The organism is Planotetraspora silvatica, assembly GCF_016863315.1.
GTDB lineage: Bacteria > Actinomycetota > Actinomycetes > Streptosporangiales > Streptosporangiaceae > Planotetraspora > Planotetraspora silvatica.
In genome coordinates this window covers 1-227611 of record NZ_BOOQ01000027.1, presented here as the reverse complement: position 1 = coordinate 227611, position 227611 = coordinate 1, and the positions used below count along the sequence as shown (strand labels likewise).

Genomic DNA, 227611 nt, shown 5'->3' with positions numbered 1-227611 from the left:
TCCCTGGTCGGTCTCCGGCGGCGTCGCCACGGGACCGGGCGTCTTCGACATGAAGGCCGGCCTGGTGCAGCTCTTCCACGCGCTGGCCTCGCTGCCCTCACCGGACGGGGTGACCGTCCTCATCGTGGGCGACGAGGAGCTCGGCTCTCCCACCTCCCGTCCGCTGATCGAGGCGAGCGCGGCGAGCTGCGAGGCGGCGTTCGTCCTGGAGGCCAGCGCGAACGGCGGAGCGCTCAAGACGGCGCGCAAGGGCGTCTCCCGGTACGAGCTCGTCGTCCACGGCAGGGCGGCCCACGCGGGGCTCGAGCCCGAGCTGGGCGCCAACGCCGGAGTCGAGCTGGCCCACCAGATCATCGCCATCACCGACATCGCGAACGCCGTCGAATCGTCCTCACAGGCCGGGCTGGTCTCGGTGACGCCGACGCTGATGTCCGCGGGGACCAGCACGAACACTGTTCCCGCCGTCGGCAGGGTCGCCATCGACGTCCGTGTCCCCGACGCCGACGCGCAGGCGCGGGTGGACGAGCTGATGCGCGCCCTGACCCCCCGGACCCCGGGTACCCGGCTGGAGCTCCTCGGCGGCCCGAACCGTCCGCCGCTCGACGCGGCCGCCTCGGCCGGGCTCTTCGAGGTCGCCGGGCGGATCGCCGGCGACCTCGGCATGGGATCGCTCGACGGCGTCTCGGTGGGCGGCGGCTCCGACGGCAACTTCACCGCGGGAGTCGGCTGTCCCACGCTCGACGGACTCGGCGCCGTGGGCGGAGGTGCCCACGCGCCGGGGGAGCACGTCGTGGTCGCGGAGATGCCCGTCAGGGCGCGCCTGGTCGCGGCGCTGACCTCCCACGTGCTCTCCGGCGAGCGTGCCCGGTGAGCGCCCCCGCGCGGCAGGCCGCCGACGCAGCGATCAGGAGCGGCGTACGGCTCTGCGAACTGCATGACATCCCCGCGTTCGAACAGGTCGCGCGGCTCTTCGACGACATCTGGCACCCCGACCCCACCGACCCTCCCATCACGGTCGAGATGCTGCGGGCGCTGTCCCACGCCGGGAACTACGTCGCGGGCGCGTTCGACGGCTCGACCCTCGTGGGGGCGTCGGCGGGATTCTTTGCCGCCCCGGTGGGCCAGGTGCTGCATTCCCACGTCACCGGCGCGGTCCGGCGGGGCGCCGGGTTCGCCCTGAAGCTCCACCAGCGGGCCTGGGCGCTCAGCCGGGGAATCGACGTCATCACCTGGACCTACGACCCGCTGGTACGGCGCAACGCCTATTTCAACCTGGCGAAGCTGGCAGCCCGCCCCGAGGAGTACCTGCCGGAGTTCTACGGGTCGATGACCGACGCCGTCAACGCGGGCGACGAGTCCGACCGGCTGCTGGCCGTCTGGCGGCTGACCGATCCGCATGTCGTGGAGGCCTGCGAGGGCAGGCCGTACCGGCCGGAGGTCCCGGCAGACGCGGTCGCCGGCGTCGCGTCGCACCAGGGACGGCCGATGGTCGGGCCGACGGACGCGCGTGTCGTGCTGGTGGCCCTCCCCGAGGACATCGAGACTCTTCGTCAGCAGGACCCGGGGCTTGCCAAGGCCTGGCGGCATGCCGTACGAGAGGTGCTGGGCGGGATGATGGCGCAGGGCGCCCGGGTGACGGGTCTGGCCGACGGCTGTTACGTGGTGGAGCGCACATGAAGATCACAGGAGTCGAGCTGCGGCGGATCGCGATGCCGCTGGTCGCGCCGTTCCGCACGTCGTTCGGGACCGAGCATTCCCGCGACGTGTTGCTGGTCCGGGTGGTGACGCCCGAGGCCGAGGGCTGGGCCGAATGCGTCGCCATGGGTGAGCCGCTGTACTCGCCGGAGTACGTGGACGGGGCGGCCGACGTGATGCGCCGCTTCATGGTCCCGGCCCTGACGGCGCTGCAGCACGTCGACGCGTACGGCGTCGGCCAGGCGCTGGAGCCCTTGAAGGGGCACCGGATGGCCAAGGCCGCCCTGGAGACCGCCGTGCTCGACGCCCAGCTGCGGGCCTCCGGAGAGTCCTTCGCGCGATTCCTCGGCGCGTCGCGGGAGGCCGTGCCCTGCGGCGTCTCTGTGGGGATCATGAATTCGATCCCGGAGCTGCTCGACGCGGTCGACGGCTACATCGCCGAGGGGTACGTCCGGATCAAGCTCAAGATCGAACCGGGCTGGGACCTCGAGCCGGTCCGGGCCGTCAGGGAGCGGTTCGGGGACGTCCTGCTGCAGGTGGACGCGAACGCCGCCTACACGCTGACCGACTCGGCGCATCTGGCCGGGCTCGACGCGTTCGGCCTGCTGCTGATCGAGCAGCCGCTGGCCGACGACGACCTCGTGCAGCACGCCGAGCTGGCCAAACGCCTGCGGACGCCGGTGTGCCTCGACGAGTCGATCGAGTCCGCGGCCCACGCCGCCGCCGCGATCTCGCTGAAGGCCTGCTCGGTGATCAACATCAAGCCGGGACGGGTCGGCGGCTATCTGGAGGCCCGGCGGATCCACGACCTGTGCCGGGCGAACGGCGTCGCCGTCTGGTGCGGCGGCATGCTGGAGACCGGCATCGGCCGGGCCGCGAACGTCGCCCTCGCCGCGCTCCCGGGGTTCACACTCCCGGGCGACACCTCGGCGTCGCGCAGGTATTTCGCGCGGGACGTCACGCCGCCGTTCGAGCTGCGCGACGGGCACCTCGACGTGCCCGCGGGCCCGGGGATCGGAGTGGACCCCGACCCGGCCGTACTCGACGAGGTGACGACCTCCGTGGAGTGGCTCGCTGGGTAGCGATATTCTTGAGGTGGTTTGCCCGCTTTTAGTATCGAATCTCCCTTAATTGGCGACAGATCGACCAAGTGTGATCATCTGATCACCGGGGGGATCTGGTGAGCTTGTGGCACGGATGGTCGGTTAGGACACGCCTGGCGGTGATCGCGAGCGCCGTCATGCTGCTCGTCTGCGCCGCCGCCGGGGCCTTCGTGCTGCTCTCCGTCCGCGGCACCGCGGAGAAGTACAAGACCGAAGAGGTCGTCACCGCCGCCATCCGCGTCAGCTACCTCATCAAACGCGAGCGACTGCCTCCGGTCATCCTCGACGAGGACGTCGCCGGCGTCCAGGTCGTCAATCCCACGGGCCAGATCGTCTCCACGAGCCACGACATCGCCGGCAGGCCGCGGATGGCGGCCTTCCGCCCCAGCGAATCCAGCGCGCAGGACGCCAAGGTCCTGTGCCGTTCACCCGCGTATCCGGACCAGTGCGTGATCATCGTCGCCCTGCGCGTCCCGCAGCCCGACGGTGCGTGGCTGGTCTACTCGGCCGGCACCGAGGTGCCGTGGTATGTCAGCTCCGAACTCATGCTGGCCCTCACCGGGAGCACCCTGCTGCTGATCGCACTCACGGCGTTCGGGACGTACCAGACCGTGGGCAAGGCGCTATCACCCGTCGAGGCGATCGCGGACAAGCTCGCCGTGATCACCACGACCGACCTGGGCCAGCGCGTGCCGGTGCCGAGGTTCCGCGACGAGATCAGAAGGCTCGCGGAAACGGCCAACCAGACGCTCGACCGGGCCGAGCTCGCGGTCGAGCAGCAGCGCCGGTTCGCCTCCGACGCGTCGCACGACCTGCGCAGCCCGCTGACCGCGATGCGCACCGAGATCGAGGAGGCCATGCTCCACCCGGAGATCGCCGACTGGAACGCCACGGGCGAGGCCCTGCTCGACAGCCTGGACCGGCTGCAGGCCCTCGTCACCGACCTGCTCCAGATCGCCAGGCTGGACGCCGGAGCGCCGCCCAAGCTGGACAACGTCGATCTCTCCGACCTGGCCACCCGCGAACTCGACCGCCGTCAGCGCAAGGTCGACGTGGCAAGGGAACTGGAACCGGGCATGGTCATCATCGGCGACCGCCTCCGCCTCGCACGCCTGCTGAACAACCTGCTCGACAACGCCGAACGTCATGCCACATCGCTGATCACGGTGCGGGCGTGCCGCGACCGGGCATACGCAATTCTGGAGGTCGTGGACGACGGCGCGGGCATCCCCCCGGGCCAGCGGGAGGTGGTCTTCGAGCGCTTCACCCGGCTCGACGCGGCGCGCAGCAAGGACGCCGGCGGCACCGGGCTCGGCCTCTCCATAGCCCGCCAGATCGCGGAGAGCCACAAGGGGACGCTGACCATCGAGGACAGCCCGGTCGGCGCGCGGTTCGTGTTGCGGCTTCCCCTGGCAAAACCCTGACACTCACTCGTTGATCACGATCACCGTCGGCACGGAAGCTCCCAGCGCCTCGGTGAGGGCCTCGTGCAGGTCGTCTGGCGAGCCCACCGCCCGTCCGCGCGCGCCGTACGCGACGGCGAGCGCGACGAAGTCGGGCGCGTGCAGGTCGACGGCGACCGGCGTCATGCCCCGGTTCTTCATCTCGTCGCGGATCTCGCCGAATCCGCCGTTGGCCGACACGACGATGGGCAGGCTCAGCCGCAACTCCACCGCGGTGGCCAGCTCCTGGACGCTGAACTGCAAGGCGCCGTCCCCGGCCAGCACGACGACGGGCCGGTCAGGCATCCCGATCTTCGCTCCGATCCCCGCGGGAAGCGCGAAGCCCAGCGTGCCGTATCCCGTGGGGAACAGGAACCGCCCGGGCGGATCCATGGGCAGGGCGACGAGCGCTCCGTGGTAGACCATCATCGAGTTGTCGCCGACGAGGATGGTGTCCTGAGGCAGCGCCCTGCGCAGCGCGGCGATGTGGCCGGCCCACCGGGCGGTGAGCTCGTCCATCTCGGGGATGTGCCCCCGCCACGGCTCCTGCCGCGGTCTCGGTACGGCTCCCGCCTGCTCGATCCTGCCGTGCAGTCCCTCCATGGCGAGCCCCGCGTCGGATACGACGGCCACGTCCGCGACGTGGTCGCCGTACATCTGCCCGGGGTCCACGTCCACCCGGATCAGGGTCCCGGAGAGCACGTAGTCGTCCTCCCAGAGATCGGCGGGCCCAAGCTCGGTCCCGACCGCCAGGACGACGTCGCAAGAGGCGAGCCATCGCCTGACACCGGCCAGGTGCAACGTCGCGCCGAGGGCGAGCGGATGGCTCTCCGGCACCACGCCCTTGCCGTTGACCGTGGTCACCACCCGGGCGCCGACGCACTCGGCGATCCGCATGGCCAGCCGGCCGACGGACTGCTCCCGCGCCCCCGGCCGCTGGGCGCCGCCGCCGAGCACCAGCCCTGGACGCCTGGCCGTACGGAGGAGACGCGCGGCCTCGTCGAGCGCCTCCGGATCGGGCGTGCGCGGCATCAGCCGGTACGGCGGGGCGAGCTTGGCCTCGCCCTCCCGGTCGAGTAGGTCGGCGGGGATCTCGACGTGCACCGGCCGGGGACGGCCCTCGGCGAACTGGCCGAACGCGCGGGCGACGCCGGCGGGTATCTCCCGCACGGAGCTCACGCGGTGACTCCACGCGCAGAGGGCGTCGATGGCGCCCGACTGGTCCTTGCTCTCGTGGAGGTATCCCCTGCCCTGGCGGGGATGGTCCGTGGGCACGCCCGGCGAGATGAGCAGGAGCGGTGAGGAGTCGGAGTACGCCTGGCCGAGAGCTGCCGCCGCGTTGACCGCCGCGGGACCTGTGGTGGTCACGATGACGCCTGGCCGGCCGGTGACCCGCGCGTAGCCGTCGGCGGCGTATCCGGCGCCCTGCTCGTGACGTGGGGTGACGCACCTGATGCCGGCGAGGTCGAGTTCCTGGTAAATCGCGAGATTGTGCGTTCCGGGAATGCCGAATACGGTGTCCACTCCGTGTAAGCGGAGGGCCGCGACAAGCGCACGTGCCCCAGTCAAAGACGTCGTCCGGCCGGCTGGGGAGTTCAAATCAGGCATCGCTTCCGGGCGGGAGGAGTCGCAGAAGCATTCCTAGTCTGTTTCCGCGCTTCCGCGACGCCAAACCATTTTCTTCGCCCTGGGCGAAACGTTTTCCCTACGGCTCGGGAATGCGGTCGGCCGCGCCCACGGCATAGGGGTCGGCGTTGCCGCCCAGCAGGTTCTCAATGGACATGACGGCCTGGTCGAGCATCCTGTCCATCGCCTGCCGGGTGTGTGAGGCGACGTGGCCGGTCACGAACATCCGGCTGCCGAAGTCCTGCAGCAGCCGCACGGCCGCCTCGCAATCCTTGCCGTAGAACCCGTCGAACACGGCGAGTTGGACACGATCGGCCTTCATGCTCGCGTACAGGGCGCCGGGGTCCACCACCGACGGACGGGCCGTGTTGATGAGGATCGTCCCGGGGCGGGCTCTGCCCAGAACCTCGTCGTCGATCATGGAGGTGGTCGAGTCGTTCCCGGGGACCATGACGACGAGGATGTCGCTCCACTCCGCCAGATCCGGGAGTTCCATGAACTCCATGCCCAGCGACCGCTCGAGATGCCTCTTCGGCGTCCGGCTGTAGTACGCCAGGTTCGCGTCGAAGGCGACCCGCAACATCTCCGCGATACGCGAGCCGATGACGCCCATCCCGACGATGCCGATGTTCCGGGCGCTGAGTTCGTTCGGCAACTCCTCGGCCGAGGTCCAGTCGGGATAGCGGTTGCCGTACTGCTGGAAGATCCGGAGGTTGGCGTTGATGATCTGGCCGACGGTGAAGGTCGCGACCGAATCCCTCGCGGCTCCCGGCGTGGACGTCACGACGATCTTCAGGTCGTCGGCCGCGGCCACGTCCACGAAGGTCTCGTATCCGACACCGAGGAAGGCGACGACCTTCAGCGTGGCCTTCGCGCTCTCCAGCGCCGCGCGGGAGGCACGCTCCTCGCCTCCGTGCAGGTAGGCGACCACGCCCTGCAGTTCACGCGTCAACTGCTCCTCGGTCAGCACAGGAGATGGCTGCCTGACGTCGTACCCGCGTGCCTTCAGAGCCTCGATCCGCCCCGCGTCGATGCCCGTCCCCGTGACCAGGATCGTCCTGTCCACCGCCCTCGCGCGCAGAGAGCGGACGGCCATATCGTAATGGCCCGATATATCCGTGATCACATCGGTATGGGGCATTTTATCTCTCAGACTTAGGACATCAATGTCCGTTTTTCCCGCGAACAGCTCCCATCACAAGCAAACGTGCCTGTGAGGCGATTTGCCCGCTTGGTCAGGCGACGGAGCAGGAATTCAATGGTATAAGGGTCTTGGTGGTCTCGTCTCCACCTAGCAGCAAAAGCAAGCCCTAAAGGAAGCCGAGAACCCCTTCATCGGCCCGCCGGACTACGTCGTCACCCCGTAGTGCAGAGAGGGTTCACCTATGAAACTCCAGCCCCGTCAGCAGCTCTTGGAGGTCTGGGAGGCGGCCGCCCGCACCTCGCTCCGTGACGGAGTGTGGACATGGGGCGGGAGAGACGGATCGAACTCCATCTCGGACGCCGAGCAACTCCTGTGTTTCATGCATCCGGCCTCCGAACTCCCCGGTTTCCGGCTGGACGCCCCGGATGAGACGGCCGACGACGTGCTGACAGCGCTGTCCCGGCTGGGCGACAGCGTCGAGATCCCCAAGCTCCTCCTCAAGGTCATCGGCGAATACCTGCGCACCTACACCGGAGACGACGGGCGCCCGCTCTTCTCCGGCGGCACCTACTTCAGCACCGCCGACCCCGACGTGAAGGTCACCCCGGAGCAGTTGCAACTCGACGTGGTCGACTCCTTCTCCATGTCGGTCACGCTCATGCTGGGCACACTGGGCTTCCTCAAGGTCTTCCGGCAGAGCGTCAGACGCGAGGACATCCGCAAGGAGATCCGGACGCTGGAGGAGATGTCCAACACCCGCCTGTCGGCGGCCATGGTCGGGCTGCTGCGCAGCTTCACGGTCAACGCGTTCGACCCCGGCTCCCCCGCGGGCCGCGCCCTGCTGCGCACGGTCAACCAGACGGGCGCCGCGGAGCGGCGGGTCCTCGACGACCTGCGACGCGAGTTGCGCCCCGTCCGCGCCGGCCTTCGCGACCTCACGATCGGATCCGGCAGCGAGGTCGACCTCGACAACGAGAACCTGCTGTTCGAGTGCGGCTGGACGTGGGGGATCGTGAAGGACGCCCCCGACGTCGTCACGCCGTTGCACGTCGGCCCGCAGCCCAAGGGCGTCGCCGCGGACAATCCCTTCCTGTACTTCACGGTCAACGCCCTCGTCGGCGTCCAGGACCTGTGGTCGGAGCGGACCAGAATCCTCGGCCTGCTCGACGACGACCAGCTGACCCTCGCCCAGGCGCTCCAGCGCCGCTGGGACATCACCCAGCGCTACTGGCGCACCATCGCCATGTACGGCAAGGGCACCTGGCCGCTGGAGGACATCCCCTGGAAGACCTCCGACGAGAAGGAGTCGGAGTACTACAGCCTCGGCGTCACCGCGATGGTCGTGCAGAGCCTCGTCAACAACCGCACCGGCGACGTCGACCTCGGCCGGGTCGCGGACGTCCTGGAGGAGCTCGCCATCCGGGCGAGGATCATCCGCAGGGCCGTGCCGGGCGACCTGCCCGTCCTCATGCACTCCCCCGGCGTCCAGGTCAATCTGCAGGGCAGCGACTCCCTCGGCCCCCACATGGTCTGGGTCGTCTCCGACTTCGCGATCACGTTGCTCAAGAGGACGATCTGGGCCGCCTCGATCGCGCAGAACACCAGGACCAGAGAGAAGCTGCTGAGTCTGGCCGACAGGATCTGGCGCCACATCATGCTGCGCCGGGGCACCGAGGGGGTCGGGCGTGGGCTCTGGGACCAGCCCGCCAACGTCTTCTCCGACCTCGACGCCCACCACGAGGAGCCGTCCTGGTACTTCAGCGAGCGCGTGGTCGAGTTCCTCGTCGCGGCCGCCCAGGCCAGCGGCGACTCCCCCCTGCGGAGCCCGCAACTCGTCGACTTCGCCTACCAGATGCTCAGCGAGGCCGAGCACCTGCTGGACCAGGAACTCGTCACCCGGCCGCTGATCACCGGACAGACCATCCAGCCCAAGCTGCGGAGCATCCAGGCCGCCCTCAACCGGGCCCGGCTGATCATCAGTAGCAGGCCCGCCACCGCGAACGCCCTCGTGATCGACGCGCTCCTCGACCTGGAACGCCTCACCACCGCGCGTGACAGCGCCTCGGAGGCGATCTGATGCTGATCTTCGCCATCTCGGACAAGGGCGGGACCGGCCGCTCGGTCACCAGCACCAACATCGTGTACCGGCATGCCCTGCAGGGCAACGACGTCTGCTATCTCGACTTCGACTTCGGCTCCCCGACGGCCGGGGCGATCTTCAGCGTCGGCTCGGTGGCCAGGGGGACGACGCGGAAGGGCCTGCACGACTACCTCCTCGGCGAGGGCGCCCCGGAGCCGCACCGCGTGGACGTCTGGACCGAGTCCGATCGAGAGGGGCTGCGGACCAAGCCGCCCGGCGCGGGGCGGCTGGTGCTGCTGCCCGGCAACGAGGGCGGCGGCGAGCTTCCCGCCGTCGAGGAGGAGACGCTCCGAAGGTGCGTCCAGTTGTTCAGTCGCCTCGATGAGGAGTTCGACCTGGTCATGGTCGACGTGAGCGCCGGCCGCTCCTTCACCGCGGAGATGGTCCTGCAGGCCACGGTCAGGCTGCCGTCGGTGCCCTTTCGCTGGCTGGTCTTCCACCGCTGGACCCGGCAGCACATCATCGCGGCGGACGGCCTGGTCACCGGTGCCGACGGACTTCTCGACGCCGGCACGAGGTTCGGGCACGACCGCAACGCCCTCCGCGACCGCATCCGCTTCGTCAGGACCGCCGTGCTCGAACCCGACGCCGCCGAGCTGGTGGGTCTGCGTGACGAGCAGCGCGCCTGGCTGTTCGCCTGCGACACCGAGCTGCGCGAGCTGGCGAGCCGGCACAAGGTCGGGCGCACGTCGATGCTCGGCAAGATCCCACTGGACCCGATCCTCCAGTGGCGCGAGCAGCTCATCTCGGACGAGGATGTCCTGGCGAGCAAGATCGCGAATGCCGAGACGGCCGCGGCGTTCGACGACCTGGCCAAGAAGATCGTGGACGACGCCGCATGGGAGGGTCTGTGACGTCGGTGAACGCGACGTTCGGCGAGGTCGCGGCTGAGCGCCGGATCGCGTCCGCTCCCCTCTCCCACGTGTCCATCGAGCTCGGGCACCTCTACATGGAGGACTTCGAGGCCGGTCCGGAACGGCTGCGTGAGCAGTTCCGCCGGGTCGCCCCCTGGGCCGGCACCGTCCGGTCGAGCTGGCAGGACCGGGTTCCGGGCGGTCGCGCCAGGGTCAGCACGTGCTTCCTCATCGACGACTACTTCAGCCGGTTCAGCACACCGGCCGAACTGGTGCCGATGGTGCTCGAGGCCGCGGCCGACTGCGACCTGACCATCGACTACATCGCCAGAGAGTCGGCCTGCGCCGTATCGGACGGCGTCGAGCTGGCCAGGCTGGTGGAGGACCGGCTGGTCAACGACCCGCCGCCGGACACCAACGGCTCCCGCCCACCGGTGAAGGAGAGCGGCTGGTTGTGCAACGGCGCACGGTCTCCGCAGGTGGGAACCGTACAGGCCATGGGCAAGGCCAATCGGTGGGCGCCCCCGCTGCAGAACGCCAAGCGCGGCCACTCCATCTTCGTGGACGTGGAGCTGTGGGACGAGAACGGCGGGAAGCGCACATGGTCGTGCCCGTTCCTGGCCGCGGTCTGGCAACTCCTGCGTCTCGGGCTGCTGCGCACGGACGGACGGCTCCCGCTCCGGCCGGTCATGCGTGAAGACGCCTTCCCCGACGACTGGGAGTCCCTCCCCGCCGTCATGCAGCTGAACCCGGCAGCGGCGCCGTTCAGCGCGTACACCACACTGTCCGTTCTCTCTCCTCGTTTCCTGCCCGTCGAACTGGCCGTGCGCACGATCCTGAGCCAGGTGGCGGTGGACGGCGACGTCCTTCGGCAGGTGGTCGCGCGAAGCGGCGGCGAGGGCATCCGGCTCGAAGAAGAGCTCGTGGACCGCATCTCCTACGTCTTCGCTTAGGAGCCTTCGAGCTGATGCTTGTCATGGGGGAAGTCCACACCGGGCTGCTGCAGAACTCCGGGGAGATACCCGAATCGACCTGCCGGGACGTGCTCCAGTTGCTTTCGGGCGAGAGGGTCCGCGTCTCCCGGCGTCCCATCGTCTACGCGGTGTCGCCGGATCTGCTGACCGGAGTCGACTGCCGCCTGCCGTCGGCCTCGCAGTCGCGGATCAGAGGGGCCGGCACGGTTCTGTCCCGCTCCTCCATCACGGGCGGGCGGGTGGTGCAGGGCTCCTCCTTCACCCGGATCGAACGCAGCGGCTCCGACCGCCGGCAGCCGTGGTCGCACTACCTCGCGCGGCCGGGCGTGGTCGAGGTGCTGGGCAAGGTCAAATCCCGGGACCTCGCCGACGGGTTCGCCGAGGATCCGCCTGCGGACGGCCTCGACCTCGGTGCGATCAGCGCCCGCTTTCTCGACGTGGTCCAGTCGTCTCCGCTCCTCGACCGGCGGGCGCCGTTCAAGATCGCCCGTACGCGGCTCCGCTGGGTGGCCGAAGAGGGCGAGCCGGCCATCCGCTTCACCCTTCACTCCGAGCAGATGCGCACGGTACGGCTCGTCCACACGGGCGAGTTCACCCCCGCCGTCGCCGACCTCTGCGAGGACCTGGCGCTGCACGACTGGCTGCTGACGGCCCTGCTGGTCATCATCGAACGTGCGCGCATCGGCGGCACGCCCGGGCCGGAGGCGGCGGTCAAGCTGGCTCCCGCCGTGGACCACCTCCTGCATCTGTGGATGCCGTCCGCCCGGGTCGACGACGTGCTGAGCGCCTACTGGGAAAGCCTCGACCGGCGTCCGGGATTCACACGTCAATGGCAGTCGCTGGTCGACCGTGTCCGCGACCAGCTCGCGGTTCACACGTTGGCCTTCTTACGAGAGAAAAGCGGGGGCGGGGCCCGGTGACGGTGAAGAGCAAGCTGACGCGCGAGATCATGCCACGCACGCTCAGGAAGATCCTCATCACGGCGGCGGTCGGCATCCCGACCTATTTCGTGACCGACGACAACGGCCCGTTCCTCAAGACCGACGCGGAACCCCAGGCGTGGGGTCTCGTCCTCACCGTCTTCATCAGCAGCGTGGTCATCGTCGTCCAGTACCTCATCGACGTCGACAGGCAACTCGAGTCGACGCGCCTGGAAATGGTCGCGGGCATGTCCAGGATCAACGAGGCGACTGAGCTGTTCGGCCTGGTGGAGGCGTCCGCCGTACAGACCGACGTGGTCACCCAGCTCGTCCGCAACGCCACCAGGGTCGACAGGGGGATGCCGTTGCTCGTCCAGGCGTTCGCCCAGACGGAGATCGCCAGGATCTCCACGCTTCTCCGCGAGCTCGGCGAGGGCAACGTCATCTACGAGGGCGAGGACCGTGACTGGCTCCTCGGCCTCACCGCTAACACGCAGCGCTCCCTGGACGCCCTCAGCCTCAACCTGGTCGACCAGGGGATCACCGAGTTCGACGGCGGTTTCTGGACCACCGACGCGGGCCAGCGCTACCTGGAGGCACAGCGGGACCGCATCCGTGAGGGTGTGCGCATCCGGCGCATCTTCTTCGTGGATCGTTCCGACGCGGAATCGGAGAAGTTCCGCCGCATCTGCAAGATGCACTCGGAGATCGGCGTACAGGTCCGCGTCCTCACGCCGGACACCCTCGTCACTCCGCTGGGACTGTTCGACTTCATCGTCTTCGACGACGTCGTCAGCTACGAGGTGACCCCGTCTCCGCAGGTGGGTGAGATCACCACGCACACCTTCGTTCACACGCTCCTGGTGCTCGAACCGCCGCAGGTGAAGCGGCGGACCGACCGCTTCAGGGAGTTGTGGGAGCTGGCGTCTCCACTGGCGTAGCCGCCCTGTCCGCCGGCGTGGCCGCGGTCTCCGCTCGTGCAGCCGCGGTCCTCGCGCGTGCAGCCGCGGTCTCCGCCGGCGTGGCCGTGGTCTCGGCCGGCGTGGCCGCGACGAACGTGCGGTCGGGCCGGCAGATGTCGAGTCGCTTGCGCGTCTCCTCGTCGACGTCACGGCGGATGAGGGCCGAGACCATCTCCGCGGTGACGGGAGCGAGGGTGACGCCGAGGCCGCTGTGGCCGGTGGCCGCCAGGACCCGCTCATGAACGTCGACGAAGCCGATGATCGGCATGTGGTCCGTGCTTCCCGGGCGCAGCCCGGCCCAGCGCTTCTCGATGGGCCAGTTCGTGGCCGCCGGCATCAGCGCCGCCACGCCCCTCATGATCTCGTCGCGGGCCCGGTCGGTCACCTCCGCCTCGCCCACGCGCGGCTCGTACGTGACGCCGACGGCGACCCTGCCGTCGTGCCGCGGGACGAGGTAGGGGTACCCCTCGTAGCCGTCTTCGATGATCTCGGTGAAGACGTGGTGACGCAGCGGGTAGGTGGTGGCGCCGGGCGGCCGCATGTCGAAGGCCTCACCCTTGATCGGGAACAGGTGCTCCCTGAGTTCGGGCAGGAAGTGCACGCTGTGATGCCCGGCGGCGACGACGACCGTGCCGGCCGAGATGCGCGAGCCGTCGCCGAGTTCGACGACCACGCCGTTCGGCGTCGACTCGAGGCCGGTGGCCCGCGAGCCCAGCCGGACGCGCACCGCACCGCCTTCCAGCGTCAGCGCCCTGCCGAGGGCCACCATGAGCTCCCGCGGGTCCAGCGCCAGCTCTTCGGGAAGCAGGAACCCGCCGACGACCGCGTCGCTCAGCAGTGGCTCGAGCTCCTTGGCGTCCGCGGCGGTCAGGCGGACGACGGCGAAGGGCGAGTTCTTCCACTGGGGCAGGACATCGGTCTCCAGCCGCGTCATCGCCGCGTCGTCGAGCGCGACCTGGATGTCGCCGCCGTCCAGCACGTGGACCGCGGCGCCGGAGATCGAGGTGAGCTCGTCGAGCCAGTCCTGGTAGATGTCGCGGCTGCGCTTGATGACCGTGCTCAGCGGGCCCAGGCAGGCGGGCTCCGTCTGCGTCAGGATGCCGCCCATGGCCGCGTCGGAGGCGCCGAGACCGAGGCGATCCCCCGCGTCGATGAGGACGACGTCGCGTCCCTCAGAACCAAGGCGGTGAGCGATCGCGCATCCGATCACACCACCGCCGATGATCGCGACATCGCAGGTTTCAGGCAACCCGGGCTCCTCAGTGCTTCCGCGCGATCCCCTCGCTTCGACGGTAGGCGAGGCAGCGCCGTTCTAGAAGGTCACAGACTCGTGGCCTTGGTCGGCAACTGTACCGCGCGGGAATCTTGAAAGCGCGGAAATGGAGCGAGTTCGCAGTGTGCCGACGCACCTTCGTCAGGGTTATTGGACGTTCGTAGAATAGATCGTCGGGTACGCGCGTCGACGGCCCGTACGGCATGACGAACCGGCACCGGCGGGGAGGAGCCGACATGGCGAAGACCGCGATCGTCACCGGAGGATCGTCCGGCATCGGAAGAGCCGTCGCGATCGAACTGCTCCGTCGCGGCGTCGACGTCACGATCGCCGACATCGCGGGCGCCGAGTCCACGGCCCGCGAGCTCGGATGCTCCGGAGCACGAGTGGACGTCACGGACGCGGCGGCCGTGGAGGACCTGGTCGGCGGCCTCAAGGCGGACCGCGGGCGGCTGGACTTCATGTTCAACAACGCCGGCATCGCGGTCGCCGGCCGGACCGACGAGCTGACTCTCGACCACTGGAACCGCATGCTCGACGTCAACCTGCGCGGCGTGGTGCACGGTGTCCAGGCGGCATATCCGATCATGGTCGAGCAGGGATTCGGGTACATCGTCAACACCGCCTCGCTGGCCGGGCTGATCCCCGTGCCGCTGATGTTGCCGTACACCACCACCAAGTACGCCGTCGTCGGCCTGTCCCTCGCCCTGCGGGTCGAGGCGGCGGCGCACGGCGTCAAGGTGAGCGCCATCTGTCCCGGCTTCGTCGACACGCCGCTGCTCGACCACACCAACCCCGGCCTGCCGCAGACCGAGATCGGCCGCCTGGCCAGGACGATCGGGGTCAGGGTGCAGAAGCGGCTCTACCCCGCCGACGCCGTGGCGCGTGACGTCATCCGGGGCCTGGAACGCGGCCAGGCGCTCATCGTGGTGCCGTCGTTCGCCAGGCGGGCATGGAGTCTCGTACGGCTCTCCCCGGCCCTGTCCGTCCACGCGACCCGCCAGGCGACCCGCCGAGCCCTCCCCTGAGGCCCCTCCCCCCGTCCCCCCTCCCCCCAGCGTGATCATGCACACCTTCTGTAATTCATGCGCCGAGCTGCACCGATCCACTCCGTGATCATGCACAAGTTCGGAGAAGTGGCCGCCGACCAGCCACACCACCGGCCGTGATCATGCACACCTTCTGCGACTTGCGCGCCCAGCTGCGCCGATCGAATCCGTGATCATGCACGGGTTCGGGGACACAGCGGCCGACCAGGCCTGACGCATTGGGTGATCATGCAGTGGTCGTTCAATCAGCGCCGATGTTCTCGCTCTGGACCTGAGCTCATGCCGTCCGGCCCGCCAAGCGGTCGATGGAGTGCACGTGGACGGCCAACGCATGATCACGTATGTCGTTTCGACAGGTCAGTACGCGTGCGGCAGAACTTGTGCATGATCACGGCCGGTGTCGTGGCCGGTCAGCGACCGTTTCCCCGAACCTGTGCATGATCACGTAATCCATCGGCGCAGCTCAGCGTGCAAGTCGCAGAAGGTGTGCATGATCACGACGTGAGCTCGGGCTGGTCGCGACTCCGTGCAGTCGTACAGGGAAGTTCTCCTCGTCCGGCAGGTGCGGGCCTGAGACACGCGGCGTCATCGAATCTCCTCGTCCGGCAGGCCGCCGGGGAGGGCCGGGCGCCGACCTGCCCGGCCCTCCGCACAGTTACGAAATTTTCGGCCATTAGCCGAATGTTTCGTGATCCGGAGAATAAATAAGCCGGGTGACATCGTCAAGGGTCCCGTGGGAGCGATCCCACGTCCCGATCTCCGGAACACGGCCCCCACCCTGCGAGAAGAGCACCGAAAGTTTTCGGATACGCTCTGACTCATGCCAGCAAAAAGGCGGGTGACGATCGCCCTCATCGCCCAGGAGGCCGGCGTCTCCGTACCGACCGTCTCCAAAGTGATCAACGGCCGCCCCGAGGTCGCTCCGGACACCCGGCAGCGCGTGGAGCGCCTGCTGCACAAGCACGGCTACCAGCGCAGGACCGGACAGGGCGACGGACCAGTGGGGCTGCTCGACCTGGTCTTCGCCGAGATCGAGAGTCCGTGGGCGATGGAACTGGTCCGGGGGGCCGAGACCGCGGCCCACGAGGCCGGCGCGAGCGTCGTCATCTCGGTTCTACACACCCACGCCGGACCCGGGCGCGACTGGCTGGAGCGCATCGCGGCCCGGCGCACCGACGGGGTGATCATCGTCGGCTCCCGGCTCTCCGTGCGGCAGCAGGGGCAGCTCAGCGCCCGCTCGATCCCGTTCGTCGTCGTCGATCCTGAGGGTGAGCCGGCGCCGGGTGTCGCGTCCGTCGGCGCCACCAACTGGCACGGCGGCCTGGCCGCCACCCGCCACCTCCTCAGCCTCGGTCACACGAGGATCGGCATGATCGGCGGGCCGGCCGACATGTTGTGCAGCCGGGCCAGGATCGACGGTTACCGTGCGGCGCTGGAGACCGCGGGCCTCGGCATCGATTCCGAGCTCATCCGGAACGGCGACTTCCTGGTCAACTCCGGCCACGACCACGGGCACAGCCTGCTGTCGCTTCCCGATCCGCCCACCGCCATCTTCGCCGGGAGCGACCTGCAGGCGTTCGGCGTGTTCGAGGCGGCACGCCAGCGCGGCCTCCGGGTCCCCGAGGACCTGAGCGTCGTCGGCTTCGACGATCTGCCGCTGGCCCGGTCGGCCTGGCCGCCGCTGACCACCGTCCGGCAGCCGCTCCAGGAGATGGCCGCCCTCGCGGCTCGCATGGTGCTCGCCATGGGGCGCGGAGAAGGGTCCGACGCCCGCCGCGTCGAACTGGCGACCGACCTCGTCATCCGCGATAGCACCGAGCCACCTCGCTGACGTTCCCGTTGGGATGCGGAAACCGGCGAAAATACTCCTCAGGCTCAAGAGTGCCGCGGAGGCGGATCCCTCAGGCGGGGAATTCCACTAACCCGCTTGTACGGCTATAGCCGTACAAGCGGGGTGCGTACCGTCAGGCGGAGCCCGGCCGGGGCCGTGCCGCGGAAGGCCATCCATGGCCGGTGGGACCGGGAAATCCACGGTCCTCCAGCGGGAGGAACCCGGCTCGACCCCTTCATTCACGCTTGAACCCTTTGCTCCGACCGTGTGGTGTTCGCGCTATGGTTTCTGCGAAATTGCAGGGTTTCGGTGAAACGGGGCTGACGGTTGCAGGGCATACGTGGAGCGGCCGTCACGGCATTTGTCGCGGCACTAATTCTGACTTCTCTTGTTATGCCGGGTGCGCAGGCGGCAGTGCACGCTGAACGAGCCACTGCGGACCCCACGCCCCAGACGACCGGCGGAGCCACACCACAGACGACGGGCCGGGCCACGCCGCAAACGACCGGCCGGCCCACGCCGCAGGCCACTCGCACCGCTCAATCGACGTCGCAGGCACCTGTCACCGGCTCCACGAAGCAGGCCCGGGTAGAACAGCATCCGTGCTCCAGGCAGCTTCCGGCCGGGACAATCTGCGGATTCCTCATCGTCCCCGAACGGCGTGACGCACCGTCCGGCACGACCATCAAGGTCGGCTACGCCGTACACCACGCGGAGGGCCCCGGACGCAAGGCCGACGCGGTCGTCTACATGGGCGGCGGCCCGGGGGCGTCGTCGCAGCAGCTGACCGGGTTCCTCGTGGAGATGCTGCCCAACCGCGACGTCATCACGATCGAGCAGCGCGGCGATCGTTTCTCCGAGCCCCGGCTTCAGTGCCCCGAGATCGCCGAGGGCCTGGTCCAGACGCTCCAGACCACCGGCCAGGCGGCGCAGGAGAGCGCGCTGCTCGCCAAGAGCGCCCTGGCCTGCCAGGACCGCCTCTCGGGACAGGCATCCCTGTCCGGCTACCGGACCTCCGAGATCGCCGCCGACGTGGTCGATCTCCGCAAGGCCATCGGCTACTCGAAGTGGAACCTGCTGGGCGTCAGCTACTCCACGCGTGTGATGCTCCAGGCCGCCGCCAAGGACCCGCAGGGCACCAGGAGTGTGGTGCTCGACTCCCTGGTGACCGGCCGGGTGGCACCGAACGGCGACGGCTGGCCCAGGCTCGCTGCGACCATCGCGAAGCTGGGGATCACCGCCCGCTTCGACGCGATGGTCGCGCGGTTGAACGCGAAGCCGGTCGCGCTCACCACCCGCAACCCGATCACGGACGGTGAGGTAACGCTGCTCCTCGACGGGACGGACGTGGCCACGATCCTGGCGGAGTCCCTCCAGTCGTCCGACGTCATCCCGATCATCCCCGCGCTCGTCGACGGTGTCGCCGACGGCCGAACCTGGCTGCTTCAGCCGCTCGTGGACGACATGAGCGACGGCCTGCTGTCGCACGAGTGGGGCCTGTACTACACGGTCCTGTGCCAGGATCAGCCGCCGCCGGTCCCGGCGCCCGGGAGCCGGCCGCTGTTCACCTATGCCGCCGACGCCGCCGCGTGCCCGGCATGGCCCGTCCCTCCGAAGACGGCGGTCAGCTCGCCCTCGGCCGGAACGACCTCCACACCCGGGAAGACGCCCGGCACCGGCAGCAAGACCCCCGATCGTGCGACCGGGACCCCGGGCAAGGACACGACCGGGAACGACATCACCGGCGACATCACCGCTGGCGCGACCAGCAAGGGCACGACCGGCACCACCGGCCTGGGCGCGACCGGGAACGCCACCGGCGGCAAGGGCGCGACCGCGACGGACGGCTCCGCGGCCGGTGCCTCCGGTACGGGATCGGGCAAGACCGGCACCGTCCAGGGCCGGACTCCGAGGACCCGCACGACGCCCGGGGCGACCGGATCAGGAAACACGCGCGCGACCGGATCAGGAAATACGCGCGGGACCGGACGGGCCGGGAGGATCAAGGCCAGGACTCCCCGCACGCCGAGGCCACCGGTGCGCAAGCCTGCCCTCGCCGTGCCCATCCTCGTCCTGGGCGGCCAGTTCGACGCCACCACTCCTCCCGAGGCGGCCCGCGAGACCGCGCAGCGCACGCCGTCCGCGCGCTTCGTCGAGTTCGCCGGGGTGGGGCACGCGGTGTTCCTCAACAGCGGCTGTGGGCGCCGTACGATCGCGGCGTTCCTCGACGACCCGGCCGCGAGCGCGCCCTGCGACCCCGCGGAGGCGACCCGGCCGATGGTCCAGCCCGGCACGATCTTCCTGACCTCGTCCGCGTACGAGATCACGAAGCATCCGGTGATGCTGCTCCCGCTGCTGGGGTTCACGCTCGTATCGGCCCTCCAGCTCCTGCTCGGCCTGGTGGCGCTGGTCCGCCGGCGCGGCGACTGGCTCGCCGTCCTCGGCGGCCTGCTGGGGCTGGCCTTCATCGGGCTCGTCATCGACAGCCTGCGTGGTTTCGCCCCGATGACACTGGCGATCGGCCTTCCAGAGGAAATCCCCTGGTACGGCCTGATCGCCATCGCCGCCTGGCTGGTGTCCACCGTGTCCGCCTTCCGGTTGCGGGCTCGCACGTTCGCGATCGTCCCGTGCTTGGCCGGGCTGGCTTTCATCACCTGGATGTACGGCTGGCTGGTGGTGTAGCGGCCCTCCGGGCGGTGGCGGCTCCGGACTCGGCCTCCTCTTCGGCTGAGATTCCGTGCATGATCACGATCGGCGTTCCCCCTGGTCGTACGGCATGATCCCGAATCCGCACATGATCACGGCGAAAGGTCGCGCTGGCCGGACGGTGTGCCGCCGAACCTGTGCATGATCACGCCCGGGGTTCGGACCTGCCAGGGGGCTTGATCCCGAATCTGTGCATGATCACGCGGGAATGGCGTAACTGTCAGGAAAGTTTCTTTATAGAGAGCATTGACGGGCCTGGTCATACCGGCTTACTTTCCGATCAGCCGGCTGGGAGCCGAACGTCTCCGCCCTCTGAAAGAAGATCCGACCCCAGGCATGCCCGCCGCGACGGGTGACCCACCCCGACGGCGGGCAGACGCCTCCGGGCCGCGTGAGACCGGTGACACTCGCGCGGCCCGGAGCCCCCCATCCGATGCCCGGCGATCCCGCGACGGATCGCCGGGCATCGGCGTCTCAGGCGGCTGAGACGGGCCCCTGACAGCACCGCGCACGATCAGTGGGACCATGGCTGCACTCCACGACTCACCCAGATTCACCCGAATTCACGAAGACTCACCGGGTCTCAGCGAGGCTCGCGAAGCGGAGGTCGACTCAGGTGTTCCAGGTCGCGCGTGCCGGGACGTCCGGCCGCAGCCCGATCATGCGCGCGGCCGCCGTCGTGCTGACCGCATGTGCCGCCACATTGCTGATCGCGACACCCGCACGGGCGCACAACGTGCTGACCGGCAGCGATCCCCGTCAGGGCGCGGTGCTCGCGGCGATCCCCGGGAAAGTGACCCTGACCTTCGACCAGGCCGTCCGGCGCGACTTCGCGAGGATCGCCGTGACGGGCCCCGACGGGGCGCACTACGAGCAGGGCGACGTGGGAGTGAGCGGCACCGGCATCTTCGTCGCCCTCCGCGGCCAGGGGCCGTCCGGAACGTACGTCATCGGCTACCGGATCGTCTCCAACGACGGGCATCCCGTGACGGGCACCGTCTCCTTCACCGTCGGGAACGCCACGGGCGACCAGACGACCGGCACCAACGCCGCTAACGGCGCTCCGCCGGTCCCTGGGACGACCATGAGACCCGCGACGGGCCCGCCTGTGGCAGCCGGCATCGCACCGCCCGTGAGCCCGTCGAGCGGCGCCTGGGTCTGGGGCCTGCTCGCCGCCACCGCGGCTCTGCTCGCCATGGCCGCCTTCGGGCTCGTACGGCACGACCGGCGCGTGGGGAGCGGCGCATGACCACGACGGCCGCGCAACAACAGATACGGGGCGGCATCCCGGAAAGATCCAGGTCGAGGTTCCCGATCGCGGGAGCCTCGGCGGCCGGACTGCTCGCGGTCCTCATCGCGACGTGGGTCACGCGCCCGGGACCGGCCGAGGGGATCCCGATGCCGGACGGGTTCGTCGAGTACGGCCTGCCCGTCGCCCGGCTCGTCCTCGACCTGTCCGCGACGGCCGCCGTCGGCCTGAGCCTGCTGCCCAAGTTCCTCGGCTTCGACGACCCCGACCGGACGGAGCCGATCGCGTCCCGGGCCAGGCACTGGGCCGTGTTGAGCGCGCTGCTCTGGTGCGCCGCCGCGCTCGTCTCCACGATCCTGAGCGCCGCTGAGGTGCAGCCGGGCACGTTCCCCGACGTGGCCACCTACGTCGACCGCATCGGCTCCGGTCAGGGGCTCATCATCAGCGCGTCGTGCGCCCTGGTCAGCGCGACGGTGGGCATGCTGGCCGTGCGGTTCGGGGAGAAGGTCCCCGCGGAGTTGCGGGTGCTCGTCGCGGCGTTCGGCCTGCTCCCCATCCCCGTCACCGGGCACGCCTCGAACTGGTACTGGCACGACCTGACCATGGTGTCGATGGAGCTGCACGTCATCGGCGCCGCCGTATGGACCGGCGGTCTGGCGGCGCTCGCCGTGCTGCTGGTGCGCGACCGCGGCCTTCTGGCCCGCGCCCTGCCGCGCTTCTCCCGGCTCGCCACGGTGGCCCTGATCGTCGTGGGCCTGTCCGGTGTCTTCAACGCCCTGGTCGAGTTGCTGCTCGCACCCGCCCAGAGCTTCCCCGAGTCGCTGGTGACCACCCGGTACGGCTGGCTCGTGCTGGCCAAGACCGTGTTCGTCGTCGTGATCGCGCTGCTCGGCGCCAACATCCGATGGCGGCTGCTGCCCGCGATCACCCGGCAGGCCCCCACCGCCTTCGCGGCATGGGCGGCGTTCGAACTGGCGGTGATGGGCCTCGCCTTCGGCGTCGCGGTGGCGCTCACGAGAGCGCCCATCGCCTGACGGCCGCCCGGAGTCCCGCGACGAAGGCGCACACACCCGGAGCACGATGACGACGGCCCAGCAGGCCACCAAGCCTGCCGGGCCGTCCACACCAGTGGTCCGCGGTCCGCCGCTAGACGTGCCGCGATCCGCCGCTAGACGTCGCCTCCGTCGGACGCGGTGGCCGCACCCGAGTCACGCGCGGGCGCGGTGGTCGGCACGGGCTCGGCACCCGGCTCTCTCGCCGGTTCGTCCTCTGCCTCCGCCCTCGTCTCCGCGGCCCCGCCCAAGGCGGCCCCACCCACGGACGACCCGCTCACAGACGACCCGCCCACAGACGACCCGCCCACAGACGCGGCCGACGCCTGGCGCCTGCCGACGAGCCACTCGGCGACCAGCCACGCCGCCGCCAGGGCGGCGGCGGTCACCGGCCACGACGCCGCCGCGTACGGCGGAGCGTCCAGGAGCCGGTCCTGGAGGGCGAGCCCGCCGTACACCCCGGCCGTCACGAGCGCCGCGCCCAGGACCGGCCTGAAGTACGGAACCCGTACGAAGAAGGCGAGGTCGACGGCGAGCCCGGCGAGCAGGAAGAAGAACGGGATCGCCGACGGGGGGAAGGTCGTCCCGACGAGCAGCGGCCACACCAGGCAGCGGTAGGCGACGTAGACCGCCGCGATCGACGTGGCCGTCCAGCGCTTGCCCACGATCAGCCGGGCGACCACCAGGATGATCATGCCTGCCACGCCCGCGTAGACCGGGTAGACGTAGTCGGGCACCGGCAGCGAGAACTTGAGGATCATGGGCCGATCCACCGCCCGGCCCATCTGGTTGGCCGCGAACTGGAGCAGGCTCGGCTCGGCGTACGGCTGGCCCCGATCCCACGAGGCCAGTTCCAGCACGCCGTACTCCTGATGCTGCTCGGGGAAGTGCACGTTCTCGAAGAAGAACGTGAACAGCACCGCGAGCACGATGGTCCGCCGCCGTTCGGAGATCACGCCGTACGACGCGGCCCCCAGGTACCAGCCCCGGATCACTCCGGCGATCATCAGGGCGGTCCCGATGAACAGCAGAGCGTGCGAGGGGCTCCAGGCGGTGATGTCGAGGCCGTTGACCCGATGGTTGATCAGGTCCAGCGGGATCGCGATGAGGAAGATCCCCGTCCCCCACTGGATCAGCCGGGAGGCGAGGCGGTCGACGCCGTAACCCGTGTACCAGTGCACGATCGCCAGCCCGACGGCGATGACCGTGCCGACCGAGTTGAGCATGTGCGGCGGGGCGAGGTCGTCACGCAGCCACTTGAAGTGCCACGACACGTCCCACGTCGACCCGAGCACCTTCAGGACGAACGCCGCGAGCCAGCCGAGGTAGAGGACCCTGAACAGATCAGCCGGGGTCTGCCTCCCCGCCTCCCCGCGGGTCCAGTAGGGAAGGGCCCACTCGATGACGCGAGCGGGGGCCTGCTTGAGCGTCGTTCCTGTCGTCACGCGCGAAATGATGCCGCTCCGCCGGTTGTAGGCGCAATCGGGGATGTCCCGGAGAAGCGTCCGGCGTGCTCGCACGAAGGCCCTCGCCGACGAAAACCCGGCTCGCGTGGATCGATCTCCTCTGATCGCTCAGTAGCATCGCGATATGACGTTTCCGGGCGGGCGGCGGGCCCTGACTGCCGTGGTCGCACTGGTCCTCGTGGTCGTGGGCGGCCTGGCATGGGCGTTGTGGCCGTCCGGACAGCCGGTCCGGGGCCAGGACACGGCCATCTCCGTGGTGGACGGCCCCGCGGACGACCAGCATGTGACCCTCGACGCCACCTTCTTCCCGCCCGCCTCCGGCGGGAAGGCTCCCGCGGTGCTGCTGGCACACGGCTTCGGCGGGAGCAAGCAGAGCGTGCGCGACCTCGCCGTACGGCTGGCCGGGCGGGGCTATGCCGTACTCACCTGGTCGGCTCGCGGATTCGGCCGCTCCACCGGCGAGATCGCGCTGAACTCCCCCGACTACGAGGTCAAGGACGTCCGCCAGCTCGTCGACTGGCTGGCGAAGCGTCCCGAGGTCCGCCTCGACCGGGCGGGCGACCCGCGCGTCGGCATCGCGGGCGGCTCGTACGGCGGGGCCATCGCCCTCATGACCGCGGCCTACGACAACCGGATCGACGCGATCGCCCCCGAGATCACCTGGAACGACCTCGCGGACGCGCTCTTCCCCGACGCGGGCGGCAACGGCCCCATGAACGGCGTCTTCAAGAAGATGTGGGCGGGGATCTTCTTCAGCTCCGGCGGCAGCGACCTCGCCCCCGACGGCGGCCTCGACGCGCAGAGCCTGGCCGGACTGTCCGGACCCTCCGGCGCCGCCCGGGCCCTGACTCCCCAGCAGGTGCAGTGCGGGCGGTTCCTCCCGGCGATCTGTGAGATGTACCAGACCGTCGCCTCGACCGGACGGGCCACACCGGAGGCCATCAGCCTGCTTCGCCGGTCGAGCCCCTCCTCGGTGCCGGGCGGGATCCGCATTCCCACGCTCCTGATCCAGGGCCAGCGCGACTCGCTGTTCACCCTCGGGCAGGCCGACGCCAACGCACGGCAGATCGCCGCGACCGGCGCGCCCGTCGAGATGGCCTGGATCAACGGCGGGCACGACGGCGGCGACAGCGAGCCCGACTGGGTCTTCGACCGTACGGCCGGCTGGTTCGACCGCTGGCTCAAGGACGGCCCGGGCACGACGGCGAACGCGCCCGGCGCGGGAACGGGCGCGGACGCCTTCACCGTGAGCCGCGACGGCGGACGCGACCCCGGCACGCGGCAGACCGTGCTCGTGCACGCCGCCGCCGGCGGCTATCCGGGCCTGTCCGGCACCGGCAAGACGACGGTGACGCTCTCCGGACCCGAACAGCAGGTCGCGAACCCTCCGGGCGGCTCGCCCGCCTCCATCTCCTCGGTCCCGGGATTCGGCGACCTTCTGCGCAGCGGCGGCGGCCTCGGCGTCTCCATCGACGTCCCCGGACAGGCGGCCGCGTTCGAGTCCGCTCCCCTGGCCGCGCCCGCGCACGTCACCGGAAGCCCCACCGTCCAGGTCAAGGTGTACGGCACGGGCGAGGCGACGTTGTTCGCCAAGCTCTACGACTCCTCCGGCGGACCGGTGGCCGTGCTGCCGTCGAGCCTGGTCGCGCCGTTCCGGGTCACCGCGACCGAGGCGGGGACACCGGTCACCGTGACGCTTCCGGCGATCGACAGGACGTTCGACGCCGGTCATCGGATGCGGGTGGTCATCTCGACCACCGACCTCGGGTTCAGCACGCCGGCCACGCCCTCCGTCTACCGGATCGGGCTGGCCTCGCCCGAGCTGACGGTGCCCGCCGATCCGGCGCTGATCACCCCGTCGACCGGCCCCGCGTGGTGGACCTGGGCCCTGCCGCTCGCCGCCGTCCTGGCCGCCGCGGTCATCATCCTGACCCGGCGCGCGCGCCCCGCCAGATCGGCCGGGGACCGTCCCGACCTGGCCGACGTGCCGCTGGTGATCACCGGTCTGGGCAAGCGGTACAGCAACGGCGAGAAGGCGGTCGACGACCTGTCCTTCCGGGTGGACAAGGGCCAGGTGCTGGGCCTGCTCGGCCCGAACGGCGCCGGCAAGACCACGACGATGCGCATGCTGATGGGGCTCATCCTCCCCGACGAAGGCGAGATCCGAATCTTCGGCCATCCGGTGGTGCCGGGCGCACCCGTGTTGTCCCGGCTCGGGTCGTTCGTGGAGGGGCCCGGCTTCCTCCCGCACCTGTCGGGCCGGTCCAACCTCGAGCTCTACTGGCAGGCCACCGGCCGGCCGGCCGAGGACGCGCACCTCGAGGAGGCGCTGGAGATCGCCGGGCTGGGCGCCGCTCTGGAACGCGCGGTGCGCACCTACTCCCAGGGGATGCGGCAGCGGCTGGCCATCGCCCAGGCCATGCTCGGCCTGCCCGACCTGCTCGTGCTCGACGAACCCACCAACGGGCTCGACCCGCCCCAGATCGCGGAGATGCGCAAGGTGCTCAAGGCCTATGCCGAGCGCGGCCGTACGGTGATCGTCTCCAGTCACCTGCTCGGCGAGGTCGAGCAGACGTGCAGCCACGTGGTCGTGATGCACCGCGGACGGCTGGTCTCCGAGGGACCGGTCGAGGGCCTGCTCGGCTCCTCCACGCCGAACGGCTCCGGCCACCGCCTCGAGGACGTCTTCCTTGACCTGATCGGAGAGAGCAGATGAGCGCGCCCGCGAGCCCCGCCGCCGGCGAGAACACCCTGGGGTACGCCCCCGGGTACAGCCCCGGGCGGACCCTGCCGCTGCGCGTGGAGATCGTGCGCCAGTTCAGGCGGCGCCGCACGATGGCGATGTTCGCCCTCCTGCTGGCCCTGCCCTGGGTGCTCGTGGTGGCCTTCCAGTTCGGGCCGGGATCGAACGGCGGCAACTCGCTCAGGTTGTCCGACCTGGCCACCGCGGGCGGGCTCAACTTCGCCGCGTTCGCGCTGTCGGTGTCGGCCAGCTTCCTGCTCGTCGTCGCCGTCGCCCTGTTCTGCGGTGACACGGTGGCGAGCGAGGCGAACTGGTCGTCGCTGCGCTACCTGCTGGCCGCCCCGATCCCCCGCGACCGGCTGCTGCGCCAGAAGCTGATCGTCGCGCTGGGGTACTCGGCGGCCGCGGTGACCGTGCTGCCGCTCATGGCGCTGCTGGCGGGCACCCTGGCGTTCGGCTGGAACGACATCCGGGTGCCGGGCACCGGAGAGATCATCGCGGCCTCGGACGTGCTGCCCAAGTTCGCCCTCGTCATCGGGTACGCGCTGGTCAGCCAGCTCGTCGTCGCGGCGATGGCCTTCCTGCTCTCGGTCAGCACCGACTCCCCTCTGGGCGCGGTCGGGGGCGCCGTGGGGCTGGTGATCGTGAGCAGCATCCTCCAGGCGGTCGAGGCCCTCGGCTCGTTCCGCGAGTTCCTGCCCACGTTCTGGAACACCGCATGGCTCGACGCGCTCTCCCCCCAGCCCGACTACAGCGGGATGATCAAGGGCGTGTCGATCTCGGTGACCTACTCGGTGATCCTGATCGCGTTCGCCTTCCGGCGCTTCCGCCGCAAGGACGTGGTGTCCTAGACGCGATGTCCGAGGGGCGCCCTAGTCCCAATGAGGCGGGCGCTCCTCCAGGAAACGGGAGTCGTCGGAGCCGGAGCTCCACTCGCCCCATCCCAGGTCGGTGTCGTCGCTGGTCTGGTCGGGAAGCACCGGCAATCCCTCGTCGAAGAGGTCCACCGGACGCATGTCATCCGGATGCTGCGCAGTCACGGTCCAATGCTATCCGGCCGTGCCGGCGGAGCGCGGCCAGACCGGGTGCCCGCTCCGGGCGAGGGCGCCGGCCGGACGGTTCTCCCGTGCGGCGCCGGGGATCCGGGCCCGCGGTGCAGAGTTTTCCCCCGGAGCGGAAACGTCGCGACCGCACATCCGGACATCTATCGGTCGCCAAAGGTACGATGCGGGAACAGACAGCACGCCGGACGATCCCCCCGTGAGGCGGCATGGCAACGCCATCAGGATGGCGACGAGAGGGCAATCTGCCCACTGAGCTGACCAGCTTCGTAGGCCGCACGCGCCTGCTGGCCTCGTTCAGGCAGCGACTCCAGGACTCCCGGCTGGTCACCGTGACCGGGATCGGCGGAGTCGGGAAGTCGCGGACGGCCCTCCGCATCGCCCACCAGGTTCGCGGCAAGTACAAGGACGGCGTCTGGTACGCCGACCTCGCGCGGCTGCAGGACCCGGGAATGGTGCACCACGCGATCACCTCGGCTCTCGGCATCGCCGACCAGTCGTCCAGGGACGAGGCGGACACGCTGGCCGAGTGGCTGGGCGATCGCGAGCTCCTGCTGATCCTGGACACGTGCGAGCACCTCGTCGAGGCCTGCGCCCGCCTGGCCGACCAGCTGCTCGACCGCGCGCCCAACCTGCGCATCATCGCGACCAGCCGCCGATCGCTCAACGCGCGCCATGAGTACACCCTGGCGGTCCCACCGCTGACCGTCCCCAGCGAGGACCCGGCGGACAACCCGTACAACAACGAAGCGGTCGAGCTGTTCAGCGAGCGCGCCTCCGTCGTCGTGCCCGACTTCGTGCTCGACGAGGACAACGTCGTCGCCGTGGCCGAGTTGTGCCGCCGCCTCGACGGCATCCCCCTGGCCATCGAGCTCGCCGCGGTCCGCCTGCGGACGCTGTCGGTGGAACAGATCCTCGCGCTGCTGGCCGACCGGTTCAGCCTGCTCGCCGGCGCCAGCCGTACGGCGTTGCCGAGGCACCAGACGCTCCGCGCGGCCATCGGCTGGAGCCACGAGCTGTGTGAGCCCGCCGAGCGCCTGCTGTGGGCGCGGCTGTCGGTCTTCTCCGGAGACTTCGAGCTGGAGGCCGCCCGATCGGTGTGCGCGGGCGACAACCTCGCGCCGGCCGCCATCGCGGACGTGTTGTCCGGCCTGGTCGACAAGTCGGTGCTGCTCAGCTTCCCGACGGCGGCGGGCCAGCGGTACCGGCTGATCGACACGCTCCGGCAGTACGGCGGGGAGTGGCTCGACAAGCTCGGCGAGACCCCGGCCCTGCGCCGCCGCCACCGCGACTACTATCTCCAGCTCGCCGAGCGCAGCGAGAAGTCGTGGTCGGGCCCGCGGCAGGTGCACTGGTACACCCGCATGCGCCAGGAGCACGACAACATCCGCATCGCCGTCGACTACTGCCTGACCACCCCGGGCGAGGCCCGGATCGGGCTGGAGCTGCTGTCGTCGCTGTGGTTCCTCTGGGTCGCCTGCGGGTTCGCCCGGGAGGGCGCCCTCTATCTGGAGCGGGCGCTGAAGGGCTGCTCCACCCCGAGCAAGGAGCGCTGCAAGGCGTTGTGGGTGCTCGCCTACCTGCGCAGCGCCCAGGGCGACCTGCCGGGGTCGCTCGCCGCGGCCGAGGAGTGCAGCACCGACGCCGTGCAGGTGGGTGACTCCGTCGCCGTCCTGCTGGCCACCAAGATGCAGGGCACCGCCGCCATGCTGCAGGGGGACGCCAAGAAGGCGACCGCTCTGCTCGGCGTCGCGATCGAGTTCCACCGCGGTGGACGTGAGCTCAACCCCGGTCTGCTCCCCGCGATCGTGGAGCTGTCGATGGTCCTGCTCGCCCAGGGCGACTTCCTGGAGGCCGAGACGCTGCTGGCCGACTGCCTCAAGGTCTGCCAGGAGCGCGGTGAGCTGTGGTTGCGGTCGTACGCCTGGTACGTCACCTCGCTCGTCCGGCGCGGGACCGACCGCCGTGACGAGGCACTGGCGGCGTGCAAGGAGGCGCTGCGCATCAAGCGCCACTTCCACGACGTGCTGGGCGTGGTGTTGTGCGTGGACCAGTTGGCGGGGCTGAGCCTCGACCTCGGCTGGCCCGAACGCACGGCGTTCCTGCTGGGCGCGGCCCAGGCCAACTGGAAGACCTTCGGGCTGCCCCAGTTCGGCTCGCCGTTCTTCACCACGGAGCACGAGCAGTGCGTGAAGGAGTGCAAGAAGGCGATCGGCGACGCCGCCTACGACGACGCCTACGCCGAGGGAGCGCGGCTGAGCCTGAGCGACCTCATCGAGTACGCGCTGGACGACTTCGACGATTTCCGCGCTCCCGTCGACTGACGGCGGTCAGACGTCGAAGTACCTCGAGCTGGTCAGCGAGTAGTCGACGCTGCCACTGATCCAGTACTCCAGACCGCGGGCATAGGCGGTCACGGCGGGCGAGCCGAGTGAGTCCAGGACCGGCCCGAGTGTCACCATGTCGGCGACGGCCTGGTCGCGCATCTGGCCGATCCGGTCCATCGCCTCCTGGATGGAGCGCCCGGTGTGGCCGGACAGGACGCTGACCAGATTGTTGCGGACGTTGGCCCCGCTGTGCTCCTTGGCGTAGGAGATGAGGTCGTTGTCCCACACGACGACGTCGTTGGCGTGCTCGGTCATCGCGTGGACCGCGGGGTGGCGCCACTCGTCGGGAGTGAGCCGCTCCCCGGCTGCCACGTCGATCAGCGCGAAGACGGTGAGCATCGCTCCGGTCCTGCGCCGCATGAAGATGTAGTCGTCCACCGTCGGGACGACGTCGTCCTCCCGGTTGGCCGCCTCCCACACCTGGGCGAACAGGTAGTCCTTGGTGACGGTGCGCCACCGGTCGAGCTGGTCGGGACCGCCGTGGACGGTGATGCGCGCCTTGATGTCCAGCAGCGCCCGGGCGAAGGGATCGTCGACCTGTTTCGAGCCGTGGGGATCGTCTCCGGCGAGATCGTCCACCACGACGTAGAGCTGGGGCAGCGCCCGGGCGATCTCGGCCGCACGCCTGTCGGACTCGCAGAACGCGTCATCGAACGCGAACAGCCAGACGCACCAGTCGGTGACGAGCTGACACAGTTCCTGGGACGCGTACGGATAGGTCCGGGCGCCCAGCCATCCGTACGCGGCCCGCCGGAACCGCTCCAGTTGCTCCGGATCGTCGACCATTCCTGAGGTCGTAAGCCACGCCAGCGTGTCTCTGTCGACCTCGTCCACATGCGGATTCACGGCGCTGGGGAAGGGGCAGGTGAGAGAGGGGATGCGGATCGGGTCCCTACCGATCTGAACCACAGAGGGAGTCGCCATCCGCCAAGCATGACCATTAGGTCATTAGAGCGCTAGACCGACAGCATTTACGGAAATTTCGGCCCTCAACCTCAACCTGGCCCTAACAACCCCAGAATGTCCGAACTGCCGAACAACCGGGCAGTGTCCAGCGCGGACGGCGTGCCCGCCGCGGGATCGGCACCCGCGTCCATCAGTGCCCGGACCACCTCAGGCTCCTTCTTGAACACGGCTCCGGCGAGTGGCGTCTGCCCGCGGTCGTTCGCGAGATCCGGGTCCGCGCCGCGTTCGGTGAGTGCGCGGACGGTCGCCGCGTGCCCGTGGTAGGCCGCCAGCATCACCAGCGTGTCGCCCTTGTCATTCCTCAGGTTGACCGGCACTCCCGCGTCCACGTAGGCGCACAACACCTCGGTCTCCCCCGCCCGCGCGAGGCCGAAGACCTTGGTGGCGAACTCTTCGAGCTCCGGATCCGGCTCCATACCGACCATTGTCCACCGGTAAGGTCACCTGCATCACACGGAATCCAGGCGGCTCCCCAGCGGTTCAGTAGGTAACAGTTGGCAAAGCCCCCTTGAGAAAGGCTGGAACACGGTGTTCGACCCCACGGATCTCTACCGGCTCGACGGGGACGTCCCGGAGCTGACCGATCCGGTGCTGCTCTACCACTTCGAGGGGTTCGTGGACGCGGGAGGCGCCGGCAGGCTGGCTCTCGGGCACCTGCTCGCCGAGCTGGAGCACCGGGTCGTCGCGACCTTCGACGTGGACCGCCTGATCGACTACCGCTCCCGCCGTCCCGTGATGACCTTCGACTCCGACCACTGGGTCGACTACGACAGCCCCGAACTCGTGGTCTATCTCACTCACGACGTGACGGGGACGCCGTTCCTCATCATGACGGGCCCCGAGCCCGACCGGGAGTGGGAGCTGTTCACGGAGGCCATCGGCATGCTGGCCACGCGGCTCGGCGTCGGCAGGCTCGTCACGATGCACGGCGTCCCGATGGGCGTTCCCCACACCCGCCCGCTCGGCCTCACCTCGCACGGCAGCCGGAGCGAACTCGTCATCGGCCCGCCGAGCCCCTTCGGAAGGGTGCAGGTGCCGGGCAGCGTGGCTGGACTGATCGAGTTACGCCTCGGCGCCAAGGGCCACGACGCCGTGGGTTACGCCATCCACGTGCCGCACTATCTCGCGCAGGCCGAGTACCCCCAGTCCGCCGTCACGGCTCTGGAGGCGGTGACGCGCGGCACCGGGCTGGTCTTCCCCATGGACAGCCTCCGGGGCGCCGCCGAGGAGACCACGGCCGAGATCGAGCAGCAGATCAGCGCCTCCACCGAGCTCTCCGGCGCCATCCAGGGCCTGGAGCAGCAGTACGACGCGTTCCAGTCGGGAACCGAACGGGAGAACCTCCTCGCCGAGAGCACCCCGATGCCGACGGGTGACGAGCTGGCCGCCCAGTTCGAGGCCTTCCTCGCGGAACGGGACGACCACGACAACTGATCCATGCCGCATATGGTGTGTCCATGCCGACCTCTGAGATCCGCGTCGGGCTGATCGGCTACGGCCCGGCGGGATCGTTCTTCCATGCGCCTCTGATCGCCGCCACCCCGGGGTTACGGCTCGCCGCGGTGGTGACGCGCGACCCCGCCAGGGCCGAGCAGGCGCGACAGGACCATCCCGGCGTCGAAGTCGTGGGAACGGCCGACGACCTGTGGGGCCGTTCGGACCTGGTGGTGATCGCCTCGCCCAACCGCACCCACGTGCCGCTGGCGCAGGAGGCGATCAAGCAGGGCCTCGCCGTCGTCGTGGACAAGCCGCTCACCGGGACGGCCGCGGACGCCCGCGACCTCGTACGGCTGGCCCGCGACCGCGGATCGATGCTGACGGTCTTCCAGAACCGGCGATGGGACGGGGACTTCCTGACGATCCGCCGCCTGCTGCCGGACCTGGGAGACGTCCACCGCTTCGAGTCGCGGTTCGAGCGCTGGCGCCCGGTCCCGAAGGGCGGCTGGCGCGAGATGGGCGGGCCCGACGAGATCGCGGGCGTGCTCTACGACCTCGGCAGCCATCTGGTCGACCAGGCTTTGCAGTTGTTCGGGCCGGTGTCGCACGTCCACGCGGAGAGCGACGTCAGGCGGCCCGGAGTCCGGGCCGACGACGACGCGTTCATCGCGCTGACCCACACCGGAGGGACGCGCTCGCACCTGTGGATGAGCGCGGTCACGGCACAACTCGGCCCCCGGTTCCGGGTGCTCGGATCCCGGGGCGCCTACGTCAAGTGGGGCCTCGACCCACAGGAGGAGCGCCTGCGCGCGGGCGAGCGCCCGGACACGGCCGGAGCCGTCTGGGGCGCCGAGCCCTCCGAGCGCTGGGGCATGCTGGGGGCCGGCGACGACGTCCGCGCCGTCCCGACGGAGCCGGGCGCCTACCAGGAGTTCTACGCGGGCGTGGCGGCCTGCCTGCGGGACGGAACGCCGCCGCCCGTGGCCCCCGAGAGCGCAGCCGAGACCGTCGCCGTACTGGAGGCGGCGGCCCGTTCCGCGGCCACCGGCACCACCGTGGTCATGGACCAGGCGGACCCGGCTTAGCTCAGCCCAGGAGACGGGCGCGCATCGCCTCGGTGTCGCCGTCGGTCCAGCCGTTGGCTGCGAGCCAGCCGAGCGGGCCGCCGAACCTGTCCTCGAGGGTGGCGAAGAACTGCGCCATGTACTCGGGCCGGGGAAGGTGGCTGTCGGCCGGCTTGCCGTCGAGGTCGGACCGGTAGGTCTCGCTCGACCGCAACCGCGCGAGGATCGCCTCGATGCGCTCGCCCGTGGCCGCGTAGTCGGCGATGATCGCCTCCTTGTCGACTCCGGCCACGGTCAGCGCCAGGGCGCTCACCACGCCGGTCCGGTCCTTGCCCGCGGCGCAGTGGACCAGGGCCATGCCGTCGTTCTCCGCGAGAACTCGCAGCGCCCCCACGACCGAGTCGGGGCGGTCGCGGAGATAGCCGTAGTAGTAACCGGTGACCCGCAACTCGGCGAGGGTCTCCTCGTCGAGCCGGTCCTGCCACGGCAGCGCCTTGGCGTCGATGGTGTCCGCGTCGACGTCGGTGAGATGGCCGCCCTCGGCGAAGAGGCTGAGGTGGTGGATGCCGACGTCGGCCACCTGGTGGAGAGGGCCGGGGCCTTCCAGCCGGACCTCTGTGTCGGACCGGAGGTCGACGACGTGCCTCAGCTTGAGCTCCCCGACCAGACGGGTGACGTCTCCGCTGGTCAGCCCTTGGAGGTTGTCGCCCCGCAGGATCCGTCCGAACCGCGTGGTGCCTCCGTCGGTGGTGGGGAGGCCGCCGAGGTCCCGCACGTTGACCGCACCTTCGAGAACTATCCAACGCTCATAGTTGTTCATCGCTTATGAGCCTATCTGTCGGCATGTGTCGGCGGCGTGATCGCCCAATGAACGTCTGCCCCATACCGGCGTCACGGACGCATGGCCCGTTCGAGGACCTCCTGGGCCCGTGAGACTCCGGCCTCGTTCTCGAGGCTCCGGTAGATCTCCAGCGCCCGCTCGACCGGCTCCCGCGCCTCCTGCCGCCGTCCCGCGTCCACGAGCGCCTCGCCGAGGGTGCGCAGGCTGCGCGCCTGCCACCAGCGGTCGCCGAGCTCCTCGAAGTCGTCCACGGCGCCGTGAAGGGCCTCGACGGCCTCCGTCGTACGGCCGAGCCGGGCGAGCACCCTGCCCTCCGAGAGCTCCGTCCTCGCCACGCCCCAGGAGTCGCCGAGCTTCGCGAGCCGCTCCTTGGCCTGGCGCATGGAGACGTACTCCTGCAGGCCGTTCTGCGGGTCGCCGATCTCCCCCGCCGCCCGCAGGCATCTGGCCTCCTCCCACTCCTCGTGCCGGTCGCGGAAGGCACGGATGGCGAAGCGGAGGGCGTTGCCCGCCAGGATGAACTTCCGCTCCGCCTCCATTGCCTCTCCGTCCCTGAGGTGACCGCGCGCCTCGGCGGCGAGTACCTCGCCGAGGACGCGCTGGGTCTGGGCCTCCGAGTAGCGGTTGGCGTCGGACTGGAAGACGCCGAGCGAGTCCTCCAGCAACTCCCTCGCCTCGCCGTACCGGCGCTGCGCCAGGCGTAGCTCGGCCAGGTTGCGCTGGGTCCTGGCCTGCCACCACCGGTCGTCCTCGGCCTTGAAGGCCGCGATGGCGTCGATCAGATGGCCCTGACCGCGGTCGAGGTTGCCGTCGCTGAACAGCGACATGCCGACCGACCGAGTGGCCCGCGCCGCCCACCAGGACTCGCCGAGGCCGGTGAAGATCTCCAGCGCCCGCTCGGCGTCGTGCCTGGCCTCCGCCGGCCGGCCCATGCCTCCCACGACGGCCGACCGCTCCATGAGCGCGATCCCGAGCGCGCGGGGGTCGTCCGCCCGGGTCGCCGCCTCGCAGACGACGTCGGCCACCACCTGCCAGTCCGACCAGTAGGCGCGCAGCGAGTGGCAGAGCGAGCAGAAGGCGCGGCCCGTCCCCCAGGCCAGGTCCCAGAGCTCGGCGTCCCTCGCCAGGTGGATCGCGGACAGCAGCGCCACGCGCTCGGCGGTGAACCACTCGGCCGACGAGATCTCGGCCGGCGACTCCGGCCCGCTCGTGACGGGTCCCCTGCGGGTGCCTCTGCGGCGCCAGTCCTGCGGCCACCGGTCCGTCGCGGCGGCCTCCGCCCGGCGGCGATAGCCGTACAGGACCCGCTCGATGGCGGCGCGGCGATGGCTCTCCGGCTCCTCCTCCAGGGCGAGCTCACGGGCGAACAGGCGCACCAGGTCGTGCAGGCGGTAACGCATCTCACCGGTGCCGTCGCGCCCGGAGCACTCGGCGAGCTGGGTGTCGACCAGGGCCTCGAGCTGGTCGGCGCCGTCCAGCACCGAGGTGTCGAGCAGGTCGCCCGCCACCCAGCCCTGCACGTCGGGCGCCGTCAGCAGGCCCATCAGCCGGAGCAGGCGGCGCTGGACGTCCGTGCAGTCCTCGTAGCTGAGCTGCAGGGAGGCGCGGACGCTCTTGTCGATGCGCCGGCCGACCTCCAGATGGTCGAGACGGCGGCGCTCGTCGCCCAGCCGGTCGGCCAGTTCCTTCAGCGACCAGTTCTCCCTGGTCGCCAGGCGGCCGCCGCAGATGCTGATGGCGAGCGGCAGGCGGTCGCAGAGCCGCACGATCGCGAGGGCGGAGTCGAGATCCCCCGCCACCCTCTCGTCACCCGCGAGCCGCGCGAGCAGCTCGACGCCCTGGGCCTCGGTGAAGGCTCCCAGCTGGCGGTCGTGGCGGTTGCGGAGGAACAGCGGCTGCCGGGAGGTCACGATGACCGCGCACCGGGGCTCGGGCGGGATCAGGGCCTTGACGTCGTCCCCGTTCTGGGCGTTGTCAAGAAAAATCAGGATCTGGCGGTCCTTGGTCCAGGTCCACCAGAGCTTCTGCAACTCGGCGAGGCCACCGGGGTCGGTGGTGAGGCGGACGCCCAGGGCGCGCAGGAAGCCGAGCAGGACGTCCTCGGGCCCGGCGGTGCCGTCCGGGCCGCGCAGGTCGAAGTAGAGCTGGCCGTCGGGGAACGCGCCGATGATCTCGTGGGCGAACTTCGTCGCGAGCGCCGACTTCCCCACCCCGCCCTGGCCGTAGATCGACACCACCAGCGGCGAGTCGTCCTTGCGGTCGGCGAACTGCTCGCGCAACTCGGCGAGGGCCTCCCCTCGCCCGGTGAAGTGCGCGATCGCGGGCGGGAGCTGGGCGGGAGGCGGGACGGCCTCGGGGCCGCGCGGCACAGCGGGCGCCGCCGGCCGCGGCTCCGCGGTCGCCCAGGCCAGCGCTCCGACCAGCACGGCGGAGACCACGGTGATCACGACCCGGGCGCTCACGGGGAGCGTCCAGATGTTGAGGGAGGTGCCGAGCGCGCTCGCGACGGCGGCGACGAGGCCGGCGGCGGCCGGGCCCGCGATCGACGGCCTGCGCCGGGCGGGAAGTCTGTCATCGTGCCTGGACCGGCGCATCCGTCCTGTCCTTCAGGGCCTCGGGGATTCGGGCGTCGCAGACGACCGCTTCTCACCCGTGATTCAAGCAGAATCGATCTACCTTTGGGCGGCCGCGTCCCCATCCCCGTCTGGCGATGTCAAAACATCGGTAAGGTATGGCACCGCAGACGCCCTTCCCGCCGCGGGAGCCTTCCGCGGTCACATGTTGTGGAGGAACTGGATGGCACGGCCGGTTCACCGGTTGTCCGTGGTGGCCCTGGCGCTCGCGACGTCCGTGATCGCGACTGTCGCGGTCGCGGCCCCCTTCTCGGCGGCCGAGGCCCGGCGCCTGGACGGCCCGCCGTCGCCGTCGACATCGCCCAAGGCGACTCCGGGCGCGCCGCCCGGGGACGAGCACCTGGTCGGCACCTGGTCGGCCGCGACCACCCGTGTGGCGACTGCCGTCGGCGGCCAGACGGTCCGGATGGTCGTCCGGGCGAGTCTCGGCGGCTCGCAGGCGCGCGTCCACCTGTCCAACGTGTTCGGCCTCGCGCCCGTGACGTTCGCGGACGTCCATCTCGGTCTCCAGGGCTCGGGCGCCCAGGTCCGCGCGGGCACCAACCGCCCGGTGACGTTCGACGGTGCCACGTCGGTGACGGTCCCCGCCGGGCAGAGCGTCTGGAGCGACATGGTGCCCGGGAAGGTCGCCGGCGGTCAGGACCTCGTCGTCAGCGTCCACCTCCCCGCCTATGTCCACGGAGTGACCGGCCACGACCGCGCCTACGCGACCACCTACATGTCCGGTCCCGGCGACCACGCGGCGGAGGAGTCCGCGAAGGGCTACACCTACACCAGCAACCAGTGGTTCTTCGTGGACCGCATCGCGGTCAGCGCGGCGTCCGCGATCGGATCCGTCGCGGTGCTGGGCGACTCGCTCACCGACGGAACCGGACAGGCCAACGACGCCAACCGCCGCTGGACCGACTACCTTCACCGGCGCCTGTCGGGAGCGCGCAAGCCGGCCAAGCTCGGTGTGCTCAACGCCGGCATGGCGGGCAACCGGATCCTGCGCCCCACCGTCGGCCCCAGCGGAGTCGCCCGGTTCGAGCGCGACGTCCTGTCCCAGCCCGGTGTCCGCACGGTCGTGGTCTACGAAGGCATCAACGACATCTCGCGGGGCTCCTACGGCTCGGCGACGCCGCTGATCGACGGCTACAAGAAGATGATCAAGGCCGCCCACGCCAAGGATCTGCGGGTGATCGGCGCGACGCTGACCCCGTTCCACGGCTTCGGGTCCTGGACCGCGAAGCGGGAGAGGATCCGGCAGCAGGTCAACCGGTGGATCAGGACCGGCGGCGCCTTCGACGCCGTCGCCGATTTCGACAAGGCGGTCCGCGATCCCCGGTCTCCCCGGCGGCTGGCCCGCGTCTACGACGCCGGCGACCACCTGCACATGAGCGACGCCGGACGCCGCAGGCTGGCCGACGCGGTCGTCCTGCGGGAACTCTGAGTCTCGGAGAACCTGCCGGGATCGCTACGGTATGACCATGGTCGCCCCTCTGGCCCCCGATGACCCGACCACGCTCGGTGTGTTCCGCCTGACCGGACGCCTCGGCGAGGGCGGTCAGGGAGTCGTCTATCTCGGCTACGCCTCCGACGGCGAGCCCGTGGCCGTGAAGGTCATCAAGACCGGGCTCGACCCGGCCGTCCGCACCCGGCTCGCCCGCGAGTTGGACGCGATGCGGAGCGTCGCCCCCTTCTGCACCGCCCGCGTGCTGACGGCCGTGGTGGACCGGAGCGAGCCGTACATCGTGAGCGAGTACGTCGACGGGCCCTCGCTGCAGCAGCGGGTCTCCGACGGCGGTCCGCTGCGGGGCGGGGAGCTGGAACGGCTCGCGGTCGGCACCGCGACCGCCCTGACCGCGATCCACGCGGCCGGGATCGTCCACCGCGACTTCAAGCCGGGGAACGTCCTGCTCGGCCCGGACGGCCCGCGTGTCGTCGACTTCGGCATCGCCCGGCAGGGCGAAAGCGAAACGATCACGGCGGGCCCGATCGGCACACCGGCCTACCTGGCTCCCGAGCAGATCGCCGGAAGCCCGGCGAGCCCGGCGTCCGACGTCTTCGCGTGGGGCGCCACGATCGTCTTCGCCGCCACAGGCCATCGGGCCTTCGGCGGCGACAGCGTCGCCTCCGTCCTGCACAAGATCATGACGATGGACCCGGACGTCACGGGGGTTCCGGCACCCCTCCGCGACACGGTCCGGCGGTGCCTGGCCAAGGATCCGGCGGTACGGCCCACGGCACGCGACCTGCTCCTGGGCCTGGTGGGATCCGCGCCCGACCCGCTCGTGGCCGGGGTGGCCGCCGCGGACGGCGGAGGCCACGGGGGCGGTCAGGACCACCCGGACGACGGGCGGACGCAGCCCCGGCGTCCCGCCGGTCAGGCGATGGCACATCCCGTGAGCGCGGAGCCTCAGCCCGGGCCACCGGCAGGGCCGGGCAGGCCGGGGCCGCTGGCCACCGAGCCGGCCGCTGGGCGGCGCGGCTCCCGGACGGCCGTGATCACCGGGCTCGTCGCCCTCGTGGCGGCCGTGGCGGTCGCGGCGGCGCTCCTCGTGCCCCGGCTGTTCCCTCCGTCCGATTCCGTCGCGTCATCCGACTCCACTACGCCCACGACGTCCCGCACGTCGTCCGGGGTGACGGAGACCGCGGATCCCGCGACCACCGGCCCGGACGGCACCACCGGCGGTTCCACGGACCCGGACCCCGCCACAGGCTCCGGCGGCGACGCGAACGAAGGCGGCTCGGGCAAGGGCGGCTCGGGCAAGACCGTTTCCGCGGCCTTCGCGGGAACCTGGCGGGGGCACATCACGCCGACCCCGGCCGGCCTGACGGACGAGTACGACATCGAGATCGACCTGGAGTCCGGAGACGACAAGGGAACGTGGAAGGAGCCGGCCAACTCCTGCGAGGGGACCCTGAAGCTCACCGACGCCACCGGTTCCACGCTGACCTTCGACCTCGTGGACGCGGGCCAGTGCGTGCCAGGGACGGTCCGTCTGCAGCGCAAGGGCGGCGGACTCGCCTACCGGTGGAACGACGCCGCCGGCCTGCTGGAGTACAACGGCGATCTGGCCAAGTAAGGCCGGCGACCCCCGGCCATCGGCTCAGCCGAGCCGCGTGACGAGTTCGGTGAGATCGTCGACGATCAGATCGGCTTGGTCCGCCTCGGGACGACCGGCGTGAAGGAAGCCCCAGGGGCCGCGGCGCAGCAGTGCGGCCCGCATGCCGGCCTTCCTCGCGGGCAGCACGTCGTTGTCGAGCCGGTCCCCCACGTAAAGGATCGCCTCCGGAGCGTGCCCGGCCACCTCGGAGACCTTGGCGAAGAATCCCGGCTCCGGCTTCTCGACCCGCCAGGCCGCCGAGGTGTGGACGCCGTCCACGGGCAGGTTCATCGCGGCGAGCGCGTCATAGGCCTGCGGCGGCTGGTTCCCCGCGACGATCAACCGGTACCCGGCGTCGCGGAGCGCGCCGAGGCCCGGCCGTACGTCGGGATAGAGGTCGTCCTGGTCGAAGTTCTCGCGCAGACCGGCCGGGTCGTCGGCGCGCCAGGCGGCGATCTCCGCATCCAGGTCGAATCCGGGCCGGACCAGTTCGAACGCGTCACGGAGCGGCCGGTCGAGGGCGGCCATGCCGCCGACGAGCCCCAGGAAGGTCCCCCGGGGAACTCCCAGCCTGTCGGCCCAGCGCGTCCAGATGCGAGTCTCGTCGATCAGCGTCTCGCCCACGTCGAACACCAGCACCCGGATCACGGCAATTCCTTTGCATTCGTCACTGTTTCGTCACTATCGCGGCCACTCTAGGGGGCGGACTCGTCCAGGCGATCCCCCCGTCATAGAGTCGCCAATCGTGAGCGAAACGCGGTATGCCCGGAACGGCATGGTCTCCACCGTCGACCATCTGGCGTCCTCCGCCGGGGTGTCCGTCCTGGAGCGGGGCGGCAACGCGGTCGACGCCGCGATCGCGGCCAACGCGGTGCTCGCCGTCACGTCCCCGCACCTGTGCGGACTCGGCGGCGACCTGTTCGCTCTCGTCCACGACGGATCCGCCACCACCGCGCTCAACGCGTCGGGCAGGTCGGGTTCGGGCGCCGATCCTGACCGGCTTCGCGCCGAGGGCCTGGACCGCATGCCGCACCTCTACGACATCCGGTCGGTGCCGGTGCCCGGCTGCGTCGACGGCTGGTCGGCCCTGCACGAGCGCTTCGGACGGCTCCCGCTCGCCGATCTGCTCGCGCCGGCGATCCGGCATGCCGCAGCGGGCTTCCCCGCCTCTCCGCTGCTGGCGCCGGGCGGCGAGTTCATCGGCTCGCTCCCCGGAGCGGGTGACTTCGCCTCGGCCAGGCGCCCCGGTGACCTCATCCGCCGCCCGGGCCTCGCGCGGACACTCGAGGCGATCGCCTCAGGCGGCCGGGCCGCCTTCTACGAGGGCGAGTTCGGCGAGGGCCTGCTCGCGCTCGGCGCCGGCGAGTACGTCCCCGAGGACCTGGCCCGGACGAACGCCGACTGGGTGGACCCCATCCAGGCCGAGGCCTTCGATCACCGGATCTGGACCGTCCCGCCGAACTCGCAGGGGTACCTGCTGCTGCTCTCCCTGGCGATCCTCGACAAGCTCGACCTGCCCGACGACCCCGGTGACCCCCGATGGGCGCACCTCCTCGTCGAGTCGGCCCGCGCGGCCGGCCACGACCGGCTGGACGTGCTCCACGAGGGCGCCGTCGCACCCCTGGACTCGGCCGACGCCAGGCGCGCGATGATCGATCCCGAACGGCGCTCGCCGTTCATCGACCACACGGCTCCGGGCGACACCACCTACCTGTGCGCGGTGGACGGCGACGGCATGGGAGTCTCCCTCATCCAGTCGAACGCGGCGGGCTTCGGCAGCCTGCTCTTCGAACCGGGCACCGGCATCAACCTGCACAACCGCGGCATCGGCTTCTCGCTCACGCCCGGCCACCCCGCCGAGTACGGCCCGCGCAGGCGGCCGCCCCACACGCTGTCCCCCGCGCTGATCACGCGCCAGGACGGCTCACTGCGGTCGGTCATCGGCACCATGGGCGGCGACGCCCAGCCGCAGATCCTGCTGCAGTTGGTCACCCGGCTCCTGCGTCACGACCAGACCCCGGGACAGGTCATCGGCGCCCCGCGGTGGGCGCTCGGCGTGAGCGGCGCCGACACGGGCTTCGACACCTGGCGGCAGGAGGCCGTCGTCGAGGTCGAGGACGGCGCGCCGTGGTCAGACGGCCTGCGTGAGCGCGGCCACCCGGTCACGGCCGTCGAGTACGGCTCCAACTTCGGCCACGCCCACCTGATCGACGTCCTGCCCTCGGGTGTGCTCGCCGGAGCCGCCGACCCCCGTGCGCTGATCGGCGCCGCTCTCGGCCGCTAGCGAGCGCGTCCCTGACCGCCCGAATCACGTCAACTCGCAGCGCAGATATGCGGTGATTTTGGCCATATTCGGACACACCTGAAACGCGCCCGGCCCGAAATGTCAGAGCCGGGAGGCGGGACCCCACTCTCCTAGGGCGTGTATCGAAAGCGCCGGTCACAGCCACCCGTTGCTCTGAGGCAGGGGTAAACCGCTACTTCAGCGGTGGATGTGGCGAGTACGGTGTGGCTGTGGCCGGTGATCGCGTGCAGCGGCGGCTCACGGAGACAGACGCGCGGACGCGAAGGAGTGAATGGTGCCAGGCGCTGTACTGCGAGGGGTGACTCTGGACTGTGCCGACCCGCAGACGCTGGCGGGCTTCTACGGTGCACTGACCGGGATGCGCGAACTATTCAGTACGGACGAGTTCGTCGCTCTGACGGACGACTCCGGCTGTGATCTGGGGTTCCAGAGGGTTGACGGATACCGGGCTCCGCAGTGGCCGGGTCAGGACGTGCCACAACAGTTCCACCTGGATTTCCGCGCTGACGACCTCGATGCGATGGAAGAGCGGGCCCTGGAACTCGGCGCGGCCAAACCGGACCATCAGCCCGGCGACGGACGCTGGCGGGTTCTCCTGGATCCGGCTGGCCACCCCTTCTGCCTGACGTCTTCCTGACATCACCGGCGTTGACAGGTATCCCCCGGTCAGACGCCGTAGCGCTGAGGCTTGGGCCGCGAGCTTGTCGTACCTCGTGGCCACGGCACGGTGCCTTTTGAGGCGATTGATGCCGCACTCTACCGCGTGCCGAGCCTGGTAGTCCTCCGGGTCGAACTTCGGCGGACGGCCGCCGCGGGAGCCGCGTTTCCTTCGGTTGCGGGCCTGGTCGGCCTTGTCCGGGATGGTGCAGCGAATGCCACGTCTGCGCAGGTAGGCGCGGTTCCTCCGGGAGGCGTACGCCTTATCGGCGCGCACCTTCTGCAGGTCCCCCTTTTCCTCGCTCCGGCGGCGTGCCGGTGGGCCCGGCAGACGGTGGAGTCGACGTTGAGGTCCCAGGTGATCAGGTCCTTGCATCGGCCCGGGCCTGGAGTTCGGTGCCACACCCCAAGCCTACATATGAACGCAATTCTAGACTCAGGAGACTAGATGGCGTCGATGGCCTTGCGGATGCGCTTCTCCGAGACGGGGGCGGGCGTGCCGAGCTGTTGCGCGAAGAAGCTCACCCGCAGCTCCTCGATCATCCACCGGACGTCCCGTACGGCTTTCGCGTCGCGCTCCGCGGGCTTGAGCCGGTCGAGCAGGTCGCGGTAGTCGTCCTCGACGTCGTGCACGCGGTGCATCCACTCGCGGTCACGGTGCGGGTCGTCGGGCAGCTTCTCCAGCCGCCGTTCGACCGCCCGCAGGTAGCGGTGCAGGTCGGGCAGCCTTTCGTAGCCCGTCCCCGTCACGAAACCGGCGTAGATGAGCCCGTCGAGCTGCTCCTTGATGTCGGCGACGGAGTCGGCCGGACCGCGAAGGACGGTCTGCACCGAATGCCAGGTGGCCAGGACCCGCTCGACCCGGGCGACCACCTCCTCGGTCGTCGCGAACAACGACGCGCGCACGTGGTCGTGGAGCCGTTCGAACCCGGCCTGGTCCCAGGCCGGTCCCCCGGCCTCTGCGATCAGCTTGTCGGCCGCGCACATCGTGCAGTCGTCGAACAACTCGGCGGCGCCGCCGTGCGGGCTCCGGCTGAGCGCCAGCTTCTGCGCGGTGCCGAGCCCGCGCAGGATGGCCTTGGCCGGGCTGACCGTGTTGAGCAGCACCAGCCTGCGGGTGCCCGCCCACATGGACCGCCGCTGCTCGGCCTCGGTCTCGAACATCCGGACCCCGACGCTCCCGGTCTCGTCGGCGAGCGCGGGATAGGCGCGGAGCCTGCCCCGTTCGAAGACCTTGGGCAGCGTCCCGATCGTCCAGCTCCGCAGTCCGGTGCGCTCCAGGTCGTCGGCCGCCTTCGACAGCGTGGCCCGCAGCCGGGGGGCCAGCCTGCGCTTGAGCGCCTCGAGGTCCTTGTCCTCGGCGACCGGCCGCTTCCTTTCGTCGACCACCCGATAGGTGATGCGCAGGTGGTCGGGCACCTGGTCGGGCGCCCACGCCTCGCGGGGTATGGTCACGCCGGTCATCCGGTGCAGCTCCCGCTCCAGCCTGTCCAGGATCGGTTCGCTTCCCGGCTCCGCCCGTTCCAGTACGGCTTTCGCGAAGTTGGGGGCCGGCACGAAATTGCGCCGCAACTGCTTGGGGAGCGACCTGATGAGCGCGGTGACCAGTTCCTCACGCAGGCCGGGGATCTGCCAGTCGAAGCCCGCCGGGTCGACCTGGTTCAGCACGTCGAGGGGGATGTGCACGGTGACGCCGTCGGCCACCTTCTCCGCGGCCTTCTCCACGGCCGTGCCCGGCTCGAACCGGTAGGTCAGCCGCATCCGCTGCCCGCTCTGCCCCCACGAGTCGGGATAGTCGCGGGCGCTGACCCCGGCGCCGGAGTTGACCAGCATCTCGGGCGTGAACGTGAGCAGGCCGGGAGACTCGCGCGAGGTCTTCTTCCACCAGCTGTCGAAGTGACGTCCGGAGACCACCTCGGGTGGGATGCGTCCGTCGTAGAAGTCGAACAGCGTCTCGTCGTCGACGACGATGTCCCGGCGCCTGGCCTTCTCCTCCAGCTGCTCGACCTCCTGGAGCAGCTTGCGGTTGTCGTGGAAGAACTTGTGGTGGGTCCGCCACTCACCCTCGACGAGGGCGTTGCGGATGAACAGGTCGCGGCTGAGCTCCGGGTCGATGCGGCCGTAGTTGACCTTGCGTTCCGCGACGATCGGCACGCCGTACAGGGTGACCTTCTCCAGGGCCATGACGGCGGCCTGGTCCTTCTCCCAGTGCGGTTCGCTGTAGGTCCGTTTGATCAGGTGCTGGGCGAGCGGCTCGATCCACTCCGGCTCGATCTTGGCGTTGACGCGCGCCCACAGCCGCGAGGTCTCGACGAGCTCGGCCGACATCACCCACAGCGGCTGCGTCTTCGCCAGGGTGGAGCCGGGGAAGACGGCGAACCGCGCGTTGCGCGCGCCGACGTACTCGGTGATGGGCCGCCGCGGCCCGTCCTGTTTCCGCTTGGCATCGAGGTCCTTGACGCCGATGTGCGAGAGCAGGCCGCTCAGCAGTGCCTGATGGATCCGCTGCGGGTCGGCGTCGACGCTGTTGGGGACGATGCCCAGGCTCTTGGCGACCGACCTGAGCTGGCTGTCGATGTCCTGCCACTCGCGGACGCGCAGGTAGTTGAGGAACTCCGCCTTGCACATCCGGCGGAACGCGCTGGACGACAGCGCCCGCTGCTGCTCGCGCAGATATTTCCACAGGTTCAGGTACGTCAGGAAGTCGGATTCCTTGTCGGCGAAGCGCCGGTGTTTCTCGTCGGCCGCCTGCTGCTTGTCCGCCGGCCGCTCGCGGGGATCCTGGATCGACAACGCGGCAGCGATGATCATGACCTCGCGCGCACAGCCGTTCCCCTCGGCCTCGAGCACCATGCGCGCGAGGCGCGGGTCCACGGGGAGCTGGGCGAGTTTGCGCCCGAGAGGGGTCAGGTTCGCGCCCTTGTCGCCGAGCGCGCCCAGCTCCTGGAGCAGGTTGACGCCGTCCCTGATCTGCCTGCCGTCCGGCGGCTCGACGAAGGGGAACGCCGCGATGTCGCCCAGCCCCAGCGACGTCATCTGCAGGATGACGCTCGCCAGGTTCGTACGGAGGATCTCCGGGTCGGTGAACTCCGGGCGGGTGACGAAGTCGTCCTCCGCGTAGAGCCGGATGCAGATGCCGTCCGAGGTCCGGCCGCAACGGCCCTTTCGCTGGTTGGCCGACGCCTGCGACACGGGCTCGATCGGCAGCCGCTGCACCTTGAGCCGGTGGCTGTACCGCGAGATGCGCGCCGTACCGGGGTCGATGACGTACCGGATGCCCGGCACGGTGAGGGAGGTCTCCGCGACGTTGGTCGCCAGCACGATCCTGCGGCCCCGGTGCGCCTGGAAGACGCGGTGCTGCTCGGCCGCCGACAGCCGCGCGTACAGCGGGAGGACCTCCTCCGGACGGCCCTTGAGCGCGTCGGCGGTGTCCCTGATCTCCCGCTCGCCGCTCAGGAAGACGAGGATGTCCCCGGGGCCCTCCGCGCACAACTCGTCCACCGCCTGCACGATGGCCTGGGTCTGGTCGTCGTCCTCCTCGACCGGCCGGTAGCGCACCTCGACGGGATAGGTGCGGCCGGACACCTCGACGATCGGAGCGCCTCCGTCGCCCCCGGGCGGGGCGAAGTGCCGGGAGAACCGCTCGGGGTCGATGGTCGCCGAGGTGATGATGACCTTGAGGTCGGGACGCTTCGGCAGGAGTTGCTTGACGTAGCCGAGGATGAAGTCGATGTTGAGGCTGCGTTCGTGGGCCTCGTCGATGATCAGCGTGTCGTACTGCAGCAGCAGCGGGTCGGTCTGCATCTCCGCCAGCAGGATGCCGTCGGTCATCAGCTTGACGAGGGTCCCGTCGCTGGAATGGTCGGTGAAGCGGACCTTGTATCCGACCGCCTCCCCCAGCGAGATCGACAACTCCTCGGCGATGCGCTCGGCCACGGTGCGCGCCGCGATCCGCCGGGGCTGGGTGTGCCCGATGAGGCCGTGCACCCCCCGGCCCAGCTCCAGGCAGATCTTGGGCAGCTGCGTCGTCTTGCCCGAGCCCGTCTCTCCCGCCACGATCACGACCTGGTGGTCGCGGATCGCCGCGAGAAGGTCGTCCTTGCGCTGACTGACCGGCAGTTCGGGCGGATAGCTGAGGCGCGGCACCGCTTCACGGCGGGCGGTGACCCGCGACTCGGCGGCTTCGATGTCGCCCGCTATCTCGAGGGCGACGGACTGTCGTGACGTGCCGTCACGTACTTTGCGCATTCCGTCGAGACGGCGGCGCAGCCTGCGCTGGTCGCGCAGCATCAGGCCGGGCAGGCGGCCCTGGAGATCGGCGAGCATGTTCATTCCAGGCTCAAGGATAGGCACCCGCCCCCACGGTTCCGCCAGCCGATTTTCCCGGGGCGCCCCGGGCGGCGCCTAGGAACGGGGCGGCTGGTACTTGTAGCCGACGTTCCGCACCGTCACGATCCGCCCGGCGTGCGGGCCCAGCTTGCGCCGGAGCCGCAGGACGTGCACGTCGACGGTTCTGGCGCCCTCGTCTCCGTACCTGTCCCAGATGGCGGCCATCAGCTGCCGGCGATTGAAGACCCGGCCCGGCGCCGAGCACAGGTAGTCGAGCAGCTCGAACTCGCGGTAGGTGAGGTCGATCTCCACGCCGTCCACCCGGACCGCGCGGGAGGCCCGGTCCACGACGAGCTCCTCCACCGGTGCGGACGTCCGGCCATGTCGGGAGGCGTGGCCGGCGCGATCGGGATGCGCCACCAGGCCGGGGGCGGCTCCGGCCTCACGTGCGGGCCTCGCCGGCCGGTCGGCGCCGGACGCCTCGGAGCCTTCATGGACCTCCGCGGCTCCGGTGGCGGCGCCCTGGAACGCCGCGAGGCCCTCCGGCAGCTCGGCCTCCTGGACCAGCGCGATCCCGTGGGGCCACTTCACGTCCTGGGCCCGCGCCGCGCCCCCCTCCGGCAGGGTGACCCCCTGCGGGAGCCGGAGGCCCCGGGCGGACCGCGATCCGCCGTCCAGCGGGACCACGTAACCGACGATCACGAGTGCGGCGTCCACCCCGGGCATGGGCAGCACGCTGAGCACGGTCCCCTCGTCGGGCGGTGAGGGGTCGTAGCCGGGCTCACGCCGGCGTGCGACGAAATCAATGACATGTGACATTTCGTGGTTTCTCCTTGCCTGAAGCATTTCCGGATGGGGTGATCCCGGCGATCAACAGGCGGCGCCGCAGACGCGGAGCAGGTCGATGTGACGACGCTCGGTCAGTCTTCGCCATGAAGCCATGAAGGCATCGTGACACGACTATTCCATGCTGTTCAAGTAGGAATTACAGGTAATACTCGTCTCACCGGTTCACGGCGGTCATGGCCGCTCCGATGATGCCCGCCTCGTTGCGCAGCACGGCGGGCACGACCGGCGTGTCACCGAGGTCGATCAGCGGAAGGAACCTGTCGGCCTTCTTGCTGACGCCGCCGCCGATGATGATCAGGGAGGGCCAGAGCAGGTCGCGCATGTGCAGCAGGTACTCCTGAACGTGCTCGGCCCACTTCTCCCAGCTCAGGTCGTGCTTCTCGCGCACCTGATCGGAGGCCCGGTGCTCGGCCTCCTTGCCGCGGACCTCGACGTGCCCGAACTCCGTGTTGGGCACCAGTCGCCCGCCGGTGAACAGCGCGCTGCCGATGCCGGTGCCGAAGGTCAGCATGAGCACCGCGCCGGCATGGTCACGGCCCGCGCCGAAGGCGACCTCGGCGACGCCCGCCGCGTCGGCGTCGTTGAGCAGGGCGGCGCCGGCGCCGAACAACTCCTCGCCGTTGACGCCGATCCACGATCGGTCGACGTTGGCCGCGGTCCTGATGACGCCGTTCAGCACGACGCCGGGGAAGGTCACCCCCACGGGCCCCGTCCACGAGAAGTGCTCGACGATCTCCCGCACGACCGTCGCGACCGCCGCGGGCGTGGACGGCTCCGGAGTCGGTATGCGCAACCGCTCCCGCGTGAGCTCGCCCGCCACCGTGTCCACGGTGGCGCCCTTGATCCCCGAGCCGCCGATATCGATGCCCAGCGCTTCCATTGCTTCCTCCAGAGTCCGCCGATCAACGCTACCCGTACAGAGAGGTCGTAAGCATGGCCGTACGGTCGGGGTGATCACTCAGCGTGTCGCGGCCGGGAACACGGGGTAGCGAGATAGGGAGAAATCACTACAAAGGGGGACAAAATGATCCGCCAGCTTCACCGAATGGGCGTCCGCTCCAGCATGATGTACACGGCCGGCATCGCGTCGATCGGCCTGACGGCCGCCTCCTGGTTCCTGTCGAAGAACTACGAGTCGGCGGGCATGGACCGTGCGGACCGCTGGGGCCTGTTCGTGGGCGAGTGGGCCCCGACGTTCTTCGCGATGGGCGTGGCCCTTCGCATGGAGGAGATGCAGGCCGAGAAGGGGCGCGTGACGGAGGAATGGGAGGATCCCAACATGGAACGGGGAATCCGGATGCCCTCCCGAGCGGGCGTGTAGCCGGCGGGCCCGCGGCGGGCGAGGTCGCCGCGTGGCTGCGCGGCCGTCCCGCACGGGCGCGCACGACCCGTGTCCTCGCCGTCGAAGGGCGATCGGGAGCGGGCAAGTCCACCTTCGCCGCCGCCGTCGCCGCGGAACTCGGCGCTCCGGTGATCCGGATGGACGACCTCTACGACGGCTGGGACGGCCTGCTCGCCGGAGTGGACGCACTGCTGGAGTGGGTGCTCCGGCCCCTCGCCGCCGGCCGGCCCGCACGGTGGCGGCGATACGACTGGGAGCGGAGCGAGTACGCGGAATGGCATGAGGCCCCGTCCGCCGACGCCCTCGTCGTCGAAGGCGTCGGATCCGGCGCACGCCAGGCCGCGCCCCACCTCAGCGGGCTCGTGTGGCTGGAGGCGGGCGCGGGCGTGCGCCGGGCCAGGGCGCTGGCACGCGACGGGGACCTCTACGCACCGCACTGGCCACGCTGGGCGCGCCAGGAAGACCGGTATTACGCCGCTCATGACGTGCGCTCCCGCGCCGACCTGACCGTCACCACCGGCTGACCACCTCGCCGCCGCAACCTCAGGCCCGCCGCCGCCTCAGACCCCGTCGCCCTCAGGCCGACCGCCGCCACGGGGCCGGTGACCCGGCGCAGGACGGGACCGCGGCAGATCGAGCGGCGGGGTTAGGCTCCTCAGGTGACCGATCTCGCGGAATTCGCCGGCCTCGTCTCCGGTGACCACGGCCTCTGCGTGGTCTCGACCCTGCGTCCCGACGGAGGCATCCGCTCCTCCGTGGTCAACGCGGGGGTGCTCGACCATCCGGCCACCGGTCAGTCGGTGGTCGGGTTCGTCGTGCGGGGAACCGCCCGCAAACTGGCCGACATGCGCGCCAGGCCGCAGGCCACCATCGTGGTGCGCAGCGGCTGGCAGTGGACGGCCGCGGAGGGCGGGATCGACCTGGCCGGCCCCGACGACCCGCTCGATGGGCTCGGCGCGGAGGGCCTCCGGCTTCTGCTCAGGAACATCTTCAGGGCCGCGGGCGGCACCCACGACGACTGGGACGAGTACGACAGGGTGATGGCCGGGGAGCGGCGCACCGCCGTCCTGCTCACCCCTCGCCGGGTGTACTCCAACCCATGACCCGCAGGGGAACACACGATCGAACGCGGGCCCGCGGTGGCCGAACGGCCCTGGCACTCGGGGACCTCCGCCTCCTGCGCGAAGCGCCGCTCCCCGATGGAATGGGAGGGGTGGCCGCGTCGCGGACGTGAGGGGCTGATCATGCACATGAAGGTGCGGGACGTCATGTCCAGGCAGATCGTGTCCGTCAACGGCTGCACGCCGTTCAGGGACGTCGCCGAGGTGCTGCACACCCATGGCGTGAGCGCCGTGCCGGTGGTCGACGGCGAGGGCCACGTGCTCGGCGTCGTGTCGGAGGCCGACCTGCTCCGCAAGGAGGAGTTCAGGGAGCAGTTCTACGGCGAGGGCTACCGTCCTCCCCTGCGCGTGCGGCTCCGTGAGCGCATCGGCTCGCCCGGGAGGAGTCCCGCGGTGAAGGCCCGGGGCGAGACCGCCGCCCAGTTGATGACGGCGCCCGCCATCACGGCCAGGCCGTACACCAGCGCCGTGAGCGCGGCCCGGCTCATGAGCGAGCACGGCGTCAAACGGCTGCCCGTGGTCGACGACGAGGGGCGACTCGAGGGCGTGGTCAGCCGTACGGACCTGCTCAAGACGATCGTCAGGAGCGACGAGGAGGTGGCCCGCGAGATCCGTGACGACATCGTCGAGAGCGCCCTGTGGGCGGACACCTCGCATGTCCGCGTGTCGGTGGCCGACGCCGTGGTCACGCTCAGCGGCACGATGCCTCGGCGGGGGGACGTCCTGACGCTCGTACGGATGACCGAACGCGTCAACGGCGTGGTCGACGTGGTCGACAGGATGGCCTGGGAGCGTGACGACACGCCCGAGGACGGGTGACGGCCGCCGCTCAGGGGCGGACCACGGCCACCGGGCACTGGGCGTGATGCAGGAGCGCCCGGCTGACCGATCCCAGCATCACCGACCCGAGGGCGCCTCGGCCGTGTGAGCCCACCACGAGCAGGTCCGCGGCCTTCGACGCGTCGGTCAGCGCGTCGACGGGGTGTCCGCACACGACGTCCTCGAGCATCGTCACCTCGGACCGCCGCCGCCAGGGGGCGAGCTTCTCCGCCGCCACCCGGTGCTGGGCCTCGCGCACCCCGTCGATGTCGTAGGTGATCTCGGGGGCGAGCGCGTGGACGGGAAGCTGCCACGCGTAGACCGCCCGGAGCACGCTGCCGCGGAACCGGGCCTGCGCGACGGCGTACTCGATCGCGGCCTCGCATTCGGCCGAGTCGTCGATGCCGACGACCACCTCGCCGTGCGCGTCCCTCCATCCGGGGCGCACGACGACGACCGGGCCGTGCGCCTGGCCGGCCACATGGGTGCTGACCGAGCCGATCAGGATTCCGGCGAACCCGCCGAGGCCCCTCGTGCCGAGCACGATCTCGGCCGCTTCCTTGGCCTTGTCACGAAGGATCTTGGCGGGCAGCCCCTCGATGATCTCGATGCTGACCGTCACGTCGGGCTGGCGCTTGTTCGCCGCCGTCTCCGCCTCGGCCAGCGCCCGTTCGGCGTGCAGCGTCAGAGGGTCGCCCGCGGTGGTGGGGAACTTGACGATGCCGTACGCCCAGCGATCGACGACGTACACCAGGCGCAGCGGGCGTCCCTGCCGGACGGCGTCGTCCGCCGCCCATTCCACGGCGGCCAGCGCGGCGGGCGAGCCGTCGGTGCCGACGATGATCGGATCGGGCATGGGCTTTCCTTCCTTCATCGGGCGTTGCCGCGGGGTCCGCGACCGGCCGGCGCCGTACGAGGCCGAAAGTCCCTTCCGGCCGCGATTCCCCCGGGGAGATGCTGGAGCGGGAGGTGTTCGTCATGGAAACCAAACGATGGACGGTGGAGGTCTTCCTGACCGAGGACGAGAGCGACAACGTCACCAGCGCGACCGCGGTGCTGTACACCGACTCGGGGCGCAGGCACGAGAGCGTCGCCCACGCCCGCCGCAATCCCTCGGACCGCCCGGTGCCGGAGATCGGCGACGAACTGGCCGTCGGCAGGGCGCTGTCGGATCTGGCGGCCAAGCTGATCGGTGACGGGGCCGAGGACGTCGCCCAGCTGGCCGGATCGGCGCGCGAGCGGCGCTGACGGCGTCCCGGCAGCGGGCCACGTGCTCAATGGAGCGGGTCAGCGGCTCGCTGGCCGGCGATGAGCCCCGCTGCGCCCATCTCCCTGGTCAGCCACGCGAGCGCGGCCCGCCCGTCCTGCTGCCCGTCCTGTTGCCCGTTTTGTACGCCTCCCTCGTGGCCTGCGCCCCCATGGGCCGCGTATCCTCCCGGTGCCGCACCCTCCGCCGGAACCCCGCCCGCCTCCGGAACCCCGTCGGACGCGTGAGTCGCGTTCGCCGCCAGGGCGCCGTCCGCATCGGCGCCCTGTCCCGCCGCCTTCACCGGGTCACCGTCACCGGCCGGTACGGCGCCCGCCATCGGATCGGAGCCGTTCGAGGCCGTGGAGGCGCTCCCGGGCGTCCCGCCGCCGGGTGCGTGCCCGGAGTGATCGGCGAGTGTGAGCCCGTTGGCCGGCATGAGCCCGTCGACGGGCACGGGACCGTTCACGACGGCCATGCCGTCCTGCGGCGCGGAGCCGTTCACGCCCGCGGCCCCCGTCCCGGGGACGGTGCCCGCCGCTTGCGGTTCCCCCACCATGGCCATCCGCCCCGTGGCGAGCGGCAGCAGCCCGGCGAGGCCCATCTCGGCGGTGAGTTCGCCGGACAGCCTCCGCACCTCCTCAGGCTGCGGCGTCACCCGCGTGAGCGCCGGGCCCAGGGCGCGCAGCACGTTCGGCAGCCCCGCTCCCGTCCGGTACGGATCACCGAGATCGAGCGCCTGACAGCTGGCCCTGATGACGTGGAAGAGCCGGTCGACCCTGCGGGCGTCCCGCCGGCCGTACGCGTAGTGGAAGTCATCGTGATGGGCGAGCACCAGAGCGGCCAGCCCGGTGACGTGCGGCGCGGCCATGGAGGTGCCGTCCCAGGCGGCGTACGTCTCCGGAGGGACGCACGACAGGACGGCGACTCCCGGGGCGCACACGTCCACCTCGGGCCCGCGGCACGTGAATCGGGGCGAGAAGTAGCCCTCGCCCGTCACCGGCCCCCGGATCTCGGCGGCGTGCCCGCTGCCGCCGGGGAACGTCCCCAGTTTCCCGATCGCGGCCACCGTCAGCACGGTCGGAAGGTTGCCGGGGAAGCCGACGGAGCCGCCGTCGCTTCCGGCGGCGACCACGCAGGCCACCCCCGCCCGGCGCGCCTCCTCGATCTTCGCGGCGACGAGCCGCGAGGAATGGCGGCTGCCGAGGCTGAGGTTCATCACGTCGATCCGCTGCTCGATGCAGTAGTCGAGCGCCTCGATGAGGTCACTGAACCGGCCCCCGGGGAAGATCTTGCAGGCGTGGACCTCCGCCTCCGCGGCGAAGCCCACGATGCCCCGCCCGTCGTCCCCACCCGCGATGATCCCGGCGCAGTGGGAGCCGTGGTGGGCGGTGTCGTCCGTCCAGCCGTCCGGCTTGCCCCCCGCCAGATCGATGCCGCACGTCACCCGGCCGAGGAGATCGGAATGCTCGGCCGCCGCCCCCGAGTCGATGATCGCGATCTTGACTCCCGCGCCCCTGAGGGCCCGCGGGAGACGGTCGAGATCCATCGCCCTCTGTCCCCAGCCGAAGACCTGCCGCCCCGGGAACCCCTCGAGGCCGTCGGACAACCCCGCCGCCTCGATCAGGTTCTCCCGGCTCGACGACAGAGCCGGTCGCTCCACATACGAGCTCCAGTGGCCGGATCGCGGCTTGACGAGCAGGCTGACGATCGACTCCGCCGTCTCGCCCACCATGGTGACCGTGGCGCGGCCGTCCGGCCCTGTCACCGCCTGGGCGGGCCAGCCGGACCCGGTCAGCATGACGACGGCCCCCGGCACCGGCGCGCCGTCAGAGCCCTGGACCAGGAACGCGAAGGTGCTCTCCGTCCCCAGCGGCGGCGCGGCCGACGCCTGCCTCCTCTTCCGGGGCGGCGAAGGGACCTCGCTGTAGGTCAGCAGCCGGTCGCGTTCGATGTGCAGCTGGGGCAGCCGCCGTCGCAGTGCGGCCGCGTGCTCGACCGTCATGTCCGCGACCACGACGGCCGGGAAGGCCCGGCCTCCCACGCCCGGCTCCGGGGTCGTCGTGGGAAGCCTGCGGCGTACGGCGATCTCGGGATCGCCCTCGAGCAGCCGGTGCAGCCCGTCGCCGTCGAGAGCCTGGCCGCCCGTCCCCGCCTGCGGATGGGCCTGGGGCGGCAGCGCGACCATGTAGCGCAGCGGACGCGGCAGCACCGGCTGCGGGCCCTGCCGCGACGTCTGCCGCGACCGGTTCGCGCCCGGCGGGCGCGACTGCCCGCTTCCGTTCTTGGGCTTGTCGTCACTGGTCACTGCGTCCCGACTTTCCCCAGCTCAGGCTGGTCTCACTGGCCGCACCCTCACGGGCTCGACCGGGTCAGGCGATCGGCCGGGTCACCGGGGCTGCGGACCAGTGACCCGTGGTGATGCTGTCGAGCACCGACTGGATCTGCGCCACGCACGCCTCGTGCTGCCCGGCCCGGTAGAGCTGCACCGCCCGCACCACCAGAGGGACGATCCCGGCGACCTGCGGCGCCTGCGGGACGGTCGCCTGCAGCCAGCCGTAGAGCTGCTGCAGGCTCATGGCGCAATGCACCTGCAGCAGGCCGGATGGTCCGGGCCGTCCCGGGCCCGGCGACATCGCCGGGCCCGGGACCGCACCGATGCCACCCGAGCCGGCACCGGGACCCAGCGGTCCCCCACCGATCGAGTCCACCTCGCGTCCTCCGCTCAGAACCCGGAGCCGGCGGCCACCGGAACCTGCTGGTGGGACACCTGCTGCCCGGCCTGGCCGAACGCCATGGGCATCTGCTGCTGCAGGTGATGTACGGCCTGGCCGTACCCCATGGGCTGCTGCTGCAGCGCCTGACCGAACGCCGCCGGCACCTGCTGCTGCAGCTGGTGCAGTGCGGCCTGACCCGGCTGCTGCGGGAAGTGCTGGGGTTGGCCGAACGCCATGGCCACCTGCTGCAGCGGCTGCGGCAGCTGCTGAGCCATCTGGTTGGCCATCTGGTGCTGAGCCAACTGGTGCTGGGCCAGCTGCTGGAGTGGCGACACCTGGCCGAGCTGCTGGAAGGCGACCTGCTGAGAGGCCACCTGCTGGAGCTGGATGCCGTCGAGGATCTGCCTGACGACGGCGGCGCCATGCCGGGCACCGATGTGAGCGACCTTGTTCCAGAAGGTGACCGGGCTCAGCACGTGCTCCTGCGGCAGGATCTGCTCATCCTGCTGCACCACTGCCCCGAGCGGCGACATCTGCTGCAGCGCCTGCGCCTGCTGCAGGGCCTGGACCTGAGCCTGAGCCTGCTGCAAGGCCTGGACCTGAGCCTGAGCCTGCTGCAGGGCCTGAGCCTGCTGCAGCACCTGGAGCTGCTGAAGCGCCTGCATGTTCGGCGCGTGGAGAGAGGATGCCGGGGACATCTGACCGAGGTGCTGAGGAGAGAGCTGCTGCTGAGAGCCGAAGCTCAGCGGCATGGCCATGGACGTGGGGTTCATCGTCGTGAACGTCATAGTGTCTCCTTCGAGCCAGGTAGGTCTGGCTCATCGCCCATGCGATTACACCCCGTAACAATTCAGGCACGCAACGTTATATGCGTAATGATATGACTAAGCCCGATTTGACCTAATTCGCCGTGGCCCGGAAAGATCCGAACGAAGATCGCGAAGGACTCGGCGGTCACTCAACGTCACCACGAGGAGGGAGCGCGGATGAACGACCTGCCCATCTGCCTGACCTGTGGCGTCCAGTACGCCGGCAGCCGCGAGGACTGCCCGATCTGCCAGGACGAGCGGCAGTACGTCGGCTGGGACGGCCAGCGGTGGACCTCACTCGACGCGTTGCGCCGGGCGGGGCATCGGGCCTTGATCGAGGAGGAGGGCCCGGGCGTCGTCGGCGTCGGGACGGCGCCGGCCACCGGGATCGGCCAGCGGGCGCTGCTCGTCCGGACGCCCGCGGGAAACGTGTTGTGGGACATGGTCACCTACCTCGACGACGACGTCATCAGGCAGGTGCGCGATCTCGGCGGGATCAGCGCGATCGCGATCAGCCACCCGCACTACTACGGCACCATGGTCGACTGGGCGCACGCGTTCGACGCACCCGTCTACATCCACGCGCTGGACCGCGAGTGGGTGGCGCGTCCCGACGACTCGGTCGTCTTCTGGGAGGGCGACACCCATGAGATCGGCGACGGTCTCACCCTGGTCAACGCCGGGGTCCACTTCGCGGGCGGCCAGGTGCTGCACTGGCGGGACGCGCCGGACAGCGCCGGCGCCCTGTTCTCCGGCGACATCCTGCAGGTCGTCAAGGACCGCCGCTGGGTCGGCTTCATGTACAGCTATCCGAACCTCATCCCGGAGCGGCCCCGCACCGTGCGCCGTGCCCTGTCACTGCTGGAGCGGTACCCGTTCGACCAGGTCTACGGAGCCTGGTGGAAGCACGTGGTGCGCACCGACGGGTCGGAGGCCGTCCGCCGCTCCGCGGCGCGCTACCTGGACTTCGCCCTGGACGACACGCCGCCCGCGTGACCCGTGGTTCAAAATCCCAGGTCGCCGAGCCCGGGGTGGTCGTCGGGCCGGCGGCCGAGGGGCCAGTGGTAGGCGCGCTCGGACTCCTTGATGGGCAGGTCGTTGATGCTGGCCAGCCGTACGCGCATGAGGCCCTGCTCGCCGAACTCCCAGTTCTCGTTGCCGTAGGAGCGGAACCAGTTGCCCGCCTCGTCGTGGCACTCGTAGGCGAACCGCACGGCGATGCGATTGCCGTCAAAGGCCCACAACTCCTTGATCAGCCGGTAGTCGAGCTCTCGCGCCCACTTGCGGCTCAGGAACGCGACGATCTCGTCCCTGCCGGTGAGGAACTCCGAACGGTTCCTCCAGCGGCTGTCGGTCGTGTAGCCGAGCGACACCTTCTCCGGATCACGCGAGTTCCAGGCGTCCTCCGCCAGCCGGACCTTCTCGACGGCCGTCTGGTGGGTGAAGGGAGGGACCGGAGGGCGAGTCATGCGTGCTCCTTGGTTCGCTCGGAAGACCGCCCGCGTCGCACAGGGCCGCACCGGGGCCGACTCACGGACAAAACGCCCGCTCACCGGCCAACGTATCCTCCGGCGGCCGCGGGACCCGGCCGTCGCTCCCCAGGGGCCCGCAAGTATTCGCTCAAGGGATGGCTCACGCCCGCCCACCGCTCGCCCAGGGACGGCTCAGCGGCGGCTCAGTAGCGGCCCAGCCGGGCGGAGGTCTCGGTGACCAGCTCGAGCAGGGCAGGCTGGACGTCGGGACGGACCCGGAGCAGGTCCTCCAGACGCACCCGCCACGCACCGATCTCGGCCAGCGACGCCTCTTCCCGCTGCAGGCGCGTCCGCGTCGCGGCCAGGCACGCCTGATAGGTGCGGCCGAGGTTCCGCTCGATCATCTCGCTGAGCCACCAATAGGCGTCGGCGCCGGACGCGGCCACGAAGGCGCGCGCGCCTTCCCACGCCACACGTTCCTGATGGATGACGTCCATGGCTGGAAGCTACCCCCGCCGATCACCCCGTGCAATGGCCCTCCGGGCCATCGTTCATGGGCTTTCGGGAGCACGTGACACGGCCCCCTGGGCGCGTCACCCCTCCTTCTTGTAGGTGGCGCGCAGATGGGCCTTGGTCAGGGCTTTGGCGAGCCGTGGGGTCATCGATCTGATGTAGGTGTCGGTGAGATGCGAACCCTGGCGGTAGATGAGCACGTTGCCGATCACGGCGGGGCAGCGCTCGGTCGGGCAGATGGCGTCGAAGAGATCGACGACCTCGACGCCCTTCATGCCCTTGGCCGCGGTGTGCTGCGTGACGGCCGAACTGCTGTCGTACTCCTTGCGATCGAACGAGCAGGCGGACAGCTTGTCGGGGTTCTTGGCCACGCACTCGTAGACGTTCTTCCCGGGATGGGGATTGTTGGCGATGACCATGACCTTGGAGCCCATGGCCCGCAGACGGCCCCACATGTCCCGGAGCCCGACGACCATGGCCTGCTCGGTGAACTTTCCGGCGGCGTCGCGTCCCTGGGTGTCGGACTGTGAGGTGACCACCCAGTCCGGCGGGTCGGCCTGAAGCCGCTTGAGGACGTTGGCCCCCCAGGCACGGCAGGTCTGCCCTTCGGTCTCGATGACGGCCATGGAGAAGCTGCACGCGGACTTGAGGTAGGTCACCATCCGCCAGCCGTTCTGCTTGGCGAGCGGTTCCAGGGCGGACGTCCATTGGGCCACCTTGGAATCACCGACGACCGCCACGGTGATCGGCCCCTTCGGGTCGCCGTAACGACACGTCACGACCGCGGTCTTCCCCTCACCCTGAAGACAATTGTCGCGAAACGTCAGGTCGATGTCCTTCGTGGCCTCCGTCGGAAGCGGAGTCATCCAGTCGACGTGGTCCACGACGGCCCCGGCGGGATCCCCGCGCGGGTCGTCACGCAGCACCGCGGCACCCAGCGCGGTCTTCGCGCCGGGCCCTCCGACCGCCGGGACGGCGAGCACCAGGACGATCCCCGCGGCGACGCCGATGAGGGTGAAGTTGGCCCCGAGGCTCAGGGCGAGCCGCGCGGAGCGCGAGATCGCCGCGGAATGCCGGAAGCCGCTTTCAACCGTGCGGTAGGTCAGCCACGCCGGCACAATCGACACGGCCACCACGGCAAGACCCTTGTACGTCGACAGTCCGTCGAAGTAGACGGTCGCGACCACGATCAGCGGCCAGTGCCACAGGTACAACGAGTACGACAGGCCGCCGATCCACCGCATCGGTCTCACACCGAGCAGCGACGCGGGCCCGCCCCTGGTGACCGCGAACCCGGCCGCGATGACCGAGGCGGCGCCGATCACCGGCAACGCGGCGGCGTATCCCGGCCACGCGATGTTCTCGGTGTAGAACAACCCCGACACCGCGATCGCGGCCAGCCCCGCCCATCCGATGACGAGGGCCGCCATCCGGGGCAGGCGTGCGCAGGCCCCCGCGGCGAGAGCCACGGCCGCGCCCACGCCCAACTCCCACATCCGCGTGGTCGTCACGAAGAACGCGCTCGCCGGGGACTGCGCCGTCTCGATCAGCGACCAGGCGAAGGACGGGACAATCACCAGGAGCAGTCCGGTCCACAACGCGGGCCGTGTCCGATTCTTGATCATCTTCGCCGCGAGGATCGCGAGGAGGATCAGCAACGGCCACACCAGGTAGTACTGCTCCTCCACCGCCAGCGACCAGAAGTGCTGAACGGGAGACGGCTGGGAGTCCTCCGCCAGGTAGTCCACCGAGCGTGCCGCCAGACGCCAGTTCACCACGTACAGGGCCGAACCGGCGATGTCGCCGCCGATCTCCTTCCACCGTGTGTCCGGGATGAACAACCACGTCAGCAGGGCGGTGGCCACCAGGACCACGCCCGCCGCGGGCAGCAGTCGCTTGGCCCGCCGGGCGTAGAACCGTACGAGCGAGACGGTACCCGTCCGGTCCATCTCCGACAGGAGCTGGGTGGTGATCAGGAATCCCGAGATGACGAAGAAGACGTCGACCCCGACGAAGCCGCCGTGGATGAACGGCAGACCCGCGTGATACAGCAGCACCAGCCCGACGGCGACCGCACGGAGACCCTCGATGTCGCCGCGGAAACGGCTCGACCGCGTTTCCCCTTCGGCCGAGTGCCCCGCCGGCCCACCGGTGGATGTCATGGCCGGCCTGTCCACGAGGACGTTGCCCGGTGGAACCGCCGGGCCTCCGAAGTCGGGCGCACGACCCGGCGCCACATCCGGTGCACTCAGTGCAATCACCTGTTCACATCGAGGTAGGAGCGGTCCAAGCCCGACCTATTGCCACATACACGCCCAAACGAATGCCGAGCGGCAGCATAGCGCTCAGACGGCGTGTGATCGCATGGACTGGCGTCGCTCACGCTCCGGGAAGATCGATCGAAGGGGAGTTGGCTCCGGGGACCAGCAGACGAGGACTGCCGCTCGCGTCGGCGGGGACGGCCCACACGTCGTTCACGCCGTCGCCGCGCTGCAGCCCGTAGGCGACGGTGCGTTCGTCGAGCCAGATGGCCTGGTCGTCCACGCTGCGGTTCTCCGCCGTCGCGACGACCTTCCTGGACGCCAGGTCGAGCACCGACAGCCGCCATCCTCGGGCGGGGTCGCCGCCGACGGCCGCCTTGAACGCGACGCGGGTGCCGTCCGGCGACAGAGAGGGGCACTCGACACCGTCGGCCAGGGTCTTCAGCGTCTTCGCCGCGAAGTCGCCCTCGACCAGATAACGGTGGCCGGCGGTCGCCATCGTGGCGTAGAACCGGTTGTCGTCGTGGCTGAAGGTGATGCCCCACACGTTGACGTCCGCCGCCCGGTACGGCCGGCCGTCGACGACGGCCGCGAACTCCTCCACGGAGGAGGCCAACCGGCCGGTGCGGGTGTCGAGGATGCCGGCCCGCGTGGAGAACTCTCCGCCCGCGTAGGAGTCACCGCTGACGAACAACGTCCAGGCGATCATCCGTCCGCTGTCGGACACGCGCAGGCGGTTGGGGAAGCCGGTCAGCCGGATCGACCGACGCTCCCGCATGCCGTCGTCGAGCACGGAGAGCCGGGTGGCTCCGAGGGCGCTCGCCGGCCGGAGACAGGCCACCGTGCCGGCGGCCGCGTAGGCGCGGTCGCAGCGCTGTGAGGTGACGATCCGGGGTCCGCTCGGGTCGCCGAGTGAGACGGCGGCCACCATGCCGTTGTCGAGCATCCGGAGCCTGGGGCCGTCGGCGCTGATCGTGCCCGCGGCACTCGGTTCCGCGATCCCCGGTGAGCCGGTCGGGGCCCGGAGGATGTAGACGACCACCACCACCGCCAGCAGGACGGCCGCGGCGAACGTGACGGACGCCCTCGCCCGCAGGCTCAGGCCGCCGGAGCCGGACATGCCGGAACCGCCGGACGGCCCGGCGTCGCCAGACCGCCCGGAACCGCCGGACCCGCTCGGGTCATTCATGACGTCGCTCATGACGTCGCCTCCTTCGTTCCGCTCTGCCGCCGCTCCTGTCCGGACAGCAGCACCGCCGTCGCCGTGATCGCGATCCCCCCGGCCAGTACGGCGAGCAGGATCGCGGCGCCGGTCCCCCACAACTGCCACGCGACACCGAACAGGACGGACGACCCCAGGTAGGCCACGGCCTGGCCGGTCTGCACGAGTGCGAGCCCTGTCGTGCGCAGCCGCTCTGGCAGGAGAGGCGCCGCAAGCGCCATCAGGATGCCGTCGGTCGCGGCGTAAAAGAGTCCGTAGAGCCCGAGCACGACGATGACGAGCACGGGCCCGCCGACCGGCCCGAGCAGTGCCAGGTACACCAGAATCAGCGCGCCGTAGCCGCAGAGCGTCACGGGAAGCCGGCCCACGCGGTCGGCCAGGACGCCGAGCGGTGCGGCGAGCAGCAGGTACGCCAGGCTCGTCCCCACGGCGAGCAGCGGGAACCAGCCGAGCGACAGGTCCTCCCTTCGCTGGAGCAGGAGGTAGACGAAACCGTCCCCCACCGTGGCCAGGCCGAGCAGGCACGCCGCGGCGAGGAGTCTGCGCACGCCGGGGATGCGCAGCAGACCGGCGGCCTGACGCGCCGACACCGCTCCCTGGGACGGCTCCCGTGCGGTGGCCGGCCCTGTCTGGTCCCGGACGAACAGCGCCAGGATCACCACGGCGAACGCGGCGACGCAGAAACTCGTGACGAACACGGCGTCGTACTGCTGCCCGGCCAGGGCGAGCACGGCCAGGGCGACCAGTGGGCCGAGGAACGCGCCCACGCTGTCCATCGTCCGGTGCACCCCGAAGGCCCTGCCCAACTGGTCCGGCGGGGCGGACAGGGTGATCAGGGCGTCACGCGGAGCGGTGCGCAGGCCCTTGCCCGCCCGATCGGCGGCGATCACCAGGCCGATCGCGGTGACCGATCCGCCCGCCGCGAGCAGCCCGAGCTTCGCGATCGCGGAAAGGCCGTAGCCGAGGCCGGCGACGGCCTTGCGCCGCCGCACCCGGTCGGCCAGATATCCGCCGACGAGCCGCAACAACACCGTGGCCCCCGTGTAGGCGCCGTCGATGACGCCGTAGGCCGCGGGGCTGAACTGCAGCCCGACGACGAGGTAGACGGGCAGGATCGCGGTGACCATCTCCGAGGAGATGTCGGTGACGAGGCTGACGGTGCCGAGAGCGAACACGTTGGCGCCGATCGCCGTCCAGCGGCGCCGACCGGCCTGGCCGTCGCCGGTACGCGTCCTCCGCCGGCCGATCGTGGACAGGTACACGGGCGTGCACACCTTCCCGAGTGAGGGTGGGGATGCCGCGCCCGGTGTGCGAGGGGCACGCCGGGCGCGGCGCCGTACGGCCGGGATCAGTGGCAGGAGTTGGTGCCGCCGTCGGTGAAGGTCTTGCCCGACTGAGGCACGAACTGCCAGGTGTAGCTGTTGGAGTGCAGGGTGAACTTCAGCACGCCGAAGGTGTTGTTGTTACGGACTTCGCTGTTGGGCTGGATCGTGCCGAAGTTGTACATTCCGGCGCCGCCCGTGCCCACGACGAAGTGCCTGATGCCGCGCGTGTTGTCGAGCTGCCCGCTCGGGTTCATCGGGGCGAACCGCTCGTACTGGTGATTGTGCCCGGTGACGACCACCTCGGCGTTGTTGTCGTACAGCGCCTGCACCAGCGGGCCGACGGAGGTCGTCGGCGCGTGATTGGAGCCCGAGGTGAAGCGCGGGTGGTGCCAGATCGCGAGGGTGCACGGCCGGGTGTTGGCCGCGAGATCGGAGCGCAGCCACTGCTCCTGCGCCGAACCGGCGTTGCAGCCGCCGATCGAGGAGCAGTTGGAGTTCAGCGCCACGATGTGCCAGTTGCCGAGGTTGTAGGAGTAGTAGCCCTTGCCGGGCTCACCCGCGGACGACCCGAAGTAGCCGAAGTAGCCCGAGGCGCCCGAGGTGTTGTACTCGTGGTTGCCGGCCACCGGGCGCGTGCGCGCCTTGTGCCGGCCCCAGGTGGGCGCGTAGTAGTTGTTGAAGTCCGCGGTGGACCCGTTGTCATAGGCGTCGTCGCCCGCGGTGAACACGGTGCCGGGGATGCCGTCGAGCAGGGCGGCGGTCGCGGTGTCGCCGGATCCGGAGTTCGCGATGTCGCCCGCGCCGACCAGCACGGGGTCCCCGGAAGTCGGGGTCGGGGTGGGTGTGGGGGTCGAGGTGGTGCCGGTCGTGATGACCAACTGCGGAGCGGTGGACCCCGACTCGCGTGAGTCGAAGTCGGCGCCGTCGCTGCTCGACGACGTGACGCCGATGCTGAACGTGCCGTTGCCCTGGACGTAGGAGGTCACGTCGACCTCGTACCAGGTGTTGCGCACGACCGAGCCGACCGAGCCGAGGGTCGCGCCGTCGATGGCGGGCTGGCTGGCCCAGGTCACCCCGGTCTCCGACCAGGTGGTGTTGCTCATCGCCTTGTAGGTGCCGCCGCTGGGGCTCTCCGCGCCCGAGACGTCGTCGGTGTGGACCCGCAGCTTGGCCCCGGTGACCGTTCCGGACACGCCGGACACGGTGAACCTGAGGAACATCCGCTTGACAGGCGAGTTGTCCACGCCGAGCTGAGCCGATGTGCCGTAGTTGGTGGTGGTCACGGAGTTGTCGACATAGGTGTCCGCCACCGGGGTGAAGGTGGCGGTCGCCGCCGACGCGACTGTGGCGTCGCCCAGCACCGCGACCACGGTGCCGGCTGCCACGCTGGCGGCCGCAAGAAATGTCGCGATCGCGGCCTTGCGCCTCAACATCGTCCAGGCCCTCCCATTATTGACTTGTGGTTACTGGGGGCTTTTCGGACGGTAAAGAGGCGTCCCGACAGCGCGATGACGGCCGATGGGTTACCCGGTGGCCACCTGGTGAACGGCTGAAGATCACCTGAATGTTCGCTGTGACCCGGCCGTCACTCCGCCGGCAGGATGACAAACGATCGTCTTCTCCGGGATCGAGCGAAGGACCCTCGCGAGCTCCTCTTCTGACGCGCGGCCGGCGTCACACCGTGTGCGGCTGTGTTCTTCCCGGGACGGTCCGCCCACGAATTCCGGCATTTGGGGTTATCCTCCCGTTCGCCGCGAAAGCCGTTCTCGTGCCCGAGGAGCCCGATGACCGACACCGAATCGTCTGACGTGACCACCGCACCGGGGCTGACCCATGAGCGGGTGGGCATGTTCACCGACGCGGTCTTCGCCATCGCCATGACCCTGCTCGTCATCGAGATCCCACGCCCGGAACGTCACTCCCGTGGGGACGGCACCGACCGCATGGCGATGGCCCGCGAGCTCTGGCACTTCCTCGACGAGAACGCCGGCATCTTCCTGGCGTTCTTCATCGCGTTCATGGTGTTGTGGGCGACCTGGCGTCAGCATCATCGGCTGTTCGACCAGATCACCAGGGTGAGTCCGGGGATGCTGCGCATCCACATCCCGTTGCTGATCCTCGTCGTGCTGCTGCCGTACCCGACGGCCCTGATCGGCGAGTCCTCGCTGAACCCGCTGTCGGTGACCCTGTTCGCCGGCGCGGAGGCCGGCCTGCTGTTCTGCCAGGCCGGCCTGAACCTCTCCGTCGTACGCGGCGGGGTCGCCAGGCCGGGCACCGACACCCACCACCTGCGTGTCACAGCGATCATGTTGTTCGTGGTCGGGGTCTTCTGGCTGATCACGGCCGCCCTGAGCTGGGTGGCGGACGGCGTGCCGTACCTCTGGCTGCTGACGCCCCTCATCATCCTCGGCGGGAACCGGGCGGGACGCCGCTTCGTGACCGCCTGACGCCGGTCAGCCCGCGCGCTCCTGGGCGACCCGTTCCCGTACGGCGGGCACGACCTCCTCGGCGAACCGGCGAAGCTGGGTCTCCTGGTCCCCCTCGCCCCAGAAGACGAACGTGTCCATCCCATAACCGACCGCGACATCGGTCAGCTCGTCGGCCCACTGGTCGGCGGGGCCGTTGAGGAAGCCCGACGACGAGCCGTCGGTGATCGTGCCGTTGACGTTGTAGAGCCTCCGGATCTCCCTGGGCTCACGCCCGGCCGCCGCCGCGGCGTCGTCGATGCGGGCGTTGAACTCGGGCAGCGACTCCGGCGGAGCCCACCCGCTCGAGGGAAGCCAGCCGTCCGCCAGCCTGCCGGTGAGAGCGAGAGCCCTCGGCCCGCGTACACCGAGCCAGATCTCGATCGGATGCACAGGCGCCGGGCCCGGCTTCGCGCCCTTCAGCCGGTAATGCGCACCCTCGAAGCGCAGGGTCGGCTCGCCGCTCCACACTCCGCGGATGACCGTGACGGCCTCCTCCAGCGCGTCGATGGCCTCCTTGGGCGTACGGCGCGGCCCGCCGTACGCCTCGATGGCGTCCCAGAAGCCGCCCGCACCGAGCCCCAGTTCGACCCGCCCGCCGCTGAGCAGGTCCAGACTCGCGGCGGACTTGGCCAGGACCGACGGCGGCCGCAGGGGCAGGTTCGCGACATCGGGAAAGACCCGGATGCGCTCGGTGCCGGCCGCGATGACGCTCAGGAGCGTCCACGTGTCGACATAGCGCCGTTGATAGGGATGGTCCTGGACGCCGATCAGGTCGAGCCCGAGCCGGTCGGCCGCCTGCGCGGTCCGCAGCAGAGGATCCCCCGCGTTCGGCACGAGGAAGTATCCGAATTCGACATCCCGCCCATAGTCACCCATGCCCGCGAAAACCTCCCGGGCCGTCCGGTTGTTCCCCGGGCCCGTGACGTCGCTCCGGTGACACCTTTTCAGCTCATCAGCCGAAACCAGCGGCACAACCCCTTTGTCTTTCTTAACGCATTTATGCTGCCAATTCCAGTTGTCGGGACGCAAGGATATTTGCATGACACATCGGACATGTCCGAGCGCGAACACAAAATACGACAGGAGGGATATTCAGCCTGGCTCGACACGGGATTCGCGTGGCTTCATCAATAAAGTGGCAGCCGAATGGCAAAAGCCGCTGATGATCGTTTGCGGCATGGATGGCCGGGAAACAAGACAACGCAGTGTTGATCTGCAGGGTTTTTCAGAAAATGCACTTCTTGCCGATTCTGAAAAATATCAGAATGCAGGGCAGTAATCCTTTCTAGGAGAGAAACCAAATGCCCAAGGCTCATGGCCTCATCGCGGTCCTCGCCACCACCGCCACCCTCACGGGCGGCGCCCTCGTGTTCGGCGCTGCCGTCACCGCCTCTTCCGCCGGCGCCTCCGCCGGAGCCATCAGCGGCGTCTCGAGCCAGGTTCGCCACGTCGCCGACGACGACGACGATGACGACTCGACCTTGGACGTCGAGCATCGCAACCGTAACCGCAACTTCAACCGCAACCGCGACAGGCAGCGGCAGCACGGCCGCCTGAACATGCGCGAGCGGCAGCACATGCTGCACGACATCAACGTCAACCTGACGCCGTCCCAGAATTCGGACACGACCGCGACCACGGACCAGACCTTGGACCCGACCACGTCGACCGTGGTGACCGGACCAACCGACCCGCCGGTCGTCTACAACACCAACAACGCCAACAACTCGGGCTCGGCCGCCGCCGCGGCCAGCAGTTCGGCCTCCTCCCAGCAGCAACAGCAGCAGCAGCAGAACAACGACGACGGCGGCGGCGTCGCGCAGACGCAGAACGTGCCGGCCACGACCACCAACACGGTGACGACGCTGCCGGCCACGACGAACAGCACCACCAACACCACGGTGACGACGCTGCCGGCCACGAACAACACCACCACCACGGTGACGACGCTGCCGGCCACGACCGACACCACCACGTCGGTCCTGTACACGCCGCGGCCGGTCACGACCACCACGCTGTATGCGCCGACCTACGCCCCGCTGCTGACGGCGGACGTCGACGCCAACGTCCGGCTGGCCCTCGCGCTGCGGCTCCGCCTGGGTCTCGGCCTCGGCCTCGGGCTGGTCCTCTAGGCACGAGGACCGGCGGGCCGGCGCTTTCAGGCCCGGCGCATCGCAGAAGGTCAAGGAGGGGTCGTCCGCGCGACGAGGTGGCACCATGGCACCTCGTCCGGCGGGCGGCCCCTCCCCTTTTCCCGGCCGCCCGGACGGCGCCGGTGAACACGAGCCTCGATCAGCGGTCGTGCGGGCCACCTCCGCCGGCCGTGTTCCACAACGTGGCCCACTGCTCGGCGGTCAGGTCCTTCGGCAGCAGGTGCGGCGACACGCGTTCCCGTCTCAGCCAGTCGCGTACGGCCGCGTGGTCGTCGCATGCGACCCCGCCGAGGATCTCGCCGAGCCCGCGCCCGCGCCCGGTGAAGACCTGGCGCACGAAATCCTGATACCGCCCGCGCTCCTCGATGAGAGGGACGGCTCGGCGCGTCATCGTCAGCAGCCCGCCGTCGACCGACGGCATCGGACGGAAGGACCGGGCGGGCACCCGGCGGCGCGGTCCGAACTCGTACCAGGGCCACCAGGCCGCCGTCAGCATGCTGGCGCCGCCGACTCCCGCTCGCCTGCGGGCGACCTCCCACTGCACCAGCAGCACCGCCGTCCGCCAGTGGCCTGCGGGCAGGATCCTCCGCAGGATGGCGGTCGTCAGATGGAACGGGATATTTCCGACGATCACGTGTGGATGCCGGGGGAACCGGTATCTCAGGATGTCCGCATTGACGATGGTGACGTTCTCAGGCGTCCGGCGGACGAGCCGCGACGCGCGCAGGGGGTCGACTTCGACGGCGGTCATCGGCCTGCCGGAGCGGCTCAGCGGCAGCGTCAGTGCGCCGTCGCCGGGGCCGATCTCGACGATCGGGCCGGTCGTCAGGGCGACCAGTTCTTCGATGGCGGCGATGACCGAGCGGTCGACCAGGAAATTCTGGCCGAGTTCGTGCCGCCCGCCCTGGTAGGGGTGATGCATGGATGCTCTCCGCGTGGACCCGGAATAGTGCCGGGCAGCACGAAGAGCCGCACCGGCGAGGACACCGAAGGCGGCAGAGCTGTGGTGATGAACGCGAATCAGCCCGCCGCTAGAAGCGGCGGATCCTGATGAAGAACGGGCAGTTCATGTACGGCACGCTAGCAAGGCCCTCCCGGCACGGCGCAATTCAATTACTGTCGCGGCGCGGCGCTGCCGCGCGATACCGCGCGATACCGCCGAAAGAGGCGCGAACACGAGCTTCCTCACGCCATGCGAGCCGTTCAGCCTTCGGACAGATCCGGGGACACGGCTCCGTTGACGCTCACCGTGGGTCGGCGCGGCACGTCGCCTGGGCCCCGTTCGTTGAGAATGCGCTGGAAAAGACGATTCTCGCGCCACGCCCCGTTGATGTGCAGGTAGTCGGGGGCGGTGCCGATCAGCCGGAATCCGCACGCGGTGAGGACCCGTTGAGATCGGACGTTGTCGATCAGAGTGCTGGCTTCGATCCGGTGAAGGCCGAGGTGCTCGTCGGCCGTACGGCACACGAACTCGACGCCCCTGGTGGCGAGACCGCGGCCGCTGTAATCGGCGTCGATCCAGTAGCCGAGGCTCGCGCTGCGGAACGGCCCCAGCACGATGTTCGAAAGGGTCATGGTGCCGACGATCCGATCACCGTCGGCGAAGACCCACGGCAGCGCACGGCCGGAGTCCTGCTGCACCAGCAGGCCGCGCACCCGGTCGGCCTGGCCGTCGAGGGTGTAGAAGTACTCATCCCGGTCCGGATCCCAGGGCAGCAGGTGCTCGCGATTGCGCAGGTACGCCTGCCGCAGGGCTTCCGCGTCGGCCAGCGTGACCAAACGCAGCGAAATCTCGTCGATCACGGTCACAGGGGGAGAGATCACGCTGGCCATGATAGGCAGCGAGCCGGGTGGCCCGGGCCGGTGTCCAGGCGGCGGCCCTCATACCGGTCCCGGCCGGTCCTGGTGAGGTCCTCATGGGTCCTTGTTTCGGATCCTTGTTTCGGATCCTTGTTTCGGATCCTTGAGCGGGACGCTACTGACCCACTCGCCCGTCGATCCGTTCGCGCAGAAAGTCGGCATGGCCGTTGTGCCGCGCGTACTCCTCGATCATGTGCACCAGGACCTCGCGCAGGCAGTCGCCCCGCTTCCCGACGAGGTCGAGATCGGGCGCCTCGGCCACGAACCGCTCCGCGAACGCGACCTCGGCCCGCCACGTGTCCCACGCGTCGGCGACCACGGCGGGGTCGGGGACGGCGCCGTTGAAGTCTCCATCGCGGTCGTCGTCGGTGCGATAGTGCCGAGGTCCGTCCTGACCCGCCAGCCTGATCCGGAACCAGGTCTGCTCAACCCCAGCAATGTGGCGCACCAGCCCCAGCAGGGACATGTTGGACGGCTCGACCGAGCGGCGAGCCAGGTCGGCGGCGTCGAGGCCGGAGCACTTCATCTCCAGCGTCAGGCGCTGATCGCGCAGGTACCCGACGAGCGTGGCGCGCTCACCCTGGAACCCTCCCTCGCTCCGCTGGTCGTCATCAGGGTGGACGAACATGTCCCACCATCCGAATCGTCGGGCGTGCTCTCCCTCTGCCGAGGTCTCCGCTCCGGGGTCGTTCTCAGGCTGGGCCGTATGCGACATGCCCCCCAAACTAACGACGAGCCGCCGGGGATCCGCAACAGGTTTTCCTCGGACACGGCACGCAATCGGACGCGCCTGCTCGACGCCGCGGCCGGGCCGGCTGAAGCGACTATCCCGGATGTCGTTCCTCATTCTTCGACGCGAAAATCCCTCCTTCATCGAGACGACCGTTGACACCCTGCGATACGGACAGTCGTCATCCTGGCGAAATGCCTGGCCGATCGGCGCGGAAACTCTCGTCCACCACCTGCGCCTGGACAGGTATCCGATAACCCCTAATGCACCAAATGGCACATCGACCTGCCGGCTTTGCGCTGATATTGTTCGGTCAGGTGTTCCTGTCACGCGCGTCAATGAGCGAAGTCGGGAGTCTACGTGGGGTTATTCAGCTCCGAGTCGCGCCGCGAGCGGCGGTTGCAGGCTTTGCAGGACACCTCCAACAAGCACGCGGAAACGGCACTGCTCCTCTGGCGTGCGGGACACCCGGATCAGGCGCTGGTCTACAACCGGCAGGCGCTCGCCGTCATCCGCCGGCTTCGAGCCGAGGAGCCCGACAACGAGCAGCACCTCGCTCAACTCGCGGGCAAGCTGTACAACCATGCGGGAATGCTCACGCAGAGCCGCCTGTTCGCCGAGGCCGCGGACACCGCCCGCGCCTGCCTGGACAGCTATCTGGAACTCACCGGCGGCGAGGTCAGCAACTCAGCGATCCTGGGGGATCGGCTGATGAGCCTGTCTCACTCGCTCCGCCCGACGCTGACGCCCCGAGGCAGCCTCACCCGGCTGGCCGCCATGACCGCCGACGCCAAGGGCAGGCTGGCGTCGATTCTGGCCGTCCTGCAATCGCCCGGCACCGCCGAGGAGGCTCTCCGGCTCGGCTCTGAGGCAGTCTCGACGTACCAGGTCCTTGCCGGGGTCGACCACGATTACCGCACCGATCTGGCCAGGGTGCGGGAGCAATACGCCACAGTCCGCCAACTCCTCGGCGACAAGGCCTAGCACCGCCCTCGCGACCGTGTCGCGCCCGATCTTCGGCTCGACGGCCACCACGCTCTTCACGTTAAGTGCTCCAATTGCCCGACTCGGAGCTGAACGACGCGCATCTGCTGAGGGGATCGCAGCGAATTTCTGGAGCCAGTTGTGCTCGAAACGGGTCAGGACATCCTTCGCCTCTTGGGTGTGTCCGGCGGATCCTTGTTCGTAGCGCGCCCGGACAAGGATCCACCGGACGGCTAATTGACGCAGCCCGGGATGGTGTTCAGCGGACTGCAGTTATCGGGGATGTTGTCACGGACAATCGATTTCTGGAGGCTGACATCGGCGTTGCCGGTGGCGATTCCGCCGCCACCGGATCCCCTGTTCTGCCTGACCACGACGTGGTCGAGTGTGGTGGTTCCCAGGTTGGAGATGCCTCCTCCCAGGCCGCTGGATGTGTTTTCCAGCACGTTGGTTTGGATGAGATGCGACACGCCGCTCGACTGGGTGTTCAGTCCGCCGCCGTTGATCGGTGCACTGTTCTTGGTCAGGATGCCGTCGGTTATCGTCAGGGTCCCGAAGTTGATGACGGCACCACCTCCGACGCCCCCGGCCGAGTTCTCCTTGAGCACGCTGTGGGAGATCGTCGCGCCGGCGCCCGCGTTATTGGCCAACGCGCCACCGTTTCCTGCCTGGTTGCCGGCAAGGATGGTGTGGTCAAGGAGCACGGTGCCCGCGTTGAGGATCGCACCGCCGAGGCCCGTCGTGCTACCGCCCAGGATGGAGATGTGCTGGACACGGAGCGTCGCGCCGGATGCCACCTCCAGGATGCGGAAGGCGGGGGCTGCGACCGGATCGCGCCTGATCGTCGTGTTCAGCCCACCCACCAGAGTGATGTCGCCCGTGATGATCGGGAGGGCGTCGTTCGGGGTGGTCGGGGTCGCGTAGTTGTAGATTCAGTTCGGCGCGAGAAGGAGCGTGGCGACTCCGGCCCCGTTGGCTGTCTGGATCGCCGTGACGAGCGCGGCCGCGCTGCACGGGACGTTCACGGCCGCCGCCAGACGGGGCATCGCCTGCGCCGACGACGGCGCCGCACCCAGTGCGATCCCCGCTAGCGCAACGGCACCTACGCCGCCGATGATTCTAGGAAAATAGCCCATCGGGCCGCCTCTATATAGAAATGGACTTTTGTCCTGCCGGTGACGAATGCCCTGTCGACATCGCCGACAATTAGGGGAACACGCCTGGGCTGAGTGAACGGTCAGGGAGCGTCTCCGTTCGGAACAGTTGACCAAGATTTGCAGGCGCCTTTCATGCGTCCGCCGCCTGCCGCGCGCCCCACGTCGAGGGTCCTGTTCTCGACGGGACGGCATCTCTTCGCACCAGAACAAGCCCGCCTCACCTGGCGCGGTAAACCATTGTGCGCTCGCCGGAGTCGTACATAGGCGCGCCCATTGTGGCTGCCGCCTCAAGCGCGACTTGTGATTCCAACTGAATCGCTGACAGCCGATCAGCAGGAATGCTCTGGACCGCGCCCGGGGACATTCTGCCGCTTATGTCGGAAATCATCCGACAATTCCCCCCGGAAAGAGGATCCATGCGCAAGCGCACCCGAATTGTCGCCATCACCGTCGGCGTCGCAGTCGTGGCGGGAGGTGGCTACGCCGCATCGACGGCGATCGCCGCGACGAAGACGCGGCCGAACACCTCCGCCGCGACCATGGACTCCAAACACAAGCCCGATGCCGTGGGTCTCTGCTTCAACATCAAAAGCCGAGCCATCCGGTCGGCGTCGGTGGATCCCGGCTACTCGTCGCAGGCGACCTGCGCGCAGGACGGCTCCGAGCAATTCGTGCTCCTCCCCACTCAGTGGGCGATCGACAAGCTCAAGCTGAAGGCCGGCCCCGCAGGTCCCGCCGGCCCGAAGGGCGCGACCGGCCACACCGGTCCCCAGGGGCCCGCAGGGCCGATCGGACCTCAGGGACCCAAGGGAGACAAGGGTGACAACGGCGCACCCGCCCCGGTCGCGAAGAAGACCTTCAAGGCGACCACGCACCTGACGAACCGGTCCGACTCCGGGACCAGCGGGGAGACGTGGGCGAAGGACACGATGGACCGCACGGTCACCATCACCCGCGAGTACGGCGTCCCCAAGGAGACCTGCGGCGCGGGCGCGACGGTCTGCTACTACTACACGGGCACTCTGGTGGACGACGGCACTTTCACGACGATCGCAGGAGCCAAGACGCCCGCCGACCCGTCCAAGACGATCGGAGCGGCCATCACGGGCAGCATCGAGGGCGGAACAGAAGGCATCTCCTTCTACGCGGACTCCAAGACACCGGACGAGCTGGCCGTGCCCGCGACCGGCGCGGGTGACCCGCCGCTCACCTCGTCGACCGGCGAATGGGTGAAGCAGTTCTTCCCGACCGGCACCAAGTTCGCGCAGCTGGACCTGGGCGGCTGGTCCTGGACGTACAAGACGTCGCCGAGCTGCGACCTGGTCGAGACGCACACGCAGACCACGGCAGGCGTGTCCGGCAACATCACCGCCCCGGTGGCCTGCTCGTAGGCGCACAGAACGCGGGCCCACGCCCTCCAGGCCATTTGGGAAGCTGTGACGATGAATCCGTCTGGAGACCTGCCGACCATCGACGCCCTGGACATCGCTCTGGACAGCTCGGCAGGTCTCGTCAGGCGGATCACCGCCTCGCAGCTCCACCTGATCACCCCGAATCCGGGCTGGACGGTGCGCGACGTCATCGGCCATTCGATCGGAGTCACGCTCAAGTTCGCCGCGTTCGCCGCCGGGACGACAGATCAGCCCAGGACCCCGAAGGGCGATCTTGTCGGTGCGGACCACCATCTGGCGTTCGAGAAGACGGTCCAGGCGGCCAAGGTCTCCTGGGCCGAAGTCGACCTGTCCCGTGCCTGCTCCCTGCCCTTCGGTGAGTTCTCCGCCGATCTCGCGGCCGGAATCAACCTCTTCGATCTGCTCGCGCACGGCTGGGATCTCGAAACCACAGTGGGAGCGAAGTACTCCTGTCCGGACCAGGTCTGGGCCGTCGGCCTCACGGCGGCCCGCCAGGTCATCGGGAAGGACCGCGATCCACGCCACTACGCCCCCGAGCTGGCCACAGGTGCTCACCCCACTATCCGCTCCCGGTTCCTGCGATACCTCGGACGTCAGGGCTGACCTCTGCTCGGCTCCGCCTGGGATCCGACGAGATCACTCCTTCCCATTTATGGAAGGGCGTATTAAAGTGTGGCTTCATCATGAAGGACGTACATAAAATCTCCACCGACTCCGACGGTCTGCTCTTCGACCCTCAGGCGAGAACCGCCCTGGCCCAGTTCATCGGCGGCGACGACACCCTTGCCATGGAAGCCGCCGCGGCCGTCCGCACCGCTTCCCACGCGATCGAGCGCATGCGCGCCCAGGGCTCCGAAAATCGTGGGCTCAGCTCGGGGACGCTGGACGTTCTCCTGCGCCTGAGCACCTCCCCCGACGGGATGACCATCGGCGATCTGGCCAAATCGGCGGGAGTGAGCTCCCGCAACGTCACCGGGCTGGTCGACACCCTCGAACGGGACGGCCTGGTGCAGCGGGCTCCCGCCCCCCACGACCGGCGCTCCGTCCTGGCCAGGATCACGCCGGCCGGACAGGAGTGGATCGAGAACTGGCGGCGGCCGACCCAGCTCGCCATGGGAGCGATCTTCCGCGACTTCACCCCCGCCGACCTGGCCCAGCTACGCCATCTGTGCCTGCGTCTTGCCGACAACCATCACAAGCTCACCGAGTATCTGAATGGAGCCCGATGACCACCGCGCAGACCGTCCGCGGCTATCACGACGCCAGGTTCCGGGGTGACGTGGCCGCAGCGGCCGCACACCTCGCGGAGCCCTTCAGCTTTCGCAGCCCGTTCATCAGCTCCACCGACCCGGCCGGCCATCTGGCCGGGCTGCCGGGATTCGTCCAGGTGGTCACCGGCGTCGACATGATCAGCGAGTTGTACGGCGAGGCCGAGGCCACACTCGTCTACGACGTCCACACCGCCACCCCGGCCGGCACCCAGCGGACCGCCGAGCACTTCCGCCTCGACGAGAACGGCAAAATCAACAACATCCTGCTGATCTTCGACGCCGCGCCGTGGCAGTCGATGGCGGCATTGATTCAGGGCGAGTGACTGAACGGTACACAGCCCGTGAGCGCCAGTCGGCACCGCATCGTCCGCGCCTGTTGAGGGCACGAGCTCGTCTTCCCAGGTGGGCCGGTCCTCCCCCGGCGACCAGCTCCGCGGCTCCGAATGGCGCCTTCGGGGGTCATGTGTCACCGAAGTACCCCGAACGATGTCGGCCCGGTCCTTTGCGATGCGGGACAGTGGACTCTCCCCTGCCTTCGCCCGCATTCTGCGCGTCTGGCGGTGGAGTCTTCTTCCTGATCCGCCTGATCCGCCGTACCAGCCAGGTGACAGCGGCGAGTGTTCCGATCAAGGCAACCAGACCGATAATCGCCAGAGGTGTGATGCTGGCGTTGTCGCCCGTCACAAGCGCTCTGGTCAGCCGTGGGCGGTGGGAAAGCGCGGCCACCACGACGACAACCCCCGCTCCGATGACTGCGAGGATCGCCCAGGCGACGAACTGCACGACGGACTCCACCATGAAATCCACGAGGTGTCTGCCTAAGCGGCGCATTGCAGGCCTTTCGTGGACTGGCGCAATCATGGCGTATCTGGTGTTGCCGAGGGTCTTGGGTGCACGCTTCGAACAGCGCGCGTCATGGCGGGGGTTGTCCCCGGCGGCCCGGCCGGGAGTGAAGGCGTGGCGGACGGCGGTGGCGAGGCTGGCGCGGCGGCGATCGTGGTCCCCGTCGGGGTCGGCCGTTGTCGCGGTGTAGCTCAGCCCGCATGCATGAGGGATGAGCCGATAGATGGCCTCCTCAGTGCTGAAAAATCGTTTGTTCCCCTTCACCAATCGGTTCTTCGAAGCCGGTCATATATCTGTTGAGAAGGTCTTCGGAGACGGTGACGGCATTGGCCCCGTGCGTTGCATTGCGTACAACGAGGCGCCGGCGCAGCGTCTCCGGACTCGCTTTTAGATAGATCAGTTCCCACCGGCGTCCATGGCTCTCCACGAGCTCGTGCCACAACATGTCCTCGGCGGCCAGGCGACTCCTCGCCTCCGAAGTCGGCCATTCGAGCCCACGTCGAAGATCGTCGGGCCTTCTCCGCCTCGATGGTGGCACGAGGCTGCGGAGAGTGCCGTCCGCCAAGTCAGACGCGGTTGCCGCTGATCTCCGCCTGATAACGGATTTGGCCGAATCCAGCGCCGCCGTACCCCATGATGTCGACGGAGCCGGAGAGGTTGCCGCCCTCATCGACCGTTATGGACATCTGCCCGGATACCGGAGCGTAGATTCCGGCCGCCAGGCCGGAGCCGGCGGTGAAGTTGTTCCCGAGCGTGGCGGCCACCTGCTCGTCCGGCCGGACGGTGACCGTCTGACCGTCCACCTCGACGTACGCCAGATCGATGTTGGCGGCTGACGCCCCCGGATCGCAGCCGGAATTACTGCTGAACCAGATGGCGCCCGCTTCCGGCTGGGCTCCCGGGAAGCCCGAGATCAGGCAGAGGTCCACGACGTTGACCTCGTTGGTCGTCCCCACCTCGGAGATCGTGTCGAGAATGCGCACCGTGCCACCGCGCTCGAAGTCCGCCCATCCGGCGGTGCCCTTGATCGTCACCTCGTAGCTGCCGCCGGCCAGGCTCGCCTCCTGAGGCTGGTCGACCGTCTCCTCGGTTTCGGGCGTCTCCGTCGCCGCGGACGCCGCCTCCGTCGCCGCCTCCTCCGTAGGCGGCGCTGTGGGCTCGTCGGTTGCCGCAGTCGTGGTCGCAGCGATGGCCGTCGGGGACGTCCCCGTGCTCGGCGACGCGCGGTCTGCTCCCGATGAGCAGGAGGAAAGGACAAGGGTGAGGACGACAGCGAGAGATCCCCGGGCGAGGTTCGCTCTTCCTTGTCCGTTGTCAGCACACGCCATGGCCGCGTTCTCCTCGTTCGTGCTTGTCAGACCGATCAGGCCTCAGCATCCAATGAGTGAGATCGCGAGACACCCGAAAAATACGGATTTCAGCAAGCCGTCCGGGTCGATTGCGCCGGGAGCTTTGTCCGGGCTGCGCTCAAGAATGGCGTCCACGACGGCGTTGTTCCACATGGCCGCGCTCGGCCCCGGGTGCGCCCAGCCCATGGCGGCGAAGTCGGAGCTGCTCAGCTGGATGACCAGCTTGTTCCGGGACGCGATCGCCTCGATGATCGCGGGGTCAACGCGGGCCTCCAGCAGCAGTGCCCGGACGCCGGTCGGCGAGGCCGCGCCCCTGGTCGCCCGTCCCCTCAGTACCCCCAGATGGGACACGTCGGGCAGGGCCCAGGGTCCTTGGGGGCGGCCTTCGCCGCAGCCTGGACAGAAGCGTTCTGGCCGTCTCCGGTGTTGGCAACATCGGTCATGAGACTTGGGCGCGTTCGCGGATCTCCACCGCCGTCTCAAGCATCTGCCGAGTGTTGGTGAACCAGTCCTGCAGATTCAGATCCACGATGAGCTCGTCTGCGCCAGACTCTGCGGCCGTGTGGATGTCATCCATGATCTGGTCGAGAGTGCCGACGAACGCCGATCGGTCAGGTCCTGCCGGACGGTCGGTGAAGGTGACGTTTCCCACCGCGACCATCTCCATCCGGCTCGTGTCCCGGCCGTACTCGGAAGCCATTTCCCGGATACGGTCCCAGCTTGTGCGCAGTTCCGCGGCTCCGGCCGGCCCGGGCGTGGTCAGTAGCGGCAGCCAGCCGTCTGCGCGTTTGGCAACGCGCTCGACGGCCTTGGGACTGCCGCCGCCCACGTTGATGCCACCGCCGGCCAGCATCACGGGGATTTTCGAAACGGGCTTGGGCAGGACCGAGGCGTTGTCGATGATGACGCGAGGACTCCGGAAGTTCACCGGGTCCGGCCCCCACACGGCATCGAAGACGTCCAGAGTCTCGTCGAGGAAGCGGCCGCGATCCGCTCGGGTGGCGCCAGTGGCCTGGAGCTCGTCGGTGGCCCAGCCGGTGCTTATACCTGCGATCATGCGGCCGCCGCTGATCTGATCGATCGTGGCCAGCTGCTTCGCCAGCTGGACGGGTGTGTGGAGTGCAGCGATCAGAACGGCAGTCCCGAGGCGCACCTTTTCGGTCGCCACCGCCGCTGCCGTGAGGACTGCCAGGGGATCGGCGGCCTGCCGCGAGGTTTCCGGCCACGGCACGTTCGGCAGATCGGCGTATGAGTCGACGGGCGTCTCCGGGAAGAGCAGCCGTTCGTACGTCCACAAACTGGCGTACCCGGCCGCTTCGGCCGTTCTGGCCGCTTCGACCAAGTCGTGTTGTAGGTCCACTCCCAATCTCTGGGGCAGACGAAGTCCGAGTCTCAAGTGAAACCCCCGATGTAGTCGTGAATGTCGTGGCCGCCGCAGGAACTGAGCCGAGCCGCACGCCTACCCCCGCTTCCCCGGCAGAGGGCAGATTTCGGCTGTTCCCGGCCCACCCAGCGAGTCTTAAACACTCACATTGATGTGAAGGTCAAGGCGTAGGCTTGAGCACATGAGAATCGGAAGGCTCGCGGAGCGTACCGGCGTATCCCGCCGGCTACTGCGCTACTACGAGGAGCAGGGGCTGATCACATCCAGCCGCGCCCTCAACGGTTACCGTGAGTACAAAGAGTCACATGTGGACGTCGTGCTGCAGATCAAGGGACTGCTCGATGCCGGACTGCCGACCCGAATCATTCAGCAGCTCCTGCCGTGCCTGGACAAGCCGCAGACCATCTACGTCCCCAACGTGACACCCGAAATGATCGTCACACTGCAACACGAACAAGCTCGGCTGTCCGAACGCATCGAGTCCCTGACCCGCAACAGAGACGCAATCGCCGACTACCTCGACACGGTTCTCAGCGTCAAGTCAGCGAACACCGAGCGCAGGGCCACGTCATGATTTGACGAGCGTCTCGCGGTTGGTCACGCGGCGTCGATCTCGTCGGTGAGGTCTTCACGCGCCATGGCGCTGGCCTACCAGGACCCGAGACCAAAGCGCAGGCGAACGCTCTGATCTCAACTCCCCCCAGGCCCGAGAGGCCACGATTGGTATGCCGATTCCTGCTGAGCTCGGGAAATGACTCAGGAGCTTCGCGCCGACGGGCTTGAGCCGTAGAAGCCGGTCTGCCGGGCTATTGCCTGGGTCGCGGCAGGCGGGACGATCAGGCTCCGCCGCAACCAGCTACGGACTCCGACTTCTGCGCGGGCGATCATCCCGGAGCCGAGGCCCTCGCCTGAGGCGTATCGGAGAGCGTTCACAAGCTGGTGCATGGGCCCGGCACAGACGCTAGCGGAGTGGGCGAAGCACGAATTATCACCAGGCGGCGTTTGGTGAGTCACCCTCACTGGAGTGCTCACCGGCCTTGATGAGCACCGACGTGGTCGAACCATCGGCGAGATCGACTCGGAAGCTCCGCCAGTGGTGCATGTAGAGCAGGTGTCGGCCGGTTCCGTCAAGGCTGAAACGGAGGCTCAGTGACGCGTCGGCCGGCAACGTCACCTTCGCGAGGACCCGCGGTTCCTCCCTACCGTCGACCGGGACGCGCTCTATGGAATGGCCGGTTGAGTAGATCAGGGCACTGCCATCGGGGGTGTACGCCACTGACTCCAGCAGTGGCAGGCCGTTGCCCGGTTTGACGAGGCGGGTGGCGGCCAGCAGATCTGATCCCTGCTGGGCAAGGTCGAGGACGCCGATGCCCCAACCGCCGACCACCAGTGCGATCCGTCGGCCGTCCGGGGCCCAGGCCAGGCCGTTCACCACGGAGGACGCGCTCGTGCTCCAGTCGCGGCGCTGTCCGGTGGCGAGATCGACGACGGAGATCTTCGCTCCACCCGGGGTGGAGGCGGCGTAGGCGAGCCTGGTGGCGTCCGGGCTCAGGGCAATGATGTATCCAATGTTCAGCGGGTCGCCCTCTAGTCCGGGAACGGGTATCGGATCGCTCGGTGACCCGTCCTCGGCGAGGTGTACGCGGAAGAACCGGGTGGGAGATTCCGGTCTGGTCCATCCGGATAGTACAAAGGTGCGGTTGTCGGGTGCGGCGGCCAGAAGTTGCCAGGAGGAGCGCACTCCTGGCGGCAGGGGGATGGCGGCCAGGAACGCTCCGGTCGTGGCGTCGTGCACGGCGGGCCGTACAGGAGTGAAGACCGCTGTCTTGGAGTCCTTCGCGAAGCGTGCGAGCGGAGCCCGCGCTGTGACGATGAAGCGCGGTGGACCGACCGCTGGCAGGGGTGAAGATGTGGCCATGGGCGACGACAGTGAGGTCGCCATGGGCTCCGGCGCGACGGCTGCGGGGGCTGACGACTGGGCGGCTGGGGCGGGCAGGGATGGGAACGCCGCCGGTGAGGGAGCCACAGTGGCCGTAGCGGACGCCCGACCCTTGAGTGAGACCCGCTCGGCGTGATCCACACCGTCATTGCCGCAGGCGCCTACCAGTGCGAGCGTGATTAGGCCTGCCATGGTGACGCCTGCGCGCGGAGACATGTGTTGATCATCTTGTGGCGCCGGATATGGCGTCAAGGTCCAGGAATCGCATATAGAGCCCCGGCGCAAGAAGCCGGAGAACGTCCGCCGCTACTTCAAACCGGCGCCAGAGGCGATTGCCGAGCTCACGAGCCTGCTCGCGCCCGGCGACACCAGCCGCTGAAGCGCGTTCCCTGCTCCTTCTCGGCGGTAGCGGCCGTTCCGTGGCGCATCATGCTCGATCCCTGCTCAGCGGACAACGGCGGAGGCGGAGAGAAGAGTCACGGCGGCGAGGCTGCCCCAGAGGGCAGCCGGGCCCTGTGGTGCGAGAGCGGTGATGACCGCTGGGGAGACGGCGAGGCCGAAACCCGTGGAGAGCTGAAAGCGGGCGAGAGCGCTTCCCAGGGCAGGGGCCGGGGCGAGGGCGGTGACGAGCGCGGTGGCGCTGCCTGCATAGATGATCTCACCGAGGGTGCAGACCACGGACACCGCGGCGATGGCCGGGACACCCCAGCCGTGTCCCAGTGAGGTGGCGGCGAGGAAGCCGAGGTAGGACGCGGCGAGCACCAAACCGGCGAATGCCAGCACGGACCGGCGGGGGAAGCGTGACGTCAGGACGGTGACCGGAACCTGCAGGGTGACCACCAGCACCGTGTTGGCCACAAAGATGGCCGCCGACCACACCGGGGAGGCGTGCATCTGCGTCACCAGGACCAGAGGGAGGGCGACTTCGGGGACGTTGAGGCAGAAGACGTAGATCACGTTGGCGGCCAGCAGCGCGCGCATCCGGGGTGTCGGCTCGTCGTCCCTGTCCTTGGCCGCGGCAGCGGCCGGATGCGCGTGCACGTGGACCGACCACGCCAAGGCCGCCGCGGCGATGTAGGCGAGCCCGGTCACGCCTGCCAACGCTCTCAATGCGGTGGTTCCGCCCGCCAGGCAGGCGGTGGCGACGAGTGCGCCAGCACCCAGGCCGGCGTTGCGCAGGGCGCGGCCCCCTGCGAGGGCGGCGTCGCGTTCCCGGCCGTGGGCGACCGTGGCCACGAGGGCGGCGTGGGCGGCCGGCCATGCCTGGTTGCCGATGCCGAGGAAGAGCGCCGCTGTCGCGAACAGCCAGACGTTCCCCGTCGGAGTTGCCAGCAGCAGCGCCACGCCCAGCACCCGCACCAGCATCGATGCCGCCACAACCGTGCTGCGCGCGCCCCGGTCCAGCCATCGGCCCACCACAGGCATGCACACCAGGCCCGCGACGACGCCGGCCGTCATGGCGGTGCCGGTGACCGGCGTGGACAGCCTCAGCACCGTTACTCCGTATAGCAGCAGAAAGGGCCGCAGCAGACCGGTGCCGAGCGCGTCCACGGCCAGGGCAACGGCGTAGCGGGGGCCTCCGGAGGCATAGAGGAGGGCGCGGGGCTGGATTCTGGTGGTGGTTGCCATGGCGCCTACGGTTGTGTCGGGCCGCCGGATGCGGCACGTCGGTTGACGGACATCGTCAACCGACGCCGCCGCCAGCCGTCCGACCAGCAATGATGGGGGGATGACGCTGCGCATCGACATCACCGGGCTGCCGGCCGAGCGGCTGCGATTCGCCGCCTCCCCGCTGGCCGAGCTGACCGCGATGTTGCACGTCCTGGCCGAACCCGGGCATCACCCGCGGCTGGCCGGCTGGGCCGGGGAAGTCTGGTCCGGGCTGCGGCCGGAGCTGGCCGAGCGGTTGCGGGAGGCGGAGTTCCTCTGGCGTTCCTCACGAGCCGATTTCCTGGTCCCTGCCCGACCTCGGCAGACCCTCGCCGAGGAGTTGGACGATGTGGACCGGATCGACGACGAGACCTATGTGACCGCCGCGCTCACCACCACGTGCGGCAGCAATCGGGTCCACTTCGCCGCGCCGTCGCCGCTCTCTGACGCGACCGCGCGCGAGCGGGCCCTGGACCTGGCCCAGGCCCGCGGCGCACTCCAAGAGGCATTCGCGGAGCGGCTGCTCGCGGACCCGGCCGCGGTGCGGGCGCGGGTGCGCCACACCCTCGAACAATGCGCAGAGGCGTTCTTCGACGCCGCCTGGACGCGCGTCGCCGTGCAACTGGCCACCGACCTGCGTCTCAAGAACGACCTGCTGAAGCGCCAGGGCATCGGGGCGGCACTCTCCTCGGTCTCCGGCGCCGTCACCTTGGCACCGGACGGCGACTGCATCATCGTGGACAAGCTGCAGGACAACGCAACCGCCGCACACGGCACCGGGGTCACCTTCATCCCCAGTGACTTCGGCCGCCCGCACCTGGTGGTGATCCACGCGCCTGGATGGCAGCCGGTGGTGCAGTACCCCGTGGCCGAGCCGAGTCCGTCAGAGCCGGTATCGCTGGAAACGGTCACCCTCCGCCTGGAGGCACTCGCGCATCCGGTACGCATGCGGCTGCTGCGCACCCTGGCCCGCGGCCCGCACACCACCGGCGAACTGGCCCACGCCTGGGAGCTCTCTCCCCCGGAGGTCTCCCGCCACCTCGCCGTCCTGCGCCGCGCGGGCCTGCTCACAACCCGGCGGCGCGGGCGCTACGTCCACTACACCCTCAACCTGCCCGAGATGACGACGCTGGGCACAGACCTGCTGGCGGCCGTCCTGCGCTAAGCAGCTGCGGTATGCCAGAACGCGGGGCGACTGCCGCTTTCGCAGCATCGTCCGACTCAGCACCGCACGCTTACCTGGTCGCACGTCGTGGCCTTCGGAAGATCCTCGACGCCGCCGGCCTGCCCGGCAAAGACTGGTCCCCCCCACCAGACTCCACGATCGATGTCACTCCTCCCACGGCTGGGCCGGCATGAGGGCACGAGCGTGATGAGCGAGTCTCCTGATTTCTTCCCACTTCAGATGAGAGTGCAGGGCGTCCTCCGTCCATGCGGAGGGGCCTTCCTCGGTGAGGCTGATCAGCATCTGGTCGATGTCGGTGAGGGTGCTGTCGAGATGCTCGGAGATCCATCCCGTGTCCCGAGAACGCCACGCTGTGGAATAGGCATCGTCGAAGTAGAGCGCCAGTTCATCAACGCCGACGCTCATGGACCCGACCCACTCAAGCTGATCGCCTGCGGATAGAGCGAGGTACTGCACGCTCGTACGGAGAAACGACCAGTTGCCTTCGGCATTCTCCCGCGGGCTGTGCATCCACCCATATTAGATCTCCGACGAAGGCCCATTCTCTGAGCTGAACTGGCCCTTGTATGTGGAGTCTCAACTTGTCGTAGCTGATTGACATCATCGAATCCGCTGACGCAATCGAGGAGGACCCATGGGAAGAGTACTCCTGGAAATGACCATGTCGCTGGACGGCTTCACCGCGGCGCCGAATGTCGGCGTCGACCAACCCCTGGGCGAGGACGGCGAGCGTCTGCACGGCTGGCTCGGCATTGACGGCAGCCCGGTAAGCGAGATCGACCGCGAGATCTCCGCTGAGATGTTCGCGGAGACGGGTGCGTTCATCCTCGGCAGACGGACCTTCGACGTGGGTGAAGGCCCGTGGGGAGACGACGGCGCCTTCGGCATGCCGTGCTTCGTTCTCACCAGCCGGACCCGGGAGAAGCTGGTCAAGGGCCCTACAACCTTCACCTTCGTCACCGATGGCGTCGAAAGCGCCCTGAAGCAGGCCAGGGCGGCCGCGGGTAGCAAGGACGTCGTCGTGATGGGCGGGGCGGAGGTTGCCCGGCAGTATCTCAGGGCCGGGCTCGTCGACGAGGTGCGCATCCACCTGGTGCCGGTGCTTCTCGGCGCGGGCACCCGACTCTTCGACGGAGGCCGTGTCGAACTGGAGCAGACGAGGGTGGTCGAGTCGCCGACCGCCACCCACCTGACGTTTCGGGTTGCAGGTCCGCGATTTCGTGAGCAATGGTCGGCGCCTGCGACGGAGGGGCACGCCCGTCTGTGACTGTGCGGCCGTGCGCTGCGCTCGGGCCTCCGACGACCAGTATGGAAATGCCGGCCTACCGAAGTCCGATGGTGGCGTCGGACTGCCCTTATCATCGCGAACCCACCACACGGTACGGTGTTGAGCAACTTCACGGGAAAACGCCGACGCCTGGGCTCCGCTTGCACTCACGCACTTGGTAACTCATCTGAGGATGCATGATTGGTGGCCGGCTCCCGAGGTCGTGTTCGCCTCCAGGCTCGCCATTCCCTGATGGTGCCTCTAAGCAGGTGTTGAAAGAGCAAGGCGCCCAGCAAGAAGGTGCACAGTCTCCAAGCGAATGGATAGCCCTCCGACTCGACGACCGCCTTGTACATGAGGCTAAGGCCAGCGCTCAAGCCGAGCCAGGTTCCAACCCATGCAAGAGCACGTCCCATATGGATAGTTTTCCACCTTTACGATCATCTGTCTGCCGGGATCGTCCGCCACCGTTCGCCAGTGTCCGAGGTTGCCCTTCGGCGTTGTCACGCAGTTGAACACGCAGGGCCAGTGGGGACCGTCCAATCATGCGCGGTCCACGAACGAGCGCGCCTCCTCTTCAACAAGGCCCGTTTCGCCCCGAACGAGCAAAACAGCCTGCTCGTACCGTCTCTGAGCTTTCAGGCCGCGAACCTTCGTTGCAAGATCGAAGGGGCCGAACGAACCGGCATTGCTGAACGGTTTCAGCGCTGAAAGAACCTTTACGCCAACGTAGATGACAAAGGCGGGCACGCAGATGAAGAGGACGAACGCGAAGATTAGGGGGATAAAGGCTGCAAAAGGATTCATTTCGGCCACGCGCTGATCGTAGTGGTCTGGAGTGGCGCGGTCAGCGCACAGCCCCTTGTTCTGATCTCTCGTCTGCTGTCGACCCATCCGAAGGACAGCGGGCCGGTGACGGAGCGTCAAGCTTGGCCTCGCGTGTCCATGTTCCCGGTGACCTTCCTCGCGCGCTGGTCGCCCTGCCTGCACGGCCGAGCTTGACCTGGAGGAGTCGGACTACTGGGCTCTGCCTGGGTCGATGACAGGCGAGCGATCAGGACTTCCACCTCAACCAGCTACGGCCCCCTGATGCGCGGACTGATCTCTCGAAGCTGGAGCGCCCCGGGGTCCGGGGCGGTGCCCCGAGGTCTTCCCCGGCACGTCTCCGCCTCTCCCCTGCTCGTCCTATCGCGTAGCGTCGCCTACTGGTTTCCGGGGCTTGTTCGACTGCTGCCCGTGCCTATGACCGTTCACCAATTGGGAAGAGACCTTCATCGGCACAAGCCGCTTATGCCGTCGATCCGATGGTCACGCCGCTTGTCGGCGTGGTGCGCGCCGCCGCCGGCGGGACCGGCCGAAGAGCCGCAACCCGCCGGTGGGCGGCGCGCAACCAACCGATACGGGCGTGCGGCCACGCTTACTGGTGGCACTGCTTAGAGGGAGCGCGTGTGGGACGCGCCACCTTACTCGCGGCTGGCCGGCATCGGTTGCCGGCGCCGCGACAGTAAGACCTTCACCTCCGGCCGAAGTCTTGCCCGAGTTCGCTGGCGATCGTCGAGGCCCTGTTCAGCAGCTGGGGAGTGCTGTCGGGGTACTTGGAGTACGGATGAACGCGCTTAGTTGGTGTGCGCGGGGTCCGGGCTCTCTTGTGTGATGAGGAAGCGCTACGTGAGGCAGTCGCTGATGAAGGCGATGGTGAGTTCTTCCAACCTGCGGCGGTCGGAGCCGGGGACGTCGCGTAGTGGGCCCTTTCCGGTGAGGACGGCCATCCCGTGGACGGCGGACCAGATGGGGTATTCGATGCCGTCGCGGCGGCGCGGGTCGAGTACGCCGGCGTCGACCAGTTCGTCCAGTGCGGTGCGCAGTTGGCCGAGAGGGCTGCGGCCCGGCTCGCTGGTGTCGGTGTCGTTGGCGCTGTAGGCGTGTTGCTGCGGCAGGGCGAACGCGGTTGCGAACAGGCCTGGTTCATCTTGAGCGAAATGGAGGTAGGCCGCTCCGATCGCGCCGAGACGGTGGCGGGCCGCGATGGGGTCGCCGTGCTCGCCGGGCACACGGGCGACGTCGGCGGCCATGCGGTCGCCCAACTCGCCCATGGCCGCGGCGCAGACCGCGGCGAGGAGTTCGTCGCGGTCTGCGAAGTGGCGGTAAGCGGCGTTGGGCACGACGCCGACGATCCGGGTCGCTTCGCGAAGCACCACGGCGTCGGGGCCGCCGGTGCGGGCCAGTTCGAGCCCTGCGGCGACCAGGCCGTCGCGGACGGCGCCCCGGGGTCGCCGTCGCCCTGCCGGGGGTCTTTCCGCTGCTGGTCGGCCCGTGCTCACTCGGCCACGATAGCAATGTGGACAGCGTCCACCAGCTCAGCTAAAGTGGACGGCGTCCACTAAATGCCGACAGGGAGCCGACGGATGTGGACGCCGCCGCGATACCCGACGCACTTCGGGTCTTCCAGTTCGTGGTCGCGGCAGGGCGATGACGATGAGACACCACCTGAACCCGAACGGACATCACCATGAGCAGGATGACCTTGCTGCTTGAACGCAACGAGCAATTCGCCCGCGACCACACCCCGGTGCCGCTCGGCCCGCCGACCGCCCAGCTGCTCGTCCTCACCTGCCTCGACCACCGAGTCGACCCCGCGATCGTCCTCGGACTTCGGCTCGGAGACGCTCCCGTCATCCGCAACGCGGGCGGACGCGTCACCCCGGCCGTGATCGACGACATCGCCTACCTCGCCTTCCTGGCCGAGAAGGTGTTCGGCGTGCCTGACAGGCTTTTCGAGGTGGCTGTCGTCCACCACACACAATGCGGAACGGGCTTTCTGGCCGACCCTGCCTTTCGGCGTGACGCCGCTCAGGCGACTGGCATATCCGAGGCGGCGCTGGGAGCCACCGAGGTCGCCGACCCACAGGCCACCGTGAGGACCGACGTCGAGCGGCTTCTCGCGTCGCCTGTGCTCTCGCCCAAAGTGAGTGTCTCCGGCCACGTGTATGACATCGACACCGGACGCGTCACCACCATTCTCGACGCCCGATATCCCCAGTCGGGGGACTAGAGAAGATGAACAGCCTCTTCGAGAGGCATAGTCACTCAGTTCGTCCAGCCGGGGAAGACAAGATCAGATGAGGTGCGTTTTGCCTGGTGGGCGGTACTGGGTTCGAACCAGTGACCCCTCGCTTGTAGGGAGCCATGCTCGCTATCGGCAGCCCTCTGACCTGTGGGTCTACCTAGCCGGCCTCTCCCCCACCAACCATGTTCGACGCTGCCTAATGGCACGCTGATGGCACGGTGATCATGCCCCTTTCGCTGATCAATGCAGTCAGAGACCCTTCTCGGCAGCGTGGTCCAGCCGTCCAATGGCACGCCAATGGGTACGACGGTCGCCTCGCCGACGGTGGAGCTAATGGCACGGACTTCCCATGGCGCACGCCGTGCATCCGCGGCCTCCGAGAGCTCGGTCCAGATCGCACATGACTCTGCTCAGCCGCGTCTCGTCTTCCGGTGCGAACTGCACGACAGGCACACCCGCAGCGAAGTGCTCACCGACCATGTAGATGTGATCGCGAAGAACCGCAGCAGTCCCCGGATCCAGCCGAAGAATGATCTCTTCCACACCCGGAACCTACAGCCGACGAACGACACCGTAGGCGCCCTTGACACGGCGGGCACAGCCGGGACGCTTCAGCGGCGAGAAGGACGAAGGGTCATCGGATTAGTCCCGTTTGCTGCTTCCCGCGACATCCTGACCTGCGGGGCATCTAGTAGGAGATGCCTAGCAGAGCAAGATCACGCCGAACATGTTCCGGATCTTGTTTGTGCACGAGTCGTCACGATGGAAGCGAGCCGTACGACGCCGCATTGCAGCTAGAACTGCACCTGGGAACGGATGAGAGGAGCCTCTGATCAGGAGACGGGAAGATCAGGATTCCACCTCAGCCCCTCGGGTCCTCGGCGATGCGCGGGCGATCATCCCGGAGCTGAGGACCCCCGCCGGAGGCTCGCTTTTCTAACAGGGGATGGATTCTTCCTACCGGTGGCTCAGATCATTGCTTGGGTACTCATGTGATCGCAGAACGCATCGGTCGATGAAAGCGAGTGGCTGGTCGCCACCTGCCTTCTCTAGGTTGGCTCCATGACTAATCAGCCGTTCCAGATCATCTGCGAGATCGAACCGCCCACCCGGCCAGACCTGAAGCACGTTCGGCACCAGATCGGCACCCTGAGCAAGGTGGCCGACACTTTCCTCGTACCTGACAACCACATCGGCCGTGCCACAGTGTCCAGCGTGGCGGTCGCGCACGAGGTTGAGGCAATGGGGGGACGTAGTATCGCCTGCCTCAACTCACGCGACCGTAACCTGCTGGGGTTCCGCCGGGACCTGCTCACCGCCGCCGCATACGGTGTTGACCAGTTCCTGTTCGTCTACGGGGACAAGCCCAGTTCAGGTAGCCGGACCGGAGAGCTGAACGTGCGGGCGATGATCGAGGAGGTCCGAGCGCTACCGAAGGACAGCGCGTTCACGGGAGTGCGACCCTTCCGCGTTGGCACAGCTGCGGCGCTGCGTCCGCTGCCGGCCTGGAAGCGAGCAGCGGACTTTATGTTTGTCCAGGTCAGCTTCTCGCTGGAAGCCTTGCTGAGGTGGCGGGAGGCCAACCCGATGGACGTTCCGGTATATGCAGGCGTGATGGTTCTCGCCAGTGAGACGCACGCCCAACGTCTCGCGGCTGCGATCCCGGACATCGACATCCCGAGCGAACTGGTGGAGAAAGTCGCCTCCGACCGCCTCGCCGGTGTCGAGGCCACCTGCGAACAAGTGCTCCAGATCCGAGACTCCGGAGCTTTCGACGGCGTACATCTAATCCCGGTGGCCCGGTATCGCGAGGTAGCCGCCCGGCTGGAGCACCTACTCAGCTGACGGCATGGTTGGGCAGTCCTGGCCGGTAAACAGTCCGGCGGCTCGGAGCAACTTGGCGGCGGCGCGTCGCTGGGGTCGGTGAGTGCGTTGGGTACGGCGGGTGCGCGGTACGGCTACGGCCCGGGTCGCCGCCGGCTGGGCGGCGCAATTCGGCAGACCAGGCGTTGTCCTGGCCCGGGACATGCCTGACGTACGCGGTTGGCGTTCGTTGACACCGGGTTCATGTCACTCGACGCGGCAGTGACCCAGCCCGACCGCAGTACCAGGATCAAGCTAGATCCACTGCACGCGGACGATGTACACCTCGCGTTGAGGCTCCAGCATCAGATAGGTCACGAGCCCACGTTCTCGAACGGCATGACCCGCATGTTGCCATCAGGCTTACTTCCACCCGCCCACGGCTCTACCTCGATCAAGTCCAGCACTCCGGCCAGATACCGCAAAGCATCCCCGGGGAGGGCCGCGATCTGTTCTTGGGCGACAGGATCGGGCTCGACGATCGAGTACATCTACCGCTCGACCCCGCGATCAGCGAGTAGTTGACGCCATGTCTTGTCGCCTCGCGGGATCGGCTGGCCGGCATCGCTCAGTTCCTGGACACGAGCAGCCCGCTCGTAAAGATCTCTGCGACCCTGCGGGTCCTTGATCGAATCGCACGCGATAAGCCACCAGGTATGGATGAACTCGTTCAGCCGACCAAGGTCCAAACTCGCGCGGACGTCAGCCAAGACGACGTCCAAACCTGCGTCGAACCCATCTCGGTCCTGCGGCACGACCAACGCTCTACGGATGGCGCGCAGGTTCTTCTCCGGTAGGGGGCCTTCGGGGGTGAACTCGTGTGGTTGCGCGCTCATGCCGTCAGTGTATGTACAGGTCCTCAGCGCGGCCCAGCCAATCAGAGGACTTGAGCACGCGATTCGGCCTACCGGCAAACGCGCGTCTCCCCAGGTGATCGCGCCCTCGCCGCCTGCACTGTGTTGATCTATCAACACAGCACACCGAGGCCAACCGCACGATCGCCAATGTGGTGAACGGCAAGATCACAGAAGTGCTCCCACCCGAGGCGAGTGGTGTCTGAGAGTCGATTACTCGCCCGCCTTGCCCGGTAGCACCTATCCACGGCTGGAGCTGCTGGCGCACTCCCGACTTCCTGATTGCAAACCAGCGCCAGTCACGACGTCGAGGGCTCCTCGCCCTGCTCGATGGGCAGTTGCGGGCCGGTGACGGATGGCGATGTATGGCGGCGTTGCTGTACGCCGCTGCTGTACCGCCAGAGCCGCCGGCGCCAGAACTGACCCCTTACTGCCGCCCGCTATGGAACCTTTCGAATTCACCATAAACGAATTCCGAGAACGATTCCCATCTACGACTAATCTTTTGGTCATTCTCCTGGTACATAAAGACTGGAGGATCATCACCTGCCTCAGAAGACATCCAATATATTTGGTATCCCTGATGCGTCGCGAATATGATCGACTCAGCAGGGACCAGGTGCCCGATCTTCTCGTCTGAAACCAGCTCCCAGGCCTCTGCCTGGTAGTCGATGATCTGCGGATAGAAAGCGTCGGTCCCGGCCAGGAGAGGCCCTGCATCCCGCCCCATTCGTTTCATGAAGTCACGGTAAGCCAAGGGAAGCCTCATGCCACCCAATCCGCGTTCAAGTTCCAGTAGCTCGGCATGGGTGAGGCCAGCTACGGCGTTATCCCTGGTGGCAAGAATAGTCGCCAATTGCTCGAAATCTGGAGCGCTCATCGCCATGTAACATCCACCTCGATGTAACTGTCTGCATAGTTTGACATGGACACGCGCTCCAACTGTCCTGATCTCTCGTCGGCTGTCGACCCACCGCGTAGCGGCAGCGGGCCGGCTACGTGCGGACCTCTTCCTTATCAGGGAACGTCACCAGCAGCTCAAACTGGCCTACAGAGTCTCTAGCTGCGGGGGCAGTCCACTCTCGTCCGCGAGTGTCCAGCGTCGTTCATCGGGGTTGTCACGCAGTTCGTCACTCACGATCAGCGCGAGGGTGTCCAATCGATTTTGTCCGCGTCGGCTGGGTCCGGAAAGACCAGCACAGATTCGTCGAATCGGTGCCACGCTAGGGATCCGCTGTCGAGTTCGTCGACCTCTGCCGCCATGAGAAGAACAGTCACGGGGCCGATCGAGAGCGTGACCTCGGCGAGTACTCCTTCTTCGAATCGCACTGTCGCTGCATTGATCCGGCCTATCGGGAGGCTGAGTTCGGACTCCCGATAGATACCGGCCCACTGTTGGGCATGTCGGTCTGTGGATGCCGCGAGGTGGAGGCCGAAGTACGCATCGTTCTGATAGGCGTCGATGGTTCGGCGGTCAGCACCGTCAAGGGTTGCTTCCAATTGGACCAGCTGAAGACACGGCACGTCAGGATCCGAGAACTGTGGTCCGTCGGCGGCGTGTTCGCGGACGGCCATCTCGACGCCTCTCCAACTCTCGACGACGCATCCTGCAAGACCTTCGAACCCGTTGACCTGATCGGACAGCCATGCGGTCATCTGTTCTGCGTTGGTGTCGCGCATACAGCTAGTATCCGGCGCAGGGTCGATCATGGAACCCATGTGGCTGGCCAAGGCGGGTCACACCGCGTGCCCGTCCCTCCTGATCTCTCGTCTGCTATCGACCCACCGCGTAGCGGCAGCGGGCCGGCGACAGAGGGTCAAGCCTGGCCTCGCGTGTACATTTCCCGGTGGCCTTCCTCGCGCTGGTTGCCCAACGTGCACGGCCTGGCTTGATCTGGAGGAGTCGGTCTGCTGGGCTCTGCCTGGGTCGATGGCAGGCGAGCGATCAGCACCTCTACCTCAGGCAGCTACGGCCCGTCTGGTGCGCGTACGCACGCCGGGGAGATCCAGGAGGCCGGGGGCTGGCGGGACTTCGCCGAGGTCCGCGAGGAGCTGGCGGGCTGGTTGGACACGCCACCAGCCGACCAGCCCGAACCTCGCTAAACGATCACTTCGAAGTCAAGCCGGTGGATCGGGGCTCAGTACACCGTTCCGTTGGCGCGCTGGCCGGGCGAGCGGGACAGCGAGCTGATGGTGTTGTGCTTGACCCAGCCGCCGGTCGCCGAACCGTCAGGGCTTCGGTTGATGGACACCCCGTCGGAGTTCGCCTGGCTCGAGGAGTAGCTCATCGACTGGACTGTCGCTCCGGCCGAATCCCGCAGGATCACCTGGTCACCGCTGTTGGACAGGTTGAGGCCGCCGGTGCTGGCTGCCACCGCCACGATGCCACCGGGGATCGCGGAGCCCGCGCCGAACACGGTGATCGCCTTGCCGGGCTGCAGCGTCGTACCGGCCGCGAACGTGTGCCGCACTGCCGACCCGTCCCGGACGGTCCAGCCGGCGATGCTGATCGCCGTGCCACCGGTGTTCACGATCTCGATGGCCTCGCCGGCGGTGCTGCTGCCCGGTTCGTTGGCCAGCACCTCGTTGATTATGACGTTGGCGGGTCCGCCGCCACCGCCGGCGGTGACGGTGACGTTCTGGGTCGTGGTGTGGGTGGCCCCGCCGTTGTCCGTCACGGTCAGCGAGACCGCGTAGGTTCCGGCCGATGCGTAGGTCACGGTCGGGTTCATCGCCGTCGAGGTCTGGCCGTTGCCGAAGTTCCAGCTGCGGCTCACGATGGTGCCGTCGGAGTCGGTGCTGCCATCGGTGAAGGTGCAGTTGAGAGCGGTGCAGGAGTGCGTGTACGACGCCGTGGGCTGCTGGTTCGCGCCGCCGCCACCGCCGATGACGAAGTTGTAGCGAGCCAGCACCGGGTAGTGGTCGCTGGTCGTCGTCGCGTAGTTCGGGACATAGGCCTGGGGCTGGAAGGCTTTCGCCGAGCCGGCGACGTATTTCGCCTGCACCTCGTTGGTGGTGAGCTGGTGGTCGATGAAGTCCGGGTAGCCCGCCGTCGACGACACGCCCGCCAGCGACAGGGCCCGCGTCGGGAACGTGTAGCGCGCCGCGTCGTTCACGAAGTTGGCGTAGGGCGAAGCCTTCCCGGATGTGATGGAGGTGTCGACGTCGTCGTTCCAGTCACCGATGACGAAGACGTTCTGTGTGGGGTAGGTCGTGTCGAGGTAGGACTTAAGGGCCTGCGACGCGGGGTTGCGGAGGTTCCAGTCATCCTGGGTAGACCCGGACTTCGCGTGCAGGACGATGAAGACGAGGTCACGGGTGACACCGTCGAACCTGCCGCGCAACGTGAACTCCACCGGCGGGCGGCCGGCGAAGTTGCTGTTCTGGTTGGTCAGGATGACCTTCGCGCTCACCAGGGTGGCCATGCTGGAACGCCAGACGAGGGCGACCTTCTGCTCGGTGTTGCTGAAGTCCGAGTAGTACTGCGCACCGTTCGTCACGATCGGGTCGTTGGCCACGACCCCGGTGTACCCGGGCATGCCGGCCACGAGTGTGTCGAACGCCGAGGTGCTGACGACCTCGGAGAGGCCCCACACGTCCATGTCGGCGCCCGCCATGACGTCGCGGACGTTCTGCTGCTGAAGCGCCTCGTTGGTCGGGCCGAAGTCCGGCGCACCTAACCACTCGACGTTCCAGTTGCCGACGTCGAGCTGTGTCGGCGATCCCTGCGACGGAACCGAGGCGGCGGCATTCGCCGCGGGGGTGGTAGTGAGCGTTGCCAGCGCCACGGCGGCGGCCAGGGCCCCCGTGAGCGCACGGAGCCTGAGTTTCATCGACAAGAGACCCTCCCGAGTTGGCGTGCGGGACTGGCCCGCAACCATGCTGTTGACGGGCTGAGGGAAGTGTCCGCCCGGCCCTCGGCCGCACCGCGCGCATGATCCAAACGATCAGCCACGTGTGAGTGAACATTCGACTGCCGGACCGATCGACCGGGTCGATCGACGGCTGGCCGCAGTGCGCGAGGACTTCCTCGACTGCGAAGTCGCGAGGCCCCGCCGCCGAGGACTGCGACTGACGGCTGCTACGCCCCCGCGGCCCGCAGCCGGTGCTCCGCGCCCAGCCACGGCTTGACCCACGTCACACCAGTGACAGCAGGGTTCAGCGGCGCGCGTCGCCAGGCGCGAGCAGGCTCGTCAGCTCCGAGATCGCTTCCGGGGACGGCTTGAAGTAGCGGCGGGACGTTCTCCGGCTTCCTGTGCCGGGACTTCGCCATCAGCATCAGCAAGGAGGCACCCTGCTCACCGAGGTGGGTCAGGGCGGAATGGCGGTACTCGTGCAGGTCCCAGCCGGTTCCCGGCCCGCACACGGCGGTGTGCTCGTCCAGCAAGGCGCGGGCCTGGCCGTAGGAGAGTCGGGCCAGGCCGGTGTCCGAGCAGACGTCGCGGGGACTGACGACCTTCCCCGGTCGGCTCAAGGGCCAGCCAGCTCGGTTTCCCACGGCTGGAATGGCGGGTCTACTACGTATGACGGGTCGCAGTAATGGCGGATCCATTGGGCTGCACGTATCTGAGCGTCGCCGTCGTTGATGACTCTGCCGGTCTCATCGACCTCAAGGACGTTGGTGTAGATCGTGAACACCATCTCCAATGTTGAGCCGAACTCCATCAGAGCGGGCTTGTAGTCGACGCCGTCCAGCAGTTCCATGTCTAAGGTGCCGTTGGCCAGGTAGAACGCGAAGAAGCGCAAACTGGCCCGCACATCTTCCGATAGTTGAGCCATGTTCCCCTTGTCTGACGCGCTGGCAGTACCAGCGAACATTGGTGAACTGCTTAAATCACGAGGTCGATGCCGTTGTCTCTGAGTTCCTGCGGGGTCAGGTCGATGGTGGGCTCGTCGGCAAGCTCTGCGTGGTAGCCGATCTCGTAGCGGTTGGCAGAGGCTTTGACCTCGGTGACCTCGATGGGCCGGCCGTTGGCGTGGGCCATGGTGCGGCGGATGATCAGCAGTGCTTCGGCGTAGTCCATCGCGAGCAGGGTGCGTTCGTCTTCGTAGGCGATGCGGGCGGTGGTGAGGGTCATCCATCGGATGGGGCCGTGTTCGCGGATGAGCGACTGGTAGAAGAACCCGGCGCGTTTGCGGTACTGGTCGTGGCGCTTGGGGTTGTCCCAGTCGGGAAGCATGTCGGCGTTGGTGTAGGAGTTGATCTCCAGTCGGGCGGACGCGCCGTGGATGACAGCGCTGTGGCCGCGGTGCCACATGCTGTGGCGGTGGATGACGGGGTGTCCGGGCCTGACGCCGAGGATGATCGCGGTATCGCGGTTGGCGCTGATCTTCTCGTCGGTGAACAGCGGGGCGTCAGGGTCGGCGTCGCGCATGGCGAGGTCCCAGCCGAATTCTTGGACGTCGGGGTGGTTGCCGGGGGCGGCGAGGTCGGGGCGTTTGCGGTCGGTGATGACGATGGCGCGGCGTTCGGGCATGGGGCGGACGAATGAGCCGCGTCCGCGCATGACGTAGGCCAGTCCTTCGGAGACCAGGGTGTCGATGGCCTTGCGGACGGTGGGGCGCGAGACGTCGTACTTCCTGACGAGCTCGGGTTCGCTGGGGAGTGCGCCGCCTGGTGGATAGCGGCCGTCCAGGATGGCGGCGCGTAGGTCGGTGGTGATGACGCGCCAGATGGCGTTTTTCTCGTCGGTCTCCATGACTTCCTTCCCCGAACTTTTCTCAGCACTACTTGTACTACAGGTTGACGAGCAGATCAAAGTAAGTCAACATGTACTACAAGTGGTACTGCGATCGCGGGAAGGTGGTGGTTGATCATGAACGCTGGCAACGAACACCCGGAATGGATGACCGACCTCGTGCGGGTCGTCAACGCGCCGGGCTACCAACGATGGCGGCAGATGGTCGCCGCAACAGGCGGCTGCGCCCACCCGATCCACCTCACCGGCGACTCGACGGTCGTTGACGCGAGCACGGGCGAGGCGCTGCACACCTACACCACCACCGACGAACCCGGCGGGCACCTCCTGGTCGCCTGCGGCAACCGGCGCGTATCGGTCTGCCCGGCCTGCTCAGAGGTCTACCGCGCCGACACCTTCCACCTGATCCGCGCGGGCCTGTCCGGCGGCAAAGGAATACCGGAGACGGTCAGCGCTCATCCGCGGGCATTCGTCACCTTGATGGCCCCGTCCTTCGGGCAGGTCCACACCCGACGCGAGACGAGCGGGACCGTGCGAGCCTGCCGTCCCCGCAACCGGGACCGGACGTGTGAACACGGGCGGCCGGCTTGCCCGGCAAAGACTGGTCCCCCCGCGAAATGCGGGACAGCTTCGTCTCGCTGCTGTCAGACTCCGGCGTCCCGATCGAGGACATCTCCCGCCTCGCCGGCCACCGGAATACGGTCGTCACCGAGACCGTCTACCGCAAGCAGATCCGGCCCGTGCTCATGCAGGGTGCCGAGACCATGGATGACCTCTTCTTCTCATGAAGCGACCTGGGATCACAGGGAGGAGGCATCATGTCGCGGTGAACATATTCCGGCGTTGGCAGGGTCGCATACGTTTCTACGGCGATTGCCCCGCATGTGGCCACGACTGGCGTGAGCATCCTGGGGGCGCATTCGATGACGATGATGCGTCACCCTGCGGAGAGTGCCTATATGAGATCGAACACGGCGAGCCGGACGCGCCCTCGGAAGCATGCAGATTGCCCGCTCCTCCCCCGACCACTGGCGATCCGTGAACAAGGCGATTCCATGCCGGACGCTGCCATCAGATCGGCACAACCTCATGCCCACCGGCCACCAGAACACGGTGGTCACCGAGACTACCTACCGCAAGAAGATCCGCCTGGTGCTTCTGCGGGACCTAGAGAAGATCAACTGCCTCTCCGAGGCATAGTCACTCAGTTCGTCACTCAGCCCGGGAAAGCAAGATCAGAGAAGGCGCGTTTTGCCTGGTGGGCGGTACTGGGTTCGAACCAGTGACCCCTCGCTTGTAAGGAGCCAAGCGCGCTACTTGCGGCGCGCTGAACTGCGGGTCTACCTAGCCGGCCCTCCCCCACTGACCAGCTCGGGCGCCGCCTAATGGCACGCTAATGGCACGGTGATCATGCCGTTCGCCCATGTCATCAGCGCTTCGGATCGCCATACGGAGCCGCTGCTTGCCGTCGAATGGCACGGCAATGGCACGGTGGCCGAGACACGATCCGCGACGGGCGCCCCTGCGTGCTCCTCTCCTTCCGATCGCCTACCTCGATTGGCGCAGCCGATCAAATGCCGACGCCCCAAGGGCTGACCGCCACCCACTGGGTATCAGCAGGATTTTGTCAGAGCCGTCTGGCATCATCTAACTCTGCGCAACAGCGGAGGGATACATGCCTAAGAAGACGCGTAAGGCCTCACCTCGCCAGAGCCAACAGCCAAAGAGCGTTCTTCTCTACCACGACATGGCCGTGTATGAAAACTTTGAACGCTGCGCACAGCGCATATTCAAAGTAGCGCAGATGGCCGAACGGACCAGACCTGGTGCACCACGCCTCCTCCACCTCAGAGTCCAGGGCCACAAGAACGACATTGGCGGCTACGACCACGACTCATGGGAGATAATGCGGCACTTTTTGCTCGATATGCTTTTCCCATACCTAACCGAGATCACTACACCGATATACAGGGTGCGGAATAAACAGAAGCAGTTAGACGACATCCCTGAGCGACTCGATATTTCCTACCCGGAGGGCGAGAACGGCTTCTGGTACGACGTGGATCTCCTGCCCGTCCGACCGAGGGAGATAGATACCGCCGCCCGTAGAACTCCCCCTTCTAGAGACGCGATCGCCGAGTACCTCGGAATGGACGCGGCGTGTTGCCTGGTGTGCTGGAAGACTAAGGTCGAGCGCGCCCACGTCGTTCCCACCGCCCTGGGCGGTTCGATGAACGTCCGCAACTTCGCGTTTTTGTGTCAGGAACATCACAGCCAGGCTCCGGATATCGCGGATGCGGAGGCTTTCTGGGCTTGGGTTGACTATGCAGAAATGAGAGACTCAGGAAGCAAGTGGGAGCAAGCCCCCGAAAATGTCAAAGATTGGATGCGCGCACTCGGCTCCCGAACAGAAAAACACGACCGCTCGGAAATGGATTTCATCGCCGCGGTAAAATTTGAATTGCGACACCTATACGACTGGACTGAAACCGACTTCTCTGAATCCTCTTGGAATCTACAAGAGGAGTATCATCGGGTACTCGATGCAGCGACTGGGAAGCACTTCGGTGTAGAAAAGAAGGTCGCTACGCACGCCTGGGCCTACAATGTCGCCAAGCATCGCCTCTCCCAACGCGGGAACTCCAGAACGGACCGGCCTGCGCGGGTCCTGCTTTACGACGACATTCAATGAGACAAGGGCCCGCTAATGGCCCGAGAGCAGCCTGACTGGCTCACGGCCGATCGACGGCGGGCCGCGGAATCTTGTCGGCCCAATCGTCCAGGCCGATGGAGATCACCTCTTTGAGCTTGTCCTTCCCGACAGCTTGAACAAGATCGGCAAGGCATTCACACCGGTTCAGTTCGCCAGCGACAGTGCATCGGTAAATGCCCATGATCCGGAGAGCCCGAGCGGAGACCTCAAAGATCTGCTCGCCTGGGATCGGGATCTTCGTGGCATAGTTCCGGAGGAGTTCTACGAGACATCTCCCCACCCTGTCGGCAGGCGATTTGCCCACCAGTATGTCGGCAACGAGAGCGTGGGTTTGGTCCTGTGCTTCTAGAAGCTTGCGAGCAGCTGCAGCCAGCGGGGCGCAGTCAGAGTGCCGTGCTGTGCGAACTTCATCCCAAAGGGCGCTACCGAGGAGATCGGAAGATCGCTGAGCGACAGTGGCTTTCCAGCCGTCCGTTGTCACGTTCGCGACGATCTCAAGGACAGTCTTCTCTACAGCACGGGGTGTCGCTGCTGCTGCGCGTACTGTGCGGCGCCGTCGCCGATGAGATGGGACAGGGTGTCCTCGGTGATCAGAGCAGGGGGAGTTCCTCCGTCGTTGGCACGGCAGACCCGAACGTGTCGCAGTAGAACCACATAAACCGGCCATGAGCTGACGATGCGGTCGGCCCTGTCGCTCCTGCTACTGGCCAGGGAGCCAGGCTTTGCGGCTCCAATCGGGTGATGCATCCAGCGTTGCAGTAAGAGGACGTCCGCGCGGTGACGAGCAAGGATCCGCCGGCGTCTCCCTCGGCGACCGATCAGGAGTACCTCACGCGCCTTCCGTCGCGAAAGCCAGAACGGCCCGGACTAGCACTGCCGACGGTTCTACAGGTAACCGAGGTTGTCAGCTACGCGATATCGATGAGCTGCGCCTACGTCTCCTGAATAAGGATGAGCATCGGCGCGAAAGATCATCCAGCGCATATCCCGCACGGCCTGATGCTCGTGCGGAACCGCACGCTCCTCCCCCGTCCGCGCATCCCGTATGCCGTCGACCCATCGCGAAGCGACAGCGGGCCGGTGACGCAGGTGCAAGCCCGTCTTCGCGTGTACGTCGGCCACTCGCCGTTCCTCGGCCATTGGACGCCAACAGGCACAGACGGGCTTTCGCCGGAGGAGTCGGTCTGCTGGGCTCTGCCTGGGTCGATGGCAGGAGGGATGCGCGGGCCCTGCCTCAGCCACCCGCGGACCCTCCCTGCCCTAGCGATCATCCCGGAGTTGGAGGCCCCCGCCGGAGGCACAATCATTCGCTCACCGTGCCACGTTTCTTGAGCTCATGCACCGACCACCAATAGGCAGCGATGACAAAGGCCAGGCCCCCAGCGAGAACGTAGATGAAGTAAGCCAGTGAACGAGACCAGGCAGCTGGCACGACGCCAATTACCCAGAGGACAGAGAGCTCTCTGACCGTGCGCCGCGTGACTCGTCGCTGTGTGTCGACGGCTACTCGGACTGCTACTTGGTTGACGAGAAGCTGAGTTGCGACTGAAGCCTCAGCAACTCGTGCCGCCAGATCCACGGGGATGGACGCTAAAGTCCTGTCGTAAAGTGCATCCCTGAACCGTGCGGCAGCCTCCGCGCGTGACGAAGTTCCGGGCCCGTCTTCGCTGTCTGAATCCATGCAAATAGCGTCTTCCGCGAAGTGCGACATTGGTGTATGCGAGCAGCCCCGATGAAAGATCAGCGTTGCAGATCTGCGCGCACGAGTCCAGCCTTGCGTCTAGAGCAAGTTCACCATCGCACGCGCCCGAGTCGCCGGCGGCCGGGACCGGCCCCCAGGCCGCATGCCCGGCCGCCGAGCGGGCGTAGGGTCGCGAGGCGGCGCGGAGCGCCGCCCTTGATCTCTATAAGCACAATTCGGCAACACACGCTCAGAGTTTCGGATCTCCTCGTATGGTTGTAAACCTGAGATCAGAGTACGTCGATAGGAGGAGAACGTGATCACCGGAGATGAGCCTGTATCTAGCGAGAACGACATTCTGGGTCGTCGTTCCATTGCATGCCAGTGGGCGGCCGCGATTGGGCAGACGACGGCACCAAATGGTCTTGTTTTTGCGGTAACGGGTCCTTGGGGGTCAGGAAAGACCTCAATGCTTAACATGATGGAAGAGGAGTTGACCGCCAAGGAAATTAAAGTCTTGAAGTTTAATCCATGGCTGTTCTCGGGAACTGATCAGCTCGTCAATTTTTTCTTTGGCGAGATGGCAAGCCAGCTTGAGTATGGGAACCCGAAACAAAAGAAGATTGCTGGTTCGTTAAAGAAGTACGGTGCTCTATTCTCTCCCATTAAGGTTGTACCGATCATAGGCACTGCCTTAGGCGCCGCGGCCGAAACCGCAGCCGCTGCGGGGAAGTTTATGGAGGAGAGCCAGATCCGGGGCGTTCAAGAGCAAAAGAACGCGCTAGCGGACGCGCTCAGGGATCTTGGACAGCCGATGATTATAATTCTAGACGACCTCGATAGACTTACTGGTCAAGAGATCCGGGACGTCCTTCGAATGGTTCGCTTAACCGGGGCATTCCCAAACCTGGTATACATCCTGTCGTTTGACCGTCAAAGAGTCGAACTCGCGTTGAACGAAGACGGGCTTCCCGGTAGAGCCTATCTAGAAAAAATCGTTCAGGTGATGTTTAATGTCCCTAATATTGCACCGATAGAGCTTCATGCAATTTTGTTTGCCGAGCTGGATCAGGTAATACAAGATGTTCAGTACTCTCGATTTTCGACTGACGTATGGCCCGATGTCTTTATCGAGATTATAGCGCCTCTTCTGTCTACCGTTCGCGATGTCCGACGTTATGTCGGCCCGCTTCGCACCGTGCTGTCGATACTGGATGATCGAATAGAACTCGTGGATGTTCTAGCATTAGAGGCAGTGCGGACATTCCTGCCGGATGCTTTTTCGTTACTCTCGTCCGCAGCCCCCGGATTAACAACACCTACCTATGGCTCACACGACGATCCGAAGTACACCGAGCAGGTCCGCGCCTTCGTTGATTCGGATGAACAGAATCAAGGAATTTTGCGCGCGATTTGTACAAGGCTCTTTCCAGCTTCAAAGCTCCGACTCGGCATAAACGAGAGCTATGGCACGGAGTCGGCAGCGACCTGGCTTCGCGAACGTCGCGTTGCCCACTCTGATGTGCTTTCGTTTTATCTACAGATGTCCATGCCCTCAGGCATGAGAAGTGCGGTGGCGGCGGAGTTATTATTTGCGCATATCGAGGACGAAGATTTCCTGTCGCAGGCGCTTAGTGATTTAGAGCCGTCGCAAGTTGAGTCGATCGTTGCCGCACTGGAGTCCCATCAAGAAGAGTTCTCTGGCGTTGATCCCACGGCGGCAATAGTTGTCCTCCTGAACCAATTGCCACGCCTTCGGCGTCAGGCTAGAAGTTTTTTCGATATTGGTCCGGATCTAGTAGTCTCCCGCGTGGTTTACCGACTCCTGCTGCCTACGGGCGGACCCGATCAGGTTCTAGCATTAGTTCGCAGCATACTTCCGAGGGTGCATCAATATTCATCAAAGCTCATACTGCTGAAGTTGGTCGGTCATGAGGAGAACGCAGGACATAAGCTGGTAGAGGAAGCCGAATGGAGATCGCTAGAAGAGGAGATCAGAGAAGAGGTTCGATCTTCTGCCGCGACCGATCTAGCGCATGAATGGGATCTCCTCCGGCTCATGTGGTGGGCCGGAGCTAATGACGATCCTCGCATCTGGATTATTCCGGAGACATTTCTTGATGAGCCGGAATTCGCTTCAAGACTGCTGACCACTTCCGTGAGTCAAGCGCGTAGGCAGACCATGGGGTCCAGGGCTGTAGATATTAGCGATCGTATCGCATGGGGGATCCTGAAAGAGGTTGTCGGCGGCGAGGAAAACATTCGCCGCTGTCGGAACGCTGCTGTAACCGCAATGGGTGACGAAACCTCACTCATCCAGCTTGTAGACAAGTATCTAGAGGGGTGGAGGCCTAAAGAGTTTTAATGCTGGGAGGTTCGATTAGATTATGGCGGCTCAGGAGAGAATTTCGTGGCGGCGAGTCAAACTACCTGTTCAGTAATTAGCCCACCCGCCCGGCCTGGAGAATCCCTTGGCGGAGGGCGTGGCGAGAGTTGCCGTCCGGCCACGAGTGAACTCGACGTCGTCCACGCCGCGGCGAGCCTGCCGGCCATTACGTCCTGCGATCGTCGCTCCGATGATTGTTCCCCGTGGTAAAACGCTCGGATGGAGGATCGGCGGGATCGGCTGCGTGCGCTGGGTGAGCTGTTTCGTCAGTTACGCAAGGGCGCGGAGCTGACCGGCAAGGAGTTGGCACAGCGTGCAGGAGTGGCTCAGCCTACGATCTCGCGGATAGAGACGGGGCAGCTTCTTCCGACGCCGGAGACTGTCGACCGGCTTTCAGTTGCCCTTGAGCTCGATGATCGGAATCGCGGACGGCTGGATGACCTGCTCCTGCGGCTTCGAGACGAGGTGGCACGCCTGAAGAGCGGGCTAGCCGGGCGCGAGGCGGCTGATGCTGCACGGGTTCGCTCGGCCCAACGCGTGGTGTCCTTCCAATCGGCGATGATTCCGGCCCTGCTCCAGACTGCTGAGTACGCGCGGCTTGCCCTGGCGGTCGGCCGTGATGTTGACGAGGATGACGCAGCGAATGCGGCGGCCTCGCGGGTGAGCGCCCAGGCTGTCCTGTTCGATGCCGACCGTGAGTTCGCGTTCGTGCTGACTGAGGGTGCGGTACGGACCTGGCCGGGATCTCCATCGTTGATGCTGGCCCAACTCGACAGGTTAGCCCAGGTGTCGACACTGCCCCATGTCCGAGTGGGTGTTGTGCCCTGGACGGTCCCCGCGCCAGGCTTCCCGTTGCATGGATTCACGATCTACGACGAGTCGACCAGTGTCGTAGAGGCGCTCACGGGCGATGTGACTCACCTCGACCCTGGCGACATCACCATGCACATGGAGACTCTCCACGCGTTCGCTGCCGCGGCCGTGTACGGCGACGAGCTGCGGGATCTCCTCGGCGAGATCGCGGCCGACTTCAGGGAGCTGGCAACAAAGCTCGGCCAGTGACGCATTTATACGTGGAATAGCTTGAGCGCCTTCTAAGGTGACTCATACGCTGAGCATGTGGATGTATAGCCCCCTAGACATCGGAGCTTCCCCATGCTGGCCTGGCGCATGTCCCGCTTCTTCCTCGGCTCCCCCGCTTCGGTGACCGAAGCCCGCCGGTTCGTCACCGCCTTCCTGCGCGACTGGCCGTGCCTGGAGGCGGCCGAACTCATCGTGAGCGAACTGGCCACCAACGCCGTACGGCACTCGGCAAGCGGCCGATTCGGAGGCCGGTTCATGGTGACCATCCGGGTAGTCTCCAACGGGCTATGGCTCGGCGTCCTGGACGAGGGTGGCCCGCACTCTCCGCAACTCTCAGCAGGCTCTGACGATGAAGGCGGACGGGGCCTGATGCTGGTCTCCGCCCTGGCGGCGCAGTGGGGCGTGTGCGGGGACGAGCATGGCCGTACCGTCTGGGCTGTCCTGTCCACGGTGCCGGCGCTGGTCGCCTCGGAGTGAGCGACTGCCTGGCTCCTCACGTGCCGGTGCCTCAGTCGGGATACCACCGGCTGGCCTGGCTTGATCCGCGGGGCGATGTCCGATGCCGGGTGGTGGCGTGGACGTGTGACTGCAAGGCCCTGATCTACGAGCTGTGCGAGTCGGGCGGACTCGGCTTCATCCGCCGCACCGTCCAAGGCGACGCGGTCACGGTCACCGAGACGCAGCGCATGCCGATCCGGCAGGTCCGAGAACTGTGGGCGACCATCCTTGTCGGGATGGCACGATGAGTCCGCGAGGCGTACCGAACCGGCGTTCCGCGATCCGAGCCGTGGACCCAAAAAGCGGCAAACCCCTCAAAACCGTACTGTCAAGGGGGATGGACGGCATTTCGTCTAGGGGCCTAGACTCGGTCGAGCACCGCCAAGGAGGAAACGTGCCACCGACCGACCTGGACCGCATCGCCGCGATCGATGACCCTTACCGGCTACTCCGGGTCGCCACCGAACGACTCAACGCCGCACAGCAGGAAGTCACCGAACTGGCCCGGCTCCGCCGCCGCGTGATCCAGGAACTCCACGCGCAGGGAATGTCCTACGCGCAGATCGCAGAAAAGGCCGGCCTGTCCCGCGGCCGCATCCACCAGATCCGCCACACCGGCCCCGCCCCCGAGGGCGCGTTCCTCGGCACTGGGATGGTCACCGTCGTCACCCCGCTGCGGCACGACGCCGAAACTGGCCGTTCCATGGTCGCTTTGGACGACATGCGCTCCGGCAAGCGGCTGGAAGACCTTGCCCGCGGCTTCGGCCTGAACGTCGCCACTGACAACGTCACCGTTGACGGCCAGATCGATCTCAACCAGGACGGCCTGCTCGTCATCTGCGGCCCCCGCATGTCCGACGCCATGCGCGCGGCCTACGACACCGATCCGGTCATCCGCTGGGATCGCGATGACAAGGGCTGGATGCTCATCGACACCCGCACCAAGCAGGTGTTCCGCTCCGGCACCCAGGCAGACCCGCAGCAGCCCACCGACTCGGCATTCCTCGGCCGGCTCCCACGCCCGGACGGTAACGGGTCGTTCCTCGCCATCGCCGGTATCCGCCCCAACGGCTCACTCGGCGTCGTCCACTTCCTCACCAACGAAATCGCCACCCTTTGGGGACAGGTCGACGACAAGCGGTTCTCCTGCGTGGTCGACGTCGAATACGACCCGACGACCGGGGAACCCGTGCGGGCGGAACTGGCCAGCCCGCTCTACCGGCACGAACAGAGCTGACCCGTGCACGTCACCTTCGCGAGCGAACCCGCCTTCCCCGGTCGGCCCAATGAGGACTTCATCGGCGCCACCCCGGACGCGGTCGTCCTCCTCGACGGCGCCAGCATCCCGGCCGGGATCGAATCGGACTGCTCGCACAGCGTGCGCTGGTATTCCCACGCTCTCGGCTCCACCCTGCTCGCCGAGATGACCCAAAGCGCCGGCCCCCTGGCCGAACTCCTCGCCAAGGGCATCAAACACGTGACCTCGTTGCACGACTTCACCTGCGACCTGTCCCACGGCGGCTCCCCCTCCGCCACCGTCGTCCTGCTCCGCCAGGCCGGCGACCAGCTCGACTGGCTCGTCCTCGGCGACTCCACGCTCATCCTCGACACCAGCACGACAGAGCCAATAGTGGTCCGCGACGACCGGCTAGACCAAGTCGCTGCACCTCGCCGTACCCGGCTCGACGCCCTACCCGGAAACACGCCGGAGCACGCCGAAGCGCTACGGGTGTACGTGGAAGGCTTGGCCGACTACCGGAACCGCGACGGCGGATTCTGGGTTGCCTCCACCGATCCCCTCGCCGCCGACCAAGCCCTCACCGGCACAGTGCCCGCTGGCTCTGTTCGTGCAGTGGCGCTACTGACGGATGGGGCATCCGACGCCGTCGACCGCTACCACCTCACCACCTGGCGCGGGCTCCTCGACACCCTCGCAGAGCACGGACCAGCGGAACTAATCCGCCAAGTCCGGGTAGCCGAACAGTCGGACCCCTACGGCCAAGGTTGGCCCCGCAGCAAGACCCACGACGACGCAACTGCGGCCTACTGCCAAGCCTGAGATCTGCCCTGGTCTCTACGGAAGGGTGAGACATTGGTGTTCGAGCACGTTCGCGGACTAACTCCGGAACGCCTTGGACTTCTGACCGCTGTCTTTGAAGAATGCCGGTCGCTCCTGAGACGCAACGGAGATATGGAGTCCATCCAGCGGCTCCTGCGCGACCGCGGCACCTCCACGCTCGAGGCCATCCTCGTCACCCTCGAACTCATGCGTCCCAAACAGGGCACCCTCGCCGAGGCCAGGGATGCAGTCCTCCTCAGCGCGGCACGAAATGACGCCCTACACCAACACGAAACGCTCATGGCCTCGTATGAGGCGATCGGTTCAGACGAAATTGACCAGCGCTCGGGTCTGTCCTCTTCAACGAGGGACCCCAAGCAGCGAAGGCATGACATGGATGTCGATCACATCATCGAGCAACTCGACAACGTCGTGCGCGCCCTCCTTGCGGACTTCGAGAGCAAGTACGGCTACCCGCCCGGCACCAACACGACGGTGCTGGCCGATGGAGACGAAGAGCTCCGCGCCTTGTCGCAGGAGCTAGGAGCTCCTCTCCCAGCTGACATCTCAGCCTTCTTCGGCGCCATCGCAGAAGTGAGTCTCCCGGACCTGTGGAACGGCTACTTCATCGGACCTCCAAACTGGATCGCCGAGCTGCACAACTCCCGAGAACCGAGGTTCATCCGCCATGGCACCACAACTCAGGAGGTGATGATCATCGCTGCGAACGGTGGCGGCATGCTCTACGCGGCACCCCTACCTGATGGCCGGCCGATCCTGGCGCTACCGAACAGTGCAATCCAGAACGGCATCTACGATGCCGACGTTGCAGGCTTCGGACTGGTAGCCGCCAATCTCGACGAGTTCATGCGGACGTTGATCACCGCAGGGCTCGCCGAGGACTCCACAGATCCATTCGACCCGTACCAGCAGAACTAATCCGCCAGGTCCGCGAAACAGAACGGTCAGACCTGTACGGCCAACGATGGCCCCGCAGCAAGACCTACGACGACGCCACTTCAGCCTATTTCCATACTTGAGATCCGCCCTCGGAGTTCCTCGAAAGGGAAGAAAAAATTTGATCTTTAAGCATATCCGGCGTTTTGGCAGGAAACTCGCGACTAGCCGAAATGACGTTAGGTCGCACTACAAAATAGAGTGGGGCACTTCGGACCGCGAGGCCGAATTCTATACAGAAGACATCTCTATCGGCGTACTAAAGTGGAATACTAGCGCCAACACGCAGGGGGTGAACATTTATGCAACCGTCGGCGCGAGCGATTATCCAATTCCAGGATTTAGCGCGAACCATCGGCAGGAGTTCTTCGTTGGACTGATCCCCGAATTCGATGATATTGCTAGCCGCTTGGCATGGCTGGGAGCCTATACGCAAATGACGGGCGAGGTTTTGTCTACTGGTCATACATACAGGGCACTTCAAGGCCTGGTTGACGGGCATGGATTCGGCGGATTCGTGATCCTATCGCCGCTCGACGGCCATCCTGCTCCCGTCGTTCTTGAGGATGGTCGACATGTCGAGTTTCTCATGGTTATCCCGGTCTTCAGTGACGAGCTCGACTATGCGCGCAGTCACGGAGTAGATGACCTATTGGCGAAGATGGAATCCTTGAACGTCCCGTTCTGGGATCCGACGAGAAACTCAACCTTCCGGACACCTGAAGAAGGATCCTTGTTGGTATAGCCGCACCAGGTCTCTGCTCACGAGCACGAGGCCCCCAATAAACGTTCTTGAGATGATCCAGAGACCACGATTGATCGTGCTCGATGTTGGCACGCATTCCGCGCACCAGATGGCAGAACGCCTCCGTCGTAACCCTAGCCCGGCTTTGAGTAGTGGACTCGATGTCCGAGATCATTCCGGTAACTGACGAATCAGAGCAACCAACTCCGGGGGACACTGCGCAATAGGCGCGCTTTTTCTTACTAAGCGGGCAGCCACCACGAGTTCCACGAAGGTGCTAGGTCCCTCAAGCACAGAGGCCAAGATCCCAAGTGGAGTGACCAGGCTGGTTTCCACGGTGTCCGGAAGCGCATCCAGGTAGACATCGTCTTCAGTGAGCACCAGGTCAACAAGCTCTCTTGCTGTTGCCCTGAGTGCGTCCACATCCAGACCTTGAGCGATCTGGTCAACTCCCTGCCACGCCGGCAAATAGTGCGGCAGATGGTTCGACATGGGCATGGCCGTCCTTCCCTCCAGAGATGCGCTGCACGTACCGGGATCTTGGGGTCGGTCATCCTTGGAGATGGCCCTTCCCTCAGCGTTGGACTCAGATGGCGATGGCCCTTCCCTCAGCGTTGGACTCAGATGGCGATCGGCAGGGGCTCGATCCAGCAGTCGACAACCTTGGGAGCGATGTAGGCCAAGGCGTCCTCGGCGTCGGCTTCGGTGAGGAAAACGCCGGCGCCGCTGATATCCGGTACACCTCGGCGATCGACACGGGTCATGACCACATAGACGGTTCGGTACCGCTCCCGACGGACCTGCTGGTCGTCGGCGTTCATCGCGTCGATGAGGTCCCGCACGGAGGCGACGTTGAGTTGCATATGGAATCCGTCCAGCGGCTGGGTAGGCCACCGGGGCATGTCCTCTGACACGTACGCGAACAGACTCTGTCTCGTACGACGGAGAACGTCCTCCCGCCAGCCAACAGCCAGACTGATCACGTAGTCGGTCACCCCGTCGCTTTCCAGGATGAAGATCCGCTCGCCGCCCTCGACGTCACCGCCGGACAATGCCTTGATCAGGCCGAACTCTTCTTCCGTCGCACAACGTATGGTCAACCCCCGATAGACGTCTCTGATCTTCAGGGCAGTGACCGGCTTGAAGACGAGATCGATGGTCGAGTCCTGGTCTACGACTAGAGGCGTGCTACGAAACATCAGTTGGCTGTGGCTCACGCCGTAAGCGAAGAACTGGAAGCGACGGTCGCTTTGAAAGAGAACCGACCCGGGGTCCAGCTGAGCTTTGCTGTTGTGCCATACGTCACTGATCACTGACGTCATGCTGCCGATCACGGCCCGGCGCGTCAACGGCTGCGTTTACCCCCCTAGACAGTTGGGCAGATCCTAACTATCGTTGTTGCATAGCCCCCTAGACAGTCCATCAAGGCGACGGCACACGACTTACCCCGTCTAGGGGGGTCGACAGAAGGGAGGAGCAGCTATGGCACTACAGGGACCGATACCGGTGACCTTCGACATGGTCTTTCCGCACGGCTGTTACGTCGTGGGGGAGGTCGAGCAGGTCAAGGACTTCGACGCCTCGACCAACGGGCGGTTCGTCCAGGCACGCGACAAGCAGACGAGAGAACTCGTGTGGCAGGTCGCGGTGATGGACGCGGACCCGACGCTCAAGCCGGCTCAGAAGACGGTGGCGGTGAAGATCCTGGCTCCGATCCAGCCGGTTCCCCCGGCGCCGATGGCGGGGCTACCGTTCACGCCGGTCGAGTTCGACGGGGTCAGCGTCACGCCGTACGTCAACCAGTCGGGACGGCTGGCCTACTCGATCCGAGTGCGCGAGATGCGCGCTCCCCGCTCGGGTGCGTCCCGTTCGGCTGCGGCTGCGAAGGATGCGGCGTGATGGGCCGGGCCAAGGCTCGCCCGGCGAGTGTGATCAACCTGAACAGCGGTTCCGGCGCGGTGGCGGAGAACCATTGCTATCCGGTGCGGACGCCGGTGCTGGAACTGCGCTTCGGCTCGGTGCAGGTGCTGGTGACCACGTCCGCGGCCGACGAGGTGACGGCGGCTGATGTGGAGTTCGCCCAAGGCCTGGCTCGCGAGGCGGCCTCGTTCGCGCGGTCGGTCGAGCGGACCTTTCACGGACTGCCGAACGGTCGCGGGGTGGCGGCCTGATGACCCTCGCCCCCTACACCCACGTCACGGTATCGATCCAGCCGGGCGAGGTTCCGCACCTGGGCGTCTCGTTCCACACGCCCGACCTTCGGGTGAGTGCCTCGGTGCTGAACACCGGTCGGCCGTACCTGGGCCTGGACTCCAGCGAGGCGCGGGTGTCGGTCTCGACCACTGGGGCCGGTCCGGTTACCGCGAAAGATCTCGACGTCGCCCGGCAGATCTTCAACGCTGCCGCGCGCTACCTGGCCGACTGCGAGCGACTGCACACCCAGCAGTCGGCTACCCCCGCACGCTTCGACGCCCCTGGCGACGAGGTGGCGGCCTGACATGCAGGTGGGGCCGCTGGAACTGGCATTCCGGCGGCCCCCAGGTCTCCCGCACACAGCAATGTTCGAGAGGAGTACAAGCCTAGTGTTCAAGAAACTGCCTGGTGACGAGACACGCAGTCTCGTCTCCACCACCCCTGACACCGCCGTGGTGTTCCGTCCGGCCGTCGTCCATACTCCCGCGATCATCAGTCTCGTCTTGTGGCTGTGCCGTCTGGTCCCGCGGCTGGTCCGGCTGGTGTGGCGGCATCCGCTCGCTGTCACCGTTCCTGTGCTCGTCGGCGTCGTCTGGGTCCGGTACGGCTACGGCCTGGCCCTGGTCGTTTTCGGCCTCGTCCTGACGGTTGGCCTGTCCTGGTTCTCCCTCGACCGGGCATCGTTCCTGCGCTGGGTGGGCTGGCGACTGCTGGCCTTCGCCCGCTGGTTCTGGATCTACCGGCGCCACTGGCAACCCGTCCTGACCGTCGCCGGCCTCGCCCGGCACCTCCGCGGGCGCGACTACCTCCCCCGACTCGTCCGCGTCGAGTGCAACGAGTGGGCCGACCGGGTCACCGTCCGCATGCTCGGCGGTCAGGCGGTCAAGGACTGGGCCGACCGGACCGACAACCTCGCCCACGGCTTCGGCGCTCCGTCGTGCCGGGTGGCGGTCGAACGTGCCGGACGACTGGTGCTGACCTTCCCCCGCCGTGACCCGCTCGCGAACCCGTTGCCGGCCGTCCCCGTCCCCGACGCGGCGTCGGTCGGGCCAGTTGAGATCGGACAACAGGAGGACGGCCGTCCGCTCCGCCTCAAAGTCCACGGCACTCACGTCCTCGTCGCGGGCGCCACGGGTACGGGCAAGGGCTCGTTCCTGTGGGGCACCATCCGCGGGCTCCTCCCGGCGATGCGGGCGGGCCTGGTCCAGGTGTGGGCGCTCGACCCCAAACGGATGGAGCTCTCCTTCGGCCGTCCCCTGTTCGGCGACCGGTACGCGGCCGATCCCAAACAGTGCGCCGACCTGCTCGACGAGGTGGTCTGCGTGATGCAGGAGCGGGCCGACCGGTTCGCCGGCCTCCAACGCAACCACACACCGACCATTCAGGATCCGTTCGTCCTGGTGATCGTCGATGAAGTCGCGTTCCTCACCGCGTACCAGTCCGACCGGCAACTCAAGCAGCAGATCAGCGCGGCATTGGCGACCCTGACGACGCAGGGGCGCGCGGTCGGTGTCGGCGTCCTGGCGGCGCTTCAGGACCCGCGCAAAGAGGTCATGAACATCCGCAACCTGTTCCCCGACAAGATCGCGCTTCGGCTCGATGAGTCCGAACAGGTCGACATGGTCCTGGGCGACGGCGCACGGGACCGGGGCGCACTGGCTGACCACATCTCACCCATCCCACAGCTCGGCGCGGGCGTCGGCTACGTCCGACTCGAAACCTCACCCGATCCGGTCCGGGTGCGGGCGGCCTACGTTTCCGACCACGACATCCGCGCCATGGTCGCCGACTTCGAGGGAGTAAGCCGTTGAGTCTCGCCCACTTCCTCGATGACCTTCGCTGCTCTTGCTGCGGTGCGCTGAACGTGCTGTGGCTCGACCCGGTCCGAGGCTTCGTCGAGTGCCACGAATGCGGTCAGAAAGCCACTGTCCTCGTCGATGCGGCACCCCTCCCCCACTCCCCCAGCAATGGACGACCGCTCGGAGGTGACTGGTGACCCACCCCAACGATCGGTCCCTACCTCGGGCTGAGCGGATGGCGATGCCGCTCGCCCGGAAGGTCGTCGAGGAACTCGCCAAGCAGTACGGGGTGTGCATCCGGCCGATTCCATTCCGGCGGATCGACAGCCACACCGGCCAGGCGGACATCGTCGACGTCCCCTGCGGCGCCACACTGGAAGCCAAATGCCCGCCGTGCGCCAAGCGGAATCAGCAGCTCCGCAAAGCGCAGTGCCGGGAAGGTTGGCACCTCGCAGAAGAACCGGCCAACACCCCGAAGCCGGCGGACGACCACCAGCGTTACCTCGTCGGGCTGCGAGCCGATGCCCAGGTCTGGCGAGAGCAGGCAGACCAGGCCGGCGACTCCACCGACGATCTGGCCGCCGCCATCGATGATCTCGACGAGGAGATCAACAGCGCGGGCATGCGGGGAAACGTCCTCGGCCGGACAACGGGCAAGCGGTCCCGGTCGACGAGACGGCGGCAGGATGCTCCGGACCTGCCCAAGCGCAAGATGGCCAAGACCACGCTCGGACGGACCTTCACCGGCTCGGATGGCAAGACCTTCCGGCCGTCGATGTTCGTCACGCTGACGCTGCCGTCGTACGGGCGCGTCAACAACGGGATCCCGACTGACCCGGACAGGTACGACTACGCGGGTGCGGCTCGGGATGCGCTGCACTTCTCCAAGCTGGTCGACCGGTTCGTGCAGAACCTGCGCCGTGTGGCCGGCTTCGACGTGCAGTACTTCGCGGCTGTCGAACCACAGAAACGGCTGGCACCACATCTGCACATGGCGATCCGCGGGACCCTGCCTCGCGCGGAGCTCCGACAGATCATCGCAGCGACCTACCACCAGGTGTGGTGGCCACCCACTGACGTGATCCGCTTCGACGGTGACCGGCTACCCGTCTGGGCTGAGGATTGCGGCTACCTCGACCCGGACACCGGCGAAATGCTGCCCACCTGGTACGAGGCGCTCAACCAACTCGACCAGGACGACGAGGCCGGCCCCCTTCACGTGATCCGCTTCGGCCAGCAGCACGACATACAGAGCGTGCTCGCCGGCACCTCCGACGCCGACACCTGCATCCGCTACCTGTCCAAATACCTCACCAAGAGCATCAGCGACGACATCGACCCGGACGACCCGGCCCAGCGCGCGCACGTCGAACGCTTCACGGAAGCACTGCGCTTCGAGCCCTGCTCCCCCACCTGCCCGAACTGGCTCCGCTACGGGGTGCAGCCCAAGGGCGCCAAGCCGGGGATGGCTCCCGGCCGGTGCAAGAGCAAGGCGCACAAGCCCGAACACCTCGGCTACGCGGGCCGGCGCGTGCTCGTCTCTCGCAAGTGGTCCAACAAGACCCTCACCGAGCACAAGCAGGACCGCCGCACCTGGGTCCTGGAAGCCCTCGGCCTGCCCGACAAGCCCGCTGATCCGCACCGGTACGTCTGGCGGCAAGTCCCCAACGGAGACGCCAACGTCCCCCCGATCGCCGTGCGACTCCTGCGATCAGTCCATGAGCGCCAACGCTGGCGCAACCACATGAACCAGCTACAGGCCCAAGCAGACGGACAAGATCTTTCGGCAACTGAAGGGAGGGCGGCGTAGGTGGCGAGCAAGGACGGGCGGCGGCGGTTCGGCAGCATCCGCAAGCTGCCCTCCGGCCGGTTCCAGATCCGCTATCCCGGTCCTGACGGGCAGATGCGGACCGGAGACACGACGTATGAGCAAAAGCGCGAGGCCGACAAGGCGTTGTCGCTCATGGAGGCCAAGCTCACTACCGGAAACTGGACCGACCCTCAGCGGGCCAAGGTCAAGCTCGGCGACTACGCCTCAAAGTGGATCGCAGAGCGGACCAGCCTCCGGCCTCGCACAATCGAGATCTATATGGGGCTGCTGCGCCGATACGTGGTCCCGTATCTCGGCAACGTCCCGTTGAGCAAGATCGATACGGCGATGGTTCGCGAATGGCGGGCGACGCTCGCGGGAAAGGGTGTCGGCCCGTCCGAGGTGGCCAAGTCCTACCGCTTCCTACGGGCCGTGCTGATGACCGCTGCGGACGACCAGATCATCCCGCGTAACCCGTGCCGCATCCGCGGTGCCGGCGAAGAGAAGCCGGACGAACGACCGGTGCTCACCGTGGCCAAGGTATTCCAACTCGCCGATCTCGTCGGGGAACGCCTCCGAGCGCTGATCCTGCTGGCCACTTTCGCGAGCCTGCGATGGGGTGAGGTGGCGGCCCTGCGGCGGATGGACCTGGACCTCAACGCGGGCGCCGTCAGCGTTCGGCAACAGCACGTCGAACTGGACACCGGAGAGCTCCTCGCCGGACCACCCAAGTCACGAGCCGGCGTCCGCACAGTGGCCATCCCTTCGGCAATCGTCCCCGCCCTCCGCGATCACCTCGACAAGTTCACCGACTCAGAAGACGACGCGCTGATCTTCACAGGAGCGCGCGGCGGCATCCTGCGGCGCAGCAACTTCCGACGGGCGGCCAAGTGGGATGAGAACACAAGGAAGATCGGCTTTTCCGGTCTCCACTTCCACGATCTCCGGCATACCGGGAACACGATCGCGGCCGGCTCCGGCGCGACCCTTCGCGATCTCATGGAGCGGATGGGACACGACTCCGTACGCGCCGCGTTGATCTACCAACACAGCACCGCCGAGGCCGACCGCAAGATCGCCAACGCCATGGACGACACGATCACGCAAGCCCGTCCACGCGACGGTTGAGGATCTTCAAGTGCACGCAACCACGAGAGCTAATGGCACGCTAATGGCACGAGAGCCCCGCAGCATGATCGCTGGCGGGGCTCTTTTCGCAGGTGGGCGGTACTGGGTTCGAACCAGTGACCCCTCGCTTGTAAGGCGAGTGCTCTACCGCTGAGCTAACCGCCCGGACGGGACTACACCTTACGACACACGACCGCCTCTCAGCACATCGAGCGACCAGCCTCGCCCCACGTCGAACGCCCCCGCCGCACGCCATCCGAGCAGGGCCGCGCCGAGCATTCCGGCACGCATGCCGAGGGCCGCCTGACGCAGTGGAGGCGCATCCCGGAACGCCAGCCGTCCGGCCAGTTGCTCCTCCAAGGGGTCGAACAGGACCCGGCCTGCCTCCCCCAGCCCGCCGCCCAGCACGATCACCGAAGGATCGAGCAGCAGGACGTACGTCGCGAGCGAGATCGACAGCGCCTCGACGGCTTCGCCGAAGACCTGGGCGGCCACCTGGTCACCGGCCGCCGCCAGGGCCACGACCTCCTTCGCGGTGGCCGTACGGCCGGTGCGGGTCTCGAAGCGCCGGGCCACGGCGGAAGCCGAGGCATAGGTCTCCAGGCAGCCGACCTGGCCGCAGGCGCACTTCTCCCCCGTCGGCCACACCGGCGCGTGGCCGATCTCGCCGCCCCAGCCCCGGGCGCCGCCGTACGGCTCGCCCTTGATGATCACGGCGCCGGCGATTCCGGTGCCGATCGGCAGGAACAGGAAGTCGTCGGCCTCACGGCCGGCGCCGAGCACGCTCTCGGCGAGTCCGCCGGTCTGGACGTCGTGGCCGAGCCGCGTGGGGATGCCTTCGGGGACGAACGCGGACGCCGGGACGTTCCGCCAGCCGATGTTCGCGGCGTAGACGGCCGTGGACGCGGTGACGATGCCGGGTACGGCCAGGCCGATGCCGGCCGGTGGAGCCCCGAACCGGGCGGTGCCGAGTTCGACCAGTTCGCCGGAGTAGGCGCGGACGGCCTCCACCACGGCCTGGGGACCTTCCTCACGCCCGGTGGGGCGTCCCTCGAAAGCCGTCACCTCGCCGTCGCGCGTGACCAGGCCACCCTTCATCGTCGTACCGCCCACGTCGAGCCCGACGACATAGTCCACGTGTGTGACTCCTGGGGTTTCAGTGATGGTCACGAGCGTCCGAGCACGCGGTCGAGGGCGGCCTCCACCTCGGCGGGCAGCCCCGGCGCGCCGGTGGACCTGCTCGGCTTCCCCGTCGCGACGTGCGGCTCTTCGGGCCGCGCCTGCCGTACGGAACCGCAGGAGCGGCATTCGACCTCGCCGAGGCGGCGGATCAGGGAAGTGGACGCGCATGAAGAGCACGCGTCGAGATCGAGGTCGCGGGCGCGCTGGCAGTCCGGGCAGATCAGGACCTGCGTCTCGCCGCGGACTCCACGCTTCCAGGGGCTGGCGCCACGGACAGGGTCGGTCTGCCGGGCCCCGCACCGATAGCAGGGCATGTTCGCCTCCCATAAAGGCAGTCCGGGCCAGGAGACCCGGACACAAGATTCAGGTAACTCGAACGAGGTCCAGAAGACAAGGTTCGGGCGGTTAAGACGCGATAAATCACGCGAAATAGCTGATCAGATGCCGTCGAGCACCTTCTGGTACTCGACGACATCCCTCGCGGCGCCGATCTCGTTGACGATCTTCCAGCGAACGACGCCCTGCGCATCGATGATGAACGTTCCGCGCAAGGCGAGGCCCTTCTCCTCGTCGAACACGCCGTAGGACCTGGCCACCTCTCCGTGTGGCCAGAAGTCCGACAACAAGGAGAAGGTATATCCCTCCTGGTCGGCCCAGACGCGGTGGCTGAACATCGAGTCGACCGAGATCGTCAGCACCTGGACGTCGTCAGCCGCCGAGACGACGAAATCGTCCCGGATTGCGGACAGCTCTCCCTGGCAGACACGGCTGAACGCCAGCGGGTAGAAGACGAGCACGATCCTCCTGCCCCGAAGGCCGGAAAGCCTGACAGGGGCACCGTGCTGATCTTTGAGCTCGAAGTCCGGGGCCATCGCCCCGACCTCTGCCGCCATGAACTGTCCTCCCGGACGTGGTCCGCACACCATTCCTGCCGTACGGCGCAGCCGAGCCGTACGGCAGGGTCAGCTCAGCGGCGAGCCTTCGGGGCGACGAGCCGGGTCCCCGACCAGTCCCTGGCAGCACTCACACTGCTCGTCTGGGACAGTCCCGCGGTCGTCGCGTCCTCGCCGATGTCACTGGGCTCGACATGGCCGTCACGCCCCGCCTTCGGGGTCAGCAGCCAGATCTGGCCTCCGTCTGCGAGTGCGGTCATCGCGTCGCTGAGGGCGTCGAACAGATCACCGTCCTCGTCGCGCCACCACAGCAGCACGACGTCGACGACGTCCTCGTAGTCCTCATCGACCATCTCGTTGCCGGTCAGCTCTTCGATGGACTGGCGCAGCGCCTCGTCGCTGTCCTCGTCCCAGCCGACTTCCTGCACCACCTGACCGGCTTTGAGGCCGAGTCTTTCGGCCAGGCCGCGCTCGCCTTGCGCCTGACCCGCGGTCGCGCTCACGTTCATCCCTCCTGCTTGGGTGACCCCGCTCTTTTGTGCGGTCGTCCGGCTCCGGAGAGCCATGCTTCGGCACAGTCCACACGCTGTGACCCATCGTCGTCAACGGTCGCCACGGCCGGTGACCCGCACCGTTATCTGTTAATTGGACAAAAACGACAAACGAACACGCCTGTTCGGGTTGTCCACGTTGAGATCGATCACGGCGACCGACTGCCACGTCCCCAGAGCGAGCCTTCCACCCAGCACGGGAACCGTCGCATACGGCGGAATGAGCGCGGGCATGACATGCGATCGCCCATGCCCCCGAGAGCCGTGCGCATGCCGCCAGCGGTCATCGGCGGGAAGCAGATCACCGAGAGCGGCGAGCAGATCATCGTCACTGCCCGATCCGAGCTCGATCACCGCTATGCCCGCCGTCGCGTGCGGCACGAACACGTGCAGCAGCCCGTCTTCGCCGGACTCGCGCGCGAAATCCGCACACTCCTGGGTGATGTCGTGGACCCGCTCGCGCGAGCCGGTGCGCACCTGGATCTCCCTCGACTTCACAGCGTGATACTACGATCCCCTCTGGCCTTGCTCGATCACAGCGTCAGGGCCCGGGAAGACCAGCGCCTGGTGCCCGTCCTCGAAGAGGACCACGAAAGGTGGCCCGCCACCGGACCCACGCACTTCGATGATCTCGCCGCACTTGTCGTGCTCTCCGACGACGGCACCGTGGACCACGAGCCTGTCGCCAACGGTTGCGTGCATCTCGATCCCCTCCCTCTCTGAGCCTGATACGGCTATCGCCACCTGGAAAGAGGAGAAACCCCACCCTCTCGAGAGGAGGGGACAACACATACCAAAACGTTACGCTGCGGATATGGGCTCGGTCGCCGTCGCCGTCATGATCAAAGCGGCCGCCCCCTCGGCGCCCCCCTCGGCGCCCCCCTCGACGCCTCCCCCGCCGTCCCGGGGACCCGCCGGCGGCTGGGCGGGACAGCGGACACATCACCCCGAAAATCCGCGAAAACCGGCATCCCGGGCCGCCCGGCGCCCCACCGATGTTCACGCCACCAGAGAAGGGGCCCGTCCTCCATTTAGAGGGCGGTCCCGGGGGGAAGTACCCGACGGGAGTCGTATAGCGTCCACGGGCACGAGCCCCACAGACGGCTTAGATCGGCCCCACCGCACAGAGCAAGTGGGCGGTTTGCCAAAATCGTCCTACCATCGGTGGTCTAAGCCATCCCAGCCCTGCTGCCAGCAGGGACATTTTGGTTACCGGGGAGTAGAGATGCGCTTTCTGGACCGAAGAGCAAGGATGGAAGACCAAGAGGAGCGGCGATCCAGCAGGACGCACCCCCGGCCGGCAAGAGTTCAGCAAGATCCGACGTGACCAATGTCCATTCTCGGAAGGCGAGACCCAGTGGCTTCCGGACGCCAGCGTTTCTCGATCATCAGCGACGGCCTACCCAGCCAGTTGCCTGATGTCGATCCGAGCGAGACCCAGGAATGGCTCGAATCGCTCGACAACGTCATCAAGACCGAGGGCCGCACCCGTGCCCGCTATCTGATGCTCCGCCTGCTGGAGCGCGCCCGTGAACACCAGGTCGGTGTCCCCGGCCTGCGCAGCACGGACTACATCAACACCATCCCGCCGGAGAAGGAACCGTGGTTCCCCGGCGACGAACACGTCGAACGCCGGATCCGGGCCTACATCCGGTGGAACGCGGCGGTCATGGTGAGCCGCGCCAACGCGAACACCAACGTCGGCGGCCACATCGCCACCTACGCCTCCGCGGCATCGCTGTACGAGGTGGGCTTCAACCACTTCTTCCGCGGCAAGGACCACGGCGAGTCGGGCGACCAGGTCTTCATCCAGGGCCACGCGGCGCCGGGCATCTACGCCCGCTCCTTCCTGGAGGGCCGCCTGTCGGCGACCGACCTCGACGCGTTCCGGCAGGAGTTGTCGCAGGGCTTCCACGGCCTGCCCTCCTACCCGCACCCCCGGCTGATGCAGGACTTCTGGGAGTTCCCCACGGTGTCCATGGGCCTCGGCCCGCTCGCCGCGATCTACCAGGCGCGGTTCAACCGCTACCTGCTCAGCCGCAAGATCAAGGACACCAGCCGCAGCCATGTCTGGTGCTTCCTCGGCGACGGCGAGATGGACGAGCCCGAGTCGCTCGGTCCCATCGGAGTCGCCTCGCGTGAGGAGCTCGACAACCTCACCTTCGTGATCAACTGCAACCTCCAGCGGCTCGACGGCCCGGTGCGCGGCAACGGCAAGATCATCCAGGAGCTGGAGTCGTACTTCCGCGGCGCGGGCTGGAACGTCATCAAGGTCGTCTGGGGCCGCGACTGGGACCCGCTGCTCGCGGCGGACGTCGACAGTGTGCTGGTCAACCAGATGAACACCACCCCTGACGGGCAGTTCCAGACCTACTCGGTCGAGTCGGGCGGCTACATCCGGGACAACTTCTTCGGCGGCGACCCCCGCCTGCGCAAGATGGTTGAGCACATGTCGGACGACGACATCCGCAAGCTGTCGCGCGGCGGCCACGACTACCGCAAGGTCTACGCGGCCTTCAAGGCGGCCCGCGAGCACGTCGGCCAGCCGACCGTCATCCTCGCCCAGACCATCAAGGGCTGGACGCTCGGCAAGGACTTCGAGGCGCGCAACGCCACGCACCAGATGAAGAAGATGAGCAAGGCCGAGCTCAAGGAGTTCCGCGACCGGCTCTACCTGCCGATCCCGGACAAGGACCTCGAGGGCGACCTGCCGCCCTACTACCACCCGGGCCCGGACAACGAAGAGATCGCTTACATGAAGGAGCGCCGTGCCGCGCTCGGCGGTTTCCTGCCGAAGCGCGTAGTACGGGCCAAGCCGCTCAAGCTGCCCGGCGACGACGTCTACAAGCAGCTGTCCAAGGGCTCGGGCAAGCAGAACGTCGCGACCACGATGGCGTTCGTCCGCCTCCTGAAGGACCTCATGCGCGACAAGGAGATCGGCCACCGTTTCGTGCCGGTCATCCCCGACGAGGCGCGCACGTTCGGCGTGGACGCGATGTTCCCCACCGCCAAGATCTACTCCCCGCACGGGCAGACGTACGAGGCGGTCGACCGCGACCTCCTGCTGTCCTACAAGGAGTCGACCGAGGGTCAGATCCTGCACGAGGGCATCAGCGAGGCCGGCTCGATGGGGTCGGTCCTGGCTGCGGGCAGCGCCTACGCCACCCACGGCGAGCACATGATCCCGGTCTACATCTTCTACTCGATGTTCGGGTTCCAGCGCACCGCCGACCAGATGTGGCAGCTCGGTGACCAGATGGGCCGCGGCTTCCTGCTCGGCGCCACCGCGGGCCGCACGACGCTGAACGGTGAGGGCCTCCAGCACGAGGACGGCCACTCTCCGCTCATCGCCTCGACGAACCCCGCCGCCGTGTCGTACGACCCGGCGTGGGCGTTCGAGATCGCGCACATCGTCAAGGACGGTCTGCGGCGGATGTACGGGGACCAGCCCGAGAACGTCTTCTACTACCTCACCGTCTACAACGAGCCCTACCAGCAGCCGGCCCAGCCGGCCGACCTCGACGTCGAGGGCGTGCTCAAGGGTCTCTACCTCTTCGCTCCCGCGACGGGTGACGGGCCGAAGGCGAACATCGTCGCCTCGGGCGTCGCCGGGCCGTGGGCGCTGGAGGCGCAGCGCCTGCTCGCCGACGACTGGGGCGTGTCGGCGGCCGTGTGGTCGGCCACGTCGTGGTCGGAGCTGCGCAGGGACGCCCTCGCGGTCGATGAGCACAACCTGCTCAACCCCGAGGCCGAGCAGCGCATCCCGTACGTGACGAGCAAGCTGGCCGGCGTGCCGGGGCCGCTCGTGGGCGTCAGCGACTACATGCGCGCGGTTCCCGACCAGATCTCGCAGTGGGTGCCGGGAGACTGGTCCTCGCTGGGCACCGACGGCTTCGGCCTGTCGGACACCCGGTCGGCGCTGCGCCGCCACTTCCACGTGGACGCGGCCTCGATCACGCTGGCGGTGCTGACCCAGCTGGTCAAGCGTGGCGAGATGAAGCAGGAAGTGCTTCAGGAGGCCGTCGCCCGCTACCACCTCAAGAACGGCGTGACCGAGGTGGTCGGCCACCCGACTCCGGAGACCAACGACACCCAGTCGATGGGCGTCTGACCTCTCCGAGGGTTCACTCAGCAGTACGGCTCCCGCCACGGCGGGGGCCGTTTCTGTTCTTGCGGGCCCGGCGTCCCGCGGCTTTCTCTCAGCCCGGCGTCAGCCCGCGCGGCGCGGCCCGGCGTCCCGCGGCTTCCTCTCAGCCCGGCGTCAGCCCGCGCGGCACGGCGTACCGCGCCGAACGTGGGAGGGGCCGTCCGATCGCCCTCTCGGCCCGATGGCAGGTCGCCGTGGGGGAAGTGCCGGAGGGGGAAGCACGGGAACGGGGTCCCGGCGGGCGATCGGACGGCCCAGGATCGCTTCAGCGGGTCAGGAACCCGCCTCGGCGAAGATCTGGAAGAGGTTGCCCGGCGTGTCCTGGACATAGGCCACGGTGTTGATCGCAGGCATGCTCACGGCCGCCCTCCTCACTGCTGCAGATGCTCCAAGCCGTCGGATCAAGCTTCACAGTGAGTGGCGACAACCCCCTGTCGGTGTTTCGGTCGGAGTTGTTCGTCTGTTCGGTCCCGCCCTTTCAGTCCAGCGCGGGGTGCCGGACGATCATGTCGGAGAGGTCCGATTCGAAGGTCTCCAGCGGACGGGCGGGCGCCCGCTGCCGGGTGAGCGCCGCGGTCATGATCCGGTCCAGCCGGAACACGCGGACGGCCTCTCTGAGCCTGCACCAGCCCACCAGATACCACGAGCCGGTGCGCCCGCCGACGAACATGCCGGGCTCGACCTGCCGCGCGGTCAGCGTGCCCTCGGCGTCGGCGTACTCGATCTCGAGGACGACACCCTGCAGGACGGCCTCCTCGACGACTCTGGTGACCAGGCCGTCCCCCGGCCGCTCGGGCGCATCGGAGGTCATGATCTGCACGCGGCCGGCCAGTTGCCGCGCCCGGTCCCCCTCGTGACCGGGCATCGCGGCGACGAGCTTGCGCAACGCGCTCCGTGCGTCGTCCGCGAACGGCTGCCGGTCGGCCCCGTTGAGCGCGATCGCGACGGCCACGGCCTCCGCGGGGGTGAAGTTGAGCGGGGGCAGCGACATGCTCTTGTCGAGCGCGTAGCCCCCCTTACGCCCCACTTCGGCGTAGACGGGGACCCCGGCCTGTTGCAGGGCCGCGATGTCCCGCTCGATGGTGCGCGAGCTGACCTCGAACCGGCGGGCGAGATCACGGGCGGACCTGCAGCGTGGGGAGATCGCCCGCAGGTCTTCGACGATCGCGTAGAGCCGGTCGGTACGGTTCACAGGCGAGACGGTAAGCCACACCACCGACATTTACGGCGCCCCCGCGCGCCCCCATGCCCACGCGAACGCCGGCGCCCGGAGGCGCGGAGACCCGTTCGTCCCCATGAGCCGCGCGGGCCCGGTCACCGCTGGATCTCGATGTAGTCCACGTTGGGACCGCCGCCGGCCGTCGTGGCGGTGGCTCTGACCGTGTTCGTCCCGGCGTTCAGGTTGACGGTGAGCGTCCTGGTCTGCCAGGTGGTCCACGCTCCGGTGCCGTCGAAGGCCACTCCCGCGGCCGCCGTGGTGCCGTTGACGGCGATGTCCATGGGCCGGCCGGTGGTCGTGCCGTTGGCGTACCGGAGCCTGAGCGTCGCCGCGCCCGCCGCCGCGGCGTTCACCGTCCACTGCACGTAGCTTCCCGCGGCGTTGTCGTAGTTGACGAAGCCGGTGCCGGAGAACCTGGCGTGGTTCGACTCGGCCACCCCGCGCGAGATGGCGGCGTTCTCCGCCTCGTACCGCACGGCCCCCTGGCCGCCGGTCGCCCACGGCACCTGGGGCGACCGGTAGAAGCCGATCCCCATGATCGTCCAGCGCGGCCCCTGCGCGCCCAGCCGCCTTTTCGTCAGACTCCGACGGCGTCCGCGAGGTCCGCGAGACGGTCGGGCGCGGGCTCCGGATACCGCTCGCTGGTGACGGCCGCCGACACGATCCGATCCAGGCGGAAGACCCGGACGTCGTCCCGCAGGCGGCACCAGGCCACCAGGTACCAGTGGCCGCCCCTTCCGCCGAGGCAGATGCCGGGCTCGACGTCCCGGGACGTCACCGCGCCCCGCCCGTCGCCGTACTCGATCCGCAGGACCCGCCGTCCGAGCAGCGCCTGGTCGATCGACCGCTTGACCGAATCCAGCCCCGTGACGGTGTATCCGCCGGGGTCGAGCCGGATGGGCACCCCCGCCTCACGCAGCCTCGCGACGTCGCGGATGACGGTGCGCCTGCTCACTCCGAGGCGCGACGCCAGCTCGCGGGCGGAGAGCCGGCCGCCGGCGCGGAGCTCCTCCACCAGGGCGTCGCGGCGGTCCATGATTCGAAGCTACGCCGACGAGCCCGGTGAAACCCCACGAAAACGCCTCACCCAGACGCCACACCACCATCACCCCGAGACGTCACCCCGCGGCATCACCCGGAGGCGTCACCCAAGGCGTGCCGTTCGTCCCACGGTCGCGTGTTGACGACACGGTCGGGACCGATCCCGCACTGTACGGCTCTCGCGCAACCGAACCGCTGCCAGTCGAGCTGACCGGGAGCGTGCGCGTCGGAGTCGATGGAGAAGGAGCAGCCCATCTCGTAGGCGAGCCGCAGCAGCCGCTTCGGCGGGTCCAGCCGGTCGGGCCTGGAGTTGATCTCGACGGCGACGCCGAACCGCCTGCACGCCTCGAACACGATCTCGGCGTCGAACGCCGACTCCGGCCGCAGCCCACCCCGTTTGCCGCCCGCCTGCACGATCCTGCCGGTGCAGTGGCCGAGCACGTCGACGTGCGGGTTGGCGATGGCCGTCACCATGCGCCGCGTCATGTCGCCGGCGCCCATCTTCAGCTGCGAGTGCACGCTCGCCACCACGACGTCGAGCCGCTCCAGCAGGCCCGGCTCCTGGTCGAGGGAGCCGTCCGCGTTGATGTCGACCTCGATCCCGGTGAGGATCCGGAACGCCCCGCCCTCGGCCGCGAAGCCGGCGTTGAGTTCCTCGACGACGTCGAGTTGGGTGCGGAGCCGGTCCGCGGACAGGCCGTTCGCGACCGTCAGCCGGGGCGAGTGGTCGGTGAGCGCCAGATAGTCATGGCCGAGCGCCCGCGCCGCGGCCGCCATCTCCTCGATCGGCGACCCCCCGTCGGACCAGTCGGAGTGGCTGTGCAGATCGCCCCTGAGCGCCGCGCGCAGCGCGGACGTCGCCTCGTCCAGGTCGACGTCGGCGGTGTCCTCCAGGCGCCGGAGGTAGGTGGGCACGTCGCCGTTCAGCGCCTCGGTGACGGCGAGAGCGGTGACCTTGCCGATGCCCTTGAGGTCGCCGAGGCCGCCGGTCCGCGCGAGCCGTACGAGCTCGTCATGCGGGAGACCGCCGACAGTGGCGGCCGCGCCGCGAAAGGCGCGGACGCGATAGGTGGGTTCGCCCGCCCGTTCCAGGAGGAAGGCGATCCGTTTCAGCGCATCGACCGGATCCACACCGGCACGCTACCCGAGGGCGGGTCCGGCACGCGCGGGCCATACCCGTGCGGCCGCCCGGGAACCAAACATCGCCCTGTCCCGTTCGTCTGGCTGGCGCTATCGTTCGACTGATCTGCACAGATTGGCTACTGGGGGGAGCTCGATGACGGAATCCGGGGAGAACCCCCCGCAGAATCCCACCCCTGACGACCGCACCCCGCACGACGCCGCCCCCAAGGACGCCGCCCCCGAGGCCACCGTTCCCGAGGACACCGCCCCCAAGGACGCCCCACCAAAGGACGCCGCCCCCAAGGACGTGACCCCCGAAGACGCGGCCCCCGAAGACACCCCGCCAAAGGACCCCGGTCCCGAGGACACCGCCCCCAAGGACACCCCACCAAAGGACGCCGCCCCCAAGGACGTGGCCCCCGAAGACACCCCGCCAAAGGACCCCGGTCCCGAGGCCGCCGCCTCCAAGGACGCCCCGCCCGAGGGCGCCGCTCCGAAGAAGGAACCTTCACAAGGTCCCCCTCGGCAGGAGCCACCTCGCCGAGCGCCCGGCCCTCCGCCGATGGGGATGGTCCCGCCCATCCATCGGCGGCCGGGCGGCGTCAAGAAGTCGAGCGTGATCAAGCTCGGCATGCTCGGCGGCCTGTCCACCCTGGTCGTCGGATTCTGCGTCGCGCAGAACCGCTACGAAGAGGTGAACGCGGACTGCGTCGACACCTCCAGCCGCCAGGCCGACGGCTCGTACGCCGTTGTCAGCGACGACTACTGCGACGACACGCGTTACCACGGCTCCCACGGCGCCTACGGGTGGTATTACGGCGGCGCCCGCCTGGCCGGGCGGGTCATCAACGGGACGACGATCAAGCCGTCCGGCTCGCAGATATCGACGCGGTCGGGGCGGGTCATCCAGCGCGGCGGATTCGGCTTCCACGTGGGCGGCGGCGGCTGATGCGCAGGGAGGCGTCACGACCGAGGGACGACTGGGCCGCCACCGTGGAGTCGCAGGGCCTCGCGTTCCACCGCTCGGCCCACCCCGAGGGCCTGTCCCGGCCCTACTGGGACGAGGGCGTCCACTACGTCTTCACCATGGACGAGGTCCTCGATCTCGAGGAGCAGGTCGAGGAACTGCACCGGATGTGCCTCGCGGCCGCCGAGCACGTGGTCGCCCACGACCGGCTCGGCGACTTCGCCGTCCCGCCCGCCTGGCGCGGGGCCGTCGTGGAGTCCTGGCGGCGGCGTGACCAGCACGTCTTCGGCAGGTTCGACCTGCGCTACGACGGGACGGGGCCGGCCAAGCTGCTGGAGTACAACGCGGACACCCCGACCAGCCTGGTGGAGAGCTCCATCGTCCAGTGGTTCTGGCTGCGCGACGTCTTTCCCGACGACGATCAGTGGAACTCCATCCACGAACGGCTGATCGACCGGTGGAAGGCGCTGACGTTGCCGACGGGCCCGGTCCACTTCGCCTGGACGAGCGCCGACGAGACGGGCGAGGAGGTGATGACGCTCGCCTACCTCCAGGAGACCGCCGAGCAGGCCGGGCTGAAAACGGTCGCGCTCGCCATGGAGGACATCGGCTGGGACGCGCTCAACCGGCGCTTCGTCGACATGGAGCACCGGGTGGTCCGTTCCCTGTGCAAGCTCTACCCCTGGGAGTGGATCGTCGCCGAGCCGTTCGGGCCGCACGCCATGGCCCAGCAGATCTCGATGGCCTGGATCGAGCCCCTATGGAAGATGTTGTTGTCGAACAAGGCGCTGCTGGCCGTCCTGTGGGAGCTCTACCCGGGCCACCCGAACCTGCTCCCCGCCTACCTCGACGGCCCGCGCGACCTCGCCGACGGCCCCGGATACGTCGAGAAGCCGCTGCTCGGCCGCGAGGGCGCGTCCATGCGCGTCGTGTCCCCCGGCCTCACGGTCGAGACCGACGGCGACTACGGCGCCGAGGGGTTCGTCTACCAGGAGTTCCTTCCGCTGCCGGACTTCTCCGGCTGGCGGCCGGTCCTCGGCGCCTGGATGGTCGACGACGAGTCGGCCGGGCTCGGCATCCGCGAGACCTCCGGCCTGATCACCGACGACACCTCCTCCTTCGTCCCCCACCGGATCCACGGATGAAAGCGACCGCCTCACGATGAATACCGCACCCCCCGCCACGTCGTTCGCCGAGGTCCTCGGGCACGGCTCGCTGGCGATCCTGGCCTACGCGATCCTCGGTGTGCTGCTGCTCGTCGTCGGCTTCTACGTCATCGACCTGGCCACGCCCGGACGGCTGAGCAAGGTGATCCGCGCGGAGCGCAACCCGAACGCGACCTTGCTCGCCTCCTCCAGCCTCGCGGCCGTCGGCCTGATCGTGGCGGCTTCGATCTGGTCGTCGGGGGGTGTTCTGCGGGAGGGGCTGCTCGCCACGCTCGTGTTCGGCCTCGTCGGCATCGTCGCGCAGACGCTCGGGATGGTGGTGTTCGACCGGGTCGCCGGGATCTCCGTCCGCGAGCTCGTCCAGGAGCCCACCCTCCAGCCGGCCGCCCTCCTGCTGTCCGTCACCCACTTCGTCATCGGCCTGGTCACCGCGGTCGCGGTCATCTAGGACCTGTACAGATGACCGCGCAGACGGCCTCCACAACCCGCCGTGCCGCGCTGCGTGCCGCAGCACCCCGGATGACCTGGCACGCTAGAGACGTGAGCGAGCGGGAGAGCAGGACGGCCGACAGGCGCGCGACGATGGGCACGATGACAACACCGCCGCTCGCGTGGCCGGCCGGGGAGGCGTCATGAACGTGAAGGTCCAGGAGGACACGGCGCGACGGCTCGACCGTGCGATGGGCAGCCTGGGCACGGCCGCGATGGCCCGCATGGAGGAGCAGCTCGCCTGGTATCGGGCGCTGTCCGCGGAGGACAGGTCGTGGGTCGGCCTGGTCGCCCAGGCGGGCATCGCGGCGTTCGTCGAGTGGTTCGGCCACGCCGGCGAGGGACGGCCCACGCCGAGCATCGAGTTCTTCGGGACCGCTCCGCGCGAGCTCAAGCGCAGCGTGTCCCTCCAGCAGACCGTCGACCTCGTCCGCATCGTCGTGGAGGTCGTGGAGGCCCAGGTCGACGAGCTCGCCGCGCCCGGCGGGGCGGACGTGCTCCGCCACGCGATGCTCCGCTACACCCGCGACGTCGCCTTCGCCGCGGCCCAGGTGTACGCGCGGGAGGCGGAGGCACGCGGCTCCTGGGACGCCCGGTTGGAGGCGCTCATCGTCGACGCCCTGGTGCGCGGGCAGGTGGACGACGGCCTGCACTCATGGGCCGCGGCACTCGGCTGGACGTCCGCGCCCGTCATGGTCTTCGCGGGCCACGCGCCCGACGACGATCCGCAGAGCATCATCGACGGGCTCCGCGACAAGGGCCGCAGGGTGGGCCACGAGTTGCTCGCCGGAGTGCAGGGCGACCGCCTGATCGTGATCGTCGGCGGCGCCGCGAGCGTCAAGGACGCGGCCCGCAGCGTCGTCCCCCGGTTCGGCCCCGGCCCCATCGTGATCGGCCCGGAGGTGCCCGACCTGCACGCCGCGGCGAGTTCGGCGCGCGCCGCCATCGCCGGGTTGCGGGCGGCCTCCGGCTGGCCGGACGCGCCCAGGCCCGTCCTCGCCGAGGACCTGCTGGCCGAGCGCGCCCTCGACGGCGACGACGACGCCAGGGCCCAGCTTGTGGAGAACGTCTACAAACCCCTCGCGGGCACGCCTCTCCTGGACACTCTGGCGACCTATCTCGAGCAAGGAACCTCGCTGGAGGCCACCGCGCGGCTATTGTTCGTCCATCCGAACACCGTGCGCTACCGGCTCAAGAAGATCACCGAGCTGACCGGATACCAGCCCACGGAGGGCAGATCCGCATTCACGCTCCAGGTGGGGCTCATACTCGGCCGTCTGTCCGTAATGTAGCGGGCCCGCGTTAACCGCAGCGAAACGGAAACTGTAGGTACCCCACAAACCAGCGGGCCCAAAGTTCGTTCGGATCTCCATCAGTGTGGCGAACCTCTACAGGGCAGGGTTGACTACGTGCTCGTCATCGCCGCCCCGGGCCAGGGTGCCCAGACTCCAGGCTTCCTCAGCCCATGGCTTGAGATCCCCGAGTTCCGTGACCGTATCTCCGCCTGGTCCGAGATCGTCGGCCTTGATCTCATCGCGTACGGCACGACCGCGGACGCCGACGAGATCCGCGACACCGCGGTCGCGCAGCCGCTGCTCGTGGCCGCCGCCCTCGCCGCCTTCGACGTGCTCGGCGTCACGCCCGACCTGGTCGCGGGACACAGCGTGGGCGAGCTCGCCGCCGCCGCGATCGCGGGTGTGCTCACCCGCGAGGAGGCGCTCGGCCTCGTCAGGGAACGCGGCCAGGCGATGGCCAAGGCCGCGGCCGTCACCGAGACCGGCATGCTGGCCGTCCTCGGCGGTGCGGAGGACGAGGTACTCGCCGCCATCGCCGGGCAGGGCCTCACGCCCGCCAACATCAACGGCGCGGGCCAGATCGTCGCGGGCGGCACCCTCGAGCAGCTCGAGGCCTTCAAGGCCGACCCTCCGGCCAAGGCCCGCCTGATCCCCCTGTCGGTGGCGGGCGCGTTCCACACGGTCCACATGGCCCCCGCGGTCGACCACCTGCGTCAGGCCGCCGACGGCATCACCCCGGGCGACCCGACGGTGAGACTGCTGTCCAACGCGGACGGCGCCCTGGTCGCCACCGGCTCCGACTTCGTCGACCGCCTCGTCAAGCAGGTCGCCAACCCCGTCCGGTGGGACGCCTGCATGGCGACCATGGCGGCGGAGGGCGTCACCGCGATGATCGAGCTGCTGCCCGGCGGTACTCTGACCGGACTCGCGCGCCGCGGCCTTCCCGGTGTGAAGACCGTCGCACTCAAGACTCCCGACAATCTCGACGCCGCCCGAGAGGTGCTCAAGTGAGGCTCAGCCAAGGTTCTCCCGGCGCGAGGGTCCTCGCGTTCGGCGGCTATCAGCCCGCCGATGTCGTGACCAACGACGACCTCGCGCAGCGGATCGAGACCAGCGACGAGTGGATCCAGAGCCGCGTCGGCATCAAGGAGCGACGCGTCGCGGGCCCGCAGGAGTCGGAGATCGACCTCGCGGTCCAGGCCGGCGGCAAGGCCCTCGCCGCGAGTGGTCTGTCCAGCAGCGACATCGACCTGGTCATCGTGGCGACCTGCACCCTCGAGGCGCAGATCCCGAACGCGGCCGGCCGGGTCGCGCACCGCCTCGGCATCGAGGCGCCGGGCGCCTTCGACGTCAACGCCGCGTGCGCGGGCTTCTGCTACGGGCTCGCCGCGGCGAACGACGCCGTACGTGCGGGGTCGGCCACGAACGTGCTGGTCATCGGCACCGAGAAGCTCAGCCAGTGGGTCGACTGGGATGACCGCACCACCGCCGTCATCTTCGCCGACGGAGCGGGTGCGGCGGTCGTCGGCCCGTCGGAGACACCCCGCATCGGCCCGGTGGCCTGGGGCAGCGCCGGCGACAAGTCCGAAGCGATCATGGTCAGGGACCGCAACTCCTTCCTCCAGCAGGAAGGCCAGACGGTGTTCCGCTGGGCGACCACCGCGCTCCACCCGGTCGCCAAGGCCGCGTGCGAGCGTGCGGGCGTCGACCCCGCCGAGCTCGCCGCGTTCATCCCCCACCAGGCCAACCTCCGCATCGTCGAGGCGATCGCCCGCAAGCTCGGCGCCGACAACGCGGTCATCGCCAGGGACATCGTCCTGGCGGGCAACACCTCGGCCGCGTCGATCCCGCTGGCGCTGTCCCGCATGATCGAGCGCGGTGAGGTGCCCTCGGGCGGACTCGCCCTGCTGCTCGGCTTCGGCGCGGGCCTCACCTACGCCTCTCAGGTGATCGAGCTCCCTTAAGGCTTTGTACGGCTTGCCGTACAAGATCCAGATAATCCATGAATTCAAGGAGAACTAGCGACATGGCACTGACCGAGCAGGAGATCCTGGCTGGCCTCGGCAAGATCGTCAACGAGATCACCGGCATCCCGGCGGTCGAGGTCACCCCGGAGAAGAGCTTCGTGGACGACCTCGACATCGACTCGCTCTCCATGGTCGAGATCGCCGTCGCCGCGCAGGACGAGTTCGGCGTCGAGATCCCCGACGACCAGCTCAAGCACCTGAAGACCGTCAAGGACGTCATCAACTTCATCCAGGCCTAGCCGGTCGGCACGGGCCCGGTGAACGTGCCGGGTCCGGCACGTTCACCTAATCCACCAAAGAGGAGTGCAGAAACGTGAGTAAGGACCGGGTAGTGGTCGTCACCGGGATCGGCGCGACGACGCCCGTCGGTGGGGACGCCGCCTCGACCTGGTCGGCGCTCCTCGACGGGCGGTCGGGAGTCCGCACGATCACAGAGGACTGGATCGACTCCGTGCCGGTGAAGTTCGCCGGCCTGTCGGCGGTCGACCCCGGGGACGTGCTCCCCAGGCCTGAGGCGAGGCGGCTCGACCGTGCCGAGCAGTTCGCGCTGATCGCGGCCCGCGAGGCATGGCAGGACGCCGGCAAGCCGGAGGTCGAGCCGACGCGGCTGGGGGTGGCCGTCGGCAGCGGCATCGGCGGCATCACGACGATCCTGGCGGCCTACGACGTGTTCAAGGAGAAGGGCTGGAACCGGCTCTCGCCGTTCACCGTGCCCATGCTCATGCCGAACGGGTCCGCCGGATGGATCAGCATCGAGATCGGCGCGCAGGCGGGCACCCATTCGCCTGTCAGCGCCTGCGCCACCGGCGCGGAGGGCATCGCCTACGGCGTTCAGATGATCAAGGACGGCCGTGCCGACGTGGTGGTCGCGGGCGGCACGGAGGCCGCCATCCACCCGCTCAACATCGGCTCCTTCGCGGCGATGCGGGCCATGTCGACCCGCAACGACGAACCGGCCCGCGCGTCGCGGCCGTTCGACAAGGGACGTGACGGGTTCGTCCTCGGTGAGGGCGCGGGCATCGTCGTGCTGGAGTCCGAGGAGCACGCGCGGGCTCGCGGCGCCAAGATCTACGCCGTGGCGGCGGGAGCCGGATACTCCTCCGACGCCCACCACATCGCCCAGCCCGAGCCCAGCGGCGCCGGCATTCAGAGCGCCATGCGCCGGGCCCTGGAGAGCGCGGGGCTGACCGGCGCCGACATCGTCCACGTCAACGCCCACGCGACCTCCACCCCCGCAGGCGACGTCGTCGAGACGATCGCGATCAAGGAGGCGGTCGGCACGCACCCGCTGGTGACCTCGACCAAGTCGATGACCGGTCACCTCCTCGGCGGAGCGGGCGGCATCGAGTCGGTCTTCACCATCCTCGCGCTGACCGAGCGCATCGTTCCTCCGACCATCAACCTGGACGATCTGGACGACGGCATCGACGTGGACATCGTCCGCGCCGAGCCGCGCAAGCTGCCCGGCGGGCAGATCGCCGCGGTCAACAACTCGTTCGGGTTCGGCGGGCACAACGTCGCCGTTGCCTTCACATCTGTTTGACCAAGGAGTCTCGCATGACTGTGCTCGACAACAGGACGGTGACCGGGGACTCCGAACAGGAGTCCGTCGACCCTCGCGACCCCAGCGCGCGTCTCGGCCACCTCCTCGATGAGGGCTCCGTCCGGCCGATCTCCCCCGAGGACAAGAGTGGTGTGCGCGCCGTCACCGGCCGCATCGAGGGCGTGCCCGTCGTCGCCTTCTGCAGCGACGCCCGGGTTCAGGGCGGCGCGATGGGCGCCGAGGGTTGCGAGCACATCGTGCATGCCTACGACGTCGCCGTGCGGGAACGCGTTCCCGTGATCGGCGTCTGGCACTCCGGCGGCGCCCGCCTGGCCGAAGGCGTGGAATCCCTCCACGCGGTCGGCCGCGTGTTCGCCGCCATGACGAAGGCCTCCGGCGTCGTCCCCCAGATCTCCGTCGTCGTGGGCCCGGCGGCCGGCGGCGCGGCGTACGGCCCCGCCCTGACCGACATCGTGATCCTGGCCGACAACGGCCGCATCTTCGTCACCGGGCCCGACGTCGTCCGCAGTGTCACCGGCGAGCAGATCGACATGGCGGCGCTCGGCGGCCCCGAGCCGCACAGCAAGCGCAGCGGCGTCGTCCACGTGGTCACCAAGGACGAGCCGGAGGCGCTGCTCAAGGCCCGCCAGCTCGCCACCCTGCTCGGTCACCAGGGCCGGGTCCGCGAGGTCGACGAGGCCGACTTCGGCAGCCTGCTGCCGAACAATCCCCGCCGGGCCTACGACGTCCACCCCCTCGTGAACGGCCTGCTCGACGAGCCGGGTGTGGAACTGCACCCCAAGTGGGCGCCGAACATGGTCACCACGCTCGGCCGTCTCGGCGGCCGCACGGTCGGCGTCGTCGCGAACAACCCGATGCGTCTCGGTGGCTGCCTCGACTCCACCTCGGCGGAGAAGGCCGCCCGGTTCGTGCGGATGTGCGATGCCTTCGGCGTCCCGCTGGTGGTCCTCGTCGATGTGCCCGGCTACCTTCCCGGGGTCGGCCAGGAACACGACGGCGTGGTGCGCCGCGGCGCCAAGCTGCTGCACGCCTTCGCCGAGGCGTCGGTGCCGCGGGTCACACTGGTCACCCGCAAGGCGTACGGCGGCGCCTACATCGCGATGAACTCCCGCTCCCTCGGCGCGACCCGGGTCTTCGCCTGGCCGACCACCGAGGTGGCCGTCATGGGCGCGGTCGCGGCGGTCCGCGTCCTCAAGCGGCGCGAACTCGCGGCGGTCTCCGAGGAGGAGCGTCCCGCTCTGGAGGCCCGCCTGGCCGAGGAGCACGAGAAGGTCGCCGGCGGCCTCCAGCGCGCCATCGACCTCGGGGTGATCGACGAGGTGATCGAGCCGGCCAAGACGCGCGGCACGATCGCCCGGGTCATCGCACAGGCCACGCCGGCGCGCGGCGCCCACGGCAACATCCCGCTCTGATCGGGCGACGGGTCCGGCGGTGATCCACCGCTGATCCGGCACCCATACGACGCCGAAGGCGCCGGTCCCGTGGGGGGCCGGCGCCTTCGGCGTCGCCGTACGGTGATCGGCGGGTCGGCCCCGCCGGGATCAGCCGGTGATCACACGGCGGCGTGCAGCCAGCGGACCGGCGCACCCTCTCCCGCGTAGCGGAACGACTCGAGCTCTTCATCCCACTGCTTGCCGAGCAGGCGGTCGAGTTCGTCGTCGAGGACGGCACGGCCCTGCGCGGCCATCAGCATGACGTTGCGCAGGCGATCCTCGGGGACGAGGATGTCGCCGCTCGCGCCCACCACGGCCGTGAAGGCGCCGAGCGTCGGCGTGTAGGCATGCCGGGAACCGTCCACGCCCGGTGAGGCGTCCTCGGTGATCTCGAATCGGATGCGCTGCCAGCCCATGAACGAGGACGTGATCGCGGCAGCCGTGCCAGGACGGCCCTCCCACTCGGCCTGGGCCCGTAAGGTCCCCGGCGCGGCGGGCTGAGCTGTCCACGTCAGGTCGACGGGTACGCCAATAACGCCTGCGACCGCCCACTCAATGTGCGGGCACAACGCAGGCTGAGCCGAGTGGACGTACAGGACGCCACGAGCAGCAGCCACCGGACCTCCCAAATCCCATGAGGTGCGCCTTCCCCAACGGCCTCATAGTTTGGGATGATCACAAGTTTCAAACGTAAGAGAGACTACCGTCCGTCGTGGCCCGGCACCAGAGGGAGGTCATAGCGAATCAGGCTTGTTAACGCTCCGGATCGGGAAAGGCACCTATCGTGATCTACTCGTGACTCCCCCGCGAAGGATGTCCGGATGCGCGCCCGGCTGGTAGAGCACCTCCCCGACCGGCCCGCCCTCATCCGGCCCGGCGAGCTTCTCACCTCCGCCCCGGCCGCCGTCTCGCGCTGGGCCGACGACGCCGCGCCGGCCGGCCCCCTCCACCACGTACGGCTCTCGCCCGGCGTGGACGTGCTCGACCTCACCGCCACATTGCGGGACGGGGGCCACGTCGCCTCGCCCAACCACCTCATCGTCGGGCAGCCGCTGTACTTCGGCGGTCCCGGCAGCCGGCCGACGCCCGCGCCCGCGGTGCCGTACGAGAAGGGGGATGCCTGCGACGTCACGGTCGGCGTGCTCGACACGGGCCTGGCGCCGCACCCGTGGCTGCTCGACTGGTATCGGGACGACGTCGCCGAGACGCCGGACGCCGACAGAGACGGCGCGCTCGACGAGCAGGCCGGGCACGGCACGTTCGTCGCCGGGCTTATCCTCCGGCAGGCTCCCGGCGTGCGCCTGCGCGCCCTGCGACTGCTGGACAGTCACGGCGTCGGCGACGAGGCCGCCCTGCTGCGGGCCCTGGCCGGGTTGCGGCACGACCGGATCGACGTCCTCAACCTCTCCTTCGGGGGTCACACCTTCGACGACCGGCCTCCCGTGGGGCTGGAGGACGCGCTGAGCGCCTTTCCCGTCGCCGTCGCCTGCGCCGGCAACACCGGCTCCGCCCGGCCTTTCTGGCCCGCCGCGCTTCCCGGGGTGCTCGCGGTCGGGGCCCTCGACGGGGACGCCAGAGCGGACTTCTCCGCGCATGGGCCATGGGTCGACGCCTGCGCCGAGGGCGTCGGCCTGACGAGCAGCTTCGTGGAGCATTCCGCCTTCCACGGCTACGCCGCCTGGAGCGGCACGTCGTTCGCGACCGCGATCGTCACCGGAGCCGTCGCCCGCCTGTGCCGGGACATGCCGCCCCGCGACGCCGTACGGCACGTGCTCGCGGGCGGCCGGCGAATTCCGGATCTCGGGGTCATGGTCACTCAGGATCGATAGTGTGCTCACGCAGCGTTCCCCCCTCGATGCGCGAAGTGACGTCCATGACCGTAGAAAAGTCCCTCGCCTGTCTCGACCAGGCCGCGTGGGAAGACCTCGTCGCCCGCTTCGGCGCCAGGATGTGGGCGGTCGCCCGGGCCTTCGGGCTGAGCCACACCGACGCCGCGGACGCGGTCCAGGGCGCCTGGCTGCGGATGGTCGAGAACCTCGACGGCATCCGCGATCCCGAACGGATCGGCGCGTGGCTCGTCACCACCACCCGGCATGAGGCTCTCCGGCTGAGCCGCAGGCGCCGGGGAGAGGTGGCGGCGGGCCACGACCTGCCCGACGCCGTGCTGCCCGATCCGGCCGCGGCGATCGTCGACGCGGACTTCGGCCGGCACGTCTGGGAGCGGCTCGACACCCTCGACGAGCCCTGCCGCTCGCTTCTGCGCATGTCCGTGTTGCGGCCGGAGGCCACGTACGCCCAGATCGCGATCCGCCTCGACATCTCGCCCGGCAGCATCGGCCCGACCCGGGCACGCTGCATGTCGCGCCTGCGTGGTCTGCTGGAGGAGCCCGCATGAGGGACGAGTACCTGCTCGCCGCGCTCCGGATGGCCGCCGGCGCCGACCCCGTGCCCGGCCGTGTCTCCGCCGACGCCCGTGCGGCCTTCCATCTGCGCCTGCCCGAGGGGATCGTCGCGGCGCCCGTCGAGATCTCCGGGCCGCGAGGCGCCAGGTCCGGAGGCGGGGCGCCGGGCGTCCCCGAGGACGACGGTCCGGGGGTGCGCCGGTTCGCGGTGGCCGGGCTCACCATCGACGTGGAGGCCGTCGTCGCCGACGGCCGCCTGGAGGTGGCCGGGCAGGTCTCCCCTGCTTCCGGTTGCGCTTTCGGTTCCGGAACCGACGCCGGCCGCGATTCCGGTCCGAGTGCCTGGCCCGGCACCGGTGGCGGCACCGGCACCGGCACGGGCACCGACACTGGCAGCGGCAGCGGCAGCGGCTGGCAGGTCGAGATCCGCACGTCGCACGTCAGCAAGACACGCGATCTGTCGGAGAACGGCCGGTTCGCGGTCGGCGGCCTGCCGGCGGGCTGGGTCAGCGTGGTCTGCCACCGTCCCGGCGAGCCGCCGGTGTCCACCCGGTGGATGCACGTCCGCTCGTGACCCCCGCCGCACCAGAGCCTGAGCCCGCACCCGAGCCTGAGCCCGTCGCGGAGTCCCCCGCAGGCCTCGTCGCGCGCGCGGAGGCGGCGGTCCTGCTCTCCGGCACCGACCCTCGTGTGGCGCTGGCGGAGGCGAGAGCCGTACTGGCGGAGACGGCGGGCGAGCCGTGCGCCGAGGCGGTCTCGATCGCGCTGCGCGCGTCGGCCCTCGCGACCCGGGAGTTGGGCGACCTCGCGCTGGCCGAGGAGCGGCTCCTGCAGGCGATCACCGCCGGGGAGGGGTGGCCGCGACGGGTGGCGCAGGCCCGGATGTCCCTGGTGACGGTCCGCGCCCAACTCGGGGATCCCGAGGGCGGGCTGCGCCTCGCCGACCTGGCGGAGCGGGACCTGGCGGGCGGCGACCTGGCGCGGCTCGGCGTGCAGCGCTCGGTGGCGCTCATCCTTCTCGGACGCCACGGGGAGGCCGTCCGTCACTGTGACGACGCGGTCGAGTCGCTGGGCGGCGACCCCAAGTTCCAGGCGGGCGGCCTGCTCAACCGCGGCCTGGCACGCACCTTCCTCGAGGAGTACGGCGCGGCGGAGGCCGACCTGTCGGCGTGCGCGGCCCTGGCCAGGCAGGCCGGCCTCGACCACGTGGCCATGCTGGCGGAGGGGAACCTCCCCTTCGTCGCCGCCCGGCGGGGTGACATCCCCGCATCCTTCGAGAGGTACCAGGCCGCGGAGTCGGCGCTGTTCGGCTACCCCGAACGCCTCGCGGCGATGCGGACGGACTACGCGGAGGCGCTCCTGGCGGCACGCCTGCCCGGCGAGGCGCGGGCGGTCGTGGAACAGGCCGTGCCCGACCTGGAGGCGGCCGGGGCGCACGCGGCGCTCCCCGAGGCCCGGCTCCTGCTGGCCCGCGCGGAGCTCCTCACCGGCGACGGCCACCGGGCCGCCATGACGGCCGAGACCGCGCTCGCCGAGCTCCGCCGCCAGGGACGGGCCGCATGGGCGCCCCTGGCGGCGGAGGTCGTTCTGCGTGCCCGCGTCCTCCAGGAGGAGCCGGGGCATGAGCTGCTGGCCGATCTCCTCGCGTGCGCCGGGCGCCTGGCCGGGTCCGGCTGGGCGGGCGCCTCCTGCGCGCTGCGGCTCACCGCCGCCGATCTGGCCTGCCGTCTGGGCGACCTCGGGACCGCACGGGACCAGCTCGACCTGCTGGCCGGATCTCCGTCCACGGCCTTGATCGGGCAGCACGCCAGGGCCATGCGTCTGCATCTCGACGGCGACGTCGACGGCGCCCTCGAGGCCGCGGCGGCGGGCCTGGACGCGGTCGCGACGCCGGTCCGCGACGGCGAGTCGGCCGAGCCCGCGATGCGGGCGCACGCGGCCCGGCCGGCGGAGGATCTCGCCGCGTTCGGCCTGAGGACGGCGCTCGGCCGCGGGGATCCCTGGACCGTCCTCACGTGGGCGGAGCGGTGGCGGGCGATCGTGCGGGGCGCGCCGCCTCCCGCCGCCTTCGTCCGTCACCCGGCGCCGGACGGCACCCTCGTGGAGTTGGTGCGGGACGGCGACGATCTCTGGGGGATCGCCGTCGGCTCGCGGGGATGCGCGTTGCACCCGCTCGGCTCGTACACCGCCGCGGCGGAGGCGACGGTCCGGATCAGGTACGGCCTTCGCCGGCGCAACCTACGGGACGCCGAGGCCGCGGAGGGGCTGGACCACGAGCTGGACCTGCTCGGCCGGCGGCTGCTCGGGCCCATCGAGCCGCTCGGGAATTCCGTGCTCGTCGTGCCCACGGGGTCGCTGTGCACGTTGCCGTGGCCGCTGCTTCCCGTCCTTCGCGGGCGTGCGGTGTCGGTGGCGGCCGAGGGTGCCTCCTGGTTCGCGCGGGTCCGGCCCCAGGGCACGCCCGAGCCGTACGGCCCGCCTGTGGTCGTCGCGCTGGCCGGGCCGGGACTGGCGCACGCCGGGCCTGAGGCGGACATGGTCGTCAGGACGCATCCGGGGGCCGAGCGGGCCGCCGGGACCAGAGCCGGGATGCTCACGGCGCTGGAGGGGGCCGACGTGCTGCATGTGGCCGCGCACGGGATGTTCTCTCCGCGCAGCCCCATGTTGTCGCGGATCACCCTGGACGACGGTCCCCTCATGGCGTACGAGCTGCGACGGCTCCGGGCCGTCCCCCGGCTGGTGATCCTCTCCGCGTGCGACGCGGGGATGGCGCACGCGCCGGTGGACGGCGCGGTGCTCGGCCTGGCCGGAGCCTTCCTCGACCGCGGCGCCGCCTGTGTGGTCGCCGGGGTCGCCCCGGTGCGCGACGACGAGGCCGCGGTCCTGATGACCGTCTTCCACGCCTTCCTCGCCGACGGCCGCGCCCCCGCCGAGGCACTGGCCGCGGCCGCGGCGAAGACCGGCGTCGGCGGCTTCGTCTGCTTCGGCGCGGGAGACGAGCCGGTCGGCGGACGGGTCACGACCCGCCGGAGCGGGGTGACCTGAGGGCTCGGCAAGCGCGACGGGCCGCGCCCGGCGGGATTGGGCGCGGGAGCCGGGTCAGCCCGTGGCGACGGGACGGGCGGGGTCGGTCACCCAGTGGGACCAGGAACCTGCGTAGAGCCCTGCCGTGATCCCCGCCACCTCCAGCGCGAGGACCTCGTGGGCGGCCGTGACGCCGGACCCGCAGTAGGCGCCGACCTGGACGCCCTCGACCGCGCCGAGCGTGTTGAACCGCTCGCGCAGGAATCCCCTCGACCGGAATCGGCCTCCCGGTTCGACGTTCTGGGCCGTGGGGGCGCTGATCGCGCCGGGGATGTGGCCGGCCACCGGGTCCACCGGCTCGACCTCGCCCCGGTAGCGTTCGCCGGCTCTGGCGTCGAGCAGGACTCCGTTGTCGGCGAGCGCCGCGGCCTGGTCCGCGTCCAGGACCGGCATCCCGCCGGGAGCCGCCTCGAAGTCGCCGGGCGGCACGGCGGCGGTGTCCTTCACGACGGGCAGCCCGGCCCGATCCCAGGCCCGCAGGCCCCCGTCGAGCACACGGACGTCGCCGTGGCCGTAGTAGCGCAGCGTCCACCACGCCCTGGCCGCGGCCGTGGAGTCCGCGTCGTCGTAGACCACGACCGTGCGGGCCCCGGACACGCCCAGCCGGCGCATCGCGGCCTGGAAGGCGTCGGCGGCGGGCAGCGGATGACGGCCGCCGGGCCCGGCCGGAGAGGCGAGGTCGGCGTCGAGGTCGCAGAAGACGGCGCCGGGGATGTGCCCCTCCGCGTACGAGTCGGCCCCGGGAGGACCGCCGAGCCGCCATCGCACGTCGAGGATGGTGACGTCGTGGAGTGCGGCCAGCTCCTCCGGGGTGATCAGTGGGCTCATCGGAACGTCCCTCCTGAAGCGATGTGCCTCGTCATTGTGCCCTTCCGCGGCGCCGTCACCGGCGGATCCCCAGCAGAGGCACACTCTGCTCGGCCACCGTCAGCGAGCCGTGGTAGCCGACGAGCGACGACTCGAGCGGTTCGGCGCGCGAGGCGACGATCACGCAGTCGCCGTACGGCACCGCCATGACGTCGCCGATCCGGCCGAGCCACTCTTTCCGTACTGTGCGCCCGAACCAGCCTTCGGTGACGGCCTCCTCGCGCGAGACCACCCAGGCACGGCCGTGGAAGATCTCGCGCCACGTCTCGAGGACGGCGTCCGCCGCACCGGGGGCGGTGTAGACGTGGCGGGCGCGTGCGTCGCCGCCCAGCATGACGACGCCCTCCTGGAGCACGGGCGACTCGTCCACGTCGACCTTGTCGACGGCGTTGATCATGCCGTGGTCGGCCGTCACGTACAGGGCCGACCCCGCGGGCAGCCCCTCGGCGATCCGCTCCGCCATGCGGTCGACGATCGCCAGTTCCTCCAGCCAACGGGCGCTGCCCCACCCGGTCATGTGGCCCATGGCGTCGAGGTCGCCGTAGTAGACGATCACGTAGGAGGTCTCCGCCAGGGCCTGCCGTACAGCCTCGACCCGCTCGTCGACGGTCTCCGCGGCCCGGTAGCGCACGCCCCGGTAGACGGCCCGGGTCAGTCCCGTGCCGTCGAAGGCCCCGGGAGCGACGTAGATCGGCTGGATTCCGTGGGAGTCCATCCGCTGGTAGACGGTGTCGGCCGGCTGCCAGAGGTCGGGGTCGACGGGCAGGCCCGGCGCCGTCCAGCGCAGGCAGTTGAGCATTCGCCCCTCGCCCGGGATCGCCATGGAGATGCCGATCATGCCGTGCTCGCCCGGCGGGGTGCCGGTGCCGAGCGTGGCCAGGCTCGTGGGGGTCGACGACGGGAAGCCCGCCGTGAGCGTCCGCCGGAGATGGGCGGACAGGAACGGCGCCGCGCCGGGGTGGGCGGCGAGAAGCTCGGCCCCGAGCCCGTCGACGAGGAACAGGCACACCCGTTCGGCGGGATCGAGACCGAGGACGTTGGCGGTGGGCATCCCCAGGGAGGCGAGCAGGGACCCCGGAAGGTCCGCGAGCGACGCGGTGCCGTACGCCGGCACGAAGGGCACGGCCGGCGTCGTCTCGGACGCCCTCACGGGCCGCGGTCCGGGGGTCCCTGGCTCGGTCACATCGCCTCCAGGCTCACGTGCGAGAGGTCGTCAGGTGGCGGCGCGGGCGGTGGCCTCGGAAAGCGCCTTGGCGAACGCGAGCACGTGGACGACCGCCTCGGGACCGTCGGCCGCCTCGCTCACCCGCAGGGAGAGGTCGTCGGCCGTGATCGCGCCGGTGTAGCCGTGGTCGGCCTCGCAGTTCTCGTCTCCGCAGGTCGCGGGCTCGAGATCGAGATGTGAGATGGCGCCCCAGCCGATCGTGAGCGTGACCTCGCTGGGGGCGACCCCCGGCACGTAGGTCGCCGGGTCGGGGACGACCCTGGTCACCGCGACCGACTGGATCCGGCTGAGCCGCACGGCCTCTGTGGTGGTGGAGGCGTGTGAGGCGGGCATGCCCTCCGCGGGCGGGTGCTCGTCGGTGTGGCAGACGAGCAGCCGGCTGGACGACAGCACCAGGACGGTGACGTGCCTGCGGACTTCCATCGCCGGGTCGAACGTGGCCTCGTGATGCACGACGTAAGCCGTGACCTGCTCCTTGCCGAGCGCGGAGTCGACGGCGTCAGCCACCAGGTCGGGGTAGTAGCCGCTGCGGTCGATGGCCTCGCGCATGCCCGCGGCGGAGACTCGGGTTTCCCTCATGGGTCCATCCTGCCCTGTAAGGGACACCGGTTTCACACCCGAGCGGCCTCCGCCCCTCAGCCCAGGCGGCGGGGACCCCCGTCCGGGCGCAGCGCGGAAGCGGGCCGCAGAACCGCGCGGGCGCCGAGGACCACCACCCCGGACGTGCCCACCAGGACCGGGTCGAGGTCCATCCTGACCACCTCGGGCAGCGCGTCGGCCAGCAGCCCCACCCTCACGAGCAGGTCGCTCAGCGCCTCCACGTCCACCGGCGGGTAGCCGTACCGGCCGAACAGGAGCGGTGCGGTGCGGACGGAGCGGACCAGTCCCCCGGCGTCCTCCGCCGTCAGGGGGGCGAGGCGGTACACACGATCACCGAGGAGTCGGGCGGCGACCTCGGCCAGCCCGAATGAGACGACCCCGCCGAAATGGCCGTCCTGGACCACGCCGACGACGGTGGGCACCGCCGGTTGCGGGGCCATGCGCTGGACGGCGAGGGTCGCTCCCGGCCCGAGGAGGCCGGCCAGGCCGGTGTACGCCTGCCGGACGCCGGACGGCTCGCCGAGGCCGATCCGGGCGGTCCCCGCCCGGTGGGAGGCGTCGGGATCGGTGGCCTTGACCACCACCGGCCAGCCCGCCCGCTCGGCCGCCGCCACCGCTTCGTCGGCCGAGCTGACCTCTTCCGCGGGCCACACCTCCACGCCGAAGCAGGCCAGCAGCCCGGTCGCGTCGATCTCCCGGTCCCCGCCGTCCTCGCCGACGGCGGCGGCGACCAGTTCCCTGGCCCCGGCGGCGTCGACGCCGTCGAGCGCGGGAACGGCGCCCGCGGGCCGTTCGCGCCAGCGGGCGTGCCGTACGACATGGGCGAGAGCCCGGACGGCCTCCTCCGGGGCGGGATAGGAGGGGATGGACCCCTTTCCCGGGGCCGCCTGGCCGGGCGCGCCGGCGGCGTCCTGGGGGGCCGCGGGCGTGCGGAGGGCGACCGGCATGCCCATCTCGCCCTGGAAGGTGGCCAGCACCGGCTTGCCCGACTCCCGGGCGACCCGCACCAGCCCGGCGGCGATCTCGTCGGACCTGCCGGGGATCGGGGGCATGTACACGGCCACGGCCGCGTCCACGGTGGTGAGGACCTCCGACAACGCCCCGGCGAACTCGGCGGCGCCGGCCTGGGCGCCCAGGTTCACCGGTGGAGCCGGCTCCAGACCGGCGGAGACGCAGGCTTCGACGGCGAGCAGCGCCAGGGCGTCGGAGTTGCTCACCACGCCGACGCGGGGACCGGCGGGAAGCGGCTGGTAGGCCAGAAGCTGGGCGACGTCGAACAGCTGGGTGAGGTCGTCGACGCGGATCACCCCCGCCTCCTCGAACAGCGAGCTCAGCGCCGTGTCGGGCAGGCTGAGCACGGGCGCGGCGTGGCCGCCGGGGACTCCGCGGCTCTTGACGACGACGATCGGCTTGCTCCGCGAGATCCGGCGGGCCAGCCGGGTGAACTTACGCGGATTTCCCAGAGACTCGAGGTAGAGCAGGATCACGTCGGTGGCGGGGTCCTCCTCCCAGTACTGGAGGAGGTCGTTGCCGGAGACGTCGGCACGGTTGCCCGCGGACACGAAGGTCGAGATGCCCATCCCCCGCTGAGCCACCCTCTGGAGCAGGGCCGTGCCGAGCGCCCCGGACTGGCTGAAGAACCCCACCCTGCCGCGGCCGGGCAGGGTCGCCGCCAGGGTCGCGTTGAGCCGCACCGAGGGGTCGGTGTTCGCGATGCCGAGGCAGTTGGGGCCGACCACGCGCAGGCCGTACGCCCGGGAGATGCTCACCAGCTCCTCCTGGCGTAACCGGCCGTCGTCACCGGTCTCGCCGAAGCCCGACGAGACCACGACGAGGCCCTTGACGCCCTTCTCCGCGCACTCCCTGACCACGTCCAGCACGCCCTCGGCGGGTACGGCCACCACGGCCAGGTCCACATGGCCCTCGATCGCGGAGACGCTCTTGTACGCGCGGACGCCCGCGACGGCGCGCGCGTGCCGGTGGACCGGATAGACCGGACCGGAGAAGTCGGCGCCGAGCAGGTTGCGCAGGACGGTCTGCCCGATCCCGCCGGGCTCTCTGCTGGCCCCGACGACCGCGACGGACTCCGGCGTCAGCAGGCGCTCGATGGACCGGGCCTCGGAGCGGTGCTCGCGGGCCAGCCTGACCTCGAGTGCGGTCTCCGTGGTCGCCAGGTCGAGCGTCATGCGGACGACGCCGTCCTCGAACTGGCTCTGCGCCGTGTAGCCGGCCTGGCGGAGCAGGCCGGTCATCCGGTGGTTGCCCGGCAGGATGTCGGCGATGAAGGTCCTGATCCCGCGCTCCCTCGCCGCGGCCCTGAGATGCTCCATCAGGATCGACGCCATGCCCCTGCCCTGGTGGGCGTCCTCGACGAGGAAGGCGACCTCGGCGTGGTCCCTGGGCTCGACCCGGTCGTACCGTACGACCGCGACCATCTCGGTGCCGATCGTGGCGATGAGCGCCACCCGGTTGTCGTAGTCGACGTTGGTGAACCAGGCGACCTCGCGGTCGGTGAGCCTGGGCCGGGGGCCGAAGAACCGGAAGAAGATCGACTGCTCGGAGAGCCGGGAGTAGAAGGAGCGCAGCAGGTCGGCGTCGTCCGGCCTGATCGGGCGCAGGTGTGCCGTGCCCCCGTCGGACAGGACGACGTCCGCTTCCCAGTGGGCGGGGTAATGAGGTCGCACGAACGAGAGGCTAGCGTTGTCCGGCTTGCTGTTGATTGAGACGATTCTTACTTTTACGAAACCCAGGAGGTCCCTCGCTCCGGGGCCACCCGGATTGCCCTGGAAAAAGACAACTCGCCAGCTGGTGAGTTGGGCAACGCTTGTGCATCGACTATGCCCGGGTGTCCGCTCTATGCCCCACGGCACCCCCGGAAACTGTTAGGTTTCTTCGCGTCAGCCTCACAGCACGGAGAGGACGCCGCCCCTCCACAGGGCTCGGCGGACTCGCCTCCACAGCAGTCGGCAAGGTGGTGACATCATGACGCGGGTCGTCGTGGTGGGCGATCTCATGACGGACGCGGTCGCCCGCGCCAAGTTCCCTCTCGCGAGGGCGAGCGACACCCCGGCCGTTGTGACCATGCACGGTGGGGGCTCCGGTGCCAACGTCGCCTCCTGGCTGGCCGTGGAGGGCTCGGAGGTGGCCTTCATCGGCCGCCGAGGCGCCGACATCACCGGCCGGAACCGTGACATGGAACTCATGGGCTACGGGGTGGACGCCCGGCTCGTGATGGATCCCGAGCGGCCCACCGGCACCTGCGTCGTCCTCGTGACGCACAAGGGTGAGCGGACCATGCTCTCGGACCCGGGCGCCAACGCCGCGCTCTCCCCCGAGGACCTGCCCCGCGACCTCTTCTCGGGGGGCAGCCATCTGCACATTTCCGGCTACACGCTGATCAACGAAGGCTCTCGGGACGCCGGCCTGGCCGCGCTGGACCTCGCCCGCAGGACCGGGATGTCGATCTCGGTCGACTGCGCGTCGTCGGCCCCCGTCGAGCGCACCGGCGCCGAACCGTTCCTCGAGTGGACCCACGGCGCGAAGCTGCTGTTCGCCAACGCCGACCAGGCGAAGGTCCTGACCGGCCGCGACGAGCCCGAATCCGCGGCCAAGGTGCTGACGGCCTGGTTCCCGCAGGTCGTCATCAAGCTGAACGACGAAGGCTCGCTCTGGTACACCAACAACCGGTCGGAGCCGGTGCGTGTGCCGGCCGAGTCCGTCGACCGCATCGTGGACGGCACGGGCGCGGGCGACGCCTTCACCGCGGGCTTCCTTCCCCCGTGGCTGGACGGAAAGCCGCCCACCGAGGCCCTGGCCGCGGGCAACGCGCTGGCCGCCAGGTGCATCTCCTACCTCGGCGCCCGTCCCCGCCTCTGATCCGGCTTCTCCGGAAGGGCTCCCGCCTCGTGGCGGGGGCCCTTCCGTCGTCCCGCCCTCAGGTGGTCGTGGCCAGTGCCAGGGGCAACACCGCGGGGGCGCCCGCGTGCCGGATCTGGGCGGCGGCGAGGGCCATCGTCCAGCCGGTGTCGACGCGATCGTCCACGAGGAGCACGGGGCCGCCCAGCTCGGCGATCCTGCCGCCCAGCTCTCGCGGCATCGCCAGGGTGTGCCGGATGGCGGCCACCCGCTGCGCGCTGTTGTACTGACGGCCCGGTGATCCGCTGCGGTAACCCAGCTCGCCCAGGTAGGTCAGCCGGCCGATCCGCGCGATCCCCTCGCCGAGACTCCGGACCAGCTCGGGACGGCCGGCCGAGGGAACGCTCACCACCGCGACGGGCCGCTCCGCCCAGCTCCACGACGTGAGGACCTCGACGACCGCGGCGAGCACCTCGCCCGGCACGGGGGCGTCGCCCGCCGCGAGCAGCTCCCTGAGCCGGGTGCCCCAGCCGATGTCGGTCAGCCGGCCGAGCGCGCGCCCGGAGTCGGCCGCCAGGTCCGGCTTGATCCGGCCCTTGAGGTCGGCCAGCCCGGTCGGCCACTGCCGACGCGGCTCGATCTCGATCCCCGGCCGCGTGAGCCGGGCCCGGGCGGCTTCGACGGCCTCCTGCGCGATCTCCGCGGAGCGATGGGCGCCGGTGCAGTTGTCGCAGCGGCCGCACGGGGTCGCGGCATCGTCGTCCAGGTGGCGGCGGAGGAACTCCTCCCGGCAGTCGGCCGTCGTGATGTAGCCGAGCATGGCGTCCTGCTCGGCCTTGCGCTCCGCCGCGACCCGCGCGTAACGATCGGCGTCGTAGGCCCACGGCTCGCCGGTCGCCTCCCATCCGCCCTTGACCCGGCGGACCGCGCCGTCCACGTCGAGCACCTTGAGCATCATCTCCATGCGGCTGCGGCTGAGGTCGACGCGCGTCTCCAGGGCGGCGGTCGACATGATCTCCGCTTCGGCGAGTGCGTCCAGGGTCGTGCGGACCACCGGCTCGGGCGGGAACGCCAGCGAGCCGAAATAGCTCCAGATCTCCTGGTCCTCGGCGCCGGGCAGGAGGATCACCTCGGCCTGCTCGACCCCGCGCCCCGCTCTGCCGACCTGCTGGTAGTACGCCACCGGGGACGGCGGAGCGCCCACATGCACGACGAAGCCGAGGTCGGGCTTGTCGAACCCCATACCGAGGGCCGAGGTGGCGACCAGCGCCTTGATCCTGTTGGCGAGCAGATCCTCCTCGGCGGCCAGCCGTTCGGCGGGCTCGGTCTGCCCGGTGTAGGCCACGACGGGATGCCCCTGCTCGCGCAGGTAGGCGGCGATCTCCTGGGCGGCCGCCACGGTCAGCGTGTAGACGATGCCCGACCCGGGCAGCTCGTGGAGCGTCCTGGCCAGCCACGCGAGCCGCTGCTCCGCACCGCGGAGCCGTACGACGCCGAGGTGGAGGCTCTCGCGCTCCAGCGGCCCCCGCAGGACCAGGACGTCACCGAGATCGGCCCCCTCCGGGTCCGCGACCACGGCCAGTTGCTCGGCCACGTCACGGGTCACCCGCGCGTTGGCGGTCGCGGTGGTGGCGAGCACGGGGATGCCCGGCGGAAGCTCGGCGAGCATCGTGCGGAGCCGGCGGTAGTCGGGACGGAAGTCATGCCCCCAGTCGGAGATGCAGTGGGCCTCGTCGATCACGACGAGGCCGGCGCTCTCGGCCAGTTCGGGGAGGACCTGGTCGCGGAACTCGGGGTTGTTCAGCCGCTCGGGGCTGACCAGGAGCACGTCGACCATGCCCTCGGCGACCTGGGCGTAGGTCTTCTCCCACTCCTCCGGGTTGGCCGAGTTGATGGTGGCGGCGTGGATGCCGGCGCGTTCGGCGGCGGCGATCTGGTTGCGCATGAGCGCCAGCAGCGGGGAGACGATGACCGTCGGGCCCTCGCCCAGCTCGCGCAGCAGAGCCGTCGCGATGAAGTAGACGGCGGACTTGCCCCAGCCCGTGCGCTGGACGACCAGCGCCCGGCGGCGGTCGACGACCAGCGCCTTGATCGCCGCCCACTGGTCGTCGCGCAGGCGCGCGCCGTCGCCGGCCAGCGCCCGCAACCGGGCCTCGGCCTCTTCTCTCAGGGACTCCTCTTCGCTCACCCGGTCATTGGTACCAGGTTCAGGTGACGAAAGGCCCCGTACCCGGCGGCCTGGCGGCCGAGGGGAGCCGCCGGGCGGGCGAGATGTCATGGTTTGATAAGGCCTGCTATGGACGTGACCACGTGGTATCTCGAACAGACCAGCCCCGGCGACGTACGTCCCGGCCGCCCTCTTCCCACCCCCGCCGAGGTCGTCCGCGCGGAACGGCCGAGCCCTGAGTTCAGCCGGTTCCTCTACACCGCGGTGGGCGGCGACTGGCAGTGGACCATGCGGCTGCCCTGGACCTGGCGGCAGTGGATGGACTGGCTCAGCCGTCCCGGCGTCGAGACGTGGGTCGCCTGGTCGCGGGGGACGCCCGCCGGATACGTGGAGCTCGTCGCCCAGGAGGAAGGCGTGGTGGAGATCGCCAGCTTCGGGCTCCTGCCGTACGCCATCGGGCAGGGCCTCGGCGGGCACCTGCTGGCGACCGGGGCGGCCCGCGCCTGGGACCTCGCCGACCGCTGGCCCGGCCGGGACGAGACGCGCCGCGTCTGGGTGCACACCTGCTCGCTGGACGGCCCGGCGGCCCTGGCGAACTACCAGGCCCGCGGCTTCCGGATCTACGACACCAGGCTGAACGTGCCCGGCGACGAGGACGAGGGCGTGACGCCCGGTCCGTGGCCGGCCTCGGGCCCGCGCGACTGACGTCCCTCCCGCCGGCCCGCGACGGCCGGCGGGGAATTCCGTCGGGCCCCGGCTGAAACAATGCGCCCTCCGCCGGCATCCCATTCGTGACGCACCTGTCCCGATCACGACGGAGCAACGCATGGACGCCTTCGACGCCGACACGCAGTGGGCCGACCTCAACAGCGACGGGACCGACGACACCCTGCTCGTCGACAACAACGGCGACGGCATCGCCGACCAGCAGTTCACCGACGGCAACAGCGACGGCATCGCCGACTCCGAGAGGTACGACCTCGACGCGGACGGCGTGGCGGACGTGGAGTACACCGACACCGACTACGACGGGACGGCCGACCAGGAGTTGTTCGACGTCGACAGCGACGGCCAGGCGGACATCCAGCTGACCTCCGCCGATTCGTCCCTGGACACCACGGACACCTCGGGCTCCTCGGGCTCCTCGGGCTCCTCCGACTCCTCCGACTCCTCCGACTCCTCGGACTCCGGCGACTCGTACGACTCCGGTGACGCTTCGGACTACTCCGATTCCACCGACTCGTCGGATTCATCGGACTACGCGGGCTCGTCCGGCTCCTCCGACCTCACGGACGCGGCCACCCTCACCGCCGCCGACGTTTCGCCGGACCCGGCTCCGCTGTTCCCCGAAGCGTCGACGGCCTACGTCCCGCCCGTGAGCGGCAGCATGGGCGGATTCCTCGACAACCTCAACGCGCAGATGGCCGACGCCGGGACCGTCTACAGATCGGCTCTCGACCCGAACGCGGTCTCCTCCGGCGACCTGGCCGCGGCCGAGGAGCGGATCGACAACGTGGCGCGGAACTCGAGCGTGCTCGAGGGCTACACCTACCAGGACCAGGTCTACAACGACGTGATCCAGCACGACCGTGAGGTCCAGTGGTCGAACCAGGAACACCAGGCGACCACCGACGCGTGGATCGAGGCCGACCGCGCCGAGTCGGCCGAGTAGAGCCGGGAGGAGCCTCAGGCCAGGACGTCCGGCTCGACAGGAGGACAAGGGCATGAACCCCACTCGACCCGGTCACCGGGGCCGGCGAGGCCCCCGAGCGGCGACGTCATCGTCACCGGCGATCGGACGCCGTCACCTCGCAGGGCCCGGCCTGCTGCTGATCGTCGTCGTCCTCGCCGGTTGCGGATCAGGAGGAACGCAGACGGAACGGGCCGCCAACACGGAGCCGGTGGCCGTCGTCACCACTCCGGAGAGGGCGACGGAGCCGGCAGGTGACCCCGCATCGGCGGACCAGGCCGCGGCGACCCCTGGGAAGCTCCGTGGGATCACTCCCCTGAGCGTGGCCGGAGCGGCCGCCCCGGTCGAGCCTCCCCCGGTGACCTCCGATTCCAAAGTCACGGTGAGGCCCAAGACGACCGACGGGCCCGGGCAGGGAGCCGGGGAGAAGACCAGGAAGCCGGAGTCCACCAAGAGCCCCGCGAAGGGTGGCGGGCCGGTCAAGCCCGGCAAGGGCGCGACCCCGCGCGTCACCCCGCCGACCTCCGACGCCACGAAACCGGCGCCCGTGACGACCCGGATCACCACCCCTGTGCCGGTGACGCCCAGCGGCTCCTCAGGAGGCTGGCTGCTTGGCGGGCTCGCCCTCGTCCTGCTCGTCGGCGGGGTCGCGGTGGGCGCGGTCTTCGTCACGCGCGGGCGGCGGGAGCCGCGGATGGAGACCTGGCCTCCAGGAGTGCCCACCGTCCAGCCGTCCCATTCCGGAGGGCCCGCCCCCGTCGCGTCCGCATGGGCGGCAGGCTCACCCGCGTCGGCGCCCCCGGGAACGGCCGCGGCAATGGGAACGCCCTCCTGGACGGCCGCGCCCGGCGGGCTCGGTCATCTCGCAGGATCTCTGCGGGAGGTCGCGGACGGAAGGGTGAGCGAGGCCTTGGCGCAGCAGATCGACCGGCTGCTCGCCTCCGAGCCCGGCAGGGACGCCCTCGTGGACGCCTGCATCCGGTTCCGGGACCAGCTCAGCGAGCGGCATCCGTTCCTGGCGGCCCGTCTCCTGGACGCTCTCGGAACGGCCGGGGTCCACGAGATCCGGGCCGACGGGCAGCCGTTCGACGGGCGCGTGCACGAAGCGGTCGAGGTCGTCCCGACGGCCGACCCCCGCCTCCGGGACGTCGTCGCGAGCACCGAACGCCCCGGATACGTCGACGGCGACCGCGTCGTGCGTGTGCCAAGGGTGGCCGTCTACCGGCTGGAGCCCTGATGCGCCGGAGCTCACGGCTGCCCGAGCGTCTCCCGCAGTGCCTTGCGCGCCCGGAAGATCCAGATCCTGACCGTGTTCAGCGGGACCTGGAGCGCCGCCGCCGTCTGCTCGTAGGTGAGCCCGCCCGCCCACAGCAGCAGGGCCTCCTTGTGCGTCTCGGGGAGCGTGGCCAGCGCGCGGCGCAGGTCGACCAGCCCCGCGACGGTCTCGTCGAAACCGCTCTCCACGGCCTCCGGCTCCGCGGCCTCGGGGAAGAGCAGGTCCTCGCGCGCCGCCCTGACCCGCCGCACCACCGAACGGGCGGAGTTGCGCGCGATCACCATGACCCAGGCGGCGAACGGCGCCCGGCCCTCGAAGCGGTCGAGGTTGCGCCACACGGCGATCTGGGTCTCCTGGAGCGCGTCGAGCGCGTCCGCCCGGTTATCCGTGAGGTGCAGGCAGAGGCCGAACGCCCTGCGCTCGAGGGGAGCCCACAGGAGCCGGAAGGCCTCCGCGTCTCCCGCGCGCGCGGCCGGAAGAAGGATGTTCTCGTCGTCGCCGACTGTGGGGGCAGACATCCGCTGACGACCTCCCCAGGTCCGGAAATCTGCCACGATGAGATCACGTGGAACGCCGCACCGGCAGGGGATAAGCGGGCATGATATTCGACCGTAATCATGATCTCGACGGTGCGGAGCTAATGGAGTTCCAGCGTCTGCTTTACGACCCGGTCCTTTCTCCGACCGAGGAAGAAAGCACCGCAATGTTCGATGAAACCGTCAATTCACCCGAAGATGGCCATTTCGATCCAGTCGAATATGATCCCTTCGCCTCCGAGCCCCCCGAATCCGCTTACTGGGATCCCGGCGCGGAGTTCTCCCACGACGACCCCGCCGCGTGGCACGAACACCATCACCCCCACGACGGCTACTCCGGAGACGGGGACGGGCACGGATGACGCCGGACCCCAGCGACCGGCTCAGGGAGCTGTGCGACGCCACGACCGCCAAGCTGGCCGATCCCGGCCTGCGGGAGAAGGTCGCCCAGGTGCGGTCACGGCTCGACGCGCCGCTGAAGGTGGCGGTGGCCGGGTCGGTGAGCAGCGGCAAGTCCACGCTGGTCAACGCGCTCCTCGGCTACCCCGTCGCGCTGGTCGCCCCCGGTGAGTGCACGCCGTTCGTCACCCAGTACGAGTACGGCGCCGACCACGGCCGCATCGAGGTCGAGCTCGGCGACGGCCGCGTCATGGTGTCGCGGCTGGAGCCGGACGACCGGCTGCCCGCCGACCTCGGCGCACCCGTGGCCGAGATCGTCCGTGCCCGCGTCCGGCTCTCCGCGGAGGCGTTGCGCGCCGTCACCGTCGTGGACACGCCGGGGATGAACACGCTCACCGCCGGGAACGAGCGTGCGGCGCGGCGGATGTTGTTCGGCACCGCCGAGGACGACGACAGAGCCCAGGCGCTGATCTACGTCCTGCGCTACGTGCAGCGGTTCGACGACGACATCCTCACCGAGTTCAGGAACTTGACCGAGGCGTGCGGCATGACGTGCGTCAACACGCTGGCCGTGCTGAGCCAGATCGACCGGCGGGGCGACGAGGACGATCCGTGGCCGACCGCCCGGAGACTGGCCGCACGGGCGTACGCGGACCTGCGCACGGCGGTGTACGACGTGGTCCCGGTGATCGGGCTGCTCGCGGAGACCGCGCGGACGCCCGTCGTCGGCGACGGGGACATCGAGGCGCTGACCGCGCTGGCCGCGCTCGACGAGCACAAGCTCGACTACCTGCTGCTCGACCTCAACGACTTCGCCGGCTCGCCCTACTCCCCCGTCCCCGCCGAGACGGGACGCCGTCTGGTCAGGCGGCTTCACCGGTACGGCATCCGCGCCGCCGTCTCCGCACTCAGGAGCGGGCGGGCCGCCGACCCGGAGTCGCTCGGCCGCGTCCTGCTGGAGCGCTCGGGCTTCGGGGCGGGCTCGCCCCCGCCTGGCCGTACGGTCGCCGCCGGAATCACGCACTTCGCCCGCAGGGCCGGCCAGCTCAAGGCCCTGGACGGGATCAACCAGCTCCGCCGGCTGGCCCGCGCCACGGCGTTCGGCTCGGACCGTACGACGCTCGACGCGCTGGCGGCCGAGCTCGACGAGACCCGGCCGATCGCGGCGGGGCTCGGCGGACTGCGGATCTTCGCGGCGGTGGAGGCGATGAGCCGCGGCCGGCTCGTGCTCGACGAGCCGGCGCAGGCGGAGTTGCTCCGGCTGGCCCGCTCGGACGACCCCGCGGCGCAGCTGGGACTGGCGCCGGGCGCGTCCCCGCAGGAGGTCTCGGAGGCCGCCCGGACGGCGTCCGCCCGCTGGCGAGGGCTCGCGACGATGGCCGAGGGCAGGGTGGGCGGCCAGCGGGCCCATGACGTCCTGCGTGTGCTGGAGGACCTGGCGTCGGCCCCTTCGACGGCGGACGCTCCCGCTCCGCCCGTGCGCGTGCCCGCGGTTCCCGCCGTGCCCGTGGACGGCGACGCCGTACGGCTGCTGCGTGCGTCACCCCTGATCACCCCGGAGGACCGGACGGCCCTCGACCACCTCATGGAGGGTGACGAGGGCGCCACCCAGGTCGGGGCTCCCGCGGGCACGGCATCCCAGGACGTCGCCGCCCTGGCCGCCGCCCTGAGCGCGCGGTTCCGCTCGCTCCTGCACCGCCCGCTGCCGCGGCGGGTACGGCGGGCCGCGGAGACCGTGTGCGACACCTTCGCCGCCATCGCGCTCTCCGGCGCGCGGCCCGCCCAGGAGGATCCCGGACATGCCGACCACCGCTGAATCCGTCAACCAGGTGCTGCGGCTCGCCAACGAGGTGAACACCCTGGCCAGGCGGCACGGCCGCGAGGACCTGTCGGAGATCCTCGCCAAGGTGGCGGCGCGCTGGAAGGAGGACGAGACGACCATCGTGGTCGCCGGGGCGCAAAAACGCGGCAAGAGCCGCCTGATCAACTCGATGCTCGGCCGGCCGGGGCTGCTCCCCGTCGACGCCGACGTGGCGACCAACTGCTGCCTGGCCCTGCGGTACGGGCCCGCGCTGACCGCCGTCGTCACCGACCAGGTCGCGGGGAGCTTCCCCATCGACCCCGGGCAGCTCACCGACTACGCGTCGATGGCCGGCGACCCGTCACGGCGGCGGGACGTGGTGAGCGTCGACGTCACGATGAACCACCCGCTGCTGCGGGGCGTGCGCCTACTCGACACCCCCGGCGTGGACAGCCTCACCGTCGGGCACCGCCAGGTGACCGTCGCGACGCTCCAGCGCGCCGACGCGCTGCTGTTCACCCTCAGCGCCCAGGACCAGCCCGTGCTCCGGCACGAGCTGGAGTTCCTCGCCGAGGCCGCGGAGCGCGTGCAGGCCGTCGCGTTCGTCCTCACCAAGGTGGAGGACAGCGCCAACTGGCAAAGCCTCCTCGCGGAGAACCGCGCCCGCCTGGCGGCCTTCGTCGGCGAGCCGGGCGAATCAGGAGGGCCAGGAGAGCGGCTGCGGCACCTGCTCGACGCGCCCTGGCTGCCCGTCAGCGCGAAGCTCCATGAGGCGTCGGCGGCGCTGCTGTCCATGGGGGACGCGGAGCGCGCCGACGCGCTGCGCGTCCGCAGTGGGATGGCGGCGCTGGAGGACTACATCCGCGGCTGCGCGGGTGCGCGCGAGCTCGCCAGGAGCGCCACCGTGCTCTCGGCCGCGACCTCGGTGTTGTCGGCGCTCGCCGCCGTCGCCCAGGACCGGGTCGCCGCCGGGTCCGACGACGGGACCGAGCCCGCGAGCCGGCTGGCCGACGTCGAGAAGGCCCTGGCCGAGCTCGCCACGACGGCCCGCGAGCGCCGCAGGCTCGGCGCGGGCAACCAGTTCCTCGGGCAGGAGGTCGCCGGGCTCGTCCGGGCCCGTCTGGCCGAGATCCGGCGGCCGTACGAGGAGGCGATCAGCGAGCTGGACTCCCGGGCGAAGATCGACCGCTACCTCGACCAGCTTCCCGACAGCGTGGAACGCTCCCTCCAGGCCGCCTGGGACGAGATCCTCGACGAGGCGCACACGCTGACCACCCAGGCGCTCAACGAGTTCCTCGCGTCCCTGGGCCTCGCCCCGGCCGAGATGGACCTCGCCCGGGTCGCGATGCCCGCCGTACGGGCGCGCGACCTGCGGATCGAGCCGTCCGCGCCCACGCGGTTCGACTTCTTCCGCGAGGGCGTCCCCGCCGCCTCGATGGCGGCCTCGATCGGGCTCATGCTCGCGCACCTCACGCCTGTGGGGTTCGTGGTCGGCCCGGTGCTGGCGGCGGCGGTGATCGCCCGGCGCCGGGGCTGGGACGAGGTCCAGCGGAACCAGGCCTCGCTGCGGCGCCTGCTGGCCGAGCAGTTCGCGCAGGCCTCCGGCGAGCTCGCGCTCGCGCTGCAGCGAGAAGTGGCGGGCTGGCGCACGGCGGTGGAGCAGACGGCCGACGAGGCGCTGGCCAAGCAGCGCCGTGAACTGGAGGCGCGCCGGGCGGAGCTCAGGTCGGCGGCGGCCGGGGACCCGGCCGGCAGGGACCGGGCCCGCGCGTCGGGCAGCGAGCGCCTCGAGACGATCACGGCGCTCAGCCGGCGGGCGGCTGAGCTGCGCGCGGAGATCGCCGCCGCCGTCAACGCGATGAACGCGCCGCCCGCTTAGGACCGCCTTTGGCGGGCTCGCCGTTCCCCGCCCGTTCTGTACGGCCGTCGGCGGCTCCTACACGGCGATGCGCACCAACCGGGTGACGAAGGGACGGCTCACGCCGGGCGGGGTGTCGGGCAGGTGCAGGCAGAGCAGGCCGTAGGGGACCTTGGCCACCGGCTCGACCCATCCCGGCGCGCGGAACACCTCAGTGGCGCCCGAGGGTGTGACATGCAGGATGCGCGAGGTGCCGCCCTCACCCGAGACCGCCATCCAGAGCGAGTCTCCGTCGGAGATGACCCGGGGGCGCTCCAGCGGGGCGCGGGAGGTCAGGTGCCCCAGCAGGCATTCGCGGTCGTTCTGCGCGAGCACGCGGGCGCTTCCGCTCTCCGCGTCGTAGTGCAGGACGGACCAGCCCCGCGCCGGTACGACCGTGTCCATCCCGACGGCGTACATCTCCGTGCCCGCGGGGAACCACCGCAGGGCCCCGGCCCGCTGCCGCGGGACGATCACCTGGGGCGGGGCGGGGGAGGCGTCGATCTCCAGCCCGGCGTTGGTGGAGATGAACCATTTGCCGTCGTGCAGCACGACCTGCTGGAGCCAGTTGGGCGACCGGCGCTCGATACGGCTGATCTTGCCGCCGGGTTCCACCAGGCAGAGGACCTGCCAGGGGACGAAGTTCTGGTGAGCGCCGCCGAAGACGCCCTTCTTCGACTTGAACTGGCCGAGCACCACGACGCACCCCGACGATCCCACGGCGAGCGCGGCGCCACCGCCCGTCGGGCTGTCCTGGTCGAGCAGCCGCCGCTGGCTGTTGTCCTCGTTCACGAACCACTGGGCGGTGTTGCCCAGGGGCACCGGAGGCGCCTCCTGTGCGAAGAAGCCGCCCAGGCTCACCTCGATGACGGACAGGGATCCGGTCTCCCCCCAGGGCAGGCCGATCGCGTTGTTCACCAGCGTGGGCCGCCGGGGCTGGAAGAAGGCCCATCCGGCCGCGTCGCGGGCCAGCACCCGCGGCTCGCTGCCGGGCGGGAGCAACTGGCCCGAACGGATGGTGAGCTCAGGCGTCAGCGTCCGCAGCCGTACGCCGTCCGGCGCCCGATCCGCCACCACGACGCCCTCGCCCGACACCGCCCAGTCGACGACCTCGCCGAACTGCAACTCGCGGTCGGCCTGCCCGGCGGCGACGTCGATGCGCCGCAACACGTGTCGGCCCGCCTCGCCCGCGCACAGGGCGTAGACGCCCGCCGCGCTCGCGGCGACGTCGATCACGCCCTCCATGACGGGGACGATGTGGTTCTCGTTGTCGGACTTCAGCTTCCACGCGAGGCGGGCGGCGCCCAGAGCGACGACGATCTTGGGATCGTCGGAGGTGTGGACCAGCTCTCCATGGCGTTCGCGCAGGGTGGCGTGGACGAGCGGCATCCGGCTGGCGCCGCCCGTCAGGAAGATCCCGGCGAGGTCGGCCGCGGTCACCTTGGCACGTTCCAGGGTCTCGTCGAGCAGGTCGGCCGTACGCGTGACGTCGGCCTTCACCAGCCCGTCCAGATCGTCCTTCGTGATGGTGACGTCCACGTCCGCGCCGGCGATGTACTGGCTCGCGGTGCCGTACGCCGACAACGTCTCCTTGGCGATCCGCGCCTCCTCCAGGAGGTCGGCCGCGGCGGCCAGGAACCGCCTGTCGGGGTTGCCGGTCACGTCGGCGAAGAACTCGGGCCGCGTCCGTTCCAACTGCTCGCCGAAGAAGCCGTAGACCTGCTCGTCGAAGACCTCGCCGCCGATCGCGTCGTCACCGCCGGGCTCGCCGATGACCTTGAAGTCGTCGCCGTCGGCGGCGAGGACCGCGGCGTCGAACGTCCCCCCGCCGAGGTCGTAGACGGCGACCCGCTTCCCGCCGTTCACCCGATGCGTGGAGGCGTAGTGGAGGGCGGCGGCCACGGGTTCCTCGACGAGCACGATCCGCGCGTCCGGCACGACGGCCTCGCCGGCCGCCCTGAGGACGTCCCTGCGATCATCGCGCCAGGCGACCGGGCAGGTCAGCACGACACAGGACGGCATGGACCCGTTGAAGCGCACCCGGCCCTCGCTCACGAACAGGCCGAGAAGGGCGGCCAGCGCGTCCCCGACGTCGACGGGCACCCCGCCCAGGAGCATCGTCTTCTTGCCGACGTACCGCTTCGGATTGCGCTCCACCCGCTCGGGATACCGCGCCATCGACCGCTGCGCGACGCGCCCGGCGACCAGCACGCCCTGTTCATTAAGCAGAATTGTGGACGGTATCCGCTTTTCTCCCCCTATTTCCAGGATTTCTATACGGTCGTCCGTTGCGATCGCTCCAGCGGAGAAACTCGTACCTAGATCGACTCCCAGGCACCACAAAGCCATTCGAGGCTCCCCCACCCATATCCCACAAGTACTGAAGTGGATGGTCGCCCTTTTCCCCGAGGTTCGCAATGAATGTTGCTGAAATGATGTCCCGGGCACGGAATGTGAGATCCGCTCCCTCCGGGACGAACGTGACCTCCTTGGCGAAGGCCGCCTCCCGCCTTGACGCGAGCCCCTCCCACCCCGGCACAAGCAGCACCAAATCGGGCAGGAACCCTGGCCAAGTCGCGACCACGCCTGGACATCGGCACAATGTTCGATATGGCCCGACGCACGACCACACCCACGCCCGACGAGGAGTTCGAGGAGCGGATCGTCGACATCGACGTATCCGCGGAGATGCGGACGAGCTTCCTGGAGTACGCGTACTCGGTCATCTACCAGCGCGCCCTCCCTGACGCCCGTGACGGACTGAAGCCGGTCCAGCGCCGCATCCTCTACTCGATGAGCGAACTGGGCCTGCGTCCGGACCGCGGCCACGTGAAGTCGTCCCGGGTCGTCGGCGAGGTGATGGGCAAGCTCCACCCGCACGGCGACGGCGCCATCTACGACGCGCTCGTGCGGATGGCCCAGCCGTTCTCGATGCGGCTGCCCCTGGTCGACGGGCACGGCAACTTCGGCTCGCCCGACGACTCCCCCGCGGCGATGCGGTACACCGAGGCCCGGCTCGCCCCCGCGGCCATGCTCATGGTCCAGTCGATCGACGAGGAGACCGTCGACTTCCGGCCCAACTACGACGGCCAGGAGACCGAGCCCGGGGTCATGCCCTCGGCGTTCCCCAACCTGCTGGTCAACGGCGCCACCGGTATCGCGGTCGGGATGGCCACCAACATGGCGCCGCACAACCTCGGCGAGGTCATCGCGGCGGCACGGCACCTCATCAAGCACCCGGGCGCGACGCTCGACGAGCTGATGCGCTTCATCCCCGGGCCCGACCTGCCCACCGGCGGCCTGGTCATCGGCCTCGGCGGCATCAGGGACGCCTACGAGAACGGCCGCGGCACCTTCCGCATGCGGGCCAAGGCGACGATCGAGAACGTGACGCCGCGGCGCAAGGGCATCGTCGTCACCGAGCTTCCGTACAACGTCGGCCCCGAGCGGGTGGTCACCAAGATCAAGGAGCTGGTGACCGCCAAGAAGCTCACCGGGATCGCCGACCTCAAGGACCTCACCGACCGCCACAAGGGCCTGCAGCTGGTCATCGAGGTCAAGAACGGGTTCAACCCCGAGGCCATCCTCGACGAGCTCTACCGGCTGACGCCGATGGAGGAGACCTTCGGCATCAACAACGTCGCGCTCGTCGACGGCCAGCCCCGGACGCTGGGCCTGCGCGAGCTGCTGACGGTCTACGTCGACCACCGCCTCGAGGTGGTGCGCAGGCGCTCGGCCTTCCGCCGCCGCAAGCGGGAGGAGCGCCTCCACCTGGTGGACGGCCTCATCATCGCGCTGCTGAACATCGACGAGGTCATCCAGGTCATCCGCACCTCGGACGACTCGGCCCAGGCACGGGCCCGGCTCATCGAGGTCTTCGACCTGAGCGAGATCCAGGCCAACTACATCCTCGACACCCCGCTGCGCCGTCTCACCCGCTACGACAAGCTGGAGCTCGACCGGGAGAAGGAGACCCTCCAGACCGAGATCGCCGAGCTCACCGCGATCCTGTCCTCGGAGGACCGTCTGCGCGCCGTCGTCTCGGGCGAGCTCGCCGAGATCGCCAAGACCTACTCCACGCCGCGCAGGACCGTGCTGCTGGAGTCGTCGAACGTCGTCAGGACGGCCGCCGTTCCGCTGGAGGTGGCCGACGACCCGTGCCTCGTGCTGCTCTCCTCGACCGGCCTGCTCGCCCGTACGGCCGACGCCTCCCCCATCGGGGGCGAGGGTGAGCGGACGCAACACGACGTCCTGGTCTCCGTCGTCCGCGCGACGATCCGCGGCGAGGTGGGGGCGGTCACGTCGCAGGGACGCATGATCCGCGTCTCCGTGCTGGACCTGCCCGCGCTGCCTCCTTCGGCGAACCCGCCCTCCCTGGCGGGTGGGCATCCCGTGTCCGAATACGTCACGCTCGAGCCGGGCGAGCACGTCGTCGGACTCGGCGGGATCGACGTCGGCGGTCCGGGTCTCGTGGTCGGCACGGCCCAGGGCGTGGTCAAGCGGGTCGTGTCCGACTATCCGGTCAACCGCGACGACTTCGAGGTCATCGGCCTGCGCGAGGGCGACACCGTCGTGGGCGCCGTCGAGCTGACCTCCGCCGATCACGACCTCGTCTTCATCACCTCCGACGCCCAGATGCTCCGCTTCTCGGCGTCCCATGTGCGGCCGCAGGGCCGTCCGGCGGGCGGCATGGCGGGAATCCGCCTGGAGGACGACGCGCGGGTCGTCTGGTTCGGGTCGGTCGATCCGGCGCAGGAGGCACGGGTCGTGACGATCGCGGGCTCGTCGACGGCCCTCGCCGGCACCCAGACGGGCGCGGGCAAGATGTCGGACTACGCGGAGTTTCCGGCCAAGGGCCGCGCGACCGGAGGCGTCCGCGCCCAGCGGTTCCTGAAGGGCGAGGACACGATCCTGCTCGCCTGGGCGGGTCCCGCACCGGCCAAGGCCGTGTCCTCTACGGGCAAGCCCGTCCCGCTGCCCGAGGAACTCGGGCGCAGGGACGGCTCGGGCGTGCGACTGCTGCACGGCGTCGCGGCGATCGGCGGCGCACTCGGAGCCGGGCCTGACGGCGCGGGTTCCACGGACTCCGACGGCCCGTACGCTGACGGCTCGGGTTCTGACGGTGCGGGCGCCGACGACGGTGCGGGCGCCGACGGCTCGCCCCTGGACGGCGCGTAGGACGGCCAGGGGGAGGCGGCGCCGATCTTCTAGACCGGCGCGCGGGTCAGTCGTCGACGCAGAGGCAGAACGGGTGACCCGCTGGGTCGAGGAATACGGTGAAACCGTCGTCGACGCCGGGCTGGTGAGTGTGCTTGACGGCCCCGAGGGCCAGCACCTCGGTCTCGGCCTCGGCCAGGTCGTCGACGGTCACGTCGATGTGGAACTGCTGCGGATGCTCGGAGCCGGGCCAGACCGGCGGCTTGTGATCGGGAGCCCGCTGGAAGCACAGGCGGATCGGCCCGCCGTCGGACACCGTGATCCATTCGTCGTCGGACCAGACGATCTTCCAGCCCACCAGCGCGGCGTAGAAGTCCGCCAGCGCCTTCGGGTCCGGGCAGTCCAGCACGATCGAGCGCATCCGTGCGATCCCGCTCATCGCCCACCTCCTTCGGTTCACCGGTCGAAGACCCTATACCGGGATTCCGCCCGGTGCCGGTGTGCCGGGAAATGCCTCGCGAGTTCTCAGATCTCGTCCCGGGTGCGGGTGGACAGGCCGTACGTCTCGGCCACCGGATTCCACAGGTCGACGAAGTCGCCCTTCGCGTCGCCGGCGTCCTCGGAATAGGAGACGCCGTCGTCGTAGGACGAGTAGTCCGTGATGCTGCCGCTGCAGTCGTCGTCCTGGTACGACTGGCCCGCATCGTAGAACGAGTCGTCGGCGTCGCCGGAGGCCTCCAGAAACGCGACCAGGTACTCCTGCAAGGACTCTCCGCCGTCGAGCGCGTCGACCTCCAGGTCGTCGGCACTGCTCGCCTGGCTGTCGCGGGCCTCGCCGATGCTCGACAGCGTGCCGAGCGCGCTGTCCATGTCCCGGCAGGCCGACAGGTCGCTGATGGCCGCGGCCAGGTCGGAGCGTGAGGAGGCGCTTTCGTCGAGGAGGTCGTCGATCGCCTCCGCCTGCTCCTGGCCGTAGTCGTACTCCGGAGTGGGAGACGGGTCGACCACGGTCAGCCCGTCGGAGGAAGGAGATTCGTACGGGGACGGCGACTCGGATTCCGAGGGCGACTCCGACGGCGACTCCGACGGCGAGGCCGACGAGCTCGACGACGGACTGGTGGACGGGTCCGGCGACGAGCCGCTCTTGGCCGCCGCTATGCCGACCACAAGCCCGATGACGGCGACCCCAGCCACCACGGACACCACGACGGGAAGCCTGCGGGTCCCCGTCGTCGCGAAGGCGGACGGGGCCGGGGCCGGGGGCAGAGACGGGGACGGGGCGGAGCCGCCTGCCAGGAAATCGGACGCGGGAGGCAGCCGGGCGGACACCGGCTGCGCCGGTTCCGCCTGCGAGTACGGCGGAAGCCCGGCGCCGGGCAGAGTCGGGGAGAACTCCTCCAGCCGGGTCCTGGCCAGGATCGCCGCGCCGCGCGCCACCGCCTCCGCATCGTCCGGTGTCCCGCCGGGACCCGCACCGAGGGCGGCGACCGCGGCGTCGGAGGTCTCGACGCGGACTTTGGTCCGGTCGAATCCGGCGGCCACGGCGGACTCCACCATCTGGCCGCGCCGCTGGGCGTCCCACGACGCCGGGACGGCGACCACCACCATCGCCGGCGTTCCCGGGACCCGCGCCTGGGCCCGGACGCGGAGCAGGCCGAGGACGCGGGCGGGGATCTCGTTCTCGATCGGCTCGGGATCGCCGACCCCGGTGTAACTTCCGTGCGCCTCACCGACCACGAGGGCCGAACGCGTGGCGCCGAACTCGATTCCGTAAACGAGATCCGTCACGACTCTCCCTGAGTCTCACGGCGATCCAACGAGCCGGACGCCTGATATATCGGCGCGCTCCGCCCGGCCGCTACAGACCGCTTCCGCGCCGGCGTGCCGACTCCGGATCCCACCGACGCGCCGACTACCGGACCCCACTAAACGTAGGAAAGGGGCATGCGGGAACATCAACCTCATGACCGGTGCTTTTGATGATCTGCTGGCCGCCAACGAGAAGTACGCGAGCACGTTCTCGCACGGCGATCTGACTGGGCGTGCCACACGCGGGCTCGCCGTGGTGACGTGCATGGACTCCCGGATCGATCCGCTCGGCCTGCTCGGGTTGCACGCGGGAGACGCCAAGATCCTGCGCAACGCGGGCGCCCGCGTCACGGACGACGTGCTCCGCACCCTGGTGCTGGCGGTCTACCTCCTCGGCGTCGACCGCGTCCTGGTCATGCCGCACACCGACTGCCGGATGTCGAAGTCGACCGACGACGAGGTCCACCGGCTCATCGCCGCCGAGCACGGCATCGATACCCGGAGCCTGGAGTTCCAGACCGTGCGCGACCAGGAGGAGACCCTCCAGCACGACATCACCCGCATCATGACGAGCCCGTTCCTTCCCCGGACCCTCACCGTCGGAGGCGCGCTCTACGACGTCCACACGGGCCGGCTGCGGCTGGTCGAGCCACCGCGCCCATAACCGTTCCGTTCGGCGCCGCGGGGGCCGTGGGAGAGCTGGAACCCCGGCCCCGGCTGCTACGTTCTCCAGCTGAGTGGATCACCCCCCGTGGTCCACGAGGACCCCCCGACCGTTCGAAGGAACCGCCGATGCCCAGCACCTCCGTCCGCAAGGAGACCGGCGGATCCCGGTCCTTCCGCGGAATCGCCGTACTGATCGTGATCGTGCTCATCGTCCTCGCGGTGCCGACCGTCATCGGAGCCTTCAACGGCTTCGAGCGGACCAGCGGCGGCGACGTCGCCGTCGTCCGTGACGGCGGACCTCTCGACAACAACAAGGTCCGCCAGGTCATCGATCCCGCCTCGGGCGTCACCTGGATCGGCTGGTGGTCGCAGATCCACCGGTATCCGGCGCAGCAGCGCTTCTACACGATCACCTCGACCGCCGGGCAGGGCGAGCGCTCCGGCGTCGACGTGGTCACGGTCCCGAGCAGCGACGGCGTCAACATGGGCATCGAGGGCACGGTCTACTTCGCGCTCAACCTCGACCACGCGACGCTCAAGTCGTTCGACGACAAGTTCGGCACGCGGAAGTTCCGCAGTGCGGCCGGCGGCACCTTCTCCCCCTGGGACGGCGACGAGGGCTGGTCCGCCTTCCTCGACCAGATCATCCGCCCAGTGATCGACAACGACCTGCGCACCCAGGTCAACGCCTTCCGCTGCGCGGAACTCGTGTCCTCCTGCGCCCTCGTGCAGAACAACAGCAACCAGCAGGGCGGCCTGCAGCAGCAGGGCAACAACGCGAACATCGCGAAGATCCAGGACGCGGTGAACACGAGCCTCGCCGAGGACCTCAAGTCGACGCTGGGCGCGGAGTTCCTGACCAACATCCACTTCAACCTCTCCCGCGTCACCCTGCCGCCCGAGGTCCAGGCGGCGGTCGACAAGGCGCAGGCCGCCTTCGCGCAGGTCACCGAGGCCCAGGCCAAGGTCGCCTCGGCGCGCGCCGAGGCGGACGCCAACAAGGCCCGCCAGGACGGGTACAACAAGTGCCCCACGTGTGCCGAGATCGAGAAGCTCAAGGCGCTTCCGCAGGGCATCACGGTGTACGCCCCGGGCAATACCGGTGGCGTCGCGCTGCCCACCAAGTAAGCGTCGAACTCCTAGCGAAGGGGTCGGGACCCGATGCGGCTGTTCGCTCTCCCGGCGACCCTGATCGTGGTCGCCGTCCTGGTCTACCTCCTCGTGATCCTCCTGCGCGGATGGCGCAGGGCGGCGGCGCGGGACGCGTCCGGCACGCCTCGCTGGGAGGTCGACACGGTCATGGAGGACGGGTGGACGCTGATCGTCGTCAAGAGGACCGCCCCCGGCCGCCGCGGCCCGGTCGAGCTCACGAGGCAGACCGTCCGGGCCATCCCCGACGACGACCCGCACTGGGACGAGCGTTACCGCGAGGCCATGGTGGAGGCGCGTTCCCGGGTCACCACGCTGGAGATCGAGTCGACCTGATCACCGCCGGGCGAATGCCGTCTCTCCATCGGCTTCGCCCGGCGCTCACGCCGTATGATCAGAGGGTTTTCCGTACGCCGGGCTAGTTCCTAAGGGGTGCCAGTGCCGGATCCCCGTCCGCTCAATCCGGGGGCACCCGGCCAGATAGCGGGTTACCGACTGACAGGCCTGCTCGGCCAGGGCGGCCAGGGCGTGGTGTATCTCGGGATCGCCCCCTCCGGGGGGAAGGTCGCCATCAAGATCCTGCACGCGTGGATGGCGGATGACTCCGACGCGCGCAGGCGCTTCCTGCGCGAGGTCGAGATCGCCCGCCGCGTCGCGCCGTTCTGCACCGCGAGGGTGCTGGACGCCGGCCTCCACGACGACGGGCCGTACATCGTGAGCGAGTACGTCCCCGGGCCGTCCCTGGACCAGGTCATCAGAGAGTCGGGCCCGCGAACCGGTGGCGGCCTGGAGCGCCTGGCGGTGGCGACCGTGAGCGCCCTGGCCGCGATTCACCGGGCCGGCGTCGTTCACCGCGACTTCAAGCCCGGCAACGTCATCCTCGGGCCCGAAGGGCCGGTCGTGATCGACTTCGGCATCTCGCGGGCCAACGACCACACAGTCACCCGATCCGGCTCGGTCGGCACACCCGGCTACATGTCGCCCGAGCAGTTCACCGGAGAGACGGTGAGCCAGGCGTCGGACGTGTTCAGCTGGGCGGCCACCATGGTCTACGCGGCCACAGGACACCGCGCGTTCACCGGCGACACGGTTCCCGCCGTGCTCAACGCCATCCTGCACCACGAGCCCGATCTCTCCGGAGTTCCGGACGATCTTCGTTCCCTGCTGGCCACCTGCCTGTCGAAGGACGCCGGCCTCCGGCCGACCGCCTCCGAGCTCCACCGCACGCTCACGGGTGACAGCGGCCATGCCGCCACCCTGATCGCGCCCGCCCCGCCCCGGCCTGCTCCGACGGCCCCGTTACCGGTCCCCGGCGAGGCCCGGAGCACCGGCCCCGCGCAGACGCAGGCCGCGGACCCGGCACCAGGCCCGGACCCGGCGCAGACGCAGCCCGCGGACCGGGCACAAGGCCCCGCGCAGAGACAGCCCGCGGACCCGGCCCAAGGTCCGGACCCGGCACGGACACCGAGCGCCGACTCGGTTCAGCCGCGGCCCGCAGAGCGACACGAGACGCGGTCGTCCGAGCCCGATGAAGACGCCACCAATCCCGTGCCTCCCGCCGGCCCGCCCACTCGGCCGTCACCGCCCGGCCGGCCGTCCCGGCGCCGCGTGCTGGTGGCGGGAGGCGGCGTGCTCGTGGCCGCGGCGGCGGCTCTGACCCTGCCGTCCCTCCTCCGCGGAGACGACGGCGAGCCGACGACGCCGACGACCACGACCCCGTCGAGTCCGTCCGGCGCCGCCCGTACGGCACCGCCCTTCGGCACCCCCTTGTACAAGCCGCTGGCGGGCCATTCCGACGACGTCCGATCGGTGGCCCTGGGCCGGATCGACGGCACCCTCGTCGCCCTGACGGGAAGCGACGACGACACGGCCAGAATCTGGGACCTCACCGACGGGACGCCGGTCGGGGCCCCGTTCGAAGGCCACACGGGCTGGGTGCGATCCGTTGCGTTCGCGGCCGCCGGGAGCGCCCAGGTCGCCGTCACCGCGAGCGACGACACGACCGTGCGCATCTGGGACATCACCACGCGCACGGAGCTCGGCAGACTCACCGGCCACACGCGGCCCGTCAAGGCCACGGCCGCCGGAGACCTCCGTGGCACGCCGATCGCCGTCAGCGGCGGGCAGGACACGGTGGTCCGAGTCTGGGACGTCGCGAATCATCGGTCATTCGGCGACCCGCTCTCGGGCCACACCGCCACCGTGTGGTCGATCGCCCTCGGCACGCTGACCGGCACGCCCGTCGCCGTCACGGCGAGCGACGACGGCACCGTACGCGTGTGGAACCTGATCACCAGGCGGCAGATCCGCTCCATATCCGCGGGCGGAGGCGAGGGCGTGCGCGCGCTGGCGATCTACGAACTCGACGGTGTCACCTACGCCGTCACCGGCGGCCAGGACGCGGCCGTCCGGGTCTGGAACCTCTCCACGGGGGCGCAGACCGGTCCCACGCTCACCGGCCACAGCGGCCCGGTCTGGGCCCTCGCCGCCGGCAACCTGAACGGCACGCCCGTCGCGGTGTCGGGTGGCGAGGACGGAACCGTCCGCGTCTGGGATCTCCGAGCCGGACGGCCTCTCGGATCTCCGTTCCGGGGGCACGACGACAGGATCTGGTCCGTCGCCTTCGGGGATCTGGCCGGAGACCCGATCGCGGTCAGCGGCGGGCGCGACAACATGATCCGCGTCTGGAGCCTCGCCTCGCCTCCCCGATGACCGCGGACGTACTTCAACAATGGTTCATGTCGGCTAGCGTGAGGGCGTGACTCTGTCCTGGCAGGCCCGCGAGCTCACGGTCGGCGACCTGGCGGACCGGAGCGGCGTCCCCACGTCAGCGCTTCGGTTCTACGAGCGCCAGGGGCTCATCCGGAGCCGCCGCACCAGCGGCAACCAGCGGCGCTTCTCCCGTGACGCCCTTCGCCGCGTCGCCTTCATCCGTGTCGCGCAACGCGTGGGCATCCCGCTCAGCCGGGTCAAGGAGGTCCTCGACCTCCTGCCGGAGGAGCGCACTCCGAACCGCGAGGACTGGGCACGCGTGTCCGCGTGGTGGCGGGACGATCTGACCGACCGCATCGAGCACCTCCAGCGACTGCGGGACGACCTCACCGAATGCATCGGCTGCGGCTGCCTGTCGATCGACCGGTGCGCGCTGGCGAACCCGTGCGACACCCTCGGCGACGACGGTCCCGGCGCACGGCGCCTGCTCCGCTCCTAGCGTCCGGCCGGGGTCCCCGGGCTCAGGAGCCCGCGGGCGCCGTGGCGGCGTCGAAGGCGGCCTGGTGGCGGCGGATCTCGGCATGGCGGTCGGCGGACCATGCCGCCAGGGCCAGGACGATCGACAGCAGTGAGGTGCCGAGGTCGGTCAGGGAGTATTCGACCCGCGGAGGGACCTCTGGATACGCGGTCCGGTCGACGAGCCCGGTGCGCCGCAGTTGCTTCAGGGTGAGCGTGAGCATGCGCTGCGAGATGCCGGGGATCGCGTCGGCGAGATCGGAGTAGCGGGTCGGGCCGTCGGCGAGGGTTCCGATGATCAGCACGCTCCACTTGTCGCCGACGAGGTCGAGGACCTCCCGGATGAAGTCCGCGTCCTGGTCGTCCCAGTGGGCGCACGGTCCGGGCACTCTTCGCACGTTGGCCCGTACGCTCGTCCGCGCCTTCCGGACGCCCGTCGCTCCCATGCCTGCCGCCCTTCTGTCGTCGTGGCCCCGACACACATGAATGTGCATTTTGTACAGCTTCTGATTCTAATGCACCATCTGGTTACGAACAGAAGGTATGTATCGAGGAAATGAGGATGACCTCAAATGAAGATCGAGTTCTGGTCGGACATCGTGTGCCCGTACTGCGGGCTGATGGACGACAGGCTGCGCCGGGCCCTGGACCGTTTCGAGCACACCTCGGACGTGCAGGTGATCCATCGTTCGTACCAGGTGCACCCCGACCTGCCCCGGGAAGGCGTCACCCAGCGTGAGCTGTTCCGCATGGCCGGGATGCCCGCGGCGACCGGCGAGCAGATCCTCGGCGCGATCGAAGCGGCTGCCCGGATGGAGGGCCTGACGCCCTACCACGCGCTGGAACGCACGCTCGGTCCGACCGACCTCGCCCACGAACTCCTCGCCTACGCCACCGATCAGGGCCGCGGCGGCGAGATCTGGACGGCGATGTTCCGGGCGCACTTCGGGCAGGCCCGCAAACTCTGGACCGCCGAGGAGGTCCTCGATTTCGCCGCCGAGGCGGGCCTGGACCGCGACGGCGCGGCCGAGGCCCTGGCCGGCCGGCGCTACCACGATCGGGTGGCGGCCGACCAGCGCGCGGCCCAGCGCCTCGGCGCCCAGGGCACCCCGTTCCTCGTCCTGGACGGCAGGTACGCCGTCCCCGGCGCGATCGGCACCGACGAGTTGCTCGCCGCCATCATCAGAGCATGGGACGAGAGCCGCCCCGCCTCCCGGACCCTGCCGGCCCTCGGAGACGGCGACGGGATGTGCGGCCCGGACGGCTGCGCGGTCCCCCGCCCCACCAGCTAGGCGTCGATGTGGTCGCGGTCCACCTCGGCCGCGCTGCCGACGATGAACTCACGCCGCGGGGCGACGTCACTGCCCATGAGAAGGTCGAAGATCCGCTCGCCCTCCTCGACGTCCTCGATCCTGACGCGGCGCAGGACGCGCTGGCGCGGGTCCATGGTGGTCTCGGCCAGCTGGTCGGCGTCCATCTCGCCCAGACCCTTGTAGCGCTGGATGGGGTCCTTCCAGCGCTTGCCCCGCCGCTCCAGGTCTCGCATGACCTTCCGCAGCTCCGCGTCGGAGTAGGTGTAGACGTACTTGTCCTGGCCCTTGCCCGGGTTGGTGACCTCGATCCGGTGCAGGGGCGGGACCGCCGCGAAGACCCTGCCGGCCTCGACCATGGGCTTCATGTAGCGGTGGAAGAGGGTCAGCAGCAGGCAGCGGATGTGCGCGCCGTCGACGTCGGCGTCGGCCATCAGAATGATCTTGCCGTAGCGGGCCGACTCGATGTCGAACGACCTGCCCGATCCGGCTCCGACCACCTGGATGATCGCGGCGCACTCCGCGTTCTTGAGCATGTCGGCGACGGACGCCTTCTGCACGTTGAGGATCTTGCCCCGGATGGGGAGCAGCGCCTGGAACTCCGAGTCGCGGGCCAGCTTCGCGGTGCCGAGCGCGGAGTCGCCCTCGACGATGAACAGCTCGCTGCGGTCGACGGCGTCGCTGCGGCAGTCGACCAGCTTGGCGGGGAGCGCCGAGTTCTCCAGGGCCGACTTGCGGCGCTGGTTGTCGCGGTGCTCCCGGGCGGCGATACGGGCCTTGGCCGCCGCCACGACCTTCTCGAGCATCGCCCGCAACTGCTGCTTCTGACCGCGCTTGGGATTGGCGAACTGGGCCTTGAGCTCACGTGAGACCACGTGGCCCACGATGCGGGTGGCCGCGGAGGTGCCGAGCACCTCCTTGGTCTGGCCCTCGAACTGCGGCTCGGGGACGCGGACGGTCACGACGGCCGTCAGGCCTTCGAGGATGTCCTCCTTCGTGACCGGGTCGTCGCCGTTCTTGAGCAGCCGGGTCTCACGAAGCTGCTCGTTGACCGTGCGGACGAGGGCGCGCTCGAAGCCCGCCACGTGAGTGCCGCCCTTGGGGGTCGCGATCACGTTGACGAACGAGCGCACGGTCGTCTCGTAGCCCTTGCCCCACCGGAGCGCGACGTCGACGACGAGCTCGCGCTCGACCTCGGTGGACGTCATGTGGCCCTGCTCGTCGAGCACCGGCACGGTCTCGTGGAAGTGCCCGGCGCCCTGCAGCCTGAGCACGTCGCACACCGGCTCGTCGCGGGCGAGGAAGTCGGTGAACTCGCTGATGCCGCCGTCGAAGCGGTAGGACTCCTCGACGGGCTCCTCGCCCCGGGAGTCGCGGAGCATGAGGGACAGGCCCGGCACCAGGAAGGCCGTCTGGCGCAGCCGTACATGGATCTCATCGACCGAGACCTCGGCCTCGGGCAGGAAGATCTGGCGGTCGGTCCACCAGCGGACCCGCGTCCCCGTGGCCTTCCGCCCGGCCGCGCCGCCGTCGCGCAGCCCCGACTTCTTGCGGAACTTGGCGGTCGGGCCGTCGCCCTCGAAGGCGCCGGGGACTCCCCGGCGGAAGCTGATCTCGTGCGTGCGGCCGTCACGGTCGACCTGGACGTCCAGGCGCGAGGACAGCGCGTTGACGACGGAGGCGCCCACGCCGTGCAGGCCGCCGGACGCGCCATAGGAGCCGCCGCCGAACTTGCCGCCGGCGTGCAGCTTCGTGTAGACGAGCTCGACTCCGGCGAGCCCCGACTTGGGCTCGACGTCGACGGGGATGCCGCGCCCGTTGTCGCGGACCTCGATCGACCCGTCCGGATGCAGTTCGACCTCGATGTGCGAGCAGAAGCCGGCGAGCGCCTCGTCGACGGCGTTGTCCACGATCTCCCACAGGCAGTGCATGAGACCGCGGGTGTCAGTGGACCCGATGTACATCCCCGGGCGCTTACGGACGGCTTCGAGGCCCTCCAGCACTGAGAGATGACGAGCCGTATAACCCGTCTCCGCGCTAACCGCCGTCACACCGAGCTCCCACTTATCAATCGAACACGCGTACGCAGCTTACCCTCACCCATGTTTTTACGCGTACCAGCTTGCCAGGCGCAGCGGGGTCCTCAGCACCAACGCTGTGATCTGCGTCACTTTCCCGATCATTCTGCTCTCGGCGTAGTTGCGGCACGGTTGGGAAGCCCCCCATCCGGTTAGATGTTGTGCCAAGTGACTGACGCCAACGTCCCCACACCGTGGGGCGACCCGAAAGGCGATACGTGACTGGAGCTCTCGCCCCCACCAAGCCGCTGACAGCCCTGGACCGGTGCGACCGGTGCGGAGCTCAGGCCTACATCCGCGCGACCCTGCCAGTGGTAGGTGGGGAGTTGCTGTTCTGCGCCCATCACGGGCGTCAGCACGTGGCTGCCCTGCGCGACAAAGGCGCTGAGATCCAGGACGAGTCGGCCCGACTCAGTGAATCCCCCGCGACCGCCTCGGACGACGAACGCTGATCATCGATCTGTGTGGCCGGAATGATCCCTCATTCCGGCCACACCGACGGTGTCGTCAGGGTGCGATCCGGTAGTGATAGTTCCCGGCGACGCCGAAGCCTTCGCCCTCGTACAGGGCGCGGGCTCCGGCGTTCGCCATCGTGACAACGAGATACGCACGGCTCGCGCCTCGCTCCCGTCCCCAGGCGAGCAGGGCGCGTAGCACCGATCCGCCCAGACCCCGGCGCCTTGCGCCAGGGTCCACGGCCATGCAGTAGATCCCCAGCCAATCCCCCTGCGGCACGCCGCGTCCCACCGCCATCCCGGCGCCCGCGGACGCGTAGCCCGCGCCGACGCCCCCGAGGATGCGCTCGGCCCATTCGCGTGCCGCGACCTCACCCCCGTCCGGATGCCGGCCCCCGTCCACCTGCCACCAGGTGCGCAACCACGACTCGGAAGGGCTGTCGTGGATCTCCACGTCCGGGACGGCTCCCACGGCCTGCTCGGCCAGCGACGCCGTCATGACGAGCGTGGGGTCCACCCGCCGGTATCCGCGGCCCTCGAGCACGCGGTCCAGATCAGGTGGCGCCTGCGCTCCCACCGAGAACACGCACGGCAGGCCCAGCCCCGCGTAGAAGCCCTCGGCCGCGTCGACGGCCCGGGGCAGATCCGCTCGCGCCCCCAGTGGGAGCACCGAGTTGGCCCGCTTGGTCACGCCGCCCGCGTGCCGGTAGATCCAGCCTTCCGCCTCCACCCGGTGCGGGGCAGGCCACGCCTCATCCACGAGCCGGTCGAACGGCGGCATCTCCCGATCCATCCGTGGAGCGTAGTCGAGCCCTCGTCGTGTCCCCGGAGCTCGGGGCGCCCGCACGCTCGGCTCCACGGCCTAATAAAGTGCGGGATCGTGCTCATCCTGCTGCCACCCTCAGAGGGGAAGGCGCCCCGGGGGACCTCGAAACTCAGGCGGCTGAGCTTCCCCGAGCTGGCGTCCCCGCGTGAGAAGGTGCTCGACGCCCTGATCGCGCTGTCCGAATCCGGCCAGGCGCAGTCGGTGCTCGGCCTCTCGGACGGCCAGGCGGCCGGCATCGCCCTCAACCGCGAGCTGCGCACGGCGCCCGGCCTTCCCGTGTCTGAGCTCTATACCGGCGTGCTGTACGACAACCTGGGCCTGAGCTCGTTGCCGGCCGAGGCGAGAGCGAGGGCGACCCGCCGGATCGTGGTGTTCTCGGGGCTCTGGGGGCTCCTGAGACTCAATGACAAGGTCCCGCCGTACCGGCTGTCCATGGGCGTGCGGCTCCCGCCCATGGGTGGCCTGGCGGCGTTCTGGAAGCCCTCGGTGTCGGCCGCCCTCGAACCGGTCAAGGGCCTGGTGGTGGACCTGCGCTCCTCCACCTACGCGGCGGCCTGGCAGCCCGGCGAGCGGGCGGTGACCGTACGGGTCCTGCGCGAGGCCGCGGGGGCGCGCACGGTGGTCAGCCACATGGCCAAGGCGACCAGGGGCGCCGTCGCCCGTTCTCTCGTGGAGTGCCCGGACCGGCTCAGGACCGCCGAGCAGCTCGCCGGGTTCCTGGCGGAGCGGGGACATCGGACCGAGCTGGGAGACCGTCCCCGGCCAGGCAGGCCGTGGACGCTGGACGTGATCGTCAGCTGACGTTGAGCCGCCCGCACGCCCGCTGGTACTGCTGACCGGGGTCGCCGAGATGGGACCACGGCAGCTCGCTGAACCTCCCGCCGGTCCTGACCAGGTGACCCCGTGCGGGCCGCCGCAGATCGGTGAGGAAGAACGCGGCGCCGAACGCGTTGTGGGCCTCGACGGCCCTGGGATGGGCGCCCCCCGGCCGCCGTTCCGACCACCGGCCGGCGGCGGCGATCATCTCCCGCTGGACGTCGAACGGGAACCACCCGCCACGCGACATCGGCGTGCGCTCGGAGGCCACGAGTTCGAAGTGGGCGAGCGGCACGAGCGCCGGCAGTGGGCTCCCCTCAGGGGCGCGGGCGGCCGCCAGGCGGGCGAACTCGAGCATCTCCTGCGCGGCACCGCCCCAGCTGGGTGACAGCGTGACCATGCGCGCGACCGCCGCGCCGTACAACGTCGGCCATCGGCGCGAGGATTCGAGCCAGACCGAGTCCTTGTCGGCTCTGGGCCGGTCCAGCCCGAGTGCCAGCCACATCAGGCACTCCCATGGCACCGGGTCACTGGGAGCGAGCGCGGCCGCCGCCAGCAGCGGCTGGCGGCCGAGTTCCATGGCCGCGTGATAGCTCTGCAGCCGGTCCGCCTGTACGGCTCTCGCCCGGACGTCGGGCTTGAGCGCCCAGGCCTCCTCGATCCTCGTACGGCCCAGCCAGAGCCAGAGGTCCGGATTGGCCTGGTCGGCGGCGACGAGCGCCTCGATCGACCGGCTCGAGCCGACGGCGGTGCGCGACAGCGCCTCCACCCGCAGTGATCTCACCTCGGGATCGCCCCGGCTCCCCAGAAGAGCCGAGGCCCCCGCGGCGAGAACCCCCCTGCGAACGGCCTCGGCCGCCTCGTCGAGCATGGCGTCCGCCCAAGGGCGGGCTGAGATCGCTCGTGGCCCCCGAGCACGCGCCGGTTCCACCTCGATCGCTCCCATGGCCGGAGCCTAGGAGTGTCAGGGTGCACGGCGCGCTACCGCGGTGTTACAGAGAGGTTAAAGCCGATCAGTCGAGGTAGTCCCGCAGAACCTGGGAGCGGGACGGGTGACGGAGCTTCGACATGGTCTTGGACTCGATCTGGCGGATGCGCTCACGGGTCACCCCGTAGACCTTGCCGATCTCGTCAAGAGTCTTCGGCTGGCCGTCGGTGAGACCGAACCGCATCGAGACGACGCCCGCCTCCCGCTCGGACAGCGTGTCCAGAACGGAGTGCAGCTGCTCCTGCAGCAGCGTGAAGCTGACGGCGTCGGCCGGGACGATGGCCTCGGAGTCCTCGATCAGGTCGCCGAACTCGCTGTCACCCTCCTCACCGAGAGGAGTGTGCAGGGAGATGGGCTCGCGGCCGTACTTCTGGACCTCGATGACCTTCTCCGGGGTCATGTCCAGCTCGCGGGCCAGCTCCTCCGGCGTGGGCTCGCGGCCGAGGTCCTGCAGCATCTGCCGCTGGACACGGGCCAGCTTGTTGATCACTTCGACCATGTGGACCGGGATGCGGATGGTCCGCGCCTGGTCGGCCATGGCCCGGGTGATCGCCTGCCGGATCCACCACGTGGCGTACGTCGAGAACTTGTAGCCCTTGGTGTAGTCGAACTTCTCGACCGCACGGATCAGGCCCAGGTTGCCCTCCTGGATCAGGTCCAGGAAGAGCATGCCGCGGCCGGTGTAGCGCTTGGCGAGTGACACGACCAGACGGAGGTTGGCCTCGAGCAGGTGGTTCTTGGCCCGGCGGCCGTCCTCGGCGATCCACTCGAGCTCGGCCCGCACATCGACCGGAAGCTGCTCGCCGTCGCTGGACAGCTGCTCCTCGGCGAACAGGCCGGCCTCGATCCGCTTGGCGAGCTCGACCTCCTGCTCGGCGTTGAGGAGCGGGACCTTGCCGATCTGCTTGAGGTAGTCCTTGACCGGGTCCGCGGTGGCACCAGCGGCCGCGACCTGGGCCACCGGCGCGTCGTCGTCGTCATCGGTGAGGATCAGGACCTCATCGTCGGACTGGACGACGACCTCGGCCTTGGGCTCGTCGGTCTCGGCCTCCGCGTCAGGCTCGGCCTCCGCGTCGGGCTCGGGGTCCGCCTCGACCTCCAGGTCGACGTCCTCGACCTCCAGGTCGAGGTCCTCGATCTCGACATCGGCCTCGAGGTCGAGATCGTCCTCGTCCTCGGACGCGTCAGCGGACTTGGCCTTCGCGTCGGCCTTGGTCACCTTGGACTCGGGCCCGTTGGCGGGCGCGTCCTTGGCTCCGGGCTTGGCCCCCGGCGCGGCCTTCTTGGCGGCCGCCTGCGCGGGCGCCTTCGCCGGAGCGGGCTTGGCGGCTCCGGGCTTGGCGGCCGGTTTCGCCGGCGCCTTCTTGGCCGCGGGCTTGGCCGTCGGCGCGGAGTCGGTCACCACGGCGGTGACGGTCTCCGGCTGCGACTCCTTCGCCGCGGCCGACTTGGTCGTCGTCTTCTTGACGGGCGCGGTGGTGCGACGCTTGGATTGACCTCGGGACCGCTTCGGCGCAGCGGAGTCAGCAGCGGTGACCACGACGGTCACACCCTCTTTGCTGAGGCTGCGCAGGAATCCAGCGGCGTGCGACAGCGGGATGTCCGCTTCCTCGAAGGCCTTGCGGACATCCTCGGACTCGAGGAAACCCTGCGAGCGCCCACGCTCGAGGAGCTGCTGAATCACTGGCTCGTTCAGCTCCGACGGCTTCGAGCGAGTCGAACTTGCAGGCGACACGAACACCTCTCGAACGAACGCATGGCGGGAATGGACCCAGTGCTTCTTCTTTTCCGGTGGTGAGGCCGCGCGGACCGCGACATGCCATTGTGGCACGCCACGGCACGTAATACGGCCGCGTACCGCCGGTTGCCTCTCCACCCTAGGCGGACCGAGAGACTAGTGCGTACGGAAGCCGGTCACTGATACCCGAAAGCAACCGTTATGACTGTTTCATTCAGTCACTCTTCGTGGCGGACGGCACATGAACTGCGAGTACCGTCACGTCGTCATCTTGCTCATACCCGGACAACATTCGGTCCACCAGGAAATCCAGCAACATATGAGGGCTGCTCACGACCTCCGGGGGCGCTTCGGCCACAACGGACGAAAGCTCACGAAGACCCGCATCCAGCCCACGCTTGCGGTTCTCGACGAGACCGTCGGAGTAGAGGACGGCGGTGTGCCCGGGCGGCACACAGAACCTGAACTGCCTCCGGCTGGTGGCCCAGCCGAGGGGCGTGCCGGGCTCGGTCTCGTGGAGCATCGCCGTCCCCTGGGGTGAGACGAGCAGGGGCGGCGGGTGGCCGGCCAGCGCCAGCGTGCCCTCTCCCGTGCCCGGCTCGACAACCATGTAGGCCAGCGTGGTGACCTGCTCCTCCTCCTCGGTGGCCTCGAAGACCCGATCGAGACCCGTGAGGACGGCGGCGGGCGGCGGGTTGGTCAGCGCGAGGGCCCGCATCGCGTTGCGGATGCGGCCCATTCCCGCCGCCGCCTTGACGCCCTTGCCCATGACGTCGCCGACGACGGCCGCCACGCGCCCGTCCTGCAGGACGAACGCGTCGTACCAGTCGCCGCCGACCTGGACGTGGCGCGAACCCGACCTGAACCGCTGGGCCAGCTCCAGGCCCCGCACGACCGGCAGGCGATCGGGCAGCAGGCTCCGCTGGAGCGTCTCGGCGGTCCGGTGCTCACGCTCGAACAACGTCGCCCGCTCGACGGCGAGCGCGCACTGGCCCGCGAGGGCCTCCAGGAAGACGCCGTCCTCCTGGGAGATCTTCTGCGGGCGGGTGAAGGAGAACCGCAGCGCGCCGAGGGCGCGGCCCGCGGCCAGCAGCGGGAGGCCGACCCAGGCGCGCTCGTCGGTGTGCCGGAGGAAGCCCAGGATCTGCTCCTCCTCCGCGCCGGCGTCCACCAGCTTGGTCCGGAGGCTGTCCGGCGACTCCGCGAAGACCGGGCGGCGGCTGTTGACCGCGATGGTCATCACGCTGGACTGGGACAGCTGGATGTCCTCGCCCGGCGCGCCGGGCGCGTCGGGGATGCCCCCGCTGTTGATCACCTTGAGCGTCGCCCGATCGGGGTCGAGCAGGGCGACCGCCGAGTGGTCGGCGGCCAGGGCCGTACGGCCGACGTCGATGATGACCTGCACCACCTGCTCGACGGTGAGGGCCTCGGCGAGCAGGGCCGTGGCGCCCTGGAGCCTGGCGGTGCGCAGGGCCGCGGCGCCGAGCTGGTCGGTGAGGCGTCCGCGCATCTCCTCCGCCTCGCGCTGTGGCGTGACGTCGGAGTTCGCACCGACCCACTCGACCACCCGCCCGTGCCTGATGATCGGCACGGCGCGGACCTCGAAGTGCCGGTAGCCGCTGGCCCGGGTGCGGACCCGGTAGCTCCACTCGAACATCGTCCGGCCGCGCAGCGCCTCGCGCCACGCCTCCTCGGCCCCGGGCCGGTCGTCGGGGTGGACGGCCTCGAGCCAGCCGTGGGCGAGGTACTCCTCGAGGCCCTGGCCGGTGATGGCCCGCCACTGCGGCGCGTCCTCGACGACGCTGCCGCTCGGGGCGGTGATCCACACGAGCTGCTGCTGCGACTCGACGAGCGACCGGTACCGCTCCTCGCTGCGCCGCAGGTCCTCCTCGGTCATCTGCCGCTCGGTGAGGTCGATGCCGAACAGGGCCACGCCCACGACGCCCTCGTCGCCGTGCATGGGGTAGAACGAGACCGCCCAGTGGCGGCTGTCGCCGTTCTCCGCCCTGGTCCTGATCCGCTGGTCGGTGACCGGCAGGCCCTCCTCGCCGATCCGGCGCAGGGCCGAGTCGATGAGCGCCGTGAGATCGGCGGCGAGCAGTTCCGCGGGGCGGCGATCGAGATGTCGCTCGACGGGATGTCCGGTCAGTTCGGTAAATGTTGAATTAACGCGGACAAATCGACCAGAGGGGTCAAAAAAGGCAAAGGCAAACGGAGCCTCCGACATCAAACCTCTGAAGAGGTCGGAGTCTGAGATGTCCAAACCGGACTCCCGGGGCCGGGGCACGGAGGTTTCGGCGCTCATGGTCGGCACCTCCGTCGCGTGCCAGGCTCTCCCACGAGGCACATCTCCATAACTGTGATTGGTAGCGCAGATCTGCCCTACATCATCGGTGATGGGCATGTACGGACGGAAGCCCCGCCCGCCATACGGTCAACGCATCCTGTCAAAAGACCGGCACCCCGCGCAGGAAGATCCGGCTTACTTCTTGGCCGCCCGCTTCGCTTCCTGTTTCGTCGCACGGACCAGTTCCAGACTGCCGGCGTCGACGACGTCGGCCACCGACCGGTGCACGCCCTCCTCGCCGTACGGCCCGGCCGCCTCACGCCACCCCTGCGGCCGGACACCGAGTTGCTTGCCCAGCAGTGCCACGAAGATCTGTGCCTTCTGCCGCCCGAATCCGGGCAACGCCATCAACCGGCCCAGCAGCTCGGCACCATCGCCGACATCTTCCCACACCCCGTCGGCCGAACCGTCGTAATGCTCGACCAGGTAGGCCGCGAGCTGCTGGATCCGGCCCGCCATCGACTTCGGATAGCGATGAACCGCGGGCTTGGCCGCCAGCAGATCCGCGAACTGCGCAGGATCATAGGAGGCGATCTCCCGCGCGGCCAAGTCACGGCCCATCCTGTCGGCGATGGCCCGGGGCCCCGAGAACGCCCATTCCATCGGAATCTGCTGGTCGAGCAGCATGCCGATCAGAAGGGCGAGGGGGTTGCGGCCGAGCAACTCGTCGGCCTCCGGTTGCTGTGCGAGCTGGATCCGCATGCGACAAGCTTGGCATGTGACGTCATCAAAGGGTTGACAGTCGCCCGGAAAGGGGTGGAATAAGGGGCGGCAGGTCCCCATTGAGCGAGGAACGCAGCCTATGCCCGCACTCGCAATGCGTGTCAGTGGCGGCCCGTCCGCGGAGGCCGAGCTCCGCGGATACGTGATCGCCCGGCTGGCCGCCGAATTCCTGAGCATCCCCGTGAGCTCCATCAACCGCTGCGTCACGGACGTGTCCGCGTGCGCAGGTCACCTGGGGCTCGACGTCACACCCGAGATCGTCGAGCGGGTCGCCCGCGAGCACCTGCTCGGAATGGTCAACTCGGCTCCGCCGTCCCGCACATAACGGGGACGTCACCGGCCCGCGTTCCTGATGCCGTTCGGCGCGGGAATGCGAGAGGGTGGGAGCGTGAGCGAGCGGAACGAGTTCTCGTGAGTCGTCGGCACCGACGAGATCCCCGGGAGACCCGGCCGCCGGACGACGTTTTCGCGGAGATGTTGCTGGCAGCCCGGGAGCTGCTGGCCGTGCGCAGCCCGCTCGACGCCGAGCTCATGGTGTCCGACATGCTCGGCGCCTGGTGGGGGAGGCGGCTGCGCGGCGGCGACGTCGAGCAGATTCTCGGCGAGGGTCTCGTCGACTACGCGGCCAAGGCCGGCACCCCCGCGGCGCTGACGCTGCTCGTCTCCGTCGCCTATCTCGGCACCGCCCGCCAGGCCGCCAAGGCCGAGGGCGCCGCGCTCGCGCTGATGGAGTCGGACGTGGCCAGGCCGCAGTGGGCCGACCGTGTAGGCGCGGTGAAGCCCGCGGGGTGCTACGTCTCCAGGGACGTCTACGGCGACCAGGACACCGTCGTGTGCACCTTCGCCTACAACGGGCATGACACGCATGCCCTGGTCGTGGTGGTCGACTACAACATGGGCGGCATGGCCAGGGACGCGTGGGTGTCGTCGCAGGTCGACAAGCTGCTGGAGCAGGCCAGGCAGGAGGCCTCGGGGAACGCCCTGCTGCGCTTCCAGGAGATCGAGCCGCAACAGGCCCGGGCGCTGCTGGACTTCGCCATGAAGGCGACTGGGGCCACCCAGGGCCGCAAGGCTCCCAAGCTCGTCAGCGACAGCTACAGCGCCTATCACGCCTTCGCACGGTCGCGGATCAAGGCCCTGCCGCCGGGACGCCTGCGGCCGGAACCGGCGCACACGGAGGCCCCCTACAGCCGGGACCGCCGAGCGATGCTCGCGGCCGAGTTCCTGGCCTCGGACGCGGCGGAGAACCTGTCCGATCCGTCGGCGGCCTCGCGATGCACCGACCACATCATCGACTACGGCTGTGACCAGGACTTCGGGCGGCCGATGCGGGTCAGCCCGACCAAGTGCGAGACTTTCCTGCTCGACTGGCTGCCGCGCAAGGTCCTGCTCTCCCCCGCCGAGCAGGACGCCGTTCCGCACGTGCTGTCGGCCTGGGTGCGCTTCGCCGCCCCGCGCATCGGACTGCCGGAAGAGGGCGTCCGGGCCACCTTGGACGCGGTCTGGGAGGCCACGGCACGGTTCACCGAGGCATACCGGGACCCGACGTCGTTCGGCCTCGACCCCTCACTCGTGCGACGGCTGCTGCCCGACGGCGACCTGTCCGCCCTCGCCCGGCGGGCCTTCGCGTTCCCGCTGCTCCAGGGCATGCGCGGCTCGACCGACCTCGACCTGCTCAACCCGTCGGACGAGGCGGACCGGCGGATCCTGCTCGAGATCGACCACGCGGACGAGCTGAGCAGGCACGACCTCGAGGAGCATCTCGCCTGGCACGAGGAGATAGCGGGCAGGTTGTGGGTCGGCGACCCTCCGCAACTGTGGGAGGCGGCCCAGCGGCTGATCGATCTCGGGCACGACCGGCACGACGTGCTGCACATCCTCATCGAGATCGCCGAGCGGATCGGCGACCACCCCGACGAACTGGCCGCGGCTCTGGACGACATCGCCGACATCCCGGACGAACCGCCGGTCTGACCCCGCGGCCCGGTCGACCTGCGGCAGGATTGGTGATGCGAGGGGGGCGGCGACCATGAACGCAGTGATCGATCTGAACGCGGATCTCGGTGAGGGCTTCGGAGTATGGAGCCTCGGCGACGATCTGGCCCTGCTCGACGTCGTGACGAGCGCGAACGTGGCGTGCGGGTTCCACGCGGGCGACCCGCTCATCATCAGGCGGACCTGCGCCGCCGCCGTGGACCGGGGCGTGGCCATCGGGGCCCAGGTGTCCTACCGGGACCTCGCCGGGTTCGGCCGCAGGGAGATGGACGTCGACCCCGAGGAACTCTGCGCCGAGGTGCTGTACCAGATCTCGGCCCTCGACGGGATCGCCCGGGCCATGGGCGGCGAGGTGACCTACGTCAAGCCGCACGGAGCCCTCTACAACCGGGCCTGCCGGGACGTCGTCCAGGCGGAGGCCGTGGTGGCCGCCGTGGCCGACTACATCCCGTCGGCGGGCCGGCCTCTGCCGATCCTCACGCTGCCCGGCTCGGTGCTGCACGAGATCGCCGCCGGATACGACGTGCCCACGGTGACCGAGTCCTTCGCCGACCGCGCCTACACGCCGGCGGGCACGCTCGTGTCGCGCCGCGAGCCCGGCTCCGTCCTGCACGACCCGGACGAGGTGGCCGCCCGCGCGGTGCGGATGGCCCGCGAGGGGATGGTCACCGCCGTCGACGGCACCGAGGTGCGGATCGGCGCCCGGTCCGTCTGCGTCCACGGGGACACCCCCGGCGCCGTGGTGCTCGCGGAGGCCGTGCGCAAGGCGCTCACGGGGGCGGGCGTCACCCTGGAGTCCTTCGCATGACGATCCGGCGGGCGGGCGAGCACGCCCTTCTGGTCGAGACGGGTTCGCTCGAGGCCGCCCATCGCCTGGACGCGCTGCTGCGAGCCGACCGGCCCGAGCACGTGGAGGAGATCGTGCCCGGCCAGGAGACCGTCCTGGTCGTCGCGCCGGACGCCGACCAGGGACGCCTGGAGTCGAGGCTGGCCGGCCTGCTCGCCTCGGTGACGGACGCCGGCGCGGCGCGGGACGAGGCCGGCGCGGCGCGGGACGAGGCCGGCGCGGCGCGGGACGAGGCCGGCGCGGCGGCCGGGGTCGTCGAGATCCCCGTGGTCTACGACGGCGACGATCTCGACTCCGTGGCCGCGCTGACCGGCCTCACCGTCGCCGAGGTGATCGCGCTGCACGCCGGATCGGAGTTCGTGGTGGGCTGGCTCGGCTTCGCCCCCGGATTCGCCTATCTCATCGGACTCGACCCCCGGCTGCACGTGCCGCGCCTGGACGCGCCCCGCACGTCGGTGCCGCCCGGGTCCGTGGCGATCGCCGGGCCGTACTCCGCCGTGTATCCCTCGGCGTCCCCCGGTGGATGGCGCCTGCTCGGCCGTACGGACGTGCGGGTCTGGGACGTGTCGGCCGATCCTCCGGCGAAGTTGCCGCCGGGGACGCGGGTCCGGTTCCTGCCATGATCGAGATCGTGTCGCCGGGGCCGTACGCGACCGTCCAGGACCTCGGCCGGCCCGGCTACGCCCATCTCGGGGTGCCGCGCTCCGGCGCGGCGGACGCCCCCAGCCTGCGACTGGCCAACCGGCTGGTCGGCAATCCCGAGTCCGCGGCGGGGATCGAGCTGACCTTCGGGGGCGCGGTGCTGCGCTTCGGAGACAACGCGTGGATCGCCCTGACCGGGGCTCCGTGCCCGCTGGACGCGGACAGGCGGCCCACGGGCATGTGCGCGCCCGTCTGGATCCCCCAGGGCGGCACGCTCCGCGTCGGCACCCCCCGGGAGGGCCTGCGGACGTATGTCGCCGTACGGGGCGGGATCGGCGTCGAGCCGGTGCTGGGCAGCCGATCCACCGACTCGCTGTCCGGGCTCGGCCCGCCGCCGTTGCGGCCGGGGACGGTCCTGCCTGTCGGCGGCGCCGGGCCTTCGGCCGCGATCAGGGTGGACTCCGCCGTTCAGGGCCCGTTCTCCTCGTGTCCGCCCGTACGGATCGTCCTCGGGCCGAGGGCCGACTGGTTCGCGCCGGACGCCGTCGCGGCTCTGCGCGCCGGGCCGTACGAGGTCGCCACGGAGATCAACCGTGTGGGCGTGCGACTCCGGGGCGCGGCGCTGGAGCGGGCCCGCGGGGGCGAGATCCCCAGTGAGGGGATGACGCTGGGGGCCGTCCAGGTTCCCCCGGACGGCCGGCCCATCGTCTTCCTCGCCGACCATCCGACGACGGGCGGTTACCCGGTGATCGGTGTGGTGACGGCGCGCGACCTCCCCCTGGTCGCGCAGTTGCGACCCGGCGACCGGTTGTGGTTCCGGCCGGTGCCGGGCGTCAGGACGTGAATCCGATGTCGGCGTACTTGAGGTCGTAGAACCCGCTGGCCCCGATGTTGGCCAGGGTGGACCGCACGGCCACGTTCTGCGGCGTCTGATAGAGCGGCAGGACGTTGATCTCCTGCCAGACCAGCTCGTCGGCCGTGTTGACGGACTCCTCGGCCTCCGCGGGGTCGAGCACGCTGCCCGCGCGATACATCGCCTGGTCGATCTCGTGACTGCCGGTACGGCCCAGGTTGGAGTACCACTTCATGTCGTCGCCCTTGGCGGCCTCGCCGTTGGCGTACACGTCGAAGGCGTTCGAGATCGGGTACGGCGTGGCCGGGTACGAGAAGGCGGTGACGTCGAAGTTGCCCGGGATCAGGTACTTGGTGAAGAAGTCGTTGAACGGCACCGTCTGAATCGTCACGCCGACCCCGATGCGCCGGAGCATGAGCCTCGTCACCTCGGCCTCGGTGTCGCTCACGCCGACCCCCGACGGGACGACGAAGCGAAGGTTCAGCGGGGTGCCGTTCTTGGCCCTCGTCTTGCCGGACAACTTCCAGCCGGCCTCGTCGAGCAACTGCCCGGCCCGCTGCGGGTTGTAGACGCCGAGATCTCCCGCGTTGCCGCGATACCCCTGCTGGCTGTTGGCCAGGAAGTGGTTGTCGAGCGTGACGGCCGGCCAGCCGAGCCCCTTCAGGTCGAGTTGCATGAGGGCGCGGCGGTCGAGCGCCATCGCCATGGCCCGGCGGACCCGGAGGTCGGACAGTGCCGGGCTCTCGCCGTTGAAGGTGAACTGCCGGAAGTCGGTGCCCGCCGCCTGCCGTACGACGGCGTCCCAGGCCCCTCTCGCCCGTGAGTACTCGTCGGGTGAGGCGCCCACGTCGAAGACGTCCACCTCGCCCTTGGTGAAGGCGCGGACCATGTCGGTCTTGACGCCCCTGAAGACGATCTTGTCGAGCTTGGCCTTGTCGCCCCACCAGTTGTCGTCGCGGTCGAGCGTGATCGTCTTGTTCTTCACGTCGAACGAGGACAGCTTGAACGGCCCGGCCGTGACGGGGATCTTGTTGACCCAGTCGGAGTTGAACGCCTCAGGCGTCGCGTTGGCCGAGCTCGGATACAGAGGCGAGAACAGCGACTGCCACTCGTTGAACGGCTGCGCCAGCGTGACCACCACCTCGTGGTCGCTCGCGCCCCTCGTCACGCTCTGGATGTTCTCGTAGGCGATCGTGGAGTCGACGCGGAAGGCCTTGTTCTGCCCGTTCATCGCCTTCCACTGCGCCGCGTAGTCGGCCCAGGTGATCGGCTTGCCGTCCGACCACTTGGCCTTCGGGTTCAGCGTGTAGGTGATGACCTGGTGAGGTGTGGTCGCCGTGACCCTGGCGTTGGTGACGTAGTCGAGGTCGAAGGAGACCTGCCCCCTCTCATCCGACCGGAAGGGGGCCGGCATCAGGGCGCTCATGACCGTGTCGACGCTGGTGATGTCACCGTCGATGTGGTTCTGGTTCCACTGGGTGGGGAAGTCGCCGAGCCCCCACTTGAGGGTGCCGCCGTCCCGCACCTTCTCCCGCGGCACCGGGTTGATGTCGATCGCCTTGACGGGAGACGGAGCGAGGCTGCTTCCACGCCACCCCGGGATGTTGTCGCCCCCGCAGGCGCTCACGGATCCCAGAGCGATCAGTGCGGCCAAGACGGCCGGCCATCGTGCTCTCAACGTGCTCTCCGATTCCTCCAGCTACATATCGCACTTGATTAGTAGCAGAAAGTAATCACTCCCGGCCATCTGGACGCGCGAGCACGAAAGACATAGACCGTCAGGACTCCTTCAGCGGGTCAGGACAATTCGTCGACCGCGCTGCGGACGTCCTCGCTGGTGATCGTCGTGAGCTCGGCGGTGTTCGCCGTCCCCTGGGCCGCCAGCCGCACGTCGCGCCGCAGTGCGGCCTTCTCGTACAGCGAGCGGGCGAAGCGGCCGTTGCCCAGCCCGTCGATGAGCCCTTCGCGGCAGACCCAGTCGAAGACGTCCGCGAGGTCCCGCGCCGCCGCGTCGTCGAAGCGGTCGCCGCTCTTGGACGCCGTCAGCGCGGCGATCTCGGCCAGTTCGGTGGGGGCGTAGGACGGGAAGGACACCCGCTGGTCGAACCGCGAGGCCAGCCCGGGGTTGGTCGCGAGGAAGGCGTCCATCTCCCGCCGATAGCCGGCCAGGACGATGACGACGCGGTCGCGGTCGTCCTCGGCCCGCTTCAGCAGGGTCTGCACGGCCTCCGACCCGAAGGCGTCGCCTCCGGAATAGCCCGCGTTGACCAGGCTGTACGCCTCGTCGATGAACAGCACTCCGCCGAGCGCCCGGTCGACGAGTTCGTTGGTCTTGATGGCGGTGGCCCCGAGGTGCTGGCCCACCAGGTCGGCGCGGGACGCCTCGACCACGTCGGGCCGGGCGAGCAGGCCCAGCGCGGAGAAGATCCGGCCGAGGATCCGGGCGACGGTCGTCTTCCCCGTGCCGGGTGGGCCGACGAAGACGAAATGCCGCATCTGCGACTGGATGGGCAGCCCTTGCTCCTGGCGCATCCGCGCCACCTTCAGCTGCGCCGCTATCGCGTGGACCTGCTGCTTGACCGGTTCGAGCCCGGCCATGCGGTCGAGGTCGGCCAGGGCGTCCTCGAGCGTCGGCGTGGCCTGGTAACCGCGGAACCGCGCGGTGATCTCGTTGAACGCCCTGGTGACGTCGGCGGCGATGATCGTGACCAGGTCCTCGCCCCGCGGCGCGCCGCCGGCGCTGACGACCCGCACGTCACGGGCCTGAGCGGCGGCCGCGGTCAGGCTGCGCGCGAACCGCGCGTTGCCCAGTTCGTCGATGAGCCCGCGGCGGTGGACGTCCTCGTACAGGCGGCGGAACACCGGCCGGGCATCGGGGGCGAGGGCGTCGCCGCGCTTGATCTGCAGCGCCTCGGTGATCTCCAGCAGCTCGGCCGGCGTGTAGCTCGGGAAGCGGACCCTGCTGGCGAACCGGCTGGACAGACCGGGGTTGGACGCCAGGAAGCCGTTCATCTCCTTCTCGTAGCCGGCCAGGATGACGATCAGCCGGTCGCGGTCGTCCTCCGCCCGCTTCAGCAGGGTCTGCACCGCCTCCGAGCCGAACCTGTCGGGCTGGCCGTCGCCGGAGTTGATCAGGCTGTAGGCCTCGTCGACGAACAGGACCCCGCCGAGCGCCCGGTCGATGAGCTCGTTGGTCTTGATCGCCGTGGCGCCCAGATACTCGCCCACGAGGTCGGCCCGCTGGGCCTCCACCACGAACGGGGTCTCCAGCAGCCCGAAGGCGTAGAAGATCTTGGCCACCGTGCGGGCGACGCTCGTCTTGCCCGTGCCCGGCGGGCCGACGAAGACGAAGTGCCGCATGGGCGGCTCGTTGGTGTAGCCCGCCTCCTTGCGGAGCCTGGCCGCCTCGATGGAGGCCGCGATCGCCCGCACCTGCTCCTTGACCGGCTCCAGGCCGATCATGGACTCCAGTTCGCCGAGTGCCTGCTCGACCGTGATGGGCGGCGGCGCCCCCTTGTCACCCGGTGAGGCCTGGTGACCGCCGATCCTGATCCGCTGCTGGGCGGTCTGCGCGTCGCCTTCCGTCCCTTCCTGCTCGTAGTCGGCCCGGACCCCGCGGGCCAGGACGAACCGGAAGATCAGGACGGCGGCGGCCGCGCCGTACGCACCCCACAGGGACGCGGCGGGCGACGACCACGACAACGCGAACGCGACGACGCCGGCCGGGGCCAGGGCCATGAGCGTGGTGACCCACGGCGTCACCCAGCGGATCAGGTGCGCGGCCGCGGCGACGGGGACGGCGAGGAACAGCAACAGGGACGGCGCGATCGACTGCGTGCCGAACACGCCCAGGAACGGCCAGAGCAGCAGCCCCCAGGCGGCCATGACCAGCGCGGTCGCCGCGGCCCGCGGATAGCTGAGCGCGAGCGCGACGAAGGCCAGCACGACGACGGTGCAGACGAACGTCGTGCTGAGCGGCCAGCCCAACGCCGCGGCCAGGCCCATGACGGCGATGAGCAGCCCGACGAACACGACACGTCTGGCGAACGGCGAAAGGCGGAAATAGCGAACGCGGACCTGTTCGAACACATCCCGTGCCGTGGTCCGTCTTAAGATCCCCGCGGACCGTGCCCTTTCGGAGTCTCGCATCGACGCCTCCCCGGTTCGCCCCCGGTTATACCGCACGGGACGGCGCAATGGGTGGACCTAACGAGTGCGAGCCTGGTGGCGGCCGGGGTACTCCCGCATGAGGACGTGCCGGGGGGTGACGCGCAGGACGTCGTTGTCGGGCACGGCGACGCCTCTGACCTCCGCCCAGAAGCGCGGGTCGCCGACGTACAGGACGACACGGGGGTCGCGCTCCACGGCGTCCCAGGCCTCGTCCCCGGTGATCAGGCGGAACTCCCCCGACGCGCTCACCGAGGTGACCGCGCTGACCGCGAGCGCGCGCGGTCCGCCCGGCTCGGTGTAGGCCAGCACCACGCTGCGGGAGAAGGTCGCGGCGTGGCGCACGTCGTCGCTCAACCCGATCGACGGGCTGACGTCGCCGGAGAGCCGCGCCGCCCGCGAGTCCGACATGACGAGCGAGGACCGCAGGGGTCCCGGACCGCCGCGCCACCACGCCCGCGCGGCCCGCGCCGCGAACGCGACGGCCACGACGACCAGAGCGCCCAACACGCACAGCAGCGCCCCGCGAGCGACGGCGGCGGCCGGTCCGCCGTCCGGACGCGGCACGACTCCCGTCGCCGATCCGCCGCGGATCTCCGCGGTCCCGCTGACGACTCCCGCCACGACCAGGCCCGCGACGGCCACGAGCAGCGCCGGCAGCGCGATCGCGAGCCACCGGTCGGTTCGCGGGATCGCGCGCAGGGGAAGCCCCCGCCCGGCTCCCCTCGCGACCTTCGACCTTCCGTACAGCAGGGCGGCCGGGACGGCCAGCGCGGCGGCGGCCGTGAACGGCTCGCCGGTGAGAGGCGGCAGGAGCGCGGTGAGCACGATCAGCCACCACGCGCGGCCCACCACGAGCCACAGCGTCACGTCGATGTCACGCAGGGCGGTCCGCTCGTCCGAGGCGGCGGCGAGTTGTGTCAGCGCCGGGACGAGCCTGCCCCGCCAGGTCTCCACGATCAGGCGCGTCAGCGACACGGCCGGGCCGTTGAACAGCACCAGGCCGATCGCACCGGCCCACACGCCGTCCTCCGGCCGTCGCAGCGCCGTCGCCCCGGCCTCGGGAAGCGTCGCGATGCCGGCCACGTAGGCGGCGACGACGAGAAGGCTGACGGACGCCGACATGCTGAGCCACAGGTCGCGTCCCATCATGGGGACGACGTACGGCCACGACCGCACGCGGCCCGCCTGCCTGATGGTGATCGCCAGCACCACGGCGAGCACCGCCGCGCCCCCGATCTGCGCCTCCCTGCGCAGGTCGAACCCGAGGCCGGCGACCGACGCCGCGGTCAGCGCCAGCGCGAGCAGCACCCGGATCTGGCGCGACCACGTCACGATGGCGTGCCTCGCGCGGCCCGTGTCGCGCGGGTCCGCCTCCCAGGCCGGGTCGTGGTGCCCGCGCGGCCGTTCCCAGCGCAGGAGCGTGAGGCCGAGGTTGATCCGGGCCACCCGGTGGTCCCGCGAGCGGCTCAGCGCGGCCTCGTACGCCCTCGCCGCTCGCGCGTGCTCTCCCCTGAGCAGGGCCAGATCTCCGGTGAGGACGTGCGGATCAGCCTCTTCCGGGGCGAACCGGACGGCCGTGCGCGCCTCCGCCCACGCCTCTCGCCAGTGTCCCGGCACGCGGCGGAGCGCGCCGCCGAGCCGCAGCCTGGCCGCCCACGACCCCGGCGCGAGCCGTACGGCCTCGCGTGCCGCCTCGACCGCCTCCGAGTCCCGGCCGAGACGTTCGAGGGCGAGGCTCGCCAGGCGATGCCCCCACTCGCCGTACGGGTCACGGTCGACCGCCTGGCGCGCCGCGTCCAGCGCCGCGTCGGGCTGGCCGCGCGACAATCTCGCCACCGCGACCGCGCACCAGGCCCGAGGGTCGGCGTGGTCGTGCGGGGGCGGAACCGGGGATGTGTCCCATTGATCGATCTCGCTCCCCACCCCCGCATGATCCGTTGCGGGTCGTGGCTTGCCTAGACAGCGGATATATACCTATAGCTCTCTAGAGAGACTTGAGGTGACATCTCCTGATATCGGGCGGAGGTCACCGGAAGCGGCTGAGGAAGTCTCCGGTGATGGCCTAAGCTGCCACGCATGTTCAAGCGGGCCGAGGAGCCCTGATCAGCCTATGATCATGGTCGGGGTCGAGGCCGCGTCCGGCGCTGTCCGCGCTGGAGGCGACGTGCATGAACGCCGGGCGAACCGGTGGTGGGTCCTTGTGCTGCTCTGCTTCAGCCTGCTCCTCATCGCCGTCGACGCCACCGTGCTGCACATCGCGGTGCCCGCGCTGACCGCTGCGCTCGAGCCGTCCTCGATCGAGCTGCTCTGGATCATCGACATCTACTCGCTCGTCGTCGCCCCGCTGCTGGTCACCTTCGGCACGCTGGGCGACCGGTACGGCAGACGCCGCTTCGTGCTCGCCGGCTACGTGGTCTTCGGGCTCGCCTCGCTGGCGTCGGCGTTCGCCTGGAGCCCGCAGGCGCTGATCGTCTCGCGCGCTCTCCTCGGCGTCGGCGGTGCGATGATCATGCCGGCCACGCTCTCGATCATCCGGCAGGTCTTCACCGACCGCAGGGAACGCGCGATCGCCCTCGGGGTCTGGAGCGCGGTGGCGGCGGCCGGAGCGGCCGTCGGGCCGCTGATCGGCGGCGTGCTGGTCGAGCACCTGTGGTGGGGGGCGGTCTTCCTGATCAACGTCCCCCTGCTCATCGTCGCGTTGCCGCTGGCGGTGCGGCTCCTGCCCCCGTCGGAGCGCCGCTCCGGCCATCCCTGGGACGCGCTGAGCGCCGTCCTGTCGACCCTCGGCATCCTGTCGGTCGCGTTCGGGCTCAAGGAGGCCGGCTACGGGCACACGATCGGCCGCGGCGCCTCCGTGGCCGTGTTCGTCGCCGGCGTCGTCCTGCTGATCTGGTTCGTCCGGCGTCAGCGCCGCCTGGCGTTCCCGCTGCTCGACGTCGGGCTCTTCACGCAGCGCGGGTTCTCCACCGGTGTGGCCTGCGTGCTCTTCGCGATCTTCGCGTTGGTGGGGCTGGAGCTGATGCTCGCCCAGTACCTCCAGCTCGTGCTGGGCCTGACTCCGCTGGCGGCCGCGGTCCGCATGTTGCCCCTGATGGTGGCCGCGATCGCCGGAGGGCTCGCCGCGGCGCACGTGCTCCAGCGGATCGGCCTGCGCGCGACGACGACCGGGGGGCTGGCCCTCACCGCCCTGTCCCTCATCCCCGTTCTGAGCTGGGGCGTCGAGCAGCACCCGGTCATGCTCACGCTCTGCTTCGTGGGGATCGGCTTCGGAGTCGAGGTGGCGCTGCTCGCGGCCTCGGACACCATCATGGCGTCCACCCCCGAGTCGCGCGCCGGAGGAGCGGCCGCGATCGAGGAGACGGCCTACGAACTGGGGGCCGGGCTCGGCATCGCGGTCCTCGGGACGATCACCGCTATCGTCTACGCGCCGTCGCTCGCCACCGTCCCGGGAGTACCGGAACCCCTGATGGCCGAGGCACGGGAATCACTCGCCGCGGCCGCCCACGTCGCCACCGAGACGGGGAGCACCGCCGGTCCCGAGTTGCTCAGCGCGGCCCGGGTCGCCTTCGTCACCGCACTGCACTCCACGGTCGTCGTCAGCGTCGCCCTGCTCTGCCTGACCGCGCTCGCCGTCGCCGTGCTGATCCCCCGGTCCGGCCCATCCCCCCAAGAGGACGACGATCGCCTCTCGGCCTGACGACCACGCATGAGGGCAGGGGTTATGGGGAGATTGTCTGGGCAAGCCACCCCCATCCCTCCAGAATGAGGAGCCGTGAAGAGAACCCTCCAAGATCTCGCATCGCTGGCGGCCCGCATGGGCGTCGGCGGAATCTTCTTCGCCAACGGCTGGCACAAGCTGGAAGCCGGCCTCACCGCGACCGGTGCGCAGTTCAGTGAGCTGGGCGCCCCCGCGCCCGGCGCCTGGGCCGCGGCCACCATGCTGATCGAGCTGATCGGCGGCACGCTGCTCATCGCGGGCCTGGCCGTGCCGGCCATCGGGCTGGTGCTGTTCGCCGAGGCCCTCGCCGTCTTCGTCCTCACGGCCGGGGACACCGGCCTGCCGCTCACCGGCGGGAGCATCGAACTGATCGTCGCGCTGGGAGCCGCGTCCGTCCTGCTCGCGGTGGTCGGCGCCGGACGTGTGTCCGTCGATCACATGGTCGTGATCAAACGGCGTGAGGCGGAGGAGGCCGACGACTTCGCCGCGGACGCCGAGGCCGACGCCGTCATCGCCGCGCTGCGCGAGCCCCGGCCCGGCGACACCCGGCCGGGCGAGGGAGGAGACGCGACCCCGGGCGCCGCCCCGCCGTCACCCGCTCCGAAGGCGCCCGCCGCGAAGGACTCGGCCCCGAAGGGGGCGAACGCCGGCACCTCGTCGCTCCGCGATCCGGAGACGCCCTCGCAGACCGGAGCGGCCGGGAACACGGGACGGACGGAGGCCAAGGAGGCCACGGTGGAGAACACCGTGCCGAAGCCGAGGCTCCGCCGTCCCAAGCGGCCCGACGAGACGACGGAGAGCCGCAGCGAGGCCCCCTCACCGAAGCCGGGCGACACCCTGGTCGCCGGCCGGCGCACCGGAAAGCAGGACTGAGGGGCCGGACTCTACTCGGCGGCCACCGCGGCGACCGGGCGGGCGGCCCGGCGGCGGAGCGGGATGGCGCCCTGGATCACCGCGATCCCGACGAGCACGACGACGGCGCCGACAGGCTGGTGCCAGGTGAGCCGCTCGTCGAGGATCGTCACGCCGGATACGGTCGCGAACACCGGCAGAAGGTAGGTCACGGTCGACGTGGTCGTGACGCCCGCGATCCGCTGGACGCGGTAGAGGAGCAGATAGGCGATGCCGGTGCCGAGCGCGCCCAGGGCGAGCAGGCTGCCCCACACCTCCCCCGGGACATCGAGGTTGACGAGCGGCACGCCCGCGAGGGGCGTGATGACGGCGAGTTCGACCGTTCCGGCGAGGATCTGGGTGGTGGCGAGGACGATCGGCTCCTCGCCACGATGGGTGATGAAGCGGCCCAGGTAGGCCCCTCCGACGCCGTAGCAGGCGGCGGCCGCGAAGCAGGCGAGGCTACCGGTCAACTCGCCGCCGGAGACGGGCTCCCAGACCCCCAGGACCACCATCACCCCGGCGAAGCCGACGCCGAGGCCGGTGATCCTGGCGGCGGTCGCCCGCTCGCTGCGGAGCAGCAGGGCGAACACGAGCGTGCACAGGGGCGTCGTGGCGTTCCAGATGGAGGCGACCACCGAGGACACATGCTGCTCGCCGTACCCGAAGAGCGTGAACGGCAAAGTGGTGAGCACGGTCGAGGCGAGGGCGAAGTGACCCCACAGCTTGGGATCCCTCGGCAGGCGCCTCCCACTGGCGAACAGCACGACCAGCAGGGTCACCGATGCGATCGCCATCCGCCCGAAGGAGATCTGGAGCGGGTGGAGGCTGCCCACGGCGACTTTGATGAAGAAGAAACTGTTGCCCCAGATGGCGGCCAGCAGGATGAAGAAGGGAACCCACCGGCGCATGTGTGCAGTCCTCTGCTCGCAGACGATCTCGTGCCGGTAAGGAGCGTAATGCCCTTTGGCGCCTTAGTTCGAGCGATTTCCGGACCATGTGTTGGGATAGGAGAATGTCGAGCGCATCGGGACCCTTGCCGATCATCAACGTGAGCGCCCTCGTCGGCCCGGCCTCATCCGAGGATCGTGCGGCCGTCGCACGTGAGATCGGGGCGGCCTGCCGGGACAGCGGGTTCTTCTACATCAGCGGGCACGGTGTGCCACCGGAACTCGTGGCCGGACTGGACGCGGCCGCGCGGCGCTTCTTCGCGCTCCCCCTCGAGCGGAAGATGGAGATCTCCATGAACAGGGGAGGCCGGGCCTGGCGCGGCTTCTTCCCCGTCGGCGGCGAACTCACCTCCGGGCGTCCCGACCTCAAGGAGGGCGTCTACTTCGGCGCCGAGGCGACCGACGACGAGCAGCGTCCGCTGTACGGCCGCAACCTCTTCCCCGCCGAGGTGCCGGAGTTGCGGGACACCGTGCTGCGCTACCTCGGCATGCTCACCGATGTCGGCCAGGCGGTCATGCGCGGGATCGCCCTGAGCCTCGGACTCGACGAGGACTACTTCTCCTCGGGCTACACGGCGGCGCCGACCGTGCTCTTCCGGATGTTCCACTACCCGCCGTCGCCGCCGGACTCCGACGACTGGGGGGTGGGCGAGCACACCGACTACGGGCTGCTGACGCTGCTGCTGCAGGACGGCAACGGCGGGCTCCAGGTCCACACCTCCCGGGGCTGGATCGAGGCGCCGCCCATTCCCGGCACGTTCGTCTGCAACATCGGCGACATGCTGGACCGCCTGACCGGCGGCCACTACCGGTCGACGCCGCACCGCGTGCGCAATCTCAGCGGGCGGGAGCGCCTGTCGTTCCCGTTCTTCTTCGATCCCGGCTGGGACTGCGAGGTGCCGCCGCTGCCCTCGCTGCCGCAAGCCGACGGCGGCCGCCCCCGATGGGACGGCCAGGACCTGCGCGCCTTCACCGGCACGTACGGCGACTACCTGCTCGGCAAGGTATCGAAGGTGTTCCCCCAACTGCGGGACGAGGTTCTCGACCAGACGTGATCGAAGCGGTGCAATCTTGTAATCAAGAAAGCCGCACAATGTCCGCATGCGCCTGCCCACCTGGTTCGCGGAAAAGGTGGAACCCACCTCCCCCGAGAACGAGCTCCGCGTCTCGACGATCGAGCTCTTCTTCGACCTCGTCTTCGTCTTCACCGTCACCCAGCTGACCACGCTGGTCGTCGGCGACTTCACGGAGAGGGCGCCGGGAGCGCACCACTTCACGGGTCAGGGCGTCGTCCAGACGCTGCTCATCTTCGGCGTCCTGTGGTGGATGTACGCCGGCTACGCCTGGCTGACGAACGCCGTCCCCCCGGAGAGGCCGGCCAGGCGGGTCCTCATCCTGTGCGGCATGGCCGGATTCCTGATCATGGCGCTGGCGGTCCCGAGCGCCTTCGACGGCGGCGGCGTGGCCTTCGCGATCGGCTACCTCGTCATCGTGCTCGTCCACGGCGGGCTCTACCTGCAGGCGTCCAGCGCCGTCTTCAGGCTTCTGCCGTTCAACCTCGGAGCGACCGCGCTCATCTTCGGCGCCGCCTTCGCGTCGGCGCCGTGGAACTACGTGCTCTGGGCCGCCGCGCTCGTCCTGGTGTGGACGAGCCCGTACTTCATCGGCCAGCGGGGATTCGCGCTCCACCCCGCGCACATCGTCGAACGGCACGGACTGCTCGTCATCATCGTGCTCGGCGAGTCGATCGTGGCCATCGGCATCGGGGCGAGCGGCGCCCACCCGACCCCGGGGCTGGTCGTCGCGGCCCTGCTCGGGCTCGCGCTCACGGCCGCCTTGTGGTGGGTGTACTTCGGCGGGGACGAGGAGGCCCCGGTGCGGTCCCTGCTCCGGATGGAGGTCGTGAAGCGCACCTGGCACATCCTCGGGGCCTACTTCTACGCCCACATCCCCCTGCTGCTCGGCGTCGTGGCCACGGCCGCCGGGATCAAGAAGGCCATCGGGCACGACCATCTCGACCTCGGGCCGGCCGTCGCGCTGGCGGCCGGCGTCGCCCTGTTCCTCGCCGGCAACGTGTGGTTCCGGCGCCTGCTCGGGCTCGGCCGCGGTCCGGCGCGGCCGCTCGCCGCGCTGCTCGCAGCGGCGAGCTTCCCCATCGGGCTGTGGTCGTCGACCGCGCACCTCGGAGCGCTGGTCGTGCTCCTCGTCGTGACGCTCTTCGCCGAGCGCGCCCTCTGAACGGCGTCCTCCACCGGCGGCACCTCTAGCGATCGACACGTGCGGCAGGGGTACTACGCCGTCGTACCGTTTCGCCGGCGGGGAAGTGGGCGGCCACGGCTCGAAGCGTGCTCAGCGTGGGCGCGACCGGCTGCCCGGCGAGGAACTCTTCGGCGTCCCTCACCCGCGCCGATCCTCTCGCCGCGGAAGACCTTCCAGTGGAGCGCGCGCTCGCACAGCCTTCACCTTCCGTTCCCGGCGCCAGGGGCCTCGAGGAGGTCCTTCAGGACGCGGAGATTCCGCGCGACGGCGACGGCCATGCCGCGGGCCGCCAGGCCACTCGGCACCTTCAGGGACCCTGCTTCGAGCTCGAACCGGTTGACCAGGTGCGTCGCGGTGGCGGACCCCTCGAGATCGTAGATCGCGCGTCCCTGGAAGGGTCCGAAACCGCCTTCGATCACGAGGCGGCGGCCGCGCTCGTACTCGACGATCTCGAGTCGTTCCCGCATGACCTGGGGGAGGCTGCGGACCTGCTGGTAAACGGAGCCGAGACCGGCCGGTCCCGGCGTGACCGGCCGGGTCTCGCGAATCGCGTAGTTCCAGGCGGGGAGGTTTCGCAGATCGGCCAAGTAGTCGAAGACCGTGCCGACCGGACGCTCGATGCGCACGGCGTTGGTGAACCTCACGTTCTTTTCCCTCCGCGAGGATCGGAAGAGGTCTGTGATCATCGTTCACTCCTTCGGTGATTCCTGGCGGGTCGTGCCGGCTCAGCCGCACCCGGCGACGCCAGAAGTTCTATGTCGTGTCATTAAATTACACGACATATATTGGATGGTCAAGATCCTCCCGAACCCGATGGGAATGCTCCGCGGCCACCGCGTGATCTTCGGTTCCCTCCTGAATGATCACAGCGGTGGCCGTCTGATGTTCTGCCGGACCGCGGCCCTCTAGGCCGGCAGGCCGTTGCGCGCGATGACGTCGCGGAACCAGCGGGCGCTGTCTCTGGGCGTGCGTTCCAGGGTGTCGTAGTCGACCCGGACCAGGCCGAACCTCTTGTCGTATCCCCTCGCCCACTCGAAGTTGTCGAGCAGGGACCACACGAAGTAGCCGCGCAGGTCCACCCCCTTGCCGATGGCGGCGTGCACCGCGCGCACGTGCCCGTCGAGGTAGGCGATCCGCTCGGGGTCCGCCACTCCGTCCGGTACGGCCACGCCGTTCTCCGTGATCATCAACGGGACCCCCGGGTAGTCCTGCGAGAGCCGTACGAGCAGGTCCTCGAGCCCTGAGGGGATGACCTCCCAGCCCATCTCGGTGAGCGCGCCGTGGGGCTGCGTCCACGCGATCCCCTGAGTGCCCGGATGCTCCGGGGAGCCCTCCGCCGCCGGGTCGGCCACCACCCGGTTGACCGTGTAGTAGTTCACCCCGAGCACGTCGATCGGCTCGGCGATGGTCGCCAGGTCGTCCAGGCTCACCTCGGTGTAGCGCGACAGGTGCTCGAGGACGTCATCGGGGTACGCGCCGCGCAACACGGGATCGAGGAAGATCCGGTTCGCGAGGCCGTCGACGAGCCGGGCCGGTCCGGGGTCGCCGAGGATGGGCGTCAGGTTCAGCGTCAGCGAGATCGACTCCGCCCCCGCCGCCCGGAGCGCCTGGACGCCGAGGCCGTGCGCCAGCATGAGGTGGTGCGCGGCGGTGAAGGCCGTGGCGGGGTCGGACACGCCCGGCGCGTGCCGGCCGGAGCCGTAACCGACGAACGCCGACACCCACGGTTCGTTCAGCGTGGTCCACGTACGAACGCGGTCGCCCAGCAGGTCGTGGACCCGCGTCGCGTAGTCGGCGAACCGGTACGCCGTGTCCCTGTCGGTCCAGCCGCCCTTGTCCTGAAGGCTCTGGGGCAGGTCCCAGTGGTAGAGGGTGGCCACCGGGGCGATGCCCTCGTCGAGCAGCGCGTCCACGAGCCGGTCGTAGAAGCCGAGGTCGGCCAGCCGAGGCCAGGCGACGGAGAAGCGGTACGCCTGCAGGCCGAGCCACGACATCGTCTGGACGTCTTCGCGGTACCGGTGGTAGTGGTCGCACGCCACGTCGCCGGTGTGCCCGTGGTGGACCTTGCCGGGAGTGTGGGAGAAGGTGTCCCAGATCGAGGGGACGCGGCCGTCGGCGTGGACGGCTCCCTCGATCTGGTACGACGCGGTGGCCGCGCCCCAGAGGAAGCCATCAGGAAATGTCGTCATTTAGTGCTCTCACGTATGGTCAGGCGGGGTTCGAGAAGGGTCGACTGCGGTACGGGGTGGTCGTCCAATTTGGCCATGAGCAGTCTGACGGCCTGCCGGCCGACGTCCTCGGCGGGGACGAGCACGGAGGTGAGCGCCGGGCTGGCGCGCTCGGCGACGTCGTCCGGGCAGATCGCCACGACCGACACGTCCTCGGGCACCCGCTTGCCGAGGACGCGCAACGCGCCGAGCACGTGCCCGACCGCGGCCTCATTGTGCACCACCAGGCCGGACACACCGGGATGATCGTGGATCAGATCGCGCACGACCGAGCAGACCTCGTCGAAGGACTCCTCACAGGGCCGGGTGAGCGCGCTGACGCCGTGCCTTCGCGCCGCCTCGGCGAAACCGGCCCGTGTGCGCTCGGCGAAGCCGGTGCCGCGCTCGTAGACCACGCTCGAGGCGCCGAGCAGGGCGATCTCCCGGTGGCCGCGCTCGGCGAGGTGGTCGGCGCACAGGGCCCCGGCCCGGGCGAAGTCGAGGTCGACGCAGGTCAGCCCTTCCCTGTCGGCGGGGAAGCCGATGAGCACACTCGGCTCGCCGAGCCGGCGGAGCAGCGGCACCCGCGGATCGTGCATCTCCACGTCCATCAGCAGCAGACCGTCCACCAGCGCGCTCGCCGCCACCCGGCGCAGCCCGTCAGGACCCTCGTCGGCCGTCATCAGCAGCACGTCGTGGTCGTACTGCCGCGCGGTGGTCACGACCGAGGTCGCGAACTGCATCAGCACCGGCAGGTTCATGCCGGCGCGCAGCGGCAGCACGAGCGCGATCACCTTGGCCCGCTTGCTGGCGAGGGCGCGGGCGCCCGCGTTCGGGTGGTAGCCGAGCGCCCGGACGCTGTCGAGCACCCGCTGCCGGGTACCGGCAGAGATGGCCCGCTTGCCGCTCAGCACGTACGACACGGTGCTGACCGCGACTCCGGCGTGCTTGGCGACGTCGGCGATGGTCGCCGTTCTGGGCGGGCTCACGGGCGGAACTCCAGAGCACTCACCGCAAGCCCCTCGTTCTCGAACACGACATAAAGATCGCGCACTCCGGCGGCTCCCGCCAGAGGGGTGCCGAGCCCGGCGAAGTCGTGCCTGGTCGGAGTGGGCGGCACCGCGACGGTTCCGATCACGTCCCCGGAGAGGGGGTCGTCGAGGCGCAGCGTCAGGATTCCGCCCCGGGCGCCGGCCGCGGCGAGCGCGCAGCCGGACGGCACACCGGTGAGATCCGCGTCGCGGAACACGATCCAGGCGCCCGGCGCAACGGACCGGACGGCGTCACCGGCCTCGGGCGCGGCGTCGCACAACACGATCCCGTCGTACTCGTCGTGGTCGGCGGCCTCGATCGGGCGGCCGACCACCGCGCGCGGGGGGATCCGCTCCCCCTTCACGGTGAACGACGCGCTCAGCTCGACGTCTCGCGACGAGCGGCCCACCAGCACCTTGTGCGGCGCGTCCTCCACGACGAACCGGCCGCGCGTCACGTCCCAGAACGCGAGGTCGGCCACCGGGACGTCCACCGCGACCGTACGGCTCTCGCCCGGCCCGAGCCGTACCTTGCGGAAACCCCGCAACTGGCGAACAGGCTGCTTGACGCGGGAGCGCCGCTGGTGGGTGTAGACCTGCACGACCTCCTCCCCCGCCCGGTCGCCCGTGTTGGTGACGGTGACGCGGACGGTCAGCGTCTCGCCCGGCCCGGCCTCGGCGGCGGACAGGAGCAGGTCGGAGTAGGCGAAGCGGGCGTAGCTGAGACCGTGGCCGAACGGATAGAGCGGCGTGCCCAGGAAGTAGAGATAGGTGGAGTCCGTCCCGATGATGTCGTAGTCGAGCAGGTCGGGAAGGTCGACGGCCGACCGGTACCAGGTCTGGGTGAGCCGGCCGCCCGGATCCTCGTCGCCGAACAGCACGTCGGCCAGAGCGTTGCCGTACTCCTGCCCGCCGTGCGACGACCAGACGATCGCGGGCACGTGCTCGTCGGCCCAGGTGACCGCGAACGGGTAGCCGCTGGAGACGACGAGGACGGTCGAGGGGTTGGCCGCGTGGACCGCCCTGACCAGGGACTCCTGCTGCCGCGGCAGGAGGAGGTCGGTCCTGTCCTCGGTCTCGCGGCCGTTGACCAGGGGATGGTCGCCGACGACGACCACCGCCACGTCGGCCGCGGCGGCCGCCGACGCGGCCCGGACGGCGCCGCTCTCGATCAGCTCGACGGCGAACACGGTCGCCGTCTCGGGGTCCTCGGCGAGGGCGGCGACGCCACCGGAGACCGCGACGTGGTGGCCGGTGGAGATGTTCCGCAGGACCATCCCGCCGGGCCGTTCCTCCATCCGGAAGGTCTGGCGCACCTCCCAGCCGCTCGGTCCCGGCTGGTCGTTGACGAGGACGCCGTCGTCGCCCGCCGAAACGTGCCGCCCGTTCGCCGCCGCCCGAAAGGCGTACGCGCCGCCGCCCCAGTCGAACACGTCGAACGCCGACCTGACCGGGCCGACGCTCAGCGGGCCGCCGGCCGGGTCGTCCGTCGCCTGGAGGTAGCCGCCGGAGGAGCGCAGTGCGATCCGGTCGACGCCTTCACAGTGCACGGTCCGGCATCGCCCGCCGAGGGCCGTACGCGCCGTGACCTGGTAGGGCAGCGTGCCGCTGTACCAGTCCTCCAGCAGGACGTCGGAGAGCGGGCCGATCACGGCGACCGTCTGCCGCGCGGCGAGAGGCAGGATGCCCTCGTTCTTCAGCAACGTGATCGACTGCCGGGCCGCCTCCCGCGCGAGCGCGCGATGCCCGGGACCGTTGACGACGTCCTGCGTGATCCCGTCGTACGGCGTGGCCGGGTCGAACTCGCCCAGGCGGACCCGGATGGCGAGCACGCGCCGCGCCGCGGCGTCGATGTCACCTTCGCCCAGCAGCCCGCGGTCCAGCGCGGTCCTGATGTGACCGAGTGTCGCCGCCGCGTCGGCGTCGTCCTGGGTGAAGCTGTCCAGCCCCGCCTTCACGGCGTGCGCGTACGCCTCGGGCAGGTCGTCGTGGTAGTCCTGCGGGCCCACGAGGTTCGCCGGGGCGTGGGCGTCGCTGACGACCAGCACGTCGTCGTCCGTCCAGGTCCGCACCTCGGCGGCGATGAGCGGCGACAGGTGGGCGGGGCGGCCGTTGACCAGGTTGTAGGACGGCATGACGGCGACCGCCGCCCCCGACTCGATCGCGGGCCTGAAGGCCCTGAGCTCGTACTCGTGCAGCACGCGGGGCGGCACGCTGCTCGACGTCACGTGGCGGCCGGTCTCGTTGTTGTAGGCGAGGAAGTGCTTGAGCGTGGGAGCCGTCTTCAGCACGTCGTGGTCGCCGCGCAGGCCGCGGGCGTAGGCCGTGCCCATCACCCCGGTGAGCCAGGGATCCTCCGAGTACCCCTCCTCGTTGCGGCCCCAGCGCGGATCCCGGAGGGGGTTCACCACGGGCGCCCAGACGTTGCGTCCCGCCCCGCCGGGGTCCTTGTGGTGGAAGGCCAGCACCTCGTCACCCGCGGCCGCTCCGACCTGCGTGACCAGGTCGGGGTTCCACGTGCTCGCCAGTCCGACGGCCTGCGGGAACACGGTCGCCGGGCCGAGCCGTGCCAGGCCGTGCAGCGCCTCGGTGCCGGTGCGGAACGCCCGCAGGCCGAGCCGGTCGACCGGTGCCTGGTACTGGTGCAGCAGGCCGAGCTTCTCCTCAAGGGTGAGCCGGCCGAGCAGGTCGCCCACCCGCTCCCGGACGGGCAGCGAGGGGTCCCTGAACGGGTGGGCGGCACGGGTGGGCGCCTCATCGTCAGCCGCCGGACCGGAGGCGGTGACCGGTTCGTTCATCAGGATCCGACCTTCCTGTCGAAGCGCTTCGACGACCAGCCGGAAAAACGCGCCCTGAGGCGCCTGTGCTCTCGACCGGCCGTGTTCGGTTCGCTGAAGCGCCGAGCCGGAATCGAAGCGCTTCGAAAAGGACTCCCTGACGTTTCCGCTGTGTTAATTCCGGACTTATCCGGAAGACTGCCGGTTCATCGGCCTCCGGTCAAGACCCAAGACCGCGCCTTGACGACCCGCATCACGGGGCGCCCACGGCTTCCCCGATCAGGGGCGCGGCGGAAGACGCCCGGAGTCGACCGAGTCGAGCACGCGGGCCGCGGCGCCCAGGGCCGCCGCACGATGCCCGAGCGTGGAGACGACCAGCCGGCAGCCGCCCGCGCCGGGGGCGAGCGAACGACGGAGCATCTCGTCCTGTGCGGGCCCGAGCAGCCACGGCCCGAGCGGGACGTAGTAGCCGCCGAGGACGACGACCTCGGGGTTGAGCAGGTTGGCCACGATCGCCACGCCCTTGCCGAGTCCCCTGCCGACGGTCTCCAGGAGCGCGAGCACCTCCGGGTCGTTCTTCCCGGCCCGCCGGACGACCTCGTCGAGCTCCGCCTCCAGTTCGGCCGGCGGGGCACCGGGCGCCGTGTGGGCGAGGATCGCGCCGACGCCCGCCACCGCCTCCAGGCAGCCCCGGCGGCCGCAGCGGCACTCGGGCCCCGCGGGGTCGATCTCGATGTGGCCGATCTCGCCGCTGTAGCCGTGGCCTCCGCGCCGCAGTCTGCCGTCCATGACGACGCCGGCGCCGACCCCGACCTCTCCGGTGACGTACACGAGGTCCCCGATGTCGCCGTGCGGGCCGAACCGGCACTCGGCCAGGGCCGCGAGGTTCGCGTCGTTGTCCACCAGCACGGGGAAGCCGGGATCGCGCAGAGCCTTCGTGAGATCGCCGCCCAGGTCGGCGTCGTGCCAGCCGAGGTTGGGCGCGATGCGGACCGAGCCGTTCACGTCGACCAGACCGGGCACCGCCACGGTGAGGCCGAGCACCTGCCGGGCCTCCCTCGTCATCCGGCTCACCGCGCGCCTGGCGATGGCGGCCACCGCGGCGACCGCCTGGCCGGCGCTCGACGTCCCTCCGGGGAAGGCGCGCCGCCAGTTCAGCAGTTCCTCGCCCTTGAGATCCACCGCGACGGCCGTGATGTAGTCGACGTTGACCTCGATGCCGATCGCGGCGTACGGCGAGCCGTCCAGCACGAGCATCGTGGCCGGGCGGCCGACCCGGTTCTCGGTCAGGCCGGTCTCGCGCAGCAGCCTGCGGTCGATCAGGTCGGCCACCAGGCTGGACACCGTCGCCTTGTTGAGGCCGGTCGACGCGGCGATGTCCGCACGCGAGCAGGGGGCGCTCTCCCGCACGAACCGCAACACGACCGCCAGGTTGGTCGCCCGGACGTCGGTGAAGTCGGCAGGCTGAGGCCCGTTGTGCGATGTGATCAAAAGTCAGCCCCGTTCGTGCTCCGGCTCATCATGCCGCATGGGCGGGCGGCCCGGCATGCCTTACCTCTCCACAGGCACGGCGTTCCCCATTTTGTTTAACCTTAATACTAACTAACGGGAGCGCGGGATGGGGAGTCGCGTCTCGGGCCGGAGCACGGGGACCCTGGTCAGTCGGTGATCCGGGCCACCCTCCGGAGCTTGTTGACGGCGTCGAGCGCGGCCACCTTGTACGACTCGGCCAGGGTCGGGTAGTTGAAGACGGCGTCCACCAGGTAGTCGATGGTGCCCCCGCAGCCCATGACCGCCTGGCCGATGTGGATGAGCTCGGTCGCCCCGGTGCCGAACACGTGGACGCCGAGCAGCGACCGGTCCTCCGGGGAGACCAGCAGCTTCAGCATGCCGTACGTGTCGCCGATGATCTGGCCGCGGGCGAGTTCGCGATAGCGGGAGACGCCCACCTCGAACGGGATGAGGGAGTCGGTCAGCTCGTCCTCGGTCTTCCCGATGAAACTGATCTCGGGGATGGTGTAGATCCCGATCGGCTGGAGCTGGTTCATCCCGCTCACGGGCTCGTCGCAGGCGTGGTAGGCCGCCAGCCTGCCCTGCTCCATCGACGTCGCCGCGAGCGAGGGGAACCCGATGACGTCGCCGACGGCGTAGATGTGCGGGACCGAGGTGCGGTAGAACTCGTCGACCGTGATCCGGCCGCGATCGTCGGCGGCGAGCCCGGCCGCCGGCAGGACGAGGTTCTCGGTCATCCCCTGACGGCCCGCCGAGTACATGACCGTGGACGCCGGGATCTTCTTGCCGCTCTCCAGGATGGTGAGCGCGCCGCGCGGGTGCTTCTCGACCGCCGCGACCGTCTCGCCGAACCGGAACGTTACCGCGAGGTCGCGCAGGTGGTACTTGAGCGCCTCGACCACCTCGAGGTCGCAGAAGTCCAGCATCCGCTCACGCCGCTCCACCACGGTGACCTTCGTGCCGAGGGCGGCGAACATCGAGGCGTACTCGATGCCGATGACCCCGGCGCCGACGACCACCATGGAGTCGGGCACGCGGTCCATCTGCAGGATGCCGTCCGAGTCGATGATCGTCTGATCGTCGAACTGCACGCTGGCCGGCCGCGCCGGCCTGGTGCCGGTGGCGACGATGATCTTGTCGGCGGTGACCTTCATCTCGTTGCCGCGCTCGTCCACCACGGCCACGGTGTGCGGATCCACGAAGTGACCGGATCCGGTCAGGACCGTCACGCGGTTGCGGGCGAGCTGGTTGCGGATCACGTCGACCTCACGGCCCACGACGTGCCGCGTCCGCACGGTCAGGTCGGTGACGGTGATGTCCTCCTTCAGCCGGTAACTCTGGCCGTACATGTCCCGCTGGGTCAGACCCGTCAGATACAGCACCGCCTCGCGGAGCGTCTTGGAGGGGATGGTCCCCGTATTGATGCAGACCCCGCCGATCATGTCGCGGCGCTCGACGATGGCAACCCGCCGTTCCAGCTTCGCCGCGGCGATCGCCGCCTTCTGCCCACCCGGCCCGGAGCCAAGGACAAGTACGTCAAAATCGGTCACAGGGCTAGTGTGAGTGGCGAAGACGGCGCCGGAAAGGCCTTCCACCCTTCACCTCGCGCATTGTTCGGCGTGAATTCACGCCGACGTGTTTCGGGCGGTCACCGGCCCCGGCAATTCAAGTGCAACTCATACGCAAGCGGTACAAGGCACGCTGCCAGGTATGTGGAAGGACACCTCGCGGTATCTCAGTGAGCTTCTCATCTGGGAGATCGAGGACTATCTCAGTGCACAGACAGCGAAGCCGGACAAGGCGCGTGTCGCGTACCTGCGGCTCGTCGACCACCGGGCCGCGGCGGCGGTCGCCGCGGACCTGGAGGCGGGCGGCAGCTTCTACGCGGCGGCCAAGCGGGCGCACGTGTTCGGCATGACGCTGCCGGGCGACATGTTCGGCGTGGTGACCCGGGCAGAGCGTCCGAGCGTGTTCGACGCCGTGCCCGGCACCACGTTCCCTCCCGTCCCCGACGGCGAGGGCTATGTGATCATCCGTCTGATCGCCTTCGAGTCCTGACCCCGGGACTACCGCCGCCCGCCGGGAGCCGTCTCACGGTCGGCGACCATCGTCGCCCCGGCCTCCCGCGCGCAGTGGGCGCAGCAGTAGAACTGCCCGTCCACCGCCACACCGTGACCGACGATGCGGCACGAGCAGTGTTCGCAGACGGGCGCCATCCGGGTGATCGCGCACTCGAAGCTGTCAAAGGTGTGCACCGCCCCCTGCGCGTGCACCTCGAAAGCCATGTCGTAATCGTTGCCGCAGACCTCGCAGGTCGCCATGGTTCACCCCCGGGTTAGCCGATATCGAGTCCGGCATACCCCTCCGGCCACATCGGCGAACCGCGATGTACGGCGCATAACAACGCACTGACCAGGACTTTCATCACCGGCCCTGGGCGCCGCGCCCGAGGGGCACGCGGCGCCCGGAATCATCCTCACTTGATGGCGCCGACCGTGACTCCCCTGGTCAGCGTGCGCTGGAAGATGAGGAAGAAGGCGACGGCCGGCACGATGCCGAGCAGCGCCGAGGCGCTCGACATGGTGGCGTCCATCATCTTCTCCCCCTGCAGGACGCCGAGGGCGACCGGCACGGTCTGGTTGTCGTTGGAGATCAGGAAGATCAGCGGCAGGAAGAACTCGTTCCACGTCCAGATGAAGAAGAAGATCAGCAGTACCGACAACGTCGGGCGGCTGATCGGGACGACGATCCGCGACAGCGCCCGCCACTTGCCCGCCCCGTCGATCGAGGCCGCTTCGAGGATCTCGCGGGGGAACTGCCCGAGCACCGACGAGAGCAGATAGGTCCCGAACGCCGCCTGGATGACGGTGAAGATCAGGATCACCGCGAGTTTCGAGTCGTAGAGCCCCACTTCCTTCGACAGGTAGTACAGCGGGTAGACGAGCGACTCCTGCGGCAGCGTGTTGGCGACCAGGAACAGCACCAGGATCCACAACCGGCCCCGCACCCTGCCGATCCCCAGCGCGTACGCGTTGAGCACGGACAGCACCACCGCCCCGATCGCGACCGCGCCACTGATGAGGAGGCTGTTCCAGAGCTTCTCGCCGAAGTCGACCCGGTTCCAGAAGTCGATGATCCCGTCGAGGTACAGGCCCTTGGGCAGGCTCAGCGGCCCGCCTGAGGAGTACTCCGCGGGCGACTTGAACGCGTTGAGCGTGACGATCAGGAACGGGGACGACATCACGACGGCCAGCACCGCGAGGGCCGCCAGCACCGCCCATCTCCCGGGGGCGCGGACCGGGCGTTCCGCACTCATGAGTCACGCTCCTGGACGCGCAGGAAGAGAAAGGTCACGACGACGATGATCAGGGCGAGGACGGTCGCGATGGCCGAGCCGTACCCGACGTTGGCCTTCTCGAAGAAGTTCAGATACGAGAAGTACGAGGGCACCATCGTCGCGTTCCCCGGCCCGCCCCGGGTGAGCACGAAGATCGGCCCGAACACCTTCAGGGCGGCGATCGTGCAGGTGAGAAGCACGACGAAGATCTCCGGCCTGATCTGCGGGATCGTGATGTGCCAGAACCGGCGCCACCACGAGGCGCCGTCGATCTCGGCGGCCTCGTGCAGCGCGGGGTCGGCCCGCTGGAGGCCGGCCATGAAGATGACGACCGGGTAGCCGAGCTGGAACCACACCATGATCGCCATGACCGTGGCGAGGGCGAGGCCGGGGTCTCCCAGCCAGTTGACCTTCGTCCCGAAGATCGCGTTGACGGCGCCGTACGACGGGTGCAACATCCAGTTCCACACCACGCCCGCCACGGCGACGGGCAGCACCTGTGGCAGGTAGTACGCCGCGCGCAGGGCGGAGGCCGTACGCGGGCCGAACTTCTTGCCGATGTAGTCGAACAGGGCCGCGGAGAGCACGAGCCCGATCACGGTCGGCACGACGGCCATGGCGACGATCAGGGCGGCGTTGTGCTCGAACGACGTCCAGAACCGCTCGTCCTCGAACAGCTTCGTGTAGTTGCCGAAGCCGATCCAGGTGGGAGTGCCGACCCCGGACCAGCGGGTGAAGCTCGTCGCCACGTTCATGACGAACGGCACGACGATGACCACGGTGAAGAGCACGAAGCCGGGGATCAGGAAGAGCCAGTAGCCGCCTCGCCCTCGGGGACGCACCGGGGATGGCGCCATGAGCAGACCTTTCGGAATATGCCCGGCGGCGGGAGCCGGTCACCCCTGCCGCCGGGAGCCTTGCGTTCGCGTCGGGCGGTCAGTTCCCGATGTCGGCGAGGTTGTCGTCGTACGGCCCGGCGATCTCGTCGAGCACCTGCTCGGGGGTCTTGCTGCCGTTGATCAGCTCCTGCACGCCCGCGACGAGCACGTCGTAGTAGCCGGGAGCCGGCCAGTCGGGGTAGAAGGCCAGGCCGTCCTGGGAGGAGAGCTTGTTGAAGTTCTCCACCAGTTCCTTGCTCTTGGGGTCGGTGATCGCGCCCGGGTCGGCGGCGACGGGCAGGCCGCCCGAGTTCCCCAGCAGATTCTGGATGTCCTTGTTCATCGTGATGTCGATGAAGTCGTAGGCGAGGTCCTTGTTCTTGGCCTTCTCGGGGACGACCCACAGGTTGCCGCTCGACCCGGGCGCCATCGCGCCGCCCGGCCACAGGAACGAACCCCAGTCGAAGTCCTTGATCTGCTCCTGGAATCTGCCGTACCACCAGCTGCCGGAGATCATGATCGGGAACTTGCCGCCGATGAAGGAGACCCCCATGTCCTCGGCCTTGATCCCGGCCGAGTCCTTGCTGATGTAGCCCTTCTTCACCCAGTCGGCGAACGTCTGCGCGCCGTAGGTGAACTCGGGCCCGTGGAAGTCGACCTTGCCCTTGTACTGCTGGAAGCCGTCGACCCAGGCGCGATCGGCCTTGCTCAGCGCGAGCAGGTACATGATCTGCTGGGCCGGGTACTCCGCGCCCCCTGTGGCGATCGGCGTGATGCCGGCCTTGGCGAACGTGTCCAGCGCGGCGGTGAACTCGTCGAAGGTCGTGGGCACCTCGATGCCCTGCTTCTTGAAGGCGTCCTTGTTGTAGTAGACCATCACGTATTCGGCGTAGTTGGGGATGCCGAACCACTTGCCGGAGCCCATGATGCCGCGGTCGTCGTAGCGGGCCGTGGTCTGGAGTGACGGGCTGAGCAGCTTGTCCCAGCCGCGCTTGGCGGCCTCGTCGGACAGGTCGGTCAGCAGCCCCTGCTTGGACAGCAGGCCGGCCGTCGCGTTGCCCTTGTTGTACTCCATGACGTCGGGCGCCTCGTCGGAGTTGAGGACCATGCCCGCGGTCTTCTGGATCTGCTCGAAGCCCTTCTCCTCGAACTTCACCGTGACGCCGGGGTGGCTCGTCTCGAACTCCTTGATCGCCTGCGCCCAGGCTTTGCCCATGGCGCTGTCGGCGCCCTCGTAGTGCCAGAGCGTGAGGGTCCGCGGGCCCGACGAGGAGCCGCCGCCCGGATCGCCCGACCCGCCGCACGCGGCGAGCACCAGCGCGGAGGCGGCCAGCACAGCCGCCGCGGCCGTCCTGCCTATCTTCAGCATGGTCATTCTCCAGGGGGTTCGTGCTAGTTGATGACGACCGGGACGCCGGGGCCTGTGAACTCGACGCCGGAGATCCGCTGGGGACCGTCGACCGTGACGACCAGGCGGTCGCCGTCCCGCACGGCGGTGACCGCGGTGTCGCCGGCCGGGTCCCTGATGGTCGTACGGCTCTCGCTCTCGGGAACGCCGAAGGCGACCAGGGTGACCGGTGCGTCCTCGCCCACCGTGTCGCCCGGTTCGGTCACCGGGATGAGCGCGCCGTGCCGTACGAACAGGGGGATCTGGTCCAGCGGCGGCGAGACCGTGATGTGACGACCGCCGTCGAACGCCTCCCCGGTCCACCAGTCCACCCACACCCCCGCGGGCAGGTAGACCTTCCGGGTTCCGTCGGCCGAGATCATGGGGGCCACGAGCAGGTCGGTCCCGAGGAGGTACTCGAGGTCGGCCTGCCACGCGACGGGGTCGTCCGGGTGGTCGACGCAGAGCGCCCGCATCATCGGCGCCCCCGTCTCGGCCGCCGTGACCGCCGCGGAGTAGATGTACGGCATGAGCCGGTAGCGCAGCCGGATCGCCTCGACGGCCCCACGCTCGGCGTGTGCGGGGAACTGCCACGGCTCCCGGCTGGTGGTTCCGTGGAAGCGGACGAGCGGGGACAGAGCGCTGAACTGCGACCAGCGGATGTAGAGGTCGGGCGTGGGCGTCCCGGTGAAACCGCCCGCGTCGTGGGTCCAGAACGGGATGCCCGACAGGCCGTGCGACAGACCGCCCCTGATCGTGCTGCCCATCGCGGGGTAGGTGGCGTCGACGTCGCCGCTCCACTGCGCGGCGTGCCGCTGGCCGCCCAGATAGGACGAGCGCGCCCAGACCATGCCGTGGCCGGCGACCTCACGGGTGACCTCGGAGACGGCGTCGTTGAACAGCAGCGCGTAGACGTTGTGCAGGTCGGTGCCCGTCATCCCGTTGAAGGCCACCGCGTCGGCCGGGACGCCCTCCGCGAAGTCGGTCTTGAAGACCGAGACGCCCTCGTGCAGGCGGTCGCGGAGCAGTCCCTTGAACCAGCCGACGGCCGCGGGGTTCGTGAAGTCGACGATGCCGCAGGCCGGATGGGAACCGTGCCAGGAGTCGGCCACGTAGACCTCGCCATCCTGCCTCCTGAGGAGGTATCCGTTCTCGGCCGCTTCCGAAAAGGCCGGGCTGAGATGTGAAATATACGGATTCATCCAGAGGCAGACCTTGAAGCCCTGCTCCTTCAGGGCGGTCAGCATCCCCACGGGGTCGGGGAAGGTCTCGGGGTCCCACCGCATGTCCGACCAGTGGTCGCCGACCTGCCAGTAGGTGTCGAGGTGGAGGACGTCACAGGGGATTCCCCTTTCTCTGATCTTTCCGGCCCGTTCCAGCACGCGCTCCTGGGTGTCCCGGAAGAACCCTGAGGAGATCCACGTGCCGAACGCCCACTTCGGCGGCAGTTCGGGCTTTCCGGTGAGCCGCCCGAACCGGGTGAGCACGTCCGCAGGGCTCGGCCCCGCGATCACGTAGTAGTCGATCAGGTCGTCCGGCACGATGATCTGCACGTCGCTGTGCGTGGACTGGCAGACGTCGAACTCCACCGGTGATCCGCTGTCGACCAGGAGGCCGTATCCCCTGCTGGACAGGTAGAACGGCACGTTCTTGTACGCGCGCTGCGACTCCGCGCCGAAGGCGTCGAAGTTCCACATCAGCGGCCGCTGCCCGCGCTTGTTCACTGGCGTGAACGACTCGCCGAAGCCGCCGAACGCCTCGTCGGCCGGGGCGGCGAACGTCTCGTGATAGGCCACGGGCACCCCCTCGACGCTCGACCGGCCGAAGGGCAGCGTGCGGAGCCTGCCGCTGATGTCCGGGCGTCCCGGGTCCTGCTCGACCAGGGTCCGGCCGGCGCTGTCGGTGAAGCGCACGTTCCACGGATCGAGCCTGATCTCCGCCCGGAGCGAGCCCGCGTCGACGATCACCCGGCTGTGCCCCGCCTCCACGACCGCTTCGCCGTACCGGCCGGGGGTGACCATGGTGATCACCTGGGCGGCGCGACTGCGGGCGTCGGCCTCGGCGCCGAGCCTGACCCGGATGACGCCCTCCCCCGCCACCGTGACCTGCACGACGAGCGTCTCGTCCGCCGAGGTGGCGCCCTTGAGGATGACGCCGTCGCCGTCCGAGGACACGACCTCCGCCCGCGTCACCGCCGACAGGCCCGTCTCCCCCGGCTCCCGCACGGGAAGCTCGGGCGGGTCCGCCACGAAGTACTCGCGCGCGATCAGAGGGGGGCGGTACGGCATTTGCGACACTCCATCGTCGATGTGAAGACTGTGGAGTTAGTTTGCCGTCCATCCGAACAAACGTCAACGGCCTACCGGGACTCCCCATCGCGACAGGAGCTTTGGTACAACTTTCGCCCATTTTGTTCCGCTTTATGCCTGTTTTAGGTAATGTGACCGGCAATTGAGGGCCAGGAGGGGGTATGAACAAGTTCGTTCACGTGATGCCGCTCGACGACGTCATCAGCCATGAGGGCACGCCGGACTGCATCTGCGGCCCGGCGGGGCAGATCGTGAGTGCGGCGGACCTGCTGGAGGACCCGGACCTCGACGGCGTCGTCGACCCGGACGACCTGACCGACTCCGACGGCCGGGGACTTCTGGACGGCGAGGACCCCGTGGACGCCGCCTACCTCGACTGGGAACGGGCGGACGGCCTGGAGCAGGCGGACGACGACCCGGAGGGGGACCCCCGCCTGGCGATCTGCATCATCATCTACCACCACTACGCGCTGCGCCCCTGCCACGAATGGGAAGCCTCCCCCGAGCCGTGATCATGTCTTTGGGCGCGATCATGTCTTTGTGCGTGATCATGCACAGATTCGTCGGCACCCCATCCGACCTGCCCAAACCCCTGCCGTGATCATGCACAGATTCGGCAGCGGCCGACCTGGCCTGCACAGACGCCTTCCGTGATCATGCACACCTTCGCGCGAAAGGCCTCCGGCCAGCGCATTCACATTTGATGATCATGCATGCATTCAGAAGAACAGGCCCCGGCCTGGCCGTACACCGGCTGCGATCATGCACGTGCAGGCCACAGGGGCAACCCACACTGATCACGCCGGGTGTCGGCGCCCGTTTCGGCTCGTGCCGTACGGCAGGCGGGGCCTTGTCGCGCATGATCACGGATGGGGCTTGGCCAGGTCATCCGGCAGGCGCGCGAATCTGCGCATGATCACGACCGGCCTTTCCGCAGGTAAGCGGGCACTCCCCCGAAGGTGTGCATGATCACGACGGGAATCGGTGCAGGCCAGTGGGGCATTTCCCGACAGTATGCATGATCACGGACGGTGTCTGTGCAGGTCAGGTGGGCCACCACCGAATCTGTGCATGATCACGCCCAATGACATGATCACGCTGAAGGGGGGAAGGCGCGGAGGGCGATTTCTACGGCGCGGGTGAGTTCCTCGCGGGTGGCGCCGGCGGAGGCGTGGACGGCCAGGCCCTCCGACACGGCCATGATGTAGCGGGCGAGGTCGTCGGGATCGTTCTCGGGGCCCAGGTCACCGTCCTCGATCGCGCGGCGGAACCGGTCGCGCATCGCGAGTTCCCCGCCCTTGCGCGCCAGGGCGAGGGTCGCGGTCACCTCGGCGTTGTCGGGCCCGCACGACAGGCCGCCCTGAATGGAGAGACACCCCGGCGGCCGGTCCGGTGTGGTCACGGCCTTGGCGTTCTCCCGCAGGAAGGTCTCGGCGACCCCCCTGGCGGTCGGCGCGGCCAGGGCCTGGCGCGCGTAGGCCATGTCGACCTCGGCGTAGCGGGCGAGTGCCTTGCCGAACAACTCACGCTTGTTGCCGAACGCGGCGTACATGCTGGTCTTGTTGATGCCCATGGCCTCGGTGAGGTCGCTGAGCGAGGCGCCCTCGTAGCCCTGACGCCAGAAGACCTCAAGCGCCCGGTCCAGTGCGGCGTCGGCGTCGAACCCGCGAGGCCGGCCGATCACGGTCCGTCCAGTGCTGCTCATGCCTCCAGGGTAGCCAACGAAAAACCGATCGGTACACAAGTCGTCCGCGCAGGTGCTATGGTCCTTTTCAGTACCGATCGGTACCGAAATTACCGCAGGAAGGGACCATGCAATGGGACAGCTCGAAGGCAAGACCGCGGTCGTGACCGGGGGCACCACCGGCATCGGACTGGCCGCGGCCCGGCGGCTGGCGCAGGAGGGCGCGCTCGTGTTCGTCCTCGGCAGGCGCAAGCCGGAACTCGACGACGCGGTACGGAAGATCGGCCCCAACGCCGTCGGCGTCCAGGGCGACGTGTCGGACCTGACGGACCTCGACCGCCTCTACAGCGCGGTCGAGCAGCGCGGGCAGGGAGTGGACGTGCTGTTCGCCAACGCGGGCAACGGCGCCTTCGCCCCTCTCGAGCAGGTCACCGAAGGGCACTTCGACCAGACCTTCGACACCAACGTCAAGGGGACGCTCTTCACCGTCCAGAAGGCGCTGCCACTGCTCAACGACGGCGCGTCGATCATCTTGACCTCCTCCTCCGCCGCGGATTCCGGCACCGAGGCCTTCGGTGTGTACGCGGCGTCCAAGGCGGCCGTACGCTCCTTCGCCCGCACCTGGGCCAACGAGCTCAGGGGCCGCGGCATCCGCGTCAACGCCATCACTCCCGGGCCGGTCGACACCCCCGGATTCAGCGGCCTGGCCCCCGACGAGGAGCAGGCCGAGCAGCTCAAGGGCTACATGGCGGGCCAGGTGCCCATGGGCCGGATGGGCCGGCCGGAGGAGGTCGCCGACGCGGTCCTGTTCCTCGCCTCCGGCCAGAGCACCTTCGTCACCGGCTCCAACCTCTACGTCGACGGCGGCCTCAACCAGATCTGAGACCAGGCCTGAGACCAGGCCTGAGAACAGATCTGAGACCAGGACTAAGACGGACAGGAGCGTCAACGATGGACCTGGGACGAACGGGAATCTGGAGCACGGAACTCCGTCTCGGCGATCCGGTCGAGGCGGCGGAGGCCGCGGCCGAACTCGACGATCTCGGCTGGGGGACGTTGTGGATCCCCGGCCTGGGCGGCGGCGACGTCCTCGGCGACATGGAAAGGCTGCTGCGGGCCACCCGTACGACCACGGTGGCCACCGGCGTCATCAGCATCTGGCGGCACGACGCCGAGGAGATCTCCCGGGGTCACGCCGCGCTCCGGGAGGCGTACGGCGCACGCGTCCTCACGGGCCTCGGGGTGAGCGACCCCGCCGCCGCGGACGGGGCGGGCCGCCCGTTCCGGCCGGTGGAGGACATGAACGGGTATCTCGACCGTCTCGACCACGCGGACGTCCCCCTCCCCGCGGACGAGCGCATCCTCGCCGCGATGGGCCCGCGACTCGTACGGCTGGGCGGGCAGCGCACCTCGGGGGTGCACCCGTTCATGGTCACGCCCGAGTCCACGGCGGCCACCCGGGAGTCGCTCGGGCTGGGGCCTACGCTCGCCCCCTACCAGGCCGTCGTGCTGGACGGGGACCCCGGCAGGGCGCGTGCCACCGCGCGCGGCTTCCTCGGGCCGTTCCTGACCATGGACCACTACGCCAGGAGCCTGCGCCGCCAGGGGTTCGCGGACGAGGATCTGGCCGGCGGCGGCAGCGACCACCTGATCGACCGAGTCGTGGCCTGGGGGGAGGTCGAGGCGATCGCCGGCCGCCTGAGAGAACACCACGACGCGGGGGCGGAGCACGTCGCCCTCCACGTCCTGCGCGCGGACGGGGCGTTCCCGCGCCGCGAGTGGCGGGAACTGGCACCCCTCACCCGCTGACGCCTCCGGATGCGGAGCGCGTACGGCTCCCGCGACCCGCGGGTCGCGGGAGCCGTACGGCCGGACTCACTGGTGGGCGAACGCCCCCATCGCGGGGAGCGCCCGATTGTCGTAGCCGAACAGCGCCTGGTTCTCCCAGCCGTTCCCGGAGGAGGGATCGGCCGGGTCCCACCCGTTCCCGGGCACGGCGGTCCAGGTCGGCTCCCAGTAGACGGCGCCGAGCCCGCGCCCGTCCGGCACCGCCTGGACGATGCTCAGCACGTCACGGAACATCGCGGACTGGCCGGCAGCCGTGGCGGGATAGTTCGGGTACGGCTCGGCCGAGGTGATGATGTTGGTCAGGGGGTCGTTCTCGGCGTCGGTGAAGGGGTAGGCCGTCTCGGCGATGAGCACGGGCTTGCCGTAACGGGCCGCGATGTCGTCGATGTTGGCCTGGAAGGCCCCGAGCGTCCCGTGCCAGTAGGGGTAGTAGGAGACGCCGATCACGTCGTAGCGGACCCCGTTGGCGGCGGCGCTGTCGAACCACCAGCGGAACAGCCCGTTGTTCCCGCCCTCGGCCACGTGCAGGACGACCTTCGTCCGGTCCGAGACGTCCTTGACCGCCTGATATCCCGCGTTGAGCAGGCCCGCGAGGTCGGCGAAGTGCGAGCTGCGGCCCTCCTCCCACAGGATCCCGTCGTTGATCTCGTTGCCGACCTGGACCATGTCGGCCGTGGTCCCCTGTGCCTTCAGCGCGCTGAGCATGTCGTACGTGTGGTCGTAGAGCGCGGTCTTCAGATGCGCGTAGTCGAGGTCCGTCCAGGCGGCGGGCTTGTACTGCTTGCCCGGGTCGGCCCACGCGTCGGAGTAGTGGAAGTCGACCAGCAGGCCCATGCCGAGCGCCTTGACGCGCCTGGCCATGGCCAGCACGTGCGCCTTGTCGTTGTAGCCGTCGACCGGGTCGACCCACACCTTGAGCCGCACGTAGTCGGCCCCGGCGGCGTGCAGGATCTTCAGGGCGTCGGCCCGCTTGCCGCCGGCGGTCAGGTACCTGCCGCCGTTCGCCTCCGACTTCGGCAGGCTCGAGGTGTCGGCCCCCTTCACGGAGAGCGCCGCCTTCCCCGGGGCGAAGGTGACGTCGTCGAAGTCGGCCGAGCCTCCGGCGGCCGCGTCGGTGCCGAGGCTGATCGTGCACCTGCCTCGCGTCACCTTCTGGGTGACCGCGATGTGCAGCCACTCCGAACCGGATGCCGGGACGAAGGTGGCCGCGTCCGGCGGGCCGCAGTCCTTCAGGGCGATCCGGCTCTGGCTCGCCGTCCCCGTCCGCACCCAGGCGCGCAGGGTGTAGTAGCCGTCCCGCAACCCGGACACCGTCTGGCGGGTCTCGGCCCGGAACGCCGTCGCCGCCTGCTGCGTGAGCCGGTACGCCCCGGTGTGCCCTCCCGCCTGGGTGGACACCGCCGCGTTCTTGCCTGCGGACGTCCGCCAGCCGGCGGCTCCGTTCTCGAAACCGCCGTTGACGACCTTGGGAGGGCCGGAGTCGGCCCGTGCCGGTTGGATCGCGACGAGTGTCGCGGTGGCGCACAGGGCGAGCGCCATCAGGGTCTTGTTCATGTGTCCTCGCTCAGGTGAGGAGTGATGCGGACATCCCCCGAACCCCCGTGCGTCCCCGGCGCCGCGCCGCGGTCAGGCATCGGCGCGGCGCCGGGGACCCCTATGTGCGGACCACCGCCACCCCTCCGGGCGGGACGGTGGCGGAGCCCCGGTGCTCCACGCCGTCGAGCAGGCCGGTTCCCGTCACGCCGGGAACGGTGGCCGGCTGGTCGGCGTGGTTGATGAGGAAGAGGTGGGCGCCACGCCGGACGACCTCGACGTCCTCGGGGACGCCCGCGAGCCGCCGTACGCCCGCGTGGTCGAGCACCTCGCGGAGCAGCCCCCGCAGGCCGTACGGATCACGCGAGGCGGAGCCGCGAGCCGTGTCGTGAGCCACGCCGTGAGTACCGTCCGTCGCGCCGTGAGTCTCGTCGAGGGCGGTGGCGACGTACCAGGCCGCGCCGGCTCCGAGGTCGTGCCTGGTCACCGCGGGGTGGCCGGCGTCGGGGCCGTCGGCGAACGTCCACACGGGCATCGCCTCCCCCACGCGGACGCGCTCGGACCAGATCCGGCCGACGGATCCCCCGATCCCGGTGGCGGGAGCGACGGTGACCGTGCCGTGCTCGCGGAGCGGATGGAACTCCTCCACCGACAGGCCGAGCACCTCGCGGAGCACTCCCGGGTACGGCCCCGCGTGGATCGTGTCGTTCTCGTCGACGATGCCGGAGAAGAACGAGACGAGCAGGTGACCGCCGGCCTCGACGTAGCGGTGCAGGTTCTTGGCCGACGCCTCGGTGAGCAGGTACGCGCTGGGCGCGACCACCAGCCGGTACGCCGAGAGGTCGGCCGACGGGTGGACGAAGTCGACGGTGACGTGCTCGCGCCAAAGGGCGGCGTAGAACGCCCCCACCCGCTCCCGGAACCGCAGGTCGGCCGAGGGCCGCCATTCCAGTTCGAGCGCCCAGTAGGACTCCCAGTCCCAGACGACGGCGACGTCCGCCTCGACCCGCGAGCCGCGGACCGGGGCCAGCCGGCCGAGGTCGGTTCCCAGGTCGACGACGTCCCGCCAGACCTCGGAATCGGTCCCGGCGTGGGGCACCATCGCCGAGTGGAACTTCTCCGCGCCGTGACGTGAGGCGCGCCACTGGAAGAACATCACCGAGTCCGAGCCCCTGGCGACGTGCGCGAGGCTGTTTCGCCGCATCTCCCCCCGGCGTTTGGCGAGGTTGCGGGGCTGCCAGTTGACCGCGCCCGTCGAGTGCTCCATGAGCATCCACGGGCGGCCGCCGGCCACCGAGCGCGTGAGGTCCGCCGCCATCGCCAGGTCGATGTGGGCGTCGGGTCCCTCCGCGTCGAGGTAGTGGTCGTTCGCGACGACGTCGACCTCGGCCGACCATCGCCAGTAGTCCATGGGCTTGCAGTTGGGGATCATGAAGTTGGTGGTGACCGGCAGGTCGCTGAACCGCCGGACGGCCGCCCGTTCCCGCCGGAAGTTCGCGACGTGGGCGTCGACGGAGAAGCGCATGAAGTCGAGCTGGAGTCCGGTCAGCAGGCCGACCGGGGCGTGCACCGGCGGCTCGATCTCGTCGAACGAGCCGTAGGTCAGTCCCCAGAACGTGGTCCCCCAGGCCGCGTTGACGGCTCCGATGTCCCCGTACCGCTCCCGCAGCCAGGCACGGAACGCCTCCGCGGAGGTCGCGCAGTAGCAGTGCGCGTTGGCCCAGCCGTACTCGTTGTGGACGTGCCACATGGCCAGCGCCGGATGCCCGGAGTACCGTTCGGCCAGCCGTACGGCCACGCGTTCCGAGGCGGCGGCGTAGTCGGGCGAACTCGGGCAGAAGCTGTGGCGGGTGGCGCCGCCGAGCACGCGGCCCTCCCGGTCGACCAGCCGGCTTCCCGGGTAGCGGTTGCGGAACCACACGGGGGGTGAGGACGTCGGCGTCGCGAGGTCGACCATGATGCCCTCGGTGTGCAGAAGATCGAGGATCCGGTCGAGCCGGTCGAAGTCGTACACGTCCTCCGCGGGTTCGATCAGGCCCCAGTTGAAGACGCCGACCGTGACCAGGTTCACCCCGGCCTCGCGCATCAGCCGGACGTCCTCCTGCCACACCTCCTCCGGCCACTGCTCGGGGTTGTAGTCCCCCCCGTATGCCAGGCCATCGGGCAGGACGGGATATCCAGGCAAAGCTCCCCCTCGTCTTGTTCTGTGAACGTGCACAGTAATCGAGCCGCCCACGCGAGAAAAGAGGCGTCGCCAACATCGCAGATCAACGCGCCAGTTAACGACAATGTAACGAGCATTGACACTCGCAGACCGGGATTCCAGTCTGTGAACGTTCCCAGACTGTTGACGTCTCCCCCACCCCCATGGAGGCACGTATGCGTTCAGGTCGGCTCGCAGTGGCGGGGGCCGCGGCCCTCGCCCTCGCCTTATCCGCCGGATGCTCCGGCGGATCACGGGAAACGGCCGCGCCGACGGCCGCCCAGACCTCCGCCGCGGGGCCGGTCACGCTCTCCTACTGGAGCTGGGTCCCCAACATGGACAAGATCGTGGCGGTCTGGAACAAGGCGCACCCCGACATCCAGGTCAGCGTGAGCAAGCAGGCCGGGGGCGACGACGCGGCCGCCAAGTTCCTCACCGCCGCCAAGGCCGGGAACCCGCCCGATCTGATCCAGGCCGAATACCAGATGTTGCCGTCGTTCGTGGCCGCCGACGCCGTCGCCGACCTGACGGCCGGCACCACCCAGGTCAAGGGCGAGTTCGGCGAGGGGATCTGGGGGCTGGTCACGCTCGGCACGGACGTCGTCTACGCCATCCCGCAGGACAGCGGCCCGATGATGCTCTACTACCGCAAGGACCTCTTCGACAAGTACGGCGTCCAGGTGCCCCAGACGTGGGACGAGTACGCCGAGGCCGCCCGCAAGGTGCACAAGGCCGACCCCAAGGTCTACCTCGGCACGTTCTCGAGCAAGGACCCCGGCTCGTTCGCCGGCCTCGCCCAGCAGGCGGGCGCCCAGTGGTGGTCGATCCAGGGCGAGTCGTGGAAGGTCGCCATCGACGACGACGCCACGAAGAAGGTCGCCGACTACTGGGGCGGCCTGGTCAAGGAGGGGGTCATCGACGGCCAGCCGTACTTCACCCCCGAATGGAACAAGGCGCTCAACGACGGCACCCTGCTGACCTGGCCCTCGGCCGTCTGGGGTCCGGGAGTCCTGTCGAGCAACGCCCCCAAGGGCAAGGGGAAGTGGGCGATCGCGCCGCTTCCGCAGTGGTCCGCCGGTGAGAAGGCCACCGGCTTCTGGGGCGGCTCGTCCACCGCCGTCGCCCAGAAGTCGCCCAACCAGGCGGCCGCCACGCAATTCGCCACCTGGCTGAACACCGACCCCGAGGCGCTGTCCCTGCTGGTCACGGAAGGCGCGGTCTACCCGGCGGCGACGAAGGGCGGCGCCGCGCTGACCAGCGCCCCCGACTACTTCTCCAACCAGCCGGACTTCTGGCGGCAGACCGCCGACATCTCCGCGACGGCCCGGGGCTTCACCTTCGGACCGGACGTCAACGTGACCTACAACGCCTTCAAGGACGCCTTCGACAAGGCCGTGCAGGACACGTCCTCGTTCTCCGACGCCGTGAAGGTGATGCAGGAGACGACCGTGGCGGACATGCAGAAGTCCGGATTCCAGCTCGCCCAATGAGAGCACACCGGCCGAGCGGCGCCCGCGGTGCGGGCGCCGCCCCCTACCTGTTCCTGGCACCGGCCGTGGTGCTGTTCACGCTCTTCACCGCGGTCCCCATCGTGTACACCGCCTACCTCAGCCTCCGCAGGACGAAGGTCTCGGGGCTCGGCCTCGGCCGCGGGGCACGCAGGGAGGTCTTCGCGGGCCTCGACAACTACCGCGCGGCGGTCGGCGACGGCGAGTTGTGGGCGGGCTGGCTGCGCGTGCTCGGGTACGGCGCGATCGTGCTGACCGTCATGCTCGGCCTGGCGCTGCTGTTCGCGCTGCTGCTCGACTCGGCGCACGTACGGCTCGCCCGGTTCTCGAGGATCGCCCTGTTCCTTCCGTACGCCGTGCCGGGTGTGGTGGCGACGTTGTTGTGGGGCTTCCTCTACCTGCCCAGCGTCACGCCGCTGCGCGACCTCGGCATCGACGCCGTCCTGCTCGGCCCGGGAACCGTGACGTTCTCGATGGCCAACATCGCGGTCTGGGGAGGCACGGGCTTCAACATGCTGGTCCTGTACACCGCGCTCCGGGCGGTCCCCCGGACCTACTACGAGGCCGCCCGCATCGACGGCGCGAGCGAGCGCCAGATCGCGCTGCGGATCAAGATCCCGATCCTGATGCCGGCGATCATCCTGACGACCGTGTTCTCCGTCATCGCCACCGTCCAGGTGTTCACCGAGCCGACCGCGCTGCGGCCGCTGACGAACACGATCAGCTCCACCTGGAGTCCGCTCATGAAGGTCTACCGGGACGCGTTCGTCAACGGCGACCTGTACTCGGCCGCCGCCACGTCGATCGTCATCGCGGCGATCTCCCTCGTCCTGTCGTTCGGTTTCCTGCGCGTCGTCCGCGACCGCGCGTTCCAGGAGGGCTGATGGCCGTCACCACCGGAACCGCCGCGACGCATCGCACGCTCAGGAGACCGCTTCGGCCGTACGGCGCGGCTCCGACGGCGATCCTCCTGCTGGGCGCCGTCTACTGCCTCCTCCCGGTGAGCTGGGTGCTGATCGCCGCCACCAAGTCGAAGGCCGAGTTGTTCTCGACGGCGACCTTCGCCCCCGGCACGGGCCTGGCCGCCAACATCGCCGACCTGGCCGCCTATCGAGGCGGCGTGTTCTGGTTGTGGATGCTCAACACGCTGGTCTACGCGGGCGGCGGCGCGTTGTTGTCGACCGCGGTCTCGGCCGTGTCCGGCTACACCCTCGCGAAGTATCGCTTCCGGGGCAGAAACGTGATCTTCAACGTGCTGATCGGCGGCATCCTCGTGCCGTCCGTGGTGCTGGCGATCCCGCAGTACGTGCTGTTCTCCTCGATCGGGCTGGCCGGCTCCTACTGGTCGGTCCTGCTGCCCCAGATCCTGCATCCGTACAGCATCTATCTGGCGCGGGTCTACGCCGGCGCCGCGATCCCCGACTCGCTCCTCGAGGCGGGCCGCATCGACGGCGCCGGGCACTGGCTGCTGCTCCGCCGGGTCGCGCTGCCGCTCATGATGCCGGGCATGGTCACGATCTTCCTGTTCCAGTTCGTCGCCATCTGGAACAACTTCCTGCTGCCCTTCATCATGCTCGGCGACGACCGCACGTTCCCGCTCACGGTCGGGCTCTACACGCTGCTCGCGGCGGGGGCCAACCAGCCGGCGCTCTACAACCTGATCATCACGGGCGCGCTGGTCTCGCTCATCCCGCTCATCGCGCTCTTCCTCACGATGCAGCGATATTGGCGTACCGACCTGTCCAGCGGCGCCGTCAAGAGCTGAGTGACAATACCGGCATGGCAAAGCGTCCGACCATTCACGATGTCGCGGCGGTCGCGGGCGTCTCCCGCGGCACCGTCTCCCGCGTGCTGAACGACGATCGGTACGTCAGCCCCGCAGCCAACGCCGCGGTCCGGCGCGCGATCGCCGAGATCGGCTACATCGTCAACCGCAACGCCCGCAGCCTCGTCACGCAGCGGACCGGTTCGGTCGTCATGGTCCTGTCCGAGCCCCACGAGAAGCTGTTCGAGGACCCCAACTACAGCGTGACGATCCGCACGGCGGTCCGGCGGCTGGCCGATCGGGACATCTCGCTGGTGATGATGGTGGCGGGCGACGACGGCGATCGCGACCGGGTGATCCGTTACGTCAGGGGCGGCCACGCGGACGGCGTGTTCCTGCTGTCCACCCACGCCGGCGACCGGATGGTGGACGCGCTGGTCGACATCGCGATTCCGGCCGTGGCCCTCGGTGCGGTCATCGGCAGGGAGAGCGTGATCCCCCACGCGGCGGCCGACGACCGCGAAGGCGCCCGCCAGATGACCCGTCACCTGATCGAGGCGGGCCGTAAGAAGATCGCGACCATCACCGGGCCGATGGACACGCCGGGTGGCATCCAGCGACTTGAGGGGTTCGCGGACGTCCTCGGGCGCAAGGCGTCCAGGAAGCTGATCGAGCACGGCGACTGGACCCGGCTGAGCGGCGAGAGCGGGATGGCCCGGCTCCTTGAGCGCACGCCGGATCTCGACGCGGTCTTCGTGGCCTCCGACCTGATGGCCGCCGGCGCGCTGGCGACTTTGCGCGCCGCCGGGCGGCGGGTGCCGGACGACGTGGCGGTCGGCGGGTTCGACGACTCGTCCGTCGCCCTGTCCACCCATCCCCCGCTCACCACGATCCGCCAGCCGCTCGCCGACGTCGCGGAGGAGACCGTACGGCTCCTGCTGGCGCTCATCGACGGCGCGGAGCACGTGGAATCCGTCATCCTCCCCACCCGGCTGATCGTCCGCGAATCCGCCTGACACCTCGCCTGACGTCTCCCCCGTCGGCGCGACGTCAGGACGCCGGCGTCACAGATCGGGGCCGTGTCCTGTCCTTCTGTACGGCGGGTAGAGACCCGAAAGGGATGACGCGAATGACAAGGGGATAATTATGCAGAGGATGAACGTCGCTGCGGCGGCTCCCAAGGCCTATCAGTCGCTCTACGGCCTGGAGCGCTTCCTTCGCGAGAGCGCACTGCCCCAGCGCACACTCCACCTGGTCAAGCTACGGGCCAGCCAGATCAACGGATGCGCCTTCTGCGTCGAGATGCACAGTCACGAGGCCAAGAAGGAAGGGGAGACCGACGAGCGCCTCTTCACTGTGGCGGCCTGGCGGGACGCGCCGTTCTACACCGACGCCGAGCGGGCGGCGCTCGCGCTCACCGAGGCGTCCACCCGGCTGAGCGATCGGCCCGACCCGGTGCCGGACGAGGTCTGGCAGGAGGCGGCCGAGCACTACGACGAGGAGTCCCTCGCCGCGCTCGTGGTGGCGATCGCGGCGATCAACGCCTGGAACAGGATCTCCGTGACCACCCGTGCGGTCCCGGGCTCCTACCGCTGACGCTGCAAGCGGAAAACAAGGGGACCGCAAGCGGGAGGGAGCATAGTCTGCTCACCATCGTCGCAAGGAGGCACGGACCATGAGACGCATACGGATCTCCCGGCCACGCCACTCCCGCCGTGTGAGCGGCCTCTACGACCTCGATCTCCGCTCGCCCTCCGGCCGCCACCTGCCTTACTGATCTTTTTACGCTTGCTTTACGTCGTCACCTGTATCTATCGGGGACGGATAACGGAACCATCACGGTCGGGGGGTCTACATGCTCAAGGTGGTGCCGTCACTCGCCAAGGTCAGGGACATCGGACCGGCCCTGCGCCGAAGGCCGATCCGGCCGAGCCGCAAGGTCGTCGATCTGCGGGCGTACACCGGAGGCAACGTCATCCGGTTCCCCCGCACCTCGGGACCGACCTCGGCGGCATGACATCGGATCAGGGGCCCGTTCTCGGGCCCCTTTCTCCCGAGGCTTCCGGCTAGCGCTGCCGTTGGGTTAGATGTCACTTTATGAGTGATCTGTCGGCTACCAGCCGAACCCGCCATCGGCGGCTCAGGGAGCAGGGCCGTACCGACCGTGAGGATCTCTTCGCGGTGCTCCGCGCCGGGTTCGTCTGCCATCTGGGAGTGGTCGCCGACGGCGACCCGATGGTCGTGCCGACGGTCTACGGTTTCGATTCCAACCACATCTACCTGCACGGATCGGTCGCCAGCCGCAGCCTCACCCAGGACGCCACGGTCTGCGTGACGATCACCCACATCGACGGCCTGGTGCTCGCCCGGTCGGTGTTCGAGCACGGGGTGAACTACCGCAGCGCCATGATCTACGGCGTTCCGCGCGCCCTGGAGGACGAGGAGAAGCTGGCCGCGCTCGAATGCCTGACCGAGCACGTCGCCCCCGGCCAGTGGGACTACGCCCGCCGGCCCAACCGCAAGGAACTGGCCGCCACGATCATCCTGGCGATCTCCCTGGAGGAGGCCTCGGTCAAGATACGGCAGGGCCCGCCGGACGACGCCGACGATCCGCATGACGTCTGGGCGGGCGTGCTGCCGCTCTCGACCTCGTGGCGGCAGCCGGTGACCGATCCGCTGGCGACCCGCCCGATCCCCGACCACGTCATGCGCCGCGCGGAGACGCCTCTCTAAGCGCCCGGTGAGGTGCCCGGCGCCTATCCGGGCGGCTTGACGCCTATCCGAGCGCCTGGCGGATGAGATCGTCGCTCAGTTCGCGCAGGCGGGCGCGCGCTTCGGCGTCGTACGCCTGGGAGTCGGCGCGGGCTTCGCGGGTGCCGTTGAAGTAGCGGCCGCTCGGGACGTCCTCGTCGATGAGGCGCAGAGTCGCGTCGCCCCCCTCCTTCACGGGGGTGAGAACGGGAACGCCCGACTGACGGACCATCGTGGTGTCCATGTAGGTGGCCGGGTGCAGGGCCGTGACGGACACTCCCGCGCCGGCCAGTTCATCCGCCAGATCGACGGTGAACATGATCTGCGCCAGTTTGCTCTGGGAGTACGCCCGCTGCCTGCCGTACTCCTTGGTGAGCAGGGGGTCGCCGAAGTCGATCGCCTGCTGGCCCGCCGACGCCACGTTCACGATGCGGGCGGGCGTCGACCTGAGAAGCAACGGGGTGAGGCGCCGGGCCAAGTGGTAGCCGGCCAGGTAGTTCACCGCGAACCTGAGCTCGATGCCGTCGCGGCTCTCCTCCCTGCCGGATCCGGGCACTCCCCCGCCGATACCCGCGTTGTTCACGAGCACGTCCACCCGGTCGAACCGCTCCTCGACCTCGGTGGCCATGCGGTCGACCTGCCGAAGATCGGCCAGGTCCGCCAGCACGCTCTCGGTTGTGCCGCCGATCTCCTCCCGCACCCGCCGCACCCGATCGGCGTCCCGTCCGTGAACGATCACCCGGTCGCCCCTGGAGGCGAGGCGCCCGGCGAGATGACGGCCCAGGCCGTCGGTGGCGCCCGTGATGAGAATCGTCCTCATGTCGTACCCCTGATTAAATCGAGACATAATGCCTCGTAAATGCTAAAACGAGACATGGTGTCCTGTAAAGTGGCCGCATGGTCGGCAGGCCACGCAGCGAAGAGTCCCGCAGGGCCATCCTTCAGGCCGCCCTGCGGCTATGCGAGCGCGACGGCTATCCGAACGTGACGCTCAAGGCCATCGCCGCGGAGGCCGGCACCGGGCGGCAGACGCTGTACCGGTGGTGGAACACGAAGGCCGACGTGCTCCTGGAGGCGATGACCGCCGTTGTCGCCCCCGGACTTCCGCCGTCGCCGCCGGACCTCGGATCCTTCCTGCGGGAGACCTTCGCCCTGACCGACGGGGTCGCCGGGCGAGTGATCGTGGGACTCATGGCCGAGGCCCAGAGCGATCCGGATCTGGGGGAACGGCTTCGCACCCGGCTCATCGGCCCCCGGCGGGCCGCGCTGAGGGAAGTGCTGGAGCGCGACTCGCCGTCTTCCCACGCGAACCTCGACCTCGTCGTCGACATGATCTTCGGGGCCATGTGGTACCGGCTGCTCAACCGGCACGCGTCCGTAGACGCCGTCCTCGCCGAGGAGATCACGGAACTGGTGAGGAGCCTCACGTGAGGATCGCCGCTCTGTCGGACGTGGGCCGGACGCTCAGGCGACGACATCTGAGCCGCGCCGGGTCGCCGCCCACACGAGAAGTGCCAGCGCGCTGATCGCGGCACCCAGGACGCACACGGCGCCCCAGCCGGCCATCGCGTACACGGTGGTCGAGGCGATGGCGCCGGTCGCGCTGCCGATCGAGTAGAAGACCATGTAACCGGCGATCAGCCGACTGCCCGCGTCCGGGCGGAGTGCGTGGATCAGGCTCTGGTTGGTGACATGGACCGCCTGCACGGCCAAGTCGAGGATGATCGCGCCGATCACCAGCGCCCACAGCGACTGCCGGGTGAAGGCGAGGGGCAACCACGATACGGCGAGCAGGGCGAGTGCGACTCCGGTGGTCCGCTGGGCGAGGCCGCGATCGTGCATGCGCCCCGCCGGGGCCGCTGCGAGGGCGCCCGCCGCACCCACGAGTCCGAACGCTCCGATCGCCGTGTGCGACAACGACAGCGGAGGTGCGCTCAGCGGGAGGGCGACGCAACTCCACAGCGTGCTGAAGGCGGCGAAGATGAGCAGGGCGAGCAGCGCGCGGTTGCGGAACACGCGTTCCCGGGCGAACAGGGTGAGCGTCGAGCGCAGGAGTTGGCCGTACCGCAGGGGGGTCTGGCGCGCCGCGGCGCGCCGTGGGAGTACACGATGCAGCGCCATCGCGAGCACGAGGGTGAGGACCGCCGAGGTGAGGTAGACCGACCGCCAGCCCGCGAGGTCGGCCAGCGCCCCGGAGGCCGTGCGGGCGAGCAGGATTCCGGTGACGACGCCACTGGTCACCACACCGACGACGTGCCCGCGTCGCGCCGGTTCGGCGACGGACGCGGCGAAGGCCACGAGCGCCTGGGTCACCACGGCGAGGAACCCCATCGCGACCATGCCGGCCAGCAGGATCGGCGCGCCCGTCGCGGTGCCGACGACGGTCGAGGCCGCGGCAAGCACCAGCAGTTGCGTCACGATGAGGTGCCGTCGATCGACCAGGTCGCCGAGTGGCACGACGAAGAACAGGCCCAGTCCGTAGCCGATCTGCGTGAGCGTGACGACGGCGCCGAGGGTCGCCGCGCTGATCGCGAAGTCCTGGCCCAGGGTGACCAGGAGCGGTTGCGCGAAGTAGACGTTGGAGACCGCGACTCCACCGGCGACGGCGAACAGCAGCGTTGTGCGGCGCGACAGGGTGCCGGGCACCCTTTCGTTCGAACCGGCGGTTCTCGTTGTTCCGGCCACGCGGCGCTCCTTCGGTTGCAAGTTGCTACCGCTGAGACGGTAATCGCCTTTGGTAGCATGTTGCAACCCGACTGCCTCGATGGAGGGGCCATGGTCAAGAGGACGCGTCTCAACGAGAGCGACTGCCCTGTCGCTCGATCAGTCGACGCGATCGGTGACTGGTGGTCGCTGCTGATCGTGCGCGACCTGCTCGAAGGAAATCGCCGCTTCGGAGAGATCCAGCGCAGCCTGGGCGTGGCGAAGAACATCCTCACGGCACGCCTGCGCGGCCTCGTCGACGGCGGCGTCCTCGAGGTCGTCCCGGCATCCGACGGCAGCGCCTACCACGAATACGCCCTGACTCCCAAGGGCAGGGATCTCTTCAACGTCATCGTGGCGCTGCGGCAGTGGGGCGAGGCTCACTTCTTCGATCCCGGCGAACCACACTCGGAGATGCTCGATCGCCGGCATGGCCGTCCGCTTCGTGCCCTCGAAGTCCACTCCTTTGATGGGCGACGACTCGGCCCGGACGACACCGTTGTGAACAAGGTCGACCACCCGGGGGACGTCCCACCAAAGTAGGCCGACGCCACCTGACAGCGCCGCGAAGCCGTATATCGAAGCATGACATGCAAAATTCGACAAAATGGGTATCGCGCTATTGCCGGTCACCTGACACCCCACTCGGAAGTCACTGGCAATTGGGATATATAGCGTTTCGGGAAATTGTTCCCGGCATTTTTCGCGGGCGTTTTTGTCGGTGGGGGTTGTTAGTTTCGGCGGTGTGATTGTCGAGCGGCAGGTGATTCCGGAGGGGCTGGCCGA

Annotated in this window: 208 protein-coding genes, 1 tRNA gene and 2 pseudogenes (1 of these 211 cut by a window edge); 112 read left to right on the top strand and 99 right to left on the bottom strand. The window is 69.3% G+C overall.

Translation table 11 applies throughout. The features are described 5' to 3' along the window. The 4 genes from Psi02_RS21455 to Psi02_RS21440 all read left to right on the top strand — a co-directional run. A protein-coding gene (locus Psi02_RS21455; RefSeq protein ID WP_239095049.1) for a M20/M25/M40 family metallo-hydrolase crosses the window boundary here: on the top strand, positions 1 to 871 show its 3' portion. 233 nt of this gene lie to the left of the window's left edge; only the last 871 of its 1104 coding nucleotides appear in the window; its start codon lies off the left edge, out of view; the stop codon is at positions 869 to 871. Continuing rightward, positions 868 to 1677: a GNAT family N-acetyltransferase gene (locus Psi02_RS21450; RefSeq protein WP_203976795.1), complete on the top strand. Its 810-nt coding sequence runs from the start codon at positions 868 to 870 to the stop codon at positions 1675 to 1677. The genes Psi02_RS21455 and Psi02_RS21450 overlap by 4 nt, the downstream gene beginning before the upstream one ends. Further along, positions 1674 to 2777 (top strand): o-succinylbenzoate synthase, encoded by a 1104-nt coding sequence (menC, locus tag Psi02_RS21445; RefSeq protein WP_203976794.1) that lies wholly within the window; start codon positions 1674 to 1676, stop codon positions 2775 to 2777. The genes Psi02_RS21450 and menC overlap by 4 nt, the downstream gene beginning before the upstream one ends. A 140-nt stretch (positions 2778 to 2917) precedes the next feature. After that, complete coding sequence (locus Psi02_RS21440) at positions 2918 to 4222, top strand: sensor histidine kinase (RefSeq protein WP_239095048.1); 1305 nt, start codon at positions 2918 to 2920, stop codon at positions 4220 to 4222. A gap of 3 nt (positions 4223 to 4225) precedes the next feature. Here Psi02_RS21440 and Psi02_RS21435 read toward each other — a convergent pair whose 3' ends face one another. Then, complete coding sequence (locus Psi02_RS21435) at positions 4226 to 5848, bottom strand: 5-guanidino-2-oxopentanoate decarboxylase (protein ID WP_203976792.1); 1623 nt, start codon at positions 5846 to 5848, stop codon at positions 4226 to 4228. Between the two features lie 97 nt (positions 5849 to 5945). Next, a complete protein-coding gene (locus Psi02_RS21430) occupies positions 5946 to 6962 on the bottom strand; it encodes a 2-hydroxyacid dehydrogenase (RefSeq protein WP_203976791.1) in 1017 nt (338 codons plus the stop codon). Positions 6963 to 7251: 289 nt separating this feature from the next. Here Psi02_RS21430 and Psi02_RS21425 point away from each other — a divergent pair, with 289 nt between their 5' ends. From Psi02_RS21425 to Psi02_RS21405, 5 genes are read left to right on the top strand one after another with little or no spacing between them, the layout of a single operon-like run. Continuing rightward, positions 7252 to 9087, top strand: a complete 1836-nt coding sequence (locus tag Psi02_RS21425; protein ID WP_203976789.1) for an SCO2524 family protein — start codon at positions 7252 to 7254, stop codon at positions 9085 to 9087. Beyond that, positions 9087 to 10004 (top strand): SCO2523 family variant P-loop protein, encoded by a 918-nt coding sequence (locus Psi02_RS21420; protein ID WP_203976787.1) that lies wholly within the window; start codon positions 9087 to 9089, stop codon positions 10002 to 10004. The genes Psi02_RS21425 and Psi02_RS21420 overlap by 1 nt, the downstream gene beginning before the upstream one ends. Continuing rightward, a complete protein-coding gene (locus tag Psi02_RS21415; RefSeq protein WP_203951562.1) occupies positions 10001 to 10957 on the top strand; it encodes an SCO2522 family protein in 957 nt (318 codons plus the stop codon). The genes Psi02_RS21420 and Psi02_RS21415 overlap by 4 nt, the downstream gene beginning before the upstream one ends. Positions 10958 to 10971: 14 nt before the next feature. After that, on the top strand, positions 10972 to 11898 hold the full coding sequence (locus Psi02_RS21410; protein ID WP_203976785.1) for an SCO2521 family protein: 927 nt from the start codon (positions 10972 to 10974) through the stop codon (positions 11896 to 11898). Next, positions 11895 to 12839 carry a hypothetical protein gene (locus tag Psi02_RS21405; RefSeq protein WP_203976783.1) on the top strand — a complete coding sequence of 315 codons (945 nt, stop codon included), beginning with the start codon at positions 11895 to 11897 and terminating at the stop codon, positions 12837 to 12839. Before Psi02_RS21410 ends, Psi02_RS21405 begins: the two co-directional genes overlap by 4 nt. On the opposite strand, the gene Psi02_RS21400 is transcribed toward Psi02_RS21405, so the two are convergent. Then, entirely contained in the window at positions 12802 to 14109 is a 1308-nt protein-coding gene (locus Psi02_RS21400; protein WP_203976781.1) for an NAD(P)/FAD-dependent oxidoreductase, read from the bottom strand. The two genes, Psi02_RS21405 and Psi02_RS21400, sit on opposite strands and share 38 nt — an antisense overlap. Before the next feature lie 260 nt (positions 14110 to 14369). Between Psi02_RS21400 and Psi02_RS21395 the strand changes: the two genes are divergently transcribed. The 5 genes from Psi02_RS21395 to Psi02_RS21375 all read left to right on the top strand — a co-directional run bounded on the left by Psi02_RS21395 (position 14370) and on the right by Psi02_RS21375 (position 22002). Next, a complete protein-coding gene (locus tag Psi02_RS21395; protein ID WP_203976779.1) occupies positions 14370 to 15161 on the top strand; it encodes an SDR family NAD(P)-dependent oxidoreductase in 792 nt (263 codons plus the stop codon). 841 nt (positions 15162 to 16002) lie between these two features. Continuing rightward, complete coding sequence (locus Psi02_RS21390; protein WP_203976777.1) at positions 16003 to 17013, top strand: LacI family DNA-binding transcriptional regulator; 1011 nt, start codon at positions 16003 to 16005, stop codon at positions 17011 to 17013. Positions 17014 to 17427: 414 nt separating this feature from the next. Then, the gene (locus Psi02_RS21385) at positions 17428 to 19695 is read left to right on the top strand and encodes an alpha/beta fold hydrolase (protein WP_203976775.1); all 2268 of its coding nucleotides are present in this window, start codon (positions 17428 to 17430) and stop codon (positions 19693 to 19695) included. 640 nt (positions 19696 to 20335) lie between these two features. Next, entirely contained in the window at positions 20336 to 20968 is a 633-nt protein-coding gene (locus tag Psi02_RS21380) for a copper resistance CopC family protein (protein WP_203976773.1), read from the top strand. Next, positions 20965 to 22002 (top strand): CopD family protein, encoded by a 1038-nt coding sequence (locus Psi02_RS21375; protein ID WP_203976771.1) that lies wholly within the window; start codon positions 20965 to 20967, stop codon positions 22000 to 22002. The genes Psi02_RS21380 and Psi02_RS21375 overlap by 4 nt, the downstream gene beginning before the upstream one ends. Positions 22003 to 22136: 134 nt before the next feature. Here the strand turns inward: Psi02_RS21375 and Psi02_RS21370 are convergent, their stop codons facing one another. Then, complete coding sequence (locus Psi02_RS21370) at positions 22137 to 23465, bottom strand: hypothetical protein (RefSeq protein ID WP_203976770.1); 1329 nt, start codon at positions 23463 to 23465, stop codon at positions 22137 to 22139. A gap of 145 nt (positions 23466 to 23610) precedes the next feature. Between Psi02_RS21370 and Psi02_RS21365 the strand changes: the two genes are divergently transcribed. Together Psi02_RS21365 and Psi02_RS21360 are read left to right on the top strand one after the other, a co-directional pair. After that, on the top strand, positions 23611 to 26202 hold the full coding sequence (locus Psi02_RS21365; RefSeq protein ID WP_203976769.1) for a CocE/NonD family hydrolase: 2592 nt from the start codon (positions 23611 to 23613) through the stop codon (positions 26200 to 26202). Continuing rightward, positions 26199 to 27080: an ABC transporter permease gene (locus Psi02_RS21360; RefSeq protein ID WP_203976768.1), complete on the top strand. Its 882-nt coding sequence runs from the start codon at positions 26199 to 26201 to the stop codon at positions 27078 to 27080. Before Psi02_RS21365 ends, Psi02_RS21360 begins: the two co-directional genes overlap by 4 nt. 21 nt (positions 27081 to 27101) lie before the next feature. On the opposite strand, the gene Psi02_RS21355 is transcribed toward Psi02_RS21360, so the two are convergent. Continuing rightward, positions 27102 to 27269, bottom strand: a complete 168-nt coding sequence (locus Psi02_RS21355) for a hypothetical protein (protein WP_203951877.1) — start codon at positions 27267 to 27269, stop codon at positions 27102 to 27104. 230 nt (positions 27270 to 27499) lie between these two features. Between Psi02_RS21355 and Psi02_RS21350 the strand changes: the two genes are divergently transcribed. Then, positions 27500 to 29614: an ATP-binding protein gene (locus Psi02_RS21350; RefSeq protein WP_203976767.1), complete on the top strand. Its 2115-nt coding sequence runs from the start codon at positions 27500 to 27502 to the stop codon at positions 29612 to 29614. Between the two features lie 6 nt (positions 29615 to 29620). Here the strand turns inward: Psi02_RS21350 and Psi02_RS21345 are convergent, their stop codons facing one another. Both Psi02_RS21345 and Psi02_RS21340 read right to left on the bottom strand, forming a co-directional pair. Beyond that, positions 29621 to 30601, bottom strand: a complete 981-nt coding sequence (locus tag Psi02_RS21345) for a 4-epi-cubebol synthase (RefSeq protein WP_203976766.1) — start codon at positions 30599 to 30601, stop codon at positions 29621 to 29623. Positions 30602 to 30672: 71 nt separating this feature from the next. Beyond that, a complete protein-coding gene (locus Psi02_RS21340; RefSeq protein WP_373317646.1) occupies positions 30673 to 31059 on the bottom strand; it encodes an ankyrin repeat domain-containing protein in 387 nt (128 codons plus the stop codon). Positions 31060 to 31171: 112 nt separating this feature from the next. On the opposite strand from Psi02_RS21340, the gene Psi02_RS21335 reads away from it, so the two are divergent. Both Psi02_RS21335 and Psi02_RS21330 read left to right on the top strand, forming a co-directional pair. Then, entirely contained in the window at positions 31172 to 32077 is a 906-nt protein-coding gene (locus Psi02_RS21335) for a proteasome assembly chaperone family protein (protein WP_203976764.1), read from the top strand. Positions 32078 to 32100: 23 nt separating this feature from the next. Continuing rightward, positions 32101 to 33165, top strand: coding sequence for a Gfo/Idh/MocA family oxidoreductase (locus Psi02_RS21330; RefSeq protein ID WP_203976763.1), 1065 nt, complete (start codon positions 32101 to 32103; stop codon positions 33163 to 33165). A gap of 1 nt (position 33166) precedes the next feature. Here the strand turns inward: Psi02_RS21330 and Psi02_RS21325 are convergent, their stop codons facing one another. Both Psi02_RS21325 and Psi02_RS21320 read right to left on the bottom strand, forming a co-directional pair. Further along, a complete protein-coding gene (locus Psi02_RS21325; protein WP_203976762.1) occupies positions 33167 to 33964 on the bottom strand; it encodes a tyrosine-protein phosphatase in 798 nt (265 codons plus the stop codon). A 71-nt stretch (positions 33965 to 34035) separates the two neighbouring features. After that, on the bottom strand, positions 34036 to 36579 hold the full coding sequence (locus Psi02_RS21320) for an ATP-binding protein (protein WP_203976761.1): 2544 nt from the start codon (positions 36577 to 36579) through the stop codon (positions 34036 to 34038). 202 nt (positions 36580 to 36781) lie between these two features. On the opposite strand from Psi02_RS21320, the gene Psi02_RS21315 reads away from it, so the two are divergent. After that, positions 36782 to 38050 (top strand): SGNH/GDSL hydrolase family protein, encoded by a 1269-nt coding sequence (locus tag Psi02_RS21315; protein WP_203976760.1) that lies wholly within the window; start codon positions 36782 to 36784, stop codon positions 38048 to 38050. 37 nt (positions 38051 to 38087) lie between these two features. Beyond that, complete coding sequence (locus tag Psi02_RS21310) at positions 38088 to 39686, top strand: serine/threonine-protein kinase (protein ID WP_203976759.1); 1599 nt, start codon at positions 38088 to 38090, stop codon at positions 39684 to 39686. A gap of 24 nt (positions 39687 to 39710) precedes the next feature. Here the strand turns inward: Psi02_RS21310 and Psi02_RS21305 are convergent, their stop codons facing one another. Further along, positions 39711 to 40355, bottom strand: coding sequence for an HAD family hydrolase (locus Psi02_RS21305; protein ID WP_239095046.1), 645 nt, complete (start codon positions 40353 to 40355; stop codon positions 39711 to 39713). 97 nt (positions 40356 to 40452) lie between these two features. Between Psi02_RS21305 and Psi02_RS21300 the strand changes: the two genes are divergently transcribed. Continuing rightward, positions 40453 to 41991, top strand: a complete 1539-nt coding sequence (locus Psi02_RS21300; protein WP_203976758.1) for a gamma-glutamyltransferase family protein — start codon at positions 40453 to 40455, stop codon at positions 41989 to 41991. A gap of 292 nt (positions 41992 to 42283) precedes the next feature. Next, the gene (locus Psi02_RS21295; protein WP_203976757.1) at positions 42284 to 42649 is read left to right on the top strand and encodes a VOC family protein; all 366 of its coding nucleotides are present in this window, start codon (positions 42284 to 42286) and stop codon (positions 42647 to 42649) included. A gap of 51 nt (positions 42650 to 42700) precedes the next feature. Here Psi02_RS21295 and Psi02_RS40140 read toward each other — a convergent pair. The 5 genes and pseudogenes from Psi02_RS40140 to ppgK all read right to left on the bottom strand — a co-directional run. Continuing rightward, a pseudogene (locus Psi02_RS40140) lies at positions 42701 to 42946 on the bottom strand (transposase); the annotation flags it as partial. A gap of 167 nt (positions 42947 to 43113) precedes the next feature. Further along, a complete protein-coding gene (gene hrpA / locus Psi02_RS21285; RefSeq protein WP_203976756.1) occupies positions 43114 to 47001 on the bottom strand; it encodes an ATP-dependent RNA helicase HrpA in 3888 nt (1295 codons plus the stop codon). 72 nt (positions 47002 to 47073) lie between these two features. Beyond that, positions 47074 to 47817, bottom strand: coding sequence for a winged helix-turn-helix domain-containing protein (locus tag Psi02_RS21280; RefSeq protein WP_203976755.1), 744 nt, complete (start codon positions 47815 to 47817; stop codon positions 47074 to 47076). Between the two features lie 51 nt (positions 47818 to 47868). Continuing rightward, the gene (locus Psi02_RS41095) at positions 47869 to 47940 is read right to left on the bottom strand and encodes a putative leader peptide (protein ID WP_373317649.1); all 72 of its coding nucleotides are present in this window, start codon (positions 47938 to 47940) and stop codon (positions 47869 to 47871) included. A 61-nt stretch (positions 47941 to 48001) separates the two neighbouring features. Next, positions 48002 to 48727 (bottom strand): polyphosphate--glucose phosphotransferase, encoded by a 726-nt coding sequence (ppgK, locus tag Psi02_RS21275; protein WP_203976754.1) that lies wholly within the window; start codon positions 48725 to 48727, stop codon positions 48002 to 48004. Positions 48728 to 48871: 144 nt separating this feature from the next. Here ppgK and Psi02_RS21270 point away from each other — a divergent pair, with 144 nt between their 5' ends. The 4 genes from Psi02_RS21270 to Psi02_RS21255 all read left to right on the top strand — a co-directional run bounded on the left by Psi02_RS21270 (position 48872) and on the right by Psi02_RS21255 (position 51129). Continuing rightward, the gene (locus tag Psi02_RS21270) at positions 48872 to 49168 is read left to right on the top strand and encodes a hypothetical protein (protein WP_203976753.1); all 297 of its coding nucleotides are present in this window, start codon (positions 48872 to 48874) and stop codon (positions 49166 to 49168) included. Beyond that, positions 49111 to 49713 (top strand): nucleoside/nucleotide kinase family protein, encoded by a 603-nt coding sequence (locus Psi02_RS21265; protein ID WP_239095045.1) that lies wholly within the window; start codon positions 49111 to 49113, stop codon positions 49711 to 49713. The genes Psi02_RS21270 and Psi02_RS21265 overlap by 58 nt, the downstream gene beginning before the upstream one ends. Positions 49714 to 49848: 135 nt before the next feature. Beyond that, positions 49849 to 50292, top strand: a complete 444-nt coding sequence (locus tag Psi02_RS21260) for a pyridoxamine 5'-phosphate oxidase family protein (RefSeq protein ID WP_203976752.1) — start codon at positions 49849 to 49851, stop codon at positions 50290 to 50292. A gap of 141 nt (positions 50293 to 50433) precedes the next feature. Next, positions 50434 to 51129 carry a CBS domain-containing protein gene (locus Psi02_RS21255; protein WP_203976750.1) on the top strand — a complete coding sequence of 232 codons (696 nt, stop codon included), beginning with the start codon at positions 50434 to 50436 and terminating at the stop codon, positions 51127 to 51129. A gap of 10 nt (positions 51130 to 51139) precedes the next feature. Here the strand turns inward: Psi02_RS21255 and Psi02_RS21250 are convergent, their stop codons facing one another. Further along, positions 51140 to 51985 (bottom strand): universal stress protein, encoded by an 846-nt coding sequence (locus Psi02_RS21250; protein ID WP_203976748.1) that lies wholly within the window; start codon positions 51983 to 51985, stop codon positions 51140 to 51142. Positions 51986 to 52107: 122 nt separating this feature from the next. On the opposite strand from Psi02_RS21250, the gene Psi02_RS21245 reads away from it, so the two are divergent. Further along, positions 52108 to 52377 carry a DUF1876 domain-containing protein gene (locus Psi02_RS21245; protein ID WP_203976746.1) on the top strand — a complete coding sequence of 90 codons (270 nt, stop codon included), beginning with the start codon at positions 52108 to 52110 and terminating at the stop codon, positions 52375 to 52377. A gap of 26 nt (positions 52378 to 52403) precedes the next feature. Here the strand turns inward: Psi02_RS21245 and Psi02_RS21240 are convergent, their stop codons facing one another. The 3 genes from Psi02_RS21240 to Psi02_RS21230 all read right to left on the bottom strand — a co-directional run bounded on the left by Psi02_RS21240 (position 52404) and on the right by Psi02_RS21230 (position 55880). Then, entirely contained in the window at positions 52404 to 54683 is a 2280-nt protein-coding gene (locus tag Psi02_RS21240; RefSeq protein WP_203976745.1) for a S8 family serine peptidase, read from the bottom strand. A 64-nt stretch (positions 54684 to 54747) separates the two neighbouring features. Beyond that, positions 54748 to 54954 carry a hypothetical protein gene (locus Psi02_RS21235; protein WP_203976743.1) on the bottom strand — a complete coding sequence of 69 codons (207 nt, stop codon included), beginning with the start codon at positions 54952 to 54954 and terminating at the stop codon, positions 54748 to 54750. Between the two features lie 146 nt (positions 54955 to 55100). Continuing rightward, a complete protein-coding gene (locus Psi02_RS21230; protein WP_203976741.1) occupies positions 55101 to 55880 on the bottom strand; it encodes a hypothetical protein in 780 nt (259 codons plus the stop codon). Positions 55881 to 56078: 198 nt separating this feature from the next. Between Psi02_RS21230 and Psi02_RS21225 the strand changes: the two genes are divergently transcribed. Continuing rightward, complete coding sequence (locus tag Psi02_RS21225; protein ID WP_203976739.1) at positions 56079 to 56897, top strand: MBL fold metallo-hydrolase; 819 nt, start codon at positions 56079 to 56081, stop codon at positions 56895 to 56897. An 8-nt stretch (positions 56898 to 56905) separates the two neighbouring features. On the opposite strand, the gene Psi02_RS21220 is transcribed toward Psi02_RS21225, so the two are convergent. The 6 genes from Psi02_RS21220 to Psi02_RS21195 all read right to left on the bottom strand — a co-directional run bounded on the left by Psi02_RS21220 (position 56906) and on the right by Psi02_RS21195 (position 64127). Continuing rightward, positions 56906 to 57370, bottom strand: coding sequence for a nuclear transport factor 2 family protein (locus Psi02_RS21220; RefSeq protein WP_203976737.1), 465 nt, complete (start codon positions 57368 to 57370; stop codon positions 56906 to 56908). 206 nt (positions 57371 to 57576) lie between these two features. After that, on the bottom strand, positions 57577 to 57870 hold the full coding sequence (locus Psi02_RS21215) for a hypothetical protein (RefSeq protein ID WP_203976735.1): 294 nt from the start codon (positions 57868 to 57870) through the stop codon (positions 57577 to 57579). 96 nt (positions 57871 to 57966) lie between these two features. Next, the gene (locus Psi02_RS21210) at positions 57967 to 60048 is read right to left on the bottom strand and encodes an acyltransferase family protein (protein WP_203976733.1); all 2082 of its coding nucleotides are present in this window, start codon (positions 60046 to 60048) and stop codon (positions 57967 to 57969) included. A 217-nt stretch (positions 60049 to 60265) separates the two neighbouring features. After that, entirely contained in the window at positions 60266 to 61348 is a 1083-nt protein-coding gene (locus tag Psi02_RS21205) for a TolB-like translocation protein (protein ID WP_203976731.1), read from the bottom strand. Further along, the gene (locus tag Psi02_RS21200) at positions 61345 to 62643 is read right to left on the bottom strand and encodes an MFS transporter (protein ID WP_239095044.1); all 1299 of its coding nucleotides are present in this window, start codon (positions 62641 to 62643) and stop codon (positions 61345 to 61347) included. Before Psi02_RS21200 ends, Psi02_RS21205 begins: the two co-directional genes overlap by 4 nt. Positions 62644 to 62717: 74 nt before the next feature. Further along, a complete protein-coding gene (locus Psi02_RS21195) occupies positions 62718 to 64127 on the bottom strand; it encodes a CBM96 family carbohydrate-binding protein (RefSeq protein ID WP_203976729.1) in 1410 nt (469 codons plus the stop codon). 351 nt (positions 64128 to 64478) lie between these two features. Here Psi02_RS21195 and Psi02_RS21190 point away from each other — a divergent pair, with 351 nt between their 5' ends. Next, complete coding sequence (locus Psi02_RS21190; protein WP_203976727.1) at positions 64479 to 65141, top strand: TMEM175 family protein; 663 nt, start codon at positions 64479 to 64481, stop codon at positions 65139 to 65141. A gap of 6 nt (positions 65142 to 65147) precedes the next feature. Here Psi02_RS21190 and Psi02_RS21185 read toward each other — a convergent pair whose 3' ends face one another. Beyond that, positions 65148 to 66038: an LLM class flavin-dependent oxidoreductase gene (locus tag Psi02_RS21185; RefSeq protein WP_203976725.1), complete on the bottom strand. Its 891-nt coding sequence runs from the start codon at positions 66036 to 66038 to the stop codon at positions 65148 to 65150. 163 nt (positions 66039 to 66201) lie between these two features. Between Psi02_RS21185 and Psi02_RS21180 the strand changes: the two genes are divergently transcribed. Continuing rightward, positions 66202 to 66441, top strand: coding sequence for a hypothetical protein (locus tag Psi02_RS21180; RefSeq protein ID WP_203976723.1), 240 nt, complete (start codon positions 66202 to 66204; stop codon positions 66439 to 66441). A gap of 22 nt (positions 66442 to 66463) precedes the next feature. Further along, positions 66464 to 67294 carry a hypothetical protein gene (locus tag Psi02_RS21175; protein WP_203976721.1) on the top strand — a complete coding sequence of 277 codons (831 nt, stop codon included), beginning with the start codon at positions 66464 to 66466 and terminating at the stop codon, positions 67292 to 67294. Positions 67295 to 67454: 160 nt separating this feature from the next. Here Psi02_RS21175 and erm read toward each other — a convergent pair whose 3' ends face one another. The 3 genes from erm to Psi02_RS21160 form a co-directional block, all read right to left on the bottom strand. Then, positions 67455 to 68237 (bottom strand): 23S ribosomal RNA methyltransferase Erm, encoded by a 783-nt coding sequence (erm, locus tag Psi02_RS21170; RefSeq protein WP_203976719.1) that lies wholly within the window; start codon positions 68235 to 68237, stop codon positions 67455 to 67457. Between the two features lie 281 nt (positions 68238 to 68518). Beyond that, positions 68519 to 69139: a GNAT family N-acetyltransferase gene (locus Psi02_RS21165; protein WP_239095043.1), complete on the bottom strand. Its 621-nt coding sequence runs from the start codon at positions 69137 to 69139 to the stop codon at positions 68519 to 68521. Between the two features lie 151 nt (positions 69140 to 69290). Continuing rightward, positions 69291 to 69890 carry a DinB family protein gene (locus tag Psi02_RS21160; protein ID WP_239095042.1) on the bottom strand — a complete coding sequence of 200 codons (600 nt, stop codon included), beginning with the start codon at positions 69888 to 69890 and terminating at the stop codon, positions 69291 to 69293. A 375-nt stretch (positions 69891 to 70265) separates the two neighbouring features. Between Psi02_RS21160 and Psi02_RS21155 the strand changes: the two genes are divergently transcribed. Then, positions 70266 to 70889, top strand: a complete 624-nt coding sequence (locus Psi02_RS21155) for a hypothetical protein (protein ID WP_203976717.1) — start codon at positions 70266 to 70268, stop codon at positions 70887 to 70889. A gap of 233 nt (positions 70890 to 71122) precedes the next feature. Here the strand turns inward: Psi02_RS21155 and Psi02_RS21150 are convergent, their stop codons facing one another. Together Psi02_RS21150 and Psi02_RS21145 are read right to left on the bottom strand one after the other, a co-directional pair. Next, positions 71123 to 71752, bottom strand: coding sequence for a hypothetical protein (locus Psi02_RS21150; RefSeq protein WP_203976714.1), 630 nt, complete (start codon positions 71750 to 71752; stop codon positions 71123 to 71125). Positions 71753 to 71821: 69 nt separating this feature from the next. Next, positions 71822 to 72025, bottom strand: a complete 204-nt coding sequence (locus Psi02_RS21145) for a hypothetical protein (protein WP_203976712.1) — start codon at positions 72023 to 72025, stop codon at positions 71822 to 71824. Between the two features lie 437 nt (positions 72026 to 72462). On the opposite strand from Psi02_RS21145, the gene Psi02_RS40740 reads away from it, so the two are divergent. The 4 genes from Psi02_RS40740 to Psi02_RS21125 all read left to right on the top strand — a co-directional run bounded on the left by Psi02_RS40740 (position 72463) and on the right by Psi02_RS21125 (position 75052). After that, on the top strand, positions 72463 to 73437 hold the full coding sequence (locus Psi02_RS40740) for a collagen-like triple helix repeat-containing protein (RefSeq protein WP_203976710.1): 975 nt from the start codon (positions 72463 to 72465) through the stop codon (positions 73435 to 73437). A 51-nt stretch (positions 73438 to 73488) separates the two neighbouring features. Further along, the gene (locus tag Psi02_RS21135; RefSeq protein WP_203976709.1) at positions 73489 to 74061 is read left to right on the top strand and encodes a TIGR03086 family metal-binding protein; all 573 of its coding nucleotides are present in this window, start codon (positions 73489 to 73491) and stop codon (positions 74059 to 74061) included. A gap of 80 nt (positions 74062 to 74141) precedes the next feature. After that, positions 74142 to 74687 (top strand): MarR family winged helix-turn-helix transcriptional regulator, encoded by a 546-nt coding sequence (locus Psi02_RS21130; protein WP_203976707.1) that lies wholly within the window; start codon positions 74142 to 74144, stop codon positions 74685 to 74687. After that, entirely contained in the window at positions 74684 to 75052 is a 369-nt protein-coding gene (locus Psi02_RS21125; protein ID WP_203976705.1) for a hypothetical protein, read from the top strand. The genes Psi02_RS21130 and Psi02_RS21125 overlap by 4 nt, the downstream gene beginning before the upstream one ends. A gap of 136 nt (positions 75053 to 75188) precedes the next feature. On the opposite strand, the gene Psi02_RS21120 is transcribed toward Psi02_RS21125, so the two are convergent. The 4 genes from Psi02_RS21120 to Psi02_RS21105 form a co-directional block, all read right to left on the bottom strand. Then, positions 75189 to 75836 carry a hypothetical protein gene (locus Psi02_RS21120; protein ID WP_203976703.1) on the bottom strand — a complete coding sequence of 216 codons (648 nt, stop codon included), beginning with the start codon at positions 75834 to 75836 and terminating at the stop codon, positions 75189 to 75191. A 302-nt stretch (positions 75837 to 76138) separates the two neighbouring features. Beyond that, on the bottom strand, positions 76139 to 76900 hold the full coding sequence (locus Psi02_RS21115; protein WP_203976701.1) for a hypothetical protein: 762 nt from the start codon (positions 76898 to 76900) through the stop codon (positions 76139 to 76141). Positions 76901 to 76942: 42 nt separating this feature from the next. Beyond that, on the bottom strand, positions 76943 to 77272 hold the full coding sequence (locus Psi02_RS21110; protein ID WP_203976699.1) for a hypothetical protein: 330 nt from the start codon (positions 77270 to 77272) through the stop codon (positions 76943 to 76945). 88 nt (positions 77273 to 77360) lie between these two features. Beyond that, positions 77361 to 78281, bottom strand: a complete 921-nt coding sequence (locus Psi02_RS21105) for a TIGR03619 family F420-dependent LLM class oxidoreductase (protein WP_203976697.1) — start codon at positions 78279 to 78281, stop codon at positions 77361 to 77363. A 205-nt stretch (positions 78282 to 78486) separates the two neighbouring features. Between Psi02_RS21105 and Psi02_RS21100 the strand changes: the two genes are divergently transcribed. Then, positions 78487 to 78879 carry a MerR family transcriptional regulator gene (locus tag Psi02_RS21100; protein WP_203976695.1) on the top strand — a complete coding sequence of 131 codons (393 nt, stop codon included), beginning with the start codon at positions 78487 to 78489 and terminating at the stop codon, positions 78877 to 78879. Between the two features lie 414 nt (positions 78880 to 79293). Here the strand turns inward: Psi02_RS21100 and Psi02_RS21095 are convergent, their stop codons facing one another. Both Psi02_RS21095 and Psi02_RS21090 read right to left on the bottom strand, forming a co-directional pair. After that, the gene (locus Psi02_RS21095) at positions 79294 to 80223 is read right to left on the bottom strand and encodes a TolB family protein (protein ID WP_203976693.1); all 930 of its coding nucleotides are present in this window, start codon (positions 80221 to 80223) and stop codon (positions 79294 to 79296) included. Positions 80224 to 80688: 465 nt separating this feature from the next. Then, entirely contained in the window at positions 80689 to 81873 is a 1185-nt protein-coding gene (locus tag Psi02_RS21090) for an MFS transporter (protein WP_203976691.1), read from the bottom strand. A gap of 100 nt (positions 81874 to 81973) precedes the next feature. On the opposite strand from Psi02_RS21090, the gene Psi02_RS21085 reads away from it, so the two are divergent. After that, the gene (locus tag Psi02_RS21085) at positions 81974 to 83059 is read left to right on the top strand and encodes a DUF5937 family protein (RefSeq protein WP_239095040.1); all 1086 of its coding nucleotides are present in this window, start codon (positions 81974 to 81976) and stop codon (positions 83057 to 83059) included. Between the two features lie 165 nt (positions 83060 to 83224). Here Psi02_RS21085 and Psi02_RS21080 read toward each other — a convergent pair whose 3' ends face one another. Further along, on the bottom strand, positions 83225 to 83590 hold the full coding sequence (locus Psi02_RS21080) for a hypothetical protein (RefSeq protein ID WP_203976689.1): 366 nt from the start codon (positions 83588 to 83590) through the stop codon (positions 83225 to 83227). 124 nt (positions 83591 to 83714) lie between these two features. Here Psi02_RS21080 and Psi02_RS21075 point away from each other — a divergent pair, with 124 nt between their 5' ends. After that, positions 83715 to 84347 (top strand): dihydrofolate reductase family protein, encoded by a 633-nt coding sequence (locus Psi02_RS21075; RefSeq protein WP_239095039.1) that lies wholly within the window; start codon positions 83715 to 83717, stop codon positions 84345 to 84347. Positions 84348 to 84890: 543 nt separating this feature from the next. Here Psi02_RS21075 and Psi02_RS21065 read toward each other — a convergent pair. Together Psi02_RS21065 and Psi02_RS21060 are read right to left on the bottom strand one after the other, a co-directional pair. Further along, positions 84891 to 85163, bottom strand: a complete 273-nt coding sequence (locus tag Psi02_RS21065) for a hypothetical protein (RefSeq protein ID WP_203976687.1) — start codon at positions 85161 to 85163, stop codon at positions 84891 to 84893. An 848-nt stretch (positions 85164 to 86011) separates the two neighbouring features. Beyond that, complete coding sequence (locus Psi02_RS21060) at positions 86012 to 86668, bottom strand: TetR/AcrR family transcriptional regulator (RefSeq protein ID WP_203976685.1); 657 nt, start codon at positions 86666 to 86668, stop codon at positions 86012 to 86014. A 197-nt stretch (positions 86669 to 86865) separates the two neighbouring features. Between Psi02_RS21060 and Psi02_RS21055 the strand changes: the two genes are divergently transcribed. Together Psi02_RS21055 and Psi02_RS21050 are read left to right on the top strand one after the other, a co-directional pair. Then, the gene (locus Psi02_RS21055; protein ID WP_203976683.1) at positions 86866 to 87399 is read left to right on the top strand and encodes a carbonic anhydrase; all 534 of its coding nucleotides are present in this window, start codon (positions 86866 to 86868) and stop codon (positions 87397 to 87399) included. A gap of 1077 nt (positions 87400 to 88476) precedes the next feature. Beyond that, entirely contained in the window at positions 88477 to 89259 is a 783-nt protein-coding gene (locus Psi02_RS21050; protein ID WP_203976681.1) for a methylenetetrahydrofolate reductase, read from the top strand. Positions 89260 to 89591: 332 nt separating this feature from the next. Here Psi02_RS21050 and Psi02_RS21045 read toward each other — a convergent pair whose 3' ends face one another. From Psi02_RS21045 to Psi02_RS21010, 8 genes are all read right to left on the bottom strand, one after another. Next, positions 89592 to 89768 carry a hypothetical protein gene (locus Psi02_RS21045; protein WP_203976679.1) on the bottom strand — a complete coding sequence of 59 codons (177 nt, stop codon included), beginning with the start codon at positions 89766 to 89768 and terminating at the stop codon, positions 89592 to 89594. After that, positions 89769 to 90113: a DUF6247 family protein gene (locus tag Psi02_RS21040; RefSeq protein ID WP_203976678.1), complete on the bottom strand. Its 345-nt coding sequence runs from the start codon at positions 90111 to 90113 to the stop codon at positions 89769 to 89771. A 445-nt stretch (positions 90114 to 90558) separates the two neighbouring features. Next, complete coding sequence (locus tag Psi02_RS21035) at positions 90559 to 91017, bottom strand: SMI1/KNR4 family protein (protein WP_203976676.1); 459 nt, start codon at positions 91015 to 91017, stop codon at positions 90559 to 90561. A 254-nt stretch (positions 91018 to 91271) separates the two neighbouring features. Beyond that, complete coding sequence (locus Psi02_RS21030) at positions 91272 to 91811, bottom strand: hypothetical protein (protein ID WP_203976675.1); 540 nt, start codon at positions 91809 to 91811, stop codon at positions 91272 to 91274. 458 nt (positions 91812 to 92269) lie between these two features. Then, positions 92270 to 93964, bottom strand: a complete 1695-nt coding sequence (locus tag Psi02_RS21025; protein ID WP_239095038.1) for a lamin tail domain-containing protein — start codon at positions 93962 to 93964, stop codon at positions 92270 to 92272. Positions 93965 to 94212: 248 nt separating this feature from the next. Then, on the bottom strand, positions 94213 to 94605 hold the full coding sequence (locus tag Psi02_RS21020) for a hypothetical protein (RefSeq protein WP_203976673.1): 393 nt from the start codon (positions 94603 to 94605) through the stop codon (positions 94213 to 94215). Beyond that, positions 94602 to 94910, bottom strand: coding sequence for a DUF7677 family protein (locus Psi02_RS21015; protein WP_203976672.1), 309 nt, complete (start codon positions 94908 to 94910; stop codon positions 94602 to 94604). The genes Psi02_RS21020 and Psi02_RS21015 overlap by 4 nt, the downstream gene beginning before the upstream one ends. A 50-nt stretch (positions 94911 to 94960) precedes the next feature. Then, a complete protein-coding gene (locus tag Psi02_RS21010) occupies positions 94961 to 95830 on the bottom strand; it encodes a GntR family transcriptional regulator (RefSeq protein WP_203976671.1) in 870 nt (289 codons plus the stop codon). Between the two features lie 117 nt (positions 95831 to 95947). Between Psi02_RS21010 and Psi02_RS40125 the strand changes: the two are divergent. From Psi02_RS40125 to Psi02_RS20995, 4 genes and pseudogenes are all read left to right on the top strand, one after another. Beyond that, positions 95948 to 96358: pseudogene (locus tag Psi02_RS40125) on the top strand (replication initiator); the annotation flags it as partial. 59 nt (positions 96359 to 96417) lie between these two features. Then, the gene (locus tag Psi02_RS21005) at positions 96418 to 96618 is read left to right on the top strand and encodes a site-specific integrase (RefSeq protein WP_203976670.1); all 201 of its coding nucleotides are present in this window, start codon (positions 96418 to 96420) and stop codon (positions 96616 to 96618) included. Between the two features lie 211 nt (positions 96619 to 96829). Next, a complete protein-coding gene (locus Psi02_RS21000) occupies positions 96830 to 97030 on the top strand; it encodes a hypothetical protein (protein ID WP_203976669.1) in 201 nt (66 codons plus the stop codon). Positions 97031 to 97505: 475 nt separating this feature from the next. Then, on the top strand, positions 97506 to 98522 hold the full coding sequence (locus Psi02_RS20995) for an HNH endonuclease signature motif containing protein (RefSeq protein ID WP_203976668.1): 1017 nt from the start codon (positions 97506 to 97508) through the stop codon (positions 98520 to 98522). A 40-nt stretch (positions 98523 to 98562) separates the two neighbouring features. Here the strand turns inward: Psi02_RS20995 and Psi02_RS20990 are convergent, their stop codons facing one another. Further along, positions 98563 to 99024: a hypothetical protein gene (locus Psi02_RS20990; RefSeq protein WP_203976666.1), complete on the bottom strand. Its 462-nt coding sequence runs from the start codon at positions 99022 to 99024 to the stop codon at positions 98563 to 98565. 1516 nt (positions 99025 to 100540) lie between these two features. Between Psi02_RS20990 and Psi02_RS20985 the strand changes: the two genes are divergently transcribed. The 8 genes from Psi02_RS20985 to Psi02_RS40735 all read left to right on the top strand — a co-directional run bounded on the left by Psi02_RS20985 (position 100541) and on the right by Psi02_RS40735 (position 107952). Next, positions 100541 to 102589, top strand: a complete 2049-nt coding sequence (locus Psi02_RS20985; RefSeq protein WP_203976665.1) for a KAP family P-loop NTPase fold protein — start codon at positions 100541 to 100543, stop codon at positions 102587 to 102589. 240 nt (positions 102590 to 102829) lie between these two features. Further along, the gene (locus Psi02_RS20980; protein ID WP_203976664.1) at positions 102830 to 103672 is read left to right on the top strand and encodes a helix-turn-helix domain-containing protein; all 843 of its coding nucleotides are present in this window, start codon (positions 102830 to 102832) and stop codon (positions 103670 to 103672) included. Between the two features lie 93 nt (positions 103673 to 103765). Continuing rightward, positions 103766 to 104170: an ATP-binding protein gene (locus Psi02_RS20975; protein WP_203976663.1), complete on the top strand. Its 405-nt coding sequence runs from the start codon at positions 103766 to 103768 to the stop codon at positions 104168 to 104170. Between the two features lie 20 nt (positions 104171 to 104190). Then, on the top strand, positions 104191 to 104439 hold the full coding sequence (locus tag Psi02_RS20970) for a hypothetical protein (RefSeq protein ID WP_203976662.1): 249 nt from the start codon (positions 104191 to 104193) through the stop codon (positions 104437 to 104439). Positions 104440 to 104585: 146 nt separating this feature from the next. Then, complete coding sequence (locus Psi02_RS20965) at positions 104586 to 105428, top strand: sigma factor-like helix-turn-helix DNA-binding protein (protein WP_239095037.1); 843 nt, start codon at positions 104586 to 104588, stop codon at positions 105426 to 105428. A 3-nt stretch (positions 105429 to 105431) separates the two neighbouring features. Continuing rightward, a complete protein-coding gene (locus Psi02_RS20960) occupies positions 105432 to 106250 on the top strand; it encodes a protein phosphatase 2C domain-containing protein (RefSeq protein WP_203976661.1) in 819 nt (272 codons plus the stop codon). A 132-nt stretch (positions 106251 to 106382) separates the two neighbouring features. Then, positions 106383 to 107189: an SMI1/KNR4 family protein gene (locus tag Psi02_RS20955; RefSeq protein ID WP_203976660.1), complete on the top strand. Its 807-nt coding sequence runs from the start codon at positions 106383 to 106385 to the stop codon at positions 107187 to 107189. Between the two features lie 46 nt (positions 107190 to 107235). Next, on the top strand, positions 107236 to 107952 hold the full coding sequence (locus tag Psi02_RS40735; RefSeq protein ID WP_275415223.1) for a suppressor of fused domain protein: 717 nt from the start codon (positions 107236 to 107238) through the stop codon (positions 107950 to 107952). 171 nt (positions 107953 to 108123) lie between these two features. Here the strand turns inward: Psi02_RS40735 and Psi02_RS20945 are convergent, their stop codons facing one another. Both Psi02_RS20945 and Psi02_RS20940 read right to left on the bottom strand, forming a co-directional pair. Beyond that, positions 108124 to 108444 (bottom strand): hypothetical protein, encoded by a 321-nt coding sequence (locus tag Psi02_RS20945; protein WP_203976655.1) that lies wholly within the window; start codon positions 108442 to 108444, stop codon positions 108124 to 108126. 128 nt (positions 108445 to 108572) lie between these two features. Continuing rightward, complete coding sequence (locus Psi02_RS20940) at positions 108573 to 109274, bottom strand: hypothetical protein (protein WP_203976653.1); 702 nt, start codon at positions 109272 to 109274, stop codon at positions 108573 to 108575. Positions 109275 to 109434: 160 nt separating this feature from the next. Between Psi02_RS20940 and Psi02_RS20935 the strand changes: the two genes are divergently transcribed. The 6 genes from Psi02_RS20935 to Psi02_RS20910 all read left to right on the top strand — a co-directional run bounded on the left by Psi02_RS20935 (position 109435) and on the right by Psi02_RS20910 (position 114882). After that, complete coding sequence (locus Psi02_RS20935) at positions 109435 to 109851, top strand: plasmid replication, integration and excision activator (protein WP_203976651.1); 417 nt, start codon at positions 109435 to 109437, stop codon at positions 109849 to 109851. Beyond that, positions 109851 to 110123: a hypothetical protein gene (locus Psi02_RS20930; RefSeq protein WP_203976649.1), complete on the top strand. Its 273-nt coding sequence runs from the start codon at positions 109851 to 109853 to the stop codon at positions 110121 to 110123. The genes Psi02_RS20935 and Psi02_RS20930 overlap by 1 nt, the downstream gene beginning before the upstream one ends. Next, entirely contained in the window at positions 110123 to 110449 is a 327-nt protein-coding gene (locus Psi02_RS20925) for a hypothetical protein (RefSeq protein WP_203976648.1), read from the top strand. The genes Psi02_RS20930 and Psi02_RS20925 overlap by 1 nt, the downstream gene beginning before the upstream one ends. Before the next feature lie 85 nt (positions 110450 to 110534). After that, a complete protein-coding gene (locus Psi02_RS20920) occupies positions 110535 to 111956 on the top strand; it encodes an FtsK/SpoIIIE domain-containing protein (protein ID WP_203976647.1) in 1422 nt (473 codons plus the stop codon). Between the two features lie 223 nt (positions 111957 to 112179). After that, positions 112180 to 113754, top strand: a complete 1575-nt coding sequence (locus Psi02_RS20915) for a replication initiator (protein ID WP_239095035.1) — start codon at positions 112180 to 112182, stop codon at positions 113752 to 113754. Next, positions 113755 to 114882, top strand: coding sequence for a tyrosine-type recombinase/integrase (locus Psi02_RS20910; protein ID WP_203976642.1), 1128 nt, complete (start codon positions 113755 to 113757; stop codon positions 114880 to 114882). A 93-nt stretch (positions 114883 to 114975) separates the two neighbouring features. Here Psi02_RS20910 and Psi02_RS20905 read toward each other — a convergent pair. The 7 genes from Psi02_RS20905 to Psi02_RS20875 form a co-directional block, all read right to left on the bottom strand. Continuing rightward, positions 114976 to 115047 (bottom strand) — tRNA-Val (locus tag Psi02_RS20905). Between the two features lie 15 nt (positions 115048 to 115062). After that, a complete protein-coding gene (locus Psi02_RS20900; RefSeq protein ID WP_239095034.1) occupies positions 115063 to 116019 on the bottom strand; it encodes an ROK family protein in 957 nt (318 codons plus the stop codon). A 29-nt stretch (positions 116020 to 116048) separates the two neighbouring features. Continuing rightward, positions 116049 to 116378, bottom strand: a complete 330-nt coding sequence (locus tag Psi02_RS20895) for a hypothetical protein (RefSeq protein WP_203976640.1) — start codon at positions 116376 to 116378, stop codon at positions 116049 to 116051. Positions 116379 to 116501: 123 nt separating this feature from the next. After that, positions 116502 to 116957: a peroxiredoxin gene (locus Psi02_RS20890; protein ID WP_203976638.1), complete on the bottom strand. Its 456-nt coding sequence runs from the start codon at positions 116955 to 116957 to the stop codon at positions 116502 to 116504. Between the two features lie 74 nt (positions 116958 to 117031). Next, positions 117032 to 117460 (bottom strand): DUF3052 domain-containing protein, encoded by a 429-nt coding sequence (locus Psi02_RS20885; protein WP_203951631.1) that lies wholly within the window; start codon positions 117458 to 117460, stop codon positions 117032 to 117034. Between the two features lie 138 nt (positions 117461 to 117598). Then, on the bottom strand, positions 117599 to 118006 hold the full coding sequence (locus Psi02_RS20880; RefSeq protein WP_203976636.1) for a secondary thiamine-phosphate synthase enzyme YjbQ: 408 nt from the start codon (positions 118004 to 118006) through the stop codon (positions 117599 to 117601). A 9-nt stretch (positions 118007 to 118015) separates the two neighbouring features. Then, positions 118016 to 118210: a DUF1918 domain-containing protein gene (locus tag Psi02_RS20875; protein WP_203951633.1), complete on the bottom strand. Its 195-nt coding sequence runs from the start codon at positions 118208 to 118210 to the stop codon at positions 118016 to 118018. Positions 118211 to 118865: 655 nt separating this feature from the next. Here Psi02_RS20875 and aceE point away from each other — a divergent pair. Next, positions 118866 to 121619: a pyruvate dehydrogenase (acetyl-transferring), homodimeric type gene (gene aceE / locus Psi02_RS20870; RefSeq protein ID WP_344052584.1), complete on the top strand. Its 2754-nt coding sequence runs from the start codon at positions 118866 to 118868 to the stop codon at positions 121617 to 121619. A 514-nt stretch (positions 121620 to 122133) separates the two neighbouring features. Here aceE and Psi02_RS20865 read toward each other — a convergent pair. The 4 genes from Psi02_RS20865 to Psi02_RS20850 all read right to left on the bottom strand — a co-directional run bounded on the left by Psi02_RS20865 (position 122134) and on the right by Psi02_RS20850 (position 125046). Then, positions 122134 to 122847 carry a helix-turn-helix transcriptional regulator gene (locus tag Psi02_RS20865; RefSeq protein ID WP_203976634.1) on the bottom strand — a complete coding sequence of 238 codons (714 nt, stop codon included), beginning with the start codon at positions 122845 to 122847 and terminating at the stop codon, positions 122134 to 122136. A 122-nt stretch (positions 122848 to 122969) separates the two neighbouring features. Next, positions 122970 to 123410 (bottom strand): carbohydrate-binding protein, encoded by a 441-nt coding sequence (locus tag Psi02_RS20860; RefSeq protein ID WP_203976632.1) that lies wholly within the window; start codon positions 123408 to 123410, stop codon positions 122970 to 122972. A 41-nt stretch (positions 123411 to 123451) separates the two neighbouring features. After that, positions 123452 to 123910: a helix-turn-helix transcriptional regulator gene (locus Psi02_RS20855; RefSeq protein WP_203976629.1), complete on the bottom strand. Its 459-nt coding sequence runs from the start codon at positions 123908 to 123910 to the stop codon at positions 123452 to 123454. Between the two features lie 95 nt (positions 123911 to 124005). After that, positions 124006 to 125046, bottom strand: a complete 1041-nt coding sequence (locus Psi02_RS20850; protein WP_203976627.1) for a PHP domain-containing protein — start codon at positions 125044 to 125046, stop codon at positions 124006 to 124008. A 145-nt stretch (positions 125047 to 125191) separates the two neighbouring features. Between Psi02_RS20850 and Psi02_RS20845 the strand changes: the two genes are divergently transcribed. The 9 genes from Psi02_RS20845 to Psi02_RS20805 all read left to right on the top strand — a co-directional run bounded on the left by Psi02_RS20845 (position 125192) and on the right by Psi02_RS20805 (position 133957). Further along, complete coding sequence (locus Psi02_RS20845; protein ID WP_203976625.1) at positions 125192 to 125986, top strand: hypothetical protein; 795 nt, start codon at positions 125192 to 125194, stop codon at positions 125984 to 125986. After that, the gene (locus Psi02_RS20840; protein WP_203976623.1) at positions 125986 to 127149 is read left to right on the top strand and encodes a glutathionylspermidine synthase family protein; all 1164 of its coding nucleotides are present in this window, start codon (positions 125986 to 125988) and stop codon (positions 127147 to 127149) included. Before Psi02_RS20845 ends, Psi02_RS20840 begins: the two co-directional genes overlap by 1 nt. Positions 127150 to 127165: 16 nt before the next feature. Continuing rightward, the gene (locus Psi02_RS20835) at positions 127166 to 127618 is read left to right on the top strand and encodes a DUF350 domain-containing protein (RefSeq protein WP_203976621.1); all 453 of its coding nucleotides are present in this window, start codon (positions 127166 to 127168) and stop codon (positions 127616 to 127618) included. A 184-nt stretch (positions 127619 to 127802) separates the two neighbouring features. Further along, complete coding sequence (locus tag Psi02_RS20830) at positions 127803 to 128951, top strand: PucR family transcriptional regulator (RefSeq protein ID WP_203976619.1); 1149 nt, start codon at positions 127803 to 127805, stop codon at positions 128949 to 128951. Positions 128952 to 129068: 117 nt separating this feature from the next. Then, entirely contained in the window at positions 129069 to 129965 is an 897-nt protein-coding gene (locus tag Psi02_RS20825) for an ACP S-malonyltransferase (RefSeq protein ID WP_203976617.1), read from the top strand. Continuing rightward, positions 129962 to 130918: a beta-ketoacyl-ACP synthase III gene (locus Psi02_RS20820; protein WP_203951642.1), complete on the top strand. Its 957-nt coding sequence runs from the start codon at positions 129962 to 129964 to the stop codon at positions 130916 to 130918. Before Psi02_RS20825 ends, Psi02_RS20820 begins: the two co-directional genes overlap by 4 nt. A gap of 62 nt (positions 130919 to 130980) precedes the next feature. After that, positions 130981 to 131220: an acyl carrier protein gene (locus Psi02_RS20815; protein ID WP_203951643.1), complete on the top strand. Its 240-nt coding sequence runs from the start codon at positions 130981 to 130983 to the stop codon at positions 131218 to 131220. A gap of 74 nt (positions 131221 to 131294) precedes the next feature. After that, positions 131295 to 132524, top strand: a complete 1230-nt coding sequence (gene fabF, locus Psi02_RS20810; protein ID WP_203976614.1) for a beta-ketoacyl-ACP synthase II — start codon at positions 131295 to 131297, stop codon at positions 132522 to 132524. A 14-nt stretch (positions 132525 to 132538) separates the two neighbouring features. Continuing rightward, positions 132539 to 133957, top strand: a complete 1419-nt coding sequence (locus tag Psi02_RS20805) for an acyl-CoA carboxylase subunit beta (protein ID WP_203976612.1) — start codon at positions 132539 to 132541, stop codon at positions 133955 to 133957. A gap of 140 nt (positions 133958 to 134097) precedes the next feature. On the opposite strand, the gene Psi02_RS20800 is transcribed toward Psi02_RS20805, so the two are convergent. Further along, the gene (locus tag Psi02_RS20800; RefSeq protein ID WP_239095033.1) at positions 134098 to 134595 is read right to left on the bottom strand and encodes a DUF3145 domain-containing protein; all 498 of its coding nucleotides are present in this window, start codon (positions 134593 to 134595) and stop codon (positions 134098 to 134100) included. A gap of 204 nt (positions 134596 to 134799) precedes the next feature. On the opposite strand from Psi02_RS20800, the gene Psi02_RS20795 reads away from it, so the two are divergent. Genes Psi02_RS20795 through Psi02_RS20780 form a run of 4 tightly spaced genes read left to right on the top strand, consistent with a single transcriptional unit; the run spans position 134800 to position 139425 of the window. Beyond that, positions 134800 to 135807 (top strand): S8 family peptidase, encoded by a 1008-nt coding sequence (locus Psi02_RS20795; RefSeq protein WP_203976610.1) that lies wholly within the window; start codon positions 134800 to 134802, stop codon positions 135805 to 135807. Between the two features lie 44 nt (positions 135808 to 135851). Then, positions 135852 to 136373: an RNA polymerase sigma factor gene (locus Psi02_RS20790; RefSeq protein ID WP_203976608.1), complete on the top strand. Its 522-nt coding sequence runs from the start codon at positions 135852 to 135854 to the stop codon at positions 136371 to 136373. Further along, the gene (locus Psi02_RS20785) at positions 136370 to 136954 is read left to right on the top strand and encodes a hypothetical protein (RefSeq protein WP_203976606.1); all 585 of its coding nucleotides are present in this window, start codon (positions 136370 to 136372) and stop codon (positions 136952 to 136954) included. The genes Psi02_RS20790 and Psi02_RS20785 overlap by 4 nt, the downstream gene beginning before the upstream one ends. After that, positions 136933 to 139425, top strand: a complete 2493-nt coding sequence (locus Psi02_RS20780; protein ID WP_203976604.1) for a CHAT domain-containing protein — start codon at positions 136933 to 136935, stop codon at positions 139423 to 139425. The genes Psi02_RS20785 and Psi02_RS20780 overlap by 22 nt, the downstream gene beginning before the upstream one ends. Before the next feature lie 54 nt (positions 139426 to 139479). Here Psi02_RS20780 and Psi02_RS20775 read toward each other — a convergent pair whose 3' ends face one another. From Psi02_RS20775 to Psi02_RS20760, 4 genes are read right to left on the bottom strand one after another with little or no spacing between them, the layout of a single operon-like run. Further along, entirely contained in the window at positions 139480 to 140292 is an 813-nt protein-coding gene (locus Psi02_RS20775) for a sulfurtransferase (RefSeq protein WP_203976602.1), read from the bottom strand. A gap of 55 nt (positions 140293 to 140347) precedes the next feature. Beyond that, positions 140348 to 141514 carry an alkaline phosphatase family protein gene (locus Psi02_RS20770; protein WP_239095032.1) on the bottom strand — a complete coding sequence of 389 codons (1167 nt, stop codon included), beginning with the start codon at positions 141512 to 141514 and terminating at the stop codon, positions 140348 to 140350. A 30-nt stretch (positions 141515 to 141544) separates the two neighbouring features. Further along, positions 141545 to 142135 carry a DUF5998 family protein gene (locus tag Psi02_RS20765; RefSeq protein WP_203951651.1) on the bottom strand — a complete coding sequence of 197 codons (591 nt, stop codon included), beginning with the start codon at positions 142133 to 142135 and terminating at the stop codon, positions 141545 to 141547. 56 nt (positions 142136 to 142191) lie between these two features. Continuing rightward, positions 142192 to 144840 (bottom strand): bifunctional acetate--CoA ligase family protein/GNAT family N-acetyltransferase, encoded by a 2649-nt coding sequence (locus Psi02_RS20760; protein WP_203976600.1) that lies wholly within the window; start codon positions 144838 to 144840, stop codon positions 142192 to 142194. A gap of 298 nt (positions 144841 to 145138) precedes the next feature. Between Psi02_RS20760 and Psi02_RS20755 the strand changes: the two genes are divergently transcribed. Further along, on the top strand, positions 145139 to 146032 hold the full coding sequence (locus Psi02_RS20755; protein ID WP_203976598.1) for a carbohydrate kinase family protein: 894 nt from the start codon (positions 145139 to 145141) through the stop codon (positions 146030 to 146032). Between the two features lie 58 nt (positions 146033 to 146090). Here the strand turns inward: Psi02_RS20755 and Psi02_RS20750 are convergent, their stop codons facing one another. Beyond that, positions 146091 to 148289 (bottom strand): RecQ family ATP-dependent DNA helicase, encoded by a 2199-nt coding sequence (locus tag Psi02_RS20750; protein ID WP_203976596.1) that lies wholly within the window; start codon positions 148287 to 148289, stop codon positions 146091 to 146093. 18 nt (positions 148290 to 148307) lie between these two features. Here Psi02_RS20750 and Psi02_RS20745 point away from each other — a divergent pair, with 18 nt between their 5' ends. The 3 genes from Psi02_RS20745 (at position 148308) to grpE (ending at position 151105) form a co-directional block, all read left to right on the top strand. After that, the gene (locus Psi02_RS20745) at positions 148308 to 148883 is read left to right on the top strand and encodes a GNAT family N-acetyltransferase (RefSeq protein WP_203976594.1); all 576 of its coding nucleotides are present in this window, start codon (positions 148308 to 148310) and stop codon (positions 148881 to 148883) included. Positions 148884 to 149004: 121 nt separating this feature from the next. After that, the gene (locus Psi02_RS20740) at positions 149005 to 149850 is read left to right on the top strand and encodes a hypothetical protein (protein WP_203976592.1); all 846 of its coding nucleotides are present in this window, start codon (positions 149005 to 149007) and stop codon (positions 149848 to 149850) included. A 52-nt stretch (positions 149851 to 149902) separates the two neighbouring features. Next, positions 149903 to 151105, top strand: a complete 1203-nt coding sequence (grpE, locus tag Psi02_RS20735) for a nucleotide exchange factor GrpE (RefSeq protein WP_203976589.1) — start codon at positions 149903 to 149905, stop codon at positions 151103 to 151105. A gap of 11 nt (positions 151106 to 151116) precedes the next feature. Here the strand turns inward: grpE and Psi02_RS20730 are convergent, their stop codons facing one another. Then, the gene (locus Psi02_RS20730) at positions 151117 to 151662 is read right to left on the bottom strand and encodes an RNA polymerase sigma factor (RefSeq protein WP_203976588.1); all 546 of its coding nucleotides are present in this window, start codon (positions 151660 to 151662) and stop codon (positions 151117 to 151119) included. A gap of 80 nt (positions 151663 to 151742) precedes the next feature. Here Psi02_RS20730 and Psi02_RS20725 point away from each other — a divergent pair, with 80 nt between their 5' ends. Genes Psi02_RS20725 through Psi02_RS20715 form a run of 3 tightly spaced genes read left to right on the top strand, consistent with a single transcriptional unit; the run spans position 151743 to position 155759 of the window. Beyond that, entirely contained in the window at positions 151743 to 152042 is a 300-nt protein-coding gene (locus Psi02_RS20725) for a hypothetical protein (protein ID WP_203976586.1), read from the top strand. Then, positions 152039 to 153895, top strand: a complete 1857-nt coding sequence (locus tag Psi02_RS20720; protein ID WP_203976584.1) for a dynamin family protein — start codon at positions 152039 to 152041, stop codon at positions 153893 to 153895. The genes Psi02_RS20725 and Psi02_RS20720 overlap by 4 nt, the downstream gene beginning before the upstream one ends. After that, complete coding sequence (locus Psi02_RS20715; RefSeq protein ID WP_203976581.1) at positions 153879 to 155759, top strand: dynamin family protein; 1881 nt, start codon at positions 153879 to 153881, stop codon at positions 155757 to 155759. The genes Psi02_RS20720 and Psi02_RS20715 overlap by 17 nt, the downstream gene beginning before the upstream one ends. 57 nt (positions 155760 to 155816) lie before the next feature. On the opposite strand, the gene Psi02_RS20710 is transcribed toward Psi02_RS20715, so the two are convergent. Next, entirely contained in the window at positions 155817 to 157988 is a 2172-nt protein-coding gene (locus Psi02_RS20710) for an Hsp70 family protein (protein ID WP_203976579.1), read from the bottom strand. Positions 157989 to 158387: 399 nt separating this feature from the next. On the opposite strand from Psi02_RS20710, the gene Psi02_RS20705 reads away from it, so the two are divergent. Beyond that, positions 158388 to 160955, top strand: a complete 2568-nt coding sequence (locus Psi02_RS20705) for a DNA gyrase/topoisomerase IV subunit A (RefSeq protein WP_203976577.1) — start codon at positions 158388 to 158390, stop codon at positions 160953 to 160955. 46 nt (positions 160956 to 161001) lie between these two features. Here Psi02_RS20705 and Psi02_RS20700 read toward each other — a convergent pair whose 3' ends face one another. Both Psi02_RS20700 and Psi02_RS20695 read right to left on the bottom strand, forming a co-directional pair. Beyond that, on the bottom strand, positions 161002 to 161373 hold the full coding sequence (locus tag Psi02_RS20700) for a VOC family protein (RefSeq protein WP_203976574.1): 372 nt from the start codon (positions 161371 to 161373) through the stop codon (positions 161002 to 161004). Between the two features lie 86 nt (positions 161374 to 161459). Continuing rightward, positions 161460 to 162722, bottom strand: coding sequence for an acetate and sugar kinases/Hsc70/actin family protein (locus tag Psi02_RS20695; protein WP_203976572.1), 1263 nt, complete (start codon positions 162720 to 162722; stop codon positions 161460 to 161462). 175 nt (positions 162723 to 162897) lie between these two features. Between Psi02_RS20695 and Psi02_RS20690 the strand changes: the two genes are divergently transcribed. The 5 genes from Psi02_RS20690 (at position 162898) to soxR (ending at position 167769) form a co-directional block, all read left to right on the top strand. Continuing rightward, positions 162898 to 163407: a beta-class carbonic anhydrase gene (locus tag Psi02_RS20690; RefSeq protein WP_203976570.1), complete on the top strand. Its 510-nt coding sequence runs from the start codon at positions 162898 to 162900 to the stop codon at positions 163405 to 163407. Between the two features lie 128 nt (positions 163408 to 163535). Next, on the top strand, positions 163536 to 164537 hold the full coding sequence (locus tag Psi02_RS20685; RefSeq protein ID WP_203976569.1) for an SPFH domain-containing protein: 1002 nt from the start codon (positions 163536 to 163538) through the stop codon (positions 164535 to 164537). A gap of 33 nt (positions 164538 to 164570) precedes the next feature. After that, the gene (locus tag Psi02_RS20680) at positions 164571 to 164894 is read left to right on the top strand and encodes a hypothetical protein (RefSeq protein ID WP_203976566.1); all 324 of its coding nucleotides are present in this window, start codon (positions 164571 to 164573) and stop codon (positions 164892 to 164894) included. 102 nt (positions 164895 to 164996) lie between these two features. Further along, entirely contained in the window at positions 164997 to 167270 is a 2274-nt protein-coding gene (locus Psi02_RS20675) for a serine/threonine-protein kinase (RefSeq protein ID WP_203976564.1), read from the top strand. Between the two features lie 46 nt (positions 167271 to 167316). Continuing rightward, the gene (gene soxR / locus Psi02_RS20670; RefSeq protein WP_373317639.1) at positions 167317 to 167769 is read left to right on the top strand and encodes a redox-sensitive transcriptional activator SoxR; all 453 of its coding nucleotides are present in this window, start codon (positions 167317 to 167319) and stop codon (positions 167767 to 167769) included. Between the two features lie 22 nt (positions 167770 to 167791). Here soxR and Psi02_RS20665 read toward each other — a convergent pair whose 3' ends face one another. Next, positions 167792 to 168175, bottom strand: a complete 384-nt coding sequence (locus Psi02_RS20665) for a winged helix-turn-helix transcriptional regulator (protein ID WP_239095030.1) — start codon at positions 168173 to 168175, stop codon at positions 167792 to 167794. 183 nt (positions 168176 to 168358) lie between these two features. On the opposite strand from Psi02_RS20665, the gene Psi02_RS20660 reads away from it, so the two are divergent. Continuing rightward, the gene (locus Psi02_RS20660) at positions 168359 to 169078 is read left to right on the top strand and encodes a DsbA family oxidoreductase (protein ID WP_203976560.1); all 720 of its coding nucleotides are present in this window, start codon (positions 168359 to 168361) and stop codon (positions 169076 to 169078) included. Here the strand turns inward: Psi02_RS20660 and Psi02_RS20655 are convergent. After that, complete coding sequence (locus Psi02_RS20655; protein WP_203976558.1) at positions 169075 to 171147, bottom strand: DNA gyrase/topoisomerase IV subunit B; 2073 nt, start codon at positions 171145 to 171147, stop codon at positions 169075 to 169077. The genes Psi02_RS20660 and Psi02_RS20655 overlap by 4 nt on opposite strands. 245 nt (positions 171148 to 171392) lie before the next feature. Here Psi02_RS20655 and Psi02_RS20650 point away from each other — a divergent pair, with 245 nt between their 5' ends. After that, positions 171393 to 171626, top strand: coding sequence for a DUF7455 domain-containing protein (locus tag Psi02_RS20650; protein WP_203951673.1), 234 nt, complete (start codon positions 171393 to 171395; stop codon positions 171624 to 171626). 55 nt (positions 171627 to 171681) lie between these two features. Here the strand turns inward: Psi02_RS20650 and Psi02_RS20645 are convergent, their stop codons facing one another. Then, positions 171682 to 172422 (bottom strand): GNAT family N-acetyltransferase, encoded by a 741-nt coding sequence (locus tag Psi02_RS20645; protein ID WP_203976555.1) that lies wholly within the window; start codon positions 172420 to 172422, stop codon positions 171682 to 171684. An 87-nt stretch (positions 172423 to 172509) separates the two neighbouring features. On the opposite strand from Psi02_RS20645, the gene Psi02_RS20640 reads away from it, so the two are divergent. After that, positions 172510 to 173256 (top strand): YaaA family protein, encoded by a 747-nt coding sequence (locus Psi02_RS20640; RefSeq protein ID WP_203976553.1) that lies wholly within the window; start codon positions 172510 to 172512, stop codon positions 173254 to 173256. Here the strand turns inward: Psi02_RS20640 and Psi02_RS20635 are convergent. The 4 genes from Psi02_RS20635 to Psi02_RS20620 all read right to left on the bottom strand — a co-directional run bounded on the left by Psi02_RS20635 (position 173249) and on the right by Psi02_RS20620 (position 179046). Further along, complete coding sequence (locus tag Psi02_RS20635) at positions 173249 to 174217, bottom strand: hypothetical protein (RefSeq protein ID WP_203976551.1); 969 nt, start codon at positions 174215 to 174217, stop codon at positions 173249 to 173251. The genes Psi02_RS20640 and Psi02_RS20635 overlap by 8 nt on opposite strands. A 67-nt stretch (positions 174218 to 174284) precedes the next feature. Beyond that, a complete protein-coding gene (locus tag Psi02_RS20630) occupies positions 174285 to 175994 on the bottom strand; it encodes an RNA polymerase sigma factor (RefSeq protein WP_203976549.1) in 1710 nt (569 codons plus the stop codon). Positions 175995 to 176211: 217 nt separating this feature from the next. Beyond that, complete coding sequence (locus Psi02_RS20625) at positions 176212 to 178302, bottom strand: SpoIIE family protein phosphatase (RefSeq protein WP_203951678.1); 2091 nt, start codon at positions 178300 to 178302, stop codon at positions 176212 to 176214. Between the two features lie 177 nt (positions 178303 to 178479). Further along, positions 178480 to 179046 carry an HhH-GPD-type base excision DNA repair protein gene (locus Psi02_RS20620; protein ID WP_203976547.1) on the bottom strand — a complete coding sequence of 189 codons (567 nt, stop codon included), beginning with the start codon at positions 179044 to 179046 and terminating at the stop codon, positions 178480 to 178482. Between the two features lie 100 nt (positions 179047 to 179146). Between Psi02_RS20620 and Psi02_RS20615 the strand changes: the two genes are divergently transcribed. The 5 genes from Psi02_RS20615 to Psi02_RS20595 all read left to right on the top strand — a co-directional run bounded on the left by Psi02_RS20615 (position 179147) and on the right by Psi02_RS20595 (position 183395). Continuing rightward, a complete protein-coding gene (locus tag Psi02_RS20615) occupies positions 179147 to 179392 on the top strand; it encodes a hypothetical protein (RefSeq protein ID WP_373317254.1) in 246 nt (81 codons plus the stop codon). Between the two features lie 149 nt (positions 179393 to 179541). Continuing rightward, positions 179542 to 181041, top strand: coding sequence for a hypothetical protein (locus tag Psi02_RS20610; protein WP_239095052.1), 1500 nt, complete (start codon positions 179542 to 179544; stop codon positions 181039 to 181041). Positions 181042 to 181096: 55 nt separating this feature from the next. Beyond that, positions 181097 to 181870, top strand: a complete 774-nt coding sequence (locus Psi02_RS20605; RefSeq protein ID WP_203976543.1) for a LamB/YcsF family protein — start codon at positions 181097 to 181099, stop codon at positions 181868 to 181870. Next, positions 181867 to 182532, top strand: coding sequence for a 5-oxoprolinase subunit B family protein (locus Psi02_RS20600; protein WP_203976541.1), 666 nt, complete (start codon positions 181867 to 181869; stop codon positions 182530 to 182532). Before Psi02_RS20605 ends, Psi02_RS20600 begins: the two co-directional genes overlap by 4 nt. Then, positions 182529 to 183395, top strand: coding sequence for a 5-oxoprolinase subunit C family protein (locus Psi02_RS20595; protein WP_203976539.1), 867 nt, complete (start codon positions 182529 to 182531; stop codon positions 183393 to 183395). Before Psi02_RS20600 ends, Psi02_RS20595 begins: the two co-directional genes overlap by 4 nt. Here Psi02_RS20595 and Psi02_RS20590 read toward each other — a convergent pair. The 3 genes from Psi02_RS20590 to Psi02_RS20580 all read right to left on the bottom strand — a co-directional run bounded on the left by Psi02_RS20590 (position 183385) and on the right by Psi02_RS20580 (position 189497). Beyond that, complete coding sequence (locus Psi02_RS20590) at positions 183385 to 185082, bottom strand: ABC transporter family substrate-binding protein (protein WP_203976537.1); 1698 nt, start codon at positions 185080 to 185082, stop codon at positions 183385 to 183387. The genes Psi02_RS20595 and Psi02_RS20590 overlap by 11 nt on opposite strands. Positions 185083 to 185201: 119 nt before the next feature. Continuing rightward, entirely contained in the window at positions 185202 to 187553 is a 2352-nt protein-coding gene (locus tag Psi02_RS20585) for an AAA family ATPase (RefSeq protein WP_203976535.1), read from the bottom strand. 57 nt (positions 187554 to 187610) lie between these two features. Beyond that, positions 187611 to 189497 carry a tetratricopeptide repeat protein gene (locus Psi02_RS20580; protein ID WP_239095029.1) on the bottom strand — a complete coding sequence of 629 codons (1887 nt, stop codon included), beginning with the start codon at positions 189495 to 189497 and terminating at the stop codon, positions 187611 to 187613. Between the two features lie 193 nt (positions 189498 to 189690). On the opposite strand from Psi02_RS20580, the gene Psi02_RS20575 reads away from it, so the two are divergent. Further along, positions 189691 to 191271: an MFS transporter gene (locus Psi02_RS20575; protein WP_203976534.1), complete on the top strand. Its 1581-nt coding sequence runs from the start codon at positions 189691 to 189693 to the stop codon at positions 191269 to 191271. Positions 191272 to 191346: 75 nt separating this feature from the next. After that, entirely contained in the window at positions 191347 to 192165 is an 819-nt protein-coding gene (locus tag Psi02_RS20570; RefSeq protein WP_203976533.1) for a DoxX family protein, read from the top strand. Positions 192166 to 192176: 11 nt separating this feature from the next. Here Psi02_RS20570 and Psi02_RS20565 read toward each other — a convergent pair whose 3' ends face one another. Further along, positions 192177 to 193094 (bottom strand): DMT family transporter, encoded by a 918-nt coding sequence (locus Psi02_RS20565; protein WP_203976532.1) that lies wholly within the window; start codon positions 193092 to 193094, stop codon positions 192177 to 192179. Positions 193095 to 193198: 104 nt separating this feature from the next. Between Psi02_RS20565 and Psi02_RS20560 the strand changes: the two genes are divergently transcribed. After that, complete coding sequence (locus Psi02_RS20560) at positions 193199 to 194188, top strand: isopenicillin N synthase family dioxygenase (RefSeq protein WP_203976531.1); 990 nt, start codon at positions 193199 to 193201, stop codon at positions 194186 to 194188. 46 nt (positions 194189 to 194234) lie between these two features. Further along, on the top strand, positions 194235 to 195371 hold the full coding sequence (locus Psi02_RS20555) for a low temperature requirement protein A (RefSeq protein ID WP_203976530.1): 1137 nt from the start codon (positions 194235 to 194237) through the stop codon (positions 195369 to 195371). A gap of 221 nt (positions 195372 to 195592) precedes the next feature. Here Psi02_RS20555 and Psi02_RS20550 read toward each other — a convergent pair whose 3' ends face one another. From Psi02_RS20550 to sthA, 6 genes are all read right to left on the bottom strand, one after another. After that, positions 195593 to 196036, bottom strand: a complete 444-nt coding sequence (locus tag Psi02_RS20550; protein ID WP_203976529.1) for an SRPBCC family protein — start codon at positions 196034 to 196036, stop codon at positions 195593 to 195595. Between the two features lie 261 nt (positions 196037 to 196297). Further along, on the bottom strand, positions 196298 to 197581 hold the full coding sequence (locus Psi02_RS20545; RefSeq protein WP_203976527.1) for a GH1 family beta-glucosidase: 1284 nt from the start codon (positions 197579 to 197581) through the stop codon (positions 196298 to 196300). After that, positions 197578 to 198588, bottom strand: coding sequence for a LacI family DNA-binding transcriptional regulator (locus Psi02_RS20540; protein WP_203976525.1), 1011 nt, complete (start codon positions 198586 to 198588; stop codon positions 197578 to 197580). The genes Psi02_RS20545 and Psi02_RS20540 overlap by 4 nt, the downstream gene beginning before the upstream one ends. After that, positions 198585 to 201428 carry a glycoside hydrolase family 3 protein gene (locus Psi02_RS20535; RefSeq protein ID WP_203976523.1) on the bottom strand — a complete coding sequence of 948 codons (2844 nt, stop codon included), beginning with the start codon at positions 201426 to 201428 and terminating at the stop codon, positions 198585 to 198587. Before Psi02_RS20535 ends, Psi02_RS20540 begins: the two co-directional genes overlap by 4 nt. 258 nt (positions 201429 to 201686) lie before the next feature. Next, positions 201687 to 202898 carry an ROK family transcriptional regulator gene (locus Psi02_RS20530; protein WP_203976521.1) on the bottom strand — a complete coding sequence of 404 codons (1212 nt, stop codon included), beginning with the start codon at positions 202896 to 202898 and terminating at the stop codon, positions 201687 to 201689. Positions 202899 to 203065: 167 nt separating this feature from the next. Then, positions 203066 to 204469, bottom strand: coding sequence for a Si-specific NAD(P)(+) transhydrogenase (sthA, locus tag Psi02_RS20525; RefSeq protein WP_203976519.1), 1404 nt, complete (start codon positions 204467 to 204469; stop codon positions 203066 to 203068). A gap of 160 nt (positions 204470 to 204629) precedes the next feature. On the opposite strand from sthA, the gene Psi02_RS20520 reads away from it, so the two are divergent. Then, the gene (locus Psi02_RS20520) at positions 204630 to 204977 is read left to right on the top strand and encodes a hypothetical protein (protein ID WP_203976517.1); all 348 of its coding nucleotides are present in this window, start codon (positions 204630 to 204632) and stop codon (positions 204975 to 204977) included. Positions 204978 to 204985: 8 nt separating this feature from the next. Here Psi02_RS20520 and Psi02_RS20515 read toward each other — a convergent pair whose 3' ends face one another. From Psi02_RS20515 to Psi02_RS20495, 5 genes are all read right to left on the bottom strand, one after another. Next, a complete protein-coding gene (locus tag Psi02_RS20515) occupies positions 204986 to 205240 on the bottom strand; it encodes a metallothionein (protein WP_203951699.1) in 255 nt (84 codons plus the stop codon). 155 nt (positions 205241 to 205395) lie between these two features. Continuing rightward, positions 205396 to 206235: a carbohydrate ABC transporter permease gene (locus Psi02_RS20510; RefSeq protein ID WP_239095028.1), complete on the bottom strand. Its 840-nt coding sequence runs from the start codon at positions 206233 to 206235 to the stop codon at positions 205396 to 205398. After that, positions 206232 to 207113 (bottom strand): carbohydrate ABC transporter permease, encoded by an 882-nt coding sequence (locus Psi02_RS20505; protein ID WP_203976515.1) that lies wholly within the window; start codon positions 207111 to 207113, stop codon positions 206232 to 206234. The genes Psi02_RS20510 and Psi02_RS20505 overlap by 4 nt, the downstream gene beginning before the upstream one ends. Positions 207114 to 207192: 79 nt before the next feature. Continuing rightward, a complete protein-coding gene (locus Psi02_RS20500; protein WP_203976513.1) occupies positions 207193 to 208503 on the bottom strand; it encodes an ABC transporter substrate-binding protein in 1311 nt (436 codons plus the stop codon). Positions 208504 to 208526: 23 nt separating this feature from the next. Further along, on the bottom strand, positions 208527 to 210809 hold the full coding sequence (locus Psi02_RS20495) for a TIM-barrel domain-containing protein (protein ID WP_203976511.1): 2283 nt from the start codon (positions 210807 to 210809) through the stop codon (positions 208527 to 208529). A 182-nt stretch (positions 210810 to 210991) separates the two neighbouring features. Between Psi02_RS20495 and Psi02_RS20490 the strand changes: the two genes are divergently transcribed. Next, complete coding sequence (locus tag Psi02_RS20490; protein WP_203976509.1) at positions 210992 to 211342, top strand: hypothetical protein; 351 nt, start codon at positions 210992 to 210994, stop codon at positions 211340 to 211342. A 581-nt stretch (positions 211343 to 211923) separates the two neighbouring features. Here the strand turns inward: Psi02_RS20490 and Psi02_RS20485 are convergent. Continuing rightward, positions 211924 to 212535, bottom strand: coding sequence for a TetR/AcrR family transcriptional regulator (locus Psi02_RS20485; RefSeq protein ID WP_203976507.1), 612 nt, complete (start codon positions 212533 to 212535; stop codon positions 211924 to 211926). A 112-nt stretch (positions 212536 to 212647) separates the two neighbouring features. Here Psi02_RS20485 and Psi02_RS20480 point away from each other — a divergent pair, with 112 nt between their 5' ends. Both Psi02_RS20480 and Psi02_RS20475 read left to right on the top strand, forming a co-directional pair. Further along, a complete protein-coding gene (locus Psi02_RS20480) occupies positions 212648 to 213397 on the top strand; it encodes an SDR family NAD(P)-dependent oxidoreductase (protein ID WP_203976505.1) in 750 nt (249 codons plus the stop codon). Positions 213398 to 213465: 68 nt separating this feature from the next. Further along, positions 213466 to 214323, top strand: a complete 858-nt coding sequence (locus Psi02_RS20475; protein ID WP_203976503.1) for a TIGR03620 family F420-dependent LLM class oxidoreductase — start codon at positions 213466 to 213468, stop codon at positions 214321 to 214323. 66 nt (positions 214324 to 214389) lie between these two features. On the opposite strand, the gene Psi02_RS20470 is transcribed toward Psi02_RS20475, so the two are convergent. Next, positions 214390 to 215916, bottom strand: coding sequence for a glycosyl hydrolase 53 family protein (locus Psi02_RS20470; RefSeq protein ID WP_239095027.1), 1527 nt, complete (start codon positions 215914 to 215916; stop codon positions 214390 to 214392). Between the two features lie 100 nt (positions 215917 to 216016). After that, positions 216017 to 218080 (bottom strand): beta-galactosidase, encoded by a 2064-nt coding sequence (locus Psi02_RS20465; RefSeq protein WP_239095026.1) that lies wholly within the window; start codon positions 218078 to 218080, stop codon positions 216017 to 216019. A gap of 194 nt (positions 218081 to 218274) precedes the next feature. On the opposite strand from Psi02_RS20465, the gene Psi02_RS20460 reads away from it, so the two are divergent. The 7 genes from Psi02_RS20460 to Psi02_RS20430 all read left to right on the top strand — a co-directional run bounded on the left by Psi02_RS20460 (position 218275) and on the right by Psi02_RS20430 (position 224104). Beyond that, positions 218275 to 219588, top strand: a complete 1314-nt coding sequence (locus Psi02_RS20460) for an ABC transporter substrate-binding protein (protein ID WP_203976501.1) — start codon at positions 218275 to 218277, stop codon at positions 219586 to 219588. After that, on the top strand, positions 219585 to 220490 hold the full coding sequence (locus Psi02_RS20455) for a carbohydrate ABC transporter permease (RefSeq protein WP_203976500.1): 906 nt from the start codon (positions 219585 to 219587) through the stop codon (positions 220488 to 220490). The genes Psi02_RS20460 and Psi02_RS20455 overlap by 4 nt, the downstream gene beginning before the upstream one ends. Then, positions 220490 to 221371 carry a carbohydrate ABC transporter permease gene (locus Psi02_RS20450; protein ID WP_203976499.1) on the top strand — a complete coding sequence of 294 codons (882 nt, stop codon included), beginning with the start codon at positions 220490 to 220492 and terminating at the stop codon, positions 221369 to 221371. Before Psi02_RS20455 ends, Psi02_RS20450 begins: the two co-directional genes overlap by 1 nt. Positions 221372 to 221385: 14 nt before the next feature. Continuing rightward, positions 221386 to 222387 (top strand): LacI family DNA-binding transcriptional regulator, encoded by a 1002-nt coding sequence (locus tag Psi02_RS20445; RefSeq protein WP_203976498.1) that lies wholly within the window; start codon positions 221386 to 221388, stop codon positions 222385 to 222387. 139 nt (positions 222388 to 222526) lie between these two features. Further along, positions 222527 to 222967 carry a carboxymuconolactone decarboxylase family protein gene (locus tag Psi02_RS20440; protein ID WP_203976497.1) on the top strand — a complete coding sequence of 147 codons (441 nt, stop codon included), beginning with the start codon at positions 222527 to 222529 and terminating at the stop codon, positions 222965 to 222967. 259 nt (positions 222968 to 223226) lie between these two features. Further along, positions 223227 to 223388: a hypothetical protein gene (locus tag Psi02_RS20435; protein ID WP_203951713.1), complete on the top strand. Its 162-nt coding sequence runs from the start codon at positions 223227 to 223229 to the stop codon at positions 223386 to 223388. 80 nt (positions 223389 to 223468) lie between these two features. Continuing rightward, positions 223469 to 224104: a pyridoxamine 5'-phosphate oxidase family protein gene (locus tag Psi02_RS20430; protein WP_203976496.1), complete on the top strand. Its 636-nt coding sequence runs from the start codon at positions 223469 to 223471 to the stop codon at positions 224102 to 224104. Between the two features lie 43 nt (positions 224105 to 224147). Here Psi02_RS20430 and Psi02_RS20425 read toward each other — a convergent pair whose 3' ends face one another. Next, positions 224148 to 224942 (bottom strand): SDR family NAD(P)-dependent oxidoreductase, encoded by a 795-nt coding sequence (locus Psi02_RS20425; RefSeq protein WP_203976495.1) that lies wholly within the window; start codon positions 224940 to 224942, stop codon positions 224148 to 224150. A gap of 77 nt (positions 224943 to 225019) precedes the next feature. Here Psi02_RS20425 and Psi02_RS20420 point away from each other — a divergent pair, with 77 nt between their 5' ends. Beyond that, on the top strand, positions 225020 to 225553 hold the full coding sequence (locus Psi02_RS20420) for a TetR/AcrR family transcriptional regulator (protein ID WP_203976494.1): 534 nt from the start codon (positions 225020 to 225022) through the stop codon (positions 225551 to 225553). Between the two features lie 33 nt (positions 225554 to 225586). Here Psi02_RS20420 and Psi02_RS20415 read toward each other — a convergent pair whose 3' ends face one another. Continuing rightward, the gene (locus Psi02_RS20415; RefSeq protein WP_239095025.1) at positions 225587 to 226807 is read right to left on the bottom strand and encodes an MFS transporter; all 1221 of its coding nucleotides are present in this window, start codon (positions 226805 to 226807) and stop codon (positions 225587 to 225589) included. Between the two features lie 90 nt (positions 226808 to 226897). Between Psi02_RS20415 and Psi02_RS20410 the strand changes: the two genes are divergently transcribed. Further along, complete coding sequence (locus tag Psi02_RS20410) at positions 226898 to 227368, top strand: winged helix-turn-helix transcriptional regulator (protein WP_203976493.1); 471 nt, start codon at positions 226898 to 226900, stop codon at positions 227366 to 227368. Positions 227369 to 227611: the final 243 nt, after the last annotated feature.

What these genes read in the sequence shown, in the direction of transcription:
- menC (WP_203976794.1), top strand. Translation starts at nt 1,674, where the DNA reads ATGAAGATCACAGGAGTCGAGCTGCGGCGGATCGCGATGCCGCTGGTC.
- Psi02_RS21435 (WP_203976792.1), bottom strand. Translation starts at nt 5,848, where the DNA reads ATGCCTGATTTGAACTCCCCAGCCGGCCGGACGACGTCTTTGACTGGG.
- Psi02_RS21430 (WP_203976791.1), bottom strand. Translation starts at nt 6,962, where the DNA reads ATGGCCGTCCGCTCTCTGCGCGCGAGGGCGGTGGACAGGACGATCCTG.
- Psi02_RS21425 (WP_203976789.1), top strand. Translation starts at nt 7,252, where the DNA reads ATGAAACTCCAGCCCCGTCAGCAGCTCTTGGAGGTCTGGGAGGCGGCC.
- Psi02_RS21420 (WP_203976787.1), top strand. Translation starts at nt 9,087, where the DNA reads ATGCTGATCTTCGCCATCTCGGACAAGGGCGGGACCGGCCGCTCGGTC.
- Psi02_RS21410 (WP_203976785.1), top strand. Translation starts at nt 10,972, where the DNA reads ATGCTTGTCATGGGGGAAGTCCACACCGGGCTGCTGCAGAACTCCGGG.
- Psi02_RS21395 (WP_203976779.1), top strand. Translation starts at nt 14,370, where the DNA reads ATGGCGAAGACCGCGATCGTCACCGGAGGATCGTCCGGCATCGGAAGA.
- Psi02_RS21390 (WP_203976777.1), top strand. Translation starts at nt 16,003, where the DNA reads ATGCCAGCAAAAAGGCGGGTGACGATCGCCCTCATCGCCCAGGAGGCC.
- Psi02_RS21375 (WP_203976771.1), top strand. Translation starts at nt 20,965, where the DNA reads ATGACCACGACGGCCGCGCAACAACAGATACGGGGCGGCATCCCGGAA.
- Psi02_RS21365 (WP_203976769.1), top strand. Translation starts at nt 23,611, where the DNA reads ATGACGTTTCCGGGCGGGCGGCGGGCCCTGACTGCCGTGGTCGCACTG.
- Psi02_RS21360 (WP_203976768.1), top strand. Translation starts at nt 26,199, where the DNA reads ATGAGCGCGCCCGCGAGCCCCGCCGCCGGCGAGAACACCCTGGGGTAC.
- Psi02_RS21350 (WP_203976767.1), top strand. Translation starts at nt 27,500, where the DNA reads ATGGCAACGCCATCAGGATGGCGACGAGAGGGCAATCTGCCCACTGAG.
- Psi02_RS21345 (WP_203976766.1), bottom strand. Translation starts at nt 30,601, where the DNA reads ATGGCGACTCCCTCTGTGGTTCAGATCGGTAGGGACCCGATCCGCATC.
- Psi02_RS21340 (WP_373317646.1), bottom strand. Translation starts at nt 31,059, where the DNA reads ATGGAGCCGGATCCGGAGCTCGAAGAGTTCGCCACCAAGGTCTTCGGC.
- Psi02_RS21330 (WP_203976763.1), top strand. Translation starts at nt 32,101, where the DNA reads ATGCCGACCTCTGAGATCCGCGTCGGGCTGATCGGCTACGGCCCGGCG.
- Psi02_RS21325 (WP_203976762.1), bottom strand. Translation starts at nt 33,964, where the DNA reads ATGAACAACTATGAGCGTTGGATAGTTCTCGAAGGTGCGGTCAACGTG.
- Psi02_RS21320 (WP_203976761.1), bottom strand. Translation starts at nt 36,579, where the DNA reads ATGCGCCGGTCCAGGCACGATGACAGACTTCCCGCCCGGCGCAGGCCG.
- Psi02_RS21315 (WP_203976760.1), top strand. Translation starts at nt 36,782, where the DNA reads ATGGCACGGCCGGTTCACCGGTTGTCCGTGGTGGCCCTGGCGCTCGCG.
- Psi02_RS21310 (WP_203976759.1), top strand. Translation starts at nt 38,088, where the DNA reads ATGGTCGCCCCTCTGGCCCCCGATGACCCGACCACGCTCGGTGTGTTC.
- Psi02_RS21295 (WP_203976757.1), top strand. Translation starts at nt 42,284, where the DNA reads ATGGTGCCAGGCGCTGTACTGCGAGGGGTGACTCTGGACTGTGCCGAC.
- hrpA (WP_203976756.1), bottom strand. Translation starts at nt 47,001, where the DNA reads ATGAACATGCTCGCCGATCTCCAGGGCCGCCTGCCCGGCCTGATGCTG.
- Psi02_RS21280 (WP_203976755.1), bottom strand. Translation starts at nt 47,817, where the DNA reads ATGTCACATGTCATTGATTTCGTCGCACGCCGGCGTGAGCCCGGCTAC.
- ppgK (WP_203976754.1), bottom strand. Translation starts at nt 48,727, where the DNA reads ATGGAAGCGCTGGGCATCGATATCGGCGGCTCGGGGATCAAGGGCGCC.
- Psi02_RS21270 (WP_203976753.1), top strand. Translation starts at nt 48,872, where the DNA reads ATGATCCGCCAGCTTCACCGAATGGGCGTCCGCTCCAGCATGATGTAC.
- Psi02_RS21265 (WP_239095045.1), top strand. Translation starts at nt 49,111, where the DNA reads ATGGGAGGATCCCAACATGGAACGGGGAATCCGGATGCCCTCCCGAGC.
- Psi02_RS21255 (WP_203976750.1), top strand. Translation starts at nt 50,434, where the DNA reads ATGCACATGAAGGTGCGGGACGTCATGTCCAGGCAGATCGTGTCCGTC.
- Psi02_RS21250 (WP_203976748.1), bottom strand. Translation starts at nt 51,985, where the DNA reads ATGCCCGATCCGATCATCGTCGGCACCGACGGCTCGCCCGCCGCGCTG.
- Psi02_RS21245 (WP_203976746.1), top strand. Translation starts at nt 52,108, where the DNA reads ATGGAAACCAAACGATGGACGGTGGAGGTCTTCCTGACCGAGGACGAG.
- Psi02_RS21235 (WP_203976743.1), bottom strand. Translation starts at nt 54,954, where the DNA reads ATGAGCCTGCAGCAGCTCTACGGCTGGCTGCAGGCGACCGTCCCGCAG.
- Psi02_RS21230 (WP_203976741.1), bottom strand. Translation starts at nt 55,880, where the DNA reads ATGACGTTCACGACGATGAACCCCACGTCCATGGCCATGCCGCTGAGC.
- Psi02_RS21225 (WP_203976739.1), top strand. Translation starts at nt 56,079, where the DNA reads ATGAACGACCTGCCCATCTGCCTGACCTGTGGCGTCCAGTACGCCGGC.
- Psi02_RS21220 (WP_203976737.1), bottom strand. Translation starts at nt 57,370, where the DNA reads ATGACTCGCCCTCCGGTCCCTCCCTTCACCCACCAGACGGCCGTCGAG.
- Psi02_RS21215 (WP_203976735.1), bottom strand. Translation starts at nt 57,870, where the DNA reads ATGGACGTCATCCATCAGGAACGTGTGGCGTGGGAAGGCGCGCGCGCC.
- Psi02_RS21210 (WP_203976733.1), bottom strand. Translation starts at nt 60,048, where the DNA reads ATGACATCCACCGGTGGGCCGGCGGGGCACTCGGCCGAAGGGGAAACG.
- Psi02_RS21205 (WP_203976731.1), bottom strand. Translation starts at nt 61,348, where the DNA reads ATGAGCGACGTCATGAATGACCCGAGCGGGTCCGGCGGTTCCGGGCGG.
- Psi02_RS21195 (WP_203976729.1), bottom strand. Translation starts at nt 64,127, where the DNA reads ATGTTGAGGCGCAAGGCCGCGATCGCGACATTTCTTGCGGCCGCCAGC.
- Psi02_RS21190 (WP_203976727.1), top strand. Translation starts at nt 64,479, where the DNA reads ATGACCGACACCGAATCGTCTGACGTGACCACCGCACCGGGGCTGACC.
- Psi02_RS21185 (WP_203976725.1), bottom strand. Translation starts at nt 66,038, where the DNA reads ATGGGTGACTATGGGCGGGATGTCGAATTCGGATACTTCCTCGTGCCG.
- Psi02_RS21180 (WP_203976723.1), top strand. Translation starts at nt 66,202, where the DNA reads ATGACACATCGGACATGTCCGAGCGCGAACACAAAATACGACAGGAGG.
- Psi02_RS21175 (WP_203976721.1), top strand. Translation starts at nt 66,464, where the DNA reads ATGCCCAAGGCTCATGGCCTCATCGCGGTCCTCGCCACCACCGCCACC.
- erm (WP_203976719.1), bottom strand. Translation starts at nt 68,237, where the DNA reads ATGCATCACCCCTACCAGGGCGGGCGGCACGAACTCGGCCAGAATTTC.
- Psi02_RS21160 (WP_239095042.1), bottom strand. Translation starts at nt 69,890, where the DNA reads ATGTCGCATACGGCCCAGCCTGAGAACGACCCCGGAGCGGAGACCTCG.
- Psi02_RS21145 (WP_203976712.1), bottom strand. Translation starts at nt 72,025, where the DNA reads ATGGGCTATTTTCCTAGAATCATCGGCGGCGTAGGTGCCGTTGCGCTA.
- Psi02_RS40740 (WP_203976710.1), top strand. Translation starts at nt 72,463, where the DNA reads ATGCGCAAGCGCACCCGAATTGTCGCCATCACCGTCGGCGTCGCAGTC.
- Psi02_RS21135 (WP_203976709.1), top strand. Translation starts at nt 73,489, where the DNA reads ATGAATCCGTCTGGAGACCTGCCGACCATCGACGCCCTGGACATCGCT.
- Psi02_RS21130 (WP_203976707.1), top strand. Translation starts at nt 74,142, where the DNA reads ATGAAGGACGTACATAAAATCTCCACCGACTCCGACGGTCTGCTCTTC.
- Psi02_RS21125 (WP_203976705.1), top strand. Translation starts at nt 74,684, where the DNA reads ATGACCACCGCGCAGACCGTCCGCGGCTATCACGACGCCAGGTTCCGG.
- Psi02_RS21115 (WP_203976701.1), bottom strand. Translation starts at nt 76,900, where the DNA reads ATGGCGTGTGCTGACAACGGACAAGGAAGAGCGAACCTCGCCCGGGGA.
- Psi02_RS21100 (WP_203976695.1), top strand. Translation starts at nt 78,487, where the DNA reads ATGAGAATCGGAAGGCTCGCGGAGCGTACCGGCGTATCCCGCCGGCTA.
- Psi02_RS21095 (WP_203976693.1), bottom strand. Translation starts at nt 80,223, where the DNA reads ATGGCCACATCTTCACCCCTGCCAGCGGTCGGTCCACCGCGCTTCATC.
- Psi02_RS21090 (WP_203976691.1), bottom strand. Translation starts at nt 81,873, where the DNA reads ATGGCAACCACCACCAGAATCCAGCCCCGCGCCCTCCTCTATGCCTCC.
- Psi02_RS21085 (WP_239095040.1), top strand. Translation starts at nt 81,974, where the DNA reads ATGACGCTGCGCATCGACATCACCGGGCTGCCGGCCGAGCGGCTGCGA.
- Psi02_RS21080 (WP_203976689.1), bottom strand. Translation starts at nt 83,590, where the DNA reads ATGCACAGCCCGCGGGAGAATGCCGAAGGCAACTGGTCGTTTCTCCGT.
- Psi02_RS21075 (WP_239095039.1), top strand. Translation starts at nt 83,715, where the DNA reads ATGGGAAGAGTACTCCTGGAAATGACCATGTCGCTGGACGGCTTCACC.
- Psi02_RS21055 (WP_203976683.1), top strand. Translation starts at nt 86,866, where the DNA reads ATGACCTTGCTGCTTGAACGCAACGAGCAATTCGCCCGCGACCACACC.
- Psi02_RS21050 (WP_203976681.1), top strand. Translation starts at nt 88,477, where the DNA reads ATGACTAATCAGCCGTTCCAGATCATCTGCGAGATCGAACCGCCCACC.
- Psi02_RS21045 (WP_203976679.1), bottom strand. Translation starts at nt 89,768, where the DNA reads ATGTACTCGATCGTCGAGCCCGATCCTGTCGCCCAAGAACAGATCGCG.
- Psi02_RS21040 (WP_203976678.1), bottom strand. Translation starts at nt 90,113, where the DNA reads ATGAGCGCGCAACCACACGAGTTCACCCCCGAAGGCCCCCTACCGGAG.
- Psi02_RS21035 (WP_203976676.1), bottom strand. Translation starts at nt 91,017, where the DNA reads ATGGCGATGAGCGCTCCAGATTTCGAGCAATTGGCGACTATTCTTGCC.
- Psi02_RS21030 (WP_203976675.1), bottom strand. Translation starts at nt 91,811, where the DNA reads ATGCGCGACACCAACGCAGAACAGATGACCGCATGGCTGTCCGATCAG.
- Psi02_RS21025 (WP_239095038.1), bottom strand. Translation starts at nt 93,964, where the DNA reads ATGAAACTCAGGCTCCGTGCGCTCACGGGGGCCCTGGCCGCCGCCGTG.
- Psi02_RS21015 (WP_203976672.1), bottom strand. Translation starts at nt 94,910, where the DNA reads ATGGCTCAACTATCGGAAGATGTGCGGGCCAGTTTGCGCTTCTTCGCG.
- Psi02_RS21010 (WP_203976671.1), bottom strand. Translation starts at nt 95,830, where the DNA reads ATGGAGACCGACGAGAAAAACGCCATCTGGCGCGTCATCACCACCGAC.
- Psi02_RS21000 (WP_203976669.1), top strand. Translation starts at nt 96,830, where the DNA reads ATGCAGATTGCCCGCTCCTCCCCCGACCACTGGCGATCCGTGAACAAG.
- Psi02_RS20995 (WP_203976668.1), top strand. Translation starts at nt 97,506, where the DNA reads ATGCCTAAGAAGACGCGTAAGGCCTCACCTCGCCAGAGCCAACAGCCA.
- Psi02_RS20980 (WP_203976664.1), top strand. Translation starts at nt 102,830, where the DNA reads ATGGAGGATCGGCGGGATCGGCTGCGTGCGCTGGGTGAGCTGTTTCGT.
- Psi02_RS20975 (WP_203976663.1), top strand. Translation starts at nt 103,766, where the DNA reads ATGCTGGCCTGGCGCATGTCCCGCTTCTTCCTCGGCTCCCCCGCTTCG.
- Psi02_RS20955 (WP_203976660.1), top strand. Translation starts at nt 106,383, where the DNA reads ATGGAGTCCATCCAGCGGCTCCTGCGCGACCGCGGCACCTCCACGCTC.
- Psi02_RS40735 (WP_275415223.1), top strand. Translation starts at nt 107,236, where the DNA reads ATGGCCCCGCAGCAAGACCTACGACGACGCCACTTCAGCCTATTTCCA.
- Psi02_RS20945 (WP_203976655.1), bottom strand. Translation starts at nt 108,444, where the DNA reads ATGTCGAACCATCTGCCGCACTATTTGCCGGCGTGGCAGGGAGTTGAC.
- Psi02_RS20940 (WP_203976653.1), bottom strand. Translation starts at nt 109,274, where the DNA reads ATGACGTCAGTGATCAGTGACGTATGGCACAACAGCAAAGCTCAGCTG.
- Psi02_RS20935 (WP_203976651.1), top strand. Translation starts at nt 109,435, where the DNA reads ATGGCACTACAGGGACCGATACCGGTGACCTTCGACATGGTCTTTCCG.
- Psi02_RS20930 (WP_203976649.1), top strand. Translation starts at nt 109,851, where the DNA reads ATGGGCCGGGCCAAGGCTCGCCCGGCGAGTGTGATCAACCTGAACAGC.
- Psi02_RS20925 (WP_203976648.1), top strand. Translation starts at nt 110,123, where the DNA reads ATGACCCTCGCCCCCTACACCCACGTCACGGTATCGATCCAGCCGGGC.
- Psi02_RS20915 (WP_239095035.1), top strand. Translation starts at nt 112,180, where the DNA reads ATGGCGATGCCGCTCGCCCGGAAGGTCGTCGAGGAACTCGCCAAGCAG.
- Psi02_RS20895 (WP_203976640.1), bottom strand. Translation starts at nt 116,378, where the DNA reads ATGCCCTGCTATCGGTGCGGGGCCCGGCAGACCGACCCTGTCCGTGGC.
- Psi02_RS20890 (WP_203976638.1), bottom strand. Translation starts at nt 116,957, where the DNA reads ATGGCGGCAGAGGTCGGGGCGATGGCCCCGGACTTCGAGCTCAAAGAT.
- Psi02_RS20875 (WP_203951633.1), bottom strand. Translation starts at nt 118,210, where the DNA reads ATGCACGCAACCGTTGGCGACAGGCTCGTGGTCCACGGTGCCGTCGTC.
- Psi02_RS20860 (WP_203976632.1), bottom strand. Translation starts at nt 123,410, where the DNA reads ATGGGGATCGGCTTCTACCGGTCGCCCCAGGTGCCGTGGGCGACCGGC.
- Psi02_RS20855 (WP_203976629.1), bottom strand. Translation starts at nt 123,910, where the DNA reads ATGGACCGCCGCGACGCCCTGGTGGAGGAGCTCCGCGCCGGCGGCCGG.
- Psi02_RS20845 (WP_203976625.1), top strand. Translation starts at nt 125,192, where the DNA reads ATGACGGAATCCGGGGAGAACCCCCCGCAGAATCCCACCCCTGACGAC.
- Psi02_RS20840 (WP_203976623.1), top strand. Translation starts at nt 125,986, where the DNA reads ATGCGCAGGGAGGCGTCACGACCGAGGGACGACTGGGCCGCCACCGTG.
- Psi02_RS20835 (WP_203976621.1), top strand. Translation starts at nt 127,166, where the DNA reads ATGAATACCGCACCCCCCGCCACGTCGTTCGCCGAGGTCCTCGGGCAC.
- Psi02_RS20830 (WP_203976619.1), top strand. Translation starts at nt 127,803, where the DNA reads ATGAACGTGAAGGTCCAGGAGGACACGGCGCGACGGCTCGACCGTGCG.
- Psi02_RS20815 (WP_203951643.1), top strand. Translation starts at nt 130,981, where the DNA reads ATGGCACTGACCGAGCAGGAGATCCTGGCTGGCCTCGGCAAGATCGTC.
- Psi02_RS20805 (WP_203976612.1), top strand. Translation starts at nt 132,539, where the DNA reads ATGACTGTGCTCGACAACAGGACGGTGACCGGGGACTCCGAACAGGAG.
- Psi02_RS20795 (WP_203976610.1), top strand. Translation starts at nt 134,800, where the DNA reads ATGCGCGCCCGGCTGGTAGAGCACCTCCCCGACCGGCCCGCCCTCATC.
- Psi02_RS20790 (WP_203976608.1), top strand. Translation starts at nt 135,852, where the DNA reads ATGACCGTAGAAAAGTCCCTCGCCTGTCTCGACCAGGCCGCGTGGGAA.
- Psi02_RS20785 (WP_203976606.1), top strand. Translation starts at nt 136,370, where the DNA reads ATGAGGGACGAGTACCTGCTCGCCGCGCTCCGGATGGCCGCCGGCGCC.
- Psi02_RS20775 (WP_203976602.1), bottom strand. Translation starts at nt 140,292, where the DNA reads ATGAGCCCACTGATCACCCCGGAGGAGCTGGCCGCACTCCACGACGTC.
- Psi02_RS20765 (WP_203951651.1), bottom strand. Translation starts at nt 142,135, where the DNA reads ATGAGGGAAACCCGAGTCTCCGCCGCGGGCATGCGCGAGGCCATCGAC.
- Psi02_RS20755 (WP_203976598.1), top strand. Translation starts at nt 145,139, where the DNA reads ATGACGCGGGTCGTCGTGGTGGGCGATCTCATGACGGACGCGGTCGCC.
- Psi02_RS20750 (WP_203976596.1), bottom strand. Translation starts at nt 148,289, where the DNA reads ATGACATCTCGCCCGCCCGGCGGCTCCCCTCGGCCGCCAGGCCGCCGG.
- Psi02_RS20745 (WP_203976594.1), top strand. Translation starts at nt 148,308, where the DNA reads ATGGACGTGACCACGTGGTATCTCGAACAGACCAGCCCCGGCGACGTA.
- Psi02_RS20740 (WP_203976592.1), top strand. Translation starts at nt 149,005, where the DNA reads ATGGACGCCTTCGACGCCGACACGCAGTGGGCCGACCTCAACAGCGAC.
- grpE (WP_203976589.1), top strand. Translation starts at nt 149,903, where the DNA reads ATGAACCCCACTCGACCCGGTCACCGGGGCCGGCGAGGCCCCCGAGCG.
- Psi02_RS20730 (WP_203976588.1), bottom strand. Translation starts at nt 151,662, where the DNA reads ATGTCTGCCCCCACAGTCGGCGACGACGAGAACATCCTTCTTCCGGCC.
- Psi02_RS20725 (WP_203976586.1), top strand. Translation starts at nt 151,743, where the DNA reads ATGATATTCGACCGTAATCATGATCTCGACGGTGCGGAGCTAATGGAG.
- Psi02_RS20720 (WP_203976584.1), top strand. Translation starts at nt 152,039, where the DNA reads ATGACGCCGGACCCCAGCGACCGGCTCAGGGAGCTGTGCGACGCCACG.
- Psi02_RS20715 (WP_203976581.1), top strand. Translation starts at nt 153,879, where the DNA reads ATGCCGACCACCGCTGAATCCGTCAACCAGGTGCTGCGGCTCGCCAAC.
- Psi02_RS20705 (WP_203976577.1), top strand. Translation starts at nt 158,388, where the DNA reads ATGGCCCGACGCACGACCACACCCACGCCCGACGAGGAGTTCGAGGAG.
- Psi02_RS20700 (WP_203976574.1), bottom strand. Translation starts at nt 161,373, where the DNA reads ATGAGCGGGATCGCACGGATGCGCTCGATCGTGCTGGACTGCCCGGAC.
- Psi02_RS20690 (WP_203976570.1), top strand. Translation starts at nt 162,898, where the DNA reads ATGACCGGTGCTTTTGATGATCTGCTGGCCGCCAACGAGAAGTACGCG.
- Psi02_RS20685 (WP_203976569.1), top strand. Translation starts at nt 163,536, where the DNA reads ATGCCCAGCACCTCCGTCCGCAAGGAGACCGGCGGATCCCGGTCCTTC.
- Psi02_RS20680 (WP_203976566.1), top strand. Translation starts at nt 164,571, where the DNA reads ATGCGGCTGTTCGCTCTCCCGGCGACCCTGATCGTGGTCGCCGTCCTG.
- Psi02_RS20660 (WP_203976560.1), top strand. Translation starts at nt 168,359, where the DNA reads ATGAAGATCGAGTTCTGGTCGGACATCGTGTGCCCGTACTGCGGGCTG.
- Psi02_RS20645 (WP_203976555.1), bottom strand. Translation starts at nt 172,422, where the DNA reads ATGGATCGGGAGATGCCGCCGTTCGACCGGCTCGTGGATGAGGCGTGG.
- Psi02_RS20635 (WP_203976551.1), bottom strand. Translation starts at nt 174,217, where the DNA reads ATGGGAGCGATCGAGGTGGAACCGGCGCGTGCTCGGGGGCCACGAGCG.
- Psi02_RS20625 (WP_203951678.1), bottom strand. Translation starts at nt 178,302, where the DNA reads ATGAGCGCCGAAACCTCCGTGCCCCGGCCCCGGGAGTCCGGTTTGGAC.
- Psi02_RS20620 (WP_203976547.1), bottom strand. Translation starts at nt 179,046, where the DNA reads ATGCGGATCCAGCTCGCACAGCAACCGGAGGCCGACGAGTTGCTCGGC.
- Psi02_RS20615 (WP_373317254.1), top strand. Translation starts at nt 179,147, where the DNA reads ATGCCCGCACTCGCAATGCGTGTCAGTGGCGGCCCGTCCGCGGAGGCC.
- Psi02_RS20610 (WP_239095052.1), top strand. Translation starts at nt 179,542, where the DNA reads ATGTTGCTGGCAGCCCGGGAGCTGCTGGCCGTGCGCAGCCCGCTCGAC.
- Psi02_RS20605 (WP_203976543.1), top strand. Translation starts at nt 181,097, where the DNA reads ATGAACGCAGTGATCGATCTGAACGCGGATCTCGGTGAGGGCTTCGGA.
- Psi02_RS20600 (WP_203976541.1), top strand. Translation starts at nt 181,867, where the DNA reads ATGACGATCCGGCGGGCGGGCGAGCACGCCCTTCTGGTCGAGACGGGT.
- Psi02_RS20595 (WP_203976539.1), top strand. Translation starts at nt 182,529, where the DNA reads ATGATCGAGATCGTGTCGCCGGGGCCGTACGCGACCGTCCAGGACCTC.
- Psi02_RS20585 (WP_203976535.1), bottom strand. Translation starts at nt 187,553, where the DNA reads ATGCGAGACTCCGAAAGGGCACGGTCCGCGGGGATCTTAAGACGGACC.
- Psi02_RS20575 (WP_203976534.1), top strand. Translation starts at nt 189,691, where the DNA reads ATGGTCGGGGTCGAGGCCGCGTCCGGCGCTGTCCGCGCTGGAGGCGAC.
- Psi02_RS20565 (WP_203976532.1), bottom strand. Translation starts at nt 193,094, where the DNA reads ATGCGCCGGTGGGTTCCCTTCTTCATCCTGCTGGCCGCCATCTGGGGC.
- Psi02_RS20560 (WP_203976531.1), top strand. Translation starts at nt 193,199, where the DNA reads ATGTCGAGCGCATCGGGACCCTTGCCGATCATCAACGTGAGCGCCCTC.
- Psi02_RS20555 (WP_203976530.1), top strand. Translation starts at nt 194,235, where the DNA reads ATGCGCCTGCCCACCTGGTTCGCGGAAAAGGTGGAACCCACCTCCCCC.
- Psi02_RS20545 (WP_203976527.1), bottom strand. Translation starts at nt 197,581, where the DNA reads ATGACGACATTTCCTGATGGCTTCCTCTGGGGCGCGGCCACCGCGTCG.
- Psi02_RS20535 (WP_203976523.1), bottom strand. Translation starts at nt 201,428, where the DNA reads ATGAACGAACCGGTCACCGCCTCCGGTCCGGCGGCTGACGATGAGGCG.
- Psi02_RS20520 (WP_203976517.1), top strand. Translation starts at nt 204,630, where the DNA reads ATGTGGAAGGACACCTCGCGGTATCTCAGTGAGCTTCTCATCTGGGAG.
- Psi02_RS20515 (WP_203951699.1), bottom strand. Translation starts at nt 205,240, where the DNA reads ATGGCGACCTGCGAGGTCTGCGGCAACGATTACGACATGGCTTTCGAG.
- Psi02_RS20510 (WP_239095028.1), bottom strand. Translation starts at nt 206,235, where the DNA reads ATGAGTGCGGAACGCCCGGTCCGCGCCCCCGGGAGATGGGCGGTGCTG.
- Psi02_RS20505 (WP_203976515.1), bottom strand. Translation starts at nt 207,113, where the DNA reads ATGGCGCCATCCCCGGTGCGTCCCCGAGGGCGAGGCGGCTACTGGCTC.
- Psi02_RS20500 (WP_203976513.1), bottom strand. Translation starts at nt 208,503, where the DNA reads ATGCTGAAGATAGGCAGGACGGCCGCGGCGGCTGTGCTGGCCGCCTCC.
- Psi02_RS20495 (WP_203976511.1), bottom strand. Translation starts at nt 210,809, where the DNA reads ATGCCGTACCGCCCCCCTCTGATCGCGCGCGAGTACTTCGTGGCGGAC.
- Psi02_RS20490 (WP_203976509.1), top strand. Translation starts at nt 210,992, where the DNA reads ATGAACAAGTTCGTTCACGTGATGCCGCTCGACGACGTCATCAGCCAT.
- Psi02_RS20485 (WP_203976507.1), bottom strand. Translation starts at nt 212,535, where the DNA reads ATGAGCAGCACTGGACGGACCGTGATCGGCCGGCCTCGCGGGTTCGAC.
- Psi02_RS20480 (WP_203976505.1), top strand. Translation starts at nt 212,648, where the DNA reads ATGGGACAGCTCGAAGGCAAGACCGCGGTCGTGACCGGGGGCACCACC.
- Psi02_RS20475 (WP_203976503.1), top strand. Translation starts at nt 213,466, where the DNA reads ATGGACCTGGGACGAACGGGAATCTGGAGCACGGAACTCCGTCTCGGC.
- Psi02_RS20470 (WP_239095027.1), bottom strand. Translation starts at nt 215,916, where the DNA reads ATGAACAAGACCCTGATGGCGCTCGCCCTGTGCGCCACCGCGACACTC.
- Psi02_RS20460 (WP_203976501.1), top strand. Translation starts at nt 218,275, where the DNA reads ATGCGTTCAGGTCGGCTCGCAGTGGCGGGGGCCGCGGCCCTCGCCCTC.
- Psi02_RS20455 (WP_203976500.1), top strand. Translation starts at nt 219,585, where the DNA reads ATGAGAGCACACCGGCCGAGCGGCGCCCGCGGTGCGGGCGCCGCCCCC.
- Psi02_RS20450 (WP_203976499.1), top strand. Translation starts at nt 220,490, where the DNA reads ATGGCCGTCACCACCGGAACCGCCGCGACGCATCGCACGCTCAGGAGA.
- Psi02_RS20445 (WP_203976498.1), top strand. Translation starts at nt 221,386, where the DNA reads ATGGCAAAGCGTCCGACCATTCACGATGTCGCGGCGGTCGCGGGCGTC.
- Psi02_RS20440 (WP_203976497.1), top strand. Translation starts at nt 222,527, where the DNA reads ATGAACGTCGCTGCGGCGGCTCCCAAGGCCTATCAGTCGCTCTACGGC.
- Psi02_RS20435 (WP_203951713.1), top strand. Translation starts at nt 223,227, where the DNA reads ATGCTCAAGGTGGTGCCGTCACTCGCCAAGGTCAGGGACATCGGACCG.
- Psi02_RS20430 (WP_203976496.1), top strand. Translation starts at nt 223,469, where the DNA reads ATGAGTGATCTGTCGGCTACCAGCCGAACCCGCCATCGGCGGCTCAGG.
- Psi02_RS20425 (WP_203976495.1), bottom strand. Translation starts at nt 224,942, where the DNA reads ATGAGGACGATTCTCATCACGGGCGCCACCGACGGCCTGGGCCGTCAT.
- Psi02_RS20420 (WP_203976494.1), top strand. Translation starts at nt 225,020, where the DNA reads ATGGTCGGCAGGCCACGCAGCGAAGAGTCCCGCAGGGCCATCCTTCAG.
- Psi02_RS20410 (WP_203976493.1), top strand. Translation starts at nt 226,898, where the DNA reads ATGGTCAAGAGGACGCGTCTCAACGAGAGCGACTGCCCTGTCGCTCGA.